Origin of the sequence: Oceanirhabdus seepicola (genome assembly GCF_023684385.1) — a bacterium.
GTDB classification, from domain to species: Bacteria; Bacillota; Clostridia; order Clostridiales; family Clostridiaceae; genus Oceanirhabdus; species Oceanirhabdus seepicola.
In genome coordinates this window covers 173,015-369,981 of the sequence record NZ_JAGSOJ010000005.1, presented here as the reverse complement: position 1 = coordinate 369,981, position 196,967 = coordinate 173,015, and the positions used below count along the sequence as shown (strand labels likewise).

The 196,967-nt window shown below is 29.8% G+C and carries 182 protein-coding genes, 11 tRNA genes, 1 rRNA gene, 1 riboswitch and 1 other annotated feature (1 of these 196 cut by a window edge); of the genes, 139 read left to right on the top strand and 55 right to left on the bottom strand.

What is annotated here, in order from left to right:
• The 8 genes from KDK92_RS21820 to dnaA form a co-directional block, all read right to left on the bottom strand.
• Window positions 1–215 (bottom strand): 16S ribosomal RNA (locus tag KDK92_RS21820); the annotation flags it as partial.
• 493 nt (window positions 216–708) lie between these two features.
• Complete coding sequence (gene gyrA / locus KDK92_RS21815) at window positions 709–3,246, bottom strand: DNA gyrase subunit A (RefSeq protein ID WP_276576080.1); 2,538 nt, start codon at window positions 3,244–3,246, stop codon at window positions 709–711.
• Window positions 3,247–3,270: 24 nt separating this feature from the next.
• Entirely contained in the window at window positions 3,271–5,178 is a 1,908-nt protein-coding gene (gene gyrB / locus KDK92_RS21810) for a DNA topoisomerase (ATP-hydrolyzing) subunit B (protein WP_276576079.1), read from the bottom strand.
• 21 nt (window positions 5,179–5,199) lie between these two features.
• Window positions 5,200–5,460, bottom strand: a complete 261-nt coding sequence (gene remB, locus KDK92_RS21805; protein WP_250861516.1) for an extracellular matrix regulator RemB — start codon at window positions 5,458–5,460, stop codon at window positions 5,200–5,202.
• A gap of 11 nt (window positions 5,461–5,471) precedes the next feature.
• Entirely contained in the window at window positions 5,472–6,554 is a 1,083-nt protein-coding gene (recF, locus tag KDK92_RS21800) for a DNA replication/repair protein RecF (RefSeq protein ID WP_250861529.1), read from the bottom strand.
• A 135-nt stretch (window positions 6,555–6,689) separates the two neighbouring features.
• Window positions 6,690–6,896 carry a S4 domain-containing protein YaaA gene (gene yaaA / locus KDK92_RS21795; protein ID WP_250861515.1) on the bottom strand — a complete coding sequence of 69 codons (207 nt, stop codon included), beginning with the start codon at window positions 6,894–6,896 and terminating at the stop codon, window positions 6,690–6,692.
• A gap of 19 nt (window positions 6,897–6,915) precedes the next feature.
• Window positions 6,916–8,016: a DNA polymerase III subunit beta gene (gene dnaN, locus KDK92_RS21790; protein ID WP_250861514.1), complete on the bottom strand. Its 1,101-nt coding sequence runs from the start codon at window positions 8,014–8,016 to the stop codon at window positions 6,916–6,918.
• 281 nt (window positions 8,017–8,297) lie between these two features.
• Window positions 8,298–9,641 carry a chromosomal replication initiator protein DnaA gene (gene dnaA / locus KDK92_RS21785; protein ID WP_250861513.1) on the bottom strand — a complete coding sequence of 448 codons (1,344 nt, stop codon included), beginning with the start codon at window positions 9,639–9,641 and terminating at the stop codon, window positions 8,298–8,300.
• 583 nt (window positions 9,642–10,224) lie between these two features.
• On the opposite strand from dnaA, the gene rpmH reads away from it, so the two are divergent.
• The 11 genes from rpmH to KDK92_RS21730 all read left to right on the top strand — a co-directional run bounded on the left by rpmH (window position 10,225) and on the right by KDK92_RS21730 (window position 19,353).
• Complete coding sequence (gene rpmH / locus KDK92_RS21780) at window positions 10,225–10,359, top strand: 50S ribosomal protein L34 (protein WP_250861512.1); 135 nt, start codon at window positions 10,225–10,227, stop codon at window positions 10,357–10,359.
• Window positions 10,360–10,410: 51 nt separating this feature from the next.
• The gene (gene rnpA, locus KDK92_RS21775; RefSeq protein ID WP_250861511.1) at window positions 10,411–10,755 is read left to right on the top strand and encodes a ribonuclease P protein component; all 345 of its coding nucleotides are present in this window, start codon (window positions 10,411–10,413) and stop codon (window positions 10,753–10,755) included.
• Complete coding sequence (gene yidD / locus KDK92_RS21770; RefSeq protein ID WP_250861510.1) at window positions 10,752–10,961, top strand: membrane protein insertion efficiency factor YidD; 210 nt, start codon at window positions 10,752–10,754, stop codon at window positions 10,959–10,961. Before rnpA ends, yidD begins: the two co-directional genes overlap by 4 nt.
• An 18-nt stretch (window positions 10,962–10,979) precedes the next feature.
• Complete coding sequence (yidC, locus tag KDK92_RS21765) at window positions 10,980–11,642, top strand: membrane protein insertase YidC (protein ID WP_250861509.1); 663 nt, start codon at window positions 10,980–10,982, stop codon at window positions 11,640–11,642.
• A gap of 36 nt (window positions 11,643–11,678) precedes the next feature.
• On the top strand, window positions 11,679–12,311 hold the full coding sequence (jag, locus tag KDK92_RS21760) for an RNA-binding cell elongation regulator Jag/EloR (protein ID WP_250861508.1): 633 nt from the start codon (window positions 11,679–11,681) through the stop codon (window positions 12,309–12,311).
• Window positions 12,312–12,532: 221 nt separating this feature from the next.
• Window positions 12,533–13,906 (top strand): tRNA uridine-5-carboxymethylaminomethyl(34) synthesis GTPase MnmE, encoded by a 1,374-nt coding sequence (gene mnmE / locus KDK92_RS21755; RefSeq protein ID WP_250861507.1) that lies wholly within the window; start codon window positions 12,533–12,535, stop codon window positions 13,904–13,906.
• 8 nt (window positions 13,907–13,914) lie between these two features.
• On the top strand, window positions 13,915–15,789 hold the full coding sequence (gene mnmG, locus KDK92_RS21750) for a tRNA uridine-5-carboxymethylaminomethyl(34) synthesis enzyme MnmG (protein WP_250861528.1): 1,875 nt from the start codon (window positions 13,915–13,917) through the stop codon (window positions 15,787–15,789).
• 10 nt (window positions 15,790–15,799) lie between these two features.
• The gene (gene rsmG, locus KDK92_RS21745; protein ID WP_250861506.1) at window positions 15,800–16,519 is read left to right on the top strand and encodes a 16S rRNA (guanine(527)-N(7))-methyltransferase RsmG; all 720 of its coding nucleotides are present in this window, start codon (window positions 15,800–15,802) and stop codon (window positions 16,517–16,519) included.
• Between the two features lie 258 nt (window positions 16,520–16,777).
• On the top strand, window positions 16,778–17,557 hold the full coding sequence (gene noc / locus KDK92_RS21740) for a nucleoid occlusion protein (RefSeq protein ID WP_250861505.1): 780 nt from the start codon (window positions 16,778–16,780) through the stop codon (window positions 17,555–17,557).
• 168 nt (window positions 17,558–17,725) lie between these two features.
• Window positions 17,726–18,502 (top strand): ParA family protein, encoded by a 777-nt coding sequence (locus tag KDK92_RS21735; protein WP_250861504.1) that lies wholly within the window; start codon window positions 17,726–17,728, stop codon window positions 18,500–18,502.
• Complete coding sequence (locus KDK92_RS21730) at window positions 18,499–19,353, top strand: ParB/RepB/Spo0J family partition protein (RefSeq protein ID WP_250861527.1); 855 nt, start codon at window positions 18,499–18,501, stop codon at window positions 19,351–19,353. The genes KDK92_RS21735 and KDK92_RS21730 overlap by 4 nt, the downstream gene beginning before the upstream one ends.
• A gap of 208 nt (window positions 19,354–19,561) precedes the next feature.
• Here KDK92_RS21730 and yyaC read toward each other — a convergent pair whose 3' ends face one another.
• Together yyaC and KDK92_RS21720 are read right to left on the bottom strand one after the other, a co-directional pair.
• On the bottom strand, window positions 19,562–20,137 hold the full coding sequence (gene yyaC, locus KDK92_RS21725; RefSeq protein WP_250861503.1) for a spore protease YyaC: 576 nt from the start codon (window positions 20,135–20,137) through the stop codon (window positions 19,562–19,564).
• Between the two features lie 111 nt (window positions 20,138–20,248).
• A complete protein-coding gene (locus KDK92_RS21720; protein ID WP_250861502.1) occupies window positions 20,249–21,403 on the bottom strand; it encodes an aminotransferase class V-fold PLP-dependent enzyme in 1,155 nt (384 codons plus the stop codon).
• Between the two features lie 236 nt (window positions 21,404–21,639).
• Between KDK92_RS21720 and yedF the strand changes: the two genes are divergently transcribed.
• The 16 genes from yedF (at window position 21,640) to KDK92_RS21640 (ending at window position 36,030) form a co-directional block, all read left to right on the top strand.
• Window positions 21,640–22,227, top strand: a complete 588-nt coding sequence (gene yedF / locus KDK92_RS21715) for a sulfurtransferase-like selenium metabolism protein YedF (RefSeq protein ID WP_250861501.1) — start codon at window positions 21,640–21,642, stop codon at window positions 22,225–22,227.
• 109 nt (window positions 22,228–22,336) lie between these two features.
• Window positions 22,337–22,597 carry a putative Se/S carrier protein gene (locus tag KDK92_RS21710; RefSeq protein WP_250861500.1) on the top strand — a complete coding sequence of 87 codons (261 nt, stop codon included), beginning with the start codon at window positions 22,337–22,339 and terminating at the stop codon, window positions 22,595–22,597.
• Between the two features lie 32 nt (window positions 22,598–22,629).
• Complete coding sequence (locus KDK92_RS21705) at window positions 22,630–22,821, top strand: DUF951 domain-containing protein (RefSeq protein ID WP_250861499.1); 192 nt, start codon at window positions 22,630–22,632, stop codon at window positions 22,819–22,821.
• Window positions 22,822–22,934: 113 nt separating this feature from the next.
• Window positions 22,935–23,222: a 30S ribosomal protein S6 gene (gene rpsF / locus KDK92_RS21700; RefSeq protein ID WP_250861498.1), complete on the top strand. Its 288-nt coding sequence runs from the start codon at window positions 22,935–22,937 to the stop codon at window positions 23,220–23,222.
• Between the two features lie 13 nt (window positions 23,223–23,235).
• Window positions 23,236–23,682 (top strand): single-stranded DNA-binding protein, encoded by a 447-nt coding sequence (locus tag KDK92_RS21695; protein WP_250861497.1) that lies wholly within the window; start codon window positions 23,236–23,238, stop codon window positions 23,680–23,682.
• 26 nt (window positions 23,683–23,708) lie between these two features.
• Entirely contained in the window at window positions 23,709–23,936 is a 228-nt protein-coding gene (rpsR, locus tag KDK92_RS21690) for a 30S ribosomal protein S18 (protein WP_250861496.1), read from the top strand.
• Between the two features lie 140 nt (window positions 23,937–24,076).
• Entirely contained in the window at window positions 24,077–24,391 is a 315-nt protein-coding gene (locus tag KDK92_RS21685) for a MazG-like family protein (protein WP_250861495.1), read from the top strand.
• A 44-nt stretch (window positions 24,392–24,435) separates the two neighbouring features.
• Window positions 24,436–26,427 carry a DHH family phosphoesterase gene (locus KDK92_RS21680; RefSeq protein WP_250861494.1) on the top strand — a complete coding sequence of 664 codons (1,992 nt, stop codon included), beginning with the start codon at window positions 24,436–24,438 and terminating at the stop codon, window positions 26,425–26,427.
• Window positions 26,427–26,870 (top strand): 50S ribosomal protein L9, encoded by a 444-nt coding sequence (gene rplI, locus KDK92_RS21675; RefSeq protein ID WP_250861493.1) that lies wholly within the window; start codon window positions 26,427–26,429, stop codon window positions 26,868–26,870. The genes KDK92_RS21680 and rplI overlap by 1 nt, the downstream gene beginning before the upstream one ends.
• 205 nt (window positions 26,871–27,075) lie before the next feature.
• The gene (lonC, locus tag KDK92_RS21670) at window positions 27,076–28,977 is read left to right on the top strand and encodes a Lon family ATP-dependent protease (RefSeq protein ID WP_420852353.1); all 1,902 of its coding nucleotides are present in this window, start codon (window positions 27,076–27,078) and stop codon (window positions 28,975–28,977) included.
• 83 nt (window positions 28,978–29,060) lie between these two features.
• Entirely contained in the window at window positions 29,061–30,395 is a 1,335-nt protein-coding gene (locus KDK92_RS21665) for a replicative DNA helicase (protein ID WP_250861491.1), read from the top strand.
• A 269-nt stretch (window positions 30,396–30,664) separates the two neighbouring features.
• On the top strand, window positions 30,665–31,351 hold the full coding sequence (locus tag KDK92_RS21660) for a response regulator transcription factor (RefSeq protein ID WP_250861490.1): 687 nt from the start codon (window positions 30,665–30,667) through the stop codon (window positions 31,349–31,351).
• The gene (locus tag KDK92_RS21655) at window positions 31,351–32,763 is read left to right on the top strand and encodes a sensor histidine kinase (RefSeq protein WP_250861489.1); all 1,413 of its coding nucleotides are present in this window, start codon (window positions 31,351–31,353) and stop codon (window positions 32,761–32,763) included. The genes KDK92_RS21660 and KDK92_RS21655 overlap by 1 nt, the downstream gene beginning before the upstream one ends.
• A 47-nt stretch (window positions 32,764–32,810) precedes the next feature.
• Window positions 32,811–33,641 carry a hypothetical protein gene (locus KDK92_RS21650; RefSeq protein ID WP_250861488.1) on the top strand — a complete coding sequence of 277 codons (831 nt, stop codon included), beginning with the start codon at window positions 32,811–32,813 and terminating at the stop codon, window positions 33,639–33,641.
• A 19-nt stretch (window positions 33,642–33,660) separates the two neighbouring features.
• Window positions 33,661–34,614 carry a 3'-5' exoribonuclease YhaM family protein gene (locus KDK92_RS21645; RefSeq protein WP_250861487.1) on the top strand — a complete coding sequence of 318 codons (954 nt, stop codon included), beginning with the start codon at window positions 33,661–33,663 and terminating at the stop codon, window positions 34,612–34,614.
• Between the two features lie 126 nt (window positions 34,615–34,740).
• Window positions 34,741–36,030: an adenylosuccinate synthase gene (locus KDK92_RS21640; protein ID WP_250861486.1), complete on the top strand. Its 1,290-nt coding sequence runs from the start codon at window positions 34,741–34,743 to the stop codon at window positions 36,028–36,030.
• A gap of 169 nt (window positions 36,031–36,199) precedes the next feature.
• Here KDK92_RS21640 and KDK92_RS21635 read toward each other — a convergent pair whose 3' ends face one another.
• Window positions 36,200–37,315 carry a DNA (cytosine-5-)-methyltransferase gene (locus KDK92_RS21635; RefSeq protein WP_250861485.1) on the bottom strand — a complete coding sequence of 372 codons (1,116 nt, stop codon included), beginning with the start codon at window positions 37,313–37,315 and terminating at the stop codon, window positions 36,200–36,202.
• Window positions 37,316–37,520: 205 nt separating this feature from the next.
• Window positions 37,521–38,225: a DUF3298 and DUF4163 domain-containing protein gene (locus KDK92_RS21630; RefSeq protein ID WP_250861484.1), complete on the bottom strand. Its 705-nt coding sequence runs from the start codon at window positions 38,223–38,225 to the stop codon at window positions 37,521–37,523.
• Between the two features lie 180 nt (window positions 38,226–38,405).
• Here KDK92_RS21630 and KDK92_RS21625 point away from each other — a divergent pair, with 180 nt between their 5' ends.
• On the top strand, window positions 38,406–38,597 hold the full coding sequence (locus KDK92_RS21625) for a DUF1858 domain-containing protein (RefSeq protein ID WP_250861483.1): 192 nt from the start codon (window positions 38,406–38,408) through the stop codon (window positions 38,595–38,597).
• Window positions 38,598–38,674: 77 nt separating this feature from the next.
• Complete coding sequence (locus KDK92_RS21620) at window positions 38,675–39,961, top strand: Ig-like domain-containing domain (protein WP_250861482.1); 1,287 nt, start codon at window positions 38,675–38,677, stop codon at window positions 39,959–39,961.
• Window positions 39,962–39,985: 24 nt separating this feature from the next.
• Here KDK92_RS21620 and KDK92_RS21615 read toward each other — a convergent pair whose 3' ends face one another.
• Window positions 39,986–41,206, bottom strand: a complete 1,221-nt coding sequence (locus KDK92_RS21615) for a BaiN/RdsA family NAD(P)/FAD-dependent oxidoreductase (protein ID WP_250861481.1) — start codon at window positions 41,204–41,206, stop codon at window positions 39,986–39,988.
• 242 nt (window positions 41,207–41,448) lie between these two features.
• Between KDK92_RS21615 and KDK92_RS21610 the strand changes: the two genes are divergently transcribed.
• The 11 genes from KDK92_RS21610 (at window position 41,449) to KDK92_RS21560 (ending at window position 42,469) form a co-directional block, all read left to right on the top strand.
• Window positions 41,449–41,523: transfer RNA gene (locus KDK92_RS21610), tRNA-Glu, on the top strand.
• A 6-nt stretch (window positions 41,524–41,529) separates the two neighbouring features.
• Window positions 41,530–41,605, top strand: a tRNA-Val gene (locus KDK92_RS21605).
• 20 nt (window positions 41,606–41,625) lie between these two features.
• Window positions 41,626–41,702: transfer RNA gene (locus tag KDK92_RS21600), tRNA-Asp, on the top strand.
• A gap of 74 nt (window positions 41,703–41,776) precedes the next feature.
• Window positions 41,777–41,851, top strand: a tRNA-Glu gene (locus KDK92_RS21595).
• 5 nt (window positions 41,852–41,856) lie between these two features.
• A tRNA-Val gene (locus tag KDK92_RS21590) sits at window positions 41,857–41,932 on the top strand.
• Window positions 41,933–41,951: 19 nt separating this feature from the next.
• Window positions 41,952–42,028 (top strand) — tRNA-Asp (locus KDK92_RS21585).
• Between the two features lie 9 nt (window positions 42,029–42,037).
• Window positions 42,038–42,113, top strand: a tRNA-Thr gene (locus tag KDK92_RS21580).
• A gap of 17 nt (window positions 42,114–42,130) precedes the next feature.
• Window positions 42,131–42,205: transfer RNA gene (locus KDK92_RS21575), tRNA-Glu, on the top strand.
• 6 nt (window positions 42,206–42,211) lie between these two features.
• Window positions 42,212–42,287, top strand: a tRNA-Val gene (locus tag KDK92_RS21570).
• Window positions 42,288–42,307: 20 nt separating this feature from the next.
• A tRNA-Asp gene (locus KDK92_RS21565) sits at window positions 42,308–42,384 on the top strand.
• A 9-nt stretch (window positions 42,385–42,393) separates the two neighbouring features.
• A tRNA-Thr gene (locus KDK92_RS21560) sits at window positions 42,394–42,469 on the top strand.
• Between the two features lie 135 nt (window positions 42,470–42,604).
• On the opposite strand, the gene KDK92_RS21555 is transcribed toward KDK92_RS21560, so the two are convergent.
• Both KDK92_RS21555 and KDK92_RS21550 read right to left on the bottom strand, forming a co-directional pair.
• Window positions 42,605–43,582, bottom strand: a complete 978-nt coding sequence (locus KDK92_RS21555) for an ATP-binding protein (RefSeq protein WP_250861480.1) — start codon at window positions 43,580–43,582, stop codon at window positions 42,605–42,607.
• Window positions 43,575–44,549, bottom strand: a complete 975-nt coding sequence (locus KDK92_RS21550) for a DnaD domain protein (RefSeq protein WP_250861479.1) — start codon at window positions 44,547–44,549, stop codon at window positions 43,575–43,577. Before KDK92_RS21550 ends, KDK92_RS21555 begins: the two co-directional genes overlap by 8 nt.
• Before the next feature lie 438 nt (window positions 44,550–44,987).
• Between KDK92_RS21550 and KDK92_RS21545 the strand changes: the two genes are divergently transcribed.
• From KDK92_RS21545 to KDK92_RS21520, 6 genes are all read left to right on the top strand, one after another.
• The gene (locus tag KDK92_RS21545; RefSeq protein ID WP_250861478.1) at window positions 44,988–45,203 is read left to right on the top strand and encodes a hypothetical protein; all 216 of its coding nucleotides are present in this window, start codon (window positions 44,988–44,990) and stop codon (window positions 45,201–45,203) included.
• A 93-nt stretch (window positions 45,204–45,296) separates the two neighbouring features.
• Entirely contained in the window at window positions 45,297–45,995 is a 699-nt protein-coding gene (locus KDK92_RS21540) for a response regulator transcription factor (protein ID WP_250861477.1), read from the top strand.
• 2 nt (window positions 45,996–45,997) lie between these two features.
• Window positions 45,998–47,260, top strand: coding sequence for a HAMP domain-containing sensor histidine kinase (locus tag KDK92_RS21535; RefSeq protein WP_250861476.1), 1,263 nt, complete (start codon window positions 45,998–46,000; stop codon window positions 47,258–47,260).
• An 18-nt stretch (window positions 47,261–47,278) separates the two neighbouring features.
• The gene (locus KDK92_RS21530; RefSeq protein ID WP_250861475.1) at window positions 47,279–47,950 is read left to right on the top strand and encodes an ABC transporter ATP-binding protein; all 672 of its coding nucleotides are present in this window, start codon (window positions 47,279–47,281) and stop codon (window positions 47,948–47,950) included.
• A 1-nt stretch (window position 47,951) separates the two neighbouring features.
• Complete coding sequence (locus tag KDK92_RS21525) at window positions 47,952–50,384, top strand: FtsX-like permease family protein (RefSeq protein ID WP_250861474.1); 2,433 nt, start codon at window positions 47,952–47,954, stop codon at window positions 50,382–50,384.
• A 13-nt stretch (window positions 50,385–50,397) separates the two neighbouring features.
• Window positions 50,398–52,101, top strand: a complete 1,704-nt coding sequence (locus KDK92_RS21520; protein ID WP_250861473.1) for an ABC-ATPase domain-containing protein — start codon at window positions 50,398–50,400, stop codon at window positions 52,099–52,101.
• Window positions 52,102–52,354: 253 nt separating this feature from the next.
• On the opposite strand, the gene KDK92_RS21515 is transcribed toward KDK92_RS21520, so the two are convergent.
• The 3 genes from KDK92_RS21515 to KDK92_RS21505 form a co-directional block, all read right to left on the bottom strand.
• Window positions 52,355–53,134: an ankyrin repeat domain-containing protein gene (locus tag KDK92_RS21515; protein ID WP_250861472.1), complete on the bottom strand. Its 780-nt coding sequence runs from the start codon at window positions 53,132–53,134 to the stop codon at window positions 52,355–52,357.
• 192 nt (window positions 53,135–53,326) lie between these two features.
• Window positions 53,327–54,736, bottom strand: a complete 1,410-nt coding sequence (locus tag KDK92_RS21510) for a HAMP domain-containing sensor histidine kinase (RefSeq protein ID WP_250861471.1) — start codon at window positions 54,734–54,736, stop codon at window positions 53,327–53,329.
• Window positions 54,737–54,738: 2 nt separating this feature from the next.
• Window positions 54,739–55,401 carry a response regulator transcription factor gene (locus tag KDK92_RS21505; RefSeq protein ID WP_250861470.1) on the bottom strand — a complete coding sequence of 221 codons (663 nt, stop codon included), beginning with the start codon at window positions 55,399–55,401 and terminating at the stop codon, window positions 54,739–54,741.
• Window positions 55,402–55,591: 190 nt separating this feature from the next.
• Between KDK92_RS21505 and KDK92_RS21500 the strand changes: the two genes are divergently transcribed.
• From KDK92_RS21500 to KDK92_RS21445, 12 genes are all read left to right on the top strand, one after another.
• The gene (locus tag KDK92_RS21500) at window positions 55,592–56,059 is read left to right on the top strand and encodes a MarR family winged helix-turn-helix transcriptional regulator (protein WP_250861469.1); all 468 of its coding nucleotides are present in this window, start codon (window positions 55,592–55,594) and stop codon (window positions 56,057–56,059) included.
• A gap of 2 nt (window positions 56,060–56,061) precedes the next feature.
• Complete coding sequence (locus tag KDK92_RS21495; RefSeq protein ID WP_250861468.1) at window positions 56,062–57,033, top strand: beta-ketoacyl-ACP synthase III; 972 nt, start codon at window positions 56,062–56,064, stop codon at window positions 57,031–57,033.
• A 109-nt stretch (window positions 57,034–57,142) separates the two neighbouring features.
• Window positions 57,143–57,373, top strand: coding sequence for an acyl carrier protein (acpP, locus tag KDK92_RS21490; protein ID WP_250861467.1), 231 nt, complete (start codon window positions 57,143–57,145; stop codon window positions 57,371–57,373).
• Window positions 57,374–57,604: 231 nt separating this feature from the next.
• Window positions 57,605–58,537, top strand: coding sequence for an enoyl-[acyl-carrier-protein] reductase FabK (fabK, locus tag KDK92_RS21485; RefSeq protein ID WP_250861466.1), 933 nt, complete (start codon window positions 57,605–57,607; stop codon window positions 58,535–58,537).
• Window positions 58,537–59,475 (top strand): ACP S-malonyltransferase, encoded by a 939-nt coding sequence (fabD, locus tag KDK92_RS21480; RefSeq protein ID WP_250861465.1) that lies wholly within the window; start codon window positions 58,537–58,539, stop codon window positions 59,473–59,475. The genes fabK and fabD overlap by 1 nt, the downstream gene beginning before the upstream one ends.
• A 2-nt stretch (window positions 59,476–59,477) precedes the next feature.
• On the top strand, window positions 59,478–60,218 hold the full coding sequence (gene fabG / locus KDK92_RS21475; RefSeq protein WP_250861464.1) for a 3-oxoacyl-[acyl-carrier-protein] reductase: 741 nt from the start codon (window positions 59,478–59,480) through the stop codon (window positions 60,216–60,218).
• 15 nt (window positions 60,219–60,233) lie between these two features.
• Window positions 60,234–61,469: a beta-ketoacyl-ACP synthase II gene (gene fabF / locus KDK92_RS21470; RefSeq protein ID WP_250861463.1), complete on the top strand. Its 1,236-nt coding sequence runs from the start codon at window positions 60,234–60,236 to the stop codon at window positions 61,467–61,469.
• A gap of 2 nt (window positions 61,470–61,471) precedes the next feature.
• A complete protein-coding gene (gene accB, locus KDK92_RS21465; RefSeq protein WP_250861462.1) occupies window positions 61,472–61,963 on the top strand; it encodes an acetyl-CoA carboxylase biotin carboxyl carrier protein in 492 nt (163 codons plus the stop codon).
• Between the two features lie 3 nt (window positions 61,964–61,966).
• Complete coding sequence (gene fabZ / locus KDK92_RS21460; RefSeq protein ID WP_250861461.1) at window positions 61,967–62,404, top strand: 3-hydroxyacyl-ACP dehydratase FabZ; 438 nt, start codon at window positions 61,967–61,969, stop codon at window positions 62,402–62,404.
• A gap of 3 nt (window positions 62,405–62,407) precedes the next feature.
• The gene (locus KDK92_RS21455; RefSeq protein WP_250861460.1) at window positions 62,408–63,751 is read left to right on the top strand and encodes an acetyl-CoA carboxylase biotin carboxylase subunit; all 1,344 of its coding nucleotides are present in this window, start codon (window positions 62,408–62,410) and stop codon (window positions 63,749–63,751) included.
• A 33-nt stretch (window positions 63,752–63,784) separates the two neighbouring features.
• Window positions 63,785–64,714 carry an acetyl-CoA carboxylase, carboxyltransferase subunit beta gene (gene accD, locus KDK92_RS21450; RefSeq protein WP_250861459.1) on the top strand — a complete coding sequence of 310 codons (930 nt, stop codon included), beginning with the start codon at window positions 63,785–63,787 and terminating at the stop codon, window positions 64,712–64,714.
• A 102-nt stretch (window positions 64,715–64,816) separates the two neighbouring features.
• A complete protein-coding gene (locus KDK92_RS21445) occupies window positions 64,817–65,764 on the top strand; it encodes an acetyl-CoA carboxylase carboxyltransferase subunit alpha (protein ID WP_250861458.1) in 948 nt (315 codons plus the stop codon).
• A 122-nt stretch (window positions 65,765–65,886) separates the two neighbouring features.
• Here KDK92_RS21445 and KDK92_RS21440 read toward each other — a convergent pair whose 3' ends face one another.
• A complete protein-coding gene (locus tag KDK92_RS21440) occupies window positions 65,887–66,507 on the bottom strand; it encodes an amidase domain-containing protein (protein WP_250861457.1) in 621 nt (206 codons plus the stop codon).
• A 312-nt stretch (window positions 66,508–66,819) separates the two neighbouring features.
• Here KDK92_RS21440 and KDK92_RS21435 point away from each other — a divergent pair, with 312 nt between their 5' ends.
• Window positions 66,820–67,125, top strand: a complete 306-nt coding sequence (locus KDK92_RS21435) for a YciI family protein (protein ID WP_250861456.1) — start codon at window positions 66,820–66,822, stop codon at window positions 67,123–67,125.
• A 263-nt stretch (window positions 67,126–67,388) separates the two neighbouring features.
• Window positions 67,389–68,252 carry a methionyl aminopeptidase gene (locus KDK92_RS21430; RefSeq protein ID WP_250861455.1) on the top strand — a complete coding sequence of 288 codons (864 nt, stop codon included), beginning with the start codon at window positions 67,389–67,391 and terminating at the stop codon, window positions 68,250–68,252.
• Window positions 68,253–68,397: 145 nt separating this feature from the next.
• Here KDK92_RS21430 and KDK92_RS24940 read toward each other — a convergent pair whose 3' ends face one another.
• Entirely contained in the window at window positions 68,398–68,751 is a 354-nt protein-coding gene (locus KDK92_RS24940; protein ID WP_420852352.1) for a protease inhibitor I42 family protein, read from the bottom strand.
• 265 nt (window positions 68,752–69,016) lie between these two features.
• Between KDK92_RS24940 and KDK92_RS21425 the strand changes: the two genes are divergently transcribed.
• From KDK92_RS21425 to KDK92_RS21380, 10 genes are all read left to right on the top strand, one after another.
• On the top strand, window positions 69,017–70,228 hold the full coding sequence (locus KDK92_RS21425; protein ID WP_250861454.1) for a hypothetical protein: 1,212 nt from the start codon (window positions 69,017–69,019) through the stop codon (window positions 70,226–70,228).
• Window positions 70,229–70,626: 398 nt separating this feature from the next.
• Window positions 70,627–71,601: a DUF4349 domain-containing protein gene (locus tag KDK92_RS21420; RefSeq protein ID WP_250861453.1), complete on the top strand. Its 975-nt coding sequence runs from the start codon at window positions 70,627–70,629 to the stop codon at window positions 71,599–71,601.
• Between the two features lie 58 nt (window positions 71,602–71,659).
• A riboswitch (cobalamin riboswitch) is annotated at window positions 71,660–71,847 on the top strand.
• Between the two features lie 187 nt (window positions 71,848–72,034).
• Window positions 72,035–73,075: an ABC transporter substrate-binding protein gene (locus tag KDK92_RS21415; RefSeq protein ID WP_250861452.1), complete on the top strand. Its 1,041-nt coding sequence runs from the start codon at window positions 72,035–72,037 to the stop codon at window positions 73,073–73,075.
• Between the two features lie 191 nt (window positions 73,076–73,266).
• The gene (locus KDK92_RS21410; protein WP_250861451.1) at window positions 73,267–74,331 is read left to right on the top strand and encodes a FecCD family ABC transporter permease; all 1,065 of its coding nucleotides are present in this window, start codon (window positions 73,267–73,269) and stop codon (window positions 74,329–74,331) included.
• Complete coding sequence (locus KDK92_RS21405; protein WP_250861450.1) at window positions 74,328–75,101, top strand: ABC transporter ATP-binding protein; 774 nt, start codon at window positions 74,328–74,330, stop codon at window positions 75,099–75,101. The genes KDK92_RS21410 and KDK92_RS21405 overlap by 4 nt, the downstream gene beginning before the upstream one ends.
• 146 nt (window positions 75,102–75,247) lie before the next feature.
• Window positions 75,248–76,222 carry a TIM barrel protein gene (locus tag KDK92_RS21400; RefSeq protein ID WP_250861449.1) on the top strand — a complete coding sequence of 325 codons (975 nt, stop codon included), beginning with the start codon at window positions 75,248–75,250 and terminating at the stop codon, window positions 76,220–76,222.
• A gap of 239 nt (window positions 76,223–76,461) precedes the next feature.
• Entirely contained in the window at window positions 76,462–79,389 is a 2,928-nt protein-coding gene (locus KDK92_RS21395) for an insulinase family protein (RefSeq protein WP_250861448.1), read from the top strand.
• A 75-nt stretch (window positions 79,390–79,464) separates the two neighbouring features.
• On the top strand, window positions 79,465–80,406 hold the full coding sequence (locus KDK92_RS21390; protein ID WP_276576077.1) for a phosphoglycerate dehydrogenase: 942 nt from the start codon (window positions 79,465–79,467) through the stop codon (window positions 80,404–80,406).
• Between the two features lie 20 nt (window positions 80,407–80,426).
• On the top strand, window positions 80,427–81,665 hold the full coding sequence (locus KDK92_RS21385) for a competence/damage-inducible protein A (protein WP_250861447.1): 1,239 nt from the start codon (window positions 80,427–80,429) through the stop codon (window positions 81,663–81,665).
• Between the two features lie 181 nt (window positions 81,666–81,846).
• On the top strand, window positions 81,847–82,206 hold the full coding sequence (locus tag KDK92_RS21380) for a hypothetical protein (RefSeq protein WP_250861446.1): 360 nt from the start codon (window positions 81,847–81,849) through the stop codon (window positions 82,204–82,206).
• Between the two features lie 82 nt (window positions 82,207–82,288).
• On the opposite strand, the gene KDK92_RS21375 is transcribed toward KDK92_RS21380, so the two are convergent.
• Window positions 82,289–83,317 carry a helix-turn-helix domain-containing protein gene (locus tag KDK92_RS21375; RefSeq protein WP_250861445.1) on the bottom strand — a complete coding sequence of 343 codons (1,029 nt, stop codon included), beginning with the start codon at window positions 83,315–83,317 and terminating at the stop codon, window positions 82,289–82,291.
• A 287-nt stretch (window positions 83,318–83,604) separates the two neighbouring features.
• On the opposite strand from KDK92_RS21375, the gene KDK92_RS21370 reads away from it, so the two are divergent.
• Window positions 83,605–84,138 (top strand): isochorismatase family protein, encoded by a 534-nt coding sequence (locus KDK92_RS21370; protein WP_250861444.1) that lies wholly within the window; start codon window positions 83,605–83,607, stop codon window positions 84,136–84,138.
• Between the two features lie 84 nt (window positions 84,139–84,222).
• Here KDK92_RS21370 and KDK92_RS21365 read toward each other — a convergent pair whose 3' ends face one another.
• The 8 genes from KDK92_RS21365 to KDK92_RS21330 form a co-directional block, all read right to left on the bottom strand.
• Window positions 84,223–84,735 (bottom strand): ferritin, encoded by a 513-nt coding sequence (locus KDK92_RS21365; protein WP_250861443.1) that lies wholly within the window; start codon window positions 84,733–84,735, stop codon window positions 84,223–84,225.
• A 122-nt stretch (window positions 84,736–84,857) separates the two neighbouring features.
• Window positions 84,858–86,072 carry a S8 family serine peptidase gene (locus tag KDK92_RS21360; RefSeq protein ID WP_250861442.1) on the bottom strand — a complete coding sequence of 405 codons (1,215 nt, stop codon included), beginning with the start codon at window positions 86,070–86,072 and terminating at the stop codon, window positions 84,858–84,860.
• 150 nt (window positions 86,073–86,222) lie between these two features.
• On the bottom strand, window positions 86,223–87,119 hold the full coding sequence (locus KDK92_RS21355; protein ID WP_250861441.1) for a selenium metabolism-associated LysR family transcriptional regulator: 897 nt from the start codon (window positions 87,117–87,119) through the stop codon (window positions 86,223–86,225).
• Between the two features lie 160 nt (window positions 87,120–87,279).
• A complete protein-coding gene (locus KDK92_RS21350) occupies window positions 87,280–87,708 on the bottom strand; it encodes a DMT family transporter (protein WP_250861440.1) in 429 nt (142 codons plus the stop codon).
• Window positions 87,709–87,831: 123 nt separating this feature from the next.
• Window positions 87,832–88,872 (bottom strand): right-handed parallel beta-helix repeat-containing protein, encoded by a 1,041-nt coding sequence (locus KDK92_RS21345; protein ID WP_250861439.1) that lies wholly within the window; start codon window positions 88,870–88,872, stop codon window positions 87,832–87,834.
• A 237-nt stretch (window positions 88,873–89,109) separates the two neighbouring features.
• Window positions 89,110–90,501, bottom strand: a complete 1,392-nt coding sequence (gene asnS, locus KDK92_RS21340; protein WP_250861438.1) for an asparagine--tRNA ligase — start codon at window positions 90,499–90,501, stop codon at window positions 89,110–89,112.
• 114 nt (window positions 90,502–90,615) lie between these two features.
• Window positions 90,616–90,895: a binding site (T-box leader), on the bottom strand.
• Between the two features lie 63 nt (window positions 90,896–90,958).
• Complete coding sequence (locus tag KDK92_RS21335; protein ID WP_250861437.1) at window positions 90,959–91,501, bottom strand: 2'-5' RNA ligase family protein; 543 nt, start codon at window positions 91,499–91,501, stop codon at window positions 90,959–90,961.
• Window positions 91,502–91,556: 55 nt separating this feature from the next.
• Entirely contained in the window at window positions 91,557–92,099 is a 543-nt protein-coding gene (locus tag KDK92_RS21330) for a hypothetical protein (protein WP_250861436.1), read from the bottom strand.
• A gap of 266 nt (window positions 92,100–92,365) precedes the next feature.
• On the opposite strand from KDK92_RS21330, the gene KDK92_RS21325 reads away from it, so the two are divergent.
• From KDK92_RS21325 to KDK92_RS21290, 8 genes are all read left to right on the top strand, one after another.
• Complete coding sequence (locus KDK92_RS21325; RefSeq protein ID WP_250861435.1) at window positions 92,366–92,521, top strand: DUF1540 domain-containing protein; 156 nt, start codon at window positions 92,366–92,368, stop codon at window positions 92,519–92,521.
• 322 nt (window positions 92,522–92,843) lie between these two features.
• Window positions 92,844–94,103 (top strand): UDP-N-acetylglucosamine 1-carboxyvinyltransferase, encoded by a 1,260-nt coding sequence (locus tag KDK92_RS21320; RefSeq protein ID WP_250861434.1) that lies wholly within the window; start codon window positions 92,844–92,846, stop codon window positions 94,101–94,103.
• 11 nt (window positions 94,104–94,114) lie between these two features.
• Window positions 94,115–94,897 (top strand): MBL fold metallo-hydrolase, encoded by a 783-nt coding sequence (locus tag KDK92_RS21315; protein ID WP_250861525.1) that lies wholly within the window; start codon window positions 94,115–94,117, stop codon window positions 94,895–94,897.
• A gap of 23 nt (window positions 94,898–94,920) precedes the next feature.
• The gene (locus KDK92_RS21310; protein WP_250861433.1) at window positions 94,921–95,415 is read left to right on the top strand and encodes an SEC-C metal-binding domain-containing protein; all 495 of its coding nucleotides are present in this window, start codon (window positions 94,921–94,923) and stop codon (window positions 95,413–95,415) included.
• A 231-nt stretch (window positions 95,416–95,646) separates the two neighbouring features.
• The gene (locus KDK92_RS21305) at window positions 95,647–97,638 is read left to right on the top strand and encodes a methyl-accepting chemotaxis protein (protein ID WP_250861432.1); all 1,992 of its coding nucleotides are present in this window, start codon (window positions 95,647–95,649) and stop codon (window positions 97,636–97,638) included.
• A gap of 121 nt (window positions 97,639–97,759) precedes the next feature.
• A complete protein-coding gene (locus tag KDK92_RS21300; protein ID WP_250861431.1) occupies window positions 97,760–99,778 on the top strand; it encodes a sigma-54 interaction domain-containing protein in 2,019 nt (672 codons plus the stop codon).
• Between the two features lie 450 nt (window positions 99,779–100,228).
• Window positions 100,229–100,966 carry a gamma-glutamyl-gamma-aminobutyrate hydrolase family protein gene (locus KDK92_RS21295; RefSeq protein ID WP_250861430.1) on the top strand — a complete coding sequence of 246 codons (738 nt, stop codon included), beginning with the start codon at window positions 100,229–100,231 and terminating at the stop codon, window positions 100,964–100,966.
• Window positions 100,967–100,986: 20 nt separating this feature from the next.
• Entirely contained in the window at window positions 100,987–102,300 is a 1,314-nt protein-coding gene (locus KDK92_RS21290) for an APC family permease (RefSeq protein ID WP_250861429.1), read from the top strand.
• A 61-nt stretch (window positions 102,301–102,361) separates the two neighbouring features.
• Here the strand turns inward: KDK92_RS21290 and KDK92_RS21285 are convergent, their stop codons facing one another.
• The gene (locus KDK92_RS21285) at window positions 102,362–102,880 is read right to left on the bottom strand and encodes a restriction endonuclease (protein ID WP_250861428.1); all 519 of its coding nucleotides are present in this window, start codon (window positions 102,878–102,880) and stop codon (window positions 102,362–102,364) included.
• 601 nt (window positions 102,881–103,481) lie between these two features.
• Here KDK92_RS21285 and KDK92_RS21280 point away from each other — a divergent pair.
• The 11 genes from KDK92_RS21280 (at window position 103,482) to KDK92_RS21235 (ending at window position 115,633) form a co-directional block, all read left to right on the top strand.
• Window positions 103,482–105,521: a methyl-accepting chemotaxis protein gene (locus tag KDK92_RS21280; protein ID WP_250861427.1), complete on the top strand. Its 2,040-nt coding sequence runs from the start codon at window positions 103,482–103,484 to the stop codon at window positions 105,519–105,521.
• 216 nt (window positions 105,522–105,737) lie between these two features.
• Window positions 105,738–106,874: a mercury methylation corrinoid protein HgcA gene (hgcA, locus tag KDK92_RS21275; RefSeq protein WP_264175413.1), complete on the top strand. Its 1,137-nt coding sequence runs from the start codon at window positions 105,738–105,740 to the stop codon at window positions 106,872–106,874.
• Window positions 106,875–106,885: 11 nt separating this feature from the next.
• On the top strand, window positions 106,886–107,101 hold the full coding sequence (locus KDK92_RS21270; RefSeq protein WP_276576076.1) for a 4Fe-4S binding protein: 216 nt from the start codon (window positions 106,886–106,888) through the stop codon (window positions 107,099–107,101).
• Window positions 107,102–107,444: 343 nt separating this feature from the next.
• Window positions 107,445–107,744, top strand: a complete 300-nt coding sequence (locus KDK92_RS21265; protein ID WP_250861426.1) for a hypothetical protein — start codon at window positions 107,445–107,447, stop codon at window positions 107,742–107,744.
• Window positions 107,741–108,220 carry a 23S rRNA (pseudouridine(1915)-N(3))-methyltransferase RlmH gene (gene rlmH / locus KDK92_RS21260; protein WP_250861425.1) on the top strand — a complete coding sequence of 160 codons (480 nt, stop codon included), beginning with the start codon at window positions 107,741–107,743 and terminating at the stop codon, window positions 108,218–108,220. Before KDK92_RS21265 ends, rlmH begins: the two co-directional genes overlap by 4 nt.
• A gap of 194 nt (window positions 108,221–108,414) precedes the next feature.
• A complete protein-coding gene (locus tag KDK92_RS21255; protein ID WP_250861424.1) occupies window positions 108,415–109,581 on the top strand; it encodes a methyltransferase domain-containing protein in 1,167 nt (388 codons plus the stop codon).
• A 315-nt stretch (window positions 109,582–109,896) separates the two neighbouring features.
• Window positions 109,897–112,098 (top strand): catalase/peroxidase HPI, encoded by a 2,202-nt coding sequence (gene katG / locus KDK92_RS21250; protein WP_250861523.1) that lies wholly within the window; start codon window positions 109,897–109,899, stop codon window positions 112,096–112,098.
• 107 nt (window positions 112,099–112,205) lie between these two features.
• Window positions 112,206–112,334: a hypothetical protein gene (locus tag KDK92_RS24670; protein ID WP_276576075.1), complete on the top strand. Its 129-nt coding sequence runs from the start codon at window positions 112,206–112,208 to the stop codon at window positions 112,332–112,334.
• 348 nt (window positions 112,335–112,682) lie between these two features.
• On the top strand, window positions 112,683–113,315 hold the full coding sequence (gene wrbA / locus KDK92_RS21245) for an NAD(P)H:quinone oxidoreductase (protein WP_250861423.1): 633 nt from the start codon (window positions 112,683–112,685) through the stop codon (window positions 113,313–113,315).
• A gap of 161 nt (window positions 113,316–113,476) precedes the next feature.
• A complete protein-coding gene (locus KDK92_RS21240; RefSeq protein ID WP_250861422.1) occupies window positions 113,477–114,154 on the top strand; it encodes a 4Fe-4S binding protein in 678 nt (225 codons plus the stop codon).
• A 279-nt stretch (window positions 114,155–114,433) separates the two neighbouring features.
• Complete coding sequence (locus KDK92_RS21235; protein WP_250861421.1) at window positions 114,434–115,633, top strand: class I SAM-dependent rRNA methyltransferase; 1,200 nt, start codon at window positions 114,434–114,436, stop codon at window positions 115,631–115,633.
• 98 nt (window positions 115,634–115,731) lie between these two features.
• On the opposite strand, the gene truA is transcribed toward KDK92_RS21235, so the two are convergent.
• Window positions 115,732–116,481, bottom strand: a complete 750-nt coding sequence (gene truA / locus KDK92_RS21230) for a tRNA pseudouridine(38-40) synthase TruA (protein WP_250861420.1) — start codon at window positions 116,479–116,481, stop codon at window positions 115,732–115,734.
• A gap of 198 nt (window positions 116,482–116,679) precedes the next feature.
• Complete coding sequence (locus tag KDK92_RS21225; RefSeq protein WP_250861419.1) at window positions 116,680–117,957, bottom strand: adenylosuccinate synthase; 1,278 nt, start codon at window positions 117,955–117,957, stop codon at window positions 116,680–116,682.
• A 132-nt stretch (window positions 117,958–118,089) separates the two neighbouring features.
• Between KDK92_RS21225 and KDK92_RS21220 the strand changes: the two genes are divergently transcribed.
• From KDK92_RS21220 to abc-f, 12 genes are all read left to right on the top strand, one after another.
• On the top strand, window positions 118,090–118,971 hold the full coding sequence (locus KDK92_RS21220; RefSeq protein WP_250861418.1) for a LysR family transcriptional regulator: 882 nt from the start codon (window positions 118,090–118,092) through the stop codon (window positions 118,969–118,971).
• A 155-nt stretch (window positions 118,972–119,126) separates the two neighbouring features.
• On the top strand, window positions 119,127–119,954 hold the full coding sequence (locus tag KDK92_RS21215; protein ID WP_250861417.1) for a MerR family transcriptional regulator: 828 nt from the start codon (window positions 119,127–119,129) through the stop codon (window positions 119,952–119,954).
• 97 nt (window positions 119,955–120,051) lie between these two features.
• The gene (locus KDK92_RS21210) at window positions 120,052–121,392 is read left to right on the top strand and encodes an MATE family efflux transporter (protein WP_250861416.1); all 1,341 of its coding nucleotides are present in this window, start codon (window positions 120,052–120,054) and stop codon (window positions 121,390–121,392) included.
• A 207-nt stretch (window positions 121,393–121,599) separates the two neighbouring features.
• Entirely contained in the window at window positions 121,600–122,103 is a 504-nt protein-coding gene (locus KDK92_RS21205; protein ID WP_250861415.1) for a kinase, read from the top strand.
• A 194-nt stretch (window positions 122,104–122,297) separates the two neighbouring features.
• The gene (locus KDK92_RS21200) at window positions 122,298–122,576 is read left to right on the top strand and encodes a LysO family transporter (protein ID WP_250861414.1); all 279 of its coding nucleotides are present in this window, start codon (window positions 122,298–122,300) and stop codon (window positions 122,574–122,576) included.
• On the top strand, window positions 122,576–123,172 hold the full coding sequence (locus tag KDK92_RS21195; RefSeq protein WP_250861413.1) for a LysO family transporter: 597 nt from the start codon (window positions 122,576–122,578) through the stop codon (window positions 123,170–123,172). Before KDK92_RS21200 ends, KDK92_RS21195 begins: the two co-directional genes overlap by 1 nt.
• Window positions 123,173–123,563: 391 nt before the next feature.
• Window positions 123,564–124,139: an RNA polymerase sigma factor gene (locus KDK92_RS21190; RefSeq protein WP_250861412.1), complete on the top strand. Its 576-nt coding sequence runs from the start codon at window positions 123,564–123,566 to the stop codon at window positions 124,137–124,139.
• Complete coding sequence (locus tag KDK92_RS21185; protein WP_250861411.1) at window positions 124,114–124,881, top strand: ABC transporter permease; 768 nt, start codon at window positions 124,114–124,116, stop codon at window positions 124,879–124,881. Before KDK92_RS21190 ends, KDK92_RS21185 begins: the two co-directional genes overlap by 26 nt.
• 13 nt (window positions 124,882–124,894) lie before the next feature.
• Window positions 124,895–125,767, top strand: a complete 873-nt coding sequence (locus KDK92_RS21180; RefSeq protein ID WP_250861410.1) for an ABC transporter ATP-binding protein — start codon at window positions 124,895–124,897, stop codon at window positions 125,765–125,767.
• Between the two features lie 14 nt (window positions 125,768–125,781).
• Window positions 125,782–126,921, top strand: a complete 1,140-nt coding sequence (locus tag KDK92_RS21175; RefSeq protein WP_250861409.1) for an ABC transporter permease — start codon at window positions 125,782–125,784, stop codon at window positions 126,919–126,921.
• A 251-nt stretch (window positions 126,922–127,172) separates the two neighbouring features.
• Entirely contained in the window at window positions 127,173–128,465 is a 1,293-nt protein-coding gene (locus KDK92_RS21170; protein WP_250861408.1) for a S41 family peptidase, read from the top strand.
• 206 nt (window positions 128,466–128,671) lie between these two features.
• Window positions 128,672–130,267 carry a ribosomal protection-like ABC-F family protein gene (gene abc-f, locus KDK92_RS21165; RefSeq protein ID WP_250861407.1) on the top strand — a complete coding sequence of 532 codons (1,596 nt, stop codon included), beginning with the start codon at window positions 128,672–128,674 and terminating at the stop codon, window positions 130,265–130,267.
• Between the two features lie 71 nt (window positions 130,268–130,338).
• On the opposite strand, the gene KDK92_RS21160 is transcribed toward abc-f, so the two are convergent.
• Together KDK92_RS21160 and KDK92_RS21155 are read right to left on the bottom strand one after the other, a co-directional pair.
• Entirely contained in the window at window positions 130,339–131,094 is a 756-nt protein-coding gene (locus tag KDK92_RS21160; RefSeq protein ID WP_250861406.1) for a YwaF family protein, read from the bottom strand.
• On the bottom strand, window positions 131,087–131,545 hold the full coding sequence (locus KDK92_RS21155; RefSeq protein WP_250861405.1) for a MarR family winged helix-turn-helix transcriptional regulator: 459 nt from the start codon (window positions 131,543–131,545) through the stop codon (window positions 131,087–131,089). Before KDK92_RS21155 ends, KDK92_RS21160 begins: the two co-directional genes overlap by 8 nt.
• 161 nt (window positions 131,546–131,706) lie before the next feature.
• Here KDK92_RS21155 and KDK92_RS21150 point away from each other — a divergent pair, with 161 nt between their 5' ends.
• The 4 genes from KDK92_RS21150 to KDK92_RS24855 all read left to right on the top strand — a co-directional run bounded on the left by KDK92_RS21150 (window position 131,707) and on the right by KDK92_RS24855 (window position 133,771).
• Complete coding sequence (locus tag KDK92_RS21150) at window positions 131,707–132,519, top strand: alpha/beta fold hydrolase (protein WP_250861522.1); 813 nt, start codon at window positions 131,707–131,709, stop codon at window positions 132,517–132,519.
• Window positions 132,520–132,546: 27 nt separating this feature from the next.
• Window positions 132,547–132,762 carry a 4Fe-4S binding protein gene (locus KDK92_RS21145; protein WP_250861404.1) on the top strand — a complete coding sequence of 72 codons (216 nt, stop codon included), beginning with the start codon at window positions 132,547–132,549 and terminating at the stop codon, window positions 132,760–132,762.
• A 17-nt stretch (window positions 132,763–132,779) separates the two neighbouring features.
• Complete coding sequence (locus KDK92_RS21140) at window positions 132,780–133,211, top strand: hypothetical protein (RefSeq protein WP_250861403.1); 432 nt, start codon at window positions 132,780–132,782, stop codon at window positions 133,209–133,211.
• 143 nt (window positions 133,212–133,354) lie between these two features.
• Window positions 133,355–133,771 carry an FxLYD domain-containing protein gene (locus tag KDK92_RS24855; protein WP_250861402.1) on the top strand — a complete coding sequence of 139 codons (417 nt, stop codon included), beginning with the start codon at window positions 133,355–133,357 and terminating at the stop codon, window positions 133,769–133,771.
• A 37-nt stretch (window positions 133,772–133,808) separates the two neighbouring features.
• Here KDK92_RS24855 and KDK92_RS21130 read toward each other — a convergent pair whose 3' ends face one another.
• Window positions 133,809–134,240 (bottom strand): hypothetical protein, encoded by a 432-nt coding sequence (locus KDK92_RS21130; RefSeq protein WP_250861401.1) that lies wholly within the window; start codon window positions 134,238–134,240, stop codon window positions 133,809–133,811.
• Between the two features lie 203 nt (window positions 134,241–134,443).
• On the opposite strand from KDK92_RS21130, the gene KDK92_RS21125 reads away from it, so the two are divergent.
• From KDK92_RS21125 to KDK92_RS21105, 5 genes are all read left to right on the top strand, one after another.
• Window positions 134,444–135,718, top strand: a complete 1,275-nt coding sequence (locus KDK92_RS21125; protein WP_250861400.1) for a glycoside hydrolase family 10-like protein — start codon at window positions 134,444–134,446, stop codon at window positions 135,716–135,718.
• A 110-nt stretch (window positions 135,719–135,828) separates the two neighbouring features.
• The gene (locus tag KDK92_RS21120; RefSeq protein ID WP_250861399.1) at window positions 135,829–139,074 is read left to right on the top strand and encodes a DEAD/DEAH box helicase; all 3,246 of its coding nucleotides are present in this window, start codon (window positions 135,829–135,831) and stop codon (window positions 139,072–139,074) included.
• Between the two features lie 360 nt (window positions 139,075–139,434).
• Window positions 139,435–140,859, top strand: coding sequence for an HD-GYP domain-containing protein (locus tag KDK92_RS21115; protein WP_250861398.1), 1,425 nt, complete (start codon window positions 139,435–139,437; stop codon window positions 140,857–140,859).
• 445 nt (window positions 140,860–141,304) lie between these two features.
• A complete protein-coding gene (locus KDK92_RS21110; protein WP_250861397.1) occupies window positions 141,305–143,749 on the top strand; it encodes a PEP/pyruvate-binding domain-containing protein in 2,445 nt (814 codons plus the stop codon).
• A 227-nt stretch (window positions 143,750–143,976) separates the two neighbouring features.
• A complete protein-coding gene (locus KDK92_RS21105) occupies window positions 143,977–144,642 on the top strand; it encodes a hypothetical protein (RefSeq protein ID WP_250861396.1) in 666 nt (221 codons plus the stop codon).
• A gap of 268 nt (window positions 144,643–144,910) precedes the next feature.
• Here the strand turns inward: KDK92_RS21105 and KDK92_RS21100 are convergent, their stop codons facing one another.
• Window positions 144,911–145,306 (bottom strand): YxeA family protein, encoded by a 396-nt coding sequence (locus KDK92_RS21100; protein WP_250861395.1) that lies wholly within the window; start codon window positions 145,304–145,306, stop codon window positions 144,911–144,913.
• 214 nt (window positions 145,307–145,520) lie between these two features.
• On the opposite strand from KDK92_RS21100, the gene KDK92_RS21095 reads away from it, so the two are divergent.
• From KDK92_RS21095 to KDK92_RS21055, 9 genes are all read left to right on the top strand, one after another.
• The gene (locus KDK92_RS21095; RefSeq protein ID WP_250861394.1) at window positions 145,521–146,189 is read left to right on the top strand and encodes a response regulator transcription factor; all 669 of its coding nucleotides are present in this window, start codon (window positions 145,521–145,523) and stop codon (window positions 146,187–146,189) included.
• Window positions 146,186–147,199 (top strand): sensor histidine kinase, encoded by a 1,014-nt coding sequence (locus tag KDK92_RS21090; RefSeq protein ID WP_250861393.1) that lies wholly within the window; start codon window positions 146,186–146,188, stop codon window positions 147,197–147,199. Before KDK92_RS21095 ends, KDK92_RS21090 begins: the two co-directional genes overlap by 4 nt.
• Before the next feature lie 253 nt (window positions 147,200–147,452).
• A complete protein-coding gene (locus KDK92_RS21085; protein ID WP_250861392.1) occupies window positions 147,453–148,220 on the top strand; it encodes an ABC transporter ATP-binding protein in 768 nt (255 codons plus the stop codon).
• Window positions 148,210–150,216 carry an FtsX-like permease family protein gene (locus KDK92_RS21080; protein ID WP_250861391.1) on the top strand — a complete coding sequence of 669 codons (2,007 nt, stop codon included), beginning with the start codon at window positions 148,210–148,212 and terminating at the stop codon, window positions 150,214–150,216. The genes KDK92_RS21085 and KDK92_RS21080 overlap by 11 nt, the downstream gene beginning before the upstream one ends.
• A gap of 64 nt (window positions 150,217–150,280) precedes the next feature.
• Window positions 150,281–150,880: an RNA polymerase sigma factor gene (locus KDK92_RS21075; protein WP_338115284.1), complete on the top strand. Its 600-nt coding sequence runs from the start codon at window positions 150,281–150,283 to the stop codon at window positions 150,878–150,880.
• A gap of 54 nt (window positions 150,881–150,934) precedes the next feature.
• Window positions 150,935–151,804, top strand: coding sequence for a hypothetical protein (locus tag KDK92_RS21070; RefSeq protein ID WP_250861389.1), 870 nt, complete (start codon window positions 150,935–150,937; stop codon window positions 151,802–151,804).
• A gap of 202 nt (window positions 151,805–152,006) precedes the next feature.
• A complete protein-coding gene (locus KDK92_RS21065) occupies window positions 152,007–152,702 on the top strand; it encodes a response regulator transcription factor (RefSeq protein WP_250861388.1) in 696 nt (231 codons plus the stop codon).
• Window positions 152,692–154,143 (top strand): HAMP domain-containing sensor histidine kinase, encoded by a 1,452-nt coding sequence (locus tag KDK92_RS21060; protein WP_250861387.1) that lies wholly within the window; start codon window positions 152,692–152,694, stop codon window positions 154,141–154,143. Before KDK92_RS21065 ends, KDK92_RS21060 begins: the two co-directional genes overlap by 11 nt.
• Window positions 154,144–154,228: 85 nt before the next feature.
• Window positions 154,229–155,392, top strand: coding sequence for a TolB family protein (locus KDK92_RS21055; RefSeq protein ID WP_250861386.1), 1,164 nt, complete (start codon window positions 154,229–154,231; stop codon window positions 155,390–155,392).
• Between the two features lie 181 nt (window positions 155,393–155,573).
• Here KDK92_RS21055 and KDK92_RS21050 read toward each other — a convergent pair whose 3' ends face one another.
• From KDK92_RS21050 to KDK92_RS21030, 5 genes are all read right to left on the bottom strand, one after another.
• Window positions 155,574–155,888: a transcription initiation factor IIE subunit alpha family protein gene (locus KDK92_RS21050; protein WP_250861385.1), complete on the bottom strand. Its 315-nt coding sequence runs from the start codon at window positions 155,886–155,888 to the stop codon at window positions 155,574–155,576.
• A 28-nt stretch (window positions 155,889–155,916) separates the two neighbouring features.
• Window positions 155,917–157,341, bottom strand: a complete 1,425-nt coding sequence (locus tag KDK92_RS21045) for a sensor histidine kinase (protein WP_250861384.1) — start codon at window positions 157,339–157,341, stop codon at window positions 155,917–155,919.
• Complete coding sequence (locus KDK92_RS21040) at window positions 157,313–158,029, bottom strand: response regulator transcription factor (RefSeq protein ID WP_250861383.1); 717 nt, start codon at window positions 158,027–158,029, stop codon at window positions 157,313–157,315. Before KDK92_RS21040 ends, KDK92_RS21045 begins: the two co-directional genes overlap by 29 nt.
• Before the next feature lie 80 nt (window positions 158,030–158,109).
• On the bottom strand, window positions 158,110–158,853 hold the full coding sequence (locus KDK92_RS21035) for a Bax inhibitor-1/YccA family protein (protein ID WP_250861382.1): 744 nt from the start codon (window positions 158,851–158,853) through the stop codon (window positions 158,110–158,112).
• Window positions 158,854–158,972: 119 nt separating this feature from the next.
• A complete protein-coding gene (locus tag KDK92_RS21030; protein ID WP_250861381.1) occupies window positions 158,973–159,629 on the bottom strand; it encodes a Yip1 family protein in 657 nt (218 codons plus the stop codon).
• 358 nt (window positions 159,630–159,987) lie between these two features.
• Between KDK92_RS21030 and KDK92_RS21025 the strand changes: the two genes are divergently transcribed.
• From KDK92_RS21025 to KDK92_RS21000, 6 genes are all read left to right on the top strand, one after another.
• Complete coding sequence (locus tag KDK92_RS21025; protein ID WP_250861380.1) at window positions 159,988–161,016, top strand: hypothetical protein; 1,029 nt, start codon at window positions 159,988–159,990, stop codon at window positions 161,014–161,016.
• An 18-nt stretch (window positions 161,017–161,034) separates the two neighbouring features.
• Complete coding sequence (locus KDK92_RS21020; RefSeq protein ID WP_250861379.1) at window positions 161,035–161,922, top strand: ABC transporter ATP-binding protein; 888 nt, start codon at window positions 161,035–161,037, stop codon at window positions 161,920–161,922.
• Window positions 161,923–161,925: 3 nt separating this feature from the next.
• Window positions 161,926–162,693, top strand: coding sequence for a hypothetical protein (locus KDK92_RS21015; RefSeq protein ID WP_250861378.1), 768 nt, complete (start codon window positions 161,926–161,928; stop codon window positions 162,691–162,693).
• A 38-nt stretch (window positions 162,694–162,731) separates the two neighbouring features.
• Window positions 162,732–163,910, top strand: a complete 1,179-nt coding sequence (locus KDK92_RS21010) for a TlpA family protein disulfide reductase (protein ID WP_250861377.1) — start codon at window positions 162,732–162,734, stop codon at window positions 163,908–163,910.
• Window positions 163,911–164,051: 141 nt separating this feature from the next.
• A complete protein-coding gene (locus tag KDK92_RS21005) occupies window positions 164,052–164,189 on the top strand; it encodes a CD1871A family CXXC motif-containing protein (RefSeq protein ID WP_250861532.1) in 138 nt (45 codons plus the stop codon).
• Window positions 164,182–165,000, top strand: coding sequence for a 4Fe-4S binding protein (locus KDK92_RS21000; RefSeq protein WP_250861376.1), 819 nt, complete (start codon window positions 164,182–164,184; stop codon window positions 164,998–165,000). The genes KDK92_RS21005 and KDK92_RS21000 overlap by 8 nt, the downstream gene beginning before the upstream one ends.
• Before the next feature lie 56 nt (window positions 165,001–165,056).
• Here KDK92_RS21000 and KDK92_RS20995 read toward each other — a convergent pair whose 3' ends face one another.
• The 5 genes from KDK92_RS20995 to KDK92_RS20975 form a co-directional block, all read right to left on the bottom strand.
• A complete protein-coding gene (locus tag KDK92_RS20995) occupies window positions 165,057–166,442 on the bottom strand; it encodes a radical SAM/SPASM domain-containing protein (protein WP_250861375.1) in 1,386 nt (461 codons plus the stop codon).
• Between the two features lie 4 nt (window positions 166,443–166,446).
• Complete coding sequence (locus KDK92_RS20990; RefSeq protein ID WP_250861374.1) at window positions 166,447–167,181, bottom strand: methyl-accepting chemotaxis protein; 735 nt, start codon at window positions 167,179–167,181, stop codon at window positions 166,447–166,449.
• Between the two features lie 168 nt (window positions 167,182–167,349).
• Complete coding sequence (locus tag KDK92_RS20985; protein WP_250861373.1) at window positions 167,350–168,849, bottom strand: sensor histidine kinase; 1,500 nt, start codon at window positions 168,847–168,849, stop codon at window positions 167,350–167,352.
• Window positions 168,846–169,532 carry a response regulator transcription factor gene (locus tag KDK92_RS20980; protein WP_250861372.1) on the bottom strand — a complete coding sequence of 229 codons (687 nt, stop codon included), beginning with the start codon at window positions 169,530–169,532 and terminating at the stop codon, window positions 168,846–168,848. The genes KDK92_RS20985 and KDK92_RS20980 overlap by 4 nt, the downstream gene beginning before the upstream one ends.
• A 22-nt stretch (window positions 169,533–169,554) precedes the next feature.
• Window positions 169,555–171,042, bottom strand: a complete 1,488-nt coding sequence (locus KDK92_RS20975) for a methyl-accepting chemotaxis protein (RefSeq protein WP_250861371.1) — start codon at window positions 171,040–171,042, stop codon at window positions 169,555–169,557.
• A 236-nt stretch (window positions 171,043–171,278) separates the two neighbouring features.
• On the opposite strand from KDK92_RS20975, the gene KDK92_RS20970 reads away from it, so the two are divergent.
• The 6 genes from KDK92_RS20970 to KDK92_RS20945 all read left to right on the top strand — a co-directional run bounded on the left by KDK92_RS20970 (window position 171,279) and on the right by KDK92_RS20945 (window position 177,930).
• Window positions 171,279–172,565, top strand: a complete 1,287-nt coding sequence (locus tag KDK92_RS20970; protein ID WP_250861370.1) for an AraC family transcriptional regulator — start codon at window positions 171,279–171,281, stop codon at window positions 172,563–172,565.
• Window positions 172,566–172,584: 19 nt separating this feature from the next.
• Window positions 172,585–173,292, top strand: coding sequence for a response regulator transcription factor (locus KDK92_RS20965; protein ID WP_250861369.1), 708 nt, complete (start codon window positions 172,585–172,587; stop codon window positions 173,290–173,292).
• A 3-nt stretch (window positions 173,293–173,295) separates the two neighbouring features.
• The gene (locus tag KDK92_RS20960; protein ID WP_250861368.1) at window positions 173,296–174,711 is read left to right on the top strand and encodes a HAMP domain-containing sensor histidine kinase; all 1,416 of its coding nucleotides are present in this window, start codon (window positions 173,296–173,298) and stop codon (window positions 174,709–174,711) included.
• A 640-nt stretch (window positions 174,712–175,351) separates the two neighbouring features.
• Complete coding sequence (locus KDK92_RS20955; protein WP_250861367.1) at window positions 175,352–176,302, top strand: ABC transporter substrate-binding protein; 951 nt, start codon at window positions 175,352–175,354, stop codon at window positions 176,300–176,302.
• Window positions 176,303–176,314: 12 nt separating this feature from the next.
• Window positions 176,315–177,181 carry an ABC transporter permease gene (locus tag KDK92_RS20950; RefSeq protein ID WP_250861366.1) on the top strand — a complete coding sequence of 289 codons (867 nt, stop codon included), beginning with the start codon at window positions 176,315–176,317 and terminating at the stop codon, window positions 177,179–177,181.
• Window positions 177,178–177,930, top strand: a complete 753-nt coding sequence (locus KDK92_RS20945; protein WP_250861365.1) for an ABC transporter ATP-binding protein — start codon at window positions 177,178–177,180, stop codon at window positions 177,928–177,930. The genes KDK92_RS20950 and KDK92_RS20945 overlap by 4 nt, the downstream gene beginning before the upstream one ends.
• A gap of 43 nt (window positions 177,931–177,973) precedes the next feature.
• Here KDK92_RS20945 and KDK92_RS20940 read toward each other — a convergent pair whose 3' ends face one another.
• The 8 genes from KDK92_RS20940 to KDK92_RS20905 all read right to left on the bottom strand — a co-directional run bounded on the left by KDK92_RS20940 (window position 177,974) and on the right by KDK92_RS20905 (window position 185,746).
• On the bottom strand, window positions 177,974–179,977 hold the full coding sequence (locus KDK92_RS20940; RefSeq protein WP_250861364.1) for a sensor histidine kinase: 2,004 nt from the start codon (window positions 179,975–179,977) through the stop codon (window positions 177,974–177,976).
• Window positions 179,952–180,638 (bottom strand): response regulator transcription factor, encoded by a 687-nt coding sequence (locus KDK92_RS20935; protein ID WP_250861521.1) that lies wholly within the window; start codon window positions 180,636–180,638, stop codon window positions 179,952–179,954. The genes KDK92_RS20940 and KDK92_RS20935 overlap by 26 nt, the downstream gene beginning before the upstream one ends.
• A gap of 434 nt (window positions 180,639–181,072) precedes the next feature.
• A complete protein-coding gene (locus KDK92_RS20930) occupies window positions 181,073–181,849 on the bottom strand; it encodes a class I SAM-dependent methyltransferase (protein ID WP_250861363.1) in 777 nt (258 codons plus the stop codon).
• Window positions 181,850–182,017: 168 nt separating this feature from the next.
• A complete protein-coding gene (locus KDK92_RS20925) occupies window positions 182,018–182,977 on the bottom strand; it encodes an ABC transporter ATP-binding protein (protein WP_250861362.1) in 960 nt (319 codons plus the stop codon).
• Window positions 182,978–183,018: 41 nt separating this feature from the next.
• Window positions 183,019–183,573: a GNAT family N-acetyltransferase gene (locus KDK92_RS20920; protein WP_250861361.1), complete on the bottom strand. Its 555-nt coding sequence runs from the start codon at window positions 183,571–183,573 to the stop codon at window positions 183,019–183,021.
• An 84-nt stretch (window positions 183,574–183,657) separates the two neighbouring features.
• Window positions 183,658–184,116: a GNAT family N-acetyltransferase gene (locus KDK92_RS20915; protein ID WP_250861360.1), complete on the bottom strand. Its 459-nt coding sequence runs from the start codon at window positions 184,114–184,116 to the stop codon at window positions 183,658–183,660.
• 192 nt (window positions 184,117–184,308) lie between these two features.
• Window positions 184,309–185,085: an ABC transporter permease gene (locus tag KDK92_RS20910; RefSeq protein ID WP_250861359.1), complete on the bottom strand. Its 777-nt coding sequence runs from the start codon at window positions 185,083–185,085 to the stop codon at window positions 184,309–184,311.
• 1 nt (window position 185,086) lies between these two features.
• Window positions 185,087–185,746: an ABC-2 family transporter protein gene (locus tag KDK92_RS20905; RefSeq protein WP_250861358.1), complete on the bottom strand. Its 660-nt coding sequence runs from the start codon at window positions 185,744–185,746 to the stop codon at window positions 185,087–185,089.
• A gap of 347 nt (window positions 185,747–186,093) precedes the next feature.
• Here KDK92_RS20905 and KDK92_RS20900 point away from each other — a divergent pair, with 347 nt between their 5' ends.
• From KDK92_RS20900 to KDK92_RS20875, 6 genes are all read left to right on the top strand, one after another.
• Window positions 186,094–186,585, top strand: a complete 492-nt coding sequence (locus KDK92_RS20900; RefSeq protein ID WP_250861357.1) for a GNAT family N-acetyltransferase — start codon at window positions 186,094–186,096, stop codon at window positions 186,583–186,585.
• A gap of 20 nt (window positions 186,586–186,605) precedes the next feature.
• Window positions 186,606–187,385: a nitroreductase family protein gene (locus tag KDK92_RS20895; protein WP_250861356.1), complete on the top strand. Its 780-nt coding sequence runs from the start codon at window positions 186,606–186,608 to the stop codon at window positions 187,383–187,385.
• A 245-nt stretch (window positions 187,386–187,630) separates the two neighbouring features.
• Entirely contained in the window at window positions 187,631–189,613 is a 1,983-nt protein-coding gene (locus tag KDK92_RS20890; RefSeq protein ID WP_250861355.1) for a sigma-54 interaction domain-containing protein, read from the top strand.
• Window positions 189,614–189,862: 249 nt separating this feature from the next.
• The gene (locus KDK92_RS20885; protein WP_250861354.1) at window positions 189,863–191,104 is read left to right on the top strand and encodes an MFS transporter; all 1,242 of its coding nucleotides are present in this window, start codon (window positions 189,863–189,865) and stop codon (window positions 191,102–191,104) included.
• Window positions 191,105–191,245: 141 nt separating this feature from the next.
• The gene (locus KDK92_RS20880) at window positions 191,246–192,589 is read left to right on the top strand and encodes an amidohydrolase (RefSeq protein WP_250861353.1); all 1,344 of its coding nucleotides are present in this window, start codon (window positions 191,246–191,248) and stop codon (window positions 192,587–192,589) included.
• Window positions 192,590–192,621: 32 nt separating this feature from the next.
• Window positions 192,622–194,559 (top strand): S9 family peptidase, encoded by a 1,938-nt coding sequence (locus KDK92_RS20875; RefSeq protein WP_250861352.1) that lies wholly within the window; start codon window positions 192,622–192,624, stop codon window positions 194,557–194,559.
• Between the two features lie 116 nt (window positions 194,560–194,675).
• Here KDK92_RS20875 and KDK92_RS20870 read toward each other — a convergent pair whose 3' ends face one another.
• Window positions 194,676–195,914, bottom strand: a complete 1,239-nt coding sequence (locus tag KDK92_RS20870; RefSeq protein ID WP_250861351.1) for an alpha/beta hydrolase — start codon at window positions 195,912–195,914, stop codon at window positions 194,676–194,678.
• A gap of 172 nt (window positions 195,915–196,086) precedes the next feature.
• Between KDK92_RS20870 and KDK92_RS20865 the strand changes: the two genes are divergently transcribed.
• On the top strand, window positions 196,087–196,967 hold the 5' portion of the coding sequence (locus KDK92_RS20865; protein WP_250861350.1) for a glycerate kinase family protein. It continues 250 nt past the right edge of the window; 881 of the gene's 1,131 nt are visible here — the first part of the coding sequence; it begins with the start codon at window positions 196,087–196,089; its stop codon lies beyond the right edge, outside the window.

The window sequence follows — 196,967 nt, the reverse complement described above, 5'->3', positions numbered from 1 at the left end:
TTACTCCTTTAATCAGAAAATCATGCGAAACTCTGATATTATGCGGTATTAATCTCCCTTTCGGGAGGCTATCCCCCTCTTTGAGGCAGGTTGCTCACGTGTTACTCACCCGTCCGCCGCTAATCCGCTTCCCGAAGGAAGCTTCATCGCTCGACTTGCATGTGTTAGGCACGCCGCCAGCGTTCGTCCTGAGCCAGGATCAAACTCTCAGTTTGAAAAGTTTTTTTCCCAAGCTAGTACTTGCTTGCTTTTTGAAGAAATAAAATTTCTTCATACCTGTGTGTTTCTTTTATATCTCATGGAATTTAAGGCTTGCATTATACAAATAATACAAATTTCCTTTACTCTGTTTAATTTTCAATGAACATTCGTCATAAGACTTTTACATTATATCAATTATCTCAACTACTGTCAACATTTTTTTTACTTGTTAATTTGCTGCGTTGACATCAGCAACGAATGTTATTCTATCATACTTATCATACTAAATTTGTCGAATCGAATCATATAATTGAGTTTATTCTCTATTTACTCTATTATTCTATTATTTTCTCAGTATTACTTATATTGATACACACGGTATTGTTTATTTTAGTTGACTATTAAAAAAGACCATTTCACGCGCTTTATTAGAAAATATGATATCCTTAAACAAATAAAAAAAGACAGAACACTACTTTCTAAGTGCTCTATCTTTTCATATATCAATTACTCTTCAGATGATTCTTCTACTTCTTCTGAGCTGGATTCTATAATTTGAGCTCCTGCTTCTATTTGCTGATTATTTTCATCTTCAATTATTTCTTCATTCTCATCATCTATATAATTTATTTTAGCTATAGCTATAACAGTATCTTCTTCTCCGCTTCTCATAAGCTTAACACCCATTGTATTTCTTCCTGTAACAGATATATCTCTTACATTCAATCTAATTACTATACCATTACTGTTTATAAGCATTATCTCATCATCTTCACATACAATTCGTGCTCCAACCACTAATCCTGTTTTTTCAGTAACTTTATAAGTAATTACACCTTTTCCACCTCTATGTCTTTGTGGGTACTCTTCAACTCTTGTTCTCTTTCCTAAGCCATTTTCACTAACAACAAGCAGCTCTTCACTATCTTTTGTTATTACCATTGATACTACTTGGTCATTGTCTCTTAAAGTGATAGCTTTAACTCCACTAGCAGTTCTTCCCATAGCTCTTACATCATTTTCATTGAATTTGATGGAATAACCATTTCTAGTAACAAAAATTATTTCATCATTACCTTCTGTTACTCTAGCATTAACTAATTCATCGCCTTCTCTTAATGTTATAGCATTTAGTCCATTTCTTCTAATTGCAGAATATGCACTCATTGCAGTCTTCTTTACAATTCCATTCTTTGTACCCATAACTAAGAATTCATTTTCACCAAATTCTTTAACAGCTATTGCCGTTTGAACACTCTCTTCGGATTCAATGGATATAAGGTTAACCAGATTTATACCTTTAGCGGTTCTGCTTGCTTCAGGAATTTCATATCCTTTGAGCTTATATGCTCTCCCCTTGTTTGTGAAAAATACAATATTGTTATGAGTAGTAGTAATGAACATATGCTCAATAAAATCTTCATCTCTAGTAGTTACCCCTTGAATACCTCTTCCACCTCTTCTTTGAGAAGTATATGTATCAATTGGTAAACGTTTAATATATCCATTATGAGTAAGTGTAACAACAATTTGCTCTTCTTCAATTAAATCAGACATATCGATGCTGCTATCAATATATGTTAAGTCTATGTGTGATCTTCTCTCATCTCCGAATTTTGCTCTTACCTCTAACAAGTCACTCTTGATATTATCTAGAAGTATTTTATCATCAGCAAGAATAGCTCTTAATTCAGCTATTTTTTCTTGCAAATCATTATACTCCCCTTCAATTTTATCTCTTTCTAATCCTGTTAATCTTTGAAGTCTCATATCCAGAATAGCTTGAGCTTGTTTCTCAGATAAATTGAACTTCTCCATTAAACCTGATTTAGCTTCTGCTCCAGTTTTAGAACTTCTAATAAGCTTAATAACTTCATCAATATGGTCTAATGCAATTCTTAATCCTTCTAAAATGTGAGCTCTAGCTAAAGCTTTATCTAAATCAAATTGAGTTCTTCTTTTAAACACTTCTCTTTGATGATCTAGATAGTGAACCAATACCTGTTTAAGGTTTAATTGCTTTGGTTCATTATCAACTAATGCAATCATTATTACACCAAAAGTATCTTGCATTCTTGTATGCTTATATAATCTATTTAAGACAACATTAGGATTTGAATCTCTCTTAAGATCGATAACAATCCTCATACCTTCTCTACTAGACTCATCTCTTAAATCACTTATTCCATCTATCTTTTTATCTTTTACAAGGTTTGCTATACTTTCAATCAACTTAGCTTTGTTTACTTGATAAGGTAACTCAGTAACTATGATTTTGTTTCTACCTTTTTCTTCGATAATTTCACATTTAGCTCTAACTAAAATTTTACCCCTACCTGTTTCGTAAGCACTTTTTATCCCAGCTTTACCAAGTATAATACCTGCTGTTGGGAAATCTGGACCTTTAATAACTTTCATCAAGTCAGCTATTTCACTATCAGGCTCATCAATCAGCATTATAACCCCATCTATAACCTCTCTCAGATTATGAGGTGGTATATTAGTAGCCATACCTACTGCAATACCCGCTGATCCATTAACTAAAAGGTTAGGATATCTCGCTGGTAATACTGTAGGCTCTTTTTCTTCTCCATCAAAGTTATCAACAAAATCAACTGTATTTTTATTAATATCTCTAAGCATCTCTGCAGTTATTTTTTCCATTTTAGCTTCTGTATATCTCATTGCAGCGGCTCCATCTCCATCTACAGAACCAAAGTTTCCATGACCATTAACAAGTGTATATCTTATTGAAAAGTCTTGTGCCATTCTAACTAAAGCATCATAAACGGCAGTGTCTCCATGTGGGTGATATTTACCCAGAACATCCCCAACAATTCTGGCACACTTTCTAAAACTCTTTTCTGGTGTAAGATTAAGTTCATGCATGGAATATAATATTCTTCTATGAACTGGTTTCAAACCATCTCTTACATCAGGAAGTGCTCTTGCAACTATAACACTCATTGCATAGTCTATATATGAATTCATCATTTCTTTTCTGATATCTATCTCTCTAATATTCCCTATATTATTTAAACTCAAGTTTTTCACCTACTTTCATTTAGACTATATATCTAAATTTTGTACTTTCTTAGCATTTTCCTGTATAAACTCTCTTCTAGGTTCAACCTTATCACCCATTAAAATAGTGAATATCTCATCAGCTGCTATTGCATCTTGAATGTCAACTCTTAATAAAGTTCTCTTTTCTGGATCCATAGTTGTATCCCATAATTGTTCGGCATCCATCTCTCCAAGACCCTTATATCTTTGAATGTCAGTGTTTTTATCTTTACCACCAATTTGTTCTAATATCATATTTAATTCTTTATCACTATATGCGTAATATACTTTTCTATTTTTTGCTATTTTATAAAGAGGTGGTTGAGCAACATAAATATGTCCTTCTTCAACTAACGCCTTCATGTATCTATAGAAGAATGTTAATAACAATGTTCTAATATGAGCTCCATCTACATCGGCGTCAGTCATTATTATTATTCTGTCATATCTAATTTTTGATATATCAAATTCTTCTCCAATACCAGCTCCGATACCTGCTATCATAGATCTTATCTCAGCAAAGTTTAATATTTTATCAAGTCTCTGTTTCTCAACATTCATTATTTTACCCTTAAGAGGTAGAATAGCTTGGAATCTTCTATCTCTTCCTTGCTTAGCTGATCCTCCCGCTGAATCTCCCTCGACCAAATATACTTCACATTCTTTAGGATCTCTTGATGAGCAATCAGCTAATTTTCCAGGTAACGCTGTACTCTCAAGGATATTCTTCCTTCTTGTTAACTCTCTTGCTTTTCTTGCAGCTTCTCTTGCTCTTGCAGCATTTAAAGCTTTATCTACTATGATTTTTGCCAACTGTGGTGTTTCCTCAAGAACTGCACCAAAATGTTCGCTAAATAGACTATCAACAATACTTCTTACTTCACTATTTCCAAGTTTTGTCTTAGTTTGACCTTCAAACTGTGGATCTCTAAGTTTTACAGAAATTATAGCTGTAAGACCTTCTCTTATATCTTCACCAGTTAGATTTTTATCATTTTCTTTTAAGAAATTAAATCTTCTTGCGTAATCATTAACTATTCTTGTTAATGCAGTTTTAAATCCACTTAAATGAGTTCCACCTTCAACGGTATCAATATTGTTGGCAAAAGAGAATAAATTTTCAGTATATGAGTCATTGTATTGAATAGCTATTTCAAGACTATAAGTATCTTTTTCACCTTCAACATATATAGGTTCCTCATGTAAAGTTTCTCTATTTCTATTTAAGTACGCAACAAATGACTTTAGACCACCTTCATAGTGGAATTGTTTTGATTTTTCTTCTCTCTCATCGGTGAGTAGAATTTTTATACCTTTATTTAAAAAAGCTAACTCTCTTAATCTTTGAGCTAAAGTATCGAAATCATACTCTACTTCATCAAATATTTCTGCATCAGGTTTAAAGTATGTTTTAGTTCCACTTCCTTCACTTTCCCCAACAATAGTAAGATCCGAAACAACTTTACCTCTTTCAAACTCTTGTTTATATACCTTACCGTCTTTAGTTACTTCAACATAACATTCTTCTGATAAAGCATTAACAACTGATGCTCCAACTCCATGAAGCCCTCCTGATACTTTATAACCTTCACCGCCAAACTTACCACCAGCATGTAACACTGTCATTATTACTTCTACAGCTGGTCTTCCCATTTTAGCGTGTATTCCTACGGGGATTCCTCTACCATCATCTTGAACTGATATTGAATTATCTTTATGAATAGTTACTTCGATTGTTTCACAGAATCCTTGTAATGCTTCATCAATACTATTATCAACAATTTCATATACTAGATGATGTAGCCCTCTTGAACTAGTGCTTCCGATGTACATACCAGGTCTTTTTCTAACAGCTTCTAACCCTTCAAGTACCTGAATTTGACTTTCATCATAAATTTTGTTTTCTTTCATAGAAATCCTCCTATTAACTTGCTATTTATGATATGTGATTTCTGATCTTTTACTTAATGTTGAAGATGATATAGGTGATAAAAATATTTTGCTCATATTATCTACTTCTGCAATAATAAAAGATTTTGGTCTTTCATTATTGATTCTTTCTACAAATCCATCTTCTTCTGCCATTCTTAAAAATTGAATAGTATCATTGCTATATACTGTTGATTCATAATCAAATATACCGATTACATCCTTAAGAGGGACCACGATATTTTCACCTAAGTGTAAGAACATTACTCTCCTCCTTACGTTATCTCATCTATATGACCTTTATTAACAAGAAAAACCTTAGTTTCACCTGAAATATGTTCACGAATATCTGAAATTCCTGTACATGTTATAAATGTTTGCACATCTTTTATTGAATTTAAAATATATCTCTGCCTATTACTATCTAACTCAGATAAAACATCATCCAATAAAAGAACAGGGTACTCTCCAGTAATATGTTTTATAACTTTTAGAGATGCAAATTTAATTGTTAAAACAGCCGTTCTCTGTTGCCCCTGTGAGCCATATATTCTTGTATCCATTTCATTAATAATTATTTCAAAGTCATCTCTATGTGGTCCAACATTGGTTGATTTATTAAACATATCTCGTTCTCTGTTCTTAACAAATAATTTATATAATTCTTCTTCTGTAATCTCATTTAAAGGAGAAATATATCTAAATTCAATTACCTCTCTATTTTGTGTAATATCTTTATGCATTTTTTTTCCATAAAGGTTTAGATTTTTAATATACTCAATTCTATCTTTTATTATTTTAATTCCAAAAGAAGCTAATGTCATATCATATATGTCTAATAACTCTTTATTATTAATTTTTTTCAGAGCAGCATTTCTTTCTCCAAGAGCTTTTTTATATTGAGTTAAATTATGTAAATATGCTTTACTTAACTTGCACAACTCTATATCTAAAAATTTTCGTCTATACACAGGGGATTCTTTAACAATCTTTAGATCTTCGGGAGAGAACATTACTACATTTAATGCTCCGATTAATTCAGATAGTTTATTAACCTTTATAGAATTGATATTCAAACCCTTTGCACCATGTTTGAATATTTTCATATCGATTTTTTTATTCAATCTTTCTTTACAAACATAAATTTGAATATATGCTGCTTCGCTATTCCACATAATAAGTTCTTTGTCTCTTTTTGTTCTATGTGATTTTCCTAGTGAAGCTAAATATATAGATTCAAGAATATTTGTTTTTCCTTGAGCATTGTCACCTATAAAGATATTCGCTTCTTTAGTAAGCTTTAAATCTAACATTTCATAATTTCTGTAATTAATTAATTTTAAATATTCAATATACATATTAACACCTATTAACATTATAGCATAATAAATCGAATAATCCTATTAAAATTCCATTTATTACGTCTTTTAAACTTAATAATATCCCCCTATTACTTAGGGGGATAAATTCATCAGAACTCAATTTAGAGCTTTTTATACAATTTTATATTCTTCACTGTTAACTTTAACTATATCATCTTTATACAATTTTCTTCCTCTTCTTGTTTCTAATTCATTATTTACATACACTTGTTCCTCTTGTATAAGAAATTTTGCTTCAGATCCTAAACATGCTACTTCAGCCCATTTTAAGAATGCATCTAATTTAATATATTCTGTTTTGATTTCAATGTCCTTCATAAACTCACCTCAAATATTATTATTCCACCATTCTTACTGGTAATAGTAAGTACGTGCAATTATTTTTACCTTTATTTTTTACAATACACGGATTGACATTAGTTGAAAATTCCATTTCAACTTCTTCGCTATCCATAATTTTTAAGATATCCATAAGGTACTTTGAGTTAAATGCAATTTTTAAATCATCACCTTGCAAATTAATATTTATTTCTTCTCTTGCCATTCCTAATTGAGAATTCGAAGTTATTATCATTTTCTCTTCTTGAATATCTAATTTTACAAGATTTGTCTTACCTTCTTTTCCAATTAAAGATGCTCTATCTATACTGTTCAACAAATCATCTTTACGGGCAATAGTTTTTAATAAGTACTCTTTTGGAATTATTGAATCATATTTTATAAATTCACCTTCAAGTAATCTAGAAATAACTTTAGTTTTTCCAAGATCAAATAAAATATGATTTGTTGTGAATAGAATATTTATAACTTCTTCACTATCCTCTAATATTTTAGATACTTCACTTAAAGTCTTACCTGGTATAACATTATTTAATTCAACATTTGTATCAATACCTTCTGTTCTTATTGCAACTCTGTACCCATCCATAGCCACTAAATTAACTTTATTATCTTTAACCTCAAATAAAACACCTGTAAATATAGGTCTAGTTTCATCATGAGCTGTTGCAAATATTGTACTTTTTATCATATTCTTAAGCATATTTTGTGGTAATGTAATTGACTTTTCTTCTTGAATCGTAGGAATTGCTGGATAGTCATCAGCTAACATATGTACTAAAGTTGCATTTGATTTAAGACATTTTATTGTTAAAGTACTATTTTCATTAGTTGATATTTCAATATTATCATTTGGTAATTTTCTAATTAAATCTCCAAATAAACGAGAGTCTACAACAATCTTACCTTCTGTATTAATTTCAGCATCAACTGTTGCTTCGATTGTAAGATCTTTATCTGATCCTAGTAAAATTAATTTCCCATTTATCGCTTGAATTAAAATTCCTTGTAGAATGGGCATAGTTGATTTTCCAGTAACAGCTTTTTGAACCTTTGAAACTGCTTCCTGAAGTATATTTTTTTGTATAGAGAAATGCATAGTATAACCTCCTAAAGACACTTAAATTGTTAATAACTTTTTCTTATATATATAGATAAGTATTTATTTAAATTATAGTAGTAATAGTAATAGGGGCTGTGAATTTGTGGATAAGTGACCTTAGCCATAAGAAACAGCGATTTTGTTATTAAAAATGAATGTGGATAACTAAATGAAAAAATTTAGGTTTATCCACAGATATCCACAAAGCATGTTATTAGTTTTTTTTATCAACATGTTAATAACGTAGTATTATAAACACAATGTTAATTATCCACAGATTAATTTTGTTTAATCTTTTTTATTAAATCATTAATTATATTCTCTAGATTTTGATCAATTTTAATATTTGTTGATATTTTTTCATATGCATGTATTACTGTAGTATGATCTCTACCACCAAATTCTTCACCAATTTTAGGTAAAGACATATCTGTAAGTTTTCTACTGAGATACATAGCAATTTGTCTTGGGTGAGAAATGCTTCTTGTTCGTCTAGAAGATTTCAACTCTTCGATCGTTAGGCTATAATAGCTAGAAACAATATCTTGGATTAATTCAATTGTTACTTGTTTTGATTGCTTATTAGAAATAATATCTTTAAGAGCTTCCATTGCCAAATCAACTGACATATCTTTTCCTGTTAAAGAAGAATACGCAATAAGTCTTATTAAGGCACCTTCTAGCTCCCTTATGTTAGCTTTAATTTGCTTAGCAATATAAACAAGAACGTCATTATCTATATCTAATTTCTCATCATCAGCTTTTTTTCTTAAGATAGCAATTCTTGTTTCAAAATCTGGAGCAGCTATATCTGCGATTAAACCCCATTCAAATCTAGATCTAAGTCTATCCTCTAGTGTAGGAATTTCTTTTGGGGGCCTATCACTTGAAAGAATTATTTGTTTATTTGCGTCATGCAAAGTATTAAAAGTATGGAAGAATTCTTCTTGTGTACGTTCTTTACCAGCAATAAATTGAATATCATCTATAAGAAGTACATCAACATTTCTGTATCTATTTCTGAACTCTTCATTTTTATCGTCTTTTATTGAATTAATAAGTTCATTTGTGAATTTTTCAGAAGAAACATAAACAACATTACTATTTGGATTATTATCTAAAATATATTGACCAATAGCATGCATAAGGTGAGTTTTACCAAGTCCAACTCCTCCATAAATAAAGAGCGGGTTATAAGCCTTAGCCGGAGACTCAGCGACAGCTAAAGATGCTGCATGAGCAAATCGGTTACTATTACCGATTACAAAAGACTTAAACTTGTATTTTGGATTTAATGATGAGCTTAGAACATTAGCTACTACATTATCTTGGATTTTAACTTTAGTTTTTTTAGGTTCGATAACTACATCATCAGTATTGATAATAAAATCTAATTTGTATGTTTTAGATGTAGTGGATTTTATTGAATTTATTATTAAATCATTATATCTACCTACTAATATATCTTTAGTGAAATTATTCGGAACCCCTAGTTGTATAGTGGAATCATCCATAGACATAGGTGTAATACTCTTGATCCAAGTATTATAGCTGACTTCTGTAAGTTCATTTTTAATTATATCCAAAGTTCTATTCCATAATTCTTCAAGCTGGATGCTCATAGTAAATCCTCCAAAGCAAAAAAATTTATTTTAAAGTTATAAACATAAAAATAACAATAATATTAACAACTTCTGTTGTATATTATTTCTGTTGATACTTTACCTTAAAATATTCACAGTTGTTAATAACTACTGATAAAAATATTCTAAAATAAATAATAATTTTAGTTATCAACACAAAAAAAAATAGATTATTAAAATAAAAAAAGGTTTATTATTAAGAAAAATGACTAATATTAATAATAAATATATAAAAGATAAACAAGTTATACACAGATTTATCCACAAGGTGTGAATAACTTAATAAAAAACAAGTTTATACACAGTTCACTCTTAATAATATCAAAAGAAAAGAAGGTATTCAAGAAGTTATCCACAAAAATAATATTTAGAATGTCTTTTTGTTAACATTAAATTTTAATTATAATAAGAATAGTGGCTTGACATAAGTAATTGGTGAATATATAATTTATATAGTATTTTATTATTTACAATTAGAATAATTAACTTGATTAATAACGATTGTAATGCAGAAAAATTAATCCCTATATTAAAGAAAAGAATCGAAGGGGGTGTTTTACCTATGAAGATGACATACCAACCAAAAAAGAGACACAGAAAAAAAGAGCATGGTTTTAGAAAGAGAATGAAAACTAAATCTGGAAGAAATATCGTTAAGAGAAGAAGATTAAAAGGTAGAAAAAGCTTAACAGCATAAGGGCCGCACTTGTGGCCTTTTTCTGCAGATGCAGAAAAAAAGGAGTTACATATGAAAGAAACGAAAAAATATAGAATAAGGAAGAATTACGAGTATAGGACAGTATATAGGAGAGGTAAATCTTATTCTAGCAGATACTTAGTTTTATATGTAAAAAGAGTGAATAAAGATTTAAATAGAATTGGAATCTCCGTAAGTAAAAAAGTAGGAAATGCTGTTGTTAGAAATAGAGTAAAGCGTTTGGTCCGTGAAAATTATAATAATTATAAAAAGAATATAAAAGTAGGATATGATTTTATAATTGTTGCAAGAAGCGTTAGTAGAGATGCTAATTATAAGGATATAAATGAATCTGTGAAGGTACTTTTTAAAAAGGCAGGACTATACGAAGAATGAAAAGAATTTTAATTTTTATTATTAAATTGTATAGAAAATATATCTCACCTTTAAAACAACCATGTTGTAGATTTTATCCATCATGTTCTCAGTATGCTATTGATGCAATTTCAAAATATGGGGCATTAAAGGGAGGTTTCATGGCTATAAAAAGGATTATTAAATGTAATCCATTTAATCCAGGAGGATATGATCCTGTTAAATAATTTAGGAGGAGTTAATTGATGAATATTTTGGTGCAACCAATAGAAGCCTTTTTTGAATTTATTAGAACTTCCATAGAAATAATGATACCAAACCCTAATATTTCATATGGTTTAGCAATTATCGTTCTAACTATAATTGTGAGATTGTTATTACTTCCGTTAACACTAAAGCAGACAAAATCAATGAGTAAAATGACAGAAATACAACCAGAGCTTAAAAAGCTACAGGATAAATATAAAAATGATCCACAAAGATTAAATCAAGAAACAATGAAATTGTATAAAGAAAATGGTGCAAATCCTATGTCGGGATGTTTACCATTATTAATTCAGATGCCAATAATTATTGCACTGTTTACTGTATTCAGAGAACTTCAGGGTATTGAAAATGTTGGATTTGTACTTACACCATGGATTGAAAGTTTAGCATTACCAGATCCATACTTTATACTTCCAGTAATGTCTGCTATATTAACGTTTTTATCCATGAAATTATCTTCAGCAGGTACTGGAAATGCACAAATGGGTACTATGAATATAGTTATGACAGCGTTTATTTTATATGTCAGCCTTAAGTTTAGTGCAGCATTATTATTATATTGGGTAATAAATAACTTAATTCAGTTATTACAAACGTTCATTATTAAAAAAATGAAAAAATCGGAACCTACTAAAGCATAATAATGTATTACGTAGGGAGAGGCAGGTGTATGTTGAGTGAAATCTATTGAGGTTACAGCAAAGACTGCTGAAGCGGCAATTGAAAAAGGTTTGATGCAACTTAATACTACTAAAGAAAATGTCGACATTGAGATACTTGATCAAGGAAGTAAAGGCTTCTTAAATATTTTTGGGGTTAAAGAAGCTGTTGTCAAAATAATATTAAAAAAACAATTTGATAAAGAGGCTGAAGAATTCTTAAATAAAATATTCACTCACATGGGTGTTGAAGCTAAAGTAGAAACAAAAGAAACTGAGGATAGCTTAAATATTGAAATTTTAGGTGAAGACATGGGAATCTTGATAGGATATCGTGGTGAGACTTTAGATTCACTTCAATATTTAACTAGTTTAGCGATTAATAAAGACACTAATGAGAAATATAAAAGGGTAATAATTGACACTCAAAATTATAGAGCTAAGAGAACTGAAATCTTAAAAGGGCTTGCTATAAAGAAAGCTAAAAGAGCAAAAATGTTCAATAAAGCTATAAAATTAGAGCCAATGAATCCATATGAGAGAAGAATAATTCACTCAGCTCTTCAAAACGATAATTATGTGAAAACATTTAGTGAAGGTGACGAACCTTATCGTAGAGTTGTAATAGAACCTAAAAGGAAGAAAGCCTAGAGGCTTTCTTTTTTTCTTGAAAATAATAGTTTTTTTTTGTAATATGTATATTAGGATTCATTAATGTTAATTATTATTAATTAATACATAAATAATAATTTAGGAATTATAAATGTAATTAAAAATTAATAATTAAATTTATATATATAGTGAAGATTATATATTATATAGTATTATTCCGAATAATAATTTAGAATTTTATTCTAAGAAGGTGAGTAGATATGAAAGAATTTGATACGATTGCAGCAGTTGCCACTAGTATTGGTGAAGGTGGAATTTCTATTATTAGAGTTTCAGGAAATGATGCATTAAAGATAACTAAGAAGATTTTTGTTGGTAAAAATGACAGAAAATTAGATAATATAAAGAGTTATACAATGAGATATGGATTTATTGTAGATTGTGATGGAAATAAGATAGATGAAGTAATTATATCATTTATGAAGGGACCTAGAAGTTTCACAGCAGAAGATACAATTGAAATTAATTGTCATGGTGGAGTGGTTGTTACTAATAACATTTTAAATGAGGTTATTAGAGCGGGAGCAAGGTTAGCTGAGCCTGGAGAGTTTACAAAACGTGCGTTTTTAAATGGTAGAATAGATTTAAGTCAAGCGGAGGCTGTAATTGATATTATTAGAGCTAAGACTGAAATCAGTGCAAGATCAGCATTACAACAATCAGAAGGAATAATTTCCAAGGAAATAAATGAACTTAGAGCACATTTGTTAGGGATAATTGCTAGTATCGAAGCAACTGTAGATTATCCTGAAGATGAATTAGAAGAGGTAACAGCTGATATAGCAACAAGAAAATCAAGTAATATACTAATGGAAATTAATAGATTATTACAAAGTGCTGACGAAGGTAAGATATTAAGAGAGGGAATAACTACAACATTAGTTGGAAAACCTAATGTTGGAAAATCATCCTTGCTTAATACAATTTTAAAAGAAACTAGAGCAATAGTGACTGATGTACCTGGTACAACAAGAGATATTATTGAAGAATACATTAATTTCAAGGGTATCCCTATTAAATTAATTGATACAGCAGGAATTAGAGAGACAGAAGATGTTGTGGAGAGAATTGGAGTAGAAAAGTCACGACAAATGATTGAAATGGCCGACTTAGTTCTATTCGTTTTAGATAATAGTAGACCAATTGATGAAGAAGATAAAGAGATATTTGAGTATATTAAACCAAAGAATTACTTAGTGATTATAAATAAAATTGATTTAGATAAAGAGATGGATATTAGTGAGTTAGATATTGAAAAATCTAGGATTATTAAAACTTCTATTAAAGGTGAAGTAGGTATAGATAAGATAAAACAGCGTATAGAAGAAATGTTCTTTGGCGGGAAAATTGATTATAGCGATGTTTATGTAACAAACAATAGACACAAGCAAGCCTTAATAAGGGCTAAAGAGAGTATGAGGCATGCTATTGATGCGTTAAGTGTTACATTGGCTATAGATTTAGCTTCTATTGATTTAAGGGATGCGTGGAGACATTTAGGTGAAATAACTGGAGATACACTTGAAGAAGATATAATAGATAAAATATTTGCAGAATTTTGTTTAGGAAAGTAGGTGAAGTAATGGCGTATTTTGGCGGAAAATATGATGTAATTGTGGTTGGAGCCGGTCATGCAGGATGTGAAGCAGCTTTAGCTTCGGCTAGATTAGGATGCAAGACATTAATGTGTACTACAAGTTTAGAGAGTATAGCGATGATGCCATGTAATCCTAATATAGGAGGTACTGCTAAGGGGCATCTGGTAAAAGAGATAGATGCTTTAGGTGGAGAGATGGGAATCAATATTGATAAGACATTTATTCAATCAAGAATGTTGAACTTATCAAAGGGACCAGCAGTTCATTCACTTAGGGTTCAAGCAGATAAACATAGATATTCTCAAGAAATGAAAAGAACTTTAGAAAAAGATGATAATCTTGAATTGAAAATGACTGAAGTAGTTAAGATTACACATGAAGATAATAAAGTTACAGGAGTTATAACAAAGAATGGAGCTTATTATGAAAGTAAGACTGTGGTCATAACAACTGGAACATATCTTAAGTCATCAATAATAATTGGAGAAAATCAATTTAATGAAGGGCCTTCTGGATTATTACCAGCTAATTATCTATCTGATTCACTTAGTGAATTAGGAATAGAATTAAGAAGATTTAAAACAGGAACCCCGGCCAGAGTTCATAGAAGATCTGTAGATGCTTCAATGATGACTGAACAGCCAGGAGATTTAAAAATAGTACCGTTCTCTTTCATGAATAGAGAACTTGATAGAGTGCAAGTATCTTGTTACTTGACATATACTAATGAAAAAACTCATGAGGTTATAAGAAATAATATTCATAGATCACCATTATATAATGGAACAGTAAAGAGTACGGGACCAAGGTATTGTCCATCTATTGAAGATAAAGTAATGAGATTTCCAGATAAGGAAAGACATCAAATATTTATTGAGCCTGAAGGAGAAAATACAGATGAACTTTATGTTCAAGGTATGTCAAGTTCACTTCCAGAAGATGTACAGATAGAGATGTTGAGAACTATAAAGGGATTAGAGAATGTTGAAATTATGAGAATTGGATATGCAATAGAATATGATTGTATAAACCCTAAGCAATTAGATTTATCTTTAGAGATAAAGCATGTTGATGGATTATTCTCAGCTGGACAGTTCAATGGAAGTTCGGGATATGAAGAAGCAGGAGCACAGGGAATTATAGCAGGTATAAATGCCGCTAGAAAAGTTCAAGGGAAAGAACCTGTTATTTTAAACAGATCTGATGGATATATTGGTGTCTTAATCGATGATTTGGTTACTAAAGGGACTAATGAGCCGTACAGAATGATGACATCTAGGTCGGAATACAGACTTCTCTTAAGACAAGATAATGCTGATCTTAGATTAACACAGATAGGATATGATATTGGTCTTGTTTCAGAAGAAAGATTGAATATATTTACCTATCGAAAATTAGCAATAGATGATGAAATAAATAGAATAAAAGAAGTAAAGATAACAAACAAACGAGAGGTTAATGAATGGTTAATATCTATGAATTCCGCGGAATTAAAAAAGCCAATTTCCTTGTATGAACTAATAAAAAGACCAGAGCTGAATTATGAGATGGTTGAAGAACTAGATAAAGATAGAGTTGATTTGCCATTAGATATTCAGCAACAAGTATCAATATCAGCTAAATATGAAGGATATATTAAAAAACAACTTGAACAGGTAAATCAATTTAAAAAGTTTGAAAATAAGAAGATACCAGTAGGAATTGATTATAAGGATGTAAAAAGTTTAAGGATAGAAGCTATGCAGAAATTAAATGAAATAAAACCTGAGAATCTAGGGCAAGCATCAAGAATATCTGGAGTATCACCAGCAGATATCACAGTGCTTATGATTTATTTAGAACAAAATAAAAATAAATAGGGGCGGATTTATGGAATACTATAAACTATTTGAAAAAGCTTGCGAAGATGTAGATATTAAATTTAATGAAGACATGTACAATAAATTTATGAAATATAAAGAGCTTATTAAAGAATGGAATAAAAAAGTTAATTTAACAGCAATAACAGAAGATGAAGAGATAATAAAAAAACATTTTATAGATTCTATAAAGGTTTTAAAAAATGATGGACTTAGGCATGGAAATAAAGTTATTGATATTGGTACTGGGGGAGGATTCCCAGGGATACCACTTAAGATAGTTTTACCAGATATAAAAATAACTTTATTAGATTCTCTAAATAAAAGGATAAACTTTCTTAATATAGTTATAGAAGAATTAGGTCTTGAAAATATAGATACAATACACGGAAGAGCTGAGGATTTTGGTCAAAATCCAAAATATAGAGAAAAATATGATTACGCTGTTTCAAGAGCTGTTGCTAATTTAACTGTTCTAAGTGAATTTTGTATACCTTTTGTTAAGGTTGATGGAAAATTCCTTGCTATGAAAGGTCCGGCTGTAGAAGAAGAATTAAATGAAGCAAAGAAAGCAGTAAATGTTTTAGGGGGAGAATTAAAAGTTGTTGATAATGTAGTTGTTGAAGGTAGTGATTTAAATCATAATTTAGTTTGTATTTTAAAGAAAAAATCAACTCCTAAAAAGTATCCTAGAAAAGCAGGAATGGTAACTAAAAGTCCTATTAAATAATGAGAAATATTGGAAATGGGAATATTTTAAAGAGGATTTTTTCTTTATATATAGAATTAGATATAGTAGAAGTTTTATGAGGGTAACTCTATAGATATCTTACCACGAAATTTGACTTATGAATGTTAAAAACTCGTTGGAACAACGAGTTTTTGGACTTGCATAAATTAATTATAAACCTTAGAAAATGATGTTTATAAATTTATTTTAGCTGAGATATCTATGAAAGAGTTAAAATGATCAAAGGGATGGTTAATTATGGATAAATCGGTAAGCTATGTTAAGGTTGAAAAAATTATTCCTAATAGAAGTCAACCAAGACAAATTTTTAAAGATGATGCATTAAATGAATTAGCACAATCAATAGGTACTTATGGTATAATTCAACCTATTTCATTAAGAAAGATTGATGAAAGTACTTTTGAAATAGTTGCAGGTGAAAGAAGATTTAGAGCTGCAAAATTACTTGGGTTAGAAGAAGTACCATCAATTATTGTGGACTTAGATGAGAAAGACAGTGCTATTGTTGCATTATTAGAGAACGTTCAAAGGGAAGATTTGAACTTCATGGAAGAAGCTGAAGCTTATAGTAAATTATTAAAAGAGTATAATTATACACAAGGGCAGCTTGCAGAAGTTATTGGAAAAAAGCAATCTACAATAGCAAATAAATTAAGAATACTTAAGTTACCTGAAATGGTTAGAAGTATGTTGATAGAGAATCAATTAACAGAAAGACATGGAAGAGCATTACTTAAGTTGCCGAATGAAGAATTACAATTAGAAGTTCTTAAAAAAGTAATTGATAAAGAATTGAATGTTAAAAACACTGAAGAGCTGATTAAGTTAGAACTTCATAAACTAGAGAATGCAGAAATTGCAGCAGATGGCAAAAAGAAAATTAAGGGGATTTTCTCTCCTAGAATTTATATGAATACCATAAAACAAACTTTTGATAAGTTTGGAGTCAGTGCTTCTTATAGAAGTAAAGAATTAGAGGATTCAATTGAAATTGTAGTTAAAATACCAAAAAAGTAATGTTTCACGTGAAACATTACTTTTTTTTATTACCGATTACTTAAAAATGACTTTCAAAATATTAGAAATAATAATATAATTAAAGTATAAGATCTAATACTTTAATTATATATATATTTTAAATAAAAGGTCTTAAATGAATTTTCATTATAAGGGTGGGGAAGTTTAATGAAAAAAATATGTATCTTTAACCAAAAGGGTGGGGTAGGAAAAACTACGGTGAATATAAATCTTTGTGCTAATTTGGCTCTCATGGGACTAAAAGTTTTAGTGATAGATATAGATCCTCAAGGGAATACTACCAGCGGGTTAGGAATAGACAAAAGAAAAGTTAATAAATCAATGTATGATTTACTTACTAATAGAGATATAAAATTTAATGATGTGATAGTAGAAAGCGAATTAATTAGTAATTTTTACTTGGCTCCATCAACAATGGAATTAGCTGGTGCAGAAGTAGAATTAATGCGGTTAAATAATAGAGAAGAAATACTAAAAGAGAAGATTAATGAAGTAGAAAATGATTACGACTTCATATTTATTGATTGTCCTCCTTCTTTGGGATTCTTGACAATCAATGCATTAACAGCCTGTGAAAGCGTATTAATTCCAATACAGTGTGAATTTTATGCTCTTGAGGGTGTAGGACAACTTGTTAACACAATTAATTTAGTAAAAAAATCATTAAATAAAGAATTGGTTATAGAAGGTGTATTATTAAATATGTATGATTCTAGAACTAGATTAAGTTCTGAAGTAGTAGAAGAGGTCAAAAAATATTTTAAGAATAAAGTTTATGATACTGTGATACCTAGAAATATTAGACTAGCTGAGGCACCTAGTTTTGGGTTGCCTGTAATTCTTTATGATAGAAAATGTAAAGGTACAGAAGCTTTTGGTAACTTTACTAACGAATTTTTGAGTAAAAATAAAGGAGGAATATAATGAAAAAACATGGCCTTGGGAGAGGTTTAGGAGCCTTAATACCTGAGAATAGTACAGAAGTAGATAATAATGAAGGATTGATATCTATACAATTAATTAAGCCTAATAAAGATCAACCGAGAAAAAACTTTGATGATGAAAAAGTTGATCAGTTATCTAAATCTATTAAAGAACATGGAATAATTCAACCTCTTATTACATATAAAGATGGAGAAAATTACATAATTATAGCAGGAGAAAGAAGATGGAGAGCTGCTAAAAAGTGTAAACTAAAAGAAATACCGGTTGTTGTTGTTGATAAAAAAAGTGATAAGCAAGTTTTAGAATTATCTTTAATTGAAAATATTCAAAGAGAAGATTTGAATTCTATTGAAGTGGCTTTGGGATATAAGAGTTTAATAGAGGATTTTTCTCTTACTCACGATGAATTAAGTGATAGAATAGGAAAATCAAGAACTTCAATAACAAATACATTAAGATTATTACAATTAGATAGTAGAGTTCAAGAATATTTAATTGATAAAGTTATAACCGAAGGACATGGAAGAGCTCTATTGAGTTTAGATGACAAGGAATTTCAATATAAACTTTCACAAAAAATTATTGATGATGGTTTAAGTGTTAGAGATACTGAAAGATTGGTTAAGACACTAGCTAAAAAAGGAAAGAATAATGACAAGAATAAAGAGAAAGAGGATTATTCAATTTTCTTAAAGGAATATTCTACAGTATTAGAAGAAAAACTAGGAACAAAAGTAGCGTTTAAGAGTAAATGTAAAAATAAAGGAAAAATTGAAATAGAATATTATTCTATAGATGATTTAGAGAGATTAATGAAAATATTGAGTTAAGGTATATTCAAATAAATAACAAGTCAGTGTGCTAGTCTATTTTGCGAACTACTTCATCCTTGGAACCCACTGATAGAACTACTATCAGCCCAACATGACCTATTTCGCAAAATATCCGTCGCATCTTTGACTTGTTATTTATTTTCATATACCTAATGTTTCACGTGAAACATTAACTCTTTGTCAAGCACGCGGAGCGTGTTTTTTTTTAAATTACATTAGAGGCGGTATTTTTTCCACCTATAGTTTTAATTATAGAGTGGTAGACTCCTTTAGAAATTATATCAGCTAGTCTCATAACAACATATAATCTTGTATTTTGAAGGACCATAAATTCTAGACCACCTGATATATTAACTATTCCAGTAATACTAATATCACCTATTGGGGGCAAATCTTTATTCATTGCTGCGCCAGGTCGTAATGGTTTATTTTGCAGAGAAATACTACCAATGCTTTGAAGACTTCCTAAAGATGCGTCAATGGCAACTATAAAGGGATTATTATAAGTAGAATAGATTAAATTTATATTTTCTTGTAAATTCTTAGAGTGAACAGGAGTTTTTAAATTTCCATAAACAAAAACATTATCCCTATCTAGGAATTTTAATTTTTCGCCAACTAATGGGCCTAAACTATCACCTGTAGATCTGTCTGTTCCAATACATAAAATCACAAGGGGTCGTCCACTCTTCACTACAGGTTTAATATAATTAGAAATTGAATCACGTAAAGTATTAATACAATTATTAGAATTAGAATTTATAATTTCTTTTTTATGCATAAACAAACCTCCTATTGTAAGTATTCCCAATAAGGAGGTTTGTATACAAATTTATTCGAATTTAGGGTATAAAAATAAATAATAGACTAGCATACTGAAAAGCTATTTATTTTAATATGCCTTATGTAATTTATATATAGAGTCAATACAGTACTTTATATCAATTGAATCATTAAAGAATCCAAAGCTTAATCTTAAAGTTCCATTAGGATAAGTATTAATAGTTTTATGAGCTAAAGGAGCGCAATGCAATCCACTTCTTGTGACAATACCATATTTATGATCTAACTCAAAAGAGAATAAAGAATTATCAAGTTTGTGAGAATTTACTGAAACAGCTGATGTTCTCAAATTCGAATTAGTGGAACCATATAAATCTATATAGGGCATATTTAATAATGATTCAATAAGTTCATTATTTAAATCAATTTCATGCTCTCTAATAGTTTCAATCTTTGTATTTAATATAAATTTAATACCTGCATTGAGCCCGGCAATTCCTGGTGTATTTAAAGTTCCACTTTCAAATTTATCAGGAAGAAAAGTTGGTTGAATAATTTCAGAAGATGTACTTCCAGTTCCACCAGTAATAATTGGGTCTACAATCATATTGAATTCATCAGAAATAACAAATCCTCCAATTCCTTGAGGGCCTAATAATGATTTGTGACCAGTAAAACATAGCGCACTAAAATAAATATCTGAAAGGTTTATATCAAGTACACCAGCACTTTGAGCACTGTCAATTATAAAAAATATTGATTTTTTTTTACAAATTTCGCTAAGCTTCTTAATTGGTTGAATAGATCCTATAATATTTGAACTATGAGATAATACAAATAATTTAGTATTTGGTTTTATGTGATTCTCAAAGACTGTAGAATCTATATACCCGTCTTTATCGCATTGAATTATATCCAAGTCAATGATACCTTTTTCATAAAGATGATTAAGCGGTCTAAGTACTGAATTGTGTTCCATAGAAGTAGTTATAACATGCCATCCTTTTTGAACACAGCCATTGATTAGCATATTTAAAGAGTGAGTAATATTACTTGTGAATATAATATTTTCAGGAGAATCAAAATTAAATAATTTACAGAGATTCTCTCTACACTCAAATACAATTCTACTTCCTTCTAAATTTGAAAAAGAAGCACTTCTACCAGGATTACTACTAATACTGTTTAAACAATTAGTAATTTCAGCGATAACTGACTTAGGTTTAGGAAAAGAAGTAGCTGCATTATTTGCATAAAGTTTCATAAGTGGTCTCCTTTTTTATATCAATTTTTTTCTAATATATAACTTAAATTAAATTAAATTAAAGTTATATATTAATAATTAAAAATGTTTATTAAAATACGATAAATAAATTTCATGATTATACAATAATACACAAAACATATTATGAATATAAAAAAATTTATTGTATAATATTATTATAAATTATAATCGTTAATATAGAAATAATTAATTAATAAAATAAGGGAGGATTTAGAGTGAAAAATAAAATTATAGATTGTACAGGATTAAACTGTCCTATTCCTGTTATAAATACAAAGAAAGCATTATCAGAGATTAAAGAAGGTATTATTGAAGTAATCATAGATAATGAAATAGCGAAGGTTAATATTGAAAAATTAGCAAACAATCAAAATATGAAATATGATGTTATAGATTCTGAAGGAAAGTTCATAATTAAGATAATTAAAGAATTATCCGAAGAACAAAAAAAATCTATAAAAGATAATGAAAAGTTTACTATAGTAATAGGAACAGATGTGATGGGACAGGGAAGTGAAGAACTAGGTAGAATTTTGATTAAGGGATATATATTTGCTTTAAGCGAAAGTGAAGTAAAACCTACGGATATAATAATCTTAAATGGAGGAGTAAAACTTGCGGTTGAAGGGTCAAATGTTATTGAATCTCTAAGAAAACTTGAAAATGAAGGAATTAAAATTCAGGTATGTGGAACTTGCTTAGAATATTATAAAGTTAAAGATCAGTTGAAAGTTGGAGAAATAAGTAACATGTATAATATAGTAGAAACTATGAACTCTTCAGATAAAATAATTAATATATAAATATGAAACACATTGATATAAGCATGATTACACGTGATAATTTATTAAGGGAATATTTAAATTTACTTAATAAAAAACTAATATTTAAGGAAACTTGATGGTGAAAAACATGGATAAAATTTATTTAATAACATTTAAAAATACACATGATGCAATTAAAGGTGAGAGTATAGCTAATAAAAAAAATGTAAAAGTAAGAGTAATGCCTACGCCAACAAAAATAACAAAGAGCTGTGGGATAAGTTTAGAAATGAATCATGAAAATATGTTAATATTGAAAGAGGAAATAAAAAAGGAAAAAATGAATATAAACAATATCTATTTGATTAAAAATGGTGAGTATATCAGTAGTGAAATTGACAATATTTAACATATATCTATATTAAGTATTGGAGTGATAATATGAAAGAGTACGGGCTTGGTGATATAGTAGAAATGAAAAAAGGTCATCCATGTGGTGCAAATAGCTGGAAAGTAATTAGACTAGGCGCAGATATAAAAATTAAGTGTACTGAGTGTAATAGAATAGTTATGGTCCCAAAGGTAAAGTTTGATAAAGGGGTTAAGAAAATATTACTAAAAGCAGAAGAGTAGGAATTATAAAAAATCACTTGCTTTTTTTTAAGAAAAATGTTATTCTTGTAAGGTGATTTTCCCTGCTGTAATATATTACAGCCGTTAGTCCGAGGGGAGGAGGTGAAATAGAAATGAGATCTTATGAAACTATATTTGTGTTAAGACCTACTTTAGATGAAGAAGCTATAAATGCTAATATCGAAAAGTTCAAAGGCATCATTGAAAAGAATGGTGGAGAAATCGTTGAAGTTGATACTTGGGGTAGAAGAAAATTAGCTTACCCAATTAAAAAGGTAAACGAAGGTTTTTATACTTTAGTAAACTTCAAAGCAGATTCAGAATTACCTAAAGAGTTAGCTAGAAATTTCAGAATTTCTGACAGCGTTATAAGACATATTATCGTTAAAGACGAGAAATAAGGTGGTGTAAGCTGTGAATAAGGTTGTTTTAATTGGTAGATTAACAAAAGATCCTGAATTAAAATTTACCCCTGGAAACGGAACTGCTGTAGCAACGTTTAGTGTTGCTGTAGATAGAAAGTTCAAAAGTGAAGGGCAACCTACTGCAGATTTTATCCCAATAGTTGTTTGGGGTAAACAAGCAGAAAATACTGCTAACTATATGAGCAAAGGTAGACTTATTGGCATTAGTGGTAGAATTCAAACTAGAAGCTATGAAGCAAAAGATGGAACTAGAAGATATGTTACTGAAATAGTAGCAGAAGAAGTTCAATTCTTAGGCGGAAAACAGTCATCTGACGGTAACAACGATTTTGGCGGAGGATTTGGCGGAAGTAGTAATACTGGCGCATCCTTCAAAAAAGAACCTGATTATGGGAATGATGTTACTCCTGTTGATGATGATGATATTCCATTTTAGTTTCTCATAAAGGAGGGAAGTAGGAAATGGCACTTAGAAAAGGTAGAAGAAAGAAAAAAGTTTGTGGATTCTGCATGGACAAAGTTGTAGCTATCGATTATAAAGATGTTAACATCTTAAAGAAATATATAACTGAAAGAGGAAAAATTCTTCCAAGAAGAATCTCTGGTAACTGCGCTAAACATCAAAGAATGCTTACTTTAGCAATAAAGAGAGCTAGAAACATCGCATTATTACCATTCACTATGGAATAATATATTGCAGCTTCATAAGAGGCTGCTTTTTTAATACCCTAAACAGTAAAAGGTAAATATTGAAAAATGGATTTACACAGCTTGCATAATCCTATAAAAAAAACTAAAATATACTTATAGGTGTAAAAGGGGTTGGGGTTATGAGAAAAGAAGATTTGAATATAATGGCGAGCGTTAGTTTAATAGAGAACCTTAAAGCTGATTTAATTTCTATAATTGGAGATTTATTTAAATTACTGGCAAAAGGAAGTAATATAGCGCAAGATTCAATATTAGAATGTATTTCTGGAGCGGTGATTGTATTGTATCTTTTAGCAAACAGATTAGGTTACAGTCCATATAATGTTGATGAATGCGTTAAAAGTAAGTTAAAGGATGGCATCATGGAACATGACATAATTGAAAAAGAAGGAAAAGATCTTAGTAAACTTCTGAAACATTTTGAAGAGAAATAGGTTAAAATATCTATGAAACATTTAAGGAGGATATGGTCTTTTTTATGGAGAAACGTTATAATTATTTAATACCCAATATTAATATTTATATGATAATAATATTTATATTAACAATTCAATTATATATTCTGGAACACTATAGTTCATTTTTTATAATGATTATAATTAATATAATATTATATGGTTATAATATTATACTTAATAGAAAGAAAAAAGTTCAATGGAAAGAATATGTTGAGAATTTATCTAATAAATTAGATGAAGCTGGCAATAATTTATTAATGGAATCACCTATTCCACTAACAATTTTAAGTAACAAAGGAAATATAATTTGGTATAATCAGAAATTTTCGTCAATTTTCAAAGGAAAAGAGATTTTAGGGATCAATATTGATGATGTGAGCAAAAATTTAAATGTTAAACATATTATTGAAGGAAACAAGGAAAATTTTAAATATGTAAAAATTGAAGAGAAGTACTTTGATATCTATGGAAGTATGATTGAGCTTGATAAAAATAACAAAGATAAAGATAAAATAATTTTATTATATTATTTTGATGTAAGTGATAAATATCACTTAAGAAGAGAAAGAGAAGATAATAGAGAATCTATTATCTTAATAGAAGTAGATAATTTTGCAGACGCCCTTAAGAGTACAGATGAGTTTTATGCACCTTTATTGGCTGCGGAAATTGAAAGACAAATATTTAGTTACGCACAAGCAATGAATGCTATGATAAAGAAATATAACGAGAGTAAATATATTTTATCAGTTCAAGAGATGCAAGTAAAAGAAGCTATGCAAAATAAATTTGATATTTTGGATACAGTAAGGGAAATTAATTTTGGAAATAAACTTACTGTAACATTGAGTCTAGGAGTTGGAAGAGGTGGATATACCCCTCAAGAAAATCTAGAGTATGCACAAGTTGCTAAGGATTTAGCACTTGGTAGAGGTGGAGATCAAGCAGTTGTAAAACATAAAGATAAACTATCCTTTTATGGTGGTAAAACTAAAGAAGTTGAAAAGAAAACTAAGGTTAGAGCTAGAGTAATTGCTCATGCTTTAGTTAACCTTATAGATGAGAGTAATAGAATATATATAATGGGGCATAAAAATCCTGATGCAGACTGTCTTGGAGCATCAATAGGTTTAAGTGCTGCTATTAGAAATTTAAATAAAGAATGTTATATTGTTCTGGATGAAAATACAAATAGTATAAGCACTATGATGGAAGAAATATACAAAGATGATGAAATTTATGAATCATTCATAAATAGCACAACTGCATTAGATCACATAGATGAAAATAGCTTATTGATAATTGTAGATGTACAAAATACTAACCATATTTTAAGTATGAATGTATGTAATAAATTTGATAAGAAGGTTATAATTGATCATCATAGAAGAGGTGCAGATTATGTTAAAGATGCTATTCTAAGCTATGTAGAAACCTATGCATCATCTACTTGTGAGATGGTCGCAGAGATTATTCAGTATATGGCTGATAGACCTAAAATGAAAAAAGTAGAAGCTATAGCAATGTTAGCGGGAATATGCATAGATACTAAGAATTTCTATTTTAAAACAGGGGTAAGAACATTTGAAGCTGCTGCATTTTTGAGAAAAATGGGTGCAGATACGATAGAAGTTAAAAAACTTTTTGCTGAGGATTTAGATGAGTTTTCTGAAAGGGCAGAAATAATAAAATCTGCTGAAATTATTAATGATATAGCGATTGCGTTATGTCCTGAGAAGATAAATAGCAATGTGATAGTTGCTAAAGTTGCCGATGAACTATTAAACATTGCAGATATAGAAGCCTCCTTTGTACTTGCTAAAATAGGAGATGATGTAATTATTAGTGGAAGGTCTTTAGGGGATATAAATGTTCAGATTATTTTAGAGCACTTTAATGGTGGAGGTCATTTAACGATGGCTGGTGCAAAAATTAAAAATTCTTCTATTGAAGAAGTATATAAACAATTAAAAAAGATATTAGACGACTATGTTAAGGAAGGTGAAGAATAATGAAAGTTATTTTATTAAAGGATGTTAAAGGTAAAGGAAAACAGGGCGATGTTGTTAATGTTTCTGATGGATACGCAAGAAATTTCTTATTTGCTAAAAATTTAGCGAAAGAAGCTACTACAGGAAATATAAATATGTTAAACAATCAAAAAGAGAAAGAAAGAAAGAAGAAACAGGAAGAAATTGAAGCAGCACAACAAAAAGCTGCTGAATTAAAAGGAAAAGAAATAAAAATTATAGCAAAATCAGGTGATAACGGAAAGTTATTTGGAGCTATAACTAATAAGGATATTGTATCAGAATTGAAAAAGAAATTTGGATTTGAAATTGATAAAAAGAAAATTGTTATGGATACAATCAAAACAGTTGGCGCTTATGATATTGAATTGAAGATTTATCCTAAAGTATCAGCTAAAATGATGGTTATTGTTGAATCCGTATAGGAACGGTTAAAAAATAACTTTAGGAGATTTGGGAGATATTTCTTTAAGTTACGATGAAGTAAAATACGTGCATACTTTTCGTATGTAAGTGTTTTGCTGAAGAAGTAACTGGAAGAAATAGCCCCAAATATACAAAGGTATTTTTTAACCTTTCCAAAACATTGTGAAGGGAGGAACACTCTAATAGCCGTTGGAGTGGTACATTTTGAGCGAGATAAAAAAAGATGGATTAGATCAGAAAATAATTAGTGAACAATACTCAGTAGATATTGAATTAGAGGTTCTTCACGAACTTATGAAAAGAGTTGTTCCGGCAGGAACTATAGAAGCTAGAATTGTGAAGTTTAAATTAAAGAAATTTATAGATAGTGAAAATCCTAATGAGAAGATATATGCAATAAATAAGGTAATTACAGATGGAAAAGATATTGAGATGATACCATCTGATAATGACCTTGAATCCGCAATCAAAAAAACTCATGAAATTATGGTAGATAAAATTGCTCAAAGGTATGTACAAAATCAAATTGAGAATGAAGTTGAGCAGGCCTTGATGGAAAAGCAAGAGCAGTATATTGATGATATGAGAGTAAGTATTATTAATAAAAAAAGAGGTCGCGAAAACAGTAAAACTAAGAGTAAATTAGAATTGCTAGAGAAGTTAGATACTAGAGAGCTGATTAGAAATATACAGGGTCAATTAAGACCAACTAAATTTGAGGAAATTATAGGCCAAGAAAGAGCTATGAAAGCTATTTTATCAAAACTAGCATCTCCATTTCCTCAACATATTATTTTATATGGGCCGCCAGGAGTAGGTAAAACTACGGCTGCTAGATTAGCTTTAAAAGAATCAAAGAATTTAAAACATACTCCTTTTAATAATGAATCTAAATTCATTGAGGTGGATGGAACAACTTTAAGATGGGACCCAAGAGAAATAACAAATCCTCTATTGGGATCTGTTCATGACCCTATTTACCAAGGAAGTAAAAGAGACTTGTCTGATGTGGGAGTTCCAGAACCAAAACCAGGGTTAGTTACAGAGGCTCATGGTGGAGTATTATTTATTGATGAAATAGGAGAGTTAGATAATATACTTCAAAATAAACTATTAAAAGTATTAGAAGATAAAAGAGTGGAGTTTTCATCATCGTATTATGATCCTGATGATGAGAATACGCCTAAGTATGTTAAATATCTTTTTGATAAAGGAGCACCAGCTGACTTTGTTTTAATAGGAGCAACAACAAGAGAACCTTCAGAGATAAATCCTGCATTAAGATCAAGATGCACAGAGGTATTTTTTGAGCCTCTATTAGGTGAACATATAGAAGTCATCGTAGAAGAAGCGGCTAAAAAGATAAATATTAAATTAGGTGAGGGTGTTGCAGAAACAATAAGTCAACATACAATTGAGGGAAGAAAAGCTATAAATATTCTTAGTGATGTATATGGGTATATGATATACAAGAAAGGTCTTTCTCCACATGAAGAAATAAAAATCGAAAAGAATGACTTAATGGAAGTAATATCAATATCTAGATTAACATCAATGAATAGGGTTGATAATTCTGGCAAGGCTGAAATAGGAAAGATATATGGGCTTGGAGTTTCAGGATTTTTAGGTTCAACAATAGAAATTGAAGCTGCTGCATTCAAAGCTAAGACAAAAGGAAAAGGCAAAATAAGATTTAATGATACTGCAGGTAGTATGGCTAAGGACTCAGTATTTAATGCTGCTACAGTAATTAAGTCAGTTGCTGGAGTAGATATTCATGATTATGATATCCATGTAAATGTTATAGGTGGAGGGAAAATTGATGGACCTTCAGCAGGGGCTGCCATAACCTTATGTATTCTAAGTGCTATTCAAAACAAACCGATAAAACAAGACATAGCTATTACTGGGGAAATTTCCTTAAGGGGTAAAATTAGGCCTGTAGGTGGAATTTTTGAAAAGATATATGGAGCTAAGAGAAAGGGTATAAACAAAGTATTCATACCTAAGGAAAACAAGAATTCTGTACCAGTAGAATTGGAAGGAATTGAAGTTAGAATTGTTGACCATATAGATGATATAATAAGAGATGCATTTGTTGATTAAGTATATACAAAAATACATCATGTAGAATATATAAATTGGATTTAGATATGTTCTATTACAGTAAATTTAAAGGAGAGTAGTGTATGGAAAATACCTTAAAGAGTTTACCATATAATATTGATGCAGAGCAATCAGTTATAGGGTCAATGCTTAAGGATAATGATACTATTCCACAGGTTTTAGAAGGCCTTAGTGATGAGGATTTCTATAAAGAAAGCCATAAGATTCTTTTTAGAGCAATATCAGAACTTTACCAAAGTAATTCACTTGTTGATATGATAACTCTTGTTGAAAAACTTAAGTCAGAGGATAAATTAGAAGGGGTAGGTGGAATAAGTCACATTACAGAGATACAATCGTCCACATTACTTACAACAAATTTGGCATCACATATTAAAATAATAAGTGATAAATCTACATTAAGAAAATTAATAAGGGTATCAAATGAGATAATTGAAAAAAGTTATAGTAATCAGAATGATGTAGAAGGTGTTCTTGATTTAGCGGGACAGAGAATTTTTAATATTGCAGAGAAGAGCGCAAGTAGTGATTTTGAGAGTATAAGCACAGTTCTTGCACGTGGATTAGATGAAATTGAAAAAATATGTCAAAATGAAGGTGTCGTATCTGGAGTTCCATCTGGATTTCCAGATTTAGATGATATGACCGCTGGTTTTAAAAGTGGTGAAATGATACTAATTGCTGCCAGACCATCTATGGGAAAAACTACATTTGTACTTAATCTTACAGAGCATGCAGCTCTGAGAGCCGGAAAGAATGTTGCCTTTTTTTCGCTTGAGATGTCTAAGGAACAATTGGCATATAAATTACTTTGTTCTGAGGCTAATGTTGATATGTTAAAATTAAGAACTGGTGACTTAGATGATAGGGATTGGGAGAATATAGCTAAAGCTACTGGACCACTGTCACGGGCTAAGATATTCATTGATGATACTGCAGGTGTCTCAGTAATGGAAATGAGATCAAAGTGTAGAAAATTAAATATGGAACATGGTATTGATATGGTTGTAATAGACTATCTACAGCTGATGTCAGGCTCAAAAGGTAGTGAGAGCCGTCAGCAAGAGGTATCTGAAATATCAAGATCAATTAAAGCATTAGCTAAGGAAATAGAGTGTCCTGTACTTGCACTTTCTCAGTTATCTCGTGCACCAGAGCAAAGAGCTGATCATAGACCAATGCTTTCTGACTTAAGAGAATCAGGATCTATAGAGCAGGATGCCGATTTAGCTATGTTCTTATATAGAGATGAGTACTACGACAAAGATACTGAAGATAAAAATATTGGTGAAGTTATAATTGCAAAACAGAGAAATGGCCCTGTTGGAACTGTAAAATTAGCCTGGTTGGGGCAGTATAGTAAATTTGCTCCACTTGAAGTTATTCATCAAGAATAATTTTGTAAATATAATTTAGGCATATGAAAATAAATAACAAGTCAAAGATACGACGGATATTTTGCGGAATACAAAGAGTTGGATTCCGCTGATAGTTGCTCTATCAGTGGAACCCAAGGATGAAGTAGGCAACAAAATAGACTAGTATACTGACTTGTTATTTGTTTGAATGTGCCTTGAATTGTTATATAATAGAAATATACTTAACGTATATTTCTATTTTTATTTGGTTAGAGATAAAAATATGAGGTTTTAATGGAGGTAAGCTAATGTATGAAAAAGTGTTAGTTGTAGAAGATGAAAGTGATATAAGAGAATTGTTAGAATTACATCTTCTTAAACAAGAATATAAAGTATTTACAGCTAAAGATGGAGAAGAAGCTCTTGAAATTTTTAATAGGGAAAAAATTGATATAGCTTTACTAGATGTTATGATGCCAAAAGTAAATGGATTTAAAGTTATTAAATCTATACGAGAAGAAAGTGATATTCCCATAATATTTATTACTGCAAGAGGGGAAGATGAAGATAAAATATTGGGACTTGGATTAGGTGCAGATGATTATGTGAGTAAACCTTTTAGTCCTAGTGAAGTAATAGCAAGAGTTCAAGCTCATTTAAGAAGATATCTTGCTTATTCACATAAGAATAGAGAAGAGCTTATATGTGGAGATTTAATTCTTGATAAGAAGAGTTGTGAAGTAAAAAAGGATGGGGAAATAATACAATTAAATGCTAAAGAATATAAACTTCTTTATTTATTTATGAATAATATTGGAAGGGTATTTACAAAGAAACAGTTATATGAAAATGTTTGGGAAGAAGACTATTATGGTGATTCAAATACAATTATGGTACATATAAGCCATCTGAGAGATAAAATAGAGGTAAATCCAAAGAGTCCATCATATCTTAAAACGATAAGAGGAATTGGATATAAAATGGAGAAAAAATAATGAAAATGAATAACAAAAAAGTTAAGTTATCAAATAAATTATTAGTGAATTATGTAATAATAATAATTCTATTAATTCTTTTTTGTATTACTATTTTCTTTGGATACGTAATTTTAGAATTTTTTAATGAATCCCCAATGATAATTTTAGATGATAATGAATATGAAATAGTGTTGAAAGAGAATGAAGATATAAACAAGATAATTGGATATGGAGGATTTTATGAAATAATAGATGATAATCTTACAATAATATATGAAGAAAATAGTAACTTGAAGGAAGGATATGAATATACACTAGTTGAATTCCTAAAGATTATAGTTAGTGGAAAGAGAAAAAATTATAATACTACTATAAAATTTGATTTAGAAACGGACAATATGGTCATCATTGGATTACCTAGTGATATCGAACATATTGGATTGACTGATGGTGATTTAAATGAGGCAAATTTAACAAACTTAAAACAGAAGGTTTCAGTATTTGTAATAGGGTTATTTATTATGGTATCAGTATTAATATACTCTAAAATAACATCAAAAACATTTGTAAAACCTTTAACAGATTTATTAAAGAGCATAGATAAGATGAAGGAAGGCGATTATTCAGTAAGGACTGATATTAAAGACTCAATCCAGGAAATTGTAGAAGTGAAAAAAGCATTTAATCATATGGCAGAAAAAATTCAAGATGAAAGTGAACTAAAAAATAAATCCGAACAAGTTAGAAAACAAATGATATTAGATATATCCCATGATTTAAAAAATCCTTTAACAAGTATACAAGGTTATTCAGAATTCCTAATTAAAAACGATAATGTGAGTAATGAAAAGAGATTAGAAATGCTCAACATAATAAATAGAAATTCTGTGAGAGCAAATAATCTTATTAGAGAATTATTTGAGTATTCAAAGTTACAAAGTGAAGAGTATAAAATTAAATTTGAATTGAACGATATTTGTGAATTTCTAAGAGAACTCATAGCAATTTACATTCCTCAATTTGAAGAAAAAGAATTTGAATATGATTTTTCAATTCCAGATAAAGCAATATTAACATCATTTGATTGGAAACAACTAGATAGGGCAATAAGTAATATTATAAATAATGCTATAAAATATAATGATCATGGGACAATATTATTTATTTCACTTATTGAGAGTGGAGATAATGTAATAATTATAATTAAAGACAATGGTCATGGTATTCCAAAGGAAATGAAGAATATAATATTCAAGCCATTTATCAGAGGCGATGAATCACGTAATTCAAAGACAGGAGGTACAGGACTAGGGTTAGCAATTGCAGAAAATATTATTGAAAGGCATAATGGCGTTATTAATCTTAATGATACAGATAGTGGGTGTGAATTTGAGATTAAAATACCTAAAAAATATAATCATATTAAATAAGATTAATGAAATATTTTGAATAAACGTTGTTAATTAGGGAGGATTGTATGGATAAAAGGAAAATAAAAAATATGTTAACAGTAGGAATACTTTTAACAGTATTGATAGGAATAAATGCATTTTTTGCATACAATATTTTATTCCATAAATCAGAAATTGAAATAGTTAAAACAACTAGAGATGAAATAATAGTATCAGTTGAAAATTTCAAAAAAATTGACAATAAGATAGATGAAGAAGTTAACAAGCTCAAAGGACAAGAAATAATAGATGAAGATTATCAAAGGTTAAATCAATTTATTAAAGATCAGAAAAATACATATATAGGACTTGAGAATATAGGGCAAAACAATAGGTTAAAGAAAGACATTTTACAGATTAGTGGGTTAATGGAAGAAAATTATGATATGAATGTCCTTATTCTTACAAAATTAGTTGAAAATAATATTGAGGAAGTTGAATTATTCCTTAACAATAAAAAGTCAATAATCAAAACTCTTGAAGATTCATATATTCAAATATATACAAGTATTGAGAGAGAAATAAACCCTATTGATAGGGAAAAATTAGTTGAAGAAAATATAAGTAATATAATATTAGGTCATTGGAAAGATGAAATAAATGAAGTTGAATATTATTTTAATAATAATAATGAGGTTATTATTGTAAATAATAGTGGAACAATAATATGTGATTATAAATTTATTAATTTTGAAAATGATGTTTTCAAAATGGAGATAAACAGTGATAATAAGAATATAGAAAAAAATATGCTTTTAGATAAAAGTAATAAGTCAGCTAAAGTTAAAAGTATATATAATAAAAAAGAAAGCTTGGAATATTGGTCATACATCAATTTACTCCAAAAGCCTAATTAATAATTAAGAGGAGGCAACAATGGAAAGAAAAAATATTTCACTATTACAAAATGGTGATAAGATAAGAGAAGTATATCTTATTAAAGATGTAACATGTAGATTAACTAATGGCAGTAATAATAAATTTCTGGATATAAATTTAATAGATAGGACTGGTATCATAAATGCAAAGCTATGGAAATGCAGTGACGAGCAAGCGGAACAATTTAAAACTAATAAATTAATAAAGATATCTGGTAATGTATTAGATTGGAAGGGAAAACTTCAAATTAAAATAGATTCATTTGAATTAATTGAAAATATGAATGAATATGATTTAGATATATTTATTCCAACTGCACCATATAAATCTGAAAAAATGATTGAACATATACAAAATGAAGTTAGTAACATTGAAAATATAGATATAAAAAGGTTACTTGAATATGTATTAGAAGATAAGATGGAAGATTTATTATATTATCCAGCAGCAAAATCAAATCATCATGCTATTAAAGGTGGATTACTTTATCATACAGTAACAATGATAAGGTCAGCTAATAGATTATGTGAAGTATATAATTTTCTTAATAGGGATTTGTTGATGGCCGGAATAATTCTACATGATATATCAAAAATCGAAGAAATGAATGCAAATGAACTAGGATTAGTAAATGAATATTCAATTGAAGGTCAGTTACTTGGCCATATAACAATGGGTGTAAGATATATAGAAAGAATATCAAAAGATCTTAATATTGATGAAGAGATATCTATGTTAATTCAGCACATGATTTTGAGTCATCATTATGAGGCTGAATATGGAAGTCCGAAAAAACCAATGATTCCTGAGGCAGAAATGTTGCACTATTTAGATATAATGGATGCAAGAATGTATGATATGAAAAAAGCAATTGAAAACTGTGAAAAAGGAACTTTTTCGGAGAAAATATATTCCTTAGATGGAATTTGTGTGTATAAACACAAACTTTAATGCGAAAATAAATTATTAAATTACGATTAATATTCGTAAAAATAGTTGACGATAGAGGTACACTTTGATAATATACTGAGTGTAATTTAAATAAAAATCTACTAGTGTAGAAAGTGAGGAATTTATATGTCAGTGAATATAGTATTAGGAGCTCAGTGGGGAGACGAAGGAAAAGGTAAGATGACTGATTATCTTGCTGAAGAGGCTAATGTAGTTGCCAGATTCCAAGGGGGAAATAACGCAGGGCATACTGTTGTAGTAGGAGAAAAGGAATATAAGCTGCATTTAATACCATCTGGAATATTACATGACGAAAAATTAAATATTCTTGGAAATGGTGTAGTTATAGACCCTAAAGCTTTATTCACAGAGATAGAGTATTTAGAAGGATTAGGCACAAAGGTAACGCCAGAGAAATTAGCTATTAGTGATAGAGCCAATGTTATTATGCCTTATCATAAAGAGTTAGATAGATTAAAGGAAATAGCAAGAGGAAAAGATAATATAGGTACAACAGGAAAAGGAATAGGTCCTTGTTATACTGATAAGGTTGAAAGAAGCGGAATAAGAATGTGTGATTTATTACATGCAGATGTTCTTAGAGAAAAGCTTAAAAATAATATTGAAATTAAAAACAAAATGATTACTAATGTTTTTTCAGGAGAGGCTCTTGATTTTGAAAAAATTTACAATGAATATTTAGAGTTTGGTAAAAAATTAAAACCATTTATTAAAGATACATCAGTTATAATATATGATGCGATTAAAGAAGGACAGAATGTACTATTTGAGGGCGCTCAAGGTACTTTATTGGATATAGACTATGGAACATACCCATATGTTACATCTTCTAATACAACAGCAGGTGGAGTGTGTAATGGAGTAGGTGTAGGTCCAACTCTAATTGAGAGTGCAGTAGGAATAGCTAAAGCATATACAACAAGAGTAGGTAAAGGACCATTTCCTACAGAACTTAATAATGAGATGGGAGAACACATCAGAACTGTTGGACATGAATATGGTGTTACAACAGGAAGATCAAGAAGATGTGGTTGGTTAGATATTGTTATTTTAAAAAGTGCTGTTAGAATATCAGGTTTAACAAGTCTTGTAATAACTAAAATTGATACATTAGCTGGAATTGATAAGATAAGTATTTGTGTTGGATATAAGCTTGATGATAAAGTAATAGATTATTTCCCAGCTAGTCTTGAAGACTTAGCAAAGTGTGAGCCTATTTACGAGGTATTAGATGGATGGGATGAATCAGTAGCAGATGCAAGAACATATGATGATTTACATCCAAATGCAAAAGCATATATAAAGAGAATTGAAGAATTAACAGATGTTAAGGTTGCGATTGTATCTGTTGGACCAAAGAGAAGCCAGACTATTAGAGTGCGTAAAGAACTTTAAGAAAAGCGTAATGGATAGTTGATAATGTATAATGGAGAATGATTGACATTTCTTTTGGAGAAATTTTAATCTTAGTTCTGTTATAAAATAGTGTTTATAATATGATAATTTTAAGGGAATCTATTGAGATTCCCTTAATTTAGTATTTGTAGCTTATAGTTAAATAAGTTTATTTTCTTCCGTATGCAATTAGTAATCCATGTACTTTTAAAAATGATTTTCTATTTTCGGTGTTTTTAAAATGTTTTGCTATTCGTGATTGCATTTTAATATATGCTTCTGCATCAACTCTATCAATTCCTCGATTCATAAATAATTCAATAGTATTTTCTTTGCTGGATATACTAAAAGATTCATCCCATCCATTGATTTCAATGAAATCTTGTACTTTTTCCTGGTAATCTTCCATATAGGGATTTACATACATCACTTTATCATTCATGCGAATATCAATATCATGGAGACCTAACTGCTGCATATAAAATGGTAAGCGCATTCCGATTGCATAATCTCTACCTTCATACTCCAATTCTTTCTTCCATACCTTATGAAAATCAAAGGATGTGCAAAGATAATCATAACTAATATCATCAATATATAATCCGTCATTTTCAAATTCTCTATTAACATCTACACAAGCAACAAGACTGCCGTTCTTAACAGAAGCAATCATTTTTTTTAATACTTCCATTGGCTTGTTCATATGTCGCAATCCAGCTTGGCAGATAGCTATATCATATTGTTTATCAGTTTCAAGGGAATATATGTCTGACATTATGAACTTTGCATCAAACTCAGTATTACTAAAATTAAATTTCGCTTTATTAATAAAATATTCGTTATCAACCCCTGTATAGGTACTTCCCTTAGGTAAAATCTCAAGTAATTTCATACCTAAGTAACCTTCTCCGCATCTAAATTCAATAACATCAATTGGTGATTCTATTCGCCAAACGGTTTTTACAAGAAATCTTAGATAGTCATCATTCCAAAAGTATTTTCTATTTTTATAAAGTTTATCGGTCTTTCCATTCCAATTATCACGATTATCTGAGTCTCTTGGTATGTATTCTTGCTGACGTAGCGGTTTAAGACCCAATAATTCATCTACAGAGACATTAAAATACTCAGCTATGTTTGGTAATAACGTAATATCAGGCATTGTTGTACCTGTTTCCCATTTGCTAACTGATTGGAAAGATACTCCTAATACATCTGCTAAATCCTGTTGTGATATTCTTTTATCTTTCCTTAAATCTGCAATTTTAAGTTTAACTGTTGCCATAAAATTACCCCCTTGAATTTAATAACTTAATGCTAACATAACCATTCAGTCAAACCCATAACGCAGCATGCGAATTAACTCGCATGTTAGGTGAATAAAATGCATAAAACAATCCTTGGCCTAAAGAAAAATAAAATATAGCTCCTCACGCAAGTGAGAAGCATCTATCATTATACATTATCTATTATCAATTATACATTCAGTTTTAATTATAGATATATCCTGTAGAGAATGATTTAAGAGGTATTTTAAACTCGGGAACACCTGTTGAATATGGCGCTATTTCGTAAAGATCATAATAAACAACTAAATTGTCTTCTTCTAAATAAAATTTAGTATCATTAGAAATACTGTTTATTAATGATTTGGCATTTTTGAAGTAAGATTCAGGGTCAAGATCCATATCTTTATGTATCTTTTTTATAATTGTATCTTTATAATCGAAATTCTCTTTAAATAGGGATGATAATATAACTTCTGTATCTTTTGATAAATCAATTGTGGTGGAGTTATAATAATAATTGCCATGAGCACCACCAGTATACTCATAGAAGGCATTTAATATACTTAGCATATTATTATCGTTTAATTTAACTTCATAGTCTGTAGAGACAATATAAGGGGTTATTGTTAAACCTTCTTTTTTTGCTTCATCATAATATCTTTTAGCTAAGGATTCGATATCATCTTTGAGTATGTTTGCTTGATTGTCAAATTTTTTGTTAATATTATCTTTGAGTGATGTATTGGTTAACTCATTAATTACTGGTATTTTAAGATTTGACTTGAAATAATTAGTTTTATATTTAACTTCCTTAGTTTTAATAGTAATAGGTGAAATAGCAAATACTATATTACATAAAGAGAACACAAAAATTGATAAGAATACAAATGTTTTTCTAAAATTCATACTAATAAACCTCCATAATGATTATTTTGGGATAAAATACACTATATACTTATTTTTTTCTATTTAATAAAAAATATTCAAGTAACGAAGTTTTTCTGCTAAATTTACGAAGAATAATAAAAAGTGGTATAATATTTTTGATGAATTAAAATATTATAAAAAAGTTTAAGGAGTGATATTATGAAAATCACAAAAGATATGACTATAGGAGAAGTTGTTAAAAACTTCCCTAAATCACCTGAAGTTTTAATGGGATTCGGAATGGGTTGTGTTGGATGTCCATCAGCACAAGCAGAGACTATTGAAGAGGCTTCAATGGTACATGGTTTAGATTTAGAAAAATTATTAGAAGAGTTAAATAAAATAGCTTAGTAAAAGGATAGTACTAAGCTATCCTTTTTTACTTTTTTTACTTTGTATTAAGAAATATAATATATTGAGGTAAATAGATGAAGAAGATAATAAAAATTTTAGCGGTAATAACCTTCGTATTATTAAGCATATATGTTGTTATAAATTTAAATAATAAATATCAAAATTTTATTATTGAAGCGGAGACTATGGATGATTATGGAACATGGTATGTAAAGTTTGAATATGAAGTGAATTTGGACAATATTAGGAATTCTATAAAAATAATAGATGAAAATGGTAAACTAAAAGAAATAACTTTGGGTTTTAGTGACGAATCTAGACAGTCAATAGTTATTAAGCCTAAAGAAGAGTATGAAATAAATAAAAAATACAAATTAATTATTGATGACATATATAATAAAAATAACATTAAGATTAATAATTATTATTCACAAGAGTTTAATGTCAATATGAAACCATTGGAGGTTTTAAATCCAATAATTGATGAGCAATATAAAATAAAATTAATATTTAATCAGCCTATAATAAAAAATGATAAAATATATGAAGCTATAAAGGTGATAGATAGTAAAGAAAAATCACTAGGTATTGAAATAGACTATGTAAATAACAGTGATAAAGAGTTATCCATTAAAATATTAGATAATCTAATACCAAAGGAAGAATATAGCATAGTGGTTAAAGGAGAAATAATCTCTGTATATGATAATATTATGTTAAATGGAATAAACCAAAAATTTACAGTTGAGAAGATAAAATTGGATAAAAGTTTAGGACTTGGGACCTATGAATCAGATAGAAAATCTATTGATACTAACTATGAATGGTATATAGATCAAGGGAATACAGGGGAATACTCAGAAAATAATAGTGGACCAGCAGTGGCTGTTATGGCGAAAAAATGGTTAAATAAAGACCTTGATATAAGTGTTAAGAGATCAAGGGAAATATACTACCCTGGTGGAGATGAGTGGTTTTTAGTAACATTAATTGATTTTTTCAATGAATTCTCAGTACCAGCTAGTGTATCTGAAAATGTTAATAAAGATGATATAAAAAAACAAATTGATGATGATAATATCGTTATAGCATATATTGATCCTAAATATATACCTTATGAGACTGATGAAGACAGTCATGTTAATAGATATAAACTTCAAGTGAAAAAGCATTATATAATAATAAAAGGATATATAGTTGTTGATGACAAACTTTATTATGAGGTATATGATCCATATAATTTTGGTAGCGTATATAAAGATGGTAAACCAAAGGGAAAAGATAGATTTTATTATGAAGAAGACTTAATTAACTCTATAAAGAATACATGGGACAATATTGTTATTATATCATCAGAATAAATAAAAGCACGCTTAGGCGTGCTTTTATTTATTTGAAGCGTTTTTACCAGCAACAGCGCCAGAACTCCAAGCCCATTGAAGATTGTATCCACCGCAATCACCATCAACATCAAGTATTTCACCACAGAAAAATAGATTTTTTTCTTTTGTTGATTCAAGAGTGAGAGGGTTTATCTCATCAAGAGAAACTCCGCCACTAGTAACTTGAGCAGAATCAAAATTCTTTGTTCCTGTAGCGATGAATATCCATGATTTAAGTTTATTAATAATTATATCATGTTCATCCTTAGTTATTTCCCAACAAGGTTTATGGATATTCTGTATACCACAATCTTTTAGAAATATAGGTATTAATTTTTTATTCATGATACCTATAAAAGAGTCATGAATACTTCTGTAACCGATAATACCCCAATGGGATTCTAAAAATTCACTTAAATCTTTAGAAGACATATCAGGGAACATATCCAATTCAATAGTACAATTTGAGTTTCTTGAGATTATTCTACTAAGCTGAAGAATTGGAGGACCAGAAATTCCATAATCAGTAAACAATATTTCCCCATATTCAGAACGAATCATATGTTTATTTACAAAAACGGAAGCTTTCCCATTAAATTTAGTTCCAGATAATGCTTTTAATTTTGGATAATCAAGTGTAACTTGAACTATAGCTGGCATAAGTTTTACTATATTATGTTTAAAAATCTTAGCATATTTATAGCCAGATCCATCAGAACCTGTCTTTGGATATGACTTACCACCAGTTGCTATAATTAGCTTATTACATGAATATTCATCTTTATTTGTGACAATTAAAAACTTATTGTCTTTCTTAGATATATCAATTATATTAGTATTTAAATATAATGGTATAGATTTATCATTCAAAGAAGATAAGAGTAAATCAACAACAGATGAAGCTTGAAGTGATAGGGGGTAAAGTTTATCATTTTCAAGTAAAGTCAAATTCAAGCCGATTGATTTAAAAAAATCTATGGTATTGGTCAAAGAAAAATTTGATAAAACATTTTGTAAAAGTTCCTTAGAGGAATTGGTATGATAATTGTTAATATCTATACTATTATTTGAAATATTACATCTACCATTTCCGGTTATAAGAATTTTCTTTGCAACTCTATCTTTATGTTCTATTATAGCAACATCACTACCCATATCCTTTGCTATTAGAGATGCCATAATTCCAGAGGCTCCGCCTCCAATTACGATAATATCATGAAACAAAACGATCACTCCTTCCTACATCAGATAATCCATAGAATTGGTTTATCTATATGTAATTATACCTAAAAAAAGAGATAAATAAAAAAAATTTTTAAAATACTGTTGACATATTGACGAAAATTCGGTATGATATTGCTTGTCGGGTTTCGAGATAACTTCTCAACAAACACTCCCAAGTAAAAAAAAAGTGTTGACAAAAATCATCACACAGGGTACAATAATCACTGTTGGTGAAAAAACAAGGCCCATTGGTCAAGCGGTTAAGACACCGCCCTTTCACGGCGGTAACAGGGGTTCGATTCCCCTATGGGTCACCATAATGTGGGAGCATAGCTCAGCTGGGAGAGCACCTGCCTTACAAGCAGGGGGTCACAGGTTCGAACCCTGTTGTTCCCACCACATTACTTATAAAGCAATATGGCCCAGTGGCTCAGTTGGTTAGAGTGCCGGCCTGTCACGCCGGAGGTCGAGGGTTCGAATCCCTTCTGGGTCGCCAGTTTTATAAGAATTACATTAACTATAACTATCACAATTATGCAATCCTTTACAACAAGGTTTATATATAAGCAAGGCCCATTGGTCAAGCGGTTAAGACACCGCCCTTTCACGGCGGTAACAGGGGTTCGATTCCCCTATGGGTCACCAAATGTGGGAGCATAGCTCAGCTGGGAGAGCACCTGCCTTACAAGCAGGGGGTCACAGGTTCGAACCCTGTTGTTCCCACCACATTATTATAAATCAATATGGCCCAGTGGCTCAGTTGGTTAGAGTGCCGGCCTGTCACGCCGGAGGTCGAGGGTTCGAATCCCTTCTGGGTCGCCATATATGCTTGCTGGCATGGCTCAATTGGTAGAGCAGCTGACTTGTAATCAGCAGGTTGTAGGTTCAAGTCCTATTGCCAGCTCCATTTTCAAAATTTAATAAGGCCCATTGGTCAAGCGGTTAAGACACCGCCCTTTCACGGCGGTAACAGGGGTTCGATTCCCCTATGGGTCACCATAATGTGGGAGCATAGCTCAGCTGGGAGAGCACCTGCCTTACAAGCAGGGGGTCACAGGTTCGAACCCTGTTGTTCCCACCACATTACTTATAAAACAATATGGCCCAGTGGCTCAGTTGGTTAGAGTGCCGGCCTGTCACGCCGGAGGTCGAGGGTTCGAATCCCTTCTGGGTCGCCATACATGCTTGCTGGCATGGCTCAATTGGTAGAGCAGCTGACTTGTAATCAGCAGGTTGTAGGTTCAAGTCCTATTGCCAGCTCCATAAAGCTTTCAACATTAGTTGAAAGCTTTTTTATTTTACTCAATATAAAATCGTGTATTTTTCAAATAAATGTTTCATCGTAGATTAAACCATAAAAATCTATTTTCAACTAAAAAAACACGCTCTGCGTGTTTTTTAATGTATTCTTTTTAAATTAAGTTTGATTCTTATATCTTCTCCATAAAATTTGTGAACAGTAAAATTGCCAAATAATCTAGATGTAATTCTTTCAGAATATCTGTTCATTAGCTCTTCTAATGAAAAATTAGTAGAAATAATCATCTTCTTATTAGTAAGTATTTTTTTATTAAGTAGATTATAGAGTTCTGATCTTGTAAAATCTGTATCTGATTCAGTACCTAAATCATCTATTATCAGAAGATCACAGTTAATTATGGCGTCTTCTAAAACTTTATCCTTATCAAATCTAATTTCTTTTAACGATTCAATTAATTCATCGGATGTTTTATAAATAACCAAATAACCTTTATCTAAGAGCTCTTTTGCAATACAGTTAGTTAAAAAGGTTTTTCCTGTACCAGCACTACCATAGAAGAATAGATTTTCATCACTAGATGAAAAATCACGTATATATTCTTTAGATTTATATAATATTTTCTCAATATTTTTCCTTGGACTACCCATATCATTAAATCTATGATTCTCAAAATAATCTAGTCTAAATTTTGAGAAATTATTAGAAAGAAGTATATCTTTAAGTTCAGAAGTAACATAATATAGCATCACAAGAGTTTTATTAAAACACTCGCATCTCTTAGCACCAATATATCCGGTATCTCCACATTTTTTACATTCATATATTTCATTTAGATAATCCATTGGGTACCCATATTGAACTAGAAGTTCACTTTTTTCTACTTTTAAGTCTGTTATTTTAGCTTTTAAATCAGATAAATATGATTCTCTATTAGGTATCTCTTTAAAAGCGCTTGTAGATAAATCAATAAAGGATTTAGTAATGGTAGTATCTATTTGTTTAATTCTAGGAACTTTTGAATATATCTCAGTTTTTCTGTTCTTTAAAAGTTCTGTATTATTTTTTCTTTTTTTATCATATAGATTAAGAACCTTTTCTTGATATCCTTTAATCATCTTTCGACCATCCTAATAATTTTTTTTCTAATTCTTTGAAATCATAATTTCTCTGTTCAAAATCACCGAAACTTCCTTTAGTTTTTCGAGTGGCATTAGATTTAAATGATTTCTTATTTACTCTTTCAATATCTTGTAATGTCTTAACATTAGTTTTAAACCAGCTATTAAGAATAGCATCAATATACTTAAATTCAGCTTTGTTTAAACGCTCAAAACATATATCACAGGCTTTATAAATAATTTCAATAGGAAATTTATAAATAGTTATCCATTTGTCTAATATTTGTTCTTGCGGCTTAGCTATATTTTCTGAACTTAATCCAAGATATTTAAGGATTTTTCTCATAGTTATTCGTTTGTCTTCATTTTGTTTAATAAATTGTTGAGCATCACTTATATTTGAAATTTTAGCATCATGCCAACCAATGGCTATTTTTTCAATATATCTGAAATCTGTCTTACCTTTGGAAACGGAATATTGAATCAATAATAAGATTAGTTCTGGAGAAAAATTAAAATCTTTTTGCCAACCTAGATAAACTGTCATTTCTTTAGAAGATAAAGGTCTACCTATTAAAGCTTCAATCTCAAAGAACATGCTTTTATTAGATGAATTATCTAACTCGTGCAATAAATTCACTGATTGATCGACTTCTGAAAAATTACAATTAGTAAGATCTAAAAATTCTACTCTATAATTATCATTTGAATCAATTGAAGTAAGTTTAATAATACCCTTTTCATTCCAATATTTCCAAGCATCTAACACGTCACTCTCCAATAAATTCAATGAACTTGATATTATATTTGACGTAGCGCCTAACTCTCCACTCTGGCAATACTTTAATCCTAGCAAATAAACCTTAATATATTCGCCACGAGCATCAGCCATGTATTTATCAATAAAAATATTACTTACAATAGTATAATTTAATTGTTTAGAACCAAGCATAAAAGTACTCACTTATGCACCTCTTTCTATATTAATTTGAAGCAAATCAATAATATAAACATATTTAATTATATCAGATAGAGTAACAATCACAAATAGATTTTTGAGGAAAAAGTGTAAATATAATGAGAACAGTATATAATAGTAACAGAATTGATTTGCGAAACTTATACAATATAAGGGTAAAATATGATATTATACTATTAAGGTATATTCAAAAAATAAACCAGTCATCTTACTCGTCCTTTTGATTCTTTTCGTCGTTAATCAATCGCTTACATACAGTGAGTATGCGCTCGATTGAGTGCATAGAAAATAATCAAAATTACTTCATAATCTGACTTGTTTATTTTTTTCATATGCCTAAAGTTTAAATATAAATGATAGATAAATATATATACGATAATATTATACTATTTGTTATAAAATTATATTGAGGGTGATTATTTTATGGATCTTGTAAATATGTTAGGAATATTAAGTGAGTCATTATTAAATGTGTGTCTCTTAGCTACTGGTATAGTAATTCTATTGGCAATAATAGCTATGATATCTAAAGGAAATATAATAAGAAAAACAGCTGCAATGTTAGGTAGATTAGTTTTGTTTATCTGGTTTATACAAATAGGTTGTTCTATATATTATTTATTGAATGGAATACAATAAATTTTAGACATGCTAAGGCGTGTCTTATTTTATTATGGTATACTTTTTATAAAGGGTAAATGTAAATATTTTTTTATTTAAGGAGAGAGAAGTATGGAAAAATTACTAGTAATAGAAGATGATGAATCGTTAGCAATTGGAATTAAATATACATTAGAAAAAGAAGGTTTTAATGTAAAAGTTAGAAACTGTATAAGTGACGGAGCAAAAGCTTTTGAAGAAGATAATTTTGACTTAGTTCTTTTAGATGTAATGTTACCTGATGGAAACGGATTTGAATTATGTGAAAAGATTAGAAAAAAATCAGAAGTACCTATAATTTTTCTTACTGCATGTGATGAAGAAGTTAATATAGTATTAGGATTAGATTTAGGGGCAGACGATTATATAACAAAGCCTTTTAGAGTAAGAGAACTAGTTTCAAGACTAAGAGCTGCATTAAGAAGAAGTAACATGAAAAAAGAATCTAATGAATATATAGATAAAATCTCATCTGGAAATTTAACATTAAATTTAATGGAAAGAAAGTTAATGAAGGGTGGGAAGGAAATATTCTTGACTACTATGGAGTATAAGCTTATTGCTATGTTTATGAAAAGTCCACAAAAGACTCTTAGTAGAAATGTGATACTTGAGAAACTTTGGGATATAAACGGAGAATTTGTTGATGATAACACATTATCAGTTTATATAAGAAGACTTAGAGAAAAAATTGAGGATGATCCATCTAGACCAAGATTTATAATCACAGTTAGAGGTTTAGGATATAAATGGAATCAAGGGAGCAAATAAATATGAATATAATGCTACATGTAAACCCTGAATTTAAAAAAATTATTAAGAAATTATTAGCTATATTTTTAATATTTTTAGTAATTATTAATATTATATTGATTTCAGTTAACTATAAGATGACTTATAGATTAAACCAAAGATCATTTCATGTAATGGGAAAAATAATAGCCGAAAATCCGGCAATGGAAAAAACTTTATATGATGGATTAACTGAAGAGTTAGACAATAAGTATATTCAAAATGGAAGTAATACATTTATGAAATATGGATATACGGACAGTAGTAAAATAAATCAGTATGACAGTATATTAGATACAATCAACGTTTCTAAATATATAATTAATCTATTGATAATAATATTATTTATACTATGTTTCGTATCAATTCGTTCAGTATTTAAAGAGATATATGAATCTATAAGGAAATTAACTTATAATGCAGAAAAAATAGTAGAAGGTAACTATGCTGTTGTTATTAGTAATGAGAAAGAAGGAGATATTTCAAAATTATCTTTTCAATTTAATCAAATGAGTAAAAGACTTGAAAGGACAGTTAAGCAACTAACAGATGAGAAGGAATTTCTAAAAGATATGATTTCAAATATATCACACCAATTGAAGACGCCACTAGCTTCTTTAAAGATGTTTAATGAGTTACTTTTAGATGGAACATTAGAAGAAAAAGAAGTAGCTGTTGATTTTTTAGAAAAGAGTGTTATACAGATTGATAGGATGGAATGGTTAATTCAGTCTTTATTGAAAATCACAAGATTAGAAACAGGTGTAATTGAGATAAATAAAAAAGAATATAATCTATCTAAAACTGTTATTGAAGAGGTCAAAGCTTTAGAATATAATGCTAACATAAAAAATCAGAAGCTTTCTTTATATCATGATAGTGATTACGTATTTTTAGAACATGATCGAAGATGGCTTGGAGAGGCAATTCGAAATATAATTAAAAATTCCATAGATTATACTAAAAAAGGTGGAAATATCGATGTTCACTTACAAGAGAGAGAAAGTCTTATAAGAATTTCAATAAAAGATAATGGGGTTGGAATTCATGAAAAAGATATTCCTAAAATATTTAAAAGATTTTACCAAGGGCAGAATACACTTAGAAATAATGAAAAAAGGAATGGTACAGGAATTGGGTTATCTTTATCAGAGGTAATTGTAGAAAAGCATGATGGATATATAGAAGTAAAAAGTGAAGTAAATAAGGGAAGTGAGTTCACTATAATATTTCCTAAGAGGTAAAAAGAGGGGGGATATAATATGGAAGTTGTTAAAGTAAAAGATCTTAGTAAGATATATATTGAGGGATATACAAAAGTGATGGCACTTAGAGGTGTTAATTTATCTGTAAAAGAGAAAGAATTTATTGCAATAGTAGGCCCTAGTGGATCGGGAAAAAGTACTTTATTGAATTTAATAGGTGGATTAGATAAACCTTATGAAGGTCGAGTAATAGTAAATAATAAAGATATTTATAAAATGAGTGATGAGGAATTAACAATATTTAGAAGAAGAGAGATTGGGTACATTTTTCAATTTTACAATCTTATACCAAGTATAACTGTTAAAGATAATATATTATTACCTTTAGAATTAGACAATAGGGAGGTTGATTCTAAATATTTAGATGAGATTGTTAGTTTTATGAATATAAAAGAAATGCTTAATTTTTATCCTAGTTCATTGTCGGGGGGGCAAAAACAAAGGGTAGCTATTGCTAGAGCATTAATAACAAAACCATCTATTATTTTAGCAGATGAACCTACAGGTAATCTTGATACTAAAACAGCTAAAGATGTAATAAACCTTATGAAATTATCGGTATTAAAATATCATCAAACTTTAATCATGATTACCCATGATCCTACTATTGCAGCACATGCAGATAGAACTATAAATTTAGTGGATGGAAGAATAATAGGGGGAAATTAAGTTGTATCTAGATAATAATAAATCTTTTAAGAACAGAAAGATATTATATTCTAATAGTGTTAGATCTAAATCAATAGTAATAACAACTGTGGCAATAATCGCTCTAATCTCATTGCTTATATTTATATGTGACGCTATGGTTTTGGATAAAATTAAACATGTTGAAAGTATTTATGGTAAGTATCATATAGAAATACGTGATATAAACAGTAAAGAATTGGAGATAATTAAAAGCAATAACAATATAGATAAAATTGGGGTAGTGGACAAATATTCTGACAATATAATTTCTGAGAAGTATATAGTTGCACGAATTGGATATTATGATGAAATTAGTAGAGAATTATTGAACATAGAGCTAATAGATGGTTATTACCCAAGGAAAAAGAAAGAAATTGCTTTTGAACAATGGGTATTAGAACACTTGGATACAGAAAAACAAAAGAATATACGAGATTATGTCACGTTGGGTGATTCTAATTTGAACAACAATGATTACTTGAGTGATTTACCTGATTATTATCAGATTGTTGGATTATTAAATAATACATCACATAAAAAGGATACAAAGCTTACAGTAGGTTTAGTAAGCAAGGAACAGACCTATAAAATTGCACCGTCTAAAAAGAAATATGATGTGTATATTAAATTTGATGATATTAAAAAAATAGATACTATTGTAGAGGATTTAATAAGGTATAACTATATATCAGAAAAAAAAATATTTTACAATGTGAATTATATTAATGAATTAGAAAATATGAAAATTATCGAAGCATATAAAGTTTTAATAGCATTAATTATAATTTTAGCAGCAACATTAATATTAAATAATATATATGTAAATTTTAACTATGATAGAGTAAGATATATAGGGATTTTGAGAGCTATAGGTTGTACAAAAAAACAATTGTATGAAATGATTACATTAGAGATAATATTAATCAATCTTAAAGCAATATTTATTGGAATGATTCTAGGGATTATTGCGTATATACCAGTGATAGAAATTCTGAAAATATATGGTATATATTTACCTATTAATGCAGTAAATATATCAAACATCATATTAGTAGGTATATGTTCTGTAATATTAATTATAACAATAGCTGTTATGAATATAATAAGAATTGATAAGATGAATATTTTTGATATGTTGACTATAAATTCAAATATTAAATATATTAAAGATATAACATACAATAAGTTTTGGTATTCTATTATACAGAAGGTAGGAATAACAACGCAATTATCTATTAAAAACTTATGGAGCAATCCTAAGAAAATAAAAAAAGGAATAATTTTTATCAGTACAGCATTTGTATTTTTCATTGTGGTGAATTCAATTATTCAAAATTCACCGTATGGTATGGGGAATTTGAACAAATGGAATACAGACATTATTATAAGAACTGACGAAATTGAATTAACTTCATTTGATTATGAAGAACTTTCGAAAATAAAAGGGGTAAAAGATATCTCATCCTTTCAAAACTTAGAAGTTTATGTAAACATATCTGAAGATGATCAAAAGAATAGAGTTACATATCAGATTGATGAAAAGACTTATCTGAGATCAGTTGCAATAGGATTTGAGAAAAATATATTTAAAAATGTTAAAAAGAAAATTGGCAGAACTGTTATGGAGGAGTTATCTCGACAAAGAAAAGTAGTTGTAAATGAAGCTTTTGCTCAAAAATATCCCGAACTTATGGTTGGAGATAGTATTGAAATTAGTTTTCCATTTTTAGATATAGCAGAGATAAAATACAAACCGATTAATTTTGAAGTTATTGGTATTGTTTCTTATGATGATACAGAGTTTGAGTATGATAAAACAAAACCATATATATTTATACACAAATATATCATTAGTCAATTGCTAGATTATCGATTTTATTCACAATTTAATATAGACTTTGCTGATGGATATAGTTTAAATGAGAAACAAAAAATACTTTTAGAGATTAATGACATTACAAATAAGAAAGATGGAGTAACAGTTTCAACTTCATATGAAGAAAAGTATAAGAATTATCAGAGAAATACAATAATAATAACAATCATTATTGTATTTATAATTACATTAATTTCAGCTTTAAGTATAATAAGCTCATCCAATCAACTAATTATGAATAGAGCAAGAGAATTAAGTATTTATAGAATTGTAGGTATGACAAAAAAACAATTAAAGAGAATGGTTATATTAGAAGGGTTTTATTTAGGGCTTATAAGTTCTTCCATTGGAACTATCATAGGGGGAGGAATAGTATATATTATAAAGACTAACAGTAATATTATAGATGAGATTCCATATGGATTGATAGCAATATTATTCATAGGTGTAAATTTGATGAGTATAATATCAGGGGCATTATCTTTAAAGAGTATAGAGCGTAAGAATCTTGCAGAATTTATAAGAATGATAAAGTAGAAGAGGGTATGATATGAGAGAATACAATGATTTGAAAGAGCTTTTGTTAAAAAGACTGAATGGAAAAGGATATAAGGCATATAAAGAGTTACAAGGTGAAAGTTTTAATTTAGGTTTTTTTCAAATTAAATTTGATTATGTACAGGGTGATCCATTTGCATCACCATCTAAAATAAGAATAATAGTAGAAAATAATAAGCATGGATTTCCAGGGAAATATTACAAAAACAAAATAAGAGAAATTGCATTCAAAGACTATTTAACTAGAGTAATATCTAATAATATTTATTCTATATACGATAGAGTAAGTGGATCTGGGAAAAGTGGACTTATAGGAATTGATAGACCTGGCCAAGAAGTAATTGATAGAACTTCTATAAAGATTAATGAAAATTCCATTGAAGCTAGGCTAGAAATAGGGTTACCTGCTTTTGGAAGAAAAATTGCTGGCAAAGAAGCTGCTGATATGATTTTGGGATATTTACCTAAGATTATTGAAAAATCAATGAATATCAAGAATATAAACGAAGGCTCTTTAGTGAAACATATAAAGCTTGCAGAGGATCAGGAATATATAAGAGAAGAATTAAAAAAGAATGAGTACTGTGCATTTATTGCAGACAACGCTGTCTTACCTAGGGAAAGTGGAATATCACAAAGGCCTATGAAAGAAGGAGCAATAAAATTTGTTTCTCCAGAATCAATGAAAATAACGTTTAATTGCCCACATAGAGGGGAAATAAGTGGAATGGGAATAAAAAATGGAGTTACATTAATAGTTGGTGGAGGATATCATGGTAAATCAACATTGTTAAAAGCTCTTGAATTAGGAGTATACAATCATATTGCTAATGATGGTAGAGAATTTGTTATTATGGATAATTCAGCGGCTAAAGTTAGAGCAGAGGATGGAAGAAGTGTTGAGAAGGTGAATATTTCAGCTTTTATAAATAATCTGCCTAATGGAAAAGATACTTATAAGTTTGAAAGTGAGAATGCTAGTGGAAGTACATCACAATCATCAAATATAATCGAGGCTTTAGAGATTGGAGCAAAAACACTTCTTATTGATGAAGATACAAGTGCAACAAATTTCATGATAAGAGATCATAAAATGAAAATGTTGATTCATAAAGATAAGGAACCAATTACTCCATTTATTGATAGAGTTAAGGAACTAAATGAAAAACATGGAGTATCAAGTATATTAGTAATAGGAAGTTCAGGAGAGTATTTTCAAAAAGCTGATACAGTTATAATGATGGATGAATATAGGGCTATGGATGTAACTGATAAAGCTAAAGAGTTATTTATGAAAGAAGAGATTTTTGAGAATGAAGAAGAGTTTAATATAACTTGTGATAGAGTTATTATGAAAAACAGTTTTCCACGCATGGAAGGAAAGAGTAAGATAAAATCTAAAGGAATAAATAAAATTCTCATAAATAAAGAGGAAATTGATTTATCATCTGTGGAGCAAATTATCAGTGGAAGCCAGACAAATTGCATAACAGAAATTATAAAATACTCAATAAAGAACCTTATTGATGATAGAAAGAATTTAAAAGATGTGATCAATGAAATATACAGCGTTATAGAAAATAAAGGATTAGACGAGGTATCATCTAGTAAAGGACATCCTGGTAATCTTGCAATACCGAGAAAGAATGAAATTGCAGCGGCTTTTAATAGGTATAGGAAACTTAATGTAAAATAAATAAAAACATAGTGGACAGTGTACAGTTGACAGTGGACAACGAATGACATTTCTCTTTGAGAAATTTTAATATTATTGCCTCACAAACAATAAAAGGTTTACTCCCTTCATCTTGATGAAACAGTGTATTTAAAGTACAATATTTTATTTTAGATAAAATGAGTAAACCTTTCTTTATCTAAAGAACAATAAAATGTAGATTCTCACGTATGTGAGAATCATCAATCATTCTCAACTTGTTTTTAATCGTGTTTTATTTTTCACAGTATTCACTAAAAATCTCTTTCATTTTCTTCGAGCCATTAGTCATTACTTCGTCATAAAAGCTTAATCCCTCATCATTTAACTCATAAGCATCAGCTCCTGCTTGTAATAGTAAGGATGCCATTTCACAGTTACCAAAAACTAAAGCAGCGGATAAAATATGGTCACCTTCTGAGTTTTTAGTATTGATATCTACTGTATTATTTAGAATAATCTTTAATACTAAATCTTGATTATTTGACATTGCAGAATTATATAATAAATCTATAGTATATTCTGATTTAGGGATAGAGTTGTTCTCTGCTATTAGGTCGTCTTTTGTTGACTCAAAACTTGAGTTTGATAGAGATGCTTTAACAACAGATTCAACAAAAGAGGTTATACCCTCAACATCAATATTTTCTGAACCAATAGAACTTAAATCAAGGCTTTCGTTAACAACATTATTTACATATGAAGAAACATTAGATATATACTCATCTACATTCTCATCAATATTCCCTTCAGAAGCTTCAAATTTATTAGTATCTTTTGCAAGTTGAATAGAATCAAAGATAATCTTTCTAACTCCCTCAGCAGTAATATTCTTTGAATCATTTGATGGTGGTGTTTCTAATTTTATATTCATAGAAGAATCACTAGAGTTAAATTCAAGTTTTTCTGATGAAGTAGAGGCTTCATAAACAACTCCTTCATCTATTTGTTTTTTACCACAGCTTACCAATGTAATGCATACAAATAAAGTTACTATAAAATATCTTATTTTCATTTTATACCTCCTAAAGTATCATCTACAACAATGTTAACAAATGGAAATATAATTCTTATAATTTAGATGTAAAATAGTTGTAAAACTATAGAGATTCCAGTTCAAAAGTTGATTTATACATGTACAAAACACCTTGAACCATGGTGATTTTGATACAAGAATAAATCAAGTTTCACTAGGGAATCTCTACATTTAGAAGAGAAGATAAAATGTAGTACCTTTATCAAGTTCACTTTCAACAATTATTTTGCCATTATGCAAGTTCATTATTTCCATACATATAGATAAGCCTAGACCAGCACCACCAGTTTCTCTAGAACGTGCTTTATCTATTCTGTAAAAAGGATCAAATATTTTTTTAATATCATCATCTTTCATTCCTATTCCGAAATCTTGAACGAAGATACATGGTTTATTATCATACTCTTTAGTACCAAATAATATAGAACTATCTTCCTTTGAAGCGTTAAATGCGTTATCGATTAAGTTACATATGGTTAATGTAATCATATCTTTATTTATATTGAATAGGTAGTTTTCATGTGATAACTGTAATTTGATTAAGATGTTAGAATCCTTATATTTTATTTTCATTGTATTATAGATTTCATTTAAAAGAATTGAAGAATCTATTGTTTCAAATTCAAGTTCTTCTTGTTTTAATCTAGCTATATGAAGGAGAAGTTTTGATATGTTTAATAATCTCTTCCCTTCAGAATTAATAAAATTCAATCCTTTATCAAAAGAAGGCTTATCATAATCTTTTTGTTGTAAAAGATCAGAAAATCCAATAATTGACGTTAGGGGAGTTCTTATCTCATGAGAAAGATTATTTATAAAGTTTTCTTTTCGTTGGTTTTCATTCTCTAAAGTAGAAATCTTATCTTCTATAACATCAGCCATAACATTGAAGTAATTTGATAATTGTCCTATCTCATCATTCTTATTGTGTTTAAGTTCAATTCTCTTAGAATAATTGCCAGATGAAATATATTTTACAATACTAGTAAGTTTGTTTATTGGATTCATTAAAATAGATGTTAGTATAAGTGTTAATATTATAATAATTATAGAAACTACTAAACTTATATTTAAAATTAATCTAGAGTTTTCTTTAGATATGTTGTCTACTACTGAAATATCTCGTATTGTTTTTAAATGATATTGCTTGCCATTAAAGTTAAACTTATGGTAAACAATCATATAATAGGTTTTATCAATATGCTTCAATATAAAAGAACGTTCAAGCTTTTTTATGTCATTTAATTCACTTTTATCAAGGGAAATGTTATTGGAATAGTTAGAAGCAATATTAGCACCTGAGGATGTAACTATTGATAACAACAAAGTAGAATTACCAAAGGTGTTCACGAAATATTCAGAAAAACTATGAAAAGATGAATTAGACTTTTCAATAGATGAATTATATTTTAAATTAAAAGCAAGGTTTAAATATATAGTTTCTTCAATATTTAGGTTTCTTGTTATCTCAGTATTAAGCATTTTGTCATATGTATTTTTAGATATGAGAAAGTTAATTGATAGTAATGCTACCGTATATATAGTAAGACACATAAGAACGATTTTGTACTTAAATTTCATGGTTAATACTCAAACTTATAACCAATTTTAAATATGGTTTTAATTCGTTCAGTATCAAGTTTATTCCTCAATTTCTGTATGTGCATATCTACAGTACGGGTATTACCTAAATAATCATATCCCCAAACATTAGTTATGAGTGAATCTCTAGAAAGAACTATATTTTTATTTGAAATTAATTCTTCTAATAATTCAAATTCCTTTAAGGTTAAGATTACTTCGCTTCCATCCTTAGTGACGGAATGTTTGTGTATATCAATAACAATGTTATCAAATGTGTAAATATCTTCAACATGGAGATTATCAGGAGGACATCTTTTAAGTAAAGCTTTAACTCTTAATAATAATTCCATACTGTCAAATGGCTTTACTAAGTAATCATCGGCTCCAAGGTTATAACCCTTTATTTTATCATTTATATTATCTCTTGCTGTTACAATAATTACAGGTATTTTTAAATTAGAAATATTTTTCATTAAAGAAAACCCATCAATTTTTGGAATCATAAGATCCAATAAAATAAGATCATAGTTATTCTTATTTATCAACAAAAGAGCATTTTCACCGTTAGAGGCTGTTTCAATATTATATCCGACCATAGATAGATTCATCTTAATAAGCTCACGAATTGGTTCTTCATCCTCAACAACCAAAATATTAATCATATCACCACTCCTTGAAATTCGCATTATAGGATAATTATAACAAAAAATAGCTTAAATTCAAAAAAATAATAATCATAGATATTATTTTAAAATTTTCTGAAATTACATTTTTTAGTGTTGACAAAAGCTTGTTTTATGATATACTTTGATTATCAAAGTAATAAAAATTATTTTAGATAAGGTGATAAATGTGAACAGATCTTTTGCAGTATTAAATGAATTATTAGTTGATCTTTTTAACGATATATTGATAATTGAACAGAATGCTCTTGCGGAGGGTAAGTTTAATGATTTATCAATAACAGAAATCCATACAATTGAGGAAATTGGAATGTATGGAAGTAGAACTATGTCCGAAATTGCTATGGATTTAGGAATTACAGTAGGGACATTAACAATAGCTATGAATAATCTTGTTAAAAAAGGATATGTTAATAGACAAAGAAGTGATAGAGATAGACGAGTTGTTGAAATATCATTAACTAGAAAAGGTAAATTAGCTTTTAGAGTACATGAAAAATTTCATACAGACATGATAAAGAATACTATAGATGGACTAACAGAAGAAGAAGGCGTTGTTTTAAACTCAGCTTTAGAAAAATTAAATAAGTTCTTTAAAAGTAATTATAATATAAAAAGAACAGGAAAGAAGGAGTAGGTATGAAGAATGTAAAAATCATTGCTACAGGACAATATACTCCGGATAACATAGTTACTAATTTCGATTTAGAAAAGATTGTTGAGACTAGTGACGAATGGATTGAAAGTAGAACCGGGATATCAAAAAGAAGAATATCGGATGGTGAGGATACTTCACAATTAGCATTTAAAGCAGGAAAAAATGCTCTTGATAAGAACAGTATATTACCAGAAGATATTGATTTGATAATTGTAGCAACATGTTCACCTGATTATCATGTTCCAAGCACTGCATGTGTAGTTCAAGGATTATTAGGAGCTCACAATGCTGTAGCATTTGATATTACAGCTGCTTGTTCAGGATTAATCTATGGAATGAAAATCGCTAAGCAATTCATGATGGAAGAGCGATACAAAAAGGCTTTGGTAATTGGAAGTGAAGTATTATCTAGGATAATAGACTGGAAAGACAGAAATACATGTGTTCTTTTCGGAGATGGGGCTTCAGCAGTAGTTCTTGAACAAACAGATGAAAACATTGGTATCAAGGATATTGATATATATAGTGATGGGGCTGCAGGTATGGCATTGACATGTAAAACTAGACCACTGAGAAACCTTTGTGTTGAAAGCGATGAAGAGTTAGATCATATACAAATGAGTGGAAGTGACATATTTAGATTTGGAGTTAAAGTTATTGCTAAGAATGTTAAAGATGTGTTAGAGAGAAACAATCTAACTATAAATGATATAAAATACATCGTTCCACATCAAGCAAACACAAGAATTATAGAGACAGCAGCTAGAAAACTTAAAGTAAGTAGCGATAAGTTCTACACTAATCTTTCAGAATATGGTAATACATCAGCTGCAAGTATTGGTATTGCTTTAAATGAGATGATGGAGAAAAATTTAATCCAAAGAGGCGATAAGTTCATTATGGTTGGTTTTGGAGGAGGATTAAGTTGGGGTTACGCTCTAGTAGAATATTAAAAGGTTTGATAATCAAATAATTTGAATATACTATAAAAAAGTAATTTGAATATATTATAAAATAATAAAACAAAATAAAACAAGATGTTAATTTTAAGGAGGAAGCAAAATGATATTTGAAAAAATTAAAGAAATTATTGCAGATCAATTAGGTATTGATACAGAGGAAATTAAAATGGAAACTAAGTTAATTGATGACTTAGGTGTAGATTCATTAGAGATATTTGAAGTTGTAATGTCTTTAGAAGAAGAGTTTGAGATTGAGATTCCTAACGAAGATGTTGAAGGAATGAAATCTGTAAATGAAATGGTTAAGTACATTGAAAGTAAGAAAAACTAGTAAAATCATATAAAATATTGATGAAAATCAGACGAAGAGGGTTGTTATTAAACATGAAGCCCGTGTTCCTTTTCGTCTGGTTATCTTAATATAGTAGACTTATATTTTTAGATATGCCTAAAAAGTGAGATTACAAATATTAAGATAATAAGTGCACTATCTTTATGTATAGATAAGGTATATGAGAATAAATAACAAGTTTGAATATGCCTAAGTCAAGGAGGAAACATTATGTTTGATACTAAAATCTGTGAAATATTCAATATTGAATACCCTATTTTCCAAGGAGGTATGGCATGGATTGCAGACCATAATCTGGCATCAGCTGTATCTGAAGCTGGAGGTTTAGGAATAATTGCAGCAGGAAATGCTCCCACTGAATGGGTAAGAGAGCAAATTTTAAAAACTAAAGATAAGACTAATAAACCTTTTGGGGTTAATATAATGCTATTAAGTCCATTTGCTGATGAAATTGCTCACTTAGTTTGTGAGTTAGGAGTTAAAGTAGTAACAACAGGTGCAGGGAATCCAGGAAAATACATGGAGATGTGGAAGGAATCTGGAATCAAGGTTGTTCCAGTAGTTGCATCAGTTGCTTTAGCTAAAAGAATGGAGAGAGCAGGAGCGGATGCAGTAGTAGCTGAAGGTTGCGAGGCTGGTGGTCATATTGGAGAATTAACTACTATGACATTAATTCCACAAGTTGTTGATGCAGTGAGTATTCCTGTTATTGCTGCTGGAGGAATTGGTGATGGTAGAGGATTAGCAGCAGCTATGATTCTAGGTGCTGAAGGAATTCAAGTTGGAACTAGGTTCCTTGTTGCAGATGAATGTTCAGTTTGTGATGCATACAAAGAGAAAGTTATAAATGCTAAAGATATAGATACTGTTGCTACAGGAAGATTTACAGGTCATCCTGTAAGGGTATTGAAGAATAAATTATCAAGAAAAATGGTAATGCTTGAAAAACAAGGGATAAGCATTGAAGAGTTTGAGGAAGCAGGAAGAGGCGCATTGAGAAAAGCGGTTGTTGAAGGAGATATAGCCAATGGTTCTGTAATGGCAGGACAGATTGCTGGATTGATTAAAAAGACTCAAAGTTGTAAAGAAATAATAGAAGAGATATTTGATGAAGCTAATAAGGTTTTGGAGGGCGTAAGATAATGAGTAAAATTGCACTTATATTTTCAGGGCAGGGAGCTCAATATGCTGGAATGGGAAAAGAACTTTATGAAAGTATAGATGAATGTAGAGAAGTATTTGATATTGCAGACAGAGAATTAGGTTTATCAATAAAGGATATTTGTTTTGATGGTGGAGATGGAAAAATAGATAAAACAGAATATACGCAACCAGCGATTCTAACAACTAGTATAGCTGCTCTTAGGGCTTTTGAAAAAGAAGGAATAGAATATCATGCAGTAGCAGGGTTAAGTTTAGGAGAATATTCAGCACTTGTAAGTTGTGGAATGATATCATTTGAAGAATGTGTAAAGCTTGTTAGAAAAAGAGGGCTTTTCATGGAAGAGGCTGTTAAAGATGTAGATGGTACATTAGCAGCAATCATTGGACTTGATGTAGATCAGGTTGAAGAATTAGTTAATAAGGCAAAAGAAGAGGATGTATTACAGATATCTAATTTAAATTGTCCAAAACAAATTGTTATTGGTGGAGAAACGGCTGCTATTGATAGAGCTGTTGAAATTGCTAAGGAAATGGGAGCAAAGAGAGCTTTAAAGTTAAATGTAAGTGGTCCTTTCCATACAAAATTACTTAAAGAGGCTGCAGAGAATCTTTACAATGAAATGAATAATATTGAGTTCAAAGAGAATTCATTACCTATATATATGAATGTGAATGGTGAAAAACTGAATAGCAGTGATGGTATTAAAGAAATAATGAAGCTACAAGTAATGAGTAGTGTATATTGGGAAAAATCAATCAGAAATATGATTAATGATGGAATAGATACATTTATTGAAATTGGACCAGGAAGAGTTTTAAGTGGTTTCGTTAAGAAAGTAGATAGAAAATTAAACTGTATGAATATAGAAGACTTAAAAACATTAGAGAATACATTAAGCAAATTGAGAGGAGAATAGCTATGTTAAATGGGAAAGTAGCTTTTGTTACTGGTGGATCTAGAGGAATAGGAAAAGCTATTGCTCTAAAATTAGCTGAGAAGGGTGCTAATATTGTTATAAATTATAGAAGAGAAAACCCTGAATTAGAAGAGTTAAAGAAAGAGATAGAGAGTAAAGGGGTAAAAGCATTATTGATACAAGGTGATGTTAGTGATTTTAATAGAGTAAAGGAAATGATAGATGAGGCTCATAAAGAAATGGGTTCATTAGATATATTGGTTAATAATGCGGGTATTACAAAAGATACTTTACTTATGAGAATGAAAGAAGAGGATTTTGATAGAGTAATTGATGTAAATCTTAAAGGAGTATTTAATTTCATAAAGCATATAACTCCAATAATGATGAAGCAGAGAAGCGGAAGAATAATAAATATGACTTCTGTAGTTGGTATCACAGGAAATGCAGGTCAGTTAAACTACTCAGCATCTAAAGCAGGAGTTATAGGGGCAACTAAATCAGCTGCTAGAGAATTAGCATCAAGAGGAATAACAGTTAATGCTATTGCACCTGGGTTTATTGAAACAGATATGACAGAAGAATTAAGTGATAGAGTTAAAGACGCAATTCTTAAATCAGTGCCACTAAAAAAGATGGGTAAACCAGAGGATGTGGCTAATTTAGTAGCATTCTTATCAAGTGATGAGGCGGCGTATGTTACAGGACAAATCGTCAATGTTGACGGCGGAATGGCAATGTAGAGGAGGAGTATTCTAATGAATAGAGTAGTAATTACAGGAATTGGTGCAGTTACACCATTAGGTACAGGTGTAGATAAGTTTTGGAATAATGTAAAAGAGGGTAAATGTGCAATAGATTTTATTGAGAGTTTTGATACTGAGAAATTTAAAGTTAAAATAGCTGCAGAAGCTAAAGATTTTAAACCAGAAGATTATATCGATAAAAGAGAAATCAGAAAGCTAGATAGATTTTCACAGTTTGCGCTAGCGGCATCAAAGGAAGCAATCCAGGATTCAAATATAGATTTAGAAAAGGTAAATAAGGAAAAATTCAGTGTTATAATCGGTTCTGGAATAGGTGGATTATCAACATTAGAAAAAGAGCATTCAAAGATGGTTTCAAAAGATACAACTAGAGTATCTCCCTTTATGATACCAATGATGATAAGCAATCTTGCAGCAGGAAATGTTGCAATAAAGTACGGAGCAAAAGGAATATGTAATACTGTTGTTACAGCATGTGCTTCAGGAACAAATGCAATAGGAGAAGCATTTAGACATATAAAATATGGATATTCAGATATTTCAATTACTGGAGGATCAGAGGCAGGAATAACACCTCTTGCAATAGCTGGATTTACATCCTTAACTGCATTGAATGCAAACAATGATCCAAAGAGAGCTTCAATACCTTTTGATAAAGAGCGTGCAGGATTTGTTATGGGAGAGGGAGCAGGAATACTAATAATTGAATCTCTTGATCATGCATTAGCTAGAGGAGCAAAGATATATGCTGAGGTTGTGGGATATGGAGCAACATGTGATGCTTACCATATAACATCTCCAGCTCCAGGAGGAGAGGGTGCAGCAAGATCTATGATTATGGCTATTGAAGAAGCTGGAATAACTAAAGAAGAAGTTTCTTATATAAATGCACATGGAACAAGTACACCATATAACGATAAGTTTGAAACAGCTGCAATAAAGAGTGTATTTGGAGAAGTTGCTTATAAAATACCAGTTAGTTCCACAAAATCAATGATAGGTCACCTTTTAGGTGCTAGTGGAGCTGTAGAAGCAATTGCATGTGTAAAATCTATTCAAGAAAATTTTGTACATGAAACTGTTGGATTACAGGTTGATGATGAAGAATTAGATCTTGATTATGTAAAAGGAAATGGAAGAGAGCATACAGTTAACTATACTCTTTCTAATTCACTAGGATTTGGTGGACATAACGCATCATTATTATTGAAGAAATGGAGTGAGTAAGGATGGACTTTAATAATATAAAGGAACTTATTACTTTAATCAGTAATTCAAATTTAAATGAATTTGAACTTGAGAAGGATAGCTTAAAAATAAAGATGTCCAAAGGCGCAAGTGGAGAAGTAAGAATCATAAGTAACGAAAGAATAAATGAATTACCAAAAGAAGAAAAAGAGGTAGCTGTGGAAGCAGTAACTTCAAATGTGCAAGTTACAGAAGAAATAGTAGATGATAAAAATATAGAAGACGATAGTAATTTTGAATATATTAATTCTCCAATAGTGGGAACATATTATGCGTCACCAAGTCCAGATGATCCTGCTTTTGTTAAGGTAGGGGATATGGTATCTAAGGGACAGCCACTATGTATTATAGAAGCAATGAAACTTATGAATGAGATAACAGCTGAAGTCAGTGGGGAAATCGTAGAAATTCTTGTTAAGAATGAAGATATGGTTCAGTATGATCAGCCTATCATTAAAATCAGGAGGAAGTAATCAATGTGTAATAAGAGATTAGATGTAAAAGAGATTATGGAAATCATACCACATAGATATCCATTTCTATTTGTAGATTATATAGAGGAATTAGAAGAAGGTAAAAGTGCAGTAGGATACAAGAATGTAACTATGAACGAGTACTTTTTCCAAGGGCATTTTCCAGGAGAACCTGTTATGCCAGGGGTTATAATGATAGAAGCTTTAGCTCAGGTTGGAGCAGTAGCATTATTGAGTTTAGATGAATTTAAAGGTAAGATTGCTTACTTCGGTGGAATAAGAAAAGCTAAATTTAGAAGAAAAGTTACTCCTGGAGATACACTTAAGCTTCAGGTTGAGATTATCAATAGAAAAGGGCCAGCTGGAATTGGAAAGGCTATTGCTAGTGTTAATGGAGAGACTGCAGTTGAGGCTGAACTTATTTTCGCAGTAGGGGTGTAAGGTATGTTTAAAAAAGTTTTAATAGCAAATAGAGGAGAAATTGCAGTTAGAGTTATAAGAGCATGTAGAGAACTTGGTATAAAATCAGTTGCAATATACTCAACTGCTGATGAAGAGGCTCTACATACACAATTAGCTGATGAGGCAGTGTGTGTAGGTGGGCCGAAACCAGCAGATAGTTATCTAAATGTAAAGAATATAATAAGTGCTGCAGTTTTAACTGGCGCAGAAGCTATTCATCCAGGGTTTGGATTCTTATCCGAAAATGCTAATTTTGCAGAGATATGCAGAAATTGTAATATAAATTTCATAGGACCTACTCCAGAAACTATTACAAGAATGGGAGATAAGGCTAACGCTAGAGATATAATGATAGCGGCGGGTGTACCTGTAATACCAGGAAGTGATGGAGTTATTGAAAATGAAGTGGTAGCTAAGGAAACAGCTAAGAAAATAGGATATCCAGTAATGGTAAAAGCATCAGCTGGTGGTGGTGGTAGAGGAATAAGAATTGTTAGATGTGAAGAAGAGCTAGCAAATGCATTTAATACTGCTAAGAGAGAAGCTGAAATAGCTTTTGGTGATGGAACAATGTATATGGAGAAATTTATAGAGAATCCAAGACATGTTGAGATTCAACTTCTTGGTGATAAGCATGGAAATGTTATTCATCTTGGAGAGAGAGATTGTTCTATTCAAAGAAGAAATCAGAAAATTATTGAAGAAGCGCCTTGTGGAGTAGTAAGTGAAGAATTAAGAAAACAAATGGGAGTTGTAGCTGTAAAGGCTGCTAAAGCTGTTGAGTATGAAAATGCAGGAACTATAGAATTCCTATTAGATATACATGGTGATTTCTATTTTATGGAAATGAACACAAGAATACAGGTGGAACATCCAATTACTGAGATGATTACTGGTGTTGATATAGTTAAAGAACAATTAAAGGTAGCTTATGGTGAAGAACTTAAGATAACACAGGAAGATGTGAAAATAAAGGGTCATGCGATTGAATGTAGAATAAATGCAGAAGATCCAGAGAGAAACTTCATGCCTTCACCAGGAACAGTAGAAATCTTGAATTATCCTGGTGGATATGGGGTAAGATTAGATAGTGCTATGTATAATGGATATACTATACCACCTACATATGATTCTATGGTAGGTAAACTAATTGTACATGGTGAAGATAGAAATGAAGCTATCAACCGTATGAAAAGAGCTCTTGAAGAGTTTGTTCTTAAAGGAGTCAAGACTAACATTGATTTCCACTTAAAGATTTTAAACGACAAGAACTATACTGAGAACAATCTAGATACAGGGTATATAGCTAGATTTATGGAACAGTAACCGATAGTGCAACAATAAAAGGTTGGTGATTATATGGGAATTAAGAAGTTGTTTAAGAAGAAAAGTAAATATATTGAGCTTACAACTGTTGAAGCAGTATCAGAGAAGATTTTGCTTAACGAGGATCATCGTGGTATTAGTGAAGAAGTGACTAGTGATGAAAATGCTCCATCAATACCAGAGGGTATGTGGCAGAAATGTAAAAAGTGTGGAAATATTCTTTATAACAAGGATCTAGATAAGAATTTTATGGTGTGTAAAGAGTGTGACCATCATATGAGAGTTGATAGTAGAAAAAGAATTGAAATGGTAACTGATAAGGGAACATTTGTTGAATTAGATAAAGATATGATAAGCAAGAATCCTCTTTCATATTCTGGGTATGAAGATAAGGTAGCAGCATATAGTGAGAAAACTGGTGATAACGAAGCTGTAATAACAGGTGTAGGGTTTATAAATGGTGTTAAAACAGTAATAGGAGTTATGAATTCAGGATTTATGATGGGAAGTATGGGCAGCGTTGTAGGAGAGAAAGTTACAAGAGCTATAGAATATGCAACAGAGAATAAACTTCCAGTGATTATGTTCACAGCATCAGGTGGAGCTAGAATGCAAGAGGGAATGTTCTCTCTTATGCAGATGGCAAAAACAAGTGCAGCTGTAAGTAAACACAGTGAGGCAAAACAATTGTATATAACTGTTTTAACTGATCCAACAACTGGAGGGGTTACAGCAAGTTTTGCAATGCAGGGAGATATAATCTTAAGTGAACCAAAGGCTCTTATAGGATTTGCAGGTAAGAGAGTTATTCAGCAGACTATAAAGCAGGAACTTCCTGATGGATTCCAGAGTGCTGAATTCTTATTAGAAAAAGGTTTCATAGACAAGATTATAGATAGAAGAAAGCTGAAAGCAACTTTAGGAAAGATTCTTAGAATGCATGTAGATATCTCAGCTCACTAATTGAATTATGCAAGTCCATAACTCATTAATACGTTGAGATTTTGGAACATGCATAATTCAAAGTTCGCGATATGATATCTATAGCTAGAGGTAGGTGATAGTATGGTACTTGATTTTGAAAAGAAATTATATGATCTTAGAGATAAAATAGAAGAGTTAAAGAAGGTTTCTGAAGAACAAGGGCTTGATCTGAGTGCAGAGATAGGACTTATGGAAAAGAGACTTGATTCTATGAAGGAAGATGTCTATACGAAACTATCTGCTTGGCAGAAGGTAAAAATTGCTCGATTGAATGAGAGACCAACAGCTATGGAATATATAGAAGCGGTTTTCGATGATTTTATAGAACTTCATGGAGATAGAGGATATGCTGATGACCATGCAATTGTAGGTGGATTAGCTACTTTAAATGGAATTAATGTTACTGTAATTGGAATACAAAAAGGAAGAGATACTAAAGAGAATATTTATAGAAACTTTGGTATGCCGCATCCAGAAGGATATAGAAAAGCTTTAAGACTTATGAAACAGGCTGAGAAGTTTAATAGACCTATTATATGTCTTGTTGATACTCCAGGAGCATATTGCGGAATAGGTGCTGAAGAGAGAGGACAAGGGGAAGCTATAGCTAGAAATCTAATGGAAATGGCTAACCTTAAAACTCCTATAGTTTCAATCATAATAGGAGAAGGTGGAAGTGGTGGTGCATTGGCATTAGCTGTTGCAGATGAAGTATGGATGCTTGAGCATTCAATCTATTCAATTCTTTCACCAGAAGGATTCGCAACTATATTATTCAAAGATGCATCAAGAGCATCAGAAGCTGCAGAAACTATGAAAATTACATCTGAGGAATTATTAAATTTCGGAATTATAGATAGAATTATTAAAGAGCCATTAGGTGGTGCACATAAAGATAAAGCAGCAGTATGTGAGAAGATGAAAGAAAATCTTGTTGAGACAGTAACAAGATTACAGATGGAAACTACTGAGAGCCTACTTACTAAAAGATATAGTAAGTTTAGACAGATGGGCGAATTCATGGAATAGCTCAGATTTTTGGAACAATAAGTGTTAGATTTATTTAGAAGTATAATTTTTACCACAACATTTTAAGCCGTAGTTCTTTTGGGGAGCTACGGCTTAAAATGTTGTGGTAAAAACCATGGCTTTTATTTAGAAATTTTATAAATACAAACAACAGTAGATTTTCTATCCTGAATATTTCTTAAATACTTATGAAGAGAAACATTAAATCTATCAGCTGAATGCTGAGCAACAAACAGATTAGTATAAGGAAACTCATCGGTAACAGCTTTGTTATGTATTACCTGAGTGTGATATGGATGAGGGTCTTTTTTTAAGTTGATATACTGAATCACATCTCCAATTGATAATTTATCGTAAATTCTCTTGGTGAAGTCAACTATGGCTTCTTCAATTGGAATCTCTTCATAATAAGCAGCTCTGTATTTTTTAGTATATGGGTTTGCCCAATGCATTCTGAAATAACGTGCAGCACGCCAACTTAGAGATATTTTAGTTAGATTGCTGGGATTAGTAGAATTACAAAACCAAGAAGTAGCAGCAGACCATAAACCATATTTCTGAGAAAGACCACCAGCGTATATTGCTTGAGATATAAAATTTGTACAATCATTTTCTTTGAAATAAGGAAAATTCGGGTTTTTAGATAATGCGTATTTTTCAGCAAAAATTTTAACCTTATCCCTATCATAGTAATTATTTCTTAAAGGATTCAATGAAAGTAATATATTAGAAAAGTTATCCACAATATCAACACCTAAAATAGTTACGTATAAGTGTATAAAAAAAAGGGCATAAATATGCCTCAAAGTGGTAAAAAAGTAGACATGTTAGCAAGAGAGGGATTGAACGATGCTTACATGTCATTAACAAATTATCCACAAATTATCCACAATTATATATATTCTACTATATGGTAAAAAATCCTCCTTTTTATAAAAAAAAACTATAAAAAAACATAAATAGAAAATTTGTTCGCAAAATTTATTAAAATCTATTGACATTTGAACATGTGTTCGGTAATATATAAATATACCAAAACGAAGGAGTTGCCACATATGGATAGTAATGCCTTATTAGTTAGAATTAATTATATTTCAGAAGACTCAGTAGGATTAGACATAAGAGATAATTCATATAAAGCTCATGTAGTACGAAATGGAAAAACAGAAGAGAATAAGAAATATATGTTATGTGGTGGAATAATAAATAAAAGAGGCGGAACAATAATATATAATGCTAGAAGTAAAGAAGAAGCTAAAGAGATTGCTCGCAATAACATGATGACAAATCATGAGTATAGAAAATATAGAGAAGTTAAACGAGATATAGTTACAATACCTAGCAGATTAATAAATGCTTAATTACAATGATATTGAAATTTATTTCATATAAATATAAAAGAAATAAATTTTAGTTATAAATATTAGTTATAAATATTTAATAAATACATATAAATACATATATAAGTATTTTATAAAAGATAACACTAAACAAAACTCAACTCATTGGACCGAAAGGTCCATTTTTTTTTCATTAGTGATAATACTAATACAATACGTTATAATAGGTATAGAAACATTAAAAGCTATTGGAGGTGAATCTAGTCAATCATGGCTAGAGAGATATGAGAAGAATAAACAGAAATGATGATTGTTGGTGTGGAAGTGGAAAAAAATATAAGAAATGCCACATGGAACAGGATGAAACCTTAAGAAAATTAGGAAATGAATTAGGTATGAAGATACCAAGAGATATTATTAAAACTCCTGAACAAATAGAGGGAATAAGAAAAAGTGGTGAAATAACAAGAGGAATCTTTGACTTAGTTGAGGCGAATATAAAGGTTGGAATGACAACTGACGAGATAAACACACTTGTACATGAGTATACAATTAATCACGATGCGATACCTGCTCCACTTAATTATGGTGGATTTCCAAAGAGTGTATGTACATCTATAAATGACGTAGTATGTCATGGAATTCCTAGTGATAGAAAACTGGAAGAGGGAGATATAATAAATGTTGATGTAACATCAATATTAGGTGGATATTTCTCAGATTCAAGTAGAATGTATATAATTGGCGAAGCTAAAAAAGAGGCAGTTGAGTTGGTTGAAGCGGCTAAAGAAGCACTTCAAGTAGGAATGGATGTTGTTAAACCATATGCATTCGTTGGTGATATTGGTGAGGCTATACAGACATATGCAGAGTCGAAAGGATATTCAGTTGTTTATGAATATGGAGGGCATGGGATAGGAGTTAAATTCCATGAAGATCCGTATATAGCTCATGTAGGTAAAAAGGGTGAGGGAATGATTCTATTACCAGGAATGGTTTTCACTATCGAACCTATGTTGAACCAAGGTAGACCAGAAACAAGAATATTGAAAGATGATTGGACTGCTGTAACTAGAGATGGAAAATTATCTGCACAGTGGGAGCATACTATTGTTGTTACTGAGGATGGATATGAAATATTAACATAATGGTCGGCTTAAAAATTACTGATACTTGTGTTTCAAAAATGTGAATGGTTTCTTCACTTTTTGAAATAACTTTAGTGGAAGTTATTATTAAACGATCCATGTAATAAGGGACAGTTCTCAATATTTTTTAAACTGAGAGCTGTCCTTAAATTATTGTTATATAGTATATTAATTTTTCAACAGATGAATTTATACCTTCCCAAGAACGATACAGATTAAATTGCAGAGTAATCTTCCCATAATAAAAACTTCTAAATTTCCAAATAACAATGTGTTTCCTTCCCAATATATGGATAGGAGCAAGATCAAAGCTTTTTTTTGAAATCAAACTTATAAGATCCCTATCATAATTACTCAAATGCCATCGAAAACTTGAAAAGTGGTTTTCTTTTAACTCAATTACGAAATCTTCCCCAACTTTAAGATAATAAGGAATAAAGGGTAGAATACTAATTGTTCCTTTTTTCTCTTTTAAATATTTTTCACACAAAAAAATCACTACCTTACGGAATTTACTTTGAAAATTGTGTTTCAATAAATATTTTATGCGAAACGTAAGGAAAAGTTACTAAGGTATATGAAAATAAATAACAAATCAAAGATGCGACGGATATTTTGCGTCATGGGTCGAGTTGGCTGATAGTTACGCTATCAGTAAGTTCCAAGGATGAATCAGACCACAAAATAGACTAGCATACTGACTAGGTATTTATTTGAATATGCCTAATATATATATAGTATACAAGTTTAAAAGAGGTTAAATTATGAAGATAGATTATAGTATATATCCTGAAAATGGATCAATATTGCATGAAGATAAAATTAAAATAGGGGTGGACTTCAAGAAATTTGAGGATATAAACATACCATCTTTGTGTATGAGTATAAATAACAAACATATTAATGCATTACTTAGTAAAGAAGGAATATATTTTGATAATGAAGCAGGAAGAATATATGGTTTGAACTTGATAAAGGTAGAAGGAATAAGTAAGCGAGGAAAGAAATTTGAAATAAAATGGAGATTTATTTTATTAAGAAATGAACTAAGTTTAAAATCAGTAGCCATAAGATGTACTGATATAAGTGATAAAAAGATTGAAGTAGGGTATAGAAATGAATTGATTAATAGTACAGGTATAAAGATATATTCTGTTGAACAACTATATAAAACAACTGTTATAGGAGAAAAAGGATTCAGATGTAGAGAATTATCAACACTGGAATATCTAAGGATAAAGTGGGAAGGAAGAAAAAATGTACATAGCGTTAATGGATATATATTTGGATATGTAAAAGAGGCGCATAGGAAATATACTATGTATAACTTAAGGGTAGCAAACAAGTATATCGAGGACTATAAATTTAATGATGAGAATGAATTTAATATACCAATACTTAATATAAATAAAATCAAATACCTAGGTAAATATTTAAGAAAAAACAAAAGTTATTCCGGATATATTGTAATAAATACAAGAGAAGGGATACATAAATTTATTGAAGAATATAGAAATGGCTTAGATGAGGGGAGTAAGATCGGGGTATGGGGAATTGAATTCAGTTCTGAGGAGATAAGGAAAACAACTCTTATAGGTAAGAATACTAGTAATACTTTTTATGAGGGGTTTCGGAATAAAAGAACCATTGTAAGCAATATTGAAAAGTATTCCCTTGAAGTATTTATTAATGGAAGGACTATAGGAGAATTTGTCATTCCAAAGTTTAAAAATATACTGTGTCTTTCTATCAATATTATGGATAGAAAATACGGAATAGAAACAATAAAAATAATTGGAGGTAATCAACTCACCGTATTAGAACGAACTTATAATGAAGAATACTCCATATTTATTGATGAGAATATCAATATGGAGGAATTAAACTATCTGTTTGTTCATATAAAATGCAAGAATAATGGGTGGATTATTACATCCCCTATATATATAAAGGGCTCGTTTCACTCGCTTCGCTAGGGAACCCTATGGTTCCCTTCGACGCAACTGATGTTGCTGAGCACCCTCCTTAAACCGGCAGGGGAATATTTCCCCTACAACCCCGGCATTTTTTATTCTTTAGAAATTGAACGGGTATACTTTTTCACAAACATGCAAATCTTTAAATAAGCAGAGGTGCATAGGACAAACCTTTAAATAAGTTTATCAATTTACTAAAGAATAAAAGATGTATGATTTAACCTTTTCTTAACTTTTTTGAATATCTTTACGTATATAATTTATATATAGAGAATCCATAGTTAAACTTTATTTATACATGCTCAAAATCGCAGTGTTTCTATGAGTTTTGAGTATGTATAAATTTAGTTTTAACTTAGAATCTTTATAGATCAATTCATTTATGAAAGGGGAAAAATATGAAAAAGTGGGGTAAGTATTTAATTATATTTTTAGTTATAGCTATAAGCAGTGTGGGGATAGTTGCTTGTGGATCAAAGTCAAATGAATCAAAATTAAACTCAAACTCAATAAGAGATGATAGCACAAAATATGATTCAGCAAATATGGAATCAGACAAAGGGGATAAAACTGAATCTAAGAGTATGGAGAATAGTAAAAAGACTGGCGATCAAGAGCAAACTTGGAATGATAGAAAAATAATATTAAGGGAATACATTACTATAGAAACACTTAATTTTGATGAGGACAAAGATGCAATTCTCAGTAGAGCAAATAAATATGGAGGATATATTGAGGAATCACAGGTAAGTGGAAGAGGAGTAAGAGATAAATATTCTAGGAGAAATGCTCGTTATGTATTTAGAATACCTAGAAAGAATTATGAGTTATTTAAAAATGAAGTTGAACAGTTTGCGCATATTATAAATCAGAATGCAACTAGTGAAGATGTTACAGTTGACTTCTATGATACTGAAGCTAGAGTAAAGACATTAAAAATACAAGAAGAGAGATTATTAGATATATTAAAAAAATCTGGAGATTTAAAAGATATAATTATAATTGAGAAAGAATTACAGCAGGTTAGATATGAAATTGAAAGAAACACTACTAATTTAAGGAGATTGAGTAATCTTGTTGATTATACAACTATAACCATAGAACTGGAAGAAGTTTTTGAGATTACAGATATAGTTGATAATCCACAGAAGTTAGGTGAAAAAATAGTTAAAGCATTCAATAAATCGGTAGATGGAGTTGGAGAATTCTTTAAATGGTTGATATTATTTGTTGTAGCATTCATCCCATATTTGATTATAATAATACCTCTTGCGATAATTGTATATTTCACATATAGGAGACTAACAAAGAAAAACAGCAAGGACATTGTTGAAAATTCAAACAAAAAGTCTAAAGAAGATTCAGAAAAATAAATTTTTATTGACATTAGATATCAATAATGTATAATGTGATTAGATATAATAAGAAAAATTAAATATTGAATTATCGGGTTTATTGTAGATAATAATATAACTACAATAATTAAAAGGGAAGTAGGTGAAAATCCTACACGGTCACGCCACTGTAAGAGCGAGTACTCATTATATCCAAGTATATTAAAATAGGAAATGAGTATGTTGAAGCTTGAGTCAGGTATCTGCCTATATGATCTATACAAAACTCTACGAACGATGGAGGGTATAGTAATAGTAAACTTAATTATTATTATTTATAAGTTTAAATATGACTATTAACCTCTTAATCTTTTAGATTAAGAGGTTTTTTATAGGATTAAACCTTAAAAGTATGATTATTAAGCTCACACTATAATCTTTCAAGTTCACTAAAATTTAGGAGGATTTTCATATGAAAGGATTAAAAAAATTATTGTTACCACTAATCATAGGTATGTTCTTAATGGTTGGTTGCGGACAAGTAGCTGAAAATAATGGTAATAACCAGGGCAAAGAAAATAATAAGAACATAACTAGCAAAGATAATTCAAAGAATAATAAAAAAGAAGAAAATAAAGAAGTTGAAAAAGAAGAATCAATATATCCTTTAACTGTGAAAGATAGTTTAGGAACAGAGATGACTATTGAGAGTAAGCCAGAAAAAATAATCTCATTAACATTAGGAACAGACGAAATGTTATTAAGCCTTGTTGATCATGAAAAGATTCTCGCATTATCAGGAAAAATTGCAGAGAATAAAGGAGCATCAAATGTATCTGATATAGCTGTTAATTTTGATAAAGCTGAAAGCAATATTGAAAAAGTTATATCTTTACAACCAGAATTAGTATTTGCATCAAGTTGGATAAAAAAAGAAAAGATTGATCAGATGAGAGAGGCTGGAATAATAGTATATTGTTATGGTACAGCTAACAATATAGAACAACAAAAAGAGATTATATTAGAGGTTGCTAACATTGTTGGTGAAAAAGAAAATGGTGAAAAATTAGTTAAAGAGATGGATGATAAGTTAAATTTCATAAAAGAAAAATTAGCAGGATTAAAAGAAGAAGATAAGTTAAGAGTGCTTTCTTATACTTCATATGGATCAACAAATGCAAAAGGAACAACATTTGATGATGTAGCAAAAAAAGCTGGATGCATTAACGTAGCATCAGAAGCAGATCTTGAGGGATGGCCTCAAATATCTAAAGAAAAAATCATAGAATTAAATCCAGATATTATTACATTACCATCTGTATCTTATGATGATAAGACTCCAGAAGATTTTAAGAAATCAATTATGGAAGATGAAAGTTTTAAGGATGTTAAAGCAGTTAAAGAAGGTAGAGTATATTTATTACCTGACAAGCATATGAGTGCTGTTTCACAATATATTGTATTTGGAGTAGAAGATTTAGCTAAAGCTGCATACCCAGATTTATTTAAGTAAGATAACAATTACATAAACAATCTAAAGATAACTTTCATTAAGATTTATAATATGATTGTTTATTCTGAATAATATTGAAGCAATAGAAATTAAAATTGTTTTCCCATTTTCTAATTTTTATACTAGGCTGTGATGCGAGATTCCCAACTCGCACACAGCCTAAAATTGAATATACTTGAGGGAGAAGAAAAATGAAAAAGCTAATCAGTAATGATTTAAAAATAAAAAATAAAAAAGATAAGAGGTATCTTATTCCTATATTTGTAGTTATATTGTTTTTAGCAATAATTATGAGCGCTGCAATAGGGGCTGTTAAGGTACCATATGGAGATACCTTCAAGATAATAATAAATAAAATATTCTCAACTAATTTTGAGATAAAGGAAAAAAGCTTCGAATCAATAATATTCTATGTTAGATTACCAAGGGTTATTGTATCCGCGATTGTTGGAGGAGCTTTAGCATTATGTGGAGCGGTTATGCAGAGTATGTTCAGAAACCCTATGGCAGATCCAGGAATAATAGGTATATCTAGTGGAGCTAGTTTGGGTGCAGTAATTGCAGTTGCATTAAATTTAACGTCATTATCTTTATATTACATGCCATTACTTGCAATAATAGGGGCATTAGGAGCAGCATTTACTATATATAAGCTATCATCATATAAGGGGAAGATACCTGTATTAACACTGATTTTATCAGGGATAGCTGTTAGTACATTTCTAGGTGCTATTAATTCTTTAATATTATCAAAGATAGCTGAATATAAAGTAAGAGAGTATTTGTTTTGGTCTATAGGAAGTTTATCAGGAAGAAGATGGGAACATGTAAGATTGGCATTTATTCCAATAATGATACTTACCATAATCCTTTTATTCTTTTCAAAGGAATTAAATATTCTATTATTAGGGGAAGAAGAAGCTCATTCTGTTGGGGTGAATCCAACTAAGGCTAGAAGGAAAATATTATTTCTAACATCAATAACAACAGCAATAGCAGTATGTGTAAGTGGAAACATAGGGTTTGTAGGATTAGTTGTTCCTCATATTCTTAGATTGATTGTTGGACCTGATAACAGAATACTTCTACCTTTAAGTGCACTGGGAGGTGCAATCTTTCTCATAGTATGTGATTTTATAGCTAGAACCATAATAATGCCAGCAGAGATTGGAGTGGGTATTGTTACATCACTTGTAGGAGCCCCATACTTTATTTATCTTCTTATGAAGGCACGTAAGGAGGGAATATCTATATGAATAAAATTATTGAAATATCAAGTTTACACTATTCGATTAATAATAAAAAGATACTTGATGATATTAATATCTCATTTGGAAAAGGAGAGTTTATTGGATTAATTGGTCCTAATGGAGCAGGGAAAACTACCTTATTAAAGAGTATTAACGGAATAAATGAACTAGATGCAGGAGATATAAAAATTGCAGGTAAAGATATAAGAAAAATGAAAGATAAGGAATTGGCTAAAGAGGTTGCCTTAATGAATCAAAATACAAGTATTTCCTTTGCTTTTCCATGTGGGGAGATAGTGATGATGGGAAGATATCCTTATAGCAGAACATTTGGAGGTTTCACTAAGGAAGATAGTGAAATTGTTAATAAATATATGAATTTTACAGATACTATTAATTTCAAAGATAGATTAATTACGCAGTTATCGGGAGGGGAAAGACAAAGGGTACTTTTTGCAAAGGTATTAGCTCAAGAAACTGATGTAATACTCCTGGATGAACCAACTGCTAGTTTAGATATCACTCATGAAGAGCAAATATTTAAATATTCAAAAGAATTAAGTGATAAAGGAAAAACTGTAATAGCTGCAGTTCATGATTTAAGAATAGCAATCAAGTATTGCAGCAAGTTAGTACTTCTTGATAAAGGTGGAATAGTTAAAGAAGGAACAGCAGAAGAGGTTATAACAGAGGAAAATCTCAAAACTGCTTATGGAATAAATTCTCAAGTATATTTTAATACAGTTTCCAATTCGCTAGATTTTTTTGTTCGTTAGTTTGGGGGGGACAGTTCTCAATATTTAAGGCTATTTAGAGTTTGAATATTGAGAACTGTCCCCCTCAGAGTAGAAAAATTATGCATAAGGTGTATGAGTACAATAATAGTATAATTGTTAAATTCGGAGGGAAAAGAGGGGATTAAATGTACAAGATTTTAAATATATCAAACTATGATGGGGATCTTAAAAAATTTGAATACAATCATAGTAATATGACAAAGTTTCTAGAAAACTATAATTTAGATGGATTTGAGATAATACAATTTAATCAATGGAAAGAAGAACAAATACCAAAAGACATTCTTAAGGGATTACATTTAAGGTTTTATCCAACTTGGATTGATTTTTATAGAGGAGATATGGATAAGCTTCTTTCAAAAACAGAATCGCAAGAAAATATAAGTATGCTGTATGGAGGAAACCATAAGAACGTAATGATTGATTACTACAAAAGTGAACTTAGAACAGCTAAAGAAATGGGTGTTGAATATGTGGTATTTCATGTTTGTCATGTAGATTTGCATGAAGCACTAACATATGAGTTTTCATATAGTGATGAAGAGATAATTGATGAAGCTGCTAATTTGATTAATGAAATTTTTAATGGGGAAGAAGAATACAAATTCAGTTTATTGTTAGAAAACTTATGGTGGCCAGGACTAAAGTTAAAGAATAAAGAGAATATGCGAAGTATTATAGAAAAAATAAACTATGATAAAGTTGGATTTATGTTGGATACAGGGCATATGATAAATACAAATATCGATATTAAGGATAAAGATGAAGCTGTAGAATACATTATTGAGACTATAGATGAGTTGTATGAGATGAAGAAGTATATAAAAGGAATACATCTTAATTACTCCTTGTCAGGGGATTATGTGAAAAAATTTATTGAAAGTCAAAAGAAAATCAAAAGTAAGTACGAATTTAAAGAATTATTTAAAAATATTTACAATCATATTAGTAAGATAGACTATCACGATCCTTTTGAGCATGAGAGAGTAAATGAATTGATTGAATCGTTAGATATAAAATATTTAGTATATGAGTTATTAGCACCAACTTTAGAAGAGTTAGAAGATAAAATTAAAAGGCAGGATAAATGGATTAAATAAGATAAATAGAGGGACCGTTCTCAAGATTTAATGTGATTAAAGCATAAAATATTGAGAACTGTCCCTCTAGTATTGTATAAATTACATTAAGAATCAAGATAATAAAAGTGAGTAATAAATACTAAAAATCAAAGGTATAAATTACTATTAGATAAATAATTTGTTATAATGGTATAAAGGTAATAATTCGAGAGTAAAACTAATTTATAATACGTATACATAGTAAAGGAGAGATTAATATGACTTTCAAAATCAATGAAACATATAATGGATTTAAGTTATTGAGAGAAGAGAAGGTTGAGGAAACAAATTCAATATCTAGATTATTTCAACATGAGAAAACAGGAGCTAGATTATTAAGTTTATTTAATGATGATGATAATAAGGTGTTTTCAATATCTTTTAGAACACCACCAGAAGATCATACTGGATTACCACATATACTAGAACATTCAGTTTTATGTGGGTCTAGAAAGTTTCCTACTAAAGAACCATTCGTAGAACTAATGAAGGGATCTCTTAATACATTTTTAAATGCTATGACTTTTTCAGATAAAACAATGTATCCTATAGCTAGTAGAAATGATAAGGATTTTTTCAATATCATGGATGTATACTTAGATGCAGTATTTTATCCTAACCTACATGAAATACCAGAAATATTGATGCAGGAAGGTTGGCATTATCACCTTGAAAAGAAAGAGGATAAGTTAACATATAAAGGTGTTGTTTATAATGAGATGAAGGGTGCATTCTCATCACCAGAAGGTGTCTTACATAGAAAGATAGAAGAGTCAGTACTTAAGGACACTATATATGCAAACGAGTCAGGTGGTGATCCAGACTTTATAACAGATTTAACACAATCACAGTTTGAAGAATTCCATAAAAAATATTATCATCCATCAAATAGTTATATATTCCTTTATGGAGATGGAGATATACAAGAACAACTTAAATTTATCAACGAAGAATATCTTAGTAACTTTGATAAATTAGATATAGACTCACATATTGAAAAACAACAACCGTATGAAGAAATACAAAATGTTGAAGTTGATTACTCAATATCAGCAGATGATGATGATAAGGAAAAAACATATTTAAGTTTAAACTATGTTGTAGGAGAATCAACAGATAGAGAATTAGTGCTAGCAATGGATATTCTTGAATACATGCTTCTAGAAAACCCAGCAGCACCACTTAAAAAAGCATTGGTAGATGCTAATTTAGGTAAAGATGTGTTTGGAAGTTATAATAATTCAGTAATTCAACCTGTATTATCAATAATATTAAAAAATTCAGATGCTGAAAAAACTGAAGAGTTTAAGAAAGTAGTTTATGATACATTAAATGATTTAGTTGAGAAAGGTATAGATGAAGACCTAATCGAGGCTAGTATAAATATAAATGAATTTAAATTGAGAGAATCAGAAATGGGTGGCTTATCAAAAGGACTATTATATGCAATTAAATGTATGGATGGTTGGTTATACGAAGCAGATCCATTGATGCATATGAGATATGAAAATGAGCTTCACAGCATTAAAGAGAAGAGTAAAAATAGATATTTTGAAGGATTAATTCAGAAATATATTTTAGATAATAAACATGGATCATTATTAACATTAAAGCCTAAAAAGGGAATGGCAGAAGAACATTCAGAAGAGATACAAAGTAAGTTAGATGAGTATAAAGCTAGTTTATCAGAAGAAGAAATAAATAATATTGTAGAAGGAACTAAGAAACTTTTAGAAAGACAGATGACTCCAGATAGTAAGGAAGCATTAAGTACAATTCCACTAATAGAGTTAGAGGATATTCCGGCTGAGCCAGAGGAAATACCACAAGTAGAAAAAGAAATCAATGGAACAAAGGTATTATACCAAGAGGAATTTACTAGCAAGATAGCATATTTACATTTATTATTTGATTCTAGTGTTGTTGAAGAAGAGGATGTTCAATATGTAGCATTACTTGGTTCAATCTTAGGAAAAGTTAGTACTGAGGATAAACATTATTCAAAACTGTCTAATGACATAAATATTAATACAGGTGGTATTAGATTCAGTACAGAGAGTTATTCAAAAGATGGGGATGATTATACATTTTATCCAAAATTCTCTGTTAGAGCAAAAGCTTTAAGCGATAAAATACCAAATATGATTTCCTTAATTAAAGAGATAATACTTACATCTAAGTTTGATGAGGATAAGAGAATAAAAGAATTATTATCTCAATTAAAATCAAGATTAGAGATGAGTATATTTGATAGAGGACATTCAGTAGCAGCTAATAGATTATTATCATACTTCTCACCTGCTGGAAGATATCATGAAATGATATCTGGTATTAGTTTATATAAATTCATATGTAATTTAGAGAAGAACTTTGATGCAATGAAAGAAGAAATAAAAGCTAAATTAAAAAATTGTGCTGAAAGCATACTAAATAAAAATGGATTAATTATAAGTATAACTGGTGAGGATGAAGAGTATAAAATTATTGAGGATAATATTGATGAATTATTAGTAGGACTTAGTAACACAGTAATAACTCAGAAAGAATATAAATTTGAAGAGTTAAAAGATAATGAAGGATTAAAAACACCAGGTAATGTTCAATATGTTGCAAAAGGATATAACTATATAAGATTAGGTAATAAATACACTGGAAAACTTCAGGTATTAAAGAAAGTTACAAGCATAGATTACTTATGGAATAAAGTACGTGTACAAGGTGGAGCTTATGGATGTATGGTAAGATTGACTAGAGCTGGAAGCTTAATATTTACATCATATAGAGATCCAAATCTTAAAGAAACACTTGATGCTTATGATAATACTTATAAATACTTAAAAGATATTGATATTGATGATAGAGAAATGAGAAAATATATCATTGGAACTATAAGTGATATGGATGCCCCATTATCACCAGTTCTTAAAGGGGAAAAAGCTGTTGCTGACTTTATCAAAGGGTTAACATATGATGACTATAAAAAGGAAAGAGAAGAGATATTATCAACAACTCAAGAAGATATTAAAGAATTATCTTCAATTTATGAGGCTGTTATGGAAAAAGGTTTCTGTTGTGCAATGGGTAACGAAGGAAAAATCGATAAAAATAAAGAGTTATTCAATAAATTTGTAACTGTATTTGAATAAAAACATGCTCCTGTTAGAAAGACTGAATACTCTTTCTAACAGGAGTTAAGTTATATATTGAAAGAGGTGATTATTATGACAAAAGTATTGTTCACTCATGACTATGGAGAAGAAAAGTTTAATTTGATTAGAGATATGGGGTATGAAATTGTATACTTAAGAGAAGATGTAGAATTTAATGAGGAAGAACTTAAAGATATTGAGGTGCTTGTATGTTATAATCCTTTCAAAAATTTAGATATAAGTAAATTAGACAATCTTAAATTAATACAACTATCTAGTACTGGAATAGATCAAATTCCAAGAGACAGGCTAAAGAAGGATGTTACGGTGAGTAATAATAAGGGCGGCTATAGCATACCTATTGGTGAATGGATTATAATGAGCATACTTAATTTGATGAAAAATACGTATAAGCTTTTTAGACAACAACAGGATAAAAAGTGGAAGATGAATAAAAGGTGCTTAGAGATTTATGGTAAAAAAGTGGGTTTTTTAGGTACAGGAACATTAGCAGCAGAGGGTGCTAAAAGGCTTCAAGGATTTGGAACTGAGATAACAGGGTTCAATACAAATGGAAGAATAGTTGATAATATGGATTTATGTTATTCGTTAAAAGATGTTCATGAAGTTATAGGAAAATGTGATGTAGTTGTTTGTACACTGCCATATACAGAGGAAACACATGAGTTAATTAACAATGATTTTATTTCAAAAATGAAAGATGGAGTTTTATTCATTAATGTATCAAGAGGTATGCTTGTAAATGAAAAAGATTTAATTAAAAACCTGAAGAATGGAAAAATAAAAGGTGCGGCATTAGATGTATTCTATGAAGAACCGCTACCAAAAGATAATGAATTATGGAATTTAGAAAATGTAATTATATCTCCTCATAACAGTTGGATGTCTGAAATGAGGAATGAGAGAAGATTTAAAGGGATAATTGAAAACCTTAGAAGGTATAAAGAGGGACGAGAAGTTATTAATAAGGTTGATATGAAAGAAGGGTATTAAGAAAGAACGGAGGAGAATAAATGAAAGCCGAAATTTTATGTATTGGAACAGAATTACTACTTGGGAACATTGTAAATACAAATGCACAGTATCTATCAGAACAGTTAGCAGCTGCTGGAGTGAGTGTGTATTATCATACAGTTGTAGGAGATAATCCAGAGAGGGTAAAAAAAGCCTTAGAGATAGCGTATTCAAGAGCAGATATGGTTATTACTACTGGAGGGTTAGGACCTACACAAGATGATTTGTCTAAAAAGACAATTGGAGAGTTTTTTAATAGAGAAATGGTATTCAATCAAGAATGTATGAATGAAATAGAAAAATATTTTAAACGCATTAATAGAACAATGACAAAGAATAATGAGAGTCAGGCATATTTTCCAGAGGGTGCAATAATACTTAAAAATTCTAATGGAACAGCTCCTGGAATGATATTAGAAGATGAAGGAAAAGTATGTATTGTTTTACCTGGACCACCAGTAGAGATGACCTTAATGTATGAAAATGAAGTAGTTCCTTATTTGCAGGAGAAAACAGATGAGATAATCTTATCTAAGACTCTTAAGGTTATGGGAATAGGTGAATCAAAAGTAGAGGAAATGATATCAGATATTATAAATAAGCAAACTAACCCAACCATCGCACCATATGCTAAGGGCGCAGAGGTTCATCTAAGAATAACATGCAAAACTTCAAATAAAGAAGAAGCTCTTGAGAAGATAGAAAAGATGGAGCAAGAGGTAAGAGCTATACTTGGAGATAATATTTATGGATGTGACGATGATACATTAGAAGGAGTCATATGTAAATTACTTGAAGAAAAAGGTCTTAAAATAGCTGTAGCAGAGTCATGTACAGGTGGAATGATTAGTGCAAAACTAGTTAATCATCCAGGTGCATCTGCAGTATTTATGGAAGGCGCTGTAACTTATAGCAATGAAGCTAAGATGAACAGGCTTAATGTTAGAAAAGAAAGTTTAGATAAATACGGAGCTGTCAGTTCACAGGTTGCTGAGGAAATGGCAAAAGGCATAGCAGAAACTGCTAAATGTGATATAGGACTATCAACTACTGGAGTCGCAGGTCCAGGGGGGGGAACACCAGAAAAGCCTGTTGGATTGGTTTATTTAGGATTTTATTATAGAGGAAATGTGTTTTCACAGGAGATAAGATTAAATGGAGATAGGTTGAAGGTTAGAGACAGAACTACTAAGATGATATTGGATAGATTGAGAAGAGCGTTGTTGAAGGATAAGTAATAAAATAAGGCATACTTCGATTGGTGTGCCTTGTTTATATTTATGATTTATATATTATAAAGGTAAAAATACAGCAATATATATGTAATATTCGTAAAAAGAATTTAATTAGTATATAATCTAATAAACAAAAATTCTGTGTAGCTAAAAGAGAATTTATAAGATAGATGGGGGATTATTTATGAAAGATTTATTAGTGCATATTATATTCATATCAATTATTTTATTTTACACTGGATATAATTTATATTGTTTTAAAAAGGGAGATTATGATTCTATAAGGGTTTGGAGAACAACAAAAAAAGAAACAATAATCTGGGTAATAATGATGATACTTCTGATATTCAGTATATATATATTGCAGCCATCAAATATAAATTATAATGTACTTAAAGTGATATTAGCGATACATGTAGTAGTTTTAAATGTGTTGAACATATTAATTTTTAACAAGACTAACAAGAATAAGAAGAATAATATTATTGAGTTAATTTCTTACGATATACTTATTGCTTTTATGCTCTGTTTTATATTGAGATAACTAAACCAGGGATAATTGATGTTATCCCTGGTTTTCAATATATTTAATTGAGAACTTTTATCTTTTGTAAACTTAATAGTTGTTACACCATTAATTCTTGTAAATGTTTGATTTCTCTTTTTAGCCTGTCAATTGGTTCACCAAAGGTTATTGACCATTCATCGTTTAATAAATAGATAGCATCTTGCCACATTTGTATAGCATTTTGATAATCACCTTTAATTTTGTAAATATGAGCCATACACTCGTATGCGTCAATATATCTTGGTTTAGGTTGCAACTCAAGAGCTTTTTGATTGTCTTCAATTGCTTTATCATAATTGCATACACGAGCATGTTCATCTGAGCGTGTTGCCCACACTAACCAGTTTGTAGGATCTGAATCCACCATCTTATCAAATATTTCAAATGCTTCTTTATGATTTCCAGCTTTTTTGGCAATCAAGCCTTCGTACCAATAAACTCTGAAGTCATTTTCAATTTCTTTTAGTTGATTAACATGTTCCTTTGCTTCAATTAATCGACCATCAGCAATAAGATGATCCATTAAGAACATATGACCACGTCTAATCTCAGGATGTTTGTCACAAAAATCTATATAATAATCACATAGTTTATTATAATTTTGATAGTTCCAATCCATAAATATGCCTCTGCCAGCATCAACAAGTGATACATGATTATCCTTAAGGTCAGGATTGATTTCAAGAGCTTTTTTAGCATATTCGAACGCTTGATCATGATAGCTTTTTGCACGGTGGTTATATAATTCAGATAATAGAGTATAGGCTTTATCTCTTTTTTCAGATTGGTCAAGTAAACTTATTAAGTAATTCTTAGCATATAATTCATCTTGTAGATTAAGTTCCTTTTGAGTTTGTAGCATATTTTCAATGCGCTCAATATGCGCATCATTGCTAAGTGTAAATAAGTCATCTATAGAAATACCGAAAAATGTAGAGATTTTAGGTAGCAAAGAAATATCAGGTAAGGTTTGCCCTTTTTCCCATTTGGATACTGCTTGAAAGCTTACTTTCAAATAATCCGCTAATTTTTCTTGAGTTATACCTTTATTCAATCGTAACTGTTTTATTTTTTTCCCTAAATCCATTTTAATCGCCCCTTGTAGTTATTCTAGTTTTTGAATTTACTGACCGGTCAACTACAGTATAACTATATATGTTTCTAATAACAATAACTAGAAAATTGAGTTTATTCAACCAAAGGTTGAAAATAACATAGTGAAGGAATTGCAGAAAAAATTTTACAAGAAAGGATTAATGTTTAACATAATTCTACAAATTAATAAAAATTAGTATGATATAATATATTTTTAAAAGATTATTCGCAATTTTTTATAAATTATTTGACATATATTGATTTCAAGGGGGGAATTATATGAAAGCACTAATTATAACTGATATGCAAAATGTAATCTTAAATCATAAAAACTTTGATGATGAGAAAATAAAAATTGAAAAACTAATCTCTGTTTTCAGGGAAAATAATGAGCCAATAATTTTCACTAAACATGTTGAAGATGATTCTGAAGGGTTCTTTTATAAAGAAAGTGAAGGGGCACAGATTCCTAGTTATCTTGTTAAAGATAATGATTATGTTATAGAAAAAACGACTCCTAGTATGTTTAGAGGTACAAATGCACAGGAATTATTAGAGAAACTAAATGTAGATCATTTAATAATAGCAGGTTTTAATACTGAGTATTGTTGCCTTTTTTCATCAATAGCAGCCTTTGATAAAGGATATAAAGTAACTTTTGTAGAAGATGCTACTGGAACAACTAACGATGAAACTACTTATGAAATGCCAGGATTAGATATAAAGGATTTCATAGGAACTGTTTTAGATTGGTCTGGAGCTATAGAAGTATTATATTGTGAAGAATATCTTGATAAATATAATAACCTATAATTAAGGTATCTATAATTTAAAAAGGTATGAAATTTAGATTTAATATCATAATTTCATACCTTTTGATTCTTAAATTTATAATAATTATCTATTATTAGCAGGAACCACAAATGTTCTTGTAGCTAATTCCGTATCTATCATGTATACTCCAGCTGAGTTATCTTTATTTCTCTGAAGCTTCTTCATAAGCTTGTTGAAGGTGCTTTCTTCTTCACGTTGCTCATCAATGAACCACTGCAAAAAGCTAATAGTAGCAAATTCTTTCTCATCAGTAGCTAGAGAAATCAAATCATAAAAACGTTTAGTAACACTTTTTTCATGAGCATATGCTTTTTCAAAACAATCAAGCATTGAGCTATATTCATTAATAGGTTCATCTATAGCTCCTATGTTTACACGTCCACCCATATCATTGATGTAATCATAAATTTTCATAGCATGGAATCGTTCTTCTTCCGCTTGAACTCTAAAAAAGTTTGCGAAACCATCCATATCTTGAGAACTGCAGTAAGCTGCCATTGCTAAGTATAAATTAGCAGAGTAAAATTCAAAACCAATTTGTGTGTTTAATTCTTTAAAAAGATTTTCGCTGATCATAAGCCCACTCCTTGTCATATATTACTAATATTAATTAGCCATTAATTATTATGTGTTACAAATAATAATTTAATACCATATTCTAATTATACTAGCTAATAATAGTTATTGCAAGAGAATTGTTATTTGTTCGAGGGCTTTGTTTTAGATGTAAAAGCAAAAAACTCAGGTATATTTATAATTGGAATATCAGGTTTTGGACCATCTTTCGGAGTAGATGAATATTTTAGTATGGAATAAATATCATCCCATTTAAAATCTTTATTATAATCAAAGGCTAATGCGATAAGTGATGAAACTAAAGCGCTTGATAATGAAAGAGAAGTTATTGTTATGTTTAATCTATCTAATTTAAGGGGGTATAGTTTGCGACCGCTTCGTTCAGAGATATAGTTTATATCACTGTTCAAACAATTTAAACCCACACATGGAAACCAAAAATCTGGTTTTTTTAGTTTCTTATGATTACATTTAGAGGTCATTTCATAAGGTGTGTTATCTTTGTATAAACCACCTATTGTAATACAATTCTTAGATAGAGCAAATCCGCATACAGAAGAATATTCTATACCATTGCTTGTTGAGGGCACAACTACAACAATATTATCATTTCTTGCTTTTTCAAATAACTTATCAAACAGAGAGGTAATATTAGAATCGAATGTGTTAATCTCAAATGGTAAACATATTACGTTGATATTGTACTTGTCTTTTTCATTAATAAGCATATGAATACCAAAAAGTATAGTTGAAATGTAGGCCTTACCTATAGAATTGAAGGCTTTAACAACATATAGATGACTATCAGGAGATAATCCTTTTACACTTTTTTTATTTGATGATTGACTGCTTGAGATTAAACCACATATTGCAGTACCATGTCCAAAATCATCATAAGGGTATTTATATCCATTCACTAAATCAAGAAATTGAATAACCTTCCTGTGAGGTTTAAGAAGATCTACATGAGGGTAAACTCCACTACTTAAGATACCTATGGTAGTGTTTTTACCTGTCAATTTTACACTTGAATTTAAACTTATGTTTAACCCTTTAGAATAAGAGGAGTTCATGTTGAGGGTAATCATGCTGTCAGGAAAAATCCGTTTTATATAAGGATATTCTGCAAGGGTGTAAAGTGTATGTTTTTTTATAACAGCTGAAATACAATTTATTGAATCGATAATATTGAGAACTGTCCCTCTAGAATTTATAATTTTTTTTACTATTTTATCTTCAAAATTACTATATTTTATTAAAACTCTATAACTATTTAAAGAGTTATTTTCTAATAAAGGAATCAAATCTTTATGGATTTTTCTATGGATTAAAAACATCTTATCACCTTTTTAATTGCTTCACTATTTATTATATGGAATAATAAGTAATTTGAGATTAAAAAAATAAAAAAAATCTCTCGTAATGAGAGATTCATGCTGTTGAATCTCTAAAGAGAGACAACAACTAGATATTTTTTTGAAAATGAATCATATTTCCAAACCAAATTCATCCACACACATGGATATAAAGGTTTTTGCAACAGGGGTAAGAGTTCTATTCTTATTTATAACTAGATATAGACAACGTTTTAAATCTAAATCTATAATATTTGAAACTTTTAATTCGTAATTTGTAAAACTATTTAATATGAGTTGTTTTGAAACAACAGTAATACCTAAACCTTCTTTTACTAATTGTAGTAAGGCATTAATATTATCTATTTCACATATAATATTAAGCTTGTTTGATTTTAAATCACTATTTATTAATGCGCTTTCAAATGTTCTTCGCGTAGCAGAATTTTTTTCTCTCATTAAGAAATCATAATTTATAATATCTTGTACTTTAACTTGTTCTGGTATATTAAAATCTCCATTATGAACAACAACAAGTTCATCATCAATCAGTTTGTGACTCATTATTTTATCATTTTTAAAATTTGTTCCTACTATACCAATCTCACAGTTGAGATTTATTATGTCTTTAATTATATTACCTGAACCTTGCTCTTTAAGTGAAAATTTAACCTCAGGAAATTTATCATGAAAGTTATGTAGGAGCTTTGGAACTATTGAATTAAATGGGGTTGTGCTTGCTGAAAGGTTAAGGGTACCTCTAATATTATTATTAAAACTACTTAAATTAGTAATTGCATTATTACGTAAGTTTATCATATCCATTGCATAATCTAAAAGAGATTCTCCAGCTGGAGTAAGATGAACTACTTTTGAGGTTCTATCAAATAGTTGAACCTTTAATTCTTTTTCTAGAGCAGATATATGTGAACTTATTGTAGGTTGTGAAATAAATATATGATCAGCTGCTCTTGAAAAGCTTTTATGCTTTGCAACGCTTACAAAAGCTTCCACCTGTTTAAAATCCATCGACAAATTCCTCCCATTGCTTTATAAGTCTATTATTATATTAAATTGACTTATTTGCAATAGGATATTTGTTATTTAGGCGTATGAAATAAATAACAAGTCAAAGATGCCACGAAATAGACTAGCATATTGACTAGTTATTTATTTGAATATGACTAAATTATTTTATAAAGTTAAAGAGCACTATTCCTGATATCATCAATCCTAATCCAATATATTTAAAGATTGTGAATTCAACTACTTCAGTTCCAAACCAACCAAAAGCATCTATAATACCAGCTGAGGTTAATTGACTTATAAGAATAACTCCAATAGCAACTGTAGGACTTGTTGCTTCTATGCTAAGCATAACAGTAAGAATTATTATGGTTCCAAATATCCCTCCTGTTAAATAAAGTTTCTTTGCGTTAGTTATATCCTTGAAGCTACCATCACCTAATATAATCATCATAATAAAGGTAAATATTAGAGCTGTTCCTTGCACAAAAACATTAGTCTCCCATAAACCAATTTTTTCACTTAACCTTGTATTGAATACCCCTTGAAAAGTCATACATAAGCCTGCTATAACTGCAAATAAATATTTCATATCATCATCTCCTAAGAGTAGTTTTTCCTTAAAAAGATAAAATAATTTATGAAATATCGAACTTATGATTTAAGGCATATTAAAATAAATTAAGCCCTTAGGAATAAGCTAAGGGCTTTTAAGTTAACAACAATTGTTAACTTTTACGTTTCCATCAAAGACGTTATTTTCATCTGCTGGTGGGTAAGCACTAATGTTAGGGTCGTTACATTCAAAGAAATTGTCTCTAACTGCATTGTCAACTGAATCTTTTAATAGAAGAACACCAGCTTTGTTATTAGTTATGAATACATTATCGTCAACAAAGTTTTCAGTTCCATCGTCGCCTATAGCAACACCATTTCCAACATTACATATTACTTTATTAAATATAACCTTATTTAGCATACCATCGTCAATATCAACACCGTCTCTACAATTATATTCAATTTTATTTTTAACAACTGAGTTCAAATCTGTATCTTTTATATCTATCCCGTCACTTCGATTTCTAGCAACACAGTTGTTCAAAATGAATGTTCTACCAAGCCTAGATCTAATACCATCATTTAAGTTACATTTGATAGTGCATCCGATTATTAAGTTGAAAAGGCATCGGCCAGTATCTTTTTCGATTTGGATTCCAGTATTCAAATTAAATGACATATTACAGTTTAGGACTAAAGTGTTTCCCCCTGAGATTATCAAACCATAATTACCATTTTTTTCACAGGTGCATTCAATAATACATGAGTTATCACCATTAATGGTAATACCATCTCCTTTATTACCACAGCATTTTACACAGTTGAATAGGTTTCCACCTTCGGATTCTTCAGTTACAAGTATACCAAATAAACAATTGCGTATTTCGCAATCATCAATAGTACAATCTTTGCCACTTATCTCGATTCCGTTAGTATATCCTCCCTTAATAATGAAGTTTGAAATATATACACCATTTGCTTCTACATTGAATCCAGATTCTCCTCCATCAAAGCAAACCCCTTCTAAGATGGGTTTAGACTTAGGGGTGCCTTTGATTCTAAGTTTAGGTTTATTATCTGGAATGGTAACAGATTCTCTATATACACCTGGACATACAATTATAGTGTCTCCAGCTTCTGATAGAAAAACAGCATCATTAATAGTAGGTACGTCTAGAGGAACTCTTATAATACTCATATTCTCAACTCCTTGCGTTGTTTTCTTAGAGTGCATCACTTTACAGTTCTTCGTTTTATAATATGTTCAGTAGTGTTTGTGGGTTCTTATTTCAGAGAAAATAAAGGGGACAGTTCTCAAGAATTTATTAGGGAGGTAGTCTAAGAATATCTATTTTGTGATAAAAGATAAGATTTAAAGATTGAAAGAATAAAAACTGAGTAGCAAAAGCTACTCAGTTTTTATATATTTTAAATATTAGAATTCAGCACTCTTTGGAGTTCTTGGGAATGGGATTACGTCTCTGATATTTTCCATACCAGTGATGAACATTAGCAGTCTTTCAAATCCGATACCGAAACCAGAGTGTACAGTTCCACCATACTTTCTAAGTTCTAAGTACCACCAGTAGTCTTCCTTGCTAAGGTTCATTTCTTCTAATCTCTTCTCAAGCATATCAAGTCTTTCTTCTCTTTGGCTTCCACCAACAAGCTCTCCAACTCCAGGAACAAGTAGGTCCATAGCTGCAACTGTCTTGTTGTCATCGTTCATTCTCATATAGAATGCTTTTATATCTTTTGGATAATCAGTAATAAATACAGGTCTTCCAAATACTTCTCCAGACAGATATTTTTCATGCTCAGTTTGAAGGTCGCATCCCCACTCAACTGGGAATTCAAAATCAACACCACTGTTTTTAAGTTTTTCAACAGCGTCTGTATAAGTTATAACACCAAAGTCAGACTCTAAAACATTAGTTAATCTTTCTTTAAGAGTTTTATCAACAAACTTGTTAAAGAACTCCATCTCTTCAGGTGCGTGTTCCATAACAAATTTAATTACGAATTTTACTAGGTCTTCAGCTGCTGCCATATCATCTTTAAGATCAGCAAAGGCCATCTCAGGCTCAATCATCCAGAATTCGTTAGCGTGAATTCTTGTGTTTGAGTTTTCAGCTCTGAAAGTAGGTCCGAAAGTATAGATGTTTCTGTGTGATAATGCAAAGATCTCACCGTTTAATTGTCCACTAACAGTTAGGTTAGTTTCTTTACCAAAGAAATCTTGAGAAGAATCAACTGTACCATCTTCATTCTTAGGAACATCCTTAAGAGGTAGAGTTGTTACTCTGAACATTTCACCAGCACCCTCACAGTCGCTTCCAGTTATAATTGGAGTGTGAACATATACAAATCCTCTCTCAAAGAAGAATTGGTGTATAGCATGAGAAACTAAAGAACGAACTCTGAATACTGCAGAGAAAGTATTACTTCTAGGTCTTAAGTGAGCAATAGTTCTTAGGTATTCGAGGGAATGTCTTTTCTTTTGTAGAGGATAATCGCTATTTGAAAGCCCTACAACCTCAATAGATTCAGCTTGAATCTCAAATGGTTGTTTAGTACCAGGAGTTTCAACTAACTTACCTACAATACTTAAAGAAGAACATATAGGAAGTTTAGAAAGTTCCTTGAAGTTTGGTAATGTATCATTAATTACTATTTGAACATTCTTAAAGAAGCTCCCGTCATTAATTTCGATAAAACCAAAAGCTTTAGAACTTCTTAAAGTTCTAATCCATCCTGTAATTTGAACAGATGTGTTAAGGTGTTTTTCTGTTTCTCTGTAAAGAGATTTGATTAAAGTAGTTTTCATAAACGTACCTCCTTCGATTTTGTGTATAAATCTATTTAGAATTTTTTTAGGGATGAGCATGTTATTTATTTTCATAAGCCTAAAAAAGACAATAAAAAAACTTCCATCCCTATAGTAAGGGACGAAAGTAAACTTCCGCGGTACCACCCAAATTGCCTTTTGGCCTCTCAACCACAGCGTGCAAGCTCAAAATATCAAAAATAAATCCTAAAAGTTGCAGTACTGTGTCCAATCAATAACGGTTTGGCTCCGTCTAGGCCTACTAACAATAAAATAATTGCTTTCAGGTAGAAACTCAGAGATGTTCTTCAATATAAGCATCGTATAAGGCTCACACCATTCCTTACTCGCTGTAACTACATCTTATATCTACTCTTCTCATCATAGTATTTAAAGTGTATTATTTATTAATATATGTTTTATCATAAAAATGGTGAAAAAGCAATAGAAAATTTAATTATTTAAGATTAAATCTTTTCATTACCATTTCATTTTTATTATTTATTGGTTGCCATAACTCTATACTTTCAATAATTAATGACCCATTAAAATCAAGGGACTTAACGAGAGTACATGCTGATACATATTCAGCTTGAGACCATTTTTTAGTTGAAAAATTATTGTTTGCTAAGGATATATGAAGATCCCAAGCATTTATATCATCTCGTACAGAAAATCCTTTCAGTTTAAGCTGATTATTTATATGCTTAATGAATTCCATAACCTTTGGATCTTTATTAATTAATAAATTAACCGATTTAAAAGGTGGCTCAAAGCAGATTGCCCCATTTGCTTCTATAATAAAAGGAGATTTTTTAGATAATATTTCATTCAATGCAGAAATAAGTTCATCAATTTTAGGATTATTAATAACTTCGAGAGTCATGTGGAGTATAGGGAGCTTTTCATACAAATCGTATTTAACGCTTATCTTCTTTTGAATTTCTTCAATTTGAGAATATGATTTTGAATCTAGAATTCCAACTAAATAATATTTCAATCTTTACGCCGTTAGATACGACTTTCAACTCCTTTCATCAAAATTATATATATAACTAAAATTGTCTTAATGGAAAACTCATAATAACATTATCTTTTCTTGGTCCACCAATTCTCCAAAGTTCTAATTTAACGATTTTACCATAGCTTATAGTTTCTTCACAAGGCTTGTTTTTAATAACAGATAAGCAGGTATTTTTAGATAGTAATTTTTTAAAATTATAATTTCCATTTGCAATAGGAATAATAAGATCATTATTTTTAGTACTTAATTTCATACCATGTAGAGATAAAGTATCTGATATTTTTCTCTGGATAGTGGAAATATATCCACTTTGATCTATTTTAATATATACCTTATTATCTTTAGTTAAAGACATGGAATTATTAATTTTAATCTTAAAATGTTTGTATGGAGCTAATACCTTACATACAACCTCTTCAGTAATATCCATATCAATATCTAAAATTGTACAAATAGGCACATATAGTATAGTTGTAGGTTTATATAAATTTAGTTTTCTACAAACATTTCGTTGAATTTCTTTTAAATTATAATGATTACTCTTTTCGAAAAGAGCTACTAATTGATATTTCATAAATTCCTCCACGTTAGGCATATTCAAGCAAATAAACTAGTCACCATACTAGTTATTTGTTTTCACATACCTTATTAATCCGATACATTTTTATTAGTTGAATTTATACTATTATATCACATTTGACTATAATTGTATTATTACTTTACTAAATGGAATAATTAATTAGAAAGAAAATTTGAAAAATAACAAATAAATTTTAAGTGGTAAGAGATAATAATAGAGTAACGGGCAATAAGTTCTTATTTTAAAAGGGAGGATTCAAAATGGAAAATAGAAATATAGGTTGTACTGTGAATGAATGTAAACACAACAATAATGGTGTACATTGTTGCACTCTAGAAAGAATACAAATAAAGTGCCACACTCCACGTGCTGAATCTCCAGAATGCACAGATTGTGCTAGTTTTACAAGAAGATAATTTTCAATATATTTTTAATTAAGAAGCCCTCATTTAGAGGGTTTTTCTATTTTATACAAAAAATTAATGTAATAACAATAAAAAATACTTAAAAATCTTTAAAATCTATACTATAATTCTTATTTAGATGTTGTTTCTCAATGATAAATCTATGATTTTTAATCAATATTTGATATAATACTTATAGTTATGCGAATGAGGGAACGAGGTAAGTCACGTATCGTTAAATACTTGAGAGGCGCAGAGAGCTGTAGTTATATTGAAATCGAACTTTTTGAGCAGCTTGAAAGTAAATTTTACAATAGGGTAAGGATGAATATAGATGAATAAAATCGTTATACAAGGTGGAAAGAGAATAAATGGTGAAGTAGATATTAGCGGTGCTAAGAATGCGGCAGTCGCTATTTTACCAGCAGCTATATTAGCTAGCGAAGGAAAATGTTGTATAGAAAATGTGCCAAACATTAAAGATGTTAATTGCATGCTTAAGATATTAGAAAGCTTAGGATGTGAAATTGAAAGAAATGAATCAACTATTATTATAGATAGTACTAATATAAAAACTTTTTATGCTAATATTGAAGAAGTAAGAAAGATGAGAGCATCATATTATCTACTTGGTTCAATGTTAAGTAGATTCAAGGAATGTAGTGTTGATTTGCCTGGTGGTTGTGCAATTGGAGTTAGACCAATTGATCAGCATATAAAGGGCTTTGAAGCGCTTGGAACAGAGGTTGAAATTAGTCATGGATCCCTTAAAGTTAAAGCAGATAAACTTCAGGGAACTAATATTTTCTTTGATGTTATTAGTGTTGGAGCAACTATTAATGTCATGATGAGTGCTGTTTTAGCAGAAGGTACTACAATACTTGAAAATGTTGCAAAGGAACCACATATTGTTGATGTAGCAAACTTCTTAAATGCTATGGGAGCGGATATAAAAGGCGCTGGTACGGATGTTATTAGAATAAAAGGTGTAGAAAAATTACATGGATGTACCTACAGCGTAATTCCAGATCAAATCGAGGCTGGAACATTTATGATAGCAGCAGCAGCTTGTGGAGATGAAGTAAGAATAAAGAATGTAATACCTAAGCATTTAGAATCTATATCAGCTAAACTTATTGAAATGGGTGTTGAAATAATAGAGGATGATGATTCTGTTATTGTTAAATCAAATAATAATCTTAAAGCTGTTAATGTTAAAACACTACCATATCCAGGATTTCCTACGGATATTCAACAACCAATGTCAGTATTGTTGACAGTGGCAGAAGGAAGAAGTATCGTTAATGAAAGTATATGGGAATCAAGATTTAGACATCTAGATGAACTTGAGAAGATGGGTGCAAAGGTTAAAGTTGAAGGTAGAATTGCTGTTTTCGATGGTGTTAATAAACTAACAGGAGCAGAGGTTGAGGCTTCGGATTTAAGAGCAGGAGCAGCAATGGTAATAGCTGGGCTTATGGCTGAGGGGACAACTCGCATCAGTGGACTTGAGCATTTAGATAGAGGATATCCTGATATAGAGAAAAAATTAAGTGCTTTAGGTGCACAAATAAAAAGAATTAATGTTGAATAAAGGTGACTTTTATGAAATTTTGTCCGTTATATAGTGGAAGCAGTGGAAACAGTATCTTCTTTGGTGAAGGAGAAGATAAGATTCTTATTGATGCAGGATTACCTGGGAAAAGAATAGATATTGCTATGAGTGAGATAGAAGAAGACACTAGCAATATAAAAGGAATATTCATTACTCATGAACATAGTGATCATATAAAAGGAGTTGGAGTATTATCTAGAAAATATGACATTCCGATATATGCTAATGAGTTGACATGGAAAGCCATGTATGGGAAAATAGGAAAGATAAAGGATGAAAATATTAAAACCATTACTAAACCGGTGGAGATAGGTAATATTCTTGTTGAACCATTCAAAACGTCACATGATGCAGCTGATTCTTGTGGATATATTATACATAGTGGTAATAGAAAAACAGGAATTGTCACTGATTTAGGGATATTAACTGAAGATATTCATAATAAAATCAAGGATTGTGAAATAATTCTTTTAGAATGTAATCATGATGTAGAAATGCTAAAGTTTGGGCCTTACCCTTACGTTCTTAAGAAAAGAATATTGAGTGATTTTGGACATATATCTAATGAAGCTTGTGCAGAAGGTATTTTGAAGATTTTTAATGGTGATAAAAAACACATTTATCTTGGACATTTAAGTAAGACTAATAATCATCCAGATTTAGCGTATAAGACAGTTGAGGTTATACTAGAATCACAAGGAATAAAAATTGGTCAGGATATAAATCTTATTATGACAAACAGAGATAAAATAAGTAAAGTAATTAACTTATAATAAATTCAAAAGGGGATAAAGAAATGAGTATATATAAGCAATGGACAGATACAGTAATTGAGATTGTTAAAACACGTGGAGAGCAAGCTTTTTGGGATGAGTATGGAAAAGTTGAAATTCAATTCTACAAAAAATTCTTAAGTGAGCCTAAAGTAATTGAAGGAAAAGTTAGAGATTTAGCTGTAGAATTCGGAATAACAAATGTTTATTTCGTTGGAATTATGGATGGAATCAATGATAGCTTAGAGAATCAAATTGAACTAGAAGAATTAACTATTGATAGCGATGTTAAGCTTGAAATTAATTTAGAAAAATTATATTTCAACATGTTAGATGCAAGTGCAGATTACTTATATGAGTTACCTGAGTGGGATGAAATATTCACTGAGGAAAAGAGAAAAGAAATTGCTAAAGAATATAAAAAATCTAAAACTGTAGTTAAAGAAGCTAAAATAGGTAGAAATGAGCCTTGTACATGTGGTTCAGGTAAAAAATATAAAAAATGCTGTGGTAAGTAGATATATTAAATAAAAAGCGTAGATTATTCAAGAGAATAATCTACGCTTTTTAATATTTTCAAGAAAATACTATAACTTAATCGACAAGAAACGCAACATAATATAAAAAATTCATTGGATGTATAAAATTATACAAATTTATGGTGAAAATTAATCGAAATTGAGATATAATATATGCTATATGATATATATTGTATAGCATATATCATTATACTGGTAGGGGGTTACTTTATGAAAAAACGATTTTCAATAAGAGTTAAGTTATTAAGTGCTTTTTTAGCAATGATAGTTATATCTCTATCTATAGTAGGGGTTAGTTTACTTGGTTATAATCAGGTTTATAAAAAGATAATTCCTACATTTGGAGCTAGTAAAGAAATTGAGATCTTAATAAATGATCTTGAAACCATAGAACGAGATTTTTATATTTATGGTAAATACGATGAAGAACTATATAGTGGAACGAACGTTTATGGGAAAAAGTTTAATGATGAATATAATGATTTGATTGTAAAGCTTGATGAAGTAGAAAAAGGTATCAGTGAATTAAATGAGGAGTTTGATAAGTCATCATTTAAAGAGATAAAAGAACAATTAAATCAATATAACAAAGGATTTCAAGATATCGTTACACATGTTAAAAATATCGGAATCGAGAATTATGGATATGCTGGTGAGATGAGAGGATATATACATAATGTTGAGGAAGTAGTGAAAAAAAATAACAATGATAGATTAATAATATTATTACTTGAATTAAGACGTAATGAGAAGGATTTCATGTTAAGGAAAAGCTTGAAATATAGAGAAAAATTTAATTCTAGTGCCCAGGCTATAAAAGAAGAAATTATGATTAGTGATTTTGAAGATAAGGAAAAGTTAAATAATCAACTTGAGTTATATGAGAAAATTTTCAATAAGATAGTTGATGAGAATGTTATAATAGGATTAACTTCAGAAGAAGGTTTATTTGGGGATAATTCAAAAAGTATTGAAGAAGTGCATGTACATTTTAATGTTTTAAAGGATGCAATAGATCAGGAAATAGCAGATACTGAATTTATGGTAAAAGGTACTCTTATTATAATGGCTGTTATTAGTTCAATAATTGCAATAATATGTGCTCTTGTGTTATCAGGTATAATATCAAAACCAATAAAAAGCGTTAATATACTTTTAAATGACATTGCAGAAGGTGATGGAGACTTAACAAAGACATTAACTGTTAAATCAAGAGATGAGTTGAATGAAATGGCTCATGGTTTCAATAAATTTGTGGATAAGATAAAAAATTTAATTATAAAAGTTAAAGAGCAATCTGATAACTTAAATAGTTCAGTAACGGAAATCAATTATGCTATTGAGAGTGCTAATAATAATGTACAAGATATCTCAGTAAAAATGGATGTTGTTTCTGATTCTGTTCAGAACAATTCAAGTCTTGCAGAAGAAATAAGTGCTAGTATAGAAGAAATATCTAATGGGGCTTATATTGTTTCAAATGAGGCAACAGAAATAGATGATGATAGTAAGAGCATGATGAGTTCGGTTAACTATGGTGTTGAAAAATTAAATGAAGTTCATAATAGTATAAACTCTGTTAAAGGATCTTCAAAGGAAATATTTGATATAATGAAAGAATTTAATGAATTGTCATCAAGAATACACAATATAACTAACATGATTACGGATATATCAGATCAGACAAATCTACTTGCCCTTAATGCTGCTATTGAAGCAGCTAGAGCAGGAGAACAAGGAAGAGGATTTGCTGTTGTTGCTGAAGAAATAAGAAAATTAGCAGAAGAAAGTAAAGACTCTGCAAATAGTATAACTGAAATTGTTTCAGAAATAAATGTTAAGAGTGAAGAGGCCTATAAGAAAATTGAAGAAGAACAGGACATAGTAGATAACTGTGTTGATAAGGCAACTGAAACTAATGCAGAATTTAAGAATATTATTGATCTTATTGAAGGAATAGTAAATAAAATCAAGAATATATCATCATTATCTAAGAATCAATCAAATATAATTGAGGAGATTGCTAGAGGAATAAGTGACTTCTCACAATCAACACAAGAAACAGCAGTGTCTTCAGATGAGATAAATAATAGAATAGAAGGACAAGCTGCAACATTTGAGGAAATAGGTGCTCAAAGTGAAATGCTGAAATCACTCTCAGACAATCTTAATGAATTGATTGAATTATTTAAGGTTCAATAATAGAACTTTTGAGAATTAAGATATAGATAAACAACTAGATATAACATATTTAAACATAGCCACTATGGCTATGTTTTTTTGTTATAATAAAGATAGAAACTAAGTTGTGGGGTGAACAAAAGTGAAAAGTATTGCTGTAGTAACTGATGGCATAAATAAACTTGATATCTTCTTGAAAAACAATTTATATGAAATATTTGAAGGGTATGCTGAGATTAATCTATATCATTTTAATAAGCTAAAAGAAGGGGATAAATTAGAAGAAAATGTAGTACTTGTTATGATAAAGGATAGAGTACTAAAGGCTAAAAATTACGTGGATGATAGTAAAAGAATAATAGTAATAGATAGAGCTATAAAGGCAAAAGAAATTTATAGGGTATTTGAAATACCTGATAATATGGATATTTTGGTTGTGAATGATAATTATGAAACAACACTACAGACAGTATCACTTCTTTATCAAATAGGAATTAATCATTTAAATCTTATTCCATATGATTTCAAAAATGATTATGAAAATATCAAAATTGCAATAACTCCTGGTGAGAGTAATTTTGTTCCACAATACATTGATAAAATAATTGATTTAGGAAATAGAATAATTGATATAGCTACATTCTATAAAATAGTATCTCATCTTGAAATTAAGGATAAGGATATTATTGATAGAATTGTTAAATATTCAGATAAACTCATAAATATACATTCTGGTATAGATCAAAGGCAAAAAGAGTTAGTTATTAGAAATGAACACATGGATACCCTGATAAATTTATCAAAGGATGGAATATTACTTAGTTCTCCAGAGGGGAAAATTACAACATATAACAAAAAATTTCTGGAAATAATGGAGCTTAACAATAGCCAAGTTAAAGATGCTAACATTAATGATATTTTCAAAGATAAACTCTCCTTTTTATTACATGACGAGAATATAGTAGATGAGGTTGTGAATATTGAATCAAAATATCTTAATATAAATAAGAAAACATTGAATTATTTAGGTAAAAAAAATGGCGCATATATTAATATACAGGAGATAACATATATTAGGCAATTAGAGCAGAATCTAAGCAAAAAATTAAGGCAAAAGGGTCAGATAGCAAGATATGAACTAGGGGATATAATTACATCTTCAGATAGAATGATTAAGTGTAAATCTTTTTCAAAGAAGATTGCGAAAACAGAATTAACAGTATTAATAACTGGAGAAAGTGGAACAGGAAAGGAATTATTGGCTCAATCAATTCATAATGCATCAGATAGAAAAAAGCAGCCATTTATAGCTATAAACTGTGCTGCTATGCCGGAAAACTTACTTGAAAGTGAACTATTTGGTTACGAAAGTGGCGCTTTTACTGGGGCAAGTAAGGAGGGAAAGCGAGGATTATTTGAACAAGCGAATCATGGAACAATATTTCTAGATGAAATAGGAGACATGCCGCTTCATCTACAAACAAAAATTTTAAGAGTGTTACAAGAAAGACAAGTAATGAGAATAGGTGGAGAGAGTGTTATAGATATAGATGTAAGAGTGGTGGCAGCTACGAATAAATGTCTTCTCGAATTAATAACTGAAGGGAAATTTAGAGATGATTTATATTATAGGCTTAATGTGTTTCCCATAAGAATACCTTCTCTTAGAGAAAGGAAAGAAGATATAATCCTTTTATTGAAGCATTTTATGAAAAGAAATCTTGAGCTTGGATCATGTGTAGAAGAGATTTTGCAAAATTATAATTGGAACGGTAATATAAGAGAATTAAAAAATGTAGCTTCATATATTGATACTCTTTGTGAGGGTGATTATGTTACAATAAATGATCTTCCAGAATATATTAGAATTAAGTATAACAATAATTATGAAGTTGAGATTGATGTATTAAATGATAAGAAGAGTTATGATAATGCTATAAGTGTATTGAAAATATTGAATGATAATACAAAAAGTGGAAAGGGCCTGGGGAGGAATAGTTTAATAAGCATACTTAATCAAAAGGATATATTTTGTTCTGAGGGAGAAATGAAAAAGGTGTTGAACCTTTTGGATAACTTAGAGTTAATAAAATCTTCTGTTGGAAGAGGGGGAAGTAAGATATCTGAAAAAGGAGTAGGATTCTTGGAATATGTGCATTAGGCATTTGAAAATAAATAGGAAATTAAATAGGATAAATAGAATCCTGTTTATCCTATAAAAAAGAAAGAAAACAAAAAAATATAAGCATTTATCAAAAATTGTTGAACATTATTATTAAAAGATGAAACATAAGACATACTGTCGATGAAATTCTATTCAATGGAAGGTATAAAGGCTTTAGATAATATATTAATAAAATCAAAAAAAGTTGTATGGGGAATACTTCTCCTGCTAGATTAGGAAGGGTGCTCAGTAGCGGTAGCTGCGTCTAAGGCACCTTTTTTTGTGCTTATTTTTAATGTCATATGTAATAAAATACTGTTTTAAGTATTTTAAAAGTATTAAGTAAATTCTAAATTTATTAATAAAAAGTGAATTTTATTAATAAGTTGGCATGGTTATTGCTTTATTGTTTTATGTAATCAAGATTGATAGTAGGAGGCAACCTATATGGTTAAGGACAAAATTGTAGTTGGTATTTCAGGAAGTTATATCATTGATGAGGGAGGAATGTTCCCAGGATACAAGAGATCGTATGTAAATGATGATTATGTGCAATCTGTAGTTATGGCTGGTGGAATTCCATATATTATTCCTGTTGTACATGATGAAGAGGTTATTAAAGAGCAGTTAAAAAATGTTGATGCTTTAATTTTATCTGGTGGACATGATGTTAATCCACTTGAATGGGGAGAAGAACCTTCAAGTAAGTTAGGTGGAATTCTTCCAATAAGAGATAAGTTTGATATAGCATTAATGAATATTGCAGATGATATGAAAATGCCAATATTAGGAGTGTGTAGAGGTGAACATATCATAGCCGTTACAAAAGGTGGAAGTTTATATCAAGATTTATCATTTATTGATGGATCATATATAAAGCATAACCAAGCTCATCTTTCTAATGTGGCAACACATTCAGCCGATGTTGAGGTGGGAAGTAAGCTTCATGAAATCTTAGGTGAAACAGCAATGATCAATAGTTTCCATCATTTAGGCGTAAAAGATGTGCCATGTGGGTATAAGGTAGTGGCAAAAGCTAAAGATGGTTTGGTAGAAGCTATTGAAAAACAAGGTGAACATTTTGTTTTGGGAGTTCAATGGCATCCAGAGATGATGACAAAGGAAAGCCCAGAAATGTTAAATATCTTCAAGAGACTTATTGAAGAAGCAAGAAAAACAAAATAGTTTTAGGGAGGAAGATTTAAATGGAGAACAAGAATAAGTTAGGTTTATTTAGTATTGTTCTATTGGGTATTAACTCAATCATAGGGTCTGGTATCTTCGGATTGCCAGGAAAAGCGTACAAGCTTATGGGACCAGCAAGTATGTTAGTTATTATTTTCTGTATGTTATTATCGGTTTCTATAGCGCTATGTTTCGCAGAAGCTGGAAGTTGGTTTAAAGTTAACGGGGGACCTTATATTTATGCAAAAGAAGCTTTCGGTGACTTTATTGGTTTTGAAGTTGGGTTTATGAAATGGGCAATTTGTATAATTGCATGGTCTGCTATGGCAAACTTCTTTGCAAGTACACTTGCAACAGTATTTCCAGCTGTTGGACACAACCCAGGGAGACTTATAGTTACTGCTGCAATGCTTATTGGATTAGCAGTAATGAACCTTATGGGTGTTAAAGCTTCTAAGATTGTTAACAACGTTGTTACAATCGGTAAATTAGTTCCGTTATTATTATTTGTTATGGTTGGTATATTCTTTATCAAAGGTGCTAACTTTACGCCATTTACAATAATTCCAGAAGGACAAACATTTACACAATCATTCTTTGCGGCATCATTAATAATATTCTACGCGTATACAGGATTCGAATCTTTAGCAGTTGCAGCTGAGGAAATGGAGAGTCCAGAAAAAAATATTCCAAAAGCACTTGTATTAGTAATGTTATTTGTTTCAATAATATATGTGTTAGTTATGGCTATTTCTACAGGGGTTTTAGGAGGAGCATTAGCAGGATCAGATGCACCGGTTGCTGATGCAGCACAAGTTATGTTTGGTGGAGCTGGTAAAGCATTTATAGTAGCTGGTACAATTATTTCAGTTGGTGGTATTAACATGGCATCATCTTTCCATACTCCTAGAGCAGCAGTTGCTTTAGCAGAGCAAGGATTACTGCCAGCATTTGTTGCTAAGAAGAATAAGCATGGAGCACCAGCGGTTGCTATAATAGTTTCAGTTGCATTATCATTATTACTAGCTGTAACAGGATCATTCTCATTCTTATTACAGATTAGTGTTATTTCAAGATTCCTTCAGTATATTCCTACTTGTATAGCTGTATTAGTATTCAGAAAGAAATATGCAGATAGAGAATCTTCATTCAGAATTCCATTTGGACCAGTTGTGCCTATTCTGGCTACAGCAGTTTCTGTTTGGTTATTATATCATGCAGCATTAGAAGATCCAACCAAAATATTAATCGGATTTGGTGGGCTAGTAATTGGTATTCCAATGTACTTCATAATGAAGTCTATCAATGGAAAAGCAATGGATATTGAGGCTTAATATTCTACAATTCTATATAAATGCAAAAGAGACTTGGTTTAAAACCGAGTCTCTTTTGCATTTATATAAGTTGTTTTCTTTTTTTAGGATCAAAAGATGATACTATATTTATTGTTTCATTTAAATCAATGAGCTTTAATCCAACTGATTTACTATATTCAATGCAGCCTTTAGAATATGCTGTTGTAGTTATAATAATACCATTTCTAGGAGGTAGTTTATCTCCAACTAATGCACCAACTAATTTTTGAGCAATTGGTCTGCTAACTTGAGAGTTAGTAAAGCATTTACATTCCACATAGTATACTTTATTGAGTTTTCTCAAAACAATATCTTTTCCACCATCGTTACTTTCTTTTGTAATCAAAACCTTATATCCCATAAGAGCAAAAAGGTTAGAACAAAAGATCTCATACTGTCTTGGAGTCATTGATTTAAGCTTATTCTTAATCTTTAGGCTTTCTTTATGTGATAGTGAGCTTTTTTTTCTTTTAAAAACAAATGATGATATTTTGTATAATAATATGCATGCAATTAAAATAATACTTAATACTGTTATTGTAAGTACTGATGTATTCATGTCTGTGGTTAAACCCCTTTCCATCATAGAGGTATATGATATATGTACTATAACAATATAGTATACTAATATGTTATTTTAATAAATACAGTGAAGTATATATTTCTAAAAAGTTAATATTATTGTCTTTTAATGGATGAATTTCAATATGAAAAGTATCAAGTATTTGAATTAAATGAAAGCTATAGGGGTTCATTTAAGACGATATATGTAGAAAAATATACACAAAAATAATAAAATTTTGAATCATGATTTAAATTTTTAGTGATATTAATATATAGACTTAAAAAAATGGAATTATGTTGAAAAAAGTAGAAAAATGGTGTATAATATTTATTAAATATGAATGAAGAAATATATCAAGGATGATTGGACAAACTATATTGGTACATTAATATATTATATAAATTTAAATAAAAATTCGAGAGGATTGATAGGAAATGTTATTTTTACAATTAGAAGTAAACCAGAACATTAACCAGCATATTAACCATGTAAGTACAATGAATAAGTACTTTATATAGTTTTATGGTGGTATTTTTTATTTGTATTTTAAATGTAATATAATAATGTATTATTAAAAAACTTGGGGGGAAAACTTATGGGCAGTAAAAAAGCTAAGAACAAGAAAAATTCTGCAACGCTTACGATTAGAAACAAAATGATTATTTTAGTTTTAGCATTAATAATCATTCCTATTGTTAGTTTAGGAACCATAGCTTATGTCAAATCCAAAACAATAGTAGAAAAGCAATTTAAAGATTCTATGCAACAATTGAATAATGATATTGAGCAATCTGTTGAACATTATTTTGATGGGTATAAATACGGTATTGAGATGATCAGTAAAAATGTTGATGCTGAGGATATATTAATTCATCCTGAATATGAACCATTTTTAATGGAATTATTTGAAAATTATATGGATAGTTATCCAGATGGAACTCACATATATATGGGAACTGTAGATGGTAACTTTAGAATGTATCCTGAAAAAACTATGGCTAGTGATTATGATCCAAGAATAAGACCTTGGTATAAAAAAGCTGTAGAAAAAAAAGAAACTATATTTAGTGATATATATGAAGATGTAGTTAATGGGAAACTGTCAATTGCTTGTGCAGCACCAGTTTATGAAAGTGGAAATAAAAATAAATTAGTTGGAGTAGTGTCTATAACAATACCATTAGATAAATTAAATGAAAAAATTAATTCTATAAAGGTAGGGGAAAAAGGATATCCTTATATTTTAGATTCTTATGGTAACTTTATTACACATAAAAATAGTGATTTAGTGGGTCAGGAAATTCATGTGGAAGAAATACATGATATGTTGAAAAATAGTTTAGAAGAGGGAATTGTAGAGTATGATTGGAAAGAAGCAGATGGTAGCATTTCTAAGAAATTCTCTGCATTTAAGAAAATGCCTGAAATGGAATGGACTGTTTTATCAGCGTTATATTTGGATGAAGTCGATGATGATGTTAATGGTATGCTTATTACTGTTGTAATAATAAGTGCAATTATAGTTTTACTTTTCTCAGTAGTGGGAATAATGTTTTCACGAAATCTTACAGGATCTATTACTAAAATAACAGAAGAAATGAATAAAGTAAAAGATGGAGATTTTACAGTAAAACTGGATATTAAATCAAATGATGAAATAGGTAATCTTGCAAATAATTTTAATGTTATGATAGAAAATGTTAAAGAGCTTCTATTTGAGACAAAGAATGTAAGTGAACAAGTATCAGATGCAGCGAGAAATTTAGCAGCTACATCAGAAGAAGTTAGTGCATCAAATGAAGAAATAGTAAACTCTGTTGAACAGATAGCACAAGGTGCTAGTCAACAAGCTATGGATGCAGAAAATGGAGCAAAACTTGGATTAAATTTAGATAATAAATTTAACCAACTTGCTAATAATACTGATACTATGGCGGAAAATGCAAATGAAGTAATAAATATAAATACAAATGGTGTTAATGTAGTAAAAGGGCTTAAAGAAAAAACAGATTTAAATAATAAGTCTATCGATAAAATTGAAGTTGCAATAAAGCGATTAAGTGAACAATCTAGCGCTATTCAGAACATACTAGAAACTATAGGATCAATAGCAGATCAAACAAATTTATTAGCGTTAAATGCTTCAATAGAAGCAGCGAGAGCAGGGGAAGCAGGAAAAGGGTTTGCTGTAGTTGCTGAAGAAATAAGAAAGTTAGCAGATGGTTCAAGTAGCGCAACTAATGAAATAAAAGAAATAGTAAATGCTACAATGCAGGAAAGTAACAATGCTGTTCAAATTATGAATGAAGTTAGAGTTGTTTCAACAGATCAAACTAAATCAGTAGAAGAAGCAAATAATGCCTTTGAAAACATATCAAAATCAATATATGTTATTACTAACAAGATAGAAGAAGTTACTAAATATGTAAATGATGTAATGGAAGACAAGGATTTAATAGTTAAATCAATTGAAAGTATTTCAGCAGTATCAGAAGAAACGGCTGCTTCATCGGAAGAAGTAACTGCATCTGTTCAACAGCAATCTTTAGCTATTGATCAGGTTACAGAAAGTGCTCAAAGGCTCAATGATTTTTCACTAAAACTTAATGATCAAATAGACAAATTTAAAATATAATAGTTTGAATTTATTGACGGTAATATATATAGTATATTAAAGTAATCAATATATAAAGTCAGAATAGACCAGCATAATAATGATGTAAGTACAGAAATATAAGTGCTTTACAGAGTTTGTGCTGGTTTAGTTTTTGCTAATAAAAACGGGATATCTTTGTGGAAATATGGGTTATAGGGTATAATTTATTATATTAAAGGATTGAAGGTGAATGAAATGAATGATGAGTTAAATAAAAAGGCATGCTGAGCACCTAAAGAGATACAGTCTAGGATAGACTATGTACAGAAACATGGAGATATTGATTTCTCAAAAGAGGAATTTGAAGAGTTATCACACATTAAGCTTGGAGAGATATCAACAGAAACAGGAAATATAGATATTATAGATACTGAGATTAAGCAGAGTGATAAAATAAAAAATATAGGGGTACTCTTTGGATGGAAAAGGGATAATTATATGATTAAACCTGGGGTTTATGCTATTGGAAATCCAAAACCAACATCACCAGTTATTGTTTCGTGTAATTATAAATATACATTTGATTCAGTGAGAAAAGAACTTGAAGGTGTTGATTGCTGGGTGCTCATATTGAATACATTTGGAGTAAATGTTTGGTGTGCCGCTGGAAAGGGCACCTTTGGAACAGGAGAACTCATAAGAAGAATAGCAGCAGTAAAACTAGATAAAATAATAAATCATAAAGTATTAATTGTACCACAGCTAGGGGCTACGGGAATTGATTCACATGAAGTGAGGAAAGCAACGGGATATAGAATAGTTTTTGGACCAGTAGGGGCAAAAGACTTAAAAGAATTCATAAGTAATAGATTCAAAGCAACAGAGGAAATGAGAAGAGTTCGTTTTGATTTTATGGATAGATTAAAGTTAACACCTTTACAATTTATGCAGAGCATAAAGTACTATTTTATAGCATTAATTGTATTGGTAATGACAAACCTCATAACATTCAGAAGTTTGGATATAGCATTGAACAGATCAATATATCAAAGTATACCTTTTATCATAGGGATAGGTATTGCATCAATACTATTTCCATTATTACTTCCTGCGGTACCATTTAGATCATTCTCATTGAATGGAGTATTATTGGGAATAATATTTATAATACCTGTAATGTTACTTAAAGATATATTTCTTCTGAGTGAAAGTGTAATATGGATACTATCATATATGGCTCTAGTTATAACAATGATTGCAAATATAACACTGAGTTTTACAGGAAGCACAACATATACATCCTTCTCAGGAGTTTTAAAAGAAACATTATTGACAATACCAATATCCATAGTAGTGGTAGGAATATCAATAATAACTATGTGTTTAGTATAGGGGTGGAGAAAATGGCGTTAAAATATATAAAAGATGTATCCACAATAAAGTTAGATGTGGATAAGTGTATAGGATGTAAGCTGTGTTCAACAGTTTGTCCACATAATGTTATTCTTATAGAAGATAAAAAGGCAAAGATTGTGGATAAAAACAGTTGTATAGAATGTGGAGCATGTATGAAAAATTGTCCAACAGGAGCACTTTGGGTTAGAAGTGGTGTGGGATGAGTTATTGCTATTGTAAAAGCTAAACTCACCGGCGGTGAGTCATTATAGCTGAGAGGCCCGATTTCGGCGTCACTGCGTCTCTCTGCGCTACTCACGTATATAATTCATACGCTCTGTTGCTCGTTCAACGCGTTCCTTGAACTCGAACTTCTCAGCTATAATGACAGTATACTGAGCAATAAGATTTTTGGAATATAAGGCATCACGGGTGTATGTGCATTTAGGGGAATAATAAAATAGTGTTTACAAAATTGGTAATTTATTGATAGAATTAGGTATGATATTTTTTAGTATATATTAAAAGAGAATTGGTGGGCACAATTAAAAGGGAAAGGGTAATTATATGTTTTTAAAAAGTTTTATAATACTTGTTGTTGTTGCTTTGATTTTAACTGTTATGTTGACTATTGGGATGAGAAACTTAAAGGGAAAGATGAAGATATTAATATTTTTACCTAGTATAGCGATTATGCTTTTTTTGGGGGCTGTATGGGTGAATGCTATACCTAATTTAGACGAGTGGGATATGCGTTTTCTATATCTAGGATTTTTAACAGTTATGGGAATAATGATAGTGGCAATGAATTTTGTAATATTATATATACATAAGAAGATAAAAGATAGAAAAGAGGATAGAAAATGAACATAACTATAGTTTCAGTTGGAAAGATAAAAGAGAAGTTTTTAAAAGCTGCAATAGATGAATACTCAAAGAGATTGGGTAGGTATTGTAAGCTGAACATTATTGAGGTTCCAGATGAGAAGACACCTGATAATGCTTCAGAAAAAGACGAGGAGATTATTAAGCAGAAGGAAGGAGAGTTGATTCTTAAGAAGATCAAGGATACTTCCTTTGTTATTGCGTTGGATTTAAAGGGGCATCATATAACATCTGAGGAATTAGCAAAAAAAATTAGTACCTTAAGTGTACAGGGTAAGAGCAATATAACCTTCGTAATTGGAGGATCTTTAGGTATAGCTGAACCAGTTTTAAAAAGAGCTAACTACAAATTGTGTTTTTCAAAGATGACATTCCCGCATCAGCTGTTCAGGGTTATGTTACTTGAACAAGTGTATAGAGCATTTAGGATAAATAGCGGTGAACCGTATCATAAATAACTGCTAAAAAACAATAAACTATTAAGAGAAGTTAGACCCTTATTTTAAACAATTCCTAATTGCTTTAGGGAGAATAGAATAAGAATATCAGCACATGATATACTTTGCATTTAAATACACCTACTGCAAAGTAATGCTCTAAAAACTTTGATATAATTCTTGCAGGAGGTGAGGTTATGGATTGGCAAAAGCGTATGAACCAAGCTATGGAATATATTGAAAACAATTTATCTAACAAGATTGATTATAATTCAGCAGCACAATTTATGAACTGTTCGGAATGGGAGTTTCGTCGGATTTTTTCTTTTCTCGCTCAAATACCATTATCTGAATATGTACGCAGCAGACGATTAACTATGGCAGCCTTAGATATTCAAAAAGGAGCGAAAATAATAGACATTGCACAACGTTATGGGTATGAGTCTCAAGCAGCATTTTCTAGAGCGTTTAGTAAATTACATGGTTTGGCACCATCTTTGGCTCGAGACAAGGGGGTAACACTTAATCCTTATCCTCGCCTAACCTTTAAATTAGTATTGATGGAGGGGATTACAGTGGAGAAAGATTCAAACCAGAGAGCAAGTATCATAGGTGGTGGTGATGTTGGTTTCGCAATTTCTGTGGATAAGGATCAAAGGACTATTCATAAAACCAACGAACATTTTTGGGATATTAAGGGGAATGATGTTATAGGTACAATGGCACTTCCTTTATATGGTGCCTTTATTTCAGAAGAGAAGTGCCAACTTTTTGGTGACATATCAGACAAAAAGGTATTGGAGATAGGTTGTGGAACTGGGCGTTCCTTGCAGTATATAGGTGAGAAGAAAGCTTCAGAACTATGGGGAATCGACATATCAAATGAGCAGATTGTAAAAGCGAAGGAGCATTTAACAAGTTGCAACCTTTCAGCAAATTTAATCTGTTCGCCAATGGAAGAGGACTGTGGAATACCAAGGGATTACTTTGATATTGTCTATTCGGTTTACGGAATAGGATGGACAACCGATCTTGAAGGCACGTTTAAACGAATTGCCTCATATCTAAAGAAAGATGGAGTGTTCATTTTTAGTTGGTCTCATCCTATACACAAATGTGTCGCAGTTGAAGGTGATATGCTGAGTTTTAAAAAATGCTATTTCGATGAAGGATGGTATTCTGTAGCACTTGATGGTGATGCAATTTCATTATCTGATAGGAAATTATCTACATATGTGAATGCACTAGCTAAAACTGGATTTGCCATTGAGGAAATGATCGAAGAGTCTGATAATGAAATTCTTGAATCTATTCACAGCAAATTCGCCCAAAAAGCTAAAATGATTCCTGTAACTTTTGTTATCAAGGCAAGAAAAATATAAAAATGTTAATTAAGTTCTAAGCAGACTTTTGCTTGGAACTTTTTCTATGTAATGATTATTATAATATAAAGGTTGAAAAACCACCTATACAATTAGTGCGGTTTTTACTAAATTTAAGAGTTAAGAATAGTAGCTATCTAATTGTGTCTCAAGCTACTATTTTTTATACTTAAAATTAATCCATATATTTTTACCTCATAGATTAACTTCCAAGATTGTATCTAATGGACGAGAGAAATTAATAAATTCACTCATAGTACTATTCATATATTTATATAATTTAGTAATAGTATTTATATGAGAAAGGATAGTATTATGTTAGAAGGGAAATGTCCAGTGACAGGAAGAACAAGCAAAGCATTAGCTGGTGGGGGACCAACTAATGAGTATTGGTGGCCAAAGCAGCTTAAGCTTAATATTCTTCGTCAAAACTCAGAACTAAGCAATCCTATGTCTAAAGGTTTTAACTACGCTGAAGAATTTAAAAAATTAGATTATTATGAACTAAAGAATGATTTATATAAGTTGATGACAGATTCTAAGGAATGGTGGCCTGCTGATTATGGTCACTATGGACCATTCTTTATTCGTATGGCCTGGCATAGCGCTGGAACTTATAGAGTTGGTGATGGTAGAGGAGGTGGAGGGCTAGGATTGCAACGTTTTCCACCACTTAATAGCTGGCCAGATAATATAAATTTAGATAAAGCACGTCGTTTACTTTGGCCAATTAAAAAGAAATATGGAAATAAAATATCTTGGGCTGACCTTATGATATTGACAGGTAACTGCGCATTAGAATCTATGGGATTAAAGACAATTGGTTTTGGTGGTGGCAGAGTGGATATTTGGGAACCACAGGAGGATATTTACTGGGGTAGTGAAAAAGAATGGCTTGGAGATGAGCGTAATAAAGATGATAAAGAACTTGAAAATCCTCTTGCCGCTGTACAAATGGGCTTAATTTATGTAAACCCAGAGGGACCAAATGGAAACCCTGACCCTAAGGCATCAGCCAATGATGTAAGGATAACATTCTCTCGTATGGCAATGAATGATGAGGAGACTGTTGCGCTTATAGCAGGTGGACATACTTTTGGTAAATGTCATGGTGCTGCATCACCTTCATATGTTGGACCAGAGCCAGAAGCTGCACCTATTGAACAGCAAGGGTTGGGGTGGCAAAATAGCTATATAACTGGTAAGGGCCCAGATACCATAAGTAGTGGGATTGAAGGTGCATGGAAAGCAGAGCCTACAAAGTGGACAATGGGTTACTTAAAAACATTATTTAAATATCAGTGGGAATTAGTTAAAAGTCCTGCAGGAGCATACCAATGGTTAGCTAAAGATGTAGATGAAGAGGATATGGTAGTTGATGCCTATGATCCATTAAAAAAGCATACACCTATGATGACCACAGCAGATTTAGCACTTATTTATGATCCTATTTACAAACCAATAGCAAGGTATTATCTAGAAAATCCAGAAAAATTAGAAGATGATTTTGCCAGGGCTTGGTTTAAATTAACCCATAGAGATATGGGACCAATATCAAGGTATCTTGGACCAGAAGTTCCAAAAGAAAGCTTTATCTGGCAAGACCCAGTGCCAAAAGTTAACTATAAATTGATTAATAAAAAGAATATTTCAGAGCTTAAGAAAAAGATTTTAGCTTCAGGCTTGTCAATATCAGAACTTGTTACAACAGCTTGGAAATCTGCATCAACATTTCGTGGTTCAGATAAGCGTGGAGGGGCAAATGGGGCAAGAATACGCCTAAAGCCACAAAGACAATGGCAAATTAATGAGCCTGAAAAGCTTAGCAAGGTTTTAAACACCCTAGAAGGAATTCAAGTGAGTTTTAATAAGTCACATTCAAAGGGGAAGAAAGTTTCTTTAGCTGATATTATTGTATTAGGTGGATGTGTTGGTATTGAACAAGCTGCAAAAAATGTAGGGTATAATATTACAGTTCCTTTTACTCCAGGACGAACCGATGCAACTCAAGAGGAAACAGATATAAAGTCATTTAGCTTTCTTGAACCTAAGGCAGATGGATTTAGAAACTATATGAAAGATAAATATGCAGTAACATCAGATGAAATGTTAATTGATAGAGCACAATTATTAACACTAACTATTCCAGAAATGACAGTATTAATTGGCGGTATGCGTGTGTTAAACACTAATTATAAACAATCAAAGGATGGGGTGTTTACAAAGAGGGAAGAATGTCTTACAAATGATTTCTTTGTAAATCTTCTTGATATTAATACCCAGTGGAATATGTTACCTGAATGTAAGGAAAAATTTATAGGTTTTGATAGAGAAACAGGGAAGAGGAAGTGGACAGCAACAAGAGTTGATCTTATATTTGGAGCAAATTCACAACTTCGCGCAGTTGCTGAGGTATATGCATCTAATGGCAATGAGAAAAAGTTCATACAAGATTTTGTAGATGCATGGAATAAGGTAATGAATGCAGACCGTTTTGATGTTGAAGAATATTATTAAATAGATAAAAATTAAATAAGAAAAGCAAAGATTTTAATTATAAAGTCTTTACTTTTTCTTATTTATATCTTTGACTTGTGCATAAATTTTGCGATTTATTCGGAAGTATGAATTTATTAAATGCTATAGCTAAGAAAACACCTAGTAAAACATTTAAAGATCTATACGTTGAAGCAGTTATAGTTGGTAACGATATTATTGAAAATGATAGTGAAACATATGTACTAAATATATAGTATTCTGATATATGTTTATAGGGAATATAAGCAATCATCAAGAAAACAGCTAGTAGTACAAATGATATGAAGATATATTTATTTGTAATTAAAAAAGAAAACAATAGTCAAATAAAGAATGGGGCAGTATTAGAAGAACCGATGAAGAAATAAATCGATTATTTTTGTTAATTTATGTAATTATATGTTAAAATATACTTGAGATTATACATTAAGTATTTTTTAATATATAACTAATATATTGGGTGAAGTAGTACAGTGGAAAATCAACTAGACATATATAATAATAAAAACAATTGTATATGATTTATAATTGTGAGTTCTGATAATTAAGGGAGAGATAAACAAATGAATATTCATATTATTTTTCATAGTATTCATGGACACGGTTATGCTATGGCTAAAGAAATTAAAAAAGGTGCTGAGATGATAGAAGGAGTTAAAGCTAATATTTTTAGAGTTCCTGAAACTATTTCAGCTGAAATAATTGAAACAATGGGAGCAACAGATAAAATAAAAACTTTTTCACATTTACCTTTAGCTACAATAGAAACTATGGTAGAAGCGGATGCTATAATTTTAGGAGCACCTACCTATTTTGGAACTCCTAGTGGTCAGATGGTCGCTTACTTGAATCAATTTGGAGAGGAATGGGTTAAGGGAGCTTTAGTAGGAAAAGTTGGAAGTTCTTTTACAACTTCTTCAGAACAAAACGGTGGTGCAGAAACGTGTTTACGTAATTTGAATACTTTTTTCTATCATCAAGGAATGATTATTGCAAGTGTACCTACAGCACTTACATATGAGGAGATGCATATTGAGCATAAACCAGTAGGCGGATATTCTTATGGAGCATCTATGATAACTGGCGGTATGAATGATTATGAAATTTCAGAAGAAGAAAGAAAAATTGCTAGATTACAAGGGAAACATGTTGCCAAAATTACTAAAGCGTTATGGTTAGGTATGAAAAGTATATAGTAGAATAATAGTTCAATATAAAACAGTTAAAACAGTAAGAATCACACTTTATTAGTGTCGTTCTTACTGTTTTTTGTTTAATAAATACATTACATTGATACCAATTAGTAACTATAATATTGTTATGCATAAATTTTTGAGTTTAAAATAAGGAGGTAATTATGGAAATTAAAGAAATTTACGAACTTATAAATAACATTGGTGTATTAGTTTTTTCAACTATTAATGGTGATGAAGTACATTCAAGAATAGCTCACTTTAATGGTTGTGACGAGGACGGTATATATTTCAGAACAATGGCTAATAAACCATTCGGTAGACAGTTAATTGAGACGGGAAAAGTGACAGTCTGTGGAATATCAGATAGTAAGTGTTTAGGATATGAAGAAGAGGGCACACCAAATTTTCCACCTAGTTATACAATACGTTTGATTGGTGACGTTAAAAAAGTAGCACCAGAAATTATTAAAGAAAAGGCAAAGACAAATAAGGCGCTAATGAGTGCAGCTAATGACATTGATAAATATCCTGCTATGGCTGAAGGAAATTTTGTTATATATAAAGCTAAGGGAGAAATTTTTGATGTGGATTTTGATTGTATAAATCGCGACCATAAACTTTTAAGAAAAAGGTTTTCTTTTGGGGGAGTTCCTTTTAATCCAGCAGGTGTAAGAATCACAGATGCTTGTATTGAATGTGGCAAATGTAAAAAGGTATGTACTTTCAAAGCAATTGAAGAAGGCACTCCTTACAAGGTGCGTGAGGATCGTTGTGATGATTGTGGAAGTTGCCTAATGGCGTGTCCGGTCAATGCAATTGAAGAGTCATTAACATTTTAAGTACAGTAGGATAAATAAAACTCTTAAGACGGAAAACAGAGTGAAAACAATATTTTGTGACTTTGTCAACAAACTCACGCTAGTTAGAATGACTAGCGTGTTTTTTTATATAGTTTTTTATTATGGTGAAGATATATTAATGTTTTATTAATTTATTAAAATGATACTACTTAATGATATAATAAATAAAGAATAGCTTTGTTTATAAGAATGAAGAGTATTATAGGGCAAGAAAGTCAAGAATAAGTAAAATAAAAAATAAAAGATTGGATGGAAAAAATGAAAAAAGAAATTACTGTAAAGGTGAAATCAAGGTTTGTAGATAAATTCAAAAGTGGATATCCATTAATTTTCAAGGAAGCAATAATAAATATTGATGTTTTTGATAAAGAAGGGGATATAGTTAAGCTAGTAGATGAAAGAAATAAATTCATTGCAAGAGGATATTATGGAAAACAGAATAAAGGATATGGCTGGATTCTTAGTAGAAAAGAAAATGAAAAGATAGATATTAGTTTTTTTGAAAAGAAGATAGTATCTGCTTTAAACAAGAGAGTATCTCTTTATAATAGTCGTGATACAAATGCCTTTAGGGTGTTTAATGGAGAGGGTGACGGTATAGGTGGTTTAACTATTGACTATTTTGATGGTTATTACTTAATAAACTGGTACAGTAAAGGTATTTACAAGTTTAGAGATCATGTAATAAATTCATTAAAAAGATTGGTTGAATTCAAGGCTATGTATCAGAAAAAGAGATTTGATACACAAGGTAAATATATTGAAGAGGATGGATTTGTTCTTGGTGAAAGAGGGCAATTTCCCATTATAGTAAAAGAAAATGGAGTTAATTTCGCTATATATTTGAATGAAGGCGCTATGGTTGGAGTGTTTTTGGATCAAAGGAATGTACGAAAAACTATTAGAAATAAGTATTCAAAAGGAAAGACGGTATTAAATACATTTTCTTATACGGGTGCATTCTCAGTGTATGCAGCTCTAGGAGGAGCAAAAAAAACAACCAGTGTTGATCTTGCAAATAGAAGTTTAGCAAAGACAATTGAACAATTTAGCATAAACGGAATAGATTATGAAGCTCATGATATAGTTGTGGAAGATGTGTTTAATTACTTTAAGTATGCTTTAAAGAAAGAGTTAAAATTTGATATGGTTATACTTGATCCTCCAAGTTATGCTAAGTCGAAGAAGTTTAAATTTAGTGCAGCAAATGATTATAAAAATCTTCTTAAAGAAGCAATTGCCATAACAGAAGATAATGGTGTAATAGTAGCATCTACAAATTGTAGTTCTTTTAATATGACAAAATTTAAAGGTTTTATCGATACTGCATTCAAAGAAATACATGGTAAGTATAAAATCTTAGAGGAGTTTGCACTACCATCAGATTTTAGAAGCATAAAGGAATATGAAGAAAGTAACTATCTTAAAGTTGTTTTTATAAAGAAAATTAAACGTTAGCTTTGAGTCAATAAGCTTAAGACAGAAAATAGAGTGAAAACAATATATATTAATAACAGAGATATTCTTAAAAAGAATACCTCTGTTTATCATTCCTACTAATATAAAACTTCCATTAGACAAAGAGAATGAGCCATTGCCTTATGTCCAACATGATCTTTATTTAAAGTTGCAAATGCATCATCAATTGAGCTCACATTTTTTTGCCCTGATCCAATTTGCATTAAAGTTCCAACAATAAAACGTTCCATATTTACCAAGAAATCATTTCCAGTAATGTTAATCTGTATTTCATTATCGGTTTCTTTAACATTAACATCAAATAACTCTTTAACAGTGTTTTTGCTCTTACCTTTGTTTGTGAATGCTGAAAAATCATGTTTTCCAACTAATCTTTCTGCTCCAAGTTGCATACCCTTTATATTTAATATTTCTTTTAATCTATAAGTTTGATATCTTTCAAACAATAAGAAATCCTTAGAGTCTTTTTTCCAAAGTCTATACTGATAAGTTATTTTTTTATTGTTTAATCTACTATGAAATCTATCATCAACTTTTTTAAGAGATTTAACAATAATATCTTCTGTAAGATATTTTTCAATATACAGGTGTATTTCCTTTTCACTTAAGTCAATATCCGGTGCTTTGAAATTTGCAACCTGACCTAACGCATGAACACCAGCATCAGTATTTACAGCCCCTATAACTTCTATATTTGTATTATATAGTTTTGATAAAATTCCTTCTAGTTTACCCTGTATGGATTTATCTGCACTATCTTTCTTTTCATGTTTCCAACCCTTGTAGCGTCTGCCATCATATGCAATTAACATTTTATAATTATTCATTTAATCAACCTTTCAAATTTCGATTTCATTTTGTTCTCTATGATATAATTCTAAATCATTATATCATACTATATCTATTAAGAAGTTAAATAATATCATTTAATGACCATATAGAATATGATTGTTGATGAGTATAAAAAAAGGAGCAGTTCATTTCTTAACTGCTCCTTCATCTAGAATAAGAAGGTCTACATATAACTATCTAAATATAATAGCATCTCTTTCAGGTCCCACTGATATATACTTTATTGGGAAACCAATCTTTTCTTCAATGTAGTTAATATAGTTCTTTGCTTCTTGTGGTAAAGCATTATAATTTCGTATATGTGAAATATCTGTATTCCATCCTGGTAAATATTCTATAACAGGTTTAGCTTGTTCTAATACTTGAGTTGGTGGGAAATCATGAACTGTAGTGCCATTAACTTCATATGCAGCACAAACAGGAATTTCTTTTAAATATCCAAGAACATCAAGTAATGATAGTGCAACTCCAGTTGTACCTTGAATTCTACAACCATATTTTGTAGCAACAACATCAAACCATCCCATTCTTCTTGGACGACCAGTAGTTGCTCCATATTCTCCATTATCACCACCAAGCTTTCTAAGCTCCTCAGCTTCAGAACCAAAGATTTCTGAAACAAAAGGTCCTGCTCCAACACTGCTTGAATAAGCCTTTACAACAGTAACTACTTCGCTGATTGAGCTTGCTGGAACACCAGCTCCAACAGGGGCGAAACATGCTAAAGGAGAAGAAGAAGTTGTCATTGGATAAATACCATGGTCTGGATCTTTAAGAGCTCCTAATTGACCTTCCATTAGAATCTTCTTTTTATTAGCTATAGCGTCAGTTAGCTCTTTAGATGTATCAGAAATAAATGGTTCAATATTTTTTCCAAGTTCAAATAAATAATCACAGATTTCGTTTGCATCTAAAAGAGGCTTTTTGTAAAGGTGTTTAAGTAAAACATTTTTCTTCTCTATATTTCTTTCAATCTTTTTCAACAATGATTCTTTTTCGAAAAGATCAATAACTTGTATTCCGATTTTGTTGTATTTGTCAGTATAAAAAGGGGCAATTCCAGATTGCGTTGATCCAAATTTTTCATTACCTAATCTTTCTTCTTCATATTTATCAAACAATAGGTGATGTGGAAGAACAACTTGAGCTCTGTCAGAAATGATAATATTAGGTTTAGGAACTCCACGAGATAGTAATTCATTATATTCTTTTAGGAAAGCCTCAATATTTACTGCTACTCCTGTTGCTAAAACGTTTATTGTATCTTGATTAAATACTCCTGATGGCAATAAATGAAGCTGAAATTTACCGTACTCATTAATTATAGTATGGCCAGCATTGTTACCGCCCTGAAATCTTACAACATAATCTGCTTGTTTTGCTAGCAAATCAGTTATTTTTCCTTTTCCTTCGTCTCCCCAGTTACCTCCGACAATTGCTGTTATTCCCATTTGAATCGTCTCCTTTCATTAATAAAAAATAATAAGGTAATTAATTTGGTTTCCCTTACTCTTAAGAGTATAATAAACTCATAAGCATAAGTAAAATTAATATTAATTATATAAGGTATAAGGTGAAGTTATATGGAAGTGAATTTTGAATTATATAAAGTATTTTATAAGGTTGCCAAAGAAGGTCAAATTTCAGCAGCGGCAAAGAAGTTATTTATAAGTCAACCTGCTGTAAGTCAGTCAATTAAGCAGTTAGAAGAGAGACTAGGAGGAAAAGTATTTTTCAGAACTCCTAAAGGAATTAAATTGACATCTGAGGGACAAATCCTCTATAAATATATTGAAAAAGCCTATGGATTTATAATAGCAGGGGAATCAAAATTTCAGGAAATGCAAAATCTTGAATATGGAGAGATTGTAATAGGTGCAAGTGACACTTTATGTGCTCATTATTTATTACCTTATCTTGAAAAATTTCATAATGAGTTTCCTAATATTAAAATTAAAGTTACCAATAGAACTACATATGAGATATTAGATCTTTTGAAGAGTGGAAGTGTTGATTTAGGAATCTTGAACCTCCCTATTGAAGAAGATAAAAATTTAGATATTATTGAAACATTAGATTTAGAGGATTGTTTTATCTGTGGAGATAAATATTACTCAGAATTTGGGGAGAAGGTTTCATTGGAACAATTGAATGAATACCCACTGATTCTTCTTGAAAAGGGGAGTAATACAAGGCGGTTTATAGATAAGGTATTTAGTGATAATAATATATTAGTTGAGCCAGAAATAGAACTCGGTAGTCTTGATTTATTAGTTAAGTTTGCAAAAATTGGACTTGGTATTTCATTTGTAACAAAAAACTTTATCCATAATGAATTAGAGAATAAAGAAGTATTCGAAATAAAGCTTAAAGAAGAAATCCCAAAGCGAAAGGTAGGAGTAGTAACTTTGAAAGGAGTACCTTTATCTCCAGCAGGAAAGAAATTCTTTAGTTTTTTAATATAAAATATGTATAGAGAGTCCAAGTTAAAACTAAATTTATACACACACAAAACTCATAGAAACACTGCGATTTTGAGTATGTATAAATAAAGTTTAACTATGGATTCTCTAGAATTAAAAAAGTTAAGTTGTAAAAAAGTTAGGAGTTGGGATAAAACTTGAAAGAGAGACTATCAATTGGTGAATTTGCACGATTACGAAATATTACAACTGAAACACTAAGACATTATGACAGGATAGGGTTACTAAAACCTATTGAAGTAGACGTTAAAACAGGGTATAGATATTATTCAATTTTGCAGGAAGAGAAATTAGGAACAATTAAAGAACTTCGTCAATTGGGGATGAGTATTGACGAGATTCAAATGTATTTTGACAACAGGAATTTAAAACAGTCAATGAATATACTTAAAGATAAACATTGTAAGCTAAAAAATAGAATCAAAGAGCTACGGCACTTGGAAGAAAGTATAAGTGAGAAAATAGAACATCTTGAAGAGATTTCCCAGGTAACTAATTTTGAAGAAATTGTCATTAAAGAAATTAAAGAAAGAGGAATTATTTCTTTTGATAAACAAATAAACAATGAAATTGATTTAAGGTATGAATTTCTTGAATTAGAGAACATATTAAAAGAAGTATCACCTATAGTGGGAAGTAATAGAATCGGATTGATTATTAAACCGGAAAATTTAAAGTTAAATGAGTATAATGAATCAGTTGTTCTATTTTTATTTATTAAAGATAAAGAGAATATTGATGAAAAATATATAAGACGGATTCCTAAAGGAATCTATGCTTGCATGTATTATAGTGGGGATATTTGGGATATAGAAAACTATTTAAGAAAAATGTTTAAATATATTGAGAAAGAGAATTATAGTATTTGTGGTGATATTCTGCAGATTATTCAAATAGATATAAGTGTTACAGATCAAATAGAAGAATCATTAGTAGAAATACAAGTACCTATTAAAAAACATTGACTTTTGTGTTACACAAAGGTTTATAATATACTCCAGTGAAACAAAACATATCACTATTTAGGTAGAGTATGTTTTGTATTTTTATGGAGGGAAATAGATGAAAGAAAATATATTAGGAACTGATAAAATATATAAATTATTTATAAAATTTGCCATACCAGCTATTATTGCCATGGTTATTTCAGGTACACAGACAATAGTAGATGGAATATTTTTAGGCAACTTTGTTGGGCAAAATGCATTGGCTAGCGTAAACATAGTACAACCTTTTATGCAAATTATAATAGGTTTGAGTATGATAGTAAGTATAGGGTCTCTAAGCTTCATTGGAAGAAGTTTGGGAGAAGGAAAAAAAGAAGAAGCTCAAAATATATTTAAAACAGCGTTCATAGTTATTACTTTTTTATCTTTAGGAGTTTTATTAGTTGGAAGGTTACTTAGTGATGAGATAGCAGTATTACTAGGTGCAAATGAGGTGCTGTTAAAAGGTGTATCAACATATATCAATACTATATCAATATTCGCACCTTTAATGGCACTAATGTTTTTGTTTGGGTTCACTAACAGAGTAGTTGGAAATCCAGAATCATATCTCAAAGGGACAATTGTAAGTATAATAGTTAATATCAGTTTAGACTTTTTACTTATAAAACAATTAAGTTTTGGAATAAGGGGAGCAGCCATTGCTACAGGATTAGCATATACATCAGCACTATTGATAGTAATACGTCCAATGTTAGATAAAAAGAATGTTGTAAATATATTTAGAGGCAAGTTTGATAAATCGGTGATAATTCCTGTAGTATACAATGGTTCATCAGAAGCAGTTATTTCAATTGCATCTGCAACCACAGCTTATGTGTTTAATATGACCTTTATGAAAATAGCTGGAGAAGCTGGAGTTGCAGCATTTACGGCAATAAATTATGTAGCTCAATTTGGTATACTAATAATGTTTGGTATCTCGGATGGAATAGGTCCCATACTTAGTTATAACTATGGAAATAAAAAGTATGATAGATTAAATGAGGCATTAAAGTTATCAACAAAAGTTAATTTAGCCATTGGTATAGTGCTGTTCTTTATCTTATTTGTATTTGGAGAACAATTAGTATCATTATTTGCTAATGGAAACCAAGCTATTTTAGACTTGGCGGTAAATGGTTCAAAAATATATGCTTTTGCTTTCCTGTTATGTGGATTTAATATAATTAATTCAGGATATTTTACAGCAATAGGGGATGCTAGAGCTTCAATCATAATTTCTGCTAGTAGAGGGATAGTATTTATAATTATAGGTATAAAAATACTTCCAATGGTTATAGGAACCAGCGGAGTATGGCTGACAGTTCCATTTGCCGAGTGTATGACACTTGTTATTGGTAATTGTATGCTTAAAAGAAGCAGCAAATTAAATGCAAGAGCAATTGAAATTTAACATTCAATTCACAATAAAATTCATTATTAAAATCACAGCATTAATAGATTTATTGATGCTGTGATTTTTCACGTGTGTTTATAGGAGAATACTGTATAATACAAAGTAGAGAATTATATAACAATAGTTAATAAGTATGAAGTAAGGATAATTTACATGATATGTAGATAAATAGTAATTTAGTCAATTAAGAAGGGGGAGATATCGATGGACGGAGTGGCTAAGTTAATAATACTAAGAGGTAATTCTGGAAGTGGTAAGACTACTACTGGCAAGACTTTACAAAGAAAATTTGGACGTGGTACAATGCTAATTTCACAAGATGTGGTTAGAAGAGATATGCTATTTGTGAAAGATGGATATAATACAGAAGCCATTCAGTTATTATTGGAACTTGCACTATACGGAAAAAGCAATTGCAATATTGTAATTTTAGAAGGTATTTTAAATTCAAAGTGGTATAAAAATTTATTTGAAAATTTACTAGATGAGTTCAAAGACCAAATTTTTGCATATTACTTCGATATACCTTTTGAAGAGACTTTAAATCGACACCAACAAAAGCCTAATGCACATGAATTTGGAGAGAAAGAAATGAGAGAATGGTGGAATGAAAAAGATTTATTAGATATTATTCCCGAAGTATTACTGGATAAAGAATTAAGTTTAAATGGAATAGTGGATATAATCTATCAGGATGTTATAAAGTAAATAACAAATGTGAGCCTATTATTCAGTAGGGTAGGAACTATCCGAATTTAAGCCTGTGGAGATAGTAGGTTACGAGGTCTAAGAAACAGGAAAATCTCAAGGTGACGAGAGAAGTACGTCACTTTAGTGATGTAAGGTTCAGTAGAAGAAAGGTTAATACTAAAAAGTGTTTATTTATTGAAGGGGGACGCAGTATGTGGAGTATTTTAGTGGTTTTATTAGTGGGAATTATTATAGGGGGATCAGTTAAGTTATCAGATAAAATGAAGGCATATAATAGTAAATTCCAATTTATCGGAGTAGTATTTTTATTGTTTACAATGGGAGTATCTTTAGGTTTAAACAAATCAATATTAAATAATTTAAAAAGTATTGGAATCAAATCTCTTGTTTTTGCAGTGTTAACATCGCTTTTTAGTGTTATTATGGTATATTTTACAACAAAGTTTATCTTGAAGGGGGACAAGAAGTAATGACACTTACAATAATAATATCAGTAATACTTGGAATCATAGCAGGGTATTTTTTCTTTCCTCAATCTGTTGTACCATATATGGATACTATTACAACTATAGCTTTGAATCTACTAATATTTTTTGTTGGAATAGACTTAGGAATGAATAAGCATATATTTAAAGATTTAAAGAAGCATGGAGCGTTACTTATATTAATACCATTATCAATAATATTAGGGAGTTTAACTGGTGGGTTAATCACAGGCTTAATATTTGATATGCCATCAAATATAAGTTTATCTATTTCTGCAGGATTAGGTTGGTATAGTTTATCAGGAGTAATACTAACGAAATTACATAGCGCTGAAATAGGTACAATAGCCTTTTTAACAAATGTTTTTAGAGAGTTAATTACGGTTATGTCTATACCTTTTATTGCAAAATATTTAAATGATTATACAACAATTGCACCAGCAGGAGCTACATCAATGGATACTACTTTGCCAATAATATCAAGATATACTAAGCCTGAAATAGTTGTAATAGCCTTCTTTAATGGTGCGGTATTGTCCACTTTAGTACCTATTTTAGTGCCTTTCTTTTACTCTATATAGATTACATGGATTAGAGAGTAGAGGGCATTACGAGTAAACTTACATACAAGAGATTATGTGTGAGGAGATAAAATATGGTGAGTATCCTACTTATGGAGAAAGTATTGAATAGATATTTAAAACAAAACTAGAAGTATACTCTAAAAGTATGCTTCTAGTTTTTTCTCTTTTATAAGGGATACATTAATTTGACTGTAATCAGAGAATGATATTATCATTTACATATTAATGGTTTAAGATAAAGTTGTAGAAAGTTTAAAAAAAATTGGAATTGAATAAAACCTTTTTGAAAGTTATCTCGTTAAGTATATGAAATGAATTAAAAAGCTATGTAAAATACATAGGGTATTCGAATATGCCTGCAATTAATGAATAGGAAAGGGGGTTGAATATGCCTCAATCGGATAATCAGTTAGTAGAAGAAATAATAAGTGGAAATGAGTCGGCCATGGAAGTATTGGTTAAACGTCACTACGATATGGTATACAGTTTTATCTGTAGATATGTAGGAGAGTATAATATCGCATGTGATTTAACTCAAGACACTTTCATAAAAGTAATGAAAAATATAGGCAAGTATAATCATAAACATGGAGAGTTTAGGAGTTGGATTTTAAAAATTGCTGTGAATACATCAAAAGATTATTTTAAGAGTAGTGCATATAAGCAGAGAAACCAGAGTGATGATGTGGATAATTGTCACTTGAAATCATCAGATGATGTTATACACCTTTTGGACAAGAAACAAGAACGGAAGGAAATAAAACAGGCTGTAGATGAGTTACCAACACTGCAAAGAGAGGCAATCATACTAAAGTATTTTCATGATTTGAAGATTAGGGAAATTAGTAAGATGACAGGTGAGAAAGAAGCCACCATAAAATCTCGTATTTTTAGTGGGATAAAGAATTTAAAGAAGCGTTTGGGAGGTGAAGGAGAAGATGAAAAAAGAAGAATTGCTAGATGATGAGATACAAAGTTTTCTGGATAGTTATGTAATCGAAAAAGTACCTGAAGAACAAATAAATGAAACAATTGAAGTATTAAGGGCATATGTTCCTACAAAGAAAGAAACTACACCATTGAAGAGTATGTTCCAGTTATTAAAAAATGAGTTTAGATTCATTACTCCATTATATTGGGTAATGGTGGCTATAGTATTGGTGTCAGGAGTAGGAGCCATTCTTACAAGAGAAATATCTCCTTATATAGCCATGTGGTCTATGGCACCTGTTCCAGCATTATTAGGTTTGATGGAAATCCTAAGGGAAAATAATGAAAGAGTTGTTGAATTGGAGATGAGTTTTAAATACTCCTTTAGAGAAATAATCTTGTGCAGGCTTTTTATCATCGGTGTGCTTAGTATAATCACCAATATAGGCTTGTGTCTATTAATTAAGAATAATTTCACTTCTGTTACGTGGGGTCAGGTATTAATTTCTTGGGTGATTCCGTATACAATGATTACTGCATTGGGATTATTGTTGGCAACAAGGATTCGAAATGAGAGTGTAATTATTGCAATATCAGTAGTATGGATTTATTTTTCAGTTGTTTCAACTGGAAGGATTACAGAATGGATAGAAAACTTAAAAATTATTCAGTCATCAATAATAATTATAATAGGGTTAGTTTTCTTAGGCGTATCATATATTTATTTCTATAAAAATAAGCTCCATTGTATAGAAGATGGGACAGAATTAGTTTAGGGGGGATGCAGATATGGAATTGGTTTTAAATGAGATATCTAAAAAATTTAAAGATAAATTGGCGGTTAATAACTTTTCTATGACACTTACTAGTGGGGTATATGGACTTTTAGGCCCTAATGGGTCAGGAAAGACAACATTAATGCGAATGATAGCAGATGTTATGCCTGAGACAGAAGGGAGTATAAAAGTAGATGGAGTAGACAAACGGACAATGGATGGAGAATATAGAGCTTTATTAGGTTATTTACCTCAGGATATTGGATTTTATAAAAATTGGTCAGCAGATAAGTTTTTATTATATGTTGCTGCTTTGAAAGGAATTGATAAAAAGGAAGCTAAGAGGAAGATTGATGATCTATTGGAGTTTGTTAATCTAACTCAAGATAGGAAGAGAAAAATCGGAAAGTATTCTGGAGGTATGAAACAAAGACTTGGGATTGCACAAGCCTTATTGGGTGATCCTAAGATACTAATATTAGACGAGCCTACAGCAGGGTTGGATCCTAATGAAAGAATACGGTTTAAGAATTTGTTATCCAGTATATCAAAGGATAAGATTATTCTATTTTCTACCCATATAGCATCTGATATTGAGTTTATAGCCAATCATATTCTCATAATGAAGGAAGGTCAGTTGATTGATCATGGTAGTGTGCAAGATGTTTTGGGTAATGCAAAGGGAAAAGTGTGGCATTGTAAAATAGATGAAAGTCAGTTATTTGACTTTGAGAATAAATTCAAGGTGGCTAATATCTTAAGAGAAGAGGATAAGGTGTTACTTCGTATCATTAGCAATGAAAAACCTATGGAAGATGCACAGCTACAAGAACCAAATTTAGAAGATGTTTTTTTACATTATTTTAATGAGAAAAGTAATATTTAATTGGGGGTGGGAAAATGAGAGAGTTAGTGAAATTTGAATTATCTAAAATATTTCAGAAAAAAATTATATGGATAGTTGCCGTATTAATAGCTGCATCTATTTTAATTGATTCAGTAAATGGCATTAATAATATTAATAGAGATTTTGGGAATATTGAAATTTTAAAGACACATTTAAAAAACTATGAGGGAGAAATTAATCCACAGAAGCAGTTGGATGTGAAAAATAAAATATCAAGTATACGGGATAAGCTAAGGAATGAAGAAAAAATTACTGAGGAAGAGAGTGAGTTTTATTATAAGTCCTTTGAATTGAGAGGTTACCTGAATTTGAAGTCAAATCCAAAGTATCTTATTAATGACAAAGAGTATACATTGTCAGAAATGAAAAGTGAATTGGATAATGGATATGAAGATTCCTATGAATATAGGAATCTGGAAAAAGCATATAAAGCTATTAGCGTGATAGAGAAACCACAATATGTTTATCAGCATGGATGGAGAAGAATTACTCAATTTGGAATAGCGGCAACCATGATAGTGATTCTCCTTGTTTTAGGAATATCAACTATATTCAGTGATGAATACAAAACAAATGTAATCCCTATAATACTTAGTACTCCTAATGGGAGAAAAAAGCTTACAGGAGCTAAAATAATATCCTCAATGATTTATGCCTCGTGTGTATTGATATTTATCTCAATACTGTTTTTCCTTTCAGGTTTGCCATATGGTTTAGATGGATTCAACAGTTTGCTTAATACAAATATGTCAACAGCACGAACCCCTTATGGTATGACAATAATACAGTTTTATTTTGTATGTTTAGGAATGAGTCTGTTAGGTGCTCTTGTGTTAACTCTTTTTATCGCATTAGTATCACTTTTAACAAAAAACAGTATGATTACCCTTGTATTAGGAGTAGGTATGTACTTTTTCGCAATTTCTCGGTTTGCAAGCATATTACCTAAGGTAGTACGACTAATAAGTGTTTATGAACTTATTCAAGCAAAAAATATTTTTGCATTTTATAATAGCTTCAATATTTTTGGAAGACCAGTACTATATCCAACAGTGATAATTATTGCAGCAGTAATAGCCATACCAACTCTTATTTCAGGTATTAGATATTTTGGTAGGAGACAGAGTGTATAATATCATTTTGTGATTTGATTAGGGATGAATTTTTTTGATTTTCTTATGAATTAAAGGTTTATTTTATAATAAACTTTGATATAATATAAATAAGAAATGCAGAAAATGGAAATAGGGTGTTGGTAGCACTCTATAGTATACAATCTTAGTTGCTTAGGCAACTGGTGTCAGTAGAATTTAATTTTTAAAAATAGTAGCTATCCAATTGCGTCTGGGGCTACTATTTCTTTTTATTTAGAAGGGGGATATAAATGAAAAATAAACAGATAAAAAGAAAAAAAGGATTAAAGATAGTATTAGGGTTATTTTTAATACTTGGAATTGTAGGTAGCATAAGCATTCATTTTATTAATAAAGATTCTAAAACATTTATAAATCTGACTGAACAGCAGAAATTAGAGGATTACGAATATCTATGGAGCACTCTAAGAGAAAGTTATCCTTTTATGGGTGTTGCTCAGCGTTCGGGTATAGATGTAGAAGAAATCTATGAAAAATATAAAACTGAAATTATAAAGAGTAAAACAGATATTGATTTTGCAAAAACATTGAATTGTGTAGTGAATGAATTTAATGGTATTGGACATCTTAGTATGATTGATGGTAAGATATATAAAAATTTTAAAGATACTTACTCCCAATTTTTAGATAGTGATAAAGAGGCGAAAAAAGGATATGATCGCTGGTTAGATGCATTTAAAAACTCTACAACTCAGAAAACGTACTCGTTATTAGATGATAAGAAGCATGGATTTAGAACAACGAAACATTTGAAAAAAAGAAAAGAAGATAATAAAGAAGTAAAAACTGATACATCTTCGGTAGAACAAAATATAAAAACTGAAATACTGCAAGCTAGAAAGGTTGCATATGTGAATATAAAATCATTTCAATTCTCAAATATTAAAAGTGATAAAGAAAAACTTTTTAAGTTTTATGATGAAGTTTCAAATTGTCCTAACTTGATAATAGATCTCAGAGAAAATTCAGGAGGAAGCGATTATTATTGGAAAGAACTAATTGTAGCACCTAATATTAAAGAGGAGATTGCGTATAACCACTATTCACTACTGAAGTTAAGTGAAAATAATAGACCTTATCTTGAGGGGGTATACAATGAAGAAGATATTCAACCTATTTCTAAACTTCCTAACTTTAAAAATATAAATCCTGAAGATGTAGCGAGTATGAGTAACTTTGTTAAAGATGAATATGTTATAAGCCCTAACAAATCAAGTAGAACGTATAAAGGTAAGATATGGGTACTGACAAGTCCTAAAATCTATTCAACATCAGAGGTATTCACTATGTTCTGTAAAAGTACAGACTTCGCTACTCTAGTTGGAACAGAGACAGGGGGAGATGGAGGAGCAGTTGACCCTATATTCATAGCTTTAAAAAATAGTGGATTTATGTTCAGATATAGTATGTTACATAGTTTAAACCTAGATGGTAAGAGTAACGAAGAGTTCGGAACATCCCCACATATTAGAATTAAAGATGGTGAGGATGCACTCCAAGTGTGTTTGGATGCTATTGATTAGAAGCTGAAGGCTCAAATTTGAGTCATAACTGTTTATGAGCAAAGAATTGAACTATACTATGTTATAATTTTAATATAAAACAATAGTTTATTTAGTTGAATTTGGTTGCTTAAAAGGACGTTTATATAATGACATAAGAAATTATTAGAACCGTAAGTGGACTATTGTTCATCTACGGTTTTTTTGAATTGAGGGGGGATAAAGTTATGATTGATATTTCAATAAAGGATATGGAGAAATACTATGGTGCTACTAGGGTATTGGAGAATATAAGCTTTGATGTTAAAAGTGGAGAGAAGATTGGGGTAGTTGGACTAAATGGAAGTGGTAAAACCACTTTACTCAAGGTTATCTGTGGTATTGAGGAATATGAAAGTGGTATAAGGGCTGTAAGAAAAAGGGCAACATTAGGGTATTTAGATCAGTTGCCGGAGCATCTTGATAATTACAAGATTATTGATATTTTATATTCTGCATTTGAGGATGTTTTGGAGATAAAAAAGAAGATGGGATATTTAGAAAATCATATGAAGGGACTTATAGGTGAAGAACTTGAGCTTATGTTAAAAGAGTATGGTGAGCTACAGGAAAACTTTGAACTTATGGGTGGATATGATATTGAAAAGAATATAAAGAGGGTATGTATTGGGTTAAAGATCAATGAGGAATTTCAAGATAGAACCTTTAATACTCTTAGCGGAGGAGAAAAGACTATAGTTCTCCTTGCAAAGATTCTTCTTCAAAAATCAGACATACTCCTTTTAGATGAGCCAAGCAATCATCTTGATATGGAATCTATAGAATGGCTTGAGAAATTTTTAAAGGAGTATGAGGGAAGTGTTATTCTTATATCTCATGACAGACATTTTATGGATAAGGTAATAGATAAAACTGTTGAAATCAATAAGGGAATATCATCAATATATAATGGGAACTATTCCTATTATGTCCGGGAACGGAAAAATAGATATAGACAGCAGATAAAACTTCACAACAAACAACAGAAAAGAATAAGAACAATTAAAAATACTATTGTCAGATTGAGAGTTTGGGAGAGTAGAGGGGGAGGTGGAAAGTTTTATATTAAAGCAACAAGTCTTCAAAGAAGGCTAGATAAGATTAAAAGGATAGAGAAACCTGTAATAGAGCATAGAAAGATTAAACTTGGATTTTCCATAGAGAATAAATCAGAAAAGGAAGTACTAGAGGTAAAGGGACTTTCTAAATCATTCGATAACAAAACACTCTTCACAGATTTAAATTTAAAGGTTATGTATGGTGAAAAGGTAGCTATAGTAGGTAGGAATGGAGTTGGAAAGAGTACCTTAGCTCAAATAATAATGAATAAGTGTGAAGAGGATGAGGGCGTTGTAAAGATAGGTGAAGAGGTCAAGGTAGGATACTTAGCTCAAAATGTTACTTTTAGCAACAAAGAGCAAACAGTATTAGATGCTTTTAGAGAAGATCTTGATATTACATATCAGGAGGCTAGAAGGGCATTAGCTAAATTTTTATTCACAAAAGATGATGTATTTAAGAAAGTGAATACTTTATCAGGTGGGGAAAGAAGTAGGCTCAGACTTTGTAAGTTCATGCAGCAGGATATCAATTTATTAATTTTGGATGAGCCTACAAATCACTTCGATATAAATTCAAGGGAGATGCTTGAAAAATCACTAAACCATTTTGAGGGAACAATGATATGTATTTCCCATGATAGATATTTTATTAATAAAGTAGCGGAAAGGATTGTTGAGCTTACTAAGGATGGTGTCCATGAACGTAAGAATCTTAGTATTTAGTTTAAGAGAATATCCAAATTATATTTAAAGATAACAAAGACCTACATAGGAAGAGCTACGTAGGTTTTTGTTTAATTATCAGTACTTTTATTAGATTTCTTTCCCATTACATCTGTCTTTATGAAAGGAATATACAAAACAAAGAAAATCAAAAACATTCCTATTACCATAATGGGAATATAGTATGGATATATTGGTAAATAGTCAAGTACTGTAGGGGTTAATGGTTTTGTTCTTAAGTAAGAGTAGTTTCCACCTACCAAATAGTTTATTATAAAAACTATAAATAAATATACATAACTATATTTGAATGTTCTTTTCAACGAGTTTAAATTTGGTTTGTATTCATAAGCTATCATCATAAAAAATATTGATATCAATATTCCACCATGGGCAATAAAAAATTGAATATATATCCAATGTGGAAATTGAAATCCTCCTGTATCTGGAGTTAATAATGCTTGGGTTGCTCCTCCGAGTCCCCAAAAATAGATAATCTCAAAGAAAGAGAAATTTTCTTTAAGGATCATAAAGATACACAATATACTAGTAATTCTACATAGGTATAATGGAAGAGATTCTTGTAATGAAAAAGTTCCACTGTCAAAAAACCAGAAATGTAGAAAAAAAGTTTGAAGAAATAACACACATGCAAGGATTCTTCCGACTTTCCTTTTGGTCTCAATAGTACTTAATTTATCTTTGGAGATAAACATAAAAATAATTATACCTAATATAAGGCTTAAAGCAATTATATGCTCAGGGGAATATAATTTTAAATGATCTCCTCTAGCTGTTGATTTCCAAAATAAATCCATATTAATCATTATCTAATGTGCCTAATTTTATAAAGGATTTTCTAATTGTAGAGAAGGATTCATTGAGTTTTTCAATTTCATCAGAATCTAGTTTGTTATATTTCTTGAAAAGCTTTTCTTCACTTTGCAGGATTGCATTTGAAACTAAATCAAATCCCTTATTTGTTAGATGTAAGTGAGTAATCCTTTTATCAAGTTCATCTTGTTTTTTTGTTACATAACCAAGTTGTATTAGTTTATTTATATTTCTACTAGTGTTTGGGAGAGAAACAGATACTCTTTTACTTAAAGTTGAAACAGTCGTTCTTCCTTCAAGATGTATTTGTTGTAACATTCTAAATAACAAAGGACTAATTTCATTATTATTAACATCTGGACCTAAATCCAAAAATTCTTGCTGGAATAAAATATAAAAATGAACCATGTTAGTTATTAATTTATCTAGATTTTCATTATTCATAAATCTTTCTCCTTCTATTATAATCTCTGAATACAAATACATTATATCAAAATACTTATCAAAAAACAATTATCATTTGACAAGTATTTATTTTTGATATAAAATTATGTTACTGAAATATATTTTTAATATTGAATTAATTGTTGGAAAGGATAAAAGTGATGTTGAGATACAGGATATATAAGAAAGATGAATTATCAGAGTGGATTGTTTTTATTCATGGTTTAGGAAGTAGTTCAAACACATGGGTTAAGCAAGTAAGAGATTTTAAACAGCATTATAATCTCTTGTTGATAGACTTACATGGTCATGGAAAATCAAAAGATATTAGTTTGAAAAATAATGATAATCCAAGTTTTAAAGAAATAAATGAGGATATAATAAAAGTTTTAGATTCCCTAAGTATACAATCAGCACATTTTATGGGGATCTCATTAGGAACGATTATGGTAAATTCTCTAACTTTAACACACCCTAGCAGAGTAAAATCTGTTGTCATGGGGGGAGCGGTAACAAAGATAAGTTTAAAGATAAGTATTTTATTAAAATATGTACTTTTATTTAAGCTGATAAATAATAAATTCATACATGATATGGCATTTAAAATAACATTTCCAAAAGAAAAGAACATAAATAAAATGGCTAGTTTTTCAAATAACCTGAAAAGTTCAGCTTCCTTCAATTTATATTATTGGTCATCTATTATATATCAAATAAATAAGAAATTTAAAAATAAAGATTATACTAAAATCCCAACTCTATTTATTATGGGAGAAGAAGATAGGATCTTAATAAAAGATATAATAAAAGATAGTGTAGGAGCTTCTGTTTTTATTATACAAAATGCTACTCACCTTTGCCATTTGGATAGTTCAAAGGTGTTTAACAGCGTTGCTTTGAATTTTATAGGAAACAATAATGGTTTTAAAACAAGAGAAAAAATTGATTTTACACAAAAATTATTTGATGAGTAAAATAATAAGAGCCTATGGAGGTAAAAAATGAAAAAAGCAGTTATTGATACTAACAAATGTCATAAATGTATAGTGTGTAGTACTATAAAACAATGTCCAGTAAATGCAATTACACAGGAAAGAAAATATATTTTTAAAGTGGAGCATCCAATGATAGACCAAAACAAATGTGTTGGATGTGGTAAATGTGCGAGTGTATGTCGTTTTAAAAAAGATACAGTTATAAGGATAATTAAAAATTAATTAAAAGGGTGAATATAATGAATTATTTAAATAATCTAGAAAAAAATCTTAATGAAGCATGTGAAGAATGTAATAATTATGGAACAGAAAAATGCAAGTCTAGAAAATGTAGTATTGGATTTGCTCAATATGTTATTCAATATACTAAGGAAAGTTCTTTGCCAGTTCTTGAGGGTGGAGAGAAACTTATACCAAAGGAAGATATGCGTTATTATGACATGAGGAATATAGCAAATGGTGTTGCAAACATATGTAAGTTGTGTAAAGAATGTAACGCAAATCATAATGAAGAGTGTATAATATCTTTAATTAGACGCTCTTTAGAAAACACTCAAATTACAGAGCAGGTTTCTTATCCAGGGAATATTTTAGGGTATTTAATGAATATTTCTAAGGAAAACCCTAAATTTGCAGAGTTAATTAAACAAGAATATGAACAGCTAAGTTAGGTTAAGCAAAAAAGTAGTACAAATAGAGTACTACTTTTTATTGAATCATGACTTAATTATAAAATTTTATAAATCAAATAAAACTCCTATAATACACTTCGCATGCATAAACTATATTGAATACAGTTTTAGGGGGGAGTGGAGTGGAGGCAAAGAAAAAGTTCTATAATAAATGGTGGTTTTATATGGGAATAATCATTATAATTCTATGTTCCATGGTAACGGTAGGCTTTTCTAATAGGAGAAGTGTACCTAGGTATAGCTATAATCATAGCTTCATGAAAGATGGTAGATTTGAAATTATTGGAGAGTTCATAGCAGCAAAAGATGCAATGGGAACTATATATATAGAAGGTGTAATTAAGAATAAGTCTGGAAAAGGATATACCAATGCTCAATTAATATTTAATCTGTATGATTCAAATGGAAATCAAATTGGGACAGCTGTAGCTAATAGCAATACTTTTGATAAATATGGAAAGTGGAAATTTAGAGCTATTGGACTTGGGGCAAATGGAGATGTGGCTTCTTATAAAATATCAGAGATAACAGGTGTATAAATATTTTAAGCGCGTAAAACGCGCTTTTTATTATGTGTCATTGTTGTTCTGTGATTATATCATATATTATTTTTAAATCTGGCGAGTTAACTATTTTATAAGTAGTATGATTTATACGTAAATAATCTTTATCCATAAAATTAATATCTATTATTTTATTTTCATTTATCAATTGAATATAATACCTTTCAAACATAGATGGCCTATACCAATTAGGAGCTGAAATCACATTCCGTACCTTTATGTCTTCCAAAAAATTTATCAAATTATTTATAGTTGTTTTATTATCTATATTAAAGGTTTTTGATAAATGAACGGAAAGTACTGTTACATCTATTCTTTTTACTTTCTCTTCTACTCTATGATTTAAGATTATATCATTAAGTGAACATGGATAAAAATACCTAATTAACCACATTGTTAAGGATATTATAATTATAAATAAGATAGCCATGAGTATTTTTTTCATTATTTACTCTCCTAATTTCAACTAAAATGACATTACTATTATATTGAGAGTAATGATTAAATATGTACAAAAAGAATAGATATATTTAGGTCCGTATATGAGTCTAAGAAGGTTGTGCGAAAATCATTTTTTCCCATTAAAATTCTACTGAAAGTAATACCTATCGTGTTATACTGTAGTAAAAGGTAAAAGGAGGGATTAAATTGTCAAAAAGAATTATAGCAAAAGTGTCCATACTCTTCTTGATTTTATCTATATTCACAGGATCGGTACATGCTGTTGATGGAGATAATAATGAGAGTGATAATGACTTTGAAATTGTAACAGATAGTAAAATTGAAACAGGTGATAACTATGAGAAAGAGGAAGTTAGAGCTATTTGGGTTGCTACAGTATATGGAATAGATTTTCCTTCAATGGGAGCAACAACAGACAGCAAGGTTCTTAAAAAACAAATTATTGATATGCTTCAAAATATCAAAGAAATGGGTTTTAATACCGTTTATTTTCAAGTTAGACCATCGGCAGATGCCTTGTATCCTTCCAAAATTTTTCCTTGGTCAAAGTATTTAACTGGAGACCAGAACACTCCTCCTCTAGATGGTTTTGACCCATTAGAATTCATTATAACTGAGTCACATAAAAGGGATCTTGAACTTCATCCATGGATCAATCCTTATAGAGTTACAGTTAAGGATGATTTGGACAAGTTGCCAGATAATCATCCTGCAAGAATGCATCCAGAATGGGTGGTGGCATATGGTCAGGGAGAGAGTAAGAAACACTATTTTAACCCTGGTATTCCAGAGGTTGAAAAATTGATTCTAGATGGGGTTTCTGAGATTCTTGAAAACTACGATGTTGATGGTATTCATTTAGATGATTATTTTTATCCAGGTAAAGCTTTTAAGGATTATAATACATATAAACAATATAAAGGGAAATATCGTAATATCTATGCATGGAGACGTAACAATATAAACAATCTCATTGAAAAAATGCACAATCTAGTGAAGGAAAAAGATGAGAAATTAATGTTTGGAGTAAGTCCATTTGCTATTTGGGCTAATAATAGTTCTATTCCTGTGGGCTCTGATACAAATGGATCAGAATCTTACTATAAGATGTATGCGGATACAAGAAAATGGGTTAAAGAAGGATATTTAGATTATATCATTCCTCAAATTTACTGGAACATCGGTTATGAAATAGCAGATTATGAAAAATTATTATATTGGTGGTCAGATGTTGTAGCTGATACAGAGGTGGACCTATATATTGGACAAGCTGCCTATCGTACAGGTAATACTGATCCAACAAGTCCGTGGTATGGTGTTGACCAGATTCGAGATCAAGTGGAACTTAATCGTAAAACAGATAATGTAGGCGGTTATTCTATGTTTAGCTACGGATCTTTCTTAAAAAATCCTGAATTGATGGAACTTATGAAAGAGTTAAATAAAAATAGTGATAATTAACAATTATAAATACACAATAAAAAGCTACGTATTGCGTGGCTTTTTATTGTGTATTTGAATTTGTGTTATAATGGAATGTGAAGGTAAATTCAAATTAATAGGGTGAGAATATGTTAAACGAAAATATGTTATTACAAATATTTAATGAAGAGACAAGTGGTAAGAATCATGCCAAAGGGCAAAGGGTTCTTAATAATGATCTAGTTTCTTCTTTGGATATTACTAGTGAAGATAATTTGATTTGTATAGATGGTAATGTGATTTCAGAGAATCTTTTTAATGAATATCACACAAAAATAGAGTTGGATGGGGATAAAAAAAGTATTTTTTCTACCTATTGCAGCTGTTTAGATTATGAAAAGAATGAGTTTAAAAAAAGGAATTATTGTTGTAAGCATTTAGTGGCTACTTTTTATAAAGCTTTGGGTGAGTTAGTTGAACATCCTCTTTTAAAAGGGGCAGATATCTTAGAAGATATCATATTCCAGAATAAAAACAATATTTTATCCATGCTTCTAGGAGATGAAAAACATAAGGATAAAATTAAAATAGAGGTTTATATAAATAAAAATCAGTGGAGTGATAAGCTTTCAGCTGAGTTTAAAATAGGACTCAAATCTATGAGTTCAAGCAGTCTTTATATTTTAAAGGATATAGAGCAGTTTTTAGTGTCTTATCACAATAAATTTCCTATAAAATACAGCAAAAACTTTACTTTCAATATAAAGAATCAAAGGTTAAGTACAAAGGATAGAAGACTTATTGATTTTATTGAGATGTTAAAGGAAATGGATGGAACACAAAAGTCTTTTAGTAGAAGTAAAGATAAGTATGTTGATGGAAAATATATTAATATTCCTAAATATTTAGTTAGAGAATTCTTTGAGATTATAAATAATCATAGAGTGTACTTAAGTGAAGGCTTTTTTTATAGAGATGTAGATACTGAAATTTTAAATGAGGCACCACCTATAAATTTTGATTTAAAGACTATAAAAGGGAATTATGTTCTAAAGTCTCCAGAGGGGATGCCTACGGTTTTAGGTCCTAAGAATGATGTTTTCTTGTACGGTACAACAATATACCTTCCGGATTATGAATTTTGTTACAAGATAAGTCCATACCTTCAAGTATTTAATGAGGGGAAGGTTATAACTATGGGAGAAGAAGAGGAAAAAAATATACTAATAAAGTTAATTCCAGAACTTAATTTGTTATCACCTAATGTGACTTTATCTAAGTCTATAAGGGATAAAATAGTCATGAGTGAATGTGGATTTAATTTTTATTTTGATCAGAAGGGTAAAGAGATTACACTGATATTGAAGGTGAAGTATGGAAGTTATGAGTTTAATGTTTATGAGGATTGTGAAGAGAAGATTATATATAGGGACGCTAAGAAGGAAGCTCAGGTGATAAGACTCCTCGGCTCCTTAGGGTTTGAAGAGATGAAGGGAAAGTTTTATTTCACAAGGGGAGATGACTATATATTTAAATTCTTTAAGAGTGAAGTAGGAAGACTTCAAGAAATAGGAGAGGTATATTACTCAGAAAATTTCAAAGGGTTAAAGTCATTGGGTACTAAGGGAATTAAGGGAGACATTAAAGCGGGGAAATATAACTATTTTGAGATGGATTTTAAAATAGGAGATATTCCATCACAGGAGACTACAAATATATTAAGAGCATTTAGAGATAACCTTAAATACTATAAGCTAAAGACAGGTGATTATCTTGATCTAGAGGAATTAGAGCTTAATAAGTTTTTAAAGCTTTTAGATGTGGTTTCTCCTAAAGATATAAATGAGAATCATATTGAGATAGCTAAAAATAAAGGGGCTTTTATACATGGATATTTAGAGGAAAACAATATTAGATATATAAAAGGAAAAAAAGAGCTTAAAGAAATAAGAGATAAGTTCAAGAATATAGAGAAGATGAAATTCGAAGAACCAGTAGAGTTAAATGGGAATCTTAGAGAGTACCAAAAAATTGGTTATAACTGGTTTAAAACATTAGATTATTTAGGCTTTGGTGGAATCTTAGGAGATGAGATGGGGTTAGGAAAAACACTTCAGACTATTGCCTTTTTATTATCCAACAAGGGAAGCAAATCCTTGATAGTAGCGCCAACATCATTAACATATAACTGGGTAAGTGAGTTTCAAAAGTTTGCACCAACTGTAAGGGTGGCAGCTGCAAATGGGACTAAGGAAAATAGAGAAGAGATAATAAAGAATATAGAAAAATATGATGTAATTATAACCACTTATAACTTAGCAAAGAGAGATTTAGAAGGTTATAAAGGGATAGATTTTGATTATTGTATATTGGATGAAGCTCAAAATATAAAAAATCCCCACTCTCAGAATGCACAAGCCATGAAGGAGATAAAGGCAAGGAACAGATTTGCTTTATCAGGTACCCCAATAGAAAATTCTCTCATGGAATTATGGTCAATATTTGATTTTATAATGCCAGGATACCTATATGATGAGAAGGTATTTAGTGTAAGATATCATAAAAAACTCAAAGAGAGTCCAGAGGTATTAGCAGAGTTAAATAAACTTATAAAACCTTTCATTCTTAGAAGAAGAAAAAAGGATGTTCTAAAGGAATTACCTGAGAAGATAGAAAAAACACTTATGGTTACAATGAATGATGAACAAAAGAAAATCTATGGAACCTATGCAAACCATGCAATAGAACTTATTGAGAAAAGGGTAAAGGAGCATGAGTTTAAAAGTAGCAAAATAGAAATACTTGCTTATATAACGAAGTTAAGACAATTATGTTTAGATCCTTCTGTATTAATGAATGATTATACTGCTGGTAGTGGAAAAGTAGAAGCTCTAGTAGAACTTCTTCATAAGAGTATAGAGGAGGGGCACAGAATACTTGTTTTCTCTCAATTTACATCAGTACTTAAGAATATAAACAAAAGACTTATGGAAGAGGGTATATCTTATAGCTACCTGGATGGTTCAGTACCATCTTCAAAGAGAATGAAGATTGTAAAGGATTTTAATGAAGGGAAGAATTCTACATTTCTAATAAGCCTAAAAGCTGGTGGAACAGGGCTGAATCTAACATCTGCAGATATAGTAGTTCACTTTGATCCTTGGTGGAACCCAGCGGTTGAAGAGCAGGCAACAGACAGAGCACATAGAATAGGTCAAAAGAAGGTAGTAGAAGTAATAAAAATTATAGCTAAGGGCACCATTGAGGAAAAGATAATTGCTCTTCAAGAAGAGAAGAAAAAACTTATATCAGAATTAATGGGAGATGAATTGTCTAGAGGGGAGAACTTTGGGGCTTTAAGTGAGGAAGAGATATTGGAATTGTTTAAAATCTAAATAGCAGAAAAACCGTGCCGGAAATGAACTGCCCCCTGTCAAGTAGACAGTGGGCAGTTCATTTCTGGCACGGTTTTTATTTTTTTAGAAAAACATTTATCACCATTAAATATTGAAGAACTTGCAAACAAAAATAATAAATCATGATTACTAACTTCCAGAGAGTTATTATACAAATTAATAGCAAATGTGAGTAGTTAAAATGAGAATATTGGAGGAAAATAGTATCACTTGTCGAATGTTAAATGAATAAGCATAAATATGCAAAAGACTAGAAGTGTATGTACTATAAAAATACTTTATTATTTGATATATAGATTTTACAGAAAATTATTGTTTTATTGTAGGGGGGGATGAAATTTGAGAAGTATTATTGATTCAATTTATAAAAAAGATGATATAGAAAATATTGATGTTATGAAAACGCCTAGAAGAATAGCAAGTATTTACGTATTAATAGGGTGTTTATGGATTTTATTCTCTGACCGTATTTTGAGTATGATAGTAATTGATAAAAATATATATAGTAATATTCAGACCTATAAAGGTTGGTTCTTTGTCTTTTTTACAGCTATTTTACTTTATCGTTTAATCCTAAATGACTGCCTGAAAATTAAAAAATTAAGTACTGATTTACGGAGGAAGAATATAGAATCAAACAATAATTTGATTGTAATAGAAGAAAAGAATGAAGAATTGCAACGGGTGATTAATGTTACAAATGATTTTTTTATGTTAACAACTAAAATATTAGAAAATAGATATGTAAATGATGAAGTGTTTTTAAGTGAGACATTGAAAATAGCCTATAATTTAGTAAAAGAAAGTAATGTGGGAAGTGCTTATATAGTTGAAAATGGGAAGATACGATTTATAGATGCAATAGGTTTTGATATGGAATCATTGGGGAAAATTCAAATTACTCCTGAGGAATTTGAATATAAGTATAATGATATAAAAATTAAAAATTACCCTGAATTAAGCTTTAAAAGAAAAATTGGGAATCATACATATGAAGATTATTCTAAGAAAAATGTTGAATTAAAACAATCCATTTATGTTGGCATATCTAATGAAGATAATTTATATGGGGGATTTAGTTTAGATATTAGTAAAGAATGTAATGTGGAATTCAGTGATGAAAGTATTCGTAACTTAAAAGCCTTTCAGCAACTTGTTAATGGTTTTTACAAGGTTAAAAAGGTAAATGATCAAAGAAATCTAGAACAAAGTGATATTGTACACGCATTTATTTCGGCTTTAGAGTTTCATGATGAATATACAAAGGGACATTCAGAGGCTGTTGCGTTATATTCACTTGAAATAGGAAAGTATTTAAAATTTGATGGTAACCAACTAAATGATCTTTATTGGGCTGCAACTATACATGATATAGGTAAAATAATAATACCACAGAGTATTTTGAATAAAAGCGATAAATTGACTAAGGAAGAATATGAACATGTTAAGCAGCATACACAGATAGGATACGATATATTATCTAAGGCAGATTCATTAAGAGATGTTTCCAAATATGTATTGTTACATCATGAACGTTGGGATGGAACTGGGTATCCGGTGGGATTAAAAGGGGAAGAAATTCCGTTAATATCTCAAATAATAGCTGTAGCAGATTCATGGCATGCAATGACATCAGATAGACCTTATAAAAGGGGAATTACTAAAGATGAAGGTATAGAGGAACTTAAAAACAACAAAGGATCTCAATTTGCACCACATATAGTAGATGTGTTTTTAGAAATATTATTAAAAGAAACGGATTAGCAAGTAATGTTTATCTAATATAGATAGCGGTACTGCATGAATATTATGATGAGCCCTGTTAAAATTGAAGTGTATTTTATATTCCCTCAGACTGATAGTTTGGGGGATTTCCTTTTGAGTTACTGTTTAGGGTTTTGTGTGGAGGGTTTAAAGAAGATTTATTAGACAAGCGTTGTATTAGGAGCATATTATTAGATTAATGTATATTTCTACTCTCTTAATTAGTCAATATATTATATTGTAAAAACACCGTATTGTCAATATAGATTTTGAAAAAGGATGAAAAATGCTATTTAAAATAGTTAATACATATCCACCGTATTTCAAAACATTTTTCCTATTTGTAAAGTTCTAAGTGAATTTATATAATAAATGTTACAAACTACCACATTAACAATATAAAGTAGTTTTTTAGATTAACAAAACGAAATGGGGGATATTACTTATGTTATCAATGTTATCAGAGCTGTGCTTAAGTAACAAAAATCAATATGGTTCCAAAGCAAGTACATTAGGAGAGTTAATAAAAAGTGGGGAAGAAGTTCCAAATGGGTTTGCATTGTCTTCAGAGTTTTTTATGCAGTTCCTTGAATATAATAATTTTAATTATTGTACTCAAGATTATCTGGCTTATAATGAGGAGATATATAATTTTATATTAAATGGGCAGTTTTCTTATGAAATGGAGACAAACCTCCTTGAATTTTTTAATAATATACAAAGTAAAGAATTTCAAGGGAAGTATGCAGTAAGATCCTCTGCCTTGTGTGAAGATAATGATACATATAGTATGGCAGGTATGTTTTCTTCATTTATAAATTTAAATTCTTTTGAAGAAGCTAAAACCTCTATAAAAAAGTGTTATGCTTCATTATTTAATGATAAAGTTATTGCATATTTCGTAAAAAATAATTTAAACTTTAAAGAATTAAAAATGTGTGTGATAATCCAGCAATTTGTTGTAGGCGACTATTCTGGAGTTAACTTTTCAGTGGATACTATTGACATGGATAAGGACACAATGCACATTAATGCTGTAAATGGATTGTGTGATGATTATGTTAGTGGTAAAGCAAGTTCAGCCTTTTATAAAATTAATAAAAAAACTGGAGAGGTACTAGATGAAAGAATTCCAGAGAACTTTCATACTCCATCAAAGGATATAATAGACAGGTTATATGAGATTACTTTAAAAATAGAAAGAATCTTTGGTAAATATCAAGATATAGAATGGACTATTAGTGACAATAAAATTTATATACTTCAAGCTAGACCTATTACAACCTTTAGAATTAAACCTTTTGAATTAAAATGGCAAAGTGAAGGAGAGGGTAATTATACTTGGTATAGGGAATGTGATAAGCCTTATAAACCTTTAATTAATGAACTAAGCTTAATACTAGGAGATGCCTTAAATAAATCATTCTATACAGTAGGTTTTCAAGATTTTTATTCCGAATATTGCGTTCAAAATGGTTACTTCTTTTATAGAGATAAAGAAATGGTAAATCAAGAGCAGCAAGAACAAAACTTTCTAACTATGTTAGAGGAGTTACATAATGACTATAAGAATATATTTCAAGATATTGTACTGCCAGAATTAATTCTACTTAAAAAGGAGTTAGATAACTATCTAGCAAGAGAATTATCGTCACAAGAGGCATTAGTGTTTTTGGAAAAATCAATAGAGCATATGAATTTTTTAGCCTCAAATCATTGGCCAGTTACTCATGGATGTGATTATTTAGATACTTTTATGGAATACTGTAAAAATATAAATAATGATTTTAATGTAGATGATTTTTACGATTTAGTTTTTAATGTTAGTATCTTAAATAAAGAAAGAGAATTATATATGGGTATGGCTAATGAGGTGAATTCAAATCCAGTTTTAAATAAAATGTTTAATGCTTGCCCATATGATGAAATTCTCCATGCTAGACTCAAAAAGGTTTCTGAAAGTGGAAAATTAATGCAACTAATAGATGAGTATATAGCTCTGTTTGGAATTTGTAATTTAGATAGTGATGTTAATAGTCCTTATCCAGAGCCTTTATTAGTGGAAGAACCTTCTAAAATAATAGGACGTATACGAGGATTTCTTAATCTAAATATTAATAATTTTAAATCTTCTATAGAGGAATCTTTAAAAAATAAAAACAGGGTTAAGTCCAGTATATTAAGTACATTAGATGAAGAAAAAGGGCAAGAGTTTTTAAATAAACTTAATTTAGCTGAAAAAGCATACTTAGCAAGAGATGACCATCACTATTACTTTGAGCGTATGACAAAATCATATTTACGGGTAGCATTAGTAGAGGCTGAAAAGATATTAATGAGAAATGAGCAAATACAACATAAAGAAGATATATATTTTCTTACTCTTAATGAAATTAAAGATGCACTATTAAATGGTAGTGATTTTAAGAATCCTATAAATGAAAGAAAACAGAAATTTAATTATCAAAAGAAGTTATTTGCACCACCAACTATTGGAAAGGAACTTGTTCAAAACACTTATTGCATAGATGAAAACAATGAACAAGGTAAGAGGGATTCTAGTGAACATACTGTAATATTAAAGGGGATTTCAGGATTAAGAAAAACAGTTAAAGCAAAGGTTAAAATGGGAATGCCTGCTTATCTAAATGAGGAGTGTATATTAGTAGTGCCATTTACACGGTGTGGAGAGCTTGAACCTATAGTTAATCATGTGAAAGGCATTATTGTAGAGTCTGGTTCTCCTTTTGATCATCTAGGAATTCTTGCTAGAGAAATTAATATACCAGTTATATATAATGTTAAAAATGCAATGAGTATTCTTAAAGATGGAGATGAGGTTCAGTTAAATGGATTTGTAGGTGAAGTTAAAATAATAAAAAAGAGCTAATCGTATAGTTAATTAGAATTAGGGTGTATTTAGGTTGAAGTGCGGTGAACCGTATCATAGTGCGACACGTTGGAAAATTTCTAACAATGAGATTATTTGAAGGTTGTATAGTAGAATTTTTTACGATACAACTTCTTTTTTTGTAAGGTTTAATTAAGGTTTAGTTCATTATGGGGTAAGTTTAGGATTATATAATAAATTTGCAACAAAAGACAAGGAGGTATATAATGAGCAAATTAAAGATTAGGATTTTGAGAACATTTACTGTAATTACTATAATTATTGCAGTTCTTACTTTGATTATTACTACTTATACCGTTATTGGATTCAACTATGGTTTTCACCCAATCATAAATGATTTAAAACTAGAAAGTAAAAAATGTGTAGAAGAGGCAGTAAAAATAGTAGATACTGATGGATTAGAAAATATACTAAAACAAAAAGCTCAAAACAGTACAGAGTATACTAAATTATCTAAATCATTTTATGAGTATAAAGTCAACAGTGGTGTTAATAATTTATATATTCTAGTAAAAAATGATAAAAACACAACCTCTTTTGTTATAGATGTTTTAATTAAACCAGCAAAATTCATGGAAGAATATATTATGCAAGATAAAATGAAAGATGCTTTTAATGGTAATATTTCAGTTGAAGATGCGTTATCTGTAGATATATGGGGGGGGACAATTTCTGCCTATGCTCCAATAAAGAATTCAAAAGGTGAAGTTATTGCTATATTAGGAGCAGATAAATATATCCATATTATCAAATACATTAAAGAGGTACTCAAAAAAATAATCATTGTTTCTATAATTCTGTATATTACTGCATTCTTAGTGATAATGCTTAACATAAATCCATGGAAACTAAAAAAAACATATAAAGGGTAGTAATCATCCAAATGGTAAAATTTTAAGTATAGCTAAAGAATTTACTATTTGCATTTAATAGATTTGATTAATACTTTAATTGGAAAATTAGTGGGGAGGGTTAATAGATAATTATGTTTTATACTTCACTTTGTGGTAAATAATCATAAAACCTGACGTTTCACAAATTTGTGAAACGTCAGGTTTGTTTTTTATAAAACAATTCTTAAAATATATTACTAGGAAATTATCTAATGTTTTCTTAAATAAAAGAGCGTCCTACTAAATTTTATTTATCTAATTGTTCTTTAGCTTTAGAAGGGACTTTATCAGCATGTACTTCTTCATAACTTAGAATTTGATTATAATCATTTTTATCTTGAGAGAATGCAAGAACAAGAAGATATGCGTCTAGTTTTAAATTTTTATCACTATGAAACTCAACTTTTATTTGTTTACCATCTTTGTTATATGCATCTGTTTTATAAAAATAAAGAACCGATTTTTCACCCTCAGTATTTTTTGTAATATATTCTTCTCCATTATCTTTTATTTGAACATAATATTCTTTTGTTCCCCATTTTTTCATTCCTAAGAAATTATTTTTTTCTGCCACACCAAGAATAATAATTCCAATTAAAACTGCAGCAAGTATTATACCTAATATTTTTAAGTTTCTTTTCAATGTAACCACCTCATAATTAATATTTACTTCGCTTTTATAGTATCATTCAATGAATTAAGCTCATATTGATTTAAGTGACCATATTCTTTCATTTATGAAAGAATACTCAGACTGTTGAAAAAGCCCAATCTCGGCGGCATTAATGAGTATTTTTCTGATATAATATGAAATAAGTAATTAAGAAATTTCAAAGATAAAATATTGGAGGATAAATATGAAAAAAATAATCATAATAGAGGATACAGAAACCATAAGAGAAGAACTGAAAATATTTTTATCTAAATATGGTTATGAAGTTGATGCTCCAGAGGATTTTAACAATATTGTTGAATATATAAATATATCGAATGCTGATCTGATCTTATTAGATATAAATTTACCTGTTTTTGATGGGTTTCATATATGCAGAGAAGTTAGAAAGAACTCTGATGTACCAATAATAGTAGTTACAAGTAGAGATAGTGAAGCAGATGAACTTATAAGTATGAATTTGGGAGCAGATGATTTTATAACTAAGCCCTATAATACTCAAATACTTTTAGCTAGAATTTCAGCAGTTTTAAAAAGAGCTTCCAAGAGTAATTACAGTGATATATTAGAATATAAAGATATACAGTTAAATTTGTCTAGTGGATGTGTTACTCATAAAGGAAATACAGAACAATTAACTAAGAATGAAATAAAGATACTTTCTTATCTAATAAAGAAAAAGGGGAGTATAGTATCAAGAGAAATTTTAATGGAAGACTTATGGAATTCAGATGTTTTTATTGATGATAACACCTTATCTGTGAATGTAACGAGATTAAGAAAAACTTTGGAAAAGATAGGGGCAAAAGATGTGATAGAAACTAGGAGAGGATTAGGGTATATAATACCATGAATATAAAAGAGTATTTAAAAGAAAGAGGACCATTTTTATTTATAAACTTTGCAGCATTTATAATTATAGGGTGCATACTTCTTATATTAGATATAGAAAGTATTTTTATGTTTTTAATTTTTACTATATGGTTTTTGCCATTAATGAGCTATATTATCATAGAGTTTCTTAAGTATAAAAAGTATTATGATAATATGAAAGAAGTTTTGGAGAGTCTTGATAAAAAGTATTTATTACCAGAGATTATGGAAAAACCAGAGTTTTTAGAAGGAAAGCTTTTTCATGAAATATTAAGAGAATGTGATAAAGAAATGCATGAACATGTAAATCATTATAAAAATCTTCAATTAGATTATAGAGAATATATTGAGACTTGGGTTCATGAAATAAAAACACCTATTGCATCAAGTATGTTAATTATTGAGAATAATAAAAATTCTATTATGAATAATGTAGGAGAAGAAATAAAGAAAATAGAAGGGTTTGTGGAACAAGCATTATATTATTCAAGAAGCAGTGATGTTAGTAAAGATTATATAGTGAAAAGATTTAATTTAAAAACAGCTGTAAACAATACTATTAGGAAAAATTCTAAGGATTTTATAAATAATAAAATAAGCTTGCAATTAGATGATATAGATGGTGTTGTGTATAGTGATATAAAGTGGGTTCAGTTTATACTTAATCAAATTATTACAAATTCAATTAAGTATGTTAAACCAAAAGAAGGAAAGATAAGAATATGTTCAAGTACCAACAAAAATAATATAATACTTACAATTGAGGATAATGGGATAGGAATTCCAGAGAAAGATATTAATAGAGTTTTTGAAAAAGGATTTACAGGTGAGCATGGGAGAAAATACAATACATCTACAGGTATAGGACTGTATCTTTGTAAAAAGCTATGTAATAAGTTAGGTTTAGATATAAGTATTACATCTCAATTAGCCGTGGGAACAAAAGTGAACATTATATTTCCATTAAGTGAATTTAACTTAGGTATTTAAGAAGTGTGAGTTTTAATACTTACACTTTTTTATTACATATTTTAATCTGTATGTAATACAATTTGTATCAATAGGAAATCTAATAATAAATAGTTATCTTTCAAAAATGCAACTTTAATGAAAGTTAATACAATATGTGATTTTAAAATACTCTAGTATAATAAGTTCATAATACAGCTTAGAGAATAATTATTAAATCAACAGTAATGATTATTTTAATTGTATGATGGTTGATTAGATGGAGGATATATATATGGATAATATATTAAGTGTACAAAATATCGAAAAGTATTATGGAAAAAAAGGTAATGTGACTAAGGCATTAGATGGTATAAGTTTAAATATAGATAAAGGTGAATTTCTTGGAATAATGGGACCTTCAGGAAGTGGGAAAACTACATTGCTTAACTGTATTTCAACAATTGATAAGGTAACAACTGGGGAAATCATTGTAAATGATAAAAATATTACAAAGATGAGAACTAAAAAATTAGATAAATTCAGAAGAGATGAGTTAGGATTTATATTTCAAGATTTTAACTTACTTGATACGTTAACTGGATATGAAAATATTGCTTTAGCTCTAACAATACAGGAAATAAATCCTAAAAAAATAGATAACTTAATAAAAAAGGTTGCAGAAACACTTGAAATTTCCCCCGTTTTAAATAAGTATCCTTATGAAATGTCAGGAGGACAGCAGCAAAGAATCGCTTGTGCTAGAGCAATAGTTACTGAACCTTCATTAGTATTAGCAGATGAACCTACAGGGGCTTTAGATTCTAAATCTTCAAGATTGCTACTAGAATCTTTTGAAAGATTAAATAAAGAATTAGAGGCGACTATATTGCTTGTAACTCATGATGCTTTTACTGCAAGTTATGCTAATAGGATTTTCTTTATAAAAGACGGTAAGATCTTTAATGAATTAGTTAAGGGGAATGATTCTAGAAAAGAATTTTTCAATAGAATTATTGAAGTAATGACACTCTTAGGGGGAGATGTTAAGGATGTATTCTAAAATAGCAATTAATAATATAAAAAAGAGCTTTAAAGATTATGCCATATACTTTATGACGCTCACATTAGCAGTGAGCATATTTTATAATTTTAACTCAATTAGTTCTCAAACAGCAATGAATGATATTAATAAAATAGGAGTATTGGTTAAATTGATATCCTATATATCTGTATTTATGTCAATTGTTTTTGGTGGATTAATTATATATGCGAATAATGCCTTATTAAAAAAGCGTAAAAAAGAATTTGGTATATATGCTATTCTAGGTATGTCAAAAAGAAAAATATCTCAAATATTAATATATGAAACATTTATTGTAGGAATCATATCTCTAGTTATGGGATTAATTATAGGAATAGTTCTATCACAAGGAATTTCAGTGCTTACAGCAAAATTATTTGAACTTAATATGAATGAGTATACATTCAATTTGTCTATTGAATCAGTGAATAAAACCTTTTTATATTTTGCGATAATGTTCATCTTAGTGATGATATTTAACACAGTAATTGTATCAAAACAAAAATTAATTGATATGATAAATGCTTCAAGAAAGAATGAATCTATAAAAAGCAGAAATACTATAATTTCAGCAATAATATTTATTATATCTTTATATGCATTAGGAAAAGCATATTATTTAGGATTGCATTTTGCACATACTCCACAGAATATAGATTTTCCTTTAAGCATAATATGGGGAAGTTTAGGGACTCTATTATTTTTCTTTGGATTATCTGGATTTACAGTACTTATACTTAGAAGAAGCGAACAAATATATTTCAAAAAGCTAAATATATTTGTTATAAAACAATTTTATAATAAGATTAATACAAATTTTTTGTCTATGACAGCAACATGTTTAATGTTATTTTTAACAATAGTAATATTATCTACGAGCTTAAGTACAAAGCATATACTGGAAAAAAGATTAGAAGATTTACCTATTTATGATGGAAGCATTGATTTAAGTATTAGTGATGAGAACCAAGAAGTACAAGATGTAAAAGAAGCTTTAAAAAGAGTGGGATTCAAGTTAAGTAACTCCTATGAGGATGCTGTAATAGATTATTATAGGACAGATATAAAAAAATTGAATTTATTAAATGAATATGCAAGTCTAGCTTTAAAAGAACGCTTTAAAGAATTTGATAGTCGATTAGGGAGCATAAAAATATCACAATACAATGAACTAAGAAGATTACGTGGAGAAGCAATAGTGGATTTAAAAGAGAATGAAATCTTATTAATAACATGTGATGAAGAGGAACAAGAAGCATTACAGAAATTAATCGAAAAACAAAATGAAATTAAAATTAGTGGAAAGAAGTATACTATAAAAACTAATATAAATATAAAACATGAGAATTCATATTTATTAGCGGTAATACCGGATTCTTTTTTAGGGAGCATGATGAAATCATCTTCAACAATGTATATATTTAATACAAGTGGACAAAACAAAGAAGAACTTGAGGATAAGGTTAAAGAGCTACAGGCAAAGTTTGCAGATATAAGTTATAATCGAGATAAACTTTTAGATAAATATGGTTTCATTTTACGTGCTGATACAAAAGTAGGAATATATAATCAGGTTAAGAGCAATATAGGTACGACTATATATATTGCAATATATTTAGGTTTTGTATTCTTGATAGCAAGTGCAGTAATGTTAGCAATTCAACAATTAACAGAAGCAAGTGATAGTTTAAATAGATATAAAACCCTAAAAAAAATAGGAGCTTCTGAGCAGATGATAAATAAATCTATCTTTACTCAGATTCTGATACATTTTATGACTCCTCTTAGTTTGGCGCTAATACATTCTGTAATAGGATTAAAGATTATGAATACCTTGTCAAAAAGCGCAGGATTATTAATAACTTTCGAATTTGGACCAACAATAATTATAACAGGGGTTGTAATTTTCATGATATATGGAGGATATTTTTATACTACTTATTTAGGATATAAAAATATAGTTAAGAATGATTAAAAAGACTCTTCAATTTTATATTGGAGAGCTTTTTTTGTGCCTATAAACGAAATTTTTTCAAACAATAAATGTTACAATTAACAAATATGGACATAAACAAATTAGAAAGGGGGGAGCTATTCTGGATAAACTTTTTGTTACATTATGTGAAAGATATCATGAAAAAATTTTGAAATATCTCTATTATTCAGTAGGGAATATAGAAGATGCCAAAGATCTTACCCAAGAAGTATTTGTTATCGTTTATAACCGTATAGAGGAGCTGCAAAACCATCAAAATATAGGTGGATTCATTTATCAGACAGCAAAATTTGTAGCGGCTAATTTTAAGAGAAAAGCTCTAAAAAAGACTTTAAAGGAAACTTCAGTTGATATAGAAATAGGAAGTAAACATTCAGACTTATATGAAGAACTCATAACGATTTATGACAATGAGATTGATGCAGAACAGTATGTGGACAACGTATTATTACTTCTTTCACAAGAGAAGCAGCAACTTTATAACTTCTATTATGTTGAAAATAGAAGTTATAAAGAGATAGCAAAAATACTCAATGTTAATGAAGCTAGTTTACGTATGAGATATGTGCGATTAAGACGTGAAATTAAAAAATTGACACACAATATAGCAGAAGAAAAATTTGTTACAAATAAACAATTATGACATATAATAAGTGATTGGATATGAGCTCAATCCTAATCAAAAGGGGGAAATTTAATGAAAGATAATTTTAAAAAGACTCCAGAATTTCAAAGTATAAACAGTAAACTTGATAAGGCTATTGATAATATGGACGTAACTGAAATTGAAAGACAACTTGCAAAACTATCAGAGGGAGAGGGATTACCTTTTGAGATAGAAGATAGTAAAATTTTTGCCAAAAGAATTATAAAACAAAGTAAGAAGGGACGTATGAGCATGAGAAAGAATATAAAGAAATTTGGAACCGTAGCAGCTTGTTTAGTGTTGACTATAACTATAGGTGTAACAGCAGCTTATGCAACAGGATTATTTAAAAATTTCAAATTTTACAACGAAAAGACAACAGTTGAAATAAGAACAAATCAAAATATAAGTGAAGAAGATGCAGAGAGGCTGGCAAAGGAAGCAGAAGAAGATTATAATTCGCCATCCACAGAAGGTACATCTGTGAATGCTACAGAAAAGATTTTTTCCAGTATAGAAGAGGTTGAAGAAAGTATAGGTATAAAAATTATTATACCGTCGGATATACCAGTAGATTTTCAAATGGAAAAAGATATAAAAGTTTATGATTCGTTTAATAATAATTACAATATATATTTGACATATGTATCAAAGGAGAAAGAAAATCGATTAATGGGTGTCACAATAATAACACAAGATCAGTCTGAAGATAGCACAGTTGTGACAGTGACAGATGCGGTTTATAAAGCGGAGTATAAGACGCCAGCTGGTACTAAATACTCAATATTGAAGGAAGACGAAGGTATTATTGCTACCACGGATACTAATAATTTACAGTATGCTTTAATTTTCATGGGAGTTAGTGAAGAAGAAATGCATAAAGTGATTGATAGTGTTGACTTGAGTGGTTATATAAAATAATAAAATGTACCAAATATCAAAGATATTAAAAAAAATAGTATTTTAGGAACTAAGGTGATTTCTGTATTGCACAGGAGTCATCTTATTTAAGTTCCATTGATATTGATAATTTATTAGTAAACGAAACCATCATACATTTAAAGAAGGTTTAAATTTTATTTATTGTAGTATATAGTTATATAGATAGAAAGGATGTGAATATATGAAAGAAAAAATACTGGTAGTAGATGATGAAAAAAATATTGCTGATCTCATCGCATATGCGTTTAAAAGAGAAGATTATAGTGTTGAAACGGCTTATAATGGAGAAGAAGCATTAGATAAAATAAAAAAATTTAATCCAAATGTAATGATTATAGATGTGATGATGCCTAAAATGAATGGATTTGAAGTATGCAGGAAATTAGATAATACAGAAAATTTAGGGATTGTAATGCTCACTGCAAAAAGTGATATTGTAGACAAAGTAATAGGGTTAGAGTTAGGCGCTGATGATTATTTAACAAAACCCTTTGATATAAGAGAACTAATGGCAAGGGTTAAATCACTACTTAGAAGATTGAATAAGCATTCTAATGAATCAAAAGGTACAGATATCCAAATTAAAGATTTGGAAATTAGATTAAAACAAAGAAAAGTCCTTATTAAAGGAAAAGAATTGGAATTAACACCTAAAGAATTTGATTTGCTAGTTTGTTTATTATCAAATTTAGATAGAGTATATACAAGAGATGAACTTTTAGATTTAATTTGGGGAATGGAGTATATCGGGGGAACTCGTACGGTGGATATTCACATTCAAAGACTCAGAAAAAAATTAGGTAAACCCTATGAAAATATAATACAAACTGTATATAGAGTAGGATATAAAGCTGTAGGTGAAATGTATGAAGAGTAGTATAAAGATAAAATTCAGTGTGTTTTTAGCACTGCTTTTACTTTTGACAGTGAGTATACTTAGCACACTAGTACTAAGTGGAATACGAAACAATCAAAAGAAGAATTATGAAATGTATTTAGCACAACAGACTAAAATTGCAAACACATATATCCAGCAGATGTATCTCACAGAATCAATAAAAGATAAAGAAGAATTTTTACAAAAGAACGCACAACAACTTGCATTGCAGTTAAACTCAATAAATGCAATGTATGTTGAGATTTATGATATAAATGGAAAAGAATTAGTAAATTCTATGTCATATAATATTAGAGATGATGTTAAAGATATACTTTCTCATGCTCAAAAGGATCAAATAGCATATAAAATTGTAGGAGATTATGTAGAATATATGGCACCTCTTTATAATGTGGATCAAATAGGCGTGATTCAATTTCACTATTCCCTTAAAAAAGATATTAAATTTTATACTGATATAAAATCCCTTTTTATAAGCATAGGAGCTGTTGTGTTTGTATTAAGTTTTATGAGTGCATATTTTTATTTTAATAGATTTTCTAAAAGTATTGTAAAACTCAAAGAAGATACAATGGATATTAAGAGGGGCTTATATACTAGTATTATTCCTCTTAAGCGAAAGGATGAACTTGGGGAATTGAGTGAAGGAATTTATTATATGAGTGGTGAAATTGAAAAAAATATAAACAAAATGGAAATGGAACAGCAAAATCTAAAATTAGCAGTAGAAAAGCTAAGAGCATTAGAAAAACAACAGAAAATTTTTATTGGCAATATAACACATGAATTCAAAACACCTCTCACAGTTATTAAAACATATATGGATTTATTGGATATGTATTCAGACGATCCTAATTTGCTTAAAGATGCTAAAGTGAATATAGTAAAAGAGACACAAAGATTGAATGAGATGGTAGAGAAGAGTTTACATTTATCTTCACTGCAAAAATATGATTTTGAATTTGAATGTGAAAAAATAGATGTGAAAGAGATATTAGAAGAAATTTGCAGCCGAATGCATGGAAAAGCTCATAAGTTTAACATTAGTTTAATAAAAAATTTGGAATCTGGCTTTATTCTAGGAGATAAAGAGAACTTAATGCATATATTTATTAATTTAATAGACAATGCTATAAAATATAATAAGGTTAATGGACAGATATTTATTAATAGCTATACGAAGGATAAAAAAGTATTTATAGAAGTAGCAGATACCGGAATTGGAATTCCAAAAGAATCAAGGGATAAGATATTTGAACCTTTTTATACAGTGAATAAAGATAGAGCCAAAAAGCATGGAGGAACAGGATTAGGGCTTTCTCTTGTAAAGGAATTAATAGAAAAACAAAAAGGAACTATTTTGCTATTAGATACACAAGAAAAAGGAACTACATTTTTAATTTCTTTTCCTACTTTATAAAAGTTTACAGTATTGAAACAATTAGATATACTTTTGAAAAATCAATTAGGTATACTACCCTTATAGATTAAGGAGGAATTGAAAAATGAACAAAAGAAAATTATTATTGGGTATTTTGATGATTAGTGTTTTAGGTGGAACGGTTGGATGTGCAAAATACAAAGCAGAAGCACAAGAAAACAATAAAAATATAACTATCATAAAGGACACAAAAGATATTTTAGCAACTCAGGTTGGTGCATCTGAAATTGATACTTATGAAGGCGTAATAGGATATGATTGGTTAAATGAAAGTAAAATAGTCATTACAAAAGAAAACAAAGAATTGAAACCAGTAAAAATTGATAATGCTAAAATGAAGGCTGAGTTTGAAGTGAAAAATCTTTATTTATATGATTTAAATTCCAAAGAAGAAAAAAGTATTGGGGATCAATCAAAATTCCAAGATGGGGCAATTTTTTCACCTAATAATAAGTATATGTTTTATAGAAATCAATATGAAGAAATTGCTACAGGATATATTGCAGATTCACAGGGAAATACAAAGGTTAAAATTACAGATAGCTCTATAGATGCATATGATTTGAGTGAAGCTCAATGGATTAATGATGAAGAGTTAATTATTCCTTGTCACAGTATTAGAGGTTTTACTCTTATAAATATTGATGGAACTATAAACAAAATAGAAGATGTAGAAAAGGGAATAATGGGAACAAAAGACCCATTAAATGGACTTAGCATTACAGAACCTATGAAAGTCGGAGATAAAATATACTATTTAACAATACATCGTGGTGCAGATGATGATGATAAAATAAAAGTTTATGATATAAATAAAAAAGAAAATAAAATATTAGTTAAAGATGATGTTCAAGATTTTAGTTTATCTCCAGATAAAAGTCAAATTCTTATGGTTACATCAAATTTTGATAAAAATGTAAATGAATTGATTATTACGGATTTAGAAGGAAACCAACAAGAAATTTTATCTGAAGGATATATATATGGTGCAAGATGGTCTCATGATGGAACAAAGGTAGCTTATATATCAAATGAAGAAGGTAAGGAAGGTCTTTATATAGTGGATGTGAAAGCCATGAAAAAATCATTGGTTTGCGCAGGTGAGTATTATACACCTATTGAATGGAGTCCATCTGGTGAAAAAATTATGGTGCATAGTGGAAAGGCTAAAGATAATGAAAGACCATTTGATAGAATGGATGTTACGAATGTAATTACTTTAAAGTAATTAAAGTATTTGGTGTTGGATAGCTTTTATTTTAGTTAATAAAAAAACACAGTTGGAGATATACGCTGAACAGTATATCTCCAACTGTGTTTGGGGGAAATTTGTATTTCAAACAACATTTCATTTATATCACTAGATATGTTGTAGTCATTTTGTTCAATATATGTAGTGTAAAAAATAATTATTTTCTGTTCCTTAATTTTACACCGCAATATGGACAGTGAGTCATATTATACATAGAATTATTTCTTGTGGAAAATCTACGATTACAGCTAGGGCATTTCCAATGAATAGAAGATATTACGGTTGAAATAATAAGGGATAGTATAAAACCGCCTACAACTAATAATCCAATGTTTTGGAAATTGAATATTTTATTAAGCATAATACCCAAAGGTAACATACCAAAAAAACCTATAAAGACAATTAAAATAGAAATATTTCTGTATCTAAAAGCTTTTTTTGCCTTTTTTATGAATTTATCTTCATTACTCAAACCTGCGTACCTCCTTTGTAATTGATTCTTAAGTTTTAGGCTTAGGAAGGATTATTTTAAATTCAGTTATATATTCACTTTCTTCAGAAGAAGCTAAATGAATTTGTCCACCATGTTTCTCTATTATTTCTTTTGTAATAGAAAGACCTAAACCTGTACCACCGTTTATATTTCTTGATTCATCTCCTGTTACAAAGGGAACAAATAGTTCGTTTCTAACATGCTCAGGGATACCAATGCCGTTATCTGCGACAATTATTATATAATTAGAATCAGTATCTCCAACTTCTATGTTTATACATGTACCAGGCTCATTATATTTTAAACTGTTTGATATAAGATTAGATATGGCACGTTTTAGTTGATTTTTATCAAAATTAAATAAAAGTTCTTTTTCAGGAATAGAAAATTCTAAGAGAAATCCTTTATCTTCAATATGCTCGTAGTTTTCAGCAATTAATTCTCTAATAAATTCACCTAAATTATTTAAAGTTAGATTTAGTTTAAAGTTAGGATGTCTTAGTTTTACATACTCAAATAGAAGGTTAATGAGATCGGTTACTCTAGTGGATTTCTTATATATTATATTTAAATATTTATTTATATCTTCTTTATCTGTAACATACCCCTCTGAAATTGCTTTAGCATAGCCTTGAATTGTTGTTATGGGAGTTTTTAAATCATGTGAAATATCAGCAAGTATTTTTTGTCTGCTTTCTTCCACCATTTTTTTTTCTTTTTCCATGGTTTTTAATCTTTTAACTAAGTGATTAAAGCTGTCACATATTTGCACGAATTCCTCTGACCCTTCATAATCAAGATAAATTTCTTGGTTAGTCTCAGTAAAAGAGTTCATTGCTTTGTTAATTTTACTTAGTGGTTTTTTAACTTTTTTGTTCAACCATAGGATAAAGAGTAGTATATTTAGAATATAAAGTCCAATAAATATCATTACTAGCTGAAAAATGCTATTTTTTACATAGCTAGAAACTTTGTCTGAACCCCCAGTTGTAATATTTTGTTTTGGTGTTTTAGAAAGAAGTAGCAGATTTTGACCAGAACTACTCTTGAATTCATATTTTTTAATAGAGTAGGGAAGGGATTCTGGGTTTAAAATTGCATCTAATTCATTTTTGGTATAAGAACGTCTTTCTTCTTTTACATTTCCTTTACTGTATATTATGTTATAGTTTTCATCTATTATTTCGATCCATCCATTTTTTTTTGAGATATGGCTAATGTCTATGTTTTTATATTGACCTTTTTCAAGTATAGGAATTTGTTTATTAATATTATCATCTTCAGATAATAAAACAAACAAACCTATAAGTTTAAATATACCAAAAGAAAGAACTATAAGTATAATTATTAAAGTGCTTATAGTAAATAGTGCATAATTATTTATAAGAGTTACGTAGAATTTCTTATTTTGTGATATTTGATTCTTTTTCAATTTTATATCCGAGCCCCCTTACTGTCTTTATATATATTGGCTTTTTGGGATTATCTTCAATCTTTTCTCTTAATTTAGAGATATAGACCATTAAAGTATTATCATCTCCATAGAAATAATCACCTCTAATATTCTCAAAGATTTGACTTTTAGTGTATACACGACCAGGAGACTTCATAAGTAGATGAATGATTTTAAATTCCGTAGGTGTAAGAATTATCTCAGTATCATTTTTAGTAAGTTTAAAACTATTTTGATCTAGTAAAAGTTCTCCTACTTTTATATTATTATCAAAGTCTTTTCCGCCTAAATTAATATTTAAGTTATAAGATCTTCTTAGTTGAGATTTTATTCTTGCTAAGACTTCTAGGGGATTAAAGGGCTTTGTTATATAATCATCAGCACCTAAATCCAGTCCTAGTATCTTATCACTATCCATTTGCTTTGCAGATAAGATAATTATGGGGATACTATATTTACTTCTAATTTTTTTGGTTAGTTCAAAACCATTAAGTTTTGGCATCATAATATCTAAAACAGCTAAGTCAATCTTGTTGCTTTCCATAATACTCCAAGCATCTTCCCCATTATATGCAGGAATAATCTCTAGATTTTCTTTTTCTAAAAATAGTTTTAGTAAATCTACAATATCTTTTTCATCTTCAGCTATGAGAACTTTAAATTTCAAAATATAACCTCCTCTTAGGGCTAAATATATAATTACATCTTTTATTTGAAAGTATAAAAGTTAAGGGGTTTATGGAAGGATTAGTTTTTAAAATAATCTCTTCCAAACAATCTAAAAAACAGTTCTAATATCTTTGTATACATAAATACTAGAGTAACCATTATGCCAAATGAAGCATACCATTCCATATACTTTGGAGCCTTGTTATTTACTCCAGTATATATAATATCAAAGTCCAATAAAAGATTACCAGCTACAATAATTATAATAAATATATTGATAGCTATGCCTATTGGTCCTATATCATTAATATAAGGAAAGGATAATCCTATTACATTCAAAATATAATTTAAAATATATAAAAGTGCTATTGAGAATGTAGCTATAATGATAAATTTTCTAAGCTTATGTGTTATTCCTGGTTTGAATTTAAATATTAATAAAACAGTAGTACAAACAGCTATTGTGGTTAAAACTGCTGATATCGCTACTCTGGGAACTATACTTTCAAAATAAGCTGAAACAGTACCTAGCATTAAACCTTCCAATATAGTATAGATAGGAGCTGTAAATACAGAAATTTTGGGGAACATTGAAGTAATAAATCCAATTAATGAACCTGATATTGCTGTAGTTATTAAAAGAATTAAAGCTGAATCTGCTATATTTTCAAATAAGGACCAAGATACTACACTTGATATTATTAGTAGTACCAATAATAATATGCTTTTATTTATTGTGCCTGAATATGTCATGGGATTTGATGATACTTCAAACTCAACTTTTCTAAATCCTTTTTTCATATAAATACTTCTAGTTAACATTTAAATACCCCCTAAGTATTATTATCATAGAGTAAAGTGCATAATACTGGCTTAAATTACTCTGCAAACAAAGAACTGTGCCTAAAAATCACTGGTAATCTATTTTTTCAAAATCAATGCTATATCATATAACTTAAAACACCATACAATCCTATAAATGTTAGAGCTAATATAGAAATAAGTATTATTAATCCTGCTAAGACTTTATTAATTAAAGCTTTCCATACAGAAAATCCTTGCACTTCTCCTAGACAATTTAAGCCTACAACTATTGTCCATATTGAACCAACAAATTGTATAATAGCAAAGAGTATAAACCAACTATAATTTGTAGAAATATATTTACTAAATACTAATAGTGCCGGAATGGATAATGCAGATGTCATAATAAAAGGAACGCTTCCATATGCTATGGCTGCTCTAATTTCATCTCCTTCGGCCTGTCCCCCAAGCGATTTGCCAATCCACTTTATTATTCCACTAAATAAATATAAAGATAAAATGCCACCAATGCTACCTAAATAAATACAAGCTACAAACATGATAATTACTGAAATTGTACTATTAAAATTTACTATATTACTTAAATTTGATGAAGATACTATATTTAAGCTTTGCATAATTCCACTTAACATTGCCAATATAATAATAAAACCTTTAATATCATTATTAACTATATACCTTATAGTTTTTTTGGGTTCAATCCAGATACTAAACCATGGATTAATTTTTTTTACTGCATTAGTACTATTCCTTTCATTTTCGAATTTACTCATAATATTTACACTCCTTTAAAAGTCATATTGTTAAGTTCAAGTAAAGGCCTGTTTTGCACAGTTATTTACTACAATATCAATACTATCACTGTAATCTATAAATACTCTTAATGAAAATCTTAAGGTTTATTAAGGTTTTAATTAAGGGTATTTCAAGAAGTACTATACGAATTTTTATTGTAAGGATTAATTAAGCTTCAGTTTATTAAGGTGTAAGTTTGAGATTATATAATGAATTTGTAGAGATTCCAACTCAAATATTAATATATACAAGTCCATAACACATTGATACGTTGAGATTTTGGAACATGATAAATTAATTTTCGTATTGGATTCTCTATAGCAAAGACAAGGAGGTATGAATGTAATGATTCTTTGGGAATTAAAAAAGATATTTAAATCAAAAACAGGATTAATAGTTTTAGCATTGCTTGTTTTTCTTTGTGGGGTTATGGGTTTAGTAAAAACCACATTAGAGACAGAAAATTCATATAGAAATGACAAGTATGAACTTATTATAGATAGTAGACCTGAGAAAGATATTTCCCAGGAAAAACTTAACAATAAAATAGCTGTAATACAAGGAATGGCTAATAATGATGGGGTTGATGATTTTTCACTGAAAATGAGAGAGGTATCCAAGGACAAGTTAAAATCCATTAAAAGTATGGAATATGAGGATGTGAGTTTTTTTAAGGGTTTTAATCATAGAGCGGCTCATCCTTTTATGCTAATAGTTATGGTTATTATTTTAGTATTAATATTCTCAAACATATATACAGATGAAAGAGTTTCAGGAGTAGATAATATAATTCTTCCATCTAAATATAAGTTTAAGGCGTTATATGCAAAGTTAGGACTAGCTATTATTTTACCTATTGTTATATATGGATTTTATTTAGGGATAGAATTTTTAATAACTTTAGTTCAGTATGGAATACCGGTATCTGGTGAATTGGGAGCTTTTAGAATAGTTGATAATGGAGCTTTACTTAATGGAGCTTTTACTATAAATGAGTATTTACTATTAAAGATTGGAACTATGATATTAATCTTTATCAGTATATCAGTATTTTCTAGTTTCTTCTCATTCATTACCAAGAATTCATTGGAATCTATAAGTGGAACTTTAATATTTATTATTTTTGGTAAGGTTAGTACGCTTATGAAGTTTTTACCTGATACATTTTTAAGTATATTAAGCAAAGGAAATTATGTGGATTTAATGTTTTATCCTAACAAGTTTGTAGGAATGTACTCTGGAAATGTTAATGTTTTTGGAATGAATTTAGAACTTATAAATTTATGTAATGGGCTTTTAATCACAACGATGTTTAGTGGAATAGCACTATGTGTATTCACATTTAAAAAGATATTAACTAGATAATTTTAGGAGGGAAAAATAATGAACAAGCTTGAAATAAAAAACTTAACAAAAACTTATGGCAAAAAAAATGCAAATGATGATATAACAATTACTTTTGAAAATGGTGTATATGGACTTTTAGGACCTAATGGAGCAGGAAAGACGACCCTTATGAAGCAAATAACAACATTAACAACACCAACAAAAGGTGAAATTCTATACAATGGTAGCAATATAAAAGATAGTGATGAGGATTACAGAGGTATAATAGGATATCTTCCACAGGAGTTTGGAGTATATAAAAACTTTTCAGCAAAGAAATTTCTGCAGTATATGGCAGCGTTGAAGGGATTAAGTAAGAAAGAAGCTAATGAAAAAATAGAAGAGCTTTTAAATCTTGTAGGATTATATGAAGTGAGAAATAAAGCCATTGGAAAGTTTTCAGGTGGAATGAAGAGAAGGGTTGGAATAGCACAAGCATTATTAAATGATCCTAAGATTTTAGTGCTAGATGAACCAACAGCAGGTCTGGATCCTCAAGAAAGAGCAAGATTTAGAAATCTTATTTCACAGATTTCTAAGGATAAGATAATAATATTATCTACTCATATTATTTCTGATATTGAATCTATTGCAAAGGAAACAATTATGATAAAAAATGGAGCTGTTCTTATGAAAGGAACTCATAGAGATATCCTTTTAGGGATGGAAGGTAAGGTATATAGTATAAGAACACGTGATGAAGATGAGGTAACGTATATACAAAATAATTTTAAAACTATAAATATTCAACGAGGAACTGAAGATGTTGAAATAAGAGTTATAAGTGATAAAATACCTCCCTTCAAGATTGTTCAAGCACTTGAGCCTAGGTTCGAGGATGTATATATGTTCTACTTTGATTTAGAAAATACTAGGGAGGTGTAAAACATGGGGACACTTATAAGATTAGAACTTAGAAAAATGCTTTTAAAGAAGAGAATGTTAATCGTGTGGGCTTTAGTATTATTTTTAAGTTTTATTATGATAACAGATATTTCAATAGACGAAACTTATGCAATGATATTTGATAAAGGATATGGATTAGTTCCTCTAATGGGACTTATGATGTTTATGATGTTCTCAGGAGGATATACCTCAGAGTACAGTTCAAATATGGGTAGTTTAATTAAGACAACTAAATATGGTAAAAGAGAATTTGTAATAGGAAAAGCATTAGCAGCTGGAATTGGAGCTTCAATAATAAATCTTTCAATATTTTTAACTATATGTTTTTCTGCATTAAGTAAGTTTAATTTTGCTAGATTAGATTTACCTTTGAAAAGTCTTTGGTACTTTGGAAATAGTGGATCAGATATAACTGTACTTCAAATGATTTTAATAATGATAGTAACAATTATAATAGGTTCATTCTTCTTTGCACAGATAGGTTTATTTCTATCATCTATAAGTAAATCAGCAGCAATACCTTTCATATTTGGTGGGCTTATTATGGGACTACCATATATAGCAGAAGACTTTTTACCACGTGGATTAGTAAAATATTTAGGTTTAACACCACTTTGGGGAATGATGAGTTGTGAACTTATAAGATACAAAGTGCCAGTAATAATGCCGATTATTCTTTTAGTAATAATGGGCGCAGGTATTATTGTGTTACCTAGATTTACTGTAAAAGCTTTTCTAAAGGATAAGTAAAAAGTATTAGGAAATTGAAGTTCTTAGGAGGAATAGATATGAAGAAAATATTTTTATCAATACTAATATCATTAGCAGTTTCTACAACCATGGTTGGATGTGGTAAAACATCAACCAATACTGTGAATAATAAGAATAAAAATGAGACAAAGCAAACAGAAAGTAATAATGAAGTTTCTAATGATAATCATATGAAATTTGATGAAATGGGATTAGCGTTTGATATACCGGAAAATTGGGCTGAAAAATCAGGAATATCAATATCTTTAGTAGCACCAGGAAAACCGGGAGTAGCATATATGAGTGGTCAACTTCAATATGAGTTTATGCCAACAGAATTTAATAAAAAAATTCTAATAAAAATAGAAGAATTAAAAGGATCAACGGATGAAGAAAAGCAGCAGGAAGTATTTATGGAGTATGCAAGTAAGATTAAAAGCTTTTTTACTATTGTAGTATTAGATAAGAATATGGAAAATGAAGATAGCCAAATAGTAAAAGAAGATAAGGAAAGAAAAGAAAAGCTATTTTCAAGTTATAATCATGTTGATAAAGTTGCAGAAAAAGATAATTTAGAATGTTATATATTATATAATGATAGACCAGAAGAGTATGAATATATATACAAAGATATGGCTGAAATAAGTGAGTATACAGATGCTGAAAATAAAGAATTTGAAGAATCAATTAAGTATATTGAGGAATTAAAAAAATCTATTAAATTATCAAAACCTATGACTTCAGAAGATAAGATGAAAGAAAAAATGGGTGAAAATGCAGGTGTAAGATTTGAAACAAAAACCGTTCAGGGAAATGCAATTGATAGCAGTATTTTTAAAGAGAATAAAATCACAATGATAAATGTATGGTCAACTACATGTGGTCCTTGTAAAGCTGAAATGCCTGAACTTCAAGAGCTTTATGAACAAATTAAAAGTGAAAACTTAGATGTAAATATAATAGGGCTAGTAACAGATGCTGTAGATGATGAAACTATAGAACTAGCAAAGAAGATATTAGAGGTAAAAGGAGTAGAATTTGATAATATAATTCCGGATGAAAAAATTAAAACTGAAGTGCTAACATGGATTCAAGGAACTCCAACAACAATATTTGTTGACAGTGAGGGAAATATTATTGATGAACCTATTATAGGAGCTATTGGTAAAGAAAAATATAATCAAGAAATACTTGATAAATTAAACCAAGCAGAATAAATATATATAGATTCCAAGTTAAAACTCTATTTATACTAGGTTTAAGGTGTACTGAGATTTTGATCGGTAATCGTATAGATTTTTCTAAGGTGTGCATAAATAGAGTTTAACTAAGGATTGTCTATAGGTGGAGGAGTAACATTGAAAGAAAGACTATTAAGATATGGAATTCTATTTATGAGTATAGGGTTTATAGCTGGTGGTATATATAGAAATGAAGTAAATACAGTATTTAAAAAAGCAATAAATATATGTTTGGAGTGTATAGGAATTGGATAAAAGAAGAGTAACTCAGATATTTGCTGCTTTAATTACAAACTTTAATATCAAAGGTTTTTTTCAAAGTAATATATACAAAGGAACTCTAAAAAAAATATGTGTTCCAGGACTAAATTGTTACTCTTGTCCTGGGGCATTGGGTTCTTGTCCCATTGGCTCTATGCAAGCGGTCATAGGAAGTATAAAGTATAATGTTTCATTATATATTGTTGGATTTATTTCTTTAATGGGAGTAATATTTGGTAGATTTATCTGTGGATGGCTATGTCCATTTGGACTAATACAAGATCTACTTTATAAAATACCATCTCATAAGATTAAAGTTAATACAAAGGTAAATAATATATTGAAATATATGAAGTATATTATTTTACTTGTCTTCGTAATATTATTACCTATGTTTTTGGTAGATGAATTTGGAATGAGTCCACCATATTTTTGTCAATATATATGTCCTGTTGGTACTTTAGAGGGGGGGATACCTTTAGTATTGATGAATGAATCTCTAAGAGGAGCTATAGGATTTTTATTTGCATGGAAGATATTTATTTTGGTTACTGTTATTATACTTTCAATAATTATATATAGACCTTTCTGTAGATACATATGTCCTTTAGGTGCATTTTATGGATTATTTAATCCTATAAGTTTTTACAAATATAAAGTAGACAAAAACAAATGTACAAGCTGTAAGGCTTGTGTTAGAAAGTGTAATATGAACATAGAAGTTTATAAGAAGCCTAATAGTACAGCGTGTATTAGATGCGGAGAATGTATTAAAGTGTGTCCCACAAAAGCAATCAAAAACTAAACCTCAATTGAGTAGATTTATTTATGTCTACTCAATTGGGTTTAGTTGATTAATTACTATCCTTTTGATAACTCGTAATTACCAGTATTATTAAAGTCTTCTTTAAATGCTTTATCAGCTACTGGTTTAAATTCTTCTGCAAGTTCATCAAGCTTTTTCATAAATACTTTATCTTTAATCATTAACTCTGCACTTGGATGAGTTGCATATGCTCCATTTTCTGCAACAATTTCTCTTATTACATTAGGGTTATCAATCATCATACAAGGTCTTAATAAGTTTCTATTATAAGGTTGTCTCTTTCTTATTGCTTTAAAATATGGTGCTTTGAATCCTTCAAGAAGAGATTTTTCTTTTATATTTACCGCAGCAAAATGTGCGAAAATACAAGGTTCTAAATCTCCTTTTGAGTTTATGTGGCAATAATATTTACCTGCAATACATCCTCCAACATAAGGAGCATCATTGAAGAAATCAATTGTAAAATAAGGTTTTCTAGTTCTAATCTTTCTAGTTCTTTTTCCTAGATAAATTCTCTCCTCAGGGTTAAGCATATAATCCATATCTTTAACAGGCTCGCCTCCTACAGGCATAAACATAAAATACCAACTCATTCTGGAGCCTTTTTCTATAAGCATATCTATAAATTCATCTGAAGTAACTGTTCCTACATTTGTATTTGAGGTGGCTGAAGATACACCAAATGGGATTCCTCTTTCTTTTAATAAATCCATTCCATTCATTACGGCTTTAAATGTACCTTCTCCTCTTCTTGAATCTGTGTCTTCTTCCCATCCTTCAAGAGAAAACATAGGCATTACATTACCTAACTTTTGTAATTTATCCCCTAATTCTTCATTGAATAACGTACCATTTGTAAATGGCATAAAGTACATATCATCATATTTTTCATATATATCCAGCATATATTCATTAAAGAAAGGTTCACCTCCTAAAATTACAACAAAATATATTCCTAGATCTCGAGCTTCGCCCACTAATCTATCAACTTCTTCGAAAGGTAAATCGTCTTTTTTGCTGTAATTAGCAGCATAACAGCCTGTACATCTTAAATTACATCTCATTGAAGGACTTAATAAAATCGTAAATGGAATCTTAGTATCATTTTCTTGTCCAACTTTTTCTCTCTTAGAAAGACCGTACCAATTTTCGTTTCCGATAAAATTGCTGAAAAATTTCGTTAAGCAATTTTTGTGTGTATTTTTAAAGATATCTTGAATAAATAAATTAGTTGCTTCATTATTTTTATAATATTCATATACATAGTCAAACTTATCTTCAGCATACTCACCTTTTATACCTTTTTTCATTAAACTATATAATTTATCAATGTTTTTTTCAGGATTTTTTTCTAAGAGTTGTACACCAGCTTTTATAATAGTTTCTTTTGTTTTTTTCTCAAAAGTTTCTTTTAACCCCATTACATTATCCCCTCTCTAAAAATCTTATTTTAATATCTTTTAAAATCTCTTCTACTTCAATTAATAGTTCACTAGATTTCTCAGCTAGTATTCTTATGTCATCTACTATATATGTCAATTTCTTATCAAGTGCACTAACTTTTGCTGTTTCAATAGCTGCATTTAGTGTTAATAAGTTAGTTTCATGAGCTATGTTAGTAATTAAATCTATAATAAAATTAATTTTTTCTTTTCTTTCGTTTAAGCTTTTAATTGGATTAACAGTATTTTTACTAGATTTATGTGTTTCTTGTATTTCAATACTGAAATATGATATTTCTTCAGCAATAATATTAAATACCTTTGTAATTGAGCTTGATAATTCTTTCATAGCATTAGATAAAATCATTAATTCTTCAACTATCTCAATATTTAAAGCGAGATTCTTATTTACATAACGGCTACTTTCAGCGCTTAATCTAATTCTTTTATGAATTTGTAAAAATTCATTTATTATTTCATGCGAAATAATATTATTAATATCTAATTTTTCTTTAAATTCATTGCTACATGTATACATAGATTCAGCTGAGTCTTGTAAATTTTTAATAGTACAATTGATTTTATAAAATGTGTTTTGTATAGTAGTCTTTTCATTCAAAAGATTTTTTTTAGTTTTTGATTTATAGCTATGTCTAAGAAATACAAATGATTTAGTGGAAAAGCTGTCTATTGATTTAATAAACTCTATATGTTTCATTTACCTCTATGGCGATTGAATGAAGTAATTCCTAATCCTATACCTATCACTATAACTGCGACTGCCCCAATTTTTGAAATTTTCATACTATCTCCTCCTATAATGTCTTAATATATTTATAAACAAAAATTGTGGCAATTTAATGTCACAAATAAAAAACTTCCAACTTTATTTGTTGGAAGCTTTAGGAAGTGAGATTTTGAAGTTAATCCATCCTTCACTATATTCTGTTATACATTTTCCATGATGTTTTTCTACAATACTCTTTACAATTGAAAGTCCTAAACCTGTACCAGTTTTTTTACGCTGTCTAGAAGTATCAATTTTATAAAATCTATCCCATATATTATTAAGTTCTTCATGTGAAATTGGGTCGCATAAATTAGCAACACTTAAGACGATTTCATTATAATATTGAATAATTCCAACTTTAATTGGACTACCATCTTTCCCGTAATTAATTGCATTTATCAATAGATTCTTTACTACTTGATCAATTCGAATTTGCTCGCCCATAATATAAAAATCTTCTTCGCAAGTATTAAATATAAAATGGGAGTTATTTTGAAGTGCTATGGGTTCTATACGTTTAAGTATATCTTCTACAAATGTTATTATATTAATTCTTTCAAAATCAAATAAAATTTCATCAGATTCTACTTTTGATAGTTCTAATAATTCATTAACCATTCGACTCATTTTATTTGCTTCATCATATATCCCTTCTTTATAATATTCTGTATCTCCAACTTCATCAATAAGTGCCTCAGCATAACTTTGGATAATAGTAATTGGAGTTTTAAGCTCATGAGAAACATCAGATAAAAACCGTTTCCTTAAATTTTCCAGCTTTGCTTTTTTGAGAAGCTCTTTTTCTAATTTTTCATTAGTATTATTAAGTTGATCAATTGTTTGTCCTAGTTTTTGTGCTAAAAAATTTAGTGCTTTTGATAGTATAGTAATTTCCTTAGGACCGTCAATCTCATGTATGGGGGTAAAATCCATATTAGCCATTCTTTCAGCACTTTTTGTTACAATTACTAGAGAGTGATTTAATCTTTTGCAAATAAAATGAATACAAATAAATGAAAGTATCAATCCACCATTAAATAAATAAAACCGAAACTTAAATGAAGAAGCAATTACATCCTCTAGTGATTCAGTTCCACTAAAAAATATAAGTTTTTCTCCTGTCTTAAAAGTAAATAGGCTGTATAGCATTTTCATATCGTCTATTTCATGTACAAAGTATGATGGTTCACTTGATATTGTTATTTGTTTGTATAACTCACTACTTATGTTTAGTGCTAGTGCCTGCTTATCTGATATTGAATTTTCTTGGTCTTCTTCGGGATATCCCTTAAATATTTCTTTATTATTCCATTCATTAAAGTCTACAGAAAAAAGTACTTTATTATTTTCATTCAGTAAGATAAATAGATTACCAGTTTTTAAACTAAAGGATGATATTTCTCCTATTAAATATTTAATACGTTCTTCCCTATTTAGTGCTATAGAGGATTGTTCTATTTTCTTTACTTTATCAAATAATATATCTGATTTGTTCTTATAATAATTAGTTGCCATTGCGTAATTTTGTACAGCAGACATTATTGTCATAAAAACTAAAATATATATCATAAAGGTGATAAACATCCAACGTTTCATTGATTTACCTCAAATCTATATCCATATCCCCAAACAGCTTTTAAGGGAAGGTTTTTTTCGCCAAGTTTAGCTCTGAGACGTTTTACACATGTATCTACAGCACGATCTTCACCTTCAAAATCAATACCCCATACTTTGTCTAAAATTTGAGTTCTGGATAAAGCTAGGTTTTGATTTTTAATAAAGTAACATAAAAGATCGTATTGTTTTAAAGGTAAATCAATTTCTTCATTTTTTAAATAAACTTTATGAGATGTTAAGTATACTTTTAAATCTGAATATTCAAATAAAATGGTGGGGTCTTCTATTGCTTTTGATTTATCTTTTAACTTCAATAAGGCATTGATTTTGGCAACTAACACTTTAACTCGAAATGGTTTTGAAATATAATCATCTGCTCCAATTTTATAACCAAGTAAGTTGTCGTCTTCTTCGTTTCTTGCAGTAACCATTACAATTAAAGTATTTGAAACTTCCCGTATTTTTCTGCACACAGTCCATCCATCCTGTTTTGGTAGCATAATATCTAACACAACAAGATCTATATTCATATTATTAAATAATTCAAGTCCCTTTTCGCCATCCTCGGCTTCATATACTTGAAATCCTTCCTTAACAAGATAATCTTTCATAACTCTACGGATTTTTTGTTCATCTTCAATAATTAAAATACTTTTATTCATGGGCCCTCTCTTATTATAGAAATTAGTTTTGTTCTTTAGATAATTTTTCTAATGAAAATACTAAATCATTCAATTCACCAAAATTAGATTCTATATTTTGAACTTTTCCATTTTGCTCATACATACTAGCTAGTACTTCTTCTACAGATGCAGCTGTTTCCTCTGTTATGGTCACTATGGAACTTACTTTAGTATCAATAACACTAAAAGATTCCTTAAGATCATCACATTTAGTATGAATTTTTATTGATTGATTAATAAATTTTTCATTATTGTTCGAAATTTCTTTGAATGAAGATTCTACTTTATCAGTTACATCCATACTCACCGTAATTGCTTTAGAGCCAGACTTAACTTCTTGTGATACTTGAATTGTTTTATTTTTAATTTCATCTATGATAATTCCTATTTCATTTACCAACTGTGTAGAGTTTTCAGCTAAAACTCTTACTTCATCAGCTACAACTACAAACCCTTTCCCATTTTCACCAGCTCTTGCTGCTTCAATAGCAGCATTTAAAGCTAATAAATTAGTTTGTTTAGCTATATTTTGAATTGATTGTAGAATATATGAAATTTTTTCTGTTCTATTATTTAAGTCTTCCATCAAATTTACAGTATTTTTGTTTATCTTGTCTACATCTTTCATTTCATTATTTAAATTTAATACTTCAATATTTCCCATATTCATTACTTTGATTGAAGAATCTGATATTTTTTTCATATCCTTAGATAAACCAGCAATTTCTTCTATAATTTCCTCATTTGAAGTCATGTTATTATTTACAACACCAATGCTCTCAGCTTGTGATGTAACTCTTTGAGTAATTTGTGAAAAGGAAGTTGTTACCTCATCTGAAATATGTCTTGTATCAATTAAATTTTCTTTTAATTCACTACTGAAATTATTTAATACTTTTGCCGATTGTTGAATATCCGATAGTACTCTTACAACCTTTTTAGTGGTTTCTTGTGTAATGGCTTTTTCTTTTATCAAATTATTTCTGTCGTTTACACTGAATTTAACCTGTAGGATCATAAATATAAAAATTATTAGAAACAATCCTAAGGAACTTACAAGATAATTTTTAGCTACTAACTCAATGTGGGAAAATTCTCCTGAAAACCACATTATGATTACCATCACTATATCACTAATTGCAGTAAACAATAATACCTTTAATTCCTGATACAAAGAAATTGCTGTTATAGTTAAAAAAGATATCCCAAAGCTAAGAATAATAGTCTCGCTTTCAGCCACTACTAAAATAGCGTAGAAAAAGCTTAAAAATGCAAATGCTACAAGATATTTAGTGAAATATATAAATTTCTCTCTCTTGTGTATTATGCTCATTACAATAGTTGGAATCAAAATAGGTATTAGAAATTGTAGTGCTGAAATTATATCAATTCCTATAATTATAAAAGCAATAAAGCCAAGCATATTGAGTATTAACAGTAATTTTAGAAAAAACTTATTCCTTGATTTTATAAAGTCTTTTTCATTCATCTTCTTTCCTCCAGTAATAGTAAGTACTGTATAAGTTACAGCATGTTTTTGATGTACATCCTTAAATTTTTAAATAGCCATGAGATTATTTAATTTTAGGTGTATATAAATAGAAGTATAGTACAATTTTAAAAAGCGTTTTTATGTTTAAGTAAGCTTTTTTGAGTTATTTCCATATTGAATTGTTAAAAGAATATTTTTTTATGATATAATATGTTAAATTAGGGGGGCTATCAATGATATTTTCTGACATAGAATCAATAAATATAGATGTACTAAATGAGATGATGGGAATTTTTTATTATTCAAGTTTAATACCTATTAGATTCATAGATACTAATCTTAAAATCCAACAGGTTTTTCCAGAGGAAAACATCTTAGATTTCTCAATTTTCACTGATGAAAAAATAGATTATGAAAAATTTGTTCATGTTTTTTCTAAATGGGGAAGAGCAAGAAAATATTTTTATTATACAAATGATTATCAGTTATCCTATGTTTCTGTAGGACTATGGCATAAAAAGATATTTAGAGGGGTATTAACAGCAGGACCTTTTTTATTATTATCTCCTGACTCATTAGATATAGATAAATTAATTGAAAAACATAAAATGACTTTGAGTATGAAACCTACATTAATGCAATTTTATAATGAACTAAAGGTTGTTGATCATAACAGATTATTATATTTATCAAAATTTCTTATTACTTTAGTTGAAAACAAAATTAATTTATTTGATATTCATTCTTTAAATAATAAAGAAATCAAAAATAAGGCAGAGGAAGTACTTTCTTATCAGATTATAAAAAATAGAGAAGAAAACCTTAAAAGAAATCCATATATTTTATCAAAAGATTTATATGATTATGTGAAGTCTGGTGATTTAAGTAATGCAAAAAAAATTAAAGATAAGTTAAGTAAATATGAGATGGTTGAATTACCAGGAGTGGATCCAATTCGTAATGCCAAAAATTATTTAATTATTCATTGCTCTTCTTTAGCTAGATCAGTAATAGAAGGGGGAGTGGATGCTGATTTTGTCTATACACTTAAGGATACATATTTAAGGTTAATTGAAAGTTGCAACAACTTAACTCAATTAATCACCATTTCAAATAGTGTGCTAGAAGAATTTGTGGAAAGTGTTACTAAATTAGGGCTGATAAAAGTTAAGCCTTCAGTTCAAAAAGCTATTAAATATATTTATGAACATTTAACTGAAGAAATATCTCTTGAACAAGTAGCGAAAAAGGTAAAGCTTCATCCAAAATATCTTTCGGCTCTCTTTAAAAAAGAAATGGGTATCACCTTCCAAAACTATATTTTAAAGCTTAGAATACAAGAAGCTAAGCGTTTGTTGAATTACTCTGACTATTCCATTTTGGATATAGCACTTCAATTTGGGTTTAAAAGTCAAAGTTATTTTACTAACACCTTTAAAAAATATGAAGGTTGTACTCCAAACCAATATAGAAAAAAGAAAATAACACACAATAAGTTTGAAGAGCAAAGTGATAATTAATATAATCGGAGGACACATGATGGAAACTTTAATAAAAGAAAAGAAAATACTAATCATAGATGATGAAGAGGATATATTGAGATTATTATCAACAGTATTATCCAAGGAAGGATTCAAAAATATTTACACTGCAGAAACGGGGATTAAAGGATTACAATTGTTTGAGTCAACACAACCAGATATTATAATATTAGATATTATGCTCCCAGATAAAGAAGGGTATGAAGTATGTAAGAAGATAAGGGAAACCTCAATGGTACCAATTCTTTTCTTATCTGCTAAAACAGAGGAGATGGATAGGATACTTGGTTTTGCATTAGGTGGGGATGACTATATAACAAAGCCATTTAGCCCTAAGGAAGTGTTCTATAGGATTAAAGCGCAGTTAAGAAGAAATGTTATAACTATCAATGATGAAAAGACTTTATCCTTTGGACCTTTTGAAATAAAGGAAGATGAAATGGTGATTTTAAAGAATGGAGTAAATCTTGAACTTAAACCTAAAGAACTCAAACTATTTTTATATCTAGCTAAGAACCCTAATAAGATTATAAGCAAAGAACGCATATGTGATGAGGTGTGGGGCGAGGATTACATAGGATTTGATAATACAATAATGGTACACATAAGAAGGCTTAGAGAAAAAATAGAAGATAATCCTTCAAAACCTAAATATATTATCAATGTTAAAGGGCTTGGATATAAGCTCTCTATAGAAGGTGAATAGTATATGAAATGGAAGTTAACATTTAAGTTTGTAGGTACAGTTATAAGTGTAGTTTTAATAGTTATGATCATAAATATAGTTGCTATTTTTATAGGAATAACGCTGGTAAATGACAATACTGAGATTAGAGATGAAGTTATGTCACAAAATATTAGTCCTGAGCAGTTTGTGAGGGGTTTTCACCATTTCATATTAAATGATAATAATCAGTTAAATGTAAGTGATGAAGGAAAAAAGATGTTAGATGAAGGTGATATATGGATACAAGTACTAGATGAGAATAGTATGGAAGTGTATAATTATCAAAAACCTGAAACTGTTCCCACTAGATACACACCTATTCAGCTTGTTCACAGTTATAAATATATAGATGAGATAAATGATATATCCACTATATTTTTGGGAGATAAAGTTATTAATGATATACAGTATAGTTATATCATGGGTTTCCCTAGGCGTACTGTAAAGAAGCAAGTTTTAATTTATACAGATGATGGATTATTACAAGTAATAAAGAGTATAAGCAAAATTGTGCTTATTATTGATTCAATAATAGCTTTAATATTTGGTTATTTATTTAGCAGAAGACTTACAAAGCCTATAGGAAAAATTATTAAAGGAGTAGAGAAATTAGGAGAAGGCGATTATAATCTTCAATATTCTACAAAAGGAATCTATAAGGATGTTAATTATAATCTTAATAACCTCTCGCATACCCTTAAGGAGAACGAAAAAGAGCGAAAGAAGTTAGATGAAATGAGGGAAGAATGGATAGCTAATATTTCACATGATATAAAAACTCCATTAGCATCTATCAAGGGATATGCAGAACTTCTAAGTGGCGAATATGAGCTTTCTAAAGAGGAGAGTAAAAGCTATACTGATGTAATAGATAAAAAATCTAATTATATAAAAGAACTTGTAGATGATTTGAATTTCACCACAAGGATTAAAAATAATATTTCCATGTTAAAGAAGAAGGAGATAAACTTAGTAAAGTTAGTTAGAGAAGCTGTAATAGATATATTGAATGATCCTATTTATAGCAATAGGGATATTAATTTTGTTTGTGAAGAGAATACTATTTTAAAAGAAATAGACGATATATTAATAAAAAGAGTAATCAATAATTTAATGTATAATGCGCTCATTCATAATGATAATAATGTTAAGATAGAGGTTCAAATTATCAGAGATGAAAATGTACATATATTTGTAAAAGATAATGGAAGAGGAATTAATCCTGATGAGATTAAATACATCTTTGAAAGATATTATAGAGGAACAAATACTGGGGAAAGACATAAAGGTTCAGGGCTTGGAATGGCGATAGCAAAGGATATTGTTAAGGCTCATGGTGGAAATATAAAGATAAGTAGTAAGCTAGGAGAAGGCACTGAGATTGAGGTTATATTGTAAGTTCATAATGAAATAATTTTGTTGACAACTTGCAAATTATAATATATACTTTGTCTTAATACAAAAATTGAATTTTTAAAGCTATGATTGAGAGTAGTAGGTATATGGAGTAATCACAGAGAGTCAAACATTGGTGGGAGTTTGATATTATGAAATTTAGGCACATTCAAAAAATTAAATAGCCATCTTACTCGTTCTTTTAAGTATTTTCGTCGTTACACAATCACTTACATACACTTGTATGCGCGTGTTGAGTGCCTAGAAAATACTCAAAAGCACTTCGGAATCTGACTATTTTATTTTCTTCATGAGCCTTAACCGAATGGACTCATGAGCTGAAGCTGAAATAATAGTAGGTGACACGGGTTCTCCCGTTATAGAGATAAGATATCGGATAAAAAATCCCGTATTTGAAGTGAGATAAAGGTATTTTTATTATACCTTTAATATGAGGTGGTACCGCGATATATTCGCCCTCTATACGCTATTAAGCGTGTAGAGGGCTTTTTTGCGTGCTAAATTTTTATTTTGGAAAGGAGAGATTTTATGAATATGGAATTCACATGAAGTTATTTATATAGAAATGTTTTTTATGGTTTTAGAAATTCGAAAAAATTAAAGAAAATAAGGGAGAGATATTATGACACATAGATTAAGAAAAATAAGTTTATTTATATTTGCAGTAATGTTTATTTTAGCAGGTTGTGGACAAAAAAATAATTCAAATGAGATAATTCAGATTGGAATGACTCAGATAGTAGAACATCCATCACTTGAGTATATAAGAAAAGGCATTGTGGATGCATTAAGTGAAAATGGGTTTAAAGAAGGAGAAAAGATAAATATAGAATTCAAGAATGCTCAAGGGAATATAGAAAATACTCAATTGATTGCAAAGTCATTTGATAAAAAGGATGTTGTTGTAGCAATTACTACTCCAAGTGCACAAGCAGCATTTAACAATTTAAAGGATATGCCTATAGTTTTTTCGGGAGTTACTGATCCAGAGAGTGCTGGATTAATTGGAAAAAATATAACTGGTGTTAGTGATATGACTCCTATTAGAAAGCAGTTAGAATTATTGAAAAGTCTTATACCAAATGCTAAGAGAGTAGGAATTATATATAACTCAAGTGAGTTAAATTCTGAAATACAAGTGAATATTGCAAAAGAAGAAGCTGAAAAATTAGGATTAGAACTTGAAATTTCAAGCATTACTAATACAAACGAGATATCCCTAGCTCTGGATAAAGTCCTTAAAAATGTGGATGCTTTATATACACATGTGGATAACTCTTTAGCATCAGCATATCCATTGATTGTGAAAAAATGTGATGAAGCAAATGTTCCAATAATTGCAGCTGTTGATGATTATGTTAAACAAGGAGCATTAGCGGCAGAAGGAATAAATAATTATAAAGTTGGATATCAAACTGGTGAGATGATTGTAAAAATATTAAATGGCGAAAAGGTTACGGATATTCCGGTTGAGACATTACAGGAGACAGAACTAATTATTAATAAAGAAGCAGTTAATAAATATAGTATAACTTTACCTGATGAGATTAAGGAAAGAGCAATATTTAGATAGGGGGAGAGGGAGATGAATATAGTTTCAATTTTAGAACAAGGATTAATATTTGCAATAACAGCATTAGGAATTAGTATGTCTTATAAAATATTGAACTTTCCAGATTTATCTGTTGACGGTAGCTTTCCTTTGGGAGCTGCTGTTGCATCTACACTTTTAGTAAATGGATATTCACCCGTTATTGCATTGTTAATAGCAACAATGGCAGGAGGAATTTCGGGATTTGTTACAGGATATATCCACACAAAATTCAATATTACTAATTTATTATCAGGAATAATCGTAATGATTGCTTTATATAGTGTGAATTTAAGAATAATGGGAAAGGCAAATATTCATGTTTTCAACCAGGAGCATATATTTAAGAGTAATTATCCAGCATTATTAATTATATTTATATTATTAATCGCATGCAAAGTACTGATAGATTATTTAATGAAAACTAAGTTTGGATATGTGTTAAGGTCATTAGGTGATAATCCTAATGTGGTAAATTCACTTGGATTAGATGATAAGAAATATAAGATAATCGGACTTATGATAGCAAATGGGTTAGTTGCATTATCAGGAGGAATTTTGGCTCAGTATCAAGGATTTGCAGATATAAGTATGGGAACAGGAATACTTGTGACTGGGCTTGCTTCTATTATATTAGGTGAGCAAATATTAAAATCGAACAAGCATATTAAATTAACAACTATGGTTATAATGGGAAGTGTTGTTTATAGATTAATTATTGCTTTATCATTGGAGATTGGGTTTGCAGCAAGTGATTTAAAATTGATAACGGCAGTGATTCTCCTGGGAATATTAGTAATGGATAGCAAAAAGCATAATATAAGAAAGTTATTCACTAAAGAATTAGGGGTGACGAGATGATTGAATTGAAAAAAGTAGTGAAGAAATTCAATACAATAGATGGAGAGAAAGTTATATTTGATAAATTAGACTTGAAAGTTGAGGAGGGCGAATTTATATCCGTAGTAGGAGGTAATGGCGCTGGAAAATCCACTTTCATGAATATGTTAACTGGTGACCTAGAAATAGAAGAAGGTGAAATAATATTTGATAATAATAATATTGAAAAGCTTAATTCTTTTAAAAGAAAGAGATTTATATCAAAAGTATATCAAGAGCCAAGTAAAGGAACCTCATCTAATATGACTGTATTTGAAAATTTATCTATGGCAGATAACAAAGGTAAGAGATTCGGACTTTCATTAGGGTTAAATAAGAAGAGAAAATCTGATTACATTGAGGCATTAAAAGAACTTGAACTAGGGCTGGAAGAGCAATTAAATACAGAAGTGGGACTTTTATCAGGAGGACAAAGACAAGCAATCTCATTGACTATGGCAACATTAAAAACACCAAAATTACTATTATTAGATGAGCATACATCAGCATTAGATCCTAAAACTTCTAAAATAATTATGGAACAAACAAAAAATATAGTTGAAAAGAATAAACTAACCACTATTATGATAACACATAACTTAAAAACTGCATTAGAGTATGGTAATAGGCTCATTATGTTAGATAAAGGGAAAATAGTATTAGATATAAAAGGAAAAGAAAAAGAGACGTTAACGGTGGAGTGTTTATTGAAAAAATGGGGACAGTTTTAACTATCCAAGGGAAAAGCCTTGCTGAAATGCAAGGCTATAAATATTAATCTTTATAGGTTGGCATATTAATAGTCACTTTAAATAAATCACCATCTATATTTATATCAAAATTACCCTTTTGTAATTCAACAAGACTCTTCGCTATTGATAATCCAAGACCACTTCCTTCACTAGTTCTAGACTCATCACCACGTTTGAATCGTTCAGTTAATTCATCAGCATTAATATTAAGTTTAGATGAAGATATATTCTTTAACACAATAGAAGTGGTATTATCTGAAGGAATAACATTAATATAAACTCTAGTATTCTGAAGCGAATATTTCAGTATATTGGATATAAGATTCTCTAATACACGCCATAATAATCTGCCATCAGCTTCAACGAATACTTTTTCTTCAGGATAATCCAGTTGAAAATCTAGATTTGAAGCAACTATCTTATCATCTAGCTCTCCCATACATTGAATTAATAAAGATGATACATCTACTTTTGACAAATTAACAGGAATATCACCACTGGAAGCTTTTGAAGCCTCAAACAAATCATCAGTAAGAGTTTTAAGTCGTTGTGATTTCTGTTCTAATATATTTAAATACTTCTCTGTATTTTTTGAGTCAACTCCCTCTCTTTTTAATAAATCAACATAGTTTATTATAGAAGTAAGTGGTGTTCTTATATCATGAGAGACATTACTAATGAGCTCAGTTTTTAATCGTTCACTTTTAAGTTCATTATTTACAGCAGCTTTCAGACCGCTAGCAATACCATTAATATCTTTAGCTAAATCACTATAAATCCCTTGAGAACTTGTCTTTATCACATAATCCAATTCACCATTTTTAATTTGGTCTACCCCTTGAATTATATTGTTTAAATCAGCAGCTTTTTTAGGAGAAGGAATCATTCTAATTGCTACTGGAAGACTATTGAATAATCTTATTATAAATGAATATATTTTGGCTAAAATTTTATATGATAAATTGTGTTTAATGATTGTTTTGTTTTTAATATGCTTTATTATACTCAATAACAGATTAATACCAAATGAAAATGCTATAGCCAAGAATATTATTAAAAATACATATTGAAAATTGTTGAAATTCCCATCAATAATAGCAAAACAACATCCTATAATAGATAAAGTTGCAATAATATTTACATCTACATACAACTTGTCTATTAAAGTTAGATGAATATTATCATCATTAGCTTTTCGACCAGAATAGATTAAGAGGTAAACGATACAAGCAATAAATCCTACCATTAAAAAGGCAACAAGCGATAAGTACGATAGTAATACCTCACGATCTGCATACCATTTATTAGCTAAAGGATCTAAGAAGGTATCATCAAATGCAATATATAATATATCTTGTGGATAATAACTTAATTTATTTGATGAATAATATTGATTAACCAAGTAATCTGACGAATATTGATAACCATCCTTGTCAAATAATTTATATACAGGTTTAGAAGTAAAAAAGTCTTTAGATTTATTTTGAGAGTTGGAAGTTTCGTATTCTTCACTTGACATGTAATAATATAATCCATCAATATTATTGATTTTTTTAATTAGTTCATTATAAGTATTCAAAGCTTCATTTATATATTTATTTCTATATTTTTCGATTTCTTTAGCATATAATAATTGAAACTTATTTTGTAATTCTTTATCAGAGATTACACCATCATTATATTCTTTTGAATTATGTTTAAAATCACTGTAAAGATTTCTTAATTCCCATGAGTAATTAAAAGAAAAATCAGATTCAGCATCTAATGTCACACCAGACTTAATATACTCTTCACTTTTATATACTTTAAAAATGCTTTCTAAATTATATGAAATATCACTAACCTCATATTTTAAGTCACTACTCTTCAAATAATCATCTTGAAAGATTGCTTCTAATGAAATATTTGTATTTTCATCCATGTAAACAAGAGTAATCAAACTCATTGTTAAGAAAGCAACGGATAATATGAATGCTATTGTTTTTGTAATACTGCTGTATTTAATACTTTTCAATTTTATAGCCAATTCCCCACACCACCTTTAAATATTTTGGTTCCTTTGGATTTATTTCGATTTTCTCTCTAATTCTTCTTATATGAACTGCCACTGTATTTTCAGGGTTGTAAGAAGGCTCGTTCCAAGCGTTCTCATAAATCTGATTTATTGAAAATACCTTCCCAGCGTCTTCTGTTAAAACTTTAAGTATCTTGTATTCAATACGAGTTAGCTTAATCAATTCACCATCTATGGTTACTTCTTTTCGTTCATCATCTACAATTAATTCACCAGTTTTATAAATTCCTGTCTTTGGTACGAAGCTACCAAGAGCTGTATATCTTCTTAGTTGAGATTTAACCCTAGCAATGAGTTCAAGTGGATTGAAGGGTTTTGATACATAATCATCTGCTCCAACATTAAGTCCCATTATCTTGTCCATATCTTCTGATTTTGCTGAAAGCATAATAACTGGTATATTACTAGTCTTTCTTATCTCATTCGTAGCTTTTATACCATCCATTATTGGCATCATAATATCCATTATTACTAAATGGATTTCTTTATCTTTAAGTATATCTAAAGCTTCAAATCCATTATAAGCTTTGAAGATATCATATCCTTCACTTGATAAGTATATTTCTATAGCATCAACAATTTCTTTATCATCATCACATATTAGTATGTTCATCATGTAACACCACCCCAAATTAATATAAGCATATTATATCACTACCTTTCCTTTATATAGATTCCTTAGTGAAATTTAATTTATGCACACCTTAGAAAAAGTTATACGATAACCGTATCAAAATCAGGTCGGTTTAACGTGTTTTGTACATGTATAAATTAATTATTGAACTTGAATCTATTTTGTACTCTATAAAGATGATATCATTTAAATTTTACAAATAACTGTATGTAATTCTTAAGACTTTATTAACTATAGAGATTTCAAGTCAAAACTAAATTTATACATATTCAAAACTCATTGAAGCGCTGTGATTTTGAGATATGTATAAATCAAGATTCACTATAGAATCTCTATAATTGGTTGATAGATTAAAAGAGATATAATACAAATAAAAAAACTGCAAAAGTGATTTTGCAGTTTTAAGAAATTTATTATTTTCTTGCCAAATATAATTCTATCGTGTCATATATAGTTACAGTATTACCGTATTCAAGAATAGTATTTTCAATTTCACTGTATAATAATTTCTTTGTAGAGGATTCCAGCATTCTATGGTCTGAATATGTTTCTAATAATGAAATATAACCTGAAGAGTCAAATACTCGTGTTTGGTGATATAACTTTATTTCTACATCTCTAAAACCATAGGATTGAATAGTTTTTGATATTCTATTATATCTTGCTGTAGTACTTGCAGCAGCACTTTCTATGGATTTATTATCGAATGATGTATATTTTTGGTATATAGTTTGAAATTTTTGATGTAATAAGTCATCTTCTTTCATAGATGGTTTATTCCAAAACAAGGCTAATGTTCCATTATTCTTTAATAGCTTAAATGCCTTTGGATAGCCTATATCTTCAGGAATCCAATGAAATGCTGTTGCAGAGTAAAGAATATCAAAACTATTATCATTACACTCAAAATCCTCAAATGAAGTATTATAAACACTAAAATTATTATATTCTTTAAACTTTTCTTTGGAGTATTCAGCTAGGTTTTTTCCAAGTTCGATGGCTGTTACATCACATCCTGTCATAAGAAAGGGTGTAGTTGCTTGACCAGTACCGATTCCAACTTCTACTGCTTTTTTATTTTGATTAAGTTGTGAGTATTGAATAATATCATTGAATAATTCTTTACAGTATGTTGGCCTCCAATTATCATAATTTTTAACATCTTCATTAAATGTAAAACGTTTGTCCATAATATACCTCCCAAATAAAATAAAATTAATATTTATTCATCTTATATTACTATTGCAATGTAATTATTGCATTGCATTTACCGCACAAAACAAATAGAATGTGGCAATCATTATTTCCATATTATACACTATCAATTATATACCTAATAAAGGACCGCTGGCCTTTTATTAGCTGGTATATATTAATTTAATAATTTCCTCAATACTAGGTTCCTCAACTTTAAAATCCTCAACCGTGAAATTGTTGAACAGGTTCTTTGCAATTTCAGATGTATCCTGTTTGGTTTTTACATTCAACACTAGTTGATTTTTAATCTTATCATACTTTCCATGATGTTTAGATAGTATTCGATTTAAGTTATTATCTTCACCATTAATATTCATTTGCGCAATAACCTTAATAGGAAGATCTGTTATTGTCTTTAACTGATCCACTTTTCCTTTATATACGATATTCCCATGATTTAGAACCAGCATTTCATTACATAATTTCTCTATGTCTTTCATATCATGGGTTGTGAGAAATATGGTTTTTCCCTTATTGTTGATTTCTTGAAGAAAGTCTACAACTTTATGTTTAGATACCACATCTAGTCCTATTGTTGGCTCATCAAGAAATAGTATCTCAGGATCGTGAATCATGCATGCACCAAGTTCTGCTCTCATTCTTTGACCTAGACTTAGTTGTCGTACAGGATGATTTAAAATATCTTCAAGAAACAATTTATCAACTAGATACTCTAGTTGACGCTTGTATTTTTTATCATCCACTTTATAAATACCTTTCAAAAGTTCGTATGTATCTTTTACAGGTAGATCCCACCACATTTGTGTTTTCTGTCCGAACACTACTCCAATATTCTGAACATATTTTTTCCTATCTTTATAAGGAATATAATCTCCTACTTTTACTATTCCATCACTTGGATTCATAATACCTGTAAGGATTTTTATAGTTGTAGATTTACCAGCACCGTTGGGCCCTATATAACCTAAAAATTCTCCTTTTTTAACAGTAAAGTCAACCCCTTTAAGGGCTTCAATTGTTCTTTTATTTCTTCTAAAGAGGCTTTTCTTTTCATACACAGTGTATTCTTTTTTTAGTCCTTGAACAGTAATAAACTCCATTATGTACCTCCTAATGATATATAGTTTAGTGCAGTATATATCTATTCAACTTCTGAATTTAATAAGACCATATGAATATGATCTTCCCATTTTCCATTGATTTTTTGATATTTTGTAGACAGACCTTCATTTTTGAAATTAAGTTTTTCTAATACCTTCAATGAAGCTATATTTTTAGGCATTACAGTACCTTCAATTCTATGAAGGTTATATTCACGAAACATAATATCTATTCCTTTTTTCAGAACCTCTGTTATATATCCTTTATTTGTTTCACTATTATCGATGCTATATCCTACATAACATGATAAGAAAAAGCCTTTTACTATATGACTAAAACAGATTGTTCCAATTATCTTTTTAAAACCGATATCTGTTTTCTTAAATATCCAAAGCCTTAATTGCGTACCATTATCTATATCTAGTATTTCCTGATCCAATGCTTTTTTTCGATTTTCTACTTTATAAAAGTTCTCGCTTCGTAAGGGATCAAACTGCTTTAAGTGTTCTCTATTTCTATTAAAATATTCTAAGACTAAATCAGCAAATGATCCATCTAAAACTTTTAGAACAAGTCTTTCAGTTTCAATTATCATATTATACCTCCTAGATTGTTTCACAAAATACTAAAATTAAGAAATAATAATTTATTATAAATTCCACTCTTCACTTTTATATCATCAATGAGTACATGAGCTCGCTTGAGTACTCATTATGTATCTACTATCAGCAATATTTTCTACAATCTTATATCCATTCCTAAGATATAAATTAAAAGCTCCCTGGTTATTTGCAAATACGTATAAAAATACTTCCTTGTTTTTTTCTTTTGAAATTGAAGCAATATATTTTATAACCTTCGTTCCTATGCCTCTCCCTTGAAATTCATCAAAAATAAAGAAGTCATCAAGCTCAAGCTTTTCTCCATCATTATGTAAGTAATAATAACCTGCTTTAATCCCATCAAAATAAATGCACTGATAGAGTTCTATATTATTTTCTATCTTTCTCTTAACCCAAGTAAAAATCTTTTCGAAATCAAGATTTAAGTTGATTTCATACTTCTCAATAAGCTTTTTATTTAACTCAAATAATATATTTATATCATTGACTGTAGCATTTTGAAATGTTATCTCCATAACTTAACCCCCACGTATTAATGAATAATTTAAGAGTGATACAGTATATCATATAATTGTGTACTTTATATCTTTTCATACAGTTTACATCTTAGTATATCTAACTGTTTCTTCAGATTTTTATTCTCTTCTTCAAGTTGCTAATCTTTTTATCTTTAGCAATAATAATAATACCTTTTAATTTGATTTATTCTATGTTCCAGCACTTGAATACTTCTTAATTCCAGAAGTCCATATGATATATGATATTGGAGTCATAACTATAATTGCTAAAAGTGGTGTCATTAAATAAAATATATTATCCGATTTTCCCGTGTAATAAAGAAGTGGATAATAGTTTATTGAGAAAAATGGAATTATAAAGGTTAAAATGAAACTGAAGACGTTATGGTATATTGACGCTGGATACTGAGCAGCTGTTCGTGTTGAATAGTGTCCTAGAATAATTATATCTTTATTCTTGCCTGTCCAAAAAGCTGTTGATGCAAGAATGAGACTTACCTGAAAATTTATCAAGGTTGATGCTATTATTAAGAAGGGTAAGTATAGATAGATACTATTATTTATGAAAGTACATTTAGAAAGCCCCCAAATTCCTACTGCTGCAGCTTGAGTAATCATACCTATTCTTTTAAAGTCAACTTTTCTTAGCATCATCTGTATAAGTGGGGATACAGGTCTAATAAGCAAGGTATCAAATGTACCTTTAAGAATATATGTTTCAAATTTATTGAATTCTTCTCCAAACAACCTACAAAAACCAAAGCCAAGTTCAATAATTGCATACATAAGAGCAATCTCATGAAGTTGCCATCCATCAATATTTTTAAAACGTAATAGTATAAATACTATTATTAGAAAGTCTCCAAACAGTGCTAAAATATTTCCGATTGTACTAACAAAAAAATCGAATTTATATTGTGTTTGACTTTTGAAGGATGCCTTGAAGAGAGTTAAAAAAATTTTCATATTAACCTCCTTGGATAGCCATTTTTTTAGTTAACCTAGCTGTAAGTAAATAAGCTATTATAAATAATATGAATATCCAAATCCATTGATTAACACAGGCTTTGAATAGACTATATTCGCCTAGATATACTGCAGTAGGAACATACGACGTGTATGCAAATGGTAAACTCATGACTATCTGTTTAAAAGCTTCTGGATAATATTTCAATTGAATAAATGCACCACTGAATATGGCAGTCGCAAAATAATATATACTTTGAACACCATTTATTGATAAGAATTTTATACTCCAAAGTCCAATAAAATAATTGATAAAGAATGCGATTATCACTCCATTAGATAATGTTATAAAATAGGGGATAACTTGATTAAGATTTGGAAGAGACACTCCCATGACTAATACACCGAAAAGAAAAATTGGTATTGATTTAAAAAGGAAATTGTAAAAAATATGACCTGTGATTTCAGAAAAGCTGTTGTATAGTAGACTGTATGGCCGTAACATTTCATAGGCGATAGAACCACTTGTGACTTTTTCAGGTATGTAACATCCATATGGGAAAAACATTACAAGCCAAAGTCCAGCTTGGTTAACCATGAGATAAGTAACTGTTTTCATACCTTCAGGGGTGTTTCCTAATACAGAGAGCCATATTCTCACATTAATATAACCGAAGACGATACTTCCAATATTATTTATAATGTGATTCAGCGTATAGACACGATCTCTTTGAAAGGATTTTTTAGCTAAACATAATCCTCTAAAAATATTAACCACCTCCATTAATAAGATTAAGTACTTTTCGTGAAATGCGATTTTGTTAGGGTAGATAAGCCCCAATTGCGAGCGGAAATTCAGTATATCACAAAAAATTCCATTATTCAATATATTTTTGGAAATCAATACAATAATGTTAATAACTTTATTAGCAAAAGTCAATGTGATATATTATTACTATAATGGCATTAAACTGGAAAGTACTTAATGACTAAGAGAGGTGAAATTTAATGAAGATTAACCTAAAAAGAACTCTAAGCAAAGAGGTTGAAAGTTCATATAAATGGGGAATAGAATATTTAACGGTTGATGGAATAGAATTAACAGAAAGGCTTAAGTGTTATCTATCAAAATTTACAGAAGGCATATTAGATCCTGATATAGCAGGGAAAAAACCAGATAAGTTCATTGAAAATCTTCAAAACAGTGTTTTTGGAGAGTTTTCTAAAAGATACATCATAACGGCATATGATAAAGAGGAAGTGGTAGGGATTCTTATTGGTATTCCAATAAATGAACGTAGATTACATATCTATTCATTGCATGCTTCAGCTGAATATCGTGGAAAAGGTGTTGGGTCTGATTTATTAACTAGATGTATAAATGATATGTATAAAAATGACTTTGAAGAGATTAGTTTAGATGTGCATAGTGATAATAAACCAGCTTATAATTTATATAGAAAATTCAATTTCTTAGAAATTAAAGATAATATTAAATAGTATAAACGGGGGGAATATTTATGAATTCAACATTAGAGTTATTAAATAATAGGATGTCTCTTAGGAAATATGCAGACAAGCCTATCAATGAACAGGAATTAGATATAATTCTGCAAGGAGCATTGAGAGCACCAACGGCGGGGAATATGATGTTATATTCAATATTGGTTATTAAGGATGAAGAAAAGAAAAAAAGGTTGAGTGAAACATGTGATAATCAACCGTTTATTGCTACTGCACCAGTTGTATTGATATTCCTAGCTGATATTGAGAGAACTTATGATTACTTTAAACATTGCAAGGTTGAAGAAATGTGCAAGGAAAGAGAAATTGAGTATAGAGAACCAGGTTCAGCAAGTTTATTCTTAGCAGCAAGTGATGCTTTGATTGCGGCACAGAATGCAGTTATAGCAGCAGAATCTATAGGGGTAGGATCATGTTATATTGGTGATATTGTAGAGAATTATGAAATTCATAAAGAAATGTTTAATTTACCGAATAAGGTATTCCCTATAGGAATGCTTTGCTTAGGTCATTATCCAGAAGATATGAAGAGAAGGATAAATACAAGACATGATAAAAAGTATATTGTATTTGATGAGGAATATAAACATCTCACAGGAGAAGAATTTAATGATATGTACGACAGGTTAGAAAGAAAACTACCAAAGGATAATAAATTTGGAGCAAAAAACATAGGACAGATTATGTATTTAAGAAAATTTGGATCTGAGTTTTTTAGAGAGATGGAAAGGTCAGTAGAACTTATATATAAGCATTGGAAAGGGAACATTGTGTAAGAAATAATTATATAAATTTGATAGTAATGCTGAAAGAGGATCCAGAGCCCGTATGAGATGTAAGAAATAAGTATATAAATTTGAGAGGCTATCTAGGATAATAGTTAAACCACTTATATTTTAGGTGGTTTATTTTTTATTTGATAACTAACTACAAAATAATGTATGATTTGATATAATGTTTTTAGAAAATAAGTGTAAAGTTCCATAAGTAAGTTTTGGAAAAAAGTCATATTGAATAGGAAGTGATTATTCTGAAGAGTGTAGTAATAGTAACAGATTTTCAAGGAGAATTATCAGCTGAATTAGAAGAAAACCTAAAGTTTGTTTTTCAAAATAAAATAATCATAGAGCATTGTCATTTAAATTCTATGAGTAAGGACCATATAATAGATGGTGATGTTATACTTATAATGCTTGAAAATAGAATAGAGCGGGTAATTAATAATGTGAAGAATAAGGAAAAGATAATAGTGATATCTAGAACTATTCTTGAAGAAAAAGCGCTTCAAATATTAGAGATACCTGAAAATAGTAAAGTTCTCGTTGTAAATGACTACTATGAAACAACTCTTCAGTTAACTTCACTACTATATAAGTTAAAATTTAAAGATTTACAGTTTGTTTCATATAAAGAAGGAGAAGATTATGGGGATATTAATTATGCAATATCTCCTGGTATTAAAGAAAGAGTTCCTTCTTATATATCTAATATTATAGATGTGGGGGTTAGATGTCTTGATACATCTACTTTTTTACTTATAATCAGTAAGCTTGAGATGAATGATAAAGAGGTTCACAATAGATTATTAAAGTATATAAATAAAATAGTTACTGTTGACGAAGGAATTAAAGAGAAATACAAAGAACTTTACAAAAAAAATGAACGCCTTAAGTCTATTTTAGAAAAATCGAATGATGGAATAATTCTTATAAATAATTCTGGAGACATTTTACTTTGTAATGATAAGTGTAAAGAAATGATTGGGAATAAGGAGTTTAATCAAAGTTACAATATTAAAGATATATTTACTTATGATTACATGGCGTTAATTAAAAGTAGAGACATTGATAATGAAATTATTCAAATAAATAAAAAATTCCTAATGGTATCTGTGAAAACATCTATTTTATATAACGATGCTTGGGAAAAGATTATAATTTTAAAGGATATAACATATATTAAAAAGCTTGAACAGACTATAAGCGAAAAATTAAAATCTACAGGTCTTACAGCAAAATATACCTTTGATAAAATAATATATGTTTCTAAGAAGATGGATGAATGTATAAAAATGGCTGAAAGATTTGCCACAACTGACAAAACGACTTTGATATATGGTGAAAGCGGTACGGGTAAAGAACTTTTAGCCCAATCTATTCATAATAGTTCCAAAAGAAAAAAACAACCATTTGTTGCTATAAACTGTGCAGCACTTCCCGAAAGCCTTTTAGAAAGTGAACTTTTTGGTTATGATAAAGGTGCGTTCACTGGTGCTAGAAAAGAGGGGAAAAGTGGGCTATTTGAACAAGCTAATAATGGTACTATATTTTTAGATGAAATAGGAGATATGCCTTATTCTCTTCAATCTAGACTTTTAAGGGTCATTCAAGAAATGCAGGTTATGAGAATTGGAAGTGATAAGGTAATAGATATTGATATTAGAATTATAGCTGCAACAAATAAAAATCTAATTAAAGAGGTTGAATGGGGAAGCTTCAGAGAAGACCTTTATTACAGATTAAATGTTTTACCTCTTAAGGTTCCAGCTTTGAGGGACAGAAAGGAAGATATTATTCCTCTTTTTCAGGAGTATTCTAATGGGGACAAGGTTCTTAACAATTCTATTGAAAAAGCACTTCTTAGTCATAAATGGAAAGGAAATGTTAGAGAGTTAAAAAATGTTGCTGAATATTACGCACTTATGAAAGATACTTCAAATCCTTTACCTGAAATATTTATAATAAATGAAGAAAATGAGGAGGAAAACCATATAGAAAAACGTGTGCTGGAAATATTGGAGGAGTATTCAAAAGAAACAGGCGGTATTGGAAGAAAAAAAATTCTTGAGCAATATAATATAAAATATCTTAATGAAGGTATTTCGGAATATAAGTTAAGAAATGTTATTGAAGAATTGAAAGTACGAGGATATATTGAAAAATATATAGGTCGTAATGGATGTATTATTACGAAAAACGGAATGCATTATCTAAGAAAAAAATAAAGTGGAATATGGTGAAGATAAAGTGGGTTATGGATGAAAAAACATAATCCACTTTATTAATTATCTAAAGAGAATATTGTTGAAAAATATTGAGAGAATCTTAAAAATCGTTAAAAATAGTTAAAATTCTTTAAAAAAATATGATTTTTTTAATAATTTAAAAGTTGGCACGGTTATTGCGTATATATTATTACGTGGTTGATAAAATACAATCACAAAATCTTCAATAACTATGGAGGAGAGGGTAAAATGAAAGGAAAAATCAATAAAAATTGGATAACGCTTTTGATACTAGCTTTGGCAGGGGGACTTGTGTACAAAATACCGTATATAGGGTATTCATACTATGATGCTATTGTTGAGGCATTAGGAGTAAATAATACTCAATATGGTGTATTAACAAGTGCGTTTGGCTGGGCATCATTTGTGTGTTATTTCCCAGGAGGATGGATTGCAGATAGGTTTAGTCCGAAAGCGCTATTATCGGTTTCATTTATTTCTATGGGTTGTTTAGGACTATTCTATTCAACGTTCCCTTCGTACAATATGGTTTTATTAATACATATAGCATACGGTGCGATTGTTTGTTTAACTTACTGGTCAGTTGCTATTAAAGCGGTAAGACTTTTAAGTACTGGTGGAGATCTTGGTAAAATGTTTGGATTCTGGGAAGGTGGAAAACAAATATCAGGTCTTGTTATTTCATATTCAGCATTAGCTGTTTTTGCTAAATTTAATGAAGCAAAATTAGGAATAACTACAATAATTATTATTTATTCTGTAGTATTAATCTCTGTTGGTGTAGCGTTATTATTTCTTCTTAAGAATATTAAAACTAATGAAAAGACTGCAATTTCAATAAAAGATATGCTTACAATAATTAGAGATCCAAGAGCTTGGTTAATTGGTGCAATGATCTTTAGTGCGTACCACTTCCATATTGGATTAAATAAGATTACTCCATATTTAACACAAGTATTTGGTGTAAGTGGAACAACAGCATCAGGTATTTCTATGTTTGTTCTTTATGTTGTAGGATTTATTGGAGCAGCAACAGCTGGTATCCTTGTTGATAAGTTTGGTTCAACATTAAAAGTTGTAAGATCCTTAGTAGTACTTGCGATTATCTGTATGATAGCTTATATTGTAGTTCCTGCAAAACCAGAATTATCATTTGTTATAATCGGAATTTGGGCTATAGCTCAATTTGCAAACTTTGCAATTAGAGGAATTTACTTCTCATCTCTTGGTGAAGTAAATATTTCTAAAGAAAAGACTGGAATTTTCATAGGATTCGCATCATTTGTAGGATTTATTCCAGATACTTATTACCATATATTCATGGGTTCAATAATGGATTCTAATCCAGGAGCTACAGGATTTAAGTATATATTTGCTTATATGCTTCTTATGACAGTTATCTGTTTTGTTATAGTATCTATACTTTACAAAAAGGCTAAAGCTTATAAAGAACCAGAACTTCAAGCATAATAGATAAAAAACTGTAGTATATTACACCAAGCTGAATATTTTATAGGCTTGGTGTAAATATCCTTTATGGTGTAATTAGAAAATTATTTAAATATAAAATTACCTTAAAATCATATACAAAGAAAAATGAGGGTTATTAAGATGGAAATAAAAAAAATTAAAGAATCAGCATATGATGCTGTTGACAGAATTAAAAATTATATTGAGGCTATTGGAGAATCTGTATATGGAATGCCGGAATCAGGGTTTAAAGAATTTAATACAAGTGAACTAGTAAAAAAAGAATTTGAAAAAATGGGATTAAAGTGTGTAACACTTGGCAATATACCAGGAGTTAAGGCTACTATAGATACAGGAAAAGAAGGACCAGGAGTAGCTGTCATAGGAGAGTTAGATGGAGTAATATGCAGTCAACATAAAGATAGTGACAATGAAACAGGGGTTGTGCATGCTTGTGGTCATAATATAATGATTGCTGATATGCTTGGTGTTGCAAAAGTTATGATGGAAAGCATGGTTTATGATGAACTTGTAGGAAAGATCCACTTTATTGCAGCTCCAGCAGAAGAATACCTTGAAATGGATTTTAGAAGTGAGCTTATGGAAAAAGGAATAATAAAATATCCAACAGGGAAAGCAGAACTCATTCATAGAGGAGTTTTTGATGATGTGGATATTTGTGTTATGATACATGCTTTAGAAGGTACCCATAAGGTGATACTGGAATCAGGAAGTAATGGATTTATAGCTAAAAAAACTAAATATATTGGAAAAGCATCTCATGCTGCTTCAGCACCAGATAAGGGAGTAAATGCTCTTTATGCAGCAAATTTAGGACTTATGGCTATCAATTCAATAAGAGAAACATTTAAAGAAGAATCGGCACTAAGAGTTCATCCCATGATAACTAAGGGTGGAGATGCTGTAAATGTAATTCCAGCTGAGGTTACTCTAGAAACATTTGTTAGAGGAAGTAATATACACGATGTAGTTGAAGCAAATTATAAGGTTAATAGAGCTATTGTTGGTGGAGCGGTAGCAATGGGAGCAAAGGTAGAAATTGAGGATACTCCAGGGATGTTCCCTCTTGTAGTTGATGAGAGATTAAGAAATGTTGCTAAAGAGGTTGGAATTGAATTAGTTGGAGAAGATGCAGTAACAACTGTTCCGCCAAGTAAAGGGTCAACAGATCTTGGAGATGTTTCTTCAATTATGCCAGTAATAGAAACTTGTATAGGTTGCATTAGTGGAGGATTGCATAGTCCAGACTATATAGTAAGCAACAAAGAGACTGCCTATGTAACTGGAACGAAATTTTTAACAGGAATGGTTATAGAATTGCTTAGTAATAATTCAAAAAAAGCAAAAGAGATAATTAAGGGATATAAACCAGTGTTTAATTATAAGCATGAATATTTTGCGTATGCTGATAAATTATTTTTAAAGGATGTATATCCTAAATGCGATTGCATGACAGATAAATAAGAGTAATTATTATTTATAGAAAGAGGGATTGTATGGAAAATATAAAAATAGACGATATATGTAGATTTAAATTTCTTTCTAATATTAAATTTGATTCTAAAGGAGATAATGCTTGTTTTTTAGTTCATGAGGCTAATGTAGATAAAAGGGGATATAACTCTAATTTATGGATATATACTGGAACTAGTGAAGAATATCATCAAATTACCTGTTTAGATAAAGGGAAAAATTTTATGTGGGATAAAGATGATAAACACATAATATTTCAAGATTATAGAGAACAAAAAGAGGATTCTACAAAATATTTTAAAGTACATATAAATGGTGGACAAATTGAGGAGTACTTTGAAATTGGTAGAAAAGTTAACAGTATAGAATTCATTAATGAAAATCAATATTTATTTACATCAACTGATAATCCTGTAAAAGAAAAAGAACTTCACCAAGTTGAAGGTGATTATGTCATTGTTGACGAAATTCCATTCTGGAATAATGGTTCAGGATATATTAGTAAAAATAGAAATAGATTATATATTTTTAATGTGGAGACAGGAAAATATTCACCAATTACAAGTGAATATATGAATGTTGAAAGTTATACATTCCAAGATAATAAGATACTTTTTATTGGACAAGAATATGAAAACAAAATGAGGGTAGAAAACAATATATTTATGTACGATATTGAAAGACAAGAAATTATTCAAATTTCACCTGAAGATAGATTTTCATATAGCTATGCATCATTCATTGACAAAGATGAAGTGATATTCAGTGGAAGTGATATGATTAAACATGGAAATAATGAGAATCATAAATTTTTTATTATGGATTTGAAGACAAAAGGTATAAAGTGTTTAACGCCAGAACTTCAAGTAAGTCTTTGGAATACTGTAGGGTCGGATTGTAGATATGGCTCATCTCCTACAATGAAAATGAAAAAAGATAAACTTTATTTTACTACAAGTGAAGAGGGACATTCTTATCTTAATAGAATTGATAAACATGGTAAAATAGAAAGAATTTTAGAAGAGAATGGTTCTGTAGATAGTTATGATATATATGGAGAAAAGGTAGCGTTTATCGGTATGAGAGGAAACAAGCTTCAAGAGATGTACTTGAAAAACGGTATAGAAGAAATTCAAAAAACTCATATTAATAAATGGGTAATGGAAGAGAGAAAAATATCAAAACTTGAGAGAATAAGTACAGAATCAGATCCAGGAATAATTGTAGATGGATGGGTTATGAAACCGGTAGATTTCGAAGAAGGTAAGAAATATCCTGCTATCCTTAATATACATGGGGGTCCTAAAAGTGCTTTTGGAGAAGTATTTTTCCATGAAATGCAGTATTGGGCTGGAAAAGGATATGTGGTATTTTTCTGTAATTTGAGAGGAAGCAATGTAAAAGATAATGCTTATTCCGATATAAGAGGAAAATACGGAGCTGTTGATTATAAAGATATAATGTGTTTTACTGATGAAGTTTTGAAAAAATGTCCATATATTGACGAAAAGAGATTAGGAGTTACTGGTGGTTCTTACGGCGGATATATGACTAACTGGATAATTGGTCATACTGATAGGTTTAAGGCTGCTGTTTCGCAGAGAAGTATATCAAATTGGATATCTAAATTTAATACTACTGATATAGGATATTACTGGGTCGAAGACCAAAATAAAGCAACTCCGTGGAGTGATGTAAATAAGCTATGGGATCATTCTCCTGTGAAATATGCTGATAAAGTTAAAACACCTACATTATTCATACATGCAGATGAGGATTATAGATGTTACTTTGCCGAAGGTATTCAAATGTTTACTGCTCTTAAATACCACAATGTAGAATCAAAATTCTGCATATTTAAGGGAGAAAACCATGAATTAAGCAGAAGTGGAAAACCAATTAATAGAATAGGAAGATTAAAAGAAATCACAGAGTGGTTTGATCTTCATTTGAAAGTATAGGACAAGTTTTTAGGTTATTTATTTTAAATTACCTAAGGGAGTTCATTGTTGATATAATTAAAGCAAGCTTAAGTAGAAATATTTTAAGCTTGCTTTGATTTTATTATTTAAGAAGCTTAATATTTACCTATTAATGCAATAAGTCCAGTTGCTAAAGTTTCCCCCCAACAAAGATAGTCATGTCCACCTTTGAATTCTTCATAAGATACTAAATAACCCTTTGATATTAATACATCTCTAAAAGTTTGATTCGCTTCATATATTTGAGGGCCTTCTAAAATACCGATATTCAAATAAAATTTAAGAGGTAGTTTATCAATATTTTTAAATTGTCTTGCCAGCCAATTTCTTTTTTCTGGGTTCTCATAATCTTCACGCTTGTACCAATACGAACCAGATTGAGATAGAATATTACCAAAAACATTAGGGAATCTTAATCCCATAAATGAGGCAGTAAGTCCACCAAGACTTAACCCTCCTATGATACTTTTAGATGGATCAGTAGTTACATTATAGTGTTCACGAACCCAAGGAAGAACTTCATCTACCACATAAGAGGAAAAATTATCATTACACATTAATTCAGTCATTCTGTCATCATTTGAATCAATGAATACCGCAACAGTAGGTGGAATTTTATTATCATTGATTAAATTATCTAGAATTTCTTTAGCTGAAATTCTTAGATATTCTGCCCCATCGTTCAATACTAGAAGATTATACGGTTCATTTGTCTTGCGATAGTTTGATGGGGTGTAGATTGTTATGTTTCGTTCATTTTTTAATATCTCACTTTTAGATTTAAGTGTTTCAATTTTACCTTTTAAAGTATCAATTCTTTCTTTTACCCAAATATGCTCGTCTACATCAGGCATATTCACATAATCTATAACGAAATCTTTTTCAGTTTCACTATCATTAGGGAAGATAAGTTTATTTTTGTTAAATGAATCCTTTATCATTCTTTCAGGATATTCAGAAGCTTTTTCAAATGGACAATTAAGTAATAACATGTAACTAAGGCGAACATCATTCCTTACGATACATGATGCATACCAAACATTGGTATTTGAGATACACTCAAATTTAAATTCAGAAAGTCCATATGAAGCACAATCAATATTATTAGGATTACTATTCACTGGAACATAAAGCTGTAGTGATTCTGTATTATCATCTCCTTTATAGATAAATGTAACTAATGAAAATTCACTATCACCATCTATACTTTCTATTATAGGTGTTCCTGTTTTTTTTATATTACTCCAGAAAGAATCAACAAAGTTAATATTTCCAGATTCAATTTCTTTATAAAGCTCATTAATTATAGTGCTTTTATGTTTGTTGATAGTCATGGTTTATCACACTCCAAGAAGTTTAATTAAACTAATTTTCTATTAATATAAATCTTTAGTAGTATTTAAAGTATAGAATATTTAGATAAATATATCAAATATTAGTGGAAAGTAGTTTATAATTAAACTTAGGAAGAACATTTGAATTTTTATTTTATTGAGAGGTGAAATTATGAAAATTCTTATAGCAACAGATTCATTCAAGGGAAGCATGACATCAAATGAAGTAGCTGGTTTTTTAGAAAGTGGATTTAAAACTATAGATGAAGAGTTAGAGATAATAAAAGTTCCTATTTCGGATGGTGGAGAAGGTTTGGTTGATTCTTTAATATCGAGCAATAATGGCAAAAGAGTTGAACTAAACGTAACTGGACCCTTGGGTAAAGAAATTAGTTCATACTATGGGTTATCAGAGGACGGTAAGACTGCGTATATTGAAGTTGCCACCGCAATTGGATTATATTTATTGAATGAGAATGAAAGAAATCCAATGAATACAACAACATATGGTGTTGGAGAGTTGATATTGGATGCTGTAGGAAAAGGATGTAATAATATTATAGTTGGACTTGGGGGAAGCTCCACAAATGATGGTGGAATGGGCATGGCTAGAGCATTAGGAGTAAGATTCTTGTCAAAAACAGGTGAAGAGTTACTTGGTTATGGAAAAGAACTAGAGTTAGTAAATAAGATTGATCTTTCTAATATGCCCTCGGTGCTAAAAGCTGTAAACTTTAAAATAGCCTGTGATGTGGACAATCCTCTTACAGGAGAAAATGGGGCTACATATGTTTTTTCACCACAAAAGGGTGCGAATACAGAAATGATGGTTGAGCTTGAAAAAGGCATGTTAAATTACCAAGCTGTTATTGAAGAAACACTAAAGAGTGATATCTCCAAGACAAGAGGCGGGGGAGCAGCAGGTGGTTTAGGAGCAGCTTTCCTTAGTTATTTAGATGGAAAAATGGTACAAGGGATTAAATTGGTTATTGCTGAAACAAAGTTAGAAGAGAAGATTAAAACAGCTGACTTGATAATAACTGGGGAAGGAAA

What these genes read in the sequence shown, in the direction of transcription:
- gyrB (WP_276576079.1), bottom strand. Translation starts at nt 5,178, where the DNA reads ATGAAAGAAAACAAAATTTATGATGAAAGTCAAATTCAGGTACTTGAA.
- remB (WP_250861516.1), bottom strand. Translation starts at nt 5,460, where the DNA reads ATGTTCTTACACTTAGGTGAAAATATCGTGGTCCCTCTTAAGGATGTA.
- recF (WP_250861529.1), bottom strand. Translation starts at nt 6,554, where the DNA reads ATGTATATTGAATATTTAAAATTAATTAATTACAGAAATTATGAAATG.
- yaaA (WP_250861515.1), bottom strand. Translation starts at nt 6,896, where the DNA reads ATGAAGGACATTGAAATCAAAACAGAATATATTAAATTAGATGCATTC.
- dnaN (WP_250861514.1), bottom strand. Translation starts at nt 8,016, where the DNA reads ATGCATTTCTCTATACAAAAAAATATACTTCAGGAAGCAGTTTCAAAG.
- dnaA (WP_250861513.1), bottom strand. Translation starts at nt 9,641, where the DNA reads ATGAGCATCCAGCTTGAAGAATTATGGAATAGAACTTTGGATATAATT.
- rpmH (WP_250861512.1), top strand. Translation starts at nt 10,225, where the DNA reads ATGAAGATGACATACCAACCAAAAAAGAGACACAGAAAAAAAGAGCAT.
- rnpA (WP_250861511.1), top strand. Translation starts at nt 10,411, where the DNA reads ATGAAAGAAACGAAAAAATATAGAATAAGGAAGAATTACGAGTATAGG.
- yidD (WP_250861510.1), top strand. Translation starts at nt 10,752, where the DNA reads ATGAAAAGAATTTTAATTTTTATTATTAAATTGTATAGAAAATATATC.
- yidC (WP_250861509.1), top strand. Translation starts at nt 10,980, where the DNA reads ATGAATATTTTGGTGCAACCAATAGAAGCCTTTTTTGAATTTATTAGA.
- mnmE (WP_250861507.1), top strand. Translation starts at nt 12,533, where the DNA reads ATGAAAGAATTTGATACGATTGCAGCAGTTGCCACTAGTATTGGTGAA.
- mnmG (WP_250861528.1), top strand. Translation starts at nt 13,915, where the DNA reads ATGGCGTATTTTGGCGGAAAATATGATGTAATTGTGGTTGGAGCCGGT.
- rsmG (WP_250861506.1), top strand. Translation starts at nt 15,800, where the DNA reads ATGGAATACTATAAACTATTTGAAAAAGCTTGCGAAGATGTAGATATT.
- noc (WP_250861505.1), top strand. Translation starts at nt 16,778, where the DNA reads ATGGATAAATCGGTAAGCTATGTTAAGGTTGAAAAAATTATTCCTAAT.
- KDK92_RS21735 (WP_250861504.1), top strand. Translation starts at nt 17,726, where the DNA reads ATGAAAAAAATATGTATCTTTAACCAAAAGGGTGGGGTAGGAAAAACT.
- yyaC (WP_250861503.1), bottom strand. Translation starts at nt 20,137, where the DNA reads ATGCATAAAAAAGAAATTATAAATTCTAATTCTAATAATTGTATTAAT.
- KDK92_RS21720 (WP_250861502.1), bottom strand. Translation starts at nt 21,403, where the DNA reads ATGAAACTTTATGCAAATAATGCAGCTACTTCTTTTCCTAAACCTAAG.
- KDK92_RS21710 (WP_250861500.1), top strand. Translation starts at nt 22,337, where the DNA reads ATGGATAAAATTTATTTAATAACATTTAAAAATACACATGATGCAATT.
- KDK92_RS21705 (WP_250861499.1), top strand. Translation starts at nt 22,630, where the DNA reads ATGAAAGAGTACGGGCTTGGTGATATAGTAGAAATGAAAAAAGGTCAT.
- rpsF (WP_250861498.1), top strand. Translation starts at nt 22,935, where the DNA reads ATGAGATCTTATGAAACTATATTTGTGTTAAGACCTACTTTAGATGAA.
- rpsR (WP_250861496.1), top strand. Translation starts at nt 23,709, where the DNA reads ATGGCACTTAGAAAAGGTAGAAGAAAGAAAAAAGTTTGTGGATTCTGC.
- KDK92_RS21685 (WP_250861495.1), top strand. Translation starts at nt 24,077, where the DNA reads ATGAGAAAAGAAGATTTGAATATAATGGCGAGCGTTAGTTTAATAGAG.
- KDK92_RS21680 (WP_250861494.1), top strand. Translation starts at nt 24,436, where the DNA reads ATGGAGAAACGTTATAATTATTTAATACCCAATATTAATATTTATATG.
- rplI (WP_250861493.1), top strand. Translation starts at nt 26,427, where the DNA reads ATGAAAGTTATTTTATTAAAGGATGTTAAAGGTAAAGGAAAACAGGGC.
- KDK92_RS21665 (WP_250861491.1), top strand. Translation starts at nt 29,061, where the DNA reads ATGGAAAATACCTTAAAGAGTTTACCATATAATATTGATGCAGAGCAA.
- KDK92_RS21660 (WP_250861490.1), top strand. Translation starts at nt 30,665, where the DNA reads ATGTATGAAAAAGTGTTAGTTGTAGAAGATGAAAGTGATATAAGAGAA.
- KDK92_RS21655 (WP_250861489.1), top strand. Translation starts at nt 31,351, where the DNA reads ATGAAAATGAATAACAAAAAAGTTAAGTTATCAAATAAATTATTAGTG.
- KDK92_RS21650 (WP_250861488.1), top strand. Translation starts at nt 32,811, where the DNA reads ATGGATAAAAGGAAAATAAAAAATATGTTAACAGTAGGAATACTTTTA.
- KDK92_RS21645 (WP_250861487.1), top strand. Translation starts at nt 33,661, where the DNA reads ATGGAAAGAAAAAATATTTCACTATTACAAAATGGTGATAAGATAAGA.
- KDK92_RS21640 (WP_250861486.1), top strand. Translation starts at nt 34,741, where the DNA reads ATGTCAGTGAATATAGTATTAGGAGCTCAGTGGGGAGACGAAGGAAAA.
- KDK92_RS21635 (WP_250861485.1), bottom strand. Translation starts at nt 37,315, where the DNA reads ATGGCAACAGTTAAACTTAAAATTGCAGATTTAAGGAAAGATAAAAGA.
- KDK92_RS21630 (WP_250861484.1), bottom strand. Translation starts at nt 38,225, where the DNA reads ATGAATTTTAGAAAAACATTTGTATTCTTATCAATTTTTGTGTTCTCT.
- KDK92_RS21625 (WP_250861483.1), top strand. Translation starts at nt 38,406, where the DNA reads ATGAAAATCACAAAAGATATGACTATAGGAGAAGTTGTTAAAAACTTC.
- KDK92_RS21620 (WP_250861482.1), top strand. Translation starts at nt 38,675, where the DNA reads ATGAAGAAGATAATAAAAATTTTAGCGGTAATAACCTTCGTATTATTA.
- KDK92_RS21555 (WP_250861480.1), bottom strand. Translation starts at nt 43,582, where the DNA reads ATGATTAAAGGATATCAAGAAAAGGTTCTTAATCTATATGATAAAAAA.
- KDK92_RS21545 (WP_250861478.1), top strand. Translation starts at nt 44,988, where the DNA reads ATGGATCTTGTAAATATGTTAGGAATATTAAGTGAGTCATTATTAAAT.
- KDK92_RS21540 (WP_250861477.1), top strand. Translation starts at nt 45,297, where the DNA reads ATGGAAAAATTACTAGTAATAGAAGATGATGAATCGTTAGCAATTGGA.
- KDK92_RS21535 (WP_250861476.1), top strand. Translation starts at nt 45,998, where the DNA reads ATGAATATAATGCTACATGTAAACCCTGAATTTAAAAAAATTATTAAG.
- KDK92_RS21530 (WP_250861475.1), top strand. Translation starts at nt 47,279, where the DNA reads ATGGAAGTTGTTAAAGTAAAAGATCTTAGTAAGATATATATTGAGGGA.
- KDK92_RS21520 (WP_250861473.1), top strand. Translation starts at nt 50,398, where the DNA reads ATGAGAGAATACAATGATTTGAAAGAGCTTTTGTTAAAAAGACTGAAT.
- KDK92_RS21515 (WP_250861472.1), bottom strand. Translation starts at nt 53,134, where the DNA reads ATGAAAATAAGATATTTTATAGTAACTTTATTTGTATGCATTACATTG.
- KDK92_RS21510 (WP_250861471.1), bottom strand. Translation starts at nt 54,736, where the DNA reads ATGAAATTTAAGTACAAAATCGTTCTTATGTGTCTTACTATATATACG.
- KDK92_RS21505 (WP_250861470.1), bottom strand. Translation starts at nt 55,401, where the DNA reads ATGATTAATATTTTGGTTGTTGAGGATGAAGAACCAATTCGTGAGCTT.
- KDK92_RS21495 (WP_250861468.1), top strand. Translation starts at nt 56,062, where the DNA reads ATGAAGAATGTAAAAATCATTGCTACAGGACAATATACTCCGGATAAC.
- acpP (WP_250861467.1), top strand. Translation starts at nt 57,143, where the DNA reads ATGATATTTGAAAAAATTAAAGAAATTATTGCAGATCAATTAGGTATT.
- fabK (WP_250861466.1), top strand. Translation starts at nt 57,605, where the DNA reads ATGTTTGATACTAAAATCTGTGAAATATTCAATATTGAATACCCTATT.
- fabD (WP_250861465.1), top strand. Translation starts at nt 58,537, where the DNA reads ATGAGTAAAATTGCACTTATATTTTCAGGGCAGGGAGCTCAATATGCT.
- fabG (WP_250861464.1), top strand. Translation starts at nt 59,478, where the DNA reads ATGTTAAATGGGAAAGTAGCTTTTGTTACTGGTGGATCTAGAGGAATA.
- fabF (WP_250861463.1), top strand. Translation starts at nt 60,234, where the DNA reads ATGAATAGAGTAGTAATTACAGGAATTGGTGCAGTTACACCATTAGGT.
- accB (WP_250861462.1), top strand. Translation starts at nt 61,472, where the DNA reads ATGGACTTTAATAATATAAAGGAACTTATTACTTTAATCAGTAATTCA.
- fabZ (WP_250861461.1), top strand. Translation starts at nt 61,967, where the DNA reads ATGTGTAATAAGAGATTAGATGTAAAAGAGATTATGGAAATCATACCA.
- KDK92_RS21455 (WP_250861460.1), top strand. Translation starts at nt 62,408, where the DNA reads ATGTTTAAAAAAGTTTTAATAGCAAATAGAGGAGAAATTGCAGTTAGA.
- accD (WP_250861459.1), top strand. Translation starts at nt 63,785, where the DNA reads ATGGGAATTAAGAAGTTGTTTAAGAAGAAAAGTAAATATATTGAGCTT.
- KDK92_RS21445 (WP_250861458.1), top strand. Translation starts at nt 64,817, where the DNA reads ATGGTACTTGATTTTGAAAAGAAATTATATGATCTTAGAGATAAAATA.
- KDK92_RS21435 (WP_250861456.1), top strand. Translation starts at nt 66,820, where the DNA reads ATGGATAGTAATGCCTTATTAGTTAGAATTAATTATATTTCAGAAGAC.
- KDK92_RS21430 (WP_250861455.1), top strand. Translation starts at nt 67,389, where the DNA reads ATGAGAAGAATAAACAGAAATGATGATTGTTGGTGTGGAAGTGGAAAA.
- KDK92_RS21425 (WP_250861454.1), top strand. Translation starts at nt 69,017, where the DNA reads ATGAAGATAGATTATAGTATATATCCTGAAAATGGATCAATATTGCAT.
- KDK92_RS21420 (WP_250861453.1), top strand. Translation starts at nt 70,627, where the DNA reads ATGAAAAAGTGGGGTAAGTATTTAATTATATTTTTAGTTATAGCTATA.
- KDK92_RS21415 (WP_250861452.1), top strand. Translation starts at nt 72,035, where the DNA reads ATGAAAGGATTAAAAAAATTATTGTTACCACTAATCATAGGTATGTTC.
- KDK92_RS21410 (WP_250861451.1), top strand. Translation starts at nt 73,267, where the DNA reads ATGAAAAAGCTAATCAGTAATGATTTAAAAATAAAAAATAAAAAAGAT.
- KDK92_RS21405 (WP_250861450.1), top strand. Translation starts at nt 74,328, where the DNA reads ATGAATAAAATTATTGAAATATCAAGTTTACACTATTCGATTAATAAT.
- KDK92_RS21400 (WP_250861449.1), top strand. Translation starts at nt 75,248, where the DNA reads ATGTACAAGATTTTAAATATATCAAACTATGATGGGGATCTTAAAAAA.
- KDK92_RS21395 (WP_250861448.1), top strand. Translation starts at nt 76,462, where the DNA reads ATGACTTTCAAAATCAATGAAACATATAATGGATTTAAGTTATTGAGA.
- KDK92_RS21390 (WP_276576077.1), top strand. Translation starts at nt 79,465, where the DNA reads ATGACAAAAGTATTGTTCACTCATGACTATGGAGAAGAAAAGTTTAAT.
- KDK92_RS21385 (WP_250861447.1), top strand. Translation starts at nt 80,427, where the DNA reads ATGAAAGCCGAAATTTTATGTATTGGAACAGAATTACTACTTGGGAAC.
- KDK92_RS21380 (WP_250861446.1), top strand. Translation starts at nt 81,847, where the DNA reads ATGAAAGATTTATTAGTGCATATTATATTCATATCAATTATTTTATTT.
- KDK92_RS21375 (WP_250861445.1), bottom strand. Translation starts at nt 83,317, where the DNA reads ATGGATTTAGGGAAAAAAATAAAACAGTTACGATTGAATAAAGGTATA.
- KDK92_RS21370 (WP_250861444.1), top strand. Translation starts at nt 83,605, where the DNA reads ATGAAAGCACTAATTATAACTGATATGCAAAATGTAATCTTAAATCAT.
- KDK92_RS21365 (WP_250861443.1), bottom strand. Translation starts at nt 84,735, where the DNA reads ATGATCAGCGAAAATCTTTTTAAAGAATTAAACACACAAATTGGTTTT.
- KDK92_RS21360 (WP_250861442.1), bottom strand. Translation starts at nt 86,072, where the DNA reads ATGTTTTTAATCCATAGAAAAATCCATAAAGATTTGATTCCTTTATTA.
- KDK92_RS21355 (WP_250861441.1), bottom strand. Translation starts at nt 87,119, where the DNA reads ATGGATTTTAAACAGGTGGAAGCTTTTGTAAGCGTTGCAAAGCATAAA.
- KDK92_RS21350 (WP_250861440.1), bottom strand. Translation starts at nt 87,708, where the DNA reads ATGAAATATTTATTTGCAGTTATAGCAGGCTTATGTATGACTTTTCAA.
- KDK92_RS21345 (WP_250861439.1), bottom strand. Translation starts at nt 88,872, where the DNA reads ATGAGTATTATAAGAGTTCCTCTAGACGTACCTACTATTAATGATGCT.
- asnS (WP_250861438.1), bottom strand. Translation starts at nt 90,501, where the DNA reads ATGAAAACTACTTTAATCAAATCTCTTTACAGAGAAACAGAAAAACAC.
- KDK92_RS21330 (WP_250861436.1), bottom strand. Translation starts at nt 92,099, where the DNA reads ATGAAATATCAATTAGTAGCTCTTTTCGAAAAGAGTAATCATTATAAT.
- KDK92_RS21325 (WP_250861435.1), top strand. Translation starts at nt 92,366, where the DNA reads ATGGAAAATAGAAATATAGGTTGTACTGTGAATGAATGTAAACACAAC.
- KDK92_RS21320 (WP_250861434.1), top strand. Translation starts at nt 92,844, where the DNA reads ATGAATAAAATCGTTATACAAGGTGGAAAGAGAATAAATGGTGAAGTA.
- KDK92_RS21315 (WP_250861525.1), top strand. Translation starts at nt 94,115, where the DNA reads ATGAAATTTTGTCCGTTATATAGTGGAAGCAGTGGAAACAGTATCTTC.
- KDK92_RS21310 (WP_250861433.1), top strand. Translation starts at nt 94,921, where the DNA reads ATGAGTATATATAAGCAATGGACAGATACAGTAATTGAGATTGTTAAA.
- KDK92_RS21305 (WP_250861432.1), top strand. Translation starts at nt 95,647, where the DNA reads ATGAAAAAACGATTTTCAATAAGAGTTAAGTTATTAAGTGCTTTTTTA.
- KDK92_RS21295 (WP_250861430.1), top strand. Translation starts at nt 100,229, where the DNA reads ATGGTTAAGGACAAAATTGTAGTTGGTATTTCAGGAAGTTATATCATT.
- KDK92_RS21290 (WP_250861429.1), top strand. Translation starts at nt 100,987, where the DNA reads ATGGAGAACAAGAATAAGTTAGGTTTATTTAGTATTGTTCTATTGGGT.
- KDK92_RS21285 (WP_250861428.1), bottom strand. Translation starts at nt 102,880, where the DNA reads ATGAATACATCAGTACTTACAATAACAGTATTAAGTATTATTTTAATT.
- KDK92_RS21280 (WP_250861427.1), top strand. Translation starts at nt 103,482, where the DNA reads ATGGGCAGTAAAAAAGCTAAGAACAAGAAAAATTCTGCAACGCTTACG.
- KDK92_RS21270 (WP_276576076.1), top strand. Translation starts at nt 106,886, where the DNA reads ATGGCGTTAAAATATATAAAAGATGTATCCACAATAAAGTTAGATGTG.
- KDK92_RS21265 (WP_250861426.1), top strand. Translation starts at nt 107,445, where the DNA reads ATGTTTTTAAAAAGTTTTATAATACTTGTTGTTGTTGCTTTGATTTTA.
- rlmH (WP_250861425.1), top strand. Translation starts at nt 107,741, where the DNA reads ATGAACATAACTATAGTTTCAGTTGGAAAGATAAAAGAGAAGTTTTTA.
- KDK92_RS21255 (WP_250861424.1), top strand. Translation starts at nt 108,415, where the DNA reads ATGAACCAAGCTATGGAATATATTGAAAACAATTTATCTAACAAGATT.
- katG (WP_250861523.1), top strand. Translation starts at nt 109,897, where the DNA reads ATGTTAGAAGGGAAATGTCCAGTGACAGGAAGAACAAGCAAAGCATTA.
- KDK92_RS24670 (WP_276576075.1), top strand. Translation starts at nt 112,206, where the DNA reads ATGAATTTATTAAATGCTATAGCTAAGAAAACACCTAGTAAAACATTT.
- wrbA (WP_250861423.1), top strand. Translation starts at nt 112,683, where the DNA reads ATGAATATTCATATTATTTTTCATAGTATTCATGGACACGGTTATGCT.
- KDK92_RS21240 (WP_250861422.1), top strand. Translation starts at nt 113,477, where the DNA reads ATGGAAATTAAAGAAATTTACGAACTTATAAATAACATTGGTGTATTA.
- KDK92_RS21235 (WP_250861421.1), top strand. Translation starts at nt 114,434, where the DNA reads ATGAAAAAAGAAATTACTGTAAAGGTGAAATCAAGGTTTGTAGATAAA.
- truA (WP_250861420.1), bottom strand. Translation starts at nt 116,481, where the DNA reads ATGAATAATTATAAAATGTTAATTGCATATGATGGCAGACGCTACAAG.
- KDK92_RS21225 (WP_250861419.1), bottom strand. Translation starts at nt 117,957, where the DNA reads ATGGGAATAACAGCAATTGTCGGAGGTAACTGGGGAGACGAAGGAAAA.
- KDK92_RS21220 (WP_250861418.1), top strand. Translation starts at nt 118,090, where the DNA reads ATGGAAGTGAATTTTGAATTATATAAAGTATTTTATAAGGTTGCCAAA.
- KDK92_RS21210 (WP_250861416.1), top strand. Translation starts at nt 120,052, where the DNA reads ATGAAAGAAAATATATTAGGAACTGATAAAATATATAAATTATTTATA.
- KDK92_RS21205 (WP_250861415.1), top strand. Translation starts at nt 121,600, where the DNA reads ATGGACGGAGTGGCTAAGTTAATAATACTAAGAGGTAATTCTGGAAGT.
- KDK92_RS21200 (WP_250861414.1), top strand. Translation starts at nt 122,298, where the DNA reads ATGTGGAGTATTTTAGTGGTTTTATTAGTGGGAATTATTATAGGGGGA.
- KDK92_RS21195 (WP_250861413.1), top strand. Translation starts at nt 122,576, where the DNA reads ATGACACTTACAATAATAATATCAGTAATACTTGGAATCATAGCAGGG.
- KDK92_RS21190 (WP_250861412.1), top strand. Translation starts at nt 123,564, where the DNA reads ATGCCTCAATCGGATAATCAGTTAGTAGAAGAAATAATAAGTGGAAAT.
- KDK92_RS21185 (WP_250861411.1), top strand. Translation starts at nt 124,114, where the DNA reads ATGAAAAAAGAAGAATTGCTAGATGATGAGATACAAAGTTTTCTGGAT.
- KDK92_RS21180 (WP_250861410.1), top strand. Translation starts at nt 124,895, where the DNA reads ATGGAATTGGTTTTAAATGAGATATCTAAAAAATTTAAAGATAAATTG.
- KDK92_RS21175 (WP_250861409.1), top strand. Translation starts at nt 125,782, where the DNA reads ATGAGAGAGTTAGTGAAATTTGAATTATCTAAAATATTTCAGAAAAAA.
- KDK92_RS21170 (WP_250861408.1), top strand. Translation starts at nt 127,173, where the DNA reads ATGAAAAATAAACAGATAAAAAGAAAAAAAGGATTAAAGATAGTATTA.
- abc-f (WP_250861407.1), top strand. Translation starts at nt 128,672, where the DNA reads ATGATTGATATTTCAATAAAGGATATGGAGAAATACTATGGTGCTACT.
- KDK92_RS21160 (WP_250861406.1), bottom strand. Translation starts at nt 131,094, where the DNA reads ATGATTAATATGGATTTATTTTGGAAATCAACAGCTAGAGGAGATCAT.
- KDK92_RS21155 (WP_250861405.1), bottom strand. Translation starts at nt 131,545, where the DNA reads ATGAATAATGAAAATCTAGATAAATTAATAACTAACATGGTTCATTTT.
- KDK92_RS21150 (WP_250861522.1), top strand. Translation starts at nt 131,707, where the DNA reads ATGTTGAGATACAGGATATATAAGAAAGATGAATTATCAGAGTGGATT.
- KDK92_RS21145 (WP_250861404.1), top strand. Translation starts at nt 132,547, where the DNA reads ATGAAAAAAGCAGTTATTGATACTAACAAATGTCATAAATGTATAGTG.
- KDK92_RS21140 (WP_250861403.1), top strand. Translation starts at nt 132,780, where the DNA reads ATGAATTATTTAAATAATCTAGAAAAAAATCTTAATGAAGCATGTGAA.
- KDK92_RS21130 (WP_250861401.1), bottom strand. Translation starts at nt 134,240, where the DNA reads ATGAAAAAAATACTCATGGCTATCTTATTTATAATTATAATATCCTTA.
- KDK92_RS21120 (WP_250861399.1), top strand. Translation starts at nt 135,829, where the DNA reads ATGTTAAACGAAAATATGTTATTACAAATATTTAATGAAGAGACAAGT.
- KDK92_RS21110 (WP_250861397.1), top strand. Translation starts at nt 141,305, where the DNA reads ATGTTATCAATGTTATCAGAGCTGTGCTTAAGTAACAAAAATCAATAT.
- KDK92_RS21105 (WP_250861396.1), top strand. Translation starts at nt 143,977, where the DNA reads ATGAGCAAATTAAAGATTAGGATTTTGAGAACATTTACTGTAATTACT.
- KDK92_RS21095 (WP_250861394.1), top strand. Translation starts at nt 145,521, where the DNA reads ATGAAAAAAATAATCATAATAGAGGATACAGAAACCATAAGAGAAGAA.
- KDK92_RS21090 (WP_250861393.1), top strand. Translation starts at nt 146,186, where the DNA reads ATGAATATAAAAGAGTATTTAAAAGAAAGAGGACCATTTTTATTTATA.
- KDK92_RS21085 (WP_250861392.1), top strand. Translation starts at nt 147,453, where the DNA reads ATGGATAATATATTAAGTGTACAAAATATCGAAAAGTATTATGGAAAA.
- KDK92_RS21080 (WP_250861391.1), top strand. Translation starts at nt 148,210, where the DNA reads ATGTATTCTAAAATAGCAATTAATAATATAAAAAAGAGCTTTAAAGAT.
- KDK92_RS21070 (WP_250861389.1), top strand. Translation starts at nt 150,935, where the DNA reads ATGAAAGATAATTTTAAAAAGACTCCAGAATTTCAAAGTATAAACAGT.
- KDK92_RS21065 (WP_250861388.1), top strand. Translation starts at nt 152,007, where the DNA reads ATGAAAGAAAAAATACTGGTAGTAGATGATGAAAAAAATATTGCTGAT.
- KDK92_RS21060 (WP_250861387.1), top strand. Translation starts at nt 152,692, where the DNA reads ATGAAGAGTAGTATAAAGATAAAATTCAGTGTGTTTTTAGCACTGCTT.
- KDK92_RS21055 (WP_250861386.1), top strand. Translation starts at nt 154,229, where the DNA reads ATGAACAAAAGAAAATTATTATTGGGTATTTTGATGATTAGTGTTTTA.
- KDK92_RS21035 (WP_250861382.1), bottom strand. Translation starts at nt 158,853, where the DNA reads ATGTTAACTAGAAGTATTTATATGAAAAAAGGATTTAGAAAAGTTGAG.
- KDK92_RS21030 (WP_250861381.1), bottom strand. Translation starts at nt 159,629, where the DNA reads ATGAGTAAATTCGAAAATGAAAGGAATAGTACTAATGCAGTAAAAAAA.
- KDK92_RS21025 (WP_250861380.1), top strand. Translation starts at nt 159,988, where the DNA reads ATGAATGTAATGATTCTTTGGGAATTAAAAAAGATATTTAAATCAAAA.
- KDK92_RS21020 (WP_250861379.1), top strand. Translation starts at nt 161,035, where the DNA reads ATGAACAAGCTTGAAATAAAAAACTTAACAAAAACTTATGGCAAAAAA.
- KDK92_RS21015 (WP_250861378.1), top strand. Translation starts at nt 161,926, where the DNA reads ATGGGGACACTTATAAGATTAGAACTTAGAAAAATGCTTTTAAAGAAG.
- KDK92_RS21010 (WP_250861377.1), top strand. Translation starts at nt 162,732, where the DNA reads ATGAAGAAAATATTTTTATCAATACTAATATCATTAGCAGTTTCTACA.
- KDK92_RS20995 (WP_250861375.1), bottom strand. Translation starts at nt 166,442, where the DNA reads ATGGGGTTAAAAGAAACTTTTGAGAAAAAAACAAAAGAAACTATTATA.
- KDK92_RS20990 (WP_250861374.1), bottom strand. Translation starts at nt 167,181, where the DNA reads ATGAAACATATAGAGTTTATTAAATCAATAGACAGCTTTTCCACTAAA.
- KDK92_RS20985 (WP_250861373.1), bottom strand. Translation starts at nt 168,849, where the DNA reads ATGAAACGTTGGATGTTTATCACCTTTATGATATATATTTTAGTTTTT.
- KDK92_RS20980 (WP_250861372.1), bottom strand. Translation starts at nt 169,532, where the DNA reads ATGAATAAAAGTATTTTAATTATTGAAGATGAACAAAAAATCCGTAGA.
- KDK92_RS20975 (WP_250861371.1), bottom strand. Translation starts at nt 171,042, where the DNA reads ATGAATGAAAAAGACTTTATAAAATCAAGGAATAAGTTTTTTCTAAAA.
- KDK92_RS20970 (WP_250861370.1), top strand. Translation starts at nt 171,279, where the DNA reads ATGATATTTTCTGACATAGAATCAATAAATATAGATGTACTAAATGAG.
- KDK92_RS20965 (WP_250861369.1), top strand. Translation starts at nt 172,585, where the DNA reads ATGGAAACTTTAATAAAAGAAAAGAAAATACTAATCATAGATGATGAA.
- KDK92_RS20960 (WP_250861368.1), top strand. Translation starts at nt 173,296, where the DNA reads ATGAAATGGAAGTTAACATTTAAGTTTGTAGGTACAGTTATAAGTGTA.
- KDK92_RS20955 (WP_250861367.1), top strand. Translation starts at nt 175,352, where the DNA reads ATGACACATAGATTAAGAAAAATAAGTTTATTTATATTTGCAGTAATG.
- KDK92_RS20950 (WP_250861366.1), top strand. Translation starts at nt 176,315, where the DNA reads ATGAATATAGTTTCAATTTTAGAACAAGGATTAATATTTGCAATAACA.
- KDK92_RS20945 (WP_250861365.1), top strand. Translation starts at nt 177,178, where the DNA reads ATGATTGAATTGAAAAAAGTAGTGAAGAAATTCAATACAATAGATGGA.
- KDK92_RS20935 (WP_250861521.1), bottom strand. Translation starts at nt 180,638, where the DNA reads ATGAACATACTAATATGTGATGATGATAAAGAAATTGTTGATGCTATA.
- KDK92_RS20930 (WP_250861363.1), bottom strand. Translation starts at nt 181,849, where the DNA reads ATGGACAAACGTTTTACATTTAATGAAGATGTTAAAAATTATGATAAT.
- KDK92_RS20925 (WP_250861362.1), bottom strand. Translation starts at nt 182,977, where the DNA reads ATGGAGTTTATTACTGTTCAAGGACTAAAAAAAGAATACACTGTGTAT.
- KDK92_RS20920 (WP_250861361.1), bottom strand. Translation starts at nt 183,573, where the DNA reads ATGATAATTGAAACTGAAAGACTTGTTCTAAAAGTTTTAGATGGATCA.
- KDK92_RS20915 (WP_250861360.1), bottom strand. Translation starts at nt 184,116, where the DNA reads ATGGAGATAACATTTCAAAATGCTACAGTCAATGATATAAATATATTA.
- KDK92_RS20910 (WP_250861359.1), bottom strand. Translation starts at nt 185,085, where the DNA reads ATGAAAATTTTTTTAACTCTCTTCAAGGCATCCTTCAAAAGTCAAACA.
- KDK92_RS20900 (WP_250861357.1), top strand. Translation starts at nt 186,094, where the DNA reads ATGAAGATTAACCTAAAAAGAACTCTAAGCAAAGAGGTTGAAAGTTCA.
- KDK92_RS20895 (WP_250861356.1), top strand. Translation starts at nt 186,606, where the DNA reads ATGAATTCAACATTAGAGTTATTAAATAATAGGATGTCTCTTAGGAAA.
- KDK92_RS20885 (WP_250861354.1), top strand. Translation starts at nt 189,863, where the DNA reads ATGAAAGGAAAAATCAATAAAAATTGGATAACGCTTTTGATACTAGCT.
- KDK92_RS20880 (WP_250861353.1), top strand. Translation starts at nt 191,246, where the DNA reads ATGGAAATAAAAAAAATTAAAGAATCAGCATATGATGCTGTTGACAGA.
- KDK92_RS20875 (WP_250861352.1), top strand. Translation starts at nt 192,622, where the DNA reads ATGGAAAATATAAAAATAGACGATATATGTAGATTTAAATTTCTTTCT.
- KDK92_RS20870 (WP_250861351.1), bottom strand. Translation starts at nt 195,914, where the DNA reads ATGACTATCAACAAACATAAAAGCACTATAATTAATGAGCTTTATAAA.